The organism is Paenibacillus amylolyticus, assembly GCF_050990605.1.
Lineage (GTDB): Bacteria > Bacillota > Bacilli > Paenibacillales > Paenibacillaceae > Paenibacillus > Paenibacillus amylolyticus_H.
Genome location: NZ_CP158832.1, coordinates 3,919,607 through 4,150,292, shown reverse-complemented (window position 1 = coordinate 4,150,292; position 230,686 = coordinate 3,919,607). Strand labels below are relative to the sequence as shown.

Annotated in this window: 205 protein-coding genes, 1 pseudogene, 1 riboswitch and 1 other annotated feature (2 of these 208 cut by a window edge); of the genes and pseudogenes, 187 read left to right on the top strand and 19 right to left on the bottom strand. The window is 46.2% G+C overall.

The features are described from left to right. From ABTV53_RS18485 to ABTV53_RS18450, 8 genes are all read left to right on the top strand, one after another. On the top strand, positions 1-1,273 hold the end of the coding sequence (locus ABTV53_RS18485; protein ID WP_433745081.1) for a condensation domain-containing protein. It extends 2,504 nt beyond the left edge of the window; the window shows 1,273 of its 3,777 coding nt (coding positions 2,505-3,777); its start codon lies beyond the left edge, outside the window; its stop codon occupies positions 1,271-1,273. Then, the gene (locus tag ABTV53_RS18480; RefSeq protein ID WP_433745078.1) at positions 1,263-3,731 is read left to right on the top strand and encodes a non-ribosomal peptide synthetase; all 2,469 of its coding nucleotides are present in this window, start codon (positions 1,263-1,265) and stop codon (positions 3,729-3,731) included. Before ABTV53_RS18485 ends, ABTV53_RS18480 begins: the two co-directional genes overlap by 11 nt. After that, entirely contained in the window at positions 3,724-17,238 is a 13,515-nt protein-coding gene (locus ABTV53_RS18475) for an amino acid adenylation domain-containing protein (RefSeq protein WP_433745075.1), read from the top strand. Before ABTV53_RS18480 ends, ABTV53_RS18475 begins: the two co-directional genes overlap by 8 nt. An 82-nt stretch (positions 17,239-17,320) precedes the next feature. Further along, on the top strand, positions 17,321-31,303 hold the full coding sequence (locus ABTV53_RS18470) for an amino acid adenylation domain-containing protein (RefSeq protein ID WP_433745072.1): 13,983 nt from the start codon (positions 17,321-17,323) through the stop codon (positions 31,301-31,303). 28 nt (positions 31,304-31,331) lie between these two features. Beyond that, the gene (locus tag ABTV53_RS18465) at positions 31,332-31,484 is read left to right on the top strand and encodes a hypothetical protein (RefSeq protein WP_433745069.1); all 153 of its coding nucleotides are present in this window, start codon (positions 31,332-31,334) and stop codon (positions 31,482-31,484) included. A 156-nt stretch (positions 31,485-31,640) separates the two neighbouring features. After that, positions 31,641-32,240 (top strand): TetR family transcriptional regulator C-terminal domain-containing protein, encoded by a 600-nt coding sequence (locus ABTV53_RS18460; RefSeq protein ID WP_433754274.1) that lies wholly within the window; start codon positions 31,641-31,643, stop codon positions 32,238-32,240. Positions 32,241-32,314: 74 nt separating this feature from the next. Next, positions 32,315-33,553, top strand: coding sequence for an MFS transporter (locus ABTV53_RS18455; protein WP_433745067.1), 1,239 nt, complete (start codon positions 32,315-32,317; stop codon positions 33,551-33,553). A gap of 17 nt (positions 33,554-33,570) precedes the next feature. Further along, positions 33,571-34,281, top strand: a complete 711-nt coding sequence (locus ABTV53_RS18450; RefSeq protein ID WP_100527165.1) for a thioesterase II family protein — start codon at positions 33,571-33,573, stop codon at positions 34,279-34,281. 329 nt (positions 34,282-34,610) lie between these two features. Here the strand turns inward: ABTV53_RS18450 and msrA are convergent, their stop codons facing one another. Next, positions 34,611-35,573: a peptide-methionine (S)-S-oxide reductase MsrA gene (msrA, locus tag ABTV53_RS18445; protein ID WP_433745064.1), complete on the bottom strand. Its 963-nt coding sequence runs from the start codon at positions 35,571-35,573 to the stop codon at positions 34,611-34,613. A gap of 180 nt (positions 35,574-35,753) precedes the next feature. Further along, positions 35,754-36,365, bottom strand: a complete 612-nt coding sequence (locus ABTV53_RS18440) for a TVP38/TMEM64 family protein (protein ID WP_433745062.1) — start codon at positions 36,363-36,365, stop codon at positions 35,754-35,756. Between the two features lie 199 nt (positions 36,366-36,564). Between ABTV53_RS18440 and ABTV53_RS18435 the strand changes: the two genes are divergently transcribed. Together ABTV53_RS18435 and ABTV53_RS18430 are read left to right on the top strand one after the other, a co-directional pair. Next, positions 36,565-37,503 (top strand): Gfo/Idh/MocA family protein, encoded by a 939-nt coding sequence (locus ABTV53_RS18435; protein WP_433745059.1) that lies wholly within the window; start codon positions 36,565-36,567, stop codon positions 37,501-37,503. Positions 37,504-37,540: 37 nt separating this feature from the next. Next, positions 37,541-37,855 (top strand): hypothetical protein, encoded by a 315-nt coding sequence (locus tag ABTV53_RS18430; protein WP_433745057.1) that lies wholly within the window; start codon positions 37,541-37,543, stop codon positions 37,853-37,855. Between the two features lie 25 nt (positions 37,856-37,880). On the opposite strand, the gene ABTV53_RS18425 is transcribed toward ABTV53_RS18430, so the two are convergent. Continuing rightward, positions 37,881-38,699: an AraC family transcriptional regulator gene (locus tag ABTV53_RS18425; RefSeq protein WP_433745054.1), complete on the bottom strand. Its 819-nt coding sequence runs from the start codon at positions 38,697-38,699 to the stop codon at positions 37,881-37,883. 190 nt (positions 38,700-38,889) lie between these two features. Here ABTV53_RS18425 and ABTV53_RS18420 point away from each other — a divergent pair, with 190 nt between their 5' ends. The 6 genes from ABTV53_RS18420 to ABTV53_RS18395 all read left to right on the top strand — a co-directional run bounded on the left by ABTV53_RS18420 (position 38,890) and on the right by ABTV53_RS18395 (position 44,333). Continuing rightward, positions 38,890-40,002, top strand: a complete 1,113-nt coding sequence (locus tag ABTV53_RS18420; protein ID WP_433745051.1) for a Gfo/Idh/MocA family protein — start codon at positions 38,890-38,892, stop codon at positions 40,000-40,002. Positions 40,003-40,151: 149 nt separating this feature from the next. Then, the gene (locus ABTV53_RS18415) at positions 40,152-41,120 is read left to right on the top strand and encodes a sugar phosphate isomerase/epimerase family protein (RefSeq protein WP_091028762.1); all 969 of its coding nucleotides are present in this window, start codon (positions 40,152-40,154) and stop codon (positions 41,118-41,120) included. 24 nt (positions 41,121-41,144) lie between these two features. Next, positions 41,145-41,873 carry a ThuA domain-containing protein gene (locus ABTV53_RS18410; protein ID WP_433745048.1) on the top strand — a complete coding sequence of 243 codons (729 nt, stop codon included), beginning with the start codon at positions 41,145-41,147 and terminating at the stop codon, positions 41,871-41,873. A gap of 326 nt (positions 41,874-42,199) precedes the next feature. Next, positions 42,200-42,496 carry a winged helix-turn-helix transcriptional regulator gene (locus ABTV53_RS18405; RefSeq protein ID WP_076333333.1) on the top strand — a complete coding sequence of 99 codons (297 nt, stop codon included), beginning with the start codon at positions 42,200-42,202 and terminating at the stop codon, positions 42,494-42,496. Positions 42,497-42,690: 194 nt separating this feature from the next. Then, positions 42,691-43,422: a hypothetical protein gene (locus ABTV53_RS18400; RefSeq protein WP_433745045.1), complete on the top strand. Its 732-nt coding sequence runs from the start codon at positions 42,691-42,693 to the stop codon at positions 43,420-43,422. Between the two features lie 197 nt (positions 43,423-43,619). After that, on the top strand, positions 43,620-44,333 hold the full coding sequence (locus ABTV53_RS18395; protein ID WP_017687552.1) for a hypothetical protein: 714 nt from the start codon (positions 43,620-43,622) through the stop codon (positions 44,331-44,333). A gap of 85 nt (positions 44,334-44,418) precedes the next feature. On the opposite strand, the gene ABTV53_RS18390 is transcribed toward ABTV53_RS18395, so the two are convergent. After that, entirely contained in the window at positions 44,419-45,135 is a 717-nt protein-coding gene (locus ABTV53_RS18390; RefSeq protein ID WP_433745041.1) for a Crp/Fnr family transcriptional regulator, read from the bottom strand. Positions 45,136-45,563: 428 nt separating this feature from the next. Here ABTV53_RS18390 and adhE point away from each other — a divergent pair, with 428 nt between their 5' ends. The 17 genes from adhE (at position 45,564) to ABTV53_RS18305 (ending at position 70,244) form a co-directional block, all read left to right on the top strand. Beyond that, positions 45,564-48,176: a bifunctional acetaldehyde-CoA/alcohol dehydrogenase gene (gene adhE, locus ABTV53_RS18385; RefSeq protein WP_433745038.1), complete on the top strand. Its 2,613-nt coding sequence runs from the start codon at positions 45,564-45,566 to the stop codon at positions 48,174-48,176. Between the two features lie 640 nt (positions 48,177-48,816). After that, positions 48,817-51,075, top strand: coding sequence for a formate C-acetyltransferase (gene pflB / locus ABTV53_RS18380; RefSeq protein WP_433745036.1), 2,259 nt, complete (start codon positions 48,817-48,819; stop codon positions 51,073-51,075). A gap of 83 nt (positions 51,076-51,158) precedes the next feature. Next, positions 51,159-51,911 carry a pyruvate formate-lyase-activating protein gene (gene pflA, locus ABTV53_RS18375; protein WP_278294246.1) on the top strand — a complete coding sequence of 251 codons (753 nt, stop codon included), beginning with the start codon at positions 51,159-51,161 and terminating at the stop codon, positions 51,909-51,911. A 178-nt stretch (positions 51,912-52,089) separates the two neighbouring features. Then, positions 52,090-53,457 carry an extracellular solute-binding protein gene (locus tag ABTV53_RS18370; RefSeq protein WP_433745033.1) on the top strand — a complete coding sequence of 456 codons (1,368 nt, stop codon included), beginning with the start codon at positions 52,090-52,092 and terminating at the stop codon, positions 53,455-53,457. 51 nt (positions 53,458-53,508) lie between these two features. After that, the gene (locus ABTV53_RS18365; protein WP_433745030.1) at positions 53,509-54,393 is read left to right on the top strand and encodes a carbohydrate ABC transporter permease; all 885 of its coding nucleotides are present in this window, start codon (positions 53,509-53,511) and stop codon (positions 54,391-54,393) included. After that, the gene (locus ABTV53_RS18360) at positions 54,393-55,223 is read left to right on the top strand and encodes a carbohydrate ABC transporter permease (protein ID WP_433745027.1); all 831 of its coding nucleotides are present in this window, start codon (positions 54,393-54,395) and stop codon (positions 55,221-55,223) included. The genes ABTV53_RS18365 and ABTV53_RS18360 overlap by 1 nt, the downstream gene beginning before the upstream one ends. A gap of 36 nt (positions 55,224-55,259) precedes the next feature. Beyond that, positions 55,260-57,095, top strand: a complete 1,836-nt coding sequence (locus tag ABTV53_RS18355; RefSeq protein ID WP_433745024.1) for a cache domain-containing sensor histidine kinase — start codon at positions 55,260-55,262, stop codon at positions 57,093-57,095. After that, positions 57,092-58,723, top strand: a complete 1,632-nt coding sequence (locus ABTV53_RS18350; protein WP_433745021.1) for a response regulator transcription factor — start codon at positions 57,092-57,094, stop codon at positions 58,721-58,723. The genes ABTV53_RS18355 and ABTV53_RS18350 overlap by 4 nt, the downstream gene beginning before the upstream one ends. A gap of 28 nt (positions 58,724-58,751) precedes the next feature. Continuing rightward, entirely contained in the window at positions 58,752-60,407 is a 1,656-nt protein-coding gene (nagZ, locus tag ABTV53_RS18345) for a beta-N-acetylhexosaminidase (protein ID WP_433745019.1), read from the top strand. Between the two features lie 274 nt (positions 60,408-60,681). Beyond that, positions 60,682-62,934 carry a stalk domain-containing protein gene (locus tag ABTV53_RS18340; protein WP_433745016.1) on the top strand — a complete coding sequence of 751 codons (2,253 nt, stop codon included), beginning with the start codon at positions 60,682-60,684 and terminating at the stop codon, positions 62,932-62,934. 339 nt (positions 62,935-63,273) lie between these two features. Beyond that, positions 63,274-63,738, top strand: coding sequence for a Fur family transcriptional regulator (locus ABTV53_RS18335; protein WP_433745014.1), 465 nt, complete (start codon positions 63,274-63,276; stop codon positions 63,736-63,738). A 2-nt stretch (positions 63,739-63,740) separates the two neighbouring features. Then, positions 63,741-63,992: a membrane protein insertion efficiency factor YidD gene (gene yidD, locus ABTV53_RS18330; protein WP_017687565.1), complete on the top strand. Its 252-nt coding sequence runs from the start codon at positions 63,741-63,743 to the stop codon at positions 63,990-63,992. A gap of 455 nt (positions 63,993-64,447) precedes the next feature. Beyond that, the gene (gene metG / locus ABTV53_RS18325) at positions 64,448-66,472 is read left to right on the top strand and encodes a methionine--tRNA ligase (protein WP_433745011.1); all 2,025 of its coding nucleotides are present in this window, start codon (positions 64,448-64,450) and stop codon (positions 66,470-66,472) included. Positions 66,473-66,708: 236 nt separating this feature from the next. Then, on the top strand, positions 66,709-67,767 hold the full coding sequence (locus tag ABTV53_RS18320; protein ID WP_433745008.1) for a metal ABC transporter substrate-binding protein: 1,059 nt from the start codon (positions 66,709-66,711) through the stop codon (positions 67,765-67,767). A 99-nt stretch (positions 67,768-67,866) separates the two neighbouring features. After that, a complete protein-coding gene (locus ABTV53_RS18315) occupies positions 67,867-68,625 on the top strand; it encodes a metal ABC transporter ATP-binding protein (protein ID WP_433745005.1) in 759 nt (252 codons plus the stop codon). Between the two features lie 52 nt (positions 68,626-68,677). Then, a complete protein-coding gene (locus tag ABTV53_RS18310) occupies positions 68,678-69,481 on the top strand; it encodes a metal ABC transporter permease (RefSeq protein WP_433745003.1) in 804 nt (267 codons plus the stop codon). A gap of 49 nt (positions 69,482-69,530) precedes the next feature. Continuing rightward, on the top strand, positions 69,531-70,244 hold the full coding sequence (locus ABTV53_RS18305; RefSeq protein WP_433745000.1) for a cytochrome c biogenesis CcdA family protein: 714 nt from the start codon (positions 69,531-69,533) through the stop codon (positions 70,242-70,244). Positions 70,245-70,389: 145 nt separating this feature from the next. Here the strand turns inward: ABTV53_RS18305 and splB are convergent, their stop codons facing one another. Further along, a complete protein-coding gene (gene splB, locus ABTV53_RS18300; RefSeq protein ID WP_433744997.1) occupies positions 70,390-71,460 on the bottom strand; it encodes a spore photoproduct lyase in 1,071 nt (356 codons plus the stop codon). A 192-nt stretch (positions 71,461-71,652) separates the two neighbouring features. On the opposite strand from splB, the gene mntR reads away from it, so the two are divergent. The 3 genes from mntR (at position 71,653) to ABTV53_RS18285 (ending at position 74,992) form a co-directional block, all read left to right on the top strand. Further along, positions 71,653-72,081, top strand: coding sequence for a transcriptional regulator MntR (gene mntR / locus ABTV53_RS18295; RefSeq protein ID WP_062835284.1), 429 nt, complete (start codon positions 71,653-71,655; stop codon positions 72,079-72,081). A 210-nt stretch (positions 72,082-72,291) separates the two neighbouring features. Beyond that, a complete protein-coding gene (locus ABTV53_RS18290; protein WP_433744994.1) occupies positions 72,292-73,902 on the top strand; it encodes a family 10 glycosylhydrolase in 1,611 nt (536 codons plus the stop codon). Between the two features lie 88 nt (positions 73,903-73,990). Next, on the top strand, positions 73,991-74,992 hold the full coding sequence (locus ABTV53_RS18285; RefSeq protein ID WP_433744991.1) for a patatin-like phospholipase family protein: 1,002 nt from the start codon (positions 73,991-73,993) through the stop codon (positions 74,990-74,992). 61 nt (positions 74,993-75,053) lie between these two features. Here ABTV53_RS18285 and ABTV53_RS18280 read toward each other — a convergent pair whose 3' ends face one another. After that, on the bottom strand, positions 75,054-75,386 hold the full coding sequence (locus tag ABTV53_RS18280) for a hypothetical protein (RefSeq protein WP_433744988.1): 333 nt from the start codon (positions 75,384-75,386) through the stop codon (positions 75,054-75,056). 5 nt (positions 75,387-75,391) lie between these two features. Beyond that, positions 75,392-76,384, bottom strand: a complete 993-nt coding sequence (locus tag ABTV53_RS18275; protein WP_062835280.1) for a DUF1385 domain-containing protein — start codon at positions 76,382-76,384, stop codon at positions 75,392-75,394. Positions 76,385-76,599: 215 nt separating this feature from the next. Between ABTV53_RS18275 and ABTV53_RS18270 the strand changes: the two genes are divergently transcribed. The 5 genes from ABTV53_RS18270 (at position 76,600) to ABTV53_RS18250 (ending at position 81,101) form a co-directional block, all read left to right on the top strand. Further along, entirely contained in the window at positions 76,600-77,178 is a 579-nt protein-coding gene (locus tag ABTV53_RS18270; RefSeq protein ID WP_433744985.1) for a YqhR family membrane protein, read from the top strand. Between the two features lie 74 nt (positions 77,179-77,252). After that, positions 77,253-77,696 (top strand): type II 3-dehydroquinate dehydratase, encoded by a 444-nt coding sequence (gene aroQ, locus ABTV53_RS18265; RefSeq protein WP_017687578.1) that lies wholly within the window; start codon positions 77,253-77,255, stop codon positions 77,694-77,696. A 39-nt stretch (positions 77,697-77,735) separates the two neighbouring features. Beyond that, positions 77,736-78,809, top strand: coding sequence for a M24 family metallopeptidase (locus tag ABTV53_RS18260; protein ID WP_433744982.1), 1,074 nt, complete (start codon positions 77,736-77,738; stop codon positions 78,807-78,809). 290 nt (positions 78,810-79,099) lie between these two features. After that, positions 79,100-79,657, top strand: a complete 558-nt coding sequence (gene efp / locus ABTV53_RS18255) for an elongation factor P (RefSeq protein ID WP_017687580.1) — start codon at positions 79,100-79,102, stop codon at positions 79,655-79,657. A gap of 190 nt (positions 79,658-79,847) precedes the next feature. Further along, a complete protein-coding gene (locus tag ABTV53_RS18250; protein WP_047843625.1) occupies positions 79,848-81,101 on the top strand; it encodes an aspartate kinase in 1,254 nt (417 codons plus the stop codon). 85 nt (positions 81,102-81,186) lie between these two features. Here the strand turns inward: ABTV53_RS18250 and ABTV53_RS18245 are convergent, their stop codons facing one another. Next, positions 81,187-81,936: a 2-phosphosulfolactate phosphatase gene (locus ABTV53_RS18245; protein WP_433744979.1), complete on the bottom strand. Its 750-nt coding sequence runs from the start codon at positions 81,934-81,936 to the stop codon at positions 81,187-81,189. Between the two features lie 263 nt (positions 81,937-82,199). On the opposite strand from ABTV53_RS18245, the gene spoIIIAA reads away from it, so the two are divergent. The 26 genes and pseudogenes from spoIIIAA to ABTV53_RS18115 all read left to right on the top strand — a co-directional run. After that, the gene (gene spoIIIAA, locus ABTV53_RS18240) at positions 82,200-83,204 is read left to right on the top strand and encodes a stage III sporulation protein AA (protein WP_433744977.1); all 1,005 of its coding nucleotides are present in this window, start codon (positions 82,200-82,202) and stop codon (positions 83,202-83,204) included. Continuing rightward, positions 83,197-83,715 carry a stage III sporulation protein SpoIIIAB gene (spoIIIAB, locus tag ABTV53_RS18235; protein ID WP_433744974.1) on the top strand — a complete coding sequence of 173 codons (519 nt, stop codon included), beginning with the start codon at positions 83,197-83,199 and terminating at the stop codon, positions 83,713-83,715. The genes spoIIIAA and spoIIIAB overlap by 8 nt, the downstream gene beginning before the upstream one ends. Positions 83,716-83,744: 29 nt before the next feature. Continuing rightward, complete coding sequence (gene spoIIIAC / locus ABTV53_RS18230) at positions 83,745-83,948, top strand: stage III sporulation protein AC (RefSeq protein WP_017687585.1); 204 nt, start codon at positions 83,745-83,747, stop codon at positions 83,946-83,948. 32 nt (positions 83,949-83,980) lie between these two features. Then, positions 83,981-84,370: a stage III sporulation protein AD gene (gene spoIIIAD / locus ABTV53_RS18225; RefSeq protein WP_017687586.1), complete on the top strand. Its 390-nt coding sequence runs from the start codon at positions 83,981-83,983 to the stop codon at positions 84,368-84,370. 68 nt (positions 84,371-84,438) lie between these two features. Next, positions 84,439-85,581, top strand: a complete 1,143-nt coding sequence (spoIIIAE, locus tag ABTV53_RS18220) for a stage III sporulation protein AE (protein ID WP_373419868.1) — start codon at positions 84,439-84,441, stop codon at positions 85,579-85,581. A 31-nt stretch (positions 85,582-85,612) separates the two neighbouring features. Then, positions 85,613-86,452 carry a stage III sporulation protein AF gene (gene spoIIIAF, locus ABTV53_RS18215; RefSeq protein ID WP_433744971.1) on the top strand — a complete coding sequence of 280 codons (840 nt, stop codon included), beginning with the start codon at positions 85,613-85,615 and terminating at the stop codon, positions 86,450-86,452. A gap of 15 nt (positions 86,453-86,467) precedes the next feature. Next, positions 86,468-87,106: a stage III sporulation protein AG gene (gene spoIIIAG / locus ABTV53_RS18210; protein WP_433744969.1), complete on the top strand. Its 639-nt coding sequence runs from the start codon at positions 86,468-86,470 to the stop codon at positions 87,104-87,106. A gap of 66 nt (positions 87,107-87,172) precedes the next feature. Continuing rightward, positions 87,173-87,991, top strand: a complete 819-nt coding sequence (locus ABTV53_RS18205) for a SpoIIIAH-like family protein (protein WP_433744967.1) — start codon at positions 87,173-87,175, stop codon at positions 87,989-87,991. Between the two features lie 139 nt (positions 87,992-88,130). Next, positions 88,131-88,595, top strand: a complete 465-nt coding sequence (gene accB / locus ABTV53_RS18200) for an acetyl-CoA carboxylase biotin carboxyl carrier protein (protein ID WP_036614903.1) — start codon at positions 88,131-88,133, stop codon at positions 88,593-88,595. A 55-nt stretch (positions 88,596-88,650) separates the two neighbouring features. Continuing rightward, positions 88,651-89,994 (top strand): acetyl-CoA carboxylase biotin carboxylase subunit, encoded by a 1,344-nt coding sequence (gene accC, locus ABTV53_RS18195; RefSeq protein WP_433744964.1) that lies wholly within the window; start codon positions 88,651-88,653, stop codon positions 89,992-89,994. A 217-nt stretch (positions 89,995-90,211) separates the two neighbouring features. Beyond that, positions 90,212-90,622 carry an Asp23/Gls24 family envelope stress response protein gene (locus ABTV53_RS18190; protein WP_017687593.1) on the top strand — a complete coding sequence of 137 codons (411 nt, stop codon included), beginning with the start codon at positions 90,212-90,214 and terminating at the stop codon, positions 90,620-90,622. A gap of 149 nt (positions 90,623-90,771) precedes the next feature. Continuing rightward, positions 90,772-91,311: an alkaline shock response membrane anchor protein AmaP gene (amaP, locus tag ABTV53_RS18185; protein ID WP_339235472.1), complete on the top strand. Its 540-nt coding sequence runs from the start codon at positions 90,772-90,774 to the stop codon at positions 91,309-91,311. A 14-nt stretch (positions 91,312-91,325) separates the two neighbouring features. Continuing rightward, on the top strand, positions 91,326-91,559 hold the full coding sequence (locus ABTV53_RS18180; RefSeq protein WP_017687595.1) for a DUF2273 domain-containing protein: 234 nt from the start codon (positions 91,326-91,328) through the stop codon (positions 91,557-91,559). A 221-nt stretch (positions 91,560-91,780) separates the two neighbouring features. Continuing rightward, the gene (nusB, locus tag ABTV53_RS18175) at positions 91,781-92,233 is read left to right on the top strand and encodes a transcription antitermination factor NusB (RefSeq protein WP_017687596.1); all 453 of its coding nucleotides are present in this window, start codon (positions 91,781-91,783) and stop codon (positions 92,231-92,233) included. Between the two features lie 75 nt (positions 92,234-92,308). Then, positions 92,309-93,166, top strand: coding sequence for a bifunctional methylenetetrahydrofolate dehydrogenase/methenyltetrahydrofolate cyclohydrolase FolD (gene folD / locus ABTV53_RS18170; RefSeq protein ID WP_017687597.1), 858 nt, complete (start codon positions 92,309-92,311; stop codon positions 93,164-93,166). Between the two features lie 9 nt (positions 93,167-93,175). After that, positions 93,176-94,540 (top strand): exodeoxyribonuclease VII large subunit, encoded by a 1,365-nt coding sequence (xseA, locus tag ABTV53_RS18165; protein ID WP_433744960.1) that lies wholly within the window; start codon positions 93,176-93,178, stop codon positions 94,538-94,540. Next, the gene (xseB, locus tag ABTV53_RS18160; RefSeq protein WP_017687599.1) at positions 94,530-94,787 is read left to right on the top strand and encodes an exodeoxyribonuclease VII small subunit; all 258 of its coding nucleotides are present in this window, start codon (positions 94,530-94,532) and stop codon (positions 94,785-94,787) included. Before xseA ends, xseB begins: the two co-directional genes overlap by 11 nt. Beyond that, positions 94,780-95,685 (top strand): polyprenyl synthetase family protein, encoded by a 906-nt coding sequence (locus ABTV53_RS18155; RefSeq protein WP_433744956.1) that lies wholly within the window; start codon positions 94,780-94,782, stop codon positions 95,683-95,685. The genes xseB and ABTV53_RS18155 overlap by 8 nt, the downstream gene beginning before the upstream one ends. A gap of 283 nt (positions 95,686-95,968) precedes the next feature. Next, the gene (gene dxs / locus ABTV53_RS18150) at positions 95,969-97,876 is read left to right on the top strand and encodes a 1-deoxy-D-xylulose-5-phosphate synthase (protein WP_433744953.1); all 1,908 of its coding nucleotides are present in this window, start codon (positions 95,969-95,971) and stop codon (positions 97,874-97,876) included. Positions 97,877-97,898: 22 nt separating this feature from the next. Next, the gene (locus ABTV53_RS18145) at positions 97,899-98,744 is read left to right on the top strand and encodes a TlyA family RNA methyltransferase (RefSeq protein WP_433744950.1); all 846 of its coding nucleotides are present in this window, start codon (positions 97,899-97,901) and stop codon (positions 98,742-98,744) included. An 84-nt stretch (positions 98,745-98,828) separates the two neighbouring features. Further along, complete coding sequence (locus tag ABTV53_RS18140; RefSeq protein WP_315936962.1) at positions 98,829-99,314, top strand: hypothetical protein; 486 nt, start codon at positions 98,829-98,831, stop codon at positions 99,312-99,314. An 83-nt stretch (positions 99,315-99,397) separates the two neighbouring features. Next, a complete protein-coding gene (ahrC, locus tag ABTV53_RS18135; protein WP_017687604.1) occupies positions 99,398-99,847 on the top strand; it encodes a transcriptional regulator AhrC/ArgR in 450 nt (149 codons plus the stop codon). A gap of 54 nt (positions 99,848-99,901) precedes the next feature. Next, complete coding sequence (recN, locus tag ABTV53_RS18130) at positions 99,902-101,620, top strand: DNA repair protein RecN (RefSeq protein WP_433744947.1); 1,719 nt, start codon at positions 99,902-99,904, stop codon at positions 101,618-101,620. Positions 101,621-101,740: 120 nt separating this feature from the next. Further along, a complete protein-coding gene (gene spoIVB / locus ABTV53_RS18125) occupies positions 101,741-103,069 on the top strand; it encodes a SpoIVB peptidase (protein WP_433744945.1) in 1,329 nt (442 codons plus the stop codon). 195 nt (positions 103,070-103,264) lie between these two features. Then, positions 103,265-104,071 (top strand): sporulation transcription factor Spo0A, encoded by an 807-nt coding sequence (gene spo0A / locus ABTV53_RS18120; RefSeq protein ID WP_433744943.1) that lies wholly within the window; start codon positions 103,265-103,267, stop codon positions 104,069-104,071. A gap of 160 nt (positions 104,072-104,231) precedes the next feature. Further along, a pseudogene (locus ABTV53_RS18115) lies at positions 104,232-104,325 on the top strand (integrase); the annotation flags it as partial. A 390-nt stretch (positions 104,326-104,715) separates the two neighbouring features. Here the strand turns inward: ABTV53_RS18115 and ABTV53_RS18110 are convergent. Continuing rightward, complete coding sequence (locus ABTV53_RS18110) at positions 104,716-105,243, bottom strand: pyruvate kinase (RefSeq protein WP_433744941.1); 528 nt, start codon at positions 105,241-105,243, stop codon at positions 104,716-104,718. A 125-nt stretch (positions 105,244-105,368) separates the two neighbouring features. Next, on the bottom strand, positions 105,369-106,169 hold the full coding sequence (locus ABTV53_RS18105) for a hypothetical protein (protein ID WP_433744938.1): 801 nt from the start codon (positions 106,167-106,169) through the stop codon (positions 105,369-105,371). A gap of 1,130 nt (positions 106,170-107,299) precedes the next feature. Between ABTV53_RS18105 and ABTV53_RS18100 the strand changes: the two genes are divergently transcribed. Next, positions 107,300-108,256, top strand: coding sequence for a GGDEF domain-containing protein (locus tag ABTV53_RS18100; RefSeq protein WP_433744936.1), 957 nt, complete (start codon positions 107,300-107,302; stop codon positions 108,254-108,256). Between the two features lie 214 nt (positions 108,257-108,470). On the opposite strand, the gene ABTV53_RS18095 is transcribed toward ABTV53_RS18100, so the two are convergent. Next, complete coding sequence (locus tag ABTV53_RS18095; protein ID WP_433744933.1) at positions 108,471-109,283, bottom strand: FlxA-like family protein; 813 nt, start codon at positions 109,281-109,283, stop codon at positions 108,471-108,473. Between the two features lie 199 nt (positions 109,284-109,482). Between ABTV53_RS18095 and ABTV53_RS18090 the strand changes: the two genes are divergently transcribed. The 5 genes from ABTV53_RS18090 (at position 109,483) to ABTV53_RS18070 (ending at position 116,742) form a co-directional block, all read left to right on the top strand. Beyond that, complete coding sequence (locus ABTV53_RS18090; RefSeq protein WP_433744930.1) at positions 109,483-111,444, top strand: ABC transporter substrate-binding protein; 1,962 nt, start codon at positions 109,483-109,485, stop codon at positions 111,442-111,444. Positions 111,445-111,568: 124 nt separating this feature from the next. Next, positions 111,569-113,542: an AraC family transcriptional regulator gene (locus tag ABTV53_RS18085; RefSeq protein ID WP_433744927.1), complete on the top strand. Its 1,974-nt coding sequence runs from the start codon at positions 111,569-111,571 to the stop codon at positions 113,540-113,542. Positions 113,543-113,701: 159 nt separating this feature from the next. Further along, on the top strand, positions 113,702-114,736 hold the full coding sequence (locus ABTV53_RS18080) for an NAD(P)/FAD-dependent oxidoreductase (RefSeq protein ID WP_433744925.1): 1,035 nt from the start codon (positions 113,702-113,704) through the stop codon (positions 114,734-114,736). A gap of 341 nt (positions 114,737-115,077) precedes the next feature. Beyond that, a complete protein-coding gene (locus ABTV53_RS18075) occupies positions 115,078-115,728 on the top strand; it encodes a hypothetical protein (RefSeq protein ID WP_433744922.1) in 651 nt (216 codons plus the stop codon). Between the two features lie 537 nt (positions 115,729-116,265). Then, positions 116,266-116,742, top strand: coding sequence for a hypothetical protein (locus ABTV53_RS18070; RefSeq protein WP_017687614.1), 477 nt, complete (start codon positions 116,266-116,268; stop codon positions 116,740-116,742). Between the two features lie 116 nt (positions 116,743-116,858). Here ABTV53_RS18070 and ABTV53_RS18065 read toward each other — a convergent pair whose 3' ends face one another. After that, positions 116,859-117,458, bottom strand: a complete 600-nt coding sequence (locus tag ABTV53_RS18065) for a thymidine kinase (protein WP_062835251.1) — start codon at positions 117,456-117,458, stop codon at positions 116,859-116,861. A 176-nt stretch (positions 117,459-117,634) separates the two neighbouring features. On the opposite strand from ABTV53_RS18065, the gene ABTV53_RS18060 reads away from it, so the two are divergent. Then, positions 117,635-117,847, top strand: coding sequence for a hypothetical protein (locus tag ABTV53_RS18060; RefSeq protein WP_433744919.1), 213 nt, complete (start codon positions 117,635-117,637; stop codon positions 117,845-117,847). An 8-nt stretch (positions 117,848-117,855) separates the two neighbouring features. Here ABTV53_RS18060 and ABTV53_RS18055 read toward each other — a convergent pair whose 3' ends face one another. Further along, positions 117,856-118,203, bottom strand: a complete 348-nt coding sequence (locus ABTV53_RS18055) for a potassium channel family protein (protein ID WP_433744916.1) — start codon at positions 118,201-118,203, stop codon at positions 117,856-117,858. A 63-nt stretch (positions 118,204-118,266) separates the two neighbouring features. After that, complete coding sequence (locus ABTV53_RS18050) at positions 118,267-118,584, bottom strand: DUF2627 domain-containing protein (protein ID WP_278294295.1); 318 nt, start codon at positions 118,582-118,584, stop codon at positions 118,267-118,269. A 224-nt stretch (positions 118,585-118,808) separates the two neighbouring features. Here ABTV53_RS18050 and lpdA point away from each other — a divergent pair, with 224 nt between their 5' ends. The 5 genes from lpdA to lipB all read left to right on the top strand — a co-directional run bounded on the left by lpdA (position 118,809) and on the right by lipB (position 124,703). Next, on the top strand, positions 118,809-120,233 hold the full coding sequence (gene lpdA / locus ABTV53_RS18045; RefSeq protein WP_433744913.1) for a dihydrolipoyl dehydrogenase: 1,425 nt from the start codon (positions 118,809-118,811) through the stop codon (positions 120,231-120,233). A gap of 139 nt (positions 120,234-120,372) precedes the next feature. Further along, positions 120,373-121,401: a thiamine pyrophosphate-dependent dehydrogenase E1 component subunit alpha gene (locus tag ABTV53_RS18040; RefSeq protein WP_036607878.1), complete on the top strand. Its 1,029-nt coding sequence runs from the start codon at positions 120,373-120,375 to the stop codon at positions 121,399-121,401. A 2-nt stretch (positions 121,402-121,403) separates the two neighbouring features. Further along, entirely contained in the window at positions 121,404-122,390 is a 987-nt protein-coding gene (locus tag ABTV53_RS18035) for an alpha-ketoacid dehydrogenase subunit beta (protein WP_253438750.1), read from the top strand. A gap of 48 nt (positions 122,391-122,438) precedes the next feature. Next, the gene (locus ABTV53_RS18030) at positions 122,439-123,884 is read left to right on the top strand and encodes a dihydrolipoamide acetyltransferase family protein (RefSeq protein ID WP_433744909.1); all 1,446 of its coding nucleotides are present in this window, start codon (positions 122,439-122,441) and stop codon (positions 123,882-123,884) included. 111 nt (positions 123,885-123,995) lie between these two features. Continuing rightward, positions 123,996-124,703, top strand: a complete 708-nt coding sequence (lipB, locus tag ABTV53_RS18025; protein ID WP_433744906.1) for a lipoyl(octanoyl) transferase LipB — start codon at positions 123,996-123,998, stop codon at positions 124,701-124,703. A 26-nt stretch (positions 124,704-124,729) separates the two neighbouring features. Here lipB and prli42 read toward each other — a convergent pair whose 3' ends face one another. Next, positions 124,730-124,831 carry a stressosome-associated protein Prli42 gene (prli42, locus tag ABTV53_RS18020; RefSeq protein WP_017687624.1) on the bottom strand — a complete coding sequence of 34 codons (102 nt, stop codon included), beginning with the start codon at positions 124,829-124,831 and terminating at the stop codon, positions 124,730-124,732. Positions 124,832-124,913: 82 nt separating this feature from the next. On the opposite strand from prli42, the gene ABTV53_RS18015 reads away from it, so the two are divergent. Beyond that, positions 124,914-126,047, top strand: a complete 1,134-nt coding sequence (locus ABTV53_RS18015) for a M20/M25/M40 family metallo-hydrolase (protein ID WP_433744903.1) — start codon at positions 124,914-124,916, stop codon at positions 126,045-126,047. 90 nt (positions 126,048-126,137) lie between these two features. Here the strand turns inward: ABTV53_RS18015 and ABTV53_RS18010 are convergent, their stop codons facing one another. Continuing rightward, on the bottom strand, positions 126,138-126,272 hold the full coding sequence (locus ABTV53_RS18010) for a Z-ring formation inhibitor MciZ (protein WP_421886456.1): 135 nt from the start codon (positions 126,270-126,272) through the stop codon (positions 126,138-126,140). 252 nt (positions 126,273-126,524) lie between these two features. Between ABTV53_RS18010 and ABTV53_RS18005 the strand changes: the two genes are divergently transcribed. The 36 genes from ABTV53_RS18005 (at position 126,525) to ABTV53_RS17830 (ending at position 163,797) form a co-directional block, all read left to right on the top strand. Beyond that, complete coding sequence (locus ABTV53_RS18005) at positions 126,525-127,118, top strand: NUDIX domain-containing protein (RefSeq protein ID WP_433744900.1); 594 nt, start codon at positions 126,525-126,527, stop codon at positions 127,116-127,118. 2 nt (positions 127,119-127,120) lie between these two features. Beyond that, positions 127,121-128,341 (top strand): endonuclease Q family protein, encoded by a 1,221-nt coding sequence (locus ABTV53_RS18000; protein ID WP_433744898.1) that lies wholly within the window; start codon positions 127,121-127,123, stop codon positions 128,339-128,341. 209 nt (positions 128,342-128,550) lie between these two features. Then, positions 128,551-129,180: a stage II sporulation protein M gene (gene spoIIM, locus ABTV53_RS17995; protein WP_433744895.1), complete on the top strand. Its 630-nt coding sequence runs from the start codon at positions 128,551-128,553 to the stop codon at positions 129,178-129,180. Positions 129,181-129,287: 107 nt separating this feature from the next. Continuing rightward, positions 129,288-129,755 carry a Fur family transcriptional regulator gene (locus ABTV53_RS17990; protein ID WP_090922447.1) on the top strand — a complete coding sequence of 156 codons (468 nt, stop codon included), beginning with the start codon at positions 129,288-129,290 and terminating at the stop codon, positions 129,753-129,755. Between the two features lie 158 nt (positions 129,756-129,913). Continuing rightward, complete coding sequence (locus ABTV53_RS17985; RefSeq protein ID WP_017687632.1) at positions 129,914-130,156, top strand: DUF4227 family protein; 243 nt, start codon at positions 129,914-129,916, stop codon at positions 130,154-130,156. Between the two features lie 75 nt (positions 130,157-130,231). Next, complete coding sequence (locus ABTV53_RS17980) at positions 130,232-131,122, top strand: tyrosine recombinase (RefSeq protein WP_105599514.1); 891 nt, start codon at positions 130,232-130,234, stop codon at positions 131,120-131,122. Between the two features lie 178 nt (positions 131,123-131,300). Then, complete coding sequence (locus tag ABTV53_RS17975) at positions 131,301-132,125, top strand: purine-nucleoside phosphorylase (protein ID WP_062835238.1); 825 nt, start codon at positions 131,301-131,303, stop codon at positions 132,123-132,125. 247 nt (positions 132,126-132,372) lie between these two features. After that, positions 132,373-133,548, top strand: a complete 1,176-nt coding sequence (locus tag ABTV53_RS17970) for a D-alanyl-D-alanine carboxypeptidase family protein (RefSeq protein WP_433744889.1) — start codon at positions 132,373-132,375, stop codon at positions 133,546-133,548. A gap of 144 nt (positions 133,549-133,692) precedes the next feature. After that, positions 133,693-134,046: an anti-sigma F factor antagonist gene (spoIIAA, locus tag ABTV53_RS17965; RefSeq protein ID WP_017687636.1), complete on the top strand. Its 354-nt coding sequence runs from the start codon at positions 133,693-133,695 to the stop codon at positions 134,044-134,046. Next, on the top strand, positions 134,043-134,498 hold the full coding sequence (spoIIAB, locus tag ABTV53_RS17960) for an anti-sigma F factor (protein WP_421886473.1): 456 nt from the start codon (positions 134,043-134,045) through the stop codon (positions 134,496-134,498). The genes spoIIAA and spoIIAB overlap by 4 nt, the downstream gene beginning before the upstream one ends. Before the next feature lie 14 nt (positions 134,499-134,512). Next, positions 134,513-135,268, top strand: coding sequence for an RNA polymerase sporulation sigma factor SigF (sigF, locus tag ABTV53_RS17955; protein ID WP_036607856.1), 756 nt, complete (start codon positions 134,513-134,515; stop codon positions 135,266-135,268). 420 nt (positions 135,269-135,688) lie between these two features. Then, a complete protein-coding gene (locus tag ABTV53_RS17950) occupies positions 135,689-136,345 on the top strand; it encodes a stage V sporulation protein AA (RefSeq protein WP_339297325.1) in 657 nt (218 codons plus the stop codon). Continuing rightward, positions 136,326-136,754 carry a stage V sporulation protein AB gene (locus tag ABTV53_RS17945; protein ID WP_026080996.1) on the top strand — a complete coding sequence of 143 codons (429 nt, stop codon included), beginning with the start codon at positions 136,326-136,328 and terminating at the stop codon, positions 136,752-136,754. Before ABTV53_RS17950 ends, ABTV53_RS17945 begins: the two co-directional genes overlap by 20 nt. 81 nt (positions 136,755-136,835) lie before the next feature. Beyond that, positions 136,836-138,446: a spore germination protein gene (locus ABTV53_RS17940; protein ID WP_433754271.1), complete on the top strand. Its 1,611-nt coding sequence runs from the start codon at positions 136,836-136,838 to the stop codon at positions 138,444-138,446. Between the two features lie 104 nt (positions 138,447-138,550). Then, the gene (gene lysA / locus ABTV53_RS17935; RefSeq protein WP_017687645.1) at positions 138,551-139,882 is read left to right on the top strand and encodes a diaminopimelate decarboxylase; all 1,332 of its coding nucleotides are present in this window, start codon (positions 138,551-138,553) and stop codon (positions 139,880-139,882) included. Positions 139,883-140,089: 207 nt separating this feature from the next. Beyond that, the gene (locus ABTV53_RS17930) at positions 140,090-140,521 is read left to right on the top strand and encodes a peptidylprolyl isomerase (protein ID WP_433744884.1); all 432 of its coding nucleotides are present in this window, start codon (positions 140,090-140,092) and stop codon (positions 140,519-140,521) included. A 183-nt stretch (positions 140,522-140,704) separates the two neighbouring features. Then, positions 140,705-142,009: a hypothetical protein gene (locus ABTV53_RS17925; protein WP_433754270.1), complete on the top strand. Its 1,305-nt coding sequence runs from the start codon at positions 140,705-140,707 to the stop codon at positions 142,007-142,009. Positions 142,010-142,177: 168 nt separating this feature from the next. Beyond that, a riboswitch (FMN riboswitch) is annotated at positions 142,178-142,344 on the top strand. 322 nt (positions 142,345-142,666) lie between these two features. Then, positions 142,667-143,770, top strand: coding sequence for a bifunctional diaminohydroxyphosphoribosylaminopyrimidine deaminase/5-amino-6-(5-phosphoribosylamino)uracil reductase RibD (ribD, locus tag ABTV53_RS17920; RefSeq protein ID WP_433744881.1), 1,104 nt, complete (start codon positions 142,667-142,669; stop codon positions 143,768-143,770). Positions 143,771-143,822: 52 nt separating this feature from the next. Continuing rightward, positions 143,823-144,491: a riboflavin synthase gene (gene ribE / locus ABTV53_RS17915; protein ID WP_150364570.1), complete on the top strand. Its 669-nt coding sequence runs from the start codon at positions 143,823-143,825 to the stop codon at positions 144,489-144,491. Positions 144,492-144,523: 32 nt separating this feature from the next. After that, a complete protein-coding gene (locus ABTV53_RS17910) occupies positions 144,524-145,756 on the top strand; it encodes a bifunctional 3,4-dihydroxy-2-butanone-4-phosphate synthase/GTP cyclohydrolase II (protein ID WP_433744877.1) in 1,233 nt (410 codons plus the stop codon). 102 nt (positions 145,757-145,858) lie between these two features. Further along, positions 145,859-146,326: a 6,7-dimethyl-8-ribityllumazine synthase gene (ribH, locus tag ABTV53_RS17905; protein ID WP_017687651.1), complete on the top strand. Its 468-nt coding sequence runs from the start codon at positions 145,859-145,861 to the stop codon at positions 146,324-146,326. A gap of 104 nt (positions 146,327-146,430) precedes the next feature. Next, positions 146,431-147,231, top strand: coding sequence for a segregation and condensation protein A (locus tag ABTV53_RS17900; protein ID WP_433744874.1), 801 nt, complete (start codon positions 146,431-146,433; stop codon positions 147,229-147,231). Further along, positions 147,200-147,856 (top strand): SMC-Scp complex subunit ScpB, encoded by a 657-nt coding sequence (gene scpB, locus ABTV53_RS17895; RefSeq protein WP_221822076.1) that lies wholly within the window; start codon positions 147,200-147,202, stop codon positions 147,854-147,856. The genes ABTV53_RS17900 and scpB overlap by 32 nt, the downstream gene beginning before the upstream one ends. A 377-nt stretch (positions 147,857-148,233) precedes the next feature. Then, positions 148,234-148,965 carry a DUF2953 domain-containing protein gene (locus tag ABTV53_RS17890; RefSeq protein ID WP_433744871.1) on the top strand — a complete coding sequence of 244 codons (732 nt, stop codon included), beginning with the start codon at positions 148,234-148,236 and terminating at the stop codon, positions 148,963-148,965. 147 nt (positions 148,966-149,112) lie between these two features. After that, positions 149,113-149,595 carry a GerW family sporulation protein gene (ytfJ, locus tag ABTV53_RS17885; RefSeq protein WP_036607830.1) on the top strand — a complete coding sequence of 161 codons (483 nt, stop codon included), beginning with the start codon at positions 149,113-149,115 and terminating at the stop codon, positions 149,593-149,595. A 130-nt stretch (positions 149,596-149,725) separates the two neighbouring features. Continuing rightward, a complete protein-coding gene (locus tag ABTV53_RS17880; protein ID WP_433744868.1) occupies positions 149,726-150,913 on the top strand; it encodes a D-alanyl-D-alanine carboxypeptidase family protein in 1,188 nt (395 codons plus the stop codon). A 31-nt stretch (positions 150,914-150,944) separates the two neighbouring features. After that, positions 150,945-151,571, top strand: a complete 627-nt coding sequence (locus tag ABTV53_RS17875) for a nucleoside recognition domain-containing protein (protein WP_036607746.1) — start codon at positions 150,945-150,947, stop codon at positions 151,569-151,571. 6 nt (positions 151,572-151,577) lie between these two features. Continuing rightward, on the top strand, positions 151,578-152,111 hold the full coding sequence (locus tag ABTV53_RS17870; RefSeq protein ID WP_017687658.1) for a spore maturation protein: 534 nt from the start codon (positions 151,578-151,580) through the stop codon (positions 152,109-152,111). 63 nt (positions 152,112-152,174) lie between these two features. After that, the gene (locus ABTV53_RS17865) at positions 152,175-152,993 is read left to right on the top strand and encodes a S1 family peptidase (RefSeq protein WP_433744863.1); all 819 of its coding nucleotides are present in this window, start codon (positions 152,175-152,177) and stop codon (positions 152,991-152,993) included. 196 nt (positions 152,994-153,189) lie between these two features. After that, positions 153,190-153,939: a pseudouridine synthase gene (locus tag ABTV53_RS17860; RefSeq protein ID WP_124116190.1), complete on the top strand. Its 750-nt coding sequence runs from the start codon at positions 153,190-153,192 to the stop codon at positions 153,937-153,939. Between the two features lie 134 nt (positions 153,940-154,073). Further along, complete coding sequence (locus tag ABTV53_RS17855) at positions 154,074-154,601, top strand: redoxin family protein (RefSeq protein ID WP_433744860.1); 528 nt, start codon at positions 154,074-154,076, stop codon at positions 154,599-154,601. A gap of 14 nt (positions 154,602-154,615) precedes the next feature. Further along, entirely contained in the window at positions 154,616-156,289 is a 1,674-nt protein-coding gene (gene resB, locus ABTV53_RS17850; protein WP_433744857.1) for a cytochrome c biogenesis protein ResB, read from the top strand. After that, positions 156,286-157,548, top strand: a complete 1,263-nt coding sequence (gene ccsA, locus ABTV53_RS17845; protein WP_433744854.1) for a cytochrome c biogenesis protein CcsA — start codon at positions 156,286-156,288, stop codon at positions 157,546-157,548. Before resB ends, ccsA begins: the two co-directional genes overlap by 4 nt. Before the next feature lie 139 nt (positions 157,549-157,687). Continuing rightward, the gene (locus tag ABTV53_RS17840; protein ID WP_017687664.1) at positions 157,688-158,404 is read left to right on the top strand and encodes a response regulator transcription factor; all 717 of its coding nucleotides are present in this window, start codon (positions 157,688-157,690) and stop codon (positions 158,402-158,404) included. 55 nt (positions 158,405-158,459) lie between these two features. Continuing rightward, positions 158,460-159,857: an ATP-binding protein gene (locus ABTV53_RS17835; RefSeq protein ID WP_433754269.1), complete on the top strand. Its 1,398-nt coding sequence runs from the start codon at positions 158,460-158,462 to the stop codon at positions 159,855-159,857. 193 nt (positions 159,858-160,050) lie between these two features. Beyond that, the gene (locus ABTV53_RS17830; protein WP_433744850.1) at positions 160,051-163,797 is read left to right on the top strand and encodes a BclA C-terminal domain-containing protein; all 3,747 of its coding nucleotides are present in this window, start codon (positions 160,051-160,053) and stop codon (positions 163,795-163,797) included. 193 nt (positions 163,798-163,990) lie between these two features. On the opposite strand, the gene serA is transcribed toward ABTV53_RS17830, so the two are convergent. Beyond that, entirely contained in the window at positions 163,991-165,586 is a 1,596-nt protein-coding gene (gene serA / locus ABTV53_RS17825) for a phosphoglycerate dehydrogenase (RefSeq protein WP_169482427.1), read from the bottom strand. A gap of 199 nt (positions 165,587-165,785) precedes the next feature. Further along, positions 165,786-166,016, bottom strand: a binding site (T-box leader). 335 nt (positions 166,017-166,351) lie between these two features. On the opposite strand from serA, the gene ABTV53_RS17820 reads away from it, so the two are divergent. Genes ABTV53_RS17820 through ABTV53_RS17810 form a run of 3 tightly spaced genes read left to right on the top strand, consistent with a single transcriptional unit; the run spans position 166,352 to position 168,221 of the window. Continuing rightward, a complete protein-coding gene (locus tag ABTV53_RS17820; protein WP_036607728.1) occupies positions 166,352-166,945 on the top strand; it encodes a CPBP family intramembrane glutamic endopeptidase in 594 nt (197 codons plus the stop codon). After that, positions 166,942-167,394, top strand: a complete 453-nt coding sequence (locus tag ABTV53_RS17815) for a hypothetical protein (protein WP_433744846.1) — start codon at positions 166,942-166,944, stop codon at positions 167,392-167,394. The genes ABTV53_RS17820 and ABTV53_RS17815 overlap by 4 nt, the downstream gene beginning before the upstream one ends. A gap of 29 nt (positions 167,395-167,423) precedes the next feature. After that, positions 167,424-168,221 (top strand): metallophosphoesterase, encoded by a 798-nt coding sequence (locus tag ABTV53_RS17810; protein WP_433754267.1) that lies wholly within the window; start codon positions 167,424-167,426, stop codon positions 168,219-168,221. 44 nt (positions 168,222-168,265) lie between these two features. On the opposite strand, the gene ABTV53_RS17805 is transcribed toward ABTV53_RS17810, so the two are convergent. Beyond that, positions 168,266-169,162, bottom strand: a complete 897-nt coding sequence (locus tag ABTV53_RS17805) for a polysaccharide deacetylase family protein (protein WP_433744843.1) — start codon at positions 169,160-169,162, stop codon at positions 168,266-168,268. Between the two features lie 94 nt (positions 169,163-169,256). Between ABTV53_RS17805 and ABTV53_RS17800 the strand changes: the two genes are divergently transcribed. From ABTV53_RS17800 to ABTV53_RS17530, 55 genes are all read left to right on the top strand, one after another. Continuing rightward, complete coding sequence (locus tag ABTV53_RS17800; RefSeq protein ID WP_433744840.1) at positions 169,257-169,610, top strand: hypothetical protein; 354 nt, start codon at positions 169,257-169,259, stop codon at positions 169,608-169,610. A 187-nt stretch (positions 169,611-169,797) separates the two neighbouring features. Continuing rightward, positions 169,798-170,412: a genetic competence negative regulator gene (locus ABTV53_RS17795; RefSeq protein WP_076209900.1), complete on the top strand. Its 615-nt coding sequence runs from the start codon at positions 169,798-169,800 to the stop codon at positions 170,410-170,412. Positions 170,413-170,455: 43 nt separating this feature from the next. Next, complete coding sequence (gene prsW, locus ABTV53_RS17790) at positions 170,456-171,151, top strand: glutamic-type intramembrane protease PrsW (RefSeq protein WP_433744837.1); 696 nt, start codon at positions 170,456-170,458, stop codon at positions 171,149-171,151. A 116-nt stretch (positions 171,152-171,267) separates the two neighbouring features. Further along, complete coding sequence (locus ABTV53_RS17785) at positions 171,268-171,438, top strand: hypothetical protein (protein WP_165980215.1); 171 nt, start codon at positions 171,268-171,270, stop codon at positions 171,436-171,438. Positions 171,439-171,559: 121 nt separating this feature from the next. After that, positions 171,560-172,906 carry a germination protein YpeB gene (gene ypeB / locus ABTV53_RS17780; protein WP_433744835.1) on the top strand — a complete coding sequence of 449 codons (1,347 nt, stop codon included), beginning with the start codon at positions 171,560-171,562 and terminating at the stop codon, positions 172,904-172,906. A 146-nt stretch (positions 172,907-173,052) separates the two neighbouring features. After that, on the top strand, positions 173,053-173,706 hold the full coding sequence (locus tag ABTV53_RS17775) for a flagellar brake protein (protein WP_433744832.1): 654 nt from the start codon (positions 173,053-173,055) through the stop codon (positions 173,704-173,706). A 62-nt stretch (positions 173,707-173,768) separates the two neighbouring features. Continuing rightward, complete coding sequence (locus ABTV53_RS17770; RefSeq protein ID WP_433744829.1) at positions 173,769-173,993, top strand: hypothetical protein; 225 nt, start codon at positions 173,769-173,771, stop codon at positions 173,991-173,993. A 103-nt stretch (positions 173,994-174,096) separates the two neighbouring features. Then, complete coding sequence (gene cmk / locus ABTV53_RS17765) at positions 174,097-174,801, top strand: (d)CMP kinase (RefSeq protein ID WP_433744827.1); 705 nt, start codon at positions 174,097-174,099, stop codon at positions 174,799-174,801. After that, the gene (locus ABTV53_RS17760; protein WP_433744824.1) at positions 174,798-175,385 is read left to right on the top strand and encodes a lysophospholipid acyltransferase family protein; all 588 of its coding nucleotides are present in this window, start codon (positions 174,798-174,800) and stop codon (positions 175,383-175,385) included. Before cmk ends, ABTV53_RS17760 begins: the two co-directional genes overlap by 4 nt. A gap of 142 nt (positions 175,386-175,527) precedes the next feature. Next, positions 175,528-176,742, top strand: a complete 1,215-nt coding sequence (gene rpsA / locus ABTV53_RS17755; protein WP_062835205.1) for a 30S ribosomal protein S1 — start codon at positions 175,528-175,530, stop codon at positions 176,740-176,742. A 185-nt stretch (positions 176,743-176,927) separates the two neighbouring features. After that, positions 176,928-178,250 carry a ribosome biogenesis GTPase Der gene (gene der, locus ABTV53_RS17750; protein ID WP_076209907.1) on the top strand — a complete coding sequence of 441 codons (1,323 nt, stop codon included), beginning with the start codon at positions 176,928-176,930 and terminating at the stop codon, positions 178,248-178,250. Between the two features lie 11 nt (positions 178,251-178,261). After that, entirely contained in the window at positions 178,262-178,885 is a 624-nt protein-coding gene (plsY, locus tag ABTV53_RS17745) for a glycerol-3-phosphate 1-O-acyltransferase PlsY (protein ID WP_421886643.1), read from the top strand. Continuing rightward, positions 178,878-179,918, top strand: coding sequence for an NAD(P)H-dependent glycerol-3-phosphate dehydrogenase (locus ABTV53_RS17740; protein WP_421886645.1), 1,041 nt, complete (start codon positions 178,878-178,880; stop codon positions 179,916-179,918). The genes plsY and ABTV53_RS17740 overlap by 8 nt, the downstream gene beginning before the upstream one ends. Positions 179,919-180,021: 103 nt before the next feature. Continuing rightward, on the top strand, positions 180,022-180,297 hold the full coding sequence (locus ABTV53_RS17735) for a stage VI sporulation protein F (RefSeq protein ID WP_017687687.1): 276 nt from the start codon (positions 180,022-180,024) through the stop codon (positions 180,295-180,297). 173 nt (positions 180,298-180,470) lie between these two features. Next, positions 180,471-180,650, top strand: coding sequence for a DUF2768 family protein (locus tag ABTV53_RS17730; RefSeq protein ID WP_433744820.1), 180 nt, complete (start codon positions 180,471-180,473; stop codon positions 180,648-180,650). A gap of 83 nt (positions 180,651-180,733) precedes the next feature. Continuing rightward, positions 180,734-181,348 carry a hypothetical protein gene (locus ABTV53_RS17725; RefSeq protein WP_433744817.1) on the top strand — a complete coding sequence of 205 codons (615 nt, stop codon included), beginning with the start codon at positions 180,734-180,736 and terminating at the stop codon, positions 181,346-181,348. Between the two features lie 20 nt (positions 181,349-181,368). Further along, complete coding sequence (locus ABTV53_RS17720) at positions 181,369-181,719, top strand: 2Fe-2S iron-sulfur cluster-binding protein (protein WP_433754265.1); 351 nt, start codon at positions 181,369-181,371, stop codon at positions 181,717-181,719. A 46-nt stretch (positions 181,720-181,765) separates the two neighbouring features. Further along, positions 181,766-182,545, top strand: a complete 780-nt coding sequence (locus ABTV53_RS17715; RefSeq protein ID WP_433744814.1) for a hypothetical protein — start codon at positions 181,766-181,768, stop codon at positions 182,543-182,545. 453 nt (positions 182,546-182,998) lie between these two features. After that, on the top strand, positions 182,999-184,477 hold the full coding sequence (gene spoIVA, locus ABTV53_RS17710) for a stage IV sporulation protein A (RefSeq protein WP_091018048.1): 1,479 nt from the start codon (positions 182,999-183,001) through the stop codon (positions 184,475-184,477). Positions 184,478-184,694: 217 nt separating this feature from the next. Beyond that, positions 184,695-185,795: a sugar ABC transporter substrate-binding protein gene (locus ABTV53_RS17705; RefSeq protein ID WP_433744810.1), complete on the top strand. Its 1,101-nt coding sequence runs from the start codon at positions 184,695-184,697 to the stop codon at positions 185,793-185,795. Positions 185,796-185,908: 113 nt separating this feature from the next. Next, positions 185,909-187,426, top strand: coding sequence for a sugar ABC transporter ATP-binding protein (locus ABTV53_RS17700; protein ID WP_433744807.1), 1,518 nt, complete (start codon positions 185,909-185,911; stop codon positions 187,424-187,426). Further along, a complete protein-coding gene (locus ABTV53_RS17695) occupies positions 187,423-188,409 on the top strand; it encodes an ABC transporter permease (protein ID WP_433744804.1) in 987 nt (328 codons plus the stop codon). The genes ABTV53_RS17700 and ABTV53_RS17695 overlap by 4 nt, the downstream gene beginning before the upstream one ends. A 217-nt stretch (positions 188,410-188,626) precedes the next feature. Then, a complete protein-coding gene (locus tag ABTV53_RS17690) occupies positions 188,627-188,899 on the top strand; it encodes an HU family DNA-binding protein (protein ID WP_024630670.1) in 273 nt (90 codons plus the stop codon). Positions 188,900-189,068: 169 nt separating this feature from the next. Continuing rightward, positions 189,069-189,290, top strand: a complete 222-nt coding sequence (mtrB, locus tag ABTV53_RS17685) for a trp RNA-binding attenuation protein MtrB (RefSeq protein ID WP_017687697.1) — start codon at positions 189,069-189,071, stop codon at positions 189,288-189,290. 121 nt (positions 189,291-189,411) lie between these two features. Beyond that, positions 189,412-189,963 (top strand): hypothetical protein, encoded by a 552-nt coding sequence (locus ABTV53_RS17680; RefSeq protein WP_076209915.1) that lies wholly within the window; start codon positions 189,412-189,414, stop codon positions 189,961-189,963. Positions 189,964-190,064: 101 nt separating this feature from the next. Continuing rightward, on the top strand, positions 190,065-190,928 hold the full coding sequence (locus ABTV53_RS17675) for a heptaprenyl diphosphate synthase component 1 (protein ID WP_433744801.1): 864 nt from the start codon (positions 190,065-190,067) through the stop codon (positions 190,926-190,928). Between the two features lie 15 nt (positions 190,929-190,943). Further along, the gene (locus tag ABTV53_RS17670; protein WP_433744799.1) at positions 190,944-191,672 is read left to right on the top strand and encodes a demethylmenaquinone methyltransferase; all 729 of its coding nucleotides are present in this window, start codon (positions 190,944-190,946) and stop codon (positions 191,670-191,672) included. Then, complete coding sequence (locus ABTV53_RS17665; RefSeq protein WP_062835193.1) at positions 191,665-192,531, top strand: UbiA-like polyprenyltransferase; 867 nt, start codon at positions 191,665-191,667, stop codon at positions 192,529-192,531. The genes ABTV53_RS17670 and ABTV53_RS17665 overlap by 8 nt, the downstream gene beginning before the upstream one ends. Then, entirely contained in the window at positions 192,532-193,152 is a 621-nt protein-coding gene (locus ABTV53_RS17660) for a UbiX family flavin prenyltransferase (protein ID WP_433744795.1), read from the top strand. It begins immediately after the preceding gene. A 343-nt stretch (positions 193,153-193,495) separates the two neighbouring features. After that, complete coding sequence (locus ABTV53_RS17655) at positions 193,496-194,470, top strand: polyprenyl synthetase family protein (protein WP_017687703.1); 975 nt, start codon at positions 193,496-193,498, stop codon at positions 194,468-194,470. A 154-nt stretch (positions 194,471-194,624) separates the two neighbouring features. Then, positions 194,625-195,068 carry a nucleoside-diphosphate kinase gene (ndk, locus tag ABTV53_RS17650; RefSeq protein WP_017687704.1) on the top strand — a complete coding sequence of 148 codons (444 nt, stop codon included), beginning with the start codon at positions 194,625-194,627 and terminating at the stop codon, positions 195,066-195,068. 25 nt (positions 195,069-195,093) lie between these two features. Next, positions 195,094-195,888: a CheR family methyltransferase gene (locus tag ABTV53_RS17645; RefSeq protein ID WP_433744792.1), complete on the top strand. Its 795-nt coding sequence runs from the start codon at positions 195,094-195,096 to the stop codon at positions 195,886-195,888. 178 nt (positions 195,889-196,066) lie between these two features. Then, the gene (gene aroC / locus ABTV53_RS17640) at positions 196,067-197,236 is read left to right on the top strand and encodes a chorismate synthase (protein ID WP_105599406.1); all 1,170 of its coding nucleotides are present in this window, start codon (positions 196,067-196,069) and stop codon (positions 197,234-197,236) included. Between the two features lies 1 nt (position 197,237). Beyond that, entirely contained in the window at positions 197,238-198,332 is a 1,095-nt protein-coding gene (gene aroB / locus ABTV53_RS17635; protein WP_433744788.1) for a 3-dehydroquinate synthase, read from the top strand. Between the two features lie 5 nt (positions 198,333-198,337). Beyond that, complete coding sequence (gene aroH, locus ABTV53_RS17630; protein WP_433744785.1) at positions 198,338-198,715, top strand: chorismate mutase; 378 nt, start codon at positions 198,338-198,340, stop codon at positions 198,713-198,715. Between the two features lie 692 nt (positions 198,716-199,407). Then, a complete protein-coding gene (gene trpE, locus ABTV53_RS17625; RefSeq protein WP_433744782.1) occupies positions 199,408-200,976 on the top strand; it encodes an anthranilate synthase component I in 1,569 nt (522 codons plus the stop codon). Positions 200,977-201,044: 68 nt separating this feature from the next. Further along, complete coding sequence (gene trpD, locus ABTV53_RS17620) at positions 201,045-202,085, top strand: anthranilate phosphoribosyltransferase (RefSeq protein WP_433754263.1); 1,041 nt, start codon at positions 201,045-201,047, stop codon at positions 202,083-202,085. After that, positions 202,075-202,863, top strand: a complete 789-nt coding sequence (trpC, locus tag ABTV53_RS17615) for an indole-3-glycerol phosphate synthase TrpC (RefSeq protein ID WP_433744780.1) — start codon at positions 202,075-202,077, stop codon at positions 202,861-202,863. Before trpD ends, trpC begins: the two co-directional genes overlap by 11 nt. Continuing rightward, entirely contained in the window at positions 202,863-203,600 is a 738-nt protein-coding gene (locus ABTV53_RS17610; protein WP_433754261.1) for a phosphoribosylanthranilate isomerase, read from the top strand. Before trpC ends, ABTV53_RS17610 begins: the two co-directional genes overlap by 1 nt. Next, positions 203,597-204,796 (top strand): tryptophan synthase subunit beta, encoded by a 1,200-nt coding sequence (gene trpB, locus ABTV53_RS17605; protein WP_339307329.1) that lies wholly within the window; start codon positions 203,597-203,599, stop codon positions 204,794-204,796. Before ABTV53_RS17610 ends, trpB begins: the two co-directional genes overlap by 4 nt. Further along, positions 204,793-205,599: a tryptophan synthase subunit alpha gene (gene trpA, locus ABTV53_RS17600; protein WP_433744776.1), complete on the top strand. Its 807-nt coding sequence runs from the start codon at positions 204,793-204,795 to the stop codon at positions 205,597-205,599. The genes trpB and trpA overlap by 4 nt, the downstream gene beginning before the upstream one ends. A gap of 86 nt (positions 205,600-205,685) precedes the next feature. Continuing rightward, positions 205,686-206,786 carry a histidinol-phosphate transaminase gene (gene hisC, locus ABTV53_RS17595; protein ID WP_433744773.1) on the top strand — a complete coding sequence of 367 codons (1,101 nt, stop codon included), beginning with the start codon at positions 205,686-205,688 and terminating at the stop codon, positions 206,784-206,786. Between the two features lie 26 nt (positions 206,787-206,812). Further along, complete coding sequence (locus ABTV53_RS17590) at positions 206,813-207,907, top strand: prephenate dehydrogenase (RefSeq protein WP_433744770.1); 1,095 nt, start codon at positions 206,813-206,815, stop codon at positions 207,905-207,907. A gap of 725 nt (positions 207,908-208,632) precedes the next feature. Continuing rightward, on the top strand, positions 208,633-209,226 hold the full coding sequence (locus ABTV53_RS17585; RefSeq protein ID WP_433744767.1) for an RNA polymerase sigma factor: 594 nt from the start codon (positions 208,633-208,635) through the stop codon (positions 209,224-209,226). Next, a complete protein-coding gene (locus ABTV53_RS17580; RefSeq protein WP_433744764.1) occupies positions 209,223-209,858 on the top strand; it encodes an anti-sigma factor family protein in 636 nt (211 codons plus the stop codon). The genes ABTV53_RS17585 and ABTV53_RS17580 overlap by 4 nt, the downstream gene beginning before the upstream one ends. A gap of 43 nt (positions 209,859-209,901) precedes the next feature. Beyond that, the gene (locus ABTV53_RS17575; protein WP_433754259.1) at positions 209,902-210,501 is read left to right on the top strand and encodes a histidine phosphatase family protein; all 600 of its coding nucleotides are present in this window, start codon (positions 209,902-209,904) and stop codon (positions 210,499-210,501) included. 275 nt (positions 210,502-210,776) lie between these two features. Further along, a complete protein-coding gene (locus tag ABTV53_RS17570; RefSeq protein ID WP_433744761.1) occupies positions 210,777-211,895 on the top strand; it encodes a hypothetical protein in 1,119 nt (372 codons plus the stop codon). Between the two features lie 44 nt (positions 211,896-211,939). Then, entirely contained in the window at positions 211,940-212,446 is a 507-nt protein-coding gene (locus tag ABTV53_RS17565; RefSeq protein WP_433744758.1) for a gamma carbonic anhydrase family protein, read from the top strand. A 23-nt stretch (positions 212,447-212,469) separates the two neighbouring features. Next, positions 212,470-212,649, top strand: coding sequence for an IDEAL domain-containing protein (locus tag ABTV53_RS17560; protein WP_017687723.1), 180 nt, complete (start codon positions 212,470-212,472; stop codon positions 212,647-212,649). Between the two features lie 151 nt (positions 212,650-212,800). Next, on the top strand, positions 212,801-213,223 hold the full coding sequence (locus ABTV53_RS17555; RefSeq protein WP_433744754.1) for a DUF2487 family protein: 423 nt from the start codon (positions 212,801-212,803) through the stop codon (positions 213,221-213,223). Between the two features lie 192 nt (positions 213,224-213,415). Further along, positions 213,416-213,958 carry a ubiquinol-cytochrome c reductase iron-sulfur subunit gene (locus tag ABTV53_RS17550; protein WP_017687725.1) on the top strand — a complete coding sequence of 181 codons (543 nt, stop codon included), beginning with the start codon at positions 213,416-213,418 and terminating at the stop codon, positions 213,956-213,958. Between the two features lie 15 nt (positions 213,959-213,973). Continuing rightward, a complete protein-coding gene (qcrB, locus tag ABTV53_RS17545) occupies positions 213,974-214,645 on the top strand; it encodes a menaquinol-cytochrome c reductase cytochrome b subunit (protein ID WP_017687726.1) in 672 nt (223 codons plus the stop codon). 22 nt (positions 214,646-214,667) lie between these two features. Continuing rightward, positions 214,668-215,552: a c-type cytochrome gene (locus tag ABTV53_RS17540; protein WP_433744752.1), complete on the top strand. Its 885-nt coding sequence runs from the start codon at positions 214,668-214,670 to the stop codon at positions 215,550-215,552. 113 nt (positions 215,553-215,665) lie between these two features. Then, positions 215,666-216,292, top strand: coding sequence for a DUF1405 domain-containing protein (locus ABTV53_RS17535; RefSeq protein ID WP_433744749.1), 627 nt, complete (start codon positions 215,666-215,668; stop codon positions 216,290-216,292). 66 nt (positions 216,293-216,358) lie between these two features. Beyond that, a complete protein-coding gene (locus tag ABTV53_RS17530; protein ID WP_433744747.1) occupies positions 216,359-217,228 on the top strand; it encodes a sporulation protein YpjB in 870 nt (289 codons plus the stop codon). A gap of 114 nt (positions 217,229-217,342) precedes the next feature. Here ABTV53_RS17530 and ABTV53_RS17525 read toward each other — a convergent pair whose 3' ends face one another. Then, positions 217,343-218,212 carry a YitT family protein gene (locus tag ABTV53_RS17525; protein ID WP_433744744.1) on the bottom strand — a complete coding sequence of 290 codons (870 nt, stop codon included), beginning with the start codon at positions 218,210-218,212 and terminating at the stop codon, positions 217,343-217,345. Between the two features lie 171 nt (positions 218,213-218,383). Here ABTV53_RS17525 and ABTV53_RS17520 point away from each other — a divergent pair, with 171 nt between their 5' ends. The 13 genes from ABTV53_RS17520 to dinG all read left to right on the top strand — a co-directional run. Further along, the gene (locus tag ABTV53_RS17520) at positions 218,384-218,713 is read left to right on the top strand and encodes a nucleotide pyrophosphohydrolase (protein ID WP_017687732.1); all 330 of its coding nucleotides are present in this window, start codon (positions 218,384-218,386) and stop codon (positions 218,711-218,713) included. A gap of 50 nt (positions 218,714-218,763) precedes the next feature. Beyond that, on the top strand, positions 218,764-219,288 hold the full coding sequence (locus ABTV53_RS17515) for a tetratricopeptide repeat protein (RefSeq protein WP_433744741.1): 525 nt from the start codon (positions 218,764-218,766) through the stop codon (positions 219,286-219,288). Between the two features lie 80 nt (positions 219,289-219,368). Continuing rightward, positions 219,369-220,172 (top strand): 4-hydroxy-tetrahydrodipicolinate reductase, encoded by an 804-nt coding sequence (dapB, locus tag ABTV53_RS17510; RefSeq protein ID WP_017687734.1) that lies wholly within the window; start codon positions 219,369-219,371, stop codon positions 220,170-220,172. Positions 220,173-220,183: 11 nt separating this feature from the next. Beyond that, entirely contained in the window at positions 220,184-220,624 is a 441-nt protein-coding gene (gene mgsA / locus ABTV53_RS17505; protein WP_017687735.1) for a methylglyoxal synthase, read from the top strand. Beyond that, positions 220,621-221,316 (top strand): bacillithiol biosynthesis deacetylase BshB1, encoded by a 696-nt coding sequence (gene bshB1, locus ABTV53_RS17500; protein WP_433744737.1) that lies wholly within the window; start codon positions 220,621-220,623, stop codon positions 221,314-221,316. Before mgsA ends, bshB1 begins: the two co-directional genes overlap by 4 nt. A 102-nt stretch (positions 221,317-221,418) precedes the next feature. Further along, on the top strand, positions 221,419-222,579 hold the full coding sequence (gene bshA / locus ABTV53_RS17495) for an N-acetyl-alpha-D-glucosaminyl L-malate synthase BshA (protein WP_036607630.1): 1,161 nt from the start codon (positions 221,419-221,421) through the stop codon (positions 222,577-222,579). 63 nt (positions 222,580-222,642) lie between these two features. Next, positions 222,643-223,941, top strand: a complete 1,299-nt coding sequence (locus tag ABTV53_RS17490; RefSeq protein WP_433744735.1) for a CCA tRNA nucleotidyltransferase — start codon at positions 222,643-222,645, stop codon at positions 223,939-223,941. Then, complete coding sequence (locus tag ABTV53_RS17485; RefSeq protein WP_433744732.1) at positions 223,928-224,905, top strand: biotin--[acetyl-CoA-carboxylase] ligase; 978 nt, start codon at positions 223,928-223,930, stop codon at positions 224,903-224,905. Before ABTV53_RS17490 ends, ABTV53_RS17485 begins: the two co-directional genes overlap by 14 nt. Before the next feature lie 347 nt (positions 224,906-225,252). After that, positions 225,253-226,128, top strand: coding sequence for a 3-methyl-2-oxobutanoate hydroxymethyltransferase (panB, locus tag ABTV53_RS17480; protein WP_433744729.1), 876 nt, complete (start codon positions 225,253-225,255; stop codon positions 226,126-226,128). Continuing rightward, entirely contained in the window at positions 226,125-227,018 is an 894-nt protein-coding gene (gene panC / locus ABTV53_RS17475; protein ID WP_433744726.1) for a pantoate--beta-alanine ligase, read from the top strand. Before panB ends, panC begins: the two co-directional genes overlap by 4 nt. Continuing rightward, positions 227,011-227,394 carry an aspartate 1-decarboxylase gene (panD, locus tag ABTV53_RS17470; RefSeq protein WP_017687742.1) on the top strand — a complete coding sequence of 128 codons (384 nt, stop codon included), beginning with the start codon at positions 227,011-227,013 and terminating at the stop codon, positions 227,392-227,394. The genes panC and panD overlap by 8 nt, the downstream gene beginning before the upstream one ends. A 93-nt stretch (positions 227,395-227,487) precedes the next feature. After that, the gene (locus ABTV53_RS17465; protein WP_433744723.1) at positions 227,488-228,135 is read left to right on the top strand and encodes a tetratricopeptide repeat protein; all 648 of its coding nucleotides are present in this window, start codon (positions 227,488-227,490) and stop codon (positions 228,133-228,135) included. Between the two features lie 142 nt (positions 228,136-228,277). Then, positions 228,278-230,686: the 5' portion of an ATP-dependent DNA helicase DinG gene (dinG, locus tag ABTV53_RS17460; RefSeq protein WP_433744721.1), read on the top strand. 453 nt of this gene lie beyond the right edge of the window; the window shows 2,409 of its 2,862 coding nt (coding positions 1-2,409); it begins with the start codon at positions 228,278-228,280; its stop codon lies beyond the right edge, outside the window.

Below are 230,686 nucleotides of genomic sequence, written 5' to 3'. Positions count from 1 at the left end.
GAAACAAAAAAGTCAATGGGTTCTGCACATGATTGCTCCAGAGAGCGCCTTTTATACCAATACTTGTTCAATTCACTTTACTGGTGTTGTTCATATATACAGGCTTCAGAATGCTTTAAGAGCACTGATTATGCGGCATGAGGCCTTGCGTATTCGCTATGGTGTTCAAGATGGGGAACCATATCAATATGTTAAGGAACAAGGATTTGAAATAGAAATCAGACGGGTGGATCTTACCCAGCTCCAGGAAAATGAAAGGCATGTTGCAATCAGGATGGAGATTGATCAGGAAGCAAACATGCGGTTTGACCTTGTGAACGATGCATGTCTTCGGTTGTGCCTGATTGATTGCGGTCCAGACAAACATATCCTGGTTGTGTCCATGCACCACATTATCTCTGATGGCTGGTCAGTAGAGATCTTCACCAACGAATTGCTGCAATTATATAACGCGGAGTTGGGAGATTCGCATCGAATACTGCCGCCACTTTTTGTCTCCTATTCGGATTATGTGCTCTGGCAATACTCCTTGGAGCAGAGCAGTGATTCTCCGCTGTGGGAACTGAAAGAGTACTGGATCAATAAGCTTAACCGAACATTACCTATCATACAGGTACCCTATGATTTTCCGTATCCGGAGGCCAGAACGTATAAGGGAAATACGATCGAACGTATCGTAGACTCCCAGTTGACCTCCAGGACATTAGTGAAGACACACCGATCAGGGGTTACGCTCTTTATGCTCTTATTCGCGGTATATGGCTACCTGATCCATCGTTTTAGCAGACAGCCGTATATCCCCATTGGTACCGTAATGTCGAACAGGACCCGTGCCGAGGTGGAGAATATCATTGGATTTGTAGCGAATACCGTTATTTTACCCGTCGAGTTTAGTGAAGATATGACGTTCGATGATCTGCTGGAACAAGTTAAAGGAATGTCCCTGGATGCTTATCAACATCAGGAAGTACCTATAGAAATACTGCTACCTGACCTTTCGTATCATACGGCACCGGGATCAACACCGGGTTTTCAAGTCATGTTCACGCTGCAAAATGAATTTACACACCATTATCAGCTTCAGGATGTAGCTGTACAGTTGATAATTGAAGCAGGAAGTACATCCAAGTATGACTTGATTCTACATGTATATGAAGAGTCGGATATTCTTAGGCTTCGTATGGAATACAACACGGATGTGTACAGAATGGAAACCATCGAAAGGCTTCTAGAATTCTATATCACCATGCTGGAAGGGGTTGTTGAGCATTAAGCTGTCGAGTCTGAATACATTGCCTGATACTGAGAGGCGTATACTTCTGGAGCAATTCAATGATACGAAGACCACATACCCGCGAGAAGCAACACTGATCAGTTTGTTTGAGGAACAGGCGAAACGATCCAGTGAACGGATTGCCTTGCGTTATGAACATACGGAGATGACGTATGCATCATTAAATAGTAAGGCCAACCGCTTGGCAATATATCTTCGACAGCAAGGCGTGAGACCAAATCAGGTTGTAGGCATTTTGTTTTCACGTTCACCCGAAATGGTTATCAGCATTCTTGCCGTACTTAAGGCAGGTGGCGCTTATATGCCGATTGATCCCGAGTACCCGAAGGAACGTATTCAATACATGCTTGAAGATAGTCGAGCACAATTCTGTATTACGGAAGAGCAGGAGTATCTGCCTGAAGAAATGTCGATTAAGGCAATCGTCCCCGACCTGCTGGATGACGATGGAATGGAAGGCATCTACGCAACTAATCCGAAACAAGTGAATCGACCATCGGATTTGGCTTACATCATCTACACATCAGGATCAACGGGCAAACCAAAAGGGGTCATGATTGAACATTCCAATGTGGTCAGGTTGCTTTTTAATGACCGAAACTTGTTTGACTTCACCAAAGAAGATGTGTGGACAATGTTCCATTCATTCTGTTTTGATTTTTCGGTATGGGAGATGTACGGGGCGTTATTGTATGGTGCCAGATTGATTATAGTTCCTCTGAATGTGACAAGGGAGCCAGCACAATTCTTATCGTTGCTACAGAAGGAACAGGTTACCATTCTGAACCAAACGCCGACTGCATTTTACCGAATCGCTAAACTGGAAGTACAGTCAGACCTGGATACACCGTTGGCTGTTCGAAAGGTGATTTTCGGCGGAGAAGCTCTTCAACCTATACAACTACTGGAATGGAAGAAAAAATATCCTCAAGCTCAACTCATTAATATGTATGGAATTACGGAAACAACGGTACATGTGACATATAAGGAAATGGAATGGGATGATATCCAAGGCAAAACAAGCAACATTGGGAAACCCATTCCTACGCTTCAAATTTATATTCTCGATGAACAGCGGGAATTGGTTCCGATCGGTGTGGAAGGGGAGATTTATGTTGGCGGTGAAGGCTTGGCTAGGGGATACCTGAACCGAGAAGAACTGACCGCCGAACGGTTCGTTCCCCACCCCTTTGCACCCTCGCAGCGGTTATATCGAACTGGAGATCTCGCCCGGTGGCAGATGAACGGTGAACTTGAATATTTGGGAAGGATCGATCACCAAGTCAAAATCAGAGGTTTCCGAATCGAGCTTGGTGAGATTGAATCCAGACTTTTGGAGATAGATGGGATACAGCAAGTAGTCGTAACGGTCAGGGCAGGGGATACAGGAGAGAGCGTTCTCTGTGCATATTATGTCTCTGAACGACTTCAGCAGAGCAAAGATTTACGAACAAGGCTGTCTCAACATCTGCCGCAGTATATGCTGCCTGCTCATTATATTCAAATGAAGGGCCTGCCAATGACACTGAGCAACAAAGTCGATATCAGAGCACTTCCCGCTCCTAGCGACAGTGTGACTCCAATGGATGTTACCGATTTGGTTATGCCAAGCCATGAACTGGAATGGCAGATGCTGAGCATTTGGCAGGAGATGTTGGATAACCGCAATATGGGGGTAGAGTGTGATTACTTTGAGCTTGGCGGAGACTCCATTCGTGTAATTGAACTGATCAGCCGAATGAACAGAGAACTTGGACTACATATCCAAATTGCTGATATGTACGATTATCCAACAATTCGCGAACTGGCTAGACATCGTGCTTCCCTTCATGTACCCGATCCCGTCCGGAACGAGATTGAGATGGAGTTATTACAGATGCGTACAGAGTGGCTGGCGAACCCGACATTACGAGCCTTGTTACCCTCCAATGTGGAAGATGTGTATCCCATGAGCGATATTCAGCAGGGAATGGTGTTCCATTACATGAAAAATGAAGGTCTGGGTGTATATCACGATCAGTTTATATATCAGATTCATGAGCATCGAATTCAGGCGCTGAATCTTAAAACAGTCATGAATGAACTCATAAACAGGCATCCCATTCTGCGCACTGGTTTCAATATTTCCGATTTTCCCGTACCTGTCCAATATACTTGTGAACGTATACATTTTGATATTCAGGAGGTCATACTGGATAGCCTGGACAGCGAATCGATAGAACAGGAAATTCGGAATTATATGGAGCTTGACCGGAAGCGGCCATTTGATATCCAGCAAGCTCCGCTCTGGCGTCTGGTGATTTTCACCTCCCAGGAGGAGTCATATGTGGGGTGGATCTTTCATCATGCCATACTGGATGGATGGAGCGTTGCCGTCTTCATGTCGGAATTACTGAATTTGTACGGTGCTCTCAAAGGAGGGGAAGTCAGTGCCTGATCCGTTAAAAACGAGCTACAAAGATTATGTTATTGATCAGATGGCCCAATCTAGAAATTCGTCCATTATGGAGTATTGGCGTGAAGAATTGCTGGATTATCGAAAATACTCATTCCCGGAACATCCCGAGATTCATAATGGCAATTCAGTAGCCAACTCAACAGTAACTCTCCTTCCATCGGAACTGTACACACAGTTAAAAGAAGCGGCACGTAATCAGCGTGTTACGGTTAAATCTTTGTGTCTGTCTGCATTCGTCACATCATTATATATGTTGTCCTATGAGGATGATATCCTGATCGGGCTTGTCGAGAATGGACGTCCTGTCCACGAGGATGGCGCACGCATATTGGGCTGTTTCCTAAATACCGTTCCTATGCGCACGCTATTTGACGCTATGGTGAACTGGGGAGACATTACTCAAGATGTGTATCGTAAACAAGCTGCACTCAAAAAGTATGGCCGGTTGTCCCTTGTTCAGATCCTAAATGCAATTGGGGAGCAAAGCAGCCGAGAAAATCCGCTATTTGATATCGCCTTTAACTATATTGATTTTCATGTGTATGAGTCTGTGGAAAAAGGAATGTTTGAATTTAAGTCTTACAGCTATGAGAAAACAAACACTCTCCTTGATTTTAGTATTTCAGTAACTCTCGGTGAGTTGTCCGTCAAGATGGTGTCATCTTATGCCACAGCATTCACAGATCGGCTGCTTAACGTATATCTGAGAGTTCTTGCTTGCTTGCTTGCCAAACCTGAACAGAAGATCGATACAGCCGATATTATCACGGAGGAAGAACACACATTACTCGGAACTTACAATGACACAACTGCCGAATACCCTTATGAGGCAACCATTGTAGAACTGCTCGAGCAGCAGGTTATACAGCAATCTGAGCGAACTGCAATTGTCATGGGGGAGGAGCAATTATCATACCGAGAATTCGGTATGCGAGTTGATCAGTTTGCAATTCAGTTGCTCGAATCCGGTATTGAACCTGGACAGAACATTGGACTTATTTCAAGGCGGTCCATAGAAATGATAACGGCCATTTTCGCCATTTTGAAAGCAGGATGTACCTATATTCCGCTGGATCCGGAGTTCCCGACGGAGCGAATTCGTACCATACTTGCAGATAGTGATGTGGCTGTACTTATTGCTGAGAAGGATCTGTTCATCAGCGGCTATAAAGGCAAGCAGATCAATCTGTTCAAGCAGGAACAGTTGAGGAGTGACTGCGAGCGGCAAGCTGTGGACATGTTCACGAAATGCCACAGATCCGCTGAAGATGTGGCCTATATCATGTATACATCGGGGTCTACAGGTAAACCGAAGGGTGTACAAACGACACACCGTAACATTGTGAAGACCGTAATCAATAACGGTTTTATGGATATTCATGAAACGGACCGGATGTTGCAACTCTCCAACTACGCATTTGATGGTTCAACATATGAAATATTCGGTGCTTTACTTAACGGAGCTACGCTGGTGCTGATTCCCAAGGAAACCGTGCTCAACGTGTCGGAGCTTGCTGATACGCTGGAGCGTGAACGAATCACTTCGGCTTTTATGACTGTTGTACTGTTCAATGCCGTTGTTGAGTGGGATGTTCAATGTTTGAAACATGTGAGAAGGCTTTTCTTTGGCGGAGAGGCTGGATCCAAAAAACATGTGGAGAAGGCTCTGCAGGTTTTGGGGAATGACCGGATTGCTAACGGATATGGTCCGACGGAAACGACCGTTTTTGCAGCGACTTATCTGGTCAATCAACGTTTGCTGGATTATAACACAGTTCCCATCGGAAGACCTGTTCACAATACCCAGGCTCATGTAATGAATCGAAAAGGACAACTTCAACCTGTTGGAGTACCTGGCGAGTTGTATATTTCCGGAGATGGACTTGCCCAAGGTTACCTGCATCAGGCTGAGTTAACCGAAGAACGCTTTGTAATCGGTTCTGCTGGAGAAAGAATGTACAGAACAGGCGACCTTGTTCGCTGGCTGCCGGATGGAAACCTCGAGTACATGGGAAGATTGGATCAGCAAGTGAAGATTCGTGGAAACCGGATTGAACTTGGCGAGATTGAGAGCAGGCTATCCAGGATTGAATCGATTCAGGATGCTGTGGTCATGACAGAGAAGGATGAGCAGGGACATACCTATTTATGCGCGTATATCGTCCCGAGAGATAACAAAACTCCTGTGTTGGACTGGAAAAAAGAGCTGAGGCAGACCCTGCCTGAATATATGGTTCCCAATACGTTCGTTACACTGGAAGCCTTTCCCATGACACTGAACGGTAAGCTCGATCGGAAGGCGCTTCCCAAGCCCACGAGAAGACAGACCAACCATTTCGTTGCTCCGGCTAATGTGTTTGAAGAGAAATTAGCTCGTATTTGGGAAGAGGTACTGGATATACAGAGCGTCGGAGTAGAGGAGCATTTCTTCGAAATTGGAGGACATTCACTTAAAGCTATGATGCTTGTGTCCAGAGTGCAGAAGGAAACTGGCTTAAAGGTTTCACTACAGGATGTATTCATCATGCCTACGATTCGGGAGATGGCCATGTGGATCATGGCAGCACGCTCGACAGACCAACCTGGAGAAGAACTTGTGCCCGTACCCTACAGGGACACGTACCCGGCATCTACTATCCAACAACGGATGTACATTGTTCAGCAAATGGAAAATGCAGGTGTAAGTTATAATATGCCTTTCCTGCTTCGGTTAAATGGCAAGCTGGATGTGAATGCCTTGGAGAGATCAATGCAGATGCTGATTCAGAGACATGAGGCATTGAGAACTTCATTCGAGTTACACCATGGTGAACTGCGGCAGCGTATTCACGGACCTGATCAGATATCTCTTGAACCGTTGCGCCTCGAAGAAGCTTCATTAGCAGAGACGGAGGAATCGGCTATCCAGTCGTTTGCTGAACAATTCATCCAGCCATTTGATCTGGGAGAAGCTCCTTTGTTCCGAAGAGGATTACTTCGGATTAACGAGAAATGTCATGTGCTACTGCTTGACCTGCATCATATTATTTCGGATGGACGATCGATAGAGATTCTGATATCCGACTGGGTTAGGTTATATCAGGGGCAGTACCTTTCGGACCTGAGTGTGCAGTACAAGGATTATGCTGTCTGGGAACAGGAGAGATATCTTCAACAAGAGGCATATAACAAAAGTCAGGAGTACTGGTTGTCCTTGTACAAAATCGAAGTCCCTGTTCTTGAAATACCAACAGATCATCTGCGCTCGCCGATCCGCCGTTTTGAGGGAAGTCGTGTGAACTTAACGTTAGAACCTGCTCTCGTGAGTCAATTAAAAGATACGGCAATGACCAATCAACAGACCTTATTTATGCTTATGATGGCATCCTATCAGATTCTGTTGTCCAAATATTCAGCTGCAGACGATGTTATAGTGGGCACTCCTTTTACATGCAGAGATACCATCCAGCATGAAGAAATGGTAGGCATGTTCGCCAACACACTGGCACTTCGAAGTGAACCCAAGGCAGAACTATCGGTAAGCGTATATCTGGAGAAGATGAGAGAAATTACGCTAGCAGCGTATCAATACGGTCGATATCCACTGGAAGACCTGATAGATCGCTTGTCACTGCCGTTTGATTCAAGTCGACATCCATTGTTCGACACGATGTTTATGCTACAGGATTCGGCAACAGCACAGATGCATATACCGGGACTTGAGGTCGAGTATGCAGAGTGGGATCATCATGCATCAAAATTTGACATGACATGGGTCTGTACATATTCCGAAGATGATATGACGGTATCTGTTGAATATCGAACGGATCTGTGGGAGTCACATACCGTAAAACGGATGTTACAACATTATGTACATTTGCTGCAGCAGATCGTGGCTTTCCCGGAACTGAAAATCGGGGAACTGGAGCTTGTAACCGAATCGGATATTGCACAGATAGATGTATGGAATAACAGCGATGCAGATTATCCTCAAGATGCTTCTGTGGCTGAGCTGTTTGAGCAGCAGGTAGAGCTCGGCAGCGCGAATCCGGCCGTTGTGATGGACGGGTACCGTGTTACGTATCGGGAGTTAAATGATCGCGTGAATCGTCTTGCACGATACCTTATTTCACAGGGCGTTCAGTCTGGGCAACGTGTCGGGCTAATCATGGACCGCTCCATTGAGGTCATTGTTGCAATGCTCGCCATTCTCAAGAGCGGAGGGGCCTACGTCCCTATTGATCCAAGCTTTCCGGCGGACAGGAAGACATTCATGTTGATGGATAGCGGGGCAAGGTGGTTGATTGCAGACCATCCTGATCAGATCCCCAGCTATGAGGGTGAAGCTCTGATTTTTAATGAAAATGTCTGGGCACACGAATCCAATCAGAATCCGGTTCTTATTCGAAATAATGTGAATAACAGCGCATATGCCGAGTCTCCTGGCCCGGAAGATCCCTTATATATCATGTACACCTCTGGTTCCACCGGCACCCCAAAAGGGGTAATTACGACACACCGCAATGTGATCAAGACGGTAATTCATAATGGTTACGTGGATATCACCCCTGAGGACCGCTTGCTACAGATATCTAATTATGCGTTTGACGGATCGACCTTTGACATCTATGGTGCCCTGTTACACGGTGCTGAACTTGTTCTGTTGAAACGGGAAGATGTGCTGGATGGGAGTGCTCTCGCCAAGGCCATTCGCGAACAACATATCACGATCGCTTTCATGACAACAGCCCTATTTAACACACTGGTAGATCTGGATCCGGCATGCTTGAACGGGACTAGGAAAATTCTCTTTGGCGGTGAGAAAGTATCCGGGACACATGTCAAAAAGGCTGTTGATCTACTTGGCAAGCATAGACTTGTACATGTATACGGCCCGACAGAAACGACGGTATTTGCCACATTTTACTCCATCGTTTCTGGTGAATACATTCCAATTGGTCAGCCAACGAATAACACAAAAGTGTATGTGCTGAACCATGAAGGCAAGCGATTGCCTGTTGGTATTCCTGGCGAGTTGTATATAGGTGGACAAGGACTTGCCCAGGGATATTTGGGACAACCGGAGCTCACCCGTGACAAATTTATAGCTAGCCCATTTATTCCGGGAGAACGTCTATATCGGACTGGAGATCTGGTTAAATGGCTGCCGGATGGAAATCTGGAATTCATTGATCGAATAGACCATCAAGTGAAGATTCGTGGCAATCGGATCGAACTGGGGGAAGTAGAGGGGCGCCTGCGTAAGCTTTCAGGTATCCATGAAGCGATAGTGATGGCCGATCGTGACGATCAGGGTCACTCCTATCTATGTGCGTATACTTTACTTCAGGATGGAGAAGCCAAGCAGTCCTTTCAAGAACTGGTAACGATGTGGAAGCAGGAACTCAAGCAACAAATGCCGGAATATATGGTCCCAACCGTCTTTTCCATTTTGAATGAGATACCGCTTACTCCGAATGGAAAGATTGATCGGAAGAAACTTCCGAAGCCGACAATTGTACGAGGCCAGCAATATGTTCCTGCAGAGAATCCGGTCCAACAGAGCTTGATTGAGATATGGGAAAGCGTTCTAGGCATTAAGAAGATAGGAATACAGGATCATTTTTTTGAATTGGGCGGACACTCTCTTAAAGCCATGTTACTAGTAGGCAAGATTCACCAGGAACTTGATGTCAGACTTACCTTGCTGGATGTATTCCAGGCCCCAATTCTTCGGGACATGGCTGGATGGATTCAGAAGGCCGCTCGGAATCAGTATAGAGCCATTGAGCCGGCTCCGGTGATGCAGTCATATCCTGTTACATCAGTTCAGAAACAGATCTATTATGCCCAGCAATATGAAAACAGTGGAACAAGTTATAACATGCCGATGTTATTTGAAATCTCAGGAGCATTAGACACGGCTCGGCTGGAAGCATGTTTTAGACGGGTCATCGCACGCCATGAAGCCCTGCGGACATCATTTGATATGGAACATAGCGAGTTAATTCAACACATTCATTCGATAGATGAAGTGGAGTGGAAACTTGAAAGGTGGACTATGGATTCATTGGAATCCTCGATCCAGGAATCGGATGGAACTGAAACAGATCCAATGTCTGGCGTGATGTCCACTTTTGTTAAGCCGTTTGATTTGGCAGAAGCACCGCTGATCAGGGCAAGTGTAATTGAAATCGATAAGGAACGGTATGTACTGGCGCTGGATACACATCACATTGTGTCTGACGGAGTATCTACTCATCTGATATATGATGAACTGTTTGATCTTTATCAGGTACGGGCACTTGATCCGATCCGTGTTCAATACAAGGATTATGTGATGTGGAAGCAGAAACAGCAGACGAGCCGTGCCTACGAGGAAGCACAGCAATTCTGGTTGGATCAGTACTCGGAATTCGAGAGTTCCGCAGAACTTCCAATGGATCGTGCACGTCCTGCCATCAGATCGTACCGGGGGGCATCCTATGCATTTGGTTTGCCAAGTAAGAAGGTACAGGAATTGAAAAGAGCAGCAGCCGGTTACGGGGCTACTCCATTCATCCTTCTTTTATCGGTGTATGGCCTGATGTTGTCTAAATATACGGGTGATGAGGACATCACCATAGGGGCACCGATTGCCGGACGAGAACATGTAGATGTGGAGCCCACTGTGGGGATGTTTGTAAACACGCTGCCTTTGAAGCTTAGTGCAGCTGCTGATCTGACGGTTGGTGAATATATCCAGCATGTCAAAAAATATATGCTGGCAGTACATGAACATGGTATGTATTCTCTCAGTGATCTATTAGACAAACTTCATTTTTCTTTTCAGCCGAACCGAAACCCCTTATTTGACACACTGTTTGTACTGCAGGATGTGACGCTTCCCGTCAAAACACTTCAAGATATATCTGTTTGTAAGTTGGATTGGCATGGACAGCAGGCCAAATTCGATATGTCCTGGGTATGGCATGAAGACGGGGATGAACTCGTGGCTGAGGTTGAATACAGTTCAGATTTATGGGACCGGGTTACCATCGAACAGATGACTCGTCATTATGTTTATTTGCTGGAACAACTATTGAATAGCATGGATACGAAACTGCGGGATCTGGAGCTGCTTACCCCGCTAGAACAAAAGTATTTTAGAGAGCTTAATAAAACTGATGCTGAATATCCAAGAGACTGGACTGTCACGGATGCATTTGAATCCATGGTACTAGAACAACCAGAACACGAGGCACTCCTGTACGGTACAGAGAGTGTGACTTATGGACAACTGAACGAACGCGTAAACCGGATGACGACATTACTCAAGCGACGTGGAATTAAGCCTGGTGACTACGTCGGACTATTAACACATCGTAAACCGGAGATGATTATTGCCATCCTAGCGATATTAAAAGCAGGAGGAACGTATGTCCCTCTCGATCCCAAATTCCCTGAAGACCGATTAACATACATTTTACGGGACAGCGGAGCGCAGTGGCTCATCATGGAGCAGTATCAGACCCTTGATTCCTACAAGGGGACAATTATCCCCCTGCTCGAACCGCAAGTTTATGCAGAGGGTAGTTCGATACAGATACCAATCTCCTATTCAGCAGAGCAGCCTGTCTATGTCATGTATACCTCGGGATCTACCGGAATGCCCAAAGGTGTGGTAACGAGTCACCGCAATGTAGTGAAAACCTGTATCAATAACGGATTTGTTGAAATTGGGCGAGAGGATCGAATGTTACAGTTGTCCAATTATGCATTTGACGGGGCCACATATGAAATCTTTGGAGCACTTCTTAATGGAGCAACGCTCGTGCTTATGCCTAATCAACATGTTCATGATGTGTCGTATCTTACACGCACATTGAGACAAGAGAGGATCACGAGTCTTTTCATGACAACCTCCCTGTTCAATACGGTAGTTGATTATGACGTACACAGCCTGCGTGGTATGAGGAAACTGTTTATTGGCGGAGAAGCTGCCTCGGTGAATCATGTAATTAAAGCGTTGGATGTGCTGGGAGAACATCGAATTGTAAATGGTTATGGCCCGACGGAGACAACCGTATTTGCAGCAACGTATTCCATTGATGAGAGAGTAAGGGAAACCGGGCGTGTTCCCATTGGCCAAGCCATTCATAATACAAGGCTCTATGTATTGAATACATGGGGCAAACCCCAACCTGTGGGAGTTCCTGGAGAATTGTACATCGGAGGCGAGGGTCTGGCTGCAGGATATCTGGGACAACCGGAGCTGACAGAAGAGAGATTTCTGGCCTGGCACATGGAAGGGGAAGATAGGGTCTATCGTACAGGAGACCTCGTAAGGTGGTTAAAGGATGGCACCATTGAATATTTGGGTAGATTGGATCAGCAAGTGAAAATCCGTGGAAATCGGATTGAGCTGGCAGAGATCGAGGAGCGGATCCTCGCTCTAAAAGAGGTCAATGAAACTGTAGTTACTGCACATCGTGATGACCAAGGGCACTCCATGTTGGCGGCGTATGTTGTAATTGACCCTGCAAGTATACTTGACTTGAATGAAACGAAGAACGAGCATCAAGCCGAGAACTGGAGAAGAATCTTAAAAGAAACACTTCCTGAGTATATGATTCCATCCATATTCATCGAGCTCTCATCCCTACCGCTTACACAGAACGGGAAGCTGGACCGAAAAGCTCTGCCTAAACCTGACCTTGCCAGACTGTCTTCAAATTATGTGGCTCCTTCAACACATACGGAGAAGGAACTGGCACAATTATGGATTGAAGTTCTGGACCTCGCACAAGCGGGCTTGCAAGATCATTTCTTCGAAATGGGCGGGCATTCACTAAAAGCAATGGTTCTCATAGCGAAGGTACAGGAGAAATGGGCTATCAAATTAAGCATGCCTGATTTATTTAATGCTCCAACGCTGCAACAGATGGCCTCCTTGATTGACCAAGGGGACAAGCAGAATCATACTCGTATCCCGCGTGTCAAAGAACAAGACGATTATCCCGTGTCGTCGGCACAGAAGAGATTATATCTGGTGGAACAGTTCGAGGATACCGGGACAAGTTACAATATGCCCATGGTACTAAGGATGAACGGGAAACCCGATGTGACCCGTCTGGAGCTTGCGTTGAGAGGACTTATTCATCGGCATGAATCACTAAGAACCTCCTTCAGAATGGTTGATGGTGAGCTGCGACAGCACATTCATGACCTGAAGGACATGCATTGGGAACTGGAACTTATAACTGAACCTGAAACGCTTGCAGGTCTTGAGAGGAATGAACAGCTGGCTCGGTATATTGGCACATTGGTCCGGCCCTTCGATCTGGGATGTGCACCGCTTATGAGAGCAGGGTTATGTGTACTTTCAGACAGAGAATATGTGTTGGTCTTGGACATGCATCACATTGTTTCGGACGGAGTGACGACCGGAATTCTGTATCAGGATTTTATTCAACTCTATCAGGGACATCCTCTTGATGAGATGACAGTTCAATATAGGGATTACACCGTGTGGATGAGTGAACAGAAGAACAAGTCGGCCTACCTGACGAGTGAAGATTACTGGCTTAAGCGGTACGAGAAAGACATCACCGTATTGGACATCCTCACAGAGGGGCGTCGCCCAAGCCGGCGACAATTCACAGGTTCTTCCCATACGTTTGAACTGAGTCCTCAGCTGAGTGGCGCAGTGAAACAGTTAGCACAACAGACAGATGCAACACTCTTCATGGTGATGTTGGCAGCGTATAACATTCTTCTGTCCAAGTACACGGGGGAAAAAGATATTGTTGTGGGCATTCCATTTGCGGGAAGGACTCATACGGATATCTCTTCCGTTGCAGGCATGTTCGTTAACACGTTGGCGCTGAGACAAGAATTGTGTGGTGATCTCCAGATTCACGAGTGGATCGGTCATGTGCGCAGGGACACGTTGCTGGCTTATGAACATGGAGAGTACCCATTGAATGAACTTATTGAGAAGCTGCAAATCGCAAGAGATCCAGAGCGCAATCCGTTATTTGACACCATGTTTGTTCTACAGGATGCCAAACCCCGGACGGTAGAACTGCAAGAGTTGCATATTGAACCTCTGGATTGGACGAGTAACACTTCTAAATTCGATATGACTTGGGTAGTTCACGAGAATCAGGAATCTCTTAAACTGACCATAGAATATGCGACAGACCTTTACGAGCATTCTCAGATGGAAAATATGGCGCTTCATTATGAGCATGTGTTAAGACAAATGTCCACCTCTCCAGACATATTACTGGACGAGATCAGGCTGATCACTCCCTCGGAAGAGCAGGAGATCCTGGGACAGTTCAACGACACTTACGCAGAGTATCCGCGTGATCGTACGATTAGCCAGCTGTTTGAAACCCAAGCATCGCTTCGTCCCCATCATACGGCGTTGCACTTTTATGGGGAGACGCTAACTTACCAGGAGCTTCACCAGAAGGCTTGTCAGCTTGCAAGTTATCTTGAGCAGAGCGGCTTACGCCGTGGAGATGCTGTCGGCTTGTTGGCAGACCGTTCGATTGACATGATTGTGTCGATCTTGGGAATCTTGCGAGCAGGAGGTGTATATGTTCCGCTGGATCCATCCTATCCACATGAGAGAATGATCTACATGCTCGAACACTGTAATGCAAGTATGCTCGTTGCTCCATCGGATAGACCTCTCCCTGGGTTCAAAGGGTTCGTGGTTCCATTGGAAGAGTCCAGTCGAACCTTATTAGAGAAGGACAGATTATCTGTTCAATACGATGGTAATCCAACGACATTACCGGATGAAGCGACCATGCCAGCGTACATTATGTATACTTCAGGATCGACCGGATTACCGAAAGGTGTGGTCACTACACACCGAAATGTCATTAAGACAGCGATGAATAATGGATTTATCCATATCGATGAACAGGATCGTATGTTACAGCTCTCCAACTATGCGTTTGACGGATCAACTTATGAGATCTTCGGTGCATTATTGAACGGGGCAACGCTTGTACTGATCAGCAGAGAGGACATGTTGGATATCAACAAGCTTTCCTCAATTATGAAGGGGCAGCGGATCACATCTGCCTTTGTAACTAGTGTACTGTTTAATGCGCTAGTCGATCATGATGTAACCTGTCTGCAACATGTGCATCGATTATTCGTCGGAGGAGAGGCGCTTTCCAAATCTCATGTCATGCACGCTCATCAATATCTGGGAGATGATCGGATCGCGAATGGGTATGGTCCGACCGAAACAACCGTTTTTGCAACGACATATAATGTCGGACGTAATCTGGCAGGTCACGGTTCGGTTCCTATTGGAAGACCCATTCATAATACGAAAGCCTATATTCTCAATGCGCAAGGCCATCTTTTACCTGTCGGTGTAGCAGGTGAACTATATATTTCCGGTGAGGGTGTAGCAGAGAGATACGTCGGAGATCCGGATCTGACGCTGAACAGGTTCATGGAAGATCCATTCTGTCCTGGTGAACGAATGTACCGGACAGGGGACAGAGTCCGCTGGATGCCTGATGGCTGTATTGAATTTCTTACACGGATCGATCATCAGGTCAAAATTCGCGGGCACCGAATTGAACCGGGAGAGATTGAGTCAAGGCTGATACAGCATTCTTACGTACAGGAAGCGGTCGTTGTTCCTCGTCAGGACAATACAGGATATTATCTGTGTGCTTATATCGTTTCATCGGAAGGATTCCAAGAACAAGAGCTCAGAAAGTATGTTCAGCAGAGTTTGCCCGAATACATGGTGCCGTCGTATTTTGTACCGATTGCAACGCTCCCGGTAACGCGTAACGGCAAGCTGGATCGAGGTGCTCTCCCTGCACCGGATCTGAACAGCATAAAAGGGGATTATCGTCCACCTGTAACTCAAGAAGAACAAATATTGGCCCAAGTCTGGTCAGAAGTACTGGGTGTGGAACGTGTGGGAATCGACGACAACTACTTTGTCCTCGGAGGAGATTCCATCAAATCCATACAGATTGCTTCAAGACTCACTCGTCATCAGCTCAGACTTCAGGTCAAGCATTTGATGCTGTATCCGACAATCGCGGAATGTGTCGAGTTTTTGGAACATATGGAAACGAGGAAAGAGCAACGAGACATCATTGAAGGAGACATCCCTCTCACTCCAATTCAACAATGGTTCTTTGCACAGGGGTACAGCAACATGAATCATTGGAATCAATCCATGATGCTATACAACCGAGATGGGTGGGATACGGACACGGTAAATGAGGTGTTCCATAGACTTTGTGAGCATCACGATGCGCTACGTATCCAATTCGATATCCAGCCGGATGGTGTGGTACAGCGTGTTTCCCCAATAGACAAGGATAAGGATTTCCTTGTGGAAATACATGAAGTGGAAGCTGACTATGATCATGCCCACCTTGAACGTCTTGCGACAGCGATTCAATCCAGGGTGAACCTGGGACATGACTTAATTCAGCTTGGTGTGTTCAGAACACCTGAAGGTGACCATCTGCTTATTGCAATGCATCACCTTATTATTGATGGTGTATCATGGCGAATTCTGCTGGAAGATTTCCACTGCTTGTATCAGGCTATTCTCCTGGGTGACAAGACGGTGAGGTTGCCTGAGAAGACAGATTCCTATGCCTTCTGGAGTCGTGAACTTCAGAACTTAGCCACAGCGGAAGAGTTGAAGCTCCAGCAAGCCTACTGGCACAAGCTAAATCAGAAAGCACTACAGCTTCGCGATCATCACGATAAACCTGGTTTGCTCAAGCAAAGCAAAACAGTGACCTTGGAACTGGAACCTTACAGAACGAGCCAGCTATTGACTGAAGTTCATCGTGCGTATCACACCGAAGTTATGGATATTCTGTTGACGGCCCTCTCCATGACGTATGCAAAAGACATTGTTATCGATCTTGAAGGACACGGGAGAGAAGGCATACTGGACCATGTGGATACCACAAGGACCATAGGCTGGTTTACCACGATCTATCCTGTGCTTCTCCGTACAACTCATGAAGAACTTGGTGAAGCTCTGCGTCATACAAAAGAAATGCTTCGTGGCATTCCTGACAAGGGAACCGGGTATTCAATCCTGAAATATCTGACTTCCGAGTTGAATTTGGAGGAGCCACCGTGTGATCCCGACATTGTCTTCAATTACCTGGGGCAATTTGGAGGAGATACACAAGGCGAGTCGTTTATCATGTCATCCATGCCTATGGGCGAATTGATTAGTCCACTTAACCGAATGTCCCATTTCGAAGAGTGGAACTGTGTTGTCGATGAAGGGAAATTTCAACTGATCCTTCGTTATGATCCTTCAAGGTTGGATGAGAAAGATGCTATGGAACAAGTATCCAGATATGGATTGAATCTGGAGAAATTGATAGTGCACTGCCTGACTCGTGAAGCTGAGGAATATACACCCAGCGACTTTAGCGATGCAGACCTCACGTTGGATGAACTTGATGATATCTCGGATATCATTGGCAAGCTGTGAGTTTTCCGGAGATTCCTGGAAATGTAAAGGAATCTCCGGGGCTCCTTCGGCTATCTATAGATTTAAGGGGAGGACATAAGGGATGATGAACAAACCGGAAATTGCTGATATTTATCCATTATCTCCAATGCAAGAAGCACTGCTGTTTCATTCGCTTTACGACCAGGGAGACGTATATTTCGAGCAAATGATTTTTACGATTCAGGGATTCATCGATATCAAGGCATTGGAACGCTCCATGAACAAAGTTATCGAGAGATATGATACGCTGCGGACGATCTTTATTCACGACAAAATCAACAAGCCGAGACAAATCGTGTTGCGAAACAGAAAAGTTAAATTAGATTACATTCAATTGACCGAGCCTGATCCTGTCGGGCAACGGAAGATGATCCGGCAGATGGCAGAAGAAGACCGCCAGCGGTCTTTTGATTTGTCCAAAGATATCCTTCTACGCTTGCAAATGATCCAAACCGGCCCCACGGCATATACGCTGATCTGGAGCAATCATCATATTCTGATTGATGGATGGTGTCTGGGTATCATTTTTCAGGAGTGGTTCTCCCTCTACAAACAGGAGATTCACGGAATACCTGCACAACTTGATCGTGTTATTCCCTATAAACGATATATTAAATGGTTGGGTGAACAGCAGGAGACGGAAGCCAGAACCTATTGGAAGAAATATCTCTCTGGTTATGAGATCGGAGCGGACTTCCCTGCGGAAATAGCTTCGGATTCAGCGAAACCACCGTCGATTCAGGAGATTACGTTTAATTTGGGCAAAGGGCTGACAGATCAATTAATGGATGTTAGCCGTAAATATCAGGTCACGATGAGCAGTCTCTTTCAGACACTATGGGGAGTAGTACTTCAATACTACAGCAATTCTGACGATGTGGTTTTTGGAACCGTAGTGTCTGGAAGGTCGGCTGCTATACCGAATGTGGAGAAAATTGTAGGTTTGTTCATTAACGCTGTACCTGTAAGAATAACGTCGGATGAGAAACGGTCATTTGCCCAATTACTGAAAGAGACACACCAAAATGCCATTTTGTCCGAGGAGTTCAGCTATCTGTCTCTCGCTGAAGTGCAGGCGGAAGCGGGTCAGAATGGTCCGCTTTTTAACCATATCATGGTGTATGAAAACTACCCTTCCAGTGCCAGCATGTTTGATACCAAACAGTTTGAACTGGGATTTGATATTACTTCCATTGAAGCCTATGAACATACCAATTATGATCTGAACATTTCCATAGGTCCAGGTGAGGAGATTCGGGTCAAGATCAATTACAACGAGCAGGTATATTCGGGTTCTTTTATCGAGCGTTTGTTTGCACACCTGAAGCAGGCCTGTCTAATCATCGCGCGAGAACCCGAGATAAGTGTTTCAGATATTCGTATCCTGACCCCGGAAGAAAATAATATGTTGGCGAAAGGGAACGAGACCACAGCAGACTATCCGAGGGATCAGTCCATTTCAGAATTATTTATTCGACAGGTAGAGTTATACCCTGATCATCCAGCGATTCAATTAGCTTACCAGACCTGGACTTATGCAGAACTCCATGCTCTGGTTGAAGATTGGGCCAAAGCTATACAATGGCATGGCATAAGGCCAGGAGACAAGGTAGGTCTGGTTGCCCGGAAATCCATGGAGATGATCGCAGGCATGTTGGCTATTATTCGGGCTGGTGCTGCCTATATTCCACTTGACCCCACATTTCCGGCCGAAAGATTGACCCATATGCTTCACAACAGTGGTGCACGATCCCTGCTACGTTTCACTGAATTAGAATTGCCCAACTATGAGGGAGATATCTTGACCTTGGATATGTTGATGATGCATGAACGTTCATTCAACACGAACAATCACCAAGAGATTGATTTCCTTTCTGGTCCACGGGATGCCGCGTACATTATCTATACTTCAGGTTCGACTGGCAAACCTAAGGGCGTGGTTGCAACTCATCAAAATATCATCAAGACTGTGCGAAATAATGGTTATGTGGAACTGAACTCCAAAGATCGGATTCTGCAAATTTCGAATTATGCTTTTGATGGGGCTACCTTCGATATATACGGGGCATTGTTGAATGGCTCGACGCTTGTACTGACTACTGAAGAACAGATGCAGAATGTAGCTTCGCTTGCCGATCTGTTCACCAAGGAAGAGATTACGGTCGCTTTTATGACAACTGCGCTATTTAACACGATGGTGGATTGGGACCCGAGTTGTTTCAGCAAGGTAAGACATCTTCTGTTTGGCGGTGAGAAAGCTTCAATCAGGCATCTGAACAAAGCATTTGCTGTCTTGGGACCAGAACGATTATTGCACATGTATGGGCCAACAGAAACGACGGTGTATGCGACATATTATCCGATTACGCGGCCTGATCTCGTACCCATAGGCAAACCAATCCACAACACGACTGCTTATGTCATGAACTCCAAACGTAATCCAATGCCTGTTGGTGTGACGGGAGAGTTATACATTGGCGGTGAAGGGTTGGCCAGTTACCTGAATGCTCCAGAATTGATGCTGGAACGCTTTGTGGATAACCCATATGCTCCGAATGAGAAAATATATAAAACTGGGGATTTGGTAAAACGTCTGCCTGATGGAAATTTGGAGTTTGTAGACCGTAAGGATCATCAGGTCAAAATCAGGGGTCACCGCATTGAGCTGGGAGAGGTGCAGGAGAAGATGAGGGCTCTTTCCGGAGTGGAAGATGTTCTTGTTACGACATGGCGGGATGCGCAGGGGAATTCCAACTTAAGTGCATATATCATCCCTGTTCAATATGCAGATGCTCATGTGGAACAGAATCAGCAAATTCAGGATTGGAAGTTGGCGCTGAAAGCCCGTTTACCAGAATATATGATTCCTGCTGAATTTCAGATTCTTCGAGCATTTCCGCTTAATTCCAATGGCAAAATCGATCGAAAAACCCTTCCTGTTCCAACGGTGATGGGTCAACCCAAAAATCAGCCACTGTCTGGAGATACCGAACAGAAGCTGGCTCAGATCTGGGAAGATGTATTGGGCATTAAACCAGGTGCCGGGGATCACTTTTTTGAACTTGGGGGGCACTCGTTAAAAGCTATGATGCTGGTAGCCAAAATACATAAGGAGATGGACGTAAAACTTTCCTTGCATGAAGTGTTCCGTGCAGCAGTACTGCGGGACATGTCTGTATGCATTGAAAATTCTCGCAAAAGTGTATATAAGGCTATCCCTGCCGCGGGAGTACAAGAATCTTACCCGGTATCCGCATCGCAGAAGAGAGTGTATATTGCACAGCAGCTTGCTCCCTTGGAGACCAGTTATAATATGCCAATGGTACTGGAGATTGAAGGGAAACTTAACCGGGACAAGCTTGAAAGTGCCTTCATACAGCTTATACAACGGCACGAAGTTCTAAGAACTTGTTTCATCTGGTCTGGTGAACACTTGCGGCAACATATTCTGGAGCCTGCGGAATTAAACTGGAAGCTATTCGTCTATGAAATGCAAGAACAACAATTGGAGATGTATCGCGGCAAGGATGTTGTTAATGGTAAGAAAACGATGATTGCCTCATATCTTGAGACATTTGTACAGCCATTTGATCTTTCAACCGGTCCGTTGATCCGTGCAGCCCTTGCTGAAGTAACATCCGATCGAAGTCTCTTGTTCATTGATATTCATCACATCGTATCTGATGGTGTATCCACCGGAATCATTTATAAAGAACTGACCCGATTATACGAGGGCGAAGAGTTGTCACCCGTAAACCTACACTATAAAGACTACTCTGTATACGAACAGAATGAGCGAACGAGCCAGAAATATGAGGAGAATCGGAAATACTGGTGTGCCCAATTCGAAGGTGAACTTCCGAGTACAGAGATTGTACCAGATTATATCAGGCCTGCCGTTCGATCTTATGAGGGGCATTCGATCTCATTTCAACTTGAATCTGAGCTCACGGATCGCCTAAAAAGTCTTGCTGCTAAGCACAAAACCACACTATATGTTGTCTTGCTGGCTGCCTATAATATCATGTTATCCAAATATACCGGAGAAGAGGATATTGTGGTCGGTTCACCCACTGCCGGAAGATATCACGAAGATGTTCAGCCTATGGTGGGTATGTTCGTCAATACGCTGGCCTTGCGTAATCAAGTGCAAGGTGAACTCACATTGGATGAATTCATAGGTCGGGTGAAGTCCAATTTTGTTGAGGCGCAAGAGCATGGAGAGTTCCCTCTGGAGGACCTGCTTGAGCATCTTCAACTGTCAAGGGATCTTAGCCGGCATCCGTTGTTTGATACCCTTTTTGTACTGCAAAATATGGATATTCACCCAATCCAACTGACGGGAACTACATTTACTGCAGCAGATTGGGACTGGAATCATGCCAAATTTGATATGACATGGGGATGCCAAGAGGATCGCCATGGCTTGAACTGGACAGTGGAATATGCTCCCTCCATCTATAGAAAGTCAACCATTCTGAGGATGATTGATCACTTCAAAAACATACTTGTACAAATGGGTGATGCCCGCTTCATGAGGCTGAAGGAAATCCATTTGTTAACGAACGATGAGCAATCCGCTATGCTTGCTTGCAATGAAACTCAGGCAGAGTATCCACGTCAATCCAGTATTCCGTCAGCAATTGAGGAGCAGGCTGCCCGAACTCCTGATCAGATTGCGGTCATGGATAAATATCAGAGCTTGACATACAGGGAATTCAACGAAGTGACAGATCAATTTGCACGCGTACTGATGGAAAATGGAATGAAGCAAGGAGATGCTGCAGGTCTGTTGACAGATCGTTCTCTGGGCATGATCATAGCTATTTTCGGGATTCTCAAGACAGGAGCTATGTATATTCCTATTGATCCTTCCTTTCCTGAAGAACGCAAGCACTTCATTATGGAAGACAGCAAGGCCAATTGGCTGATCACAGCCAATGAACTAACTATTGCTGGATGTACAACACATCATCTGTCACTTGATGCAATACTTCAAGAGGCAGCAAGGACGAAGCAACAGAGCAGAAATTGGAAGTTGCCAGCAATACCGCCGGAAGCAACAGCGTATATGATGTACACTTCGGGCTCGACCGGTAAACCCAAAGGGGTTATGACCAGTCATCGAAATATTATTAAGACGGCCATTCACAATGGCTTCAGTGAACTGTCTTCTGCCGATCGGGTACTCCAAGTATCCAATTATGCATTCGATGGCTCAACCTATGAGATTTTCGGGGCACTATTAAATGGTGCATCACTCATATTAATCGCCAAACATACTTTACTCGATGCTGCCGAGCTGGCCAGAACGATGGATGAACAACGAATTACGTCTGGCTTTATGACGACGACATTGTTCAATACGATGGTCGACTATGACGTTACATGCTTCAAGCATGTTAGAAAACTATTCTTTGGTGGAGAGAGCGCATCGATTAAACATGTACTGAAAGCACTGGATTACTTGGGTGAGCATCGTATTGTGAATGGGTACGGACCGACAGAAACCACTGTTTTTGCTGCGACATATTCGGTTGAAAACAGTTTGCGTCAACATGTTCGGGTTCCCATCGGAAGGCCGATACACAATACACGACTGTATGTGCTTAATCGCTGGAACCAACTCCAGCCTACAGGGGTTCCTGGTGAGCTGTACATCGGGGGGGAAGGTGTATCGAAAGGATATCTGAACCAGCCCGGTTTGACGGAAGAGCGCTTTGTTCCAGATCCATTTGTCCCTGGAGAAACGATATATCGGACAGGAGATTTAGTGGTTTGGAGAGAGGATGGCCAACTGGAGTACTTGGCAAGAATGGACAATCAGATCAAAATTCGGGGCAACCGGATAGAACTCGGTGAGATTGAAACCAGATTGAAAAAAATTCCCTCCGTGAATGAAGCAGTATTAATTGCACGCAAAGAGGAGCGCGGCGAGGGTTCCCTTCTTTGTGCATATGTAGTGCCCGAAGATCTTGCTACGAAGCAGATGGACAGCTCAGGCCTGGTTTCCAATTGGAAGGATGAATTGAGACAGTCACTTCCGGAATATATGATTCCTGCATTTATTCTTATTGTGGACACCATACCGATGACATCCAATGGTAAGGTGGATTATGCTGCTCTTCCCAAGCCTTCGGCTAAATGGAATACGGCGGTGGTCATACAGCCTGAGAACCTGTATGAAGAGCAGTTGCAGCATATCTGGTCCGAAGTTCTCGGGAAGGATTTTCCGGGAATGTTGGAATCATTTCTCGATCTTGGCGGACACTCGCTTAAAGCGATGACCATGGTAGCCAAAATACACCAGAAGTTTGATGTAAAGCTAAGCCTTCAGGATATCTTCAGCCATCCTACCATTCGGGAGCAGGCAATGCTTATCCAGGGGAACGACAAGCTTCACAGGCATGTCTCCCTACCTACTGTGAATCCGGATACAAGTTATAATGTGACTTCTGCTCAGAGAAGATTGTATATCATTCAGCAAAATGAAAATATGGGTACCAGTTATAATATGCCCATGGTATTACGAATCGAAGGTCATCTGAATATTGAACGACTCGAAAACGCTCTGCTTCAGTTGATTGAGCGCCATGAGTCCTTACGAACCTCTTTCTTGGTGGAAGATGATGAGGTTAGGCAACAGGTACACGCGCTGGACGAACTGGACTGGAAACTTACTATGACAGAAGTAAATAATGGTACATCACAATACGGGTCTATAGATCATGACGAGGCGTCATGGGTTACATCATGTATTTTTCCTTTTGATTTGTCAGCTCCAAGCTTGTTTAGAGCTTATGTCCGCAAGCAATCGGATACGCAGCATCTGTTATTGCTGGATGTTCACCATATCGTTTCGGATGGGATATCAACAGCGATTATGTACGACGAGTTATTCAGAATATATGAAGATGAAGAGCTGCCGCTTCTGCAAAAACAGTATAAAGATTACGCTGCCTATGAGCAGCTACAACGATCAACGGAAGCCTACAGTGCTGCTCGTGATTATTGGCATCGACTGTATGAGGGAGAGCTGCCGATATTGGACTTCCCTCTGGAGAACGTGCGTCCACGAGTACAGTGCTATGAAGGAGCGCAGCATACATTCCTGTTGGGTGACGTTCTTGCCAAGCGCCTGACCGATCTCGCGGCGAGCCAGGAGACAACCTTGTATGTACCGCTGTTAGCCGCATATTACATTCTGCTATCCAAATATAGCGGACAGGAAGATATCATAGTCGGTACACCGATCGCAGGCAGAGATCATGTCGAAACGGCTTCCATGGTGGGGATGTTTGTTAAAACGTTGCCTTTGCGCAGCGAAATCAAGCCGGAACTTACGGTTGCAGGGTACATGGCTTCATTGAAGCAACGTGTACTGGATTGCTCCAATCATGCGCTGTACCCACTTGAAGAGCTGCTGGATCATCTGCAAATGGTCAGGGAGCCGAGTCGCCATCCCCTGTTTGAAACGTTATTTGTACTACAGAACATGAACATGGCTCAGCTAAAGGCGGATCAGCTAAAAATTGATCAGATGGAGACAACAACAGGGCGATCCAAGTTTGAGATGACTTGGGCTGGACATGAGTTGAAAGAAGATATCTCCATGACGATTGAATATAATACCGACTTATTTTCCCAAGCCAGGATCCAACAAGTGTCTTCCCATTATGCGCACATTCTTGAACAGATGGTCAACGATCCCAATCTGAGTCTCAACGATATTGAATTGTGTACATTGGAGGAAAGCCTGTACTATGAGAAGATTGAAGGACAAATTGTTGAATATCCAAGAGAAGAAACAATACCAGTGCGGTTTGAAAAACAAGTGAGACAGCACGGAGATCGTCCTGCGTTGATCATGGGCTCCCTGAGCATGACCTATAGTGAGCTGGGTATGAATGTTAAACGGATGGCTGAAACGTTAAAACAGGAAGGGGTTCGTCCGGGAGACAGAGTCGGATTATTAACGGATCGCTCTATGGGAATGATCGTATCCATTCTCGGCATTCTAAAATCCGGAGCCACATACGTTCCACTTGATCCGTGCTTTCCACAAGAGCGCATGGCCTTCATGCTTGAAGATAGCCAGACACAATTGCTCATTGCTGAACAAGGCCGAGCAGTTCACAGCTTTTCTGGGAAAACGATGGTGTTAAATGAACAGTGCTGGAGTGGACCTTTTAATGACGAGTTCGAGTCGGATCAAAAATCCCAACCGGATCATGCAGCTTATGTGATGTATACATCGGGTTCAACCGGGAAGCCAAAAGGAGTCGTAACCACACATCGTAACATTATGAAGACCAGTATCCGGAATGGGTTCATTGACATGGTGCCTACGGATCGGGTGCTGCAGTTGTCCAATTATGCTTTTGACGGATCGACGTATGACATTTTCGGAGCTTTGCTGAATGGTTCCGCGCTTATCCTGATTTCCAGAGAGGACATGCTGCATATTACAGAACTGGCCCGTACATTGGATGAACAGCGAATTACTACTGTCTTCATGACGACGGCTCTATTTAACACGCTGGTAGATTACGACTTGAGTTGTCTGAAACATGTGCGAAGACTGTTTTTTGGTGGGGAGCCCGGTTCCAGAAAACATGTCCTGAAGGCACTGGATTATCTTGGTCCCCATCGCATTATTAATTGTTACGGCCCAACGGAAACGACTGTTTTTGCAACAACATTCTCTGTGGACGAGAGTATGCGCGATAGAAGCAATGTGCCAATAGGCTGCCCAGTTCACAATACACAGGTCTATGTGCTTAATCCGTGGGGAAAGAGACAGCCGGTTGGGGTACCCGGAGAACTTTATATCGGGGGAGAAGGCCTGGCACAGGGTTATCTGAATCAACCAGTGTTGACGGCAGAGCGGTTTGGCGAGAATCCGCTGAAGTCAGGAACAAGACTCTATCGTACAGGAGATTTGGTGAAGTGGTTACCTGACGGTAACTTGGAATTCCTGGATCGTTTGGATCAGCAGGTCAAAATTCGGGGCAATCGAGTGGAGCTGACAGAGGTCGAAAACAGGCTTCTGGTATTGCCGGAAGTTAAAGAGGCGATGGTAACATCTGGACGGGATGAGCAAGGGCACTCTTTTCTCTCAGCATATATCGTTCCTCATCCAACATCTGAGCCTAGGCTGGCGGGTATTATTCGGGAACAGTTGCTTCACGATCTTCCAGATTATATGGTGCCTTCAACTTACACGTTGCTTGACTCTTTTCCGCTCACCAGTAATGGCAAAGTGGATAAGAGAATGCTTCCGAAGCCACAACCCCTGTTAACCGAGAGTTATGTTGCACCAACCAATCCGGTCGAAGCTGAACTGGCCGAAATTTGGACCAATGTTCTGGGGTTATCAAGAGTGGGCATTCACGACCATTTCTTTGAACTTGGAGGACATTCTCTCAAGGCTATGTCTCTTATTGCCCAGATCCATAAAGCTTTTGATGTAAAGTTGACGGTACAGGATGTGTTTACCCACACTTCCGTGCTGGATCAGTCCAAGTTTATTCAAAAAGCTAGAGGGACCCATCGTTATACATCGCTGCAACCTGTGACGATTCAAGATACCTATCCTGCTTCGTCGGCTCAGAAGAGACTATTTTTCCTTCAGCATATGGATCAGCAGAGTACCAGCTACAATATGCCAATGATATTTGAAATTGAAGGTGAACTCTCTGCTGAGCGACTCGAGGAAGCTTTTATCTCCCTGATTCATAGACATGAATCTTTGCGTACGTCGTTTGAACTTGTTCAAGGGGATCTCAGACAGCGTATATGGCCTGCAGCAGACTTGGAGTGGAGGATGGAGCGTACATTGGCTGAACGGAAGGAAACAGCTACAGCTGATACAAAGACGTACGTTCATTCGTTCATTCGCCCCTTCAATCTCAGAGATCACAAGTCGCTTTTTCGTGCAGGCTTGTTAAGTACTTCAGCAAATAAGCATATTCTGGTTGTGGATACTCACCATATTGTTTCTGATGGTACATCGACCGGTATTATCTTCAGTGAACTGTTTCAGTTGTATGAACAACAAAAGTTTGAGCCTCTTCCTGTTCAGTACAAGGAATATGCTGTCTGGGAACAGGAACAGAAGAACGCGGAAAGCTATCGAAGCAGTGGGGAATACTGGCTGAATCAATTCCAAGGTGAACTATCGGTGCTGAATCTTCCTTATGACAATTCCTATGGCAGAACGGATAGAGCTACTGGGGCACGAGTAGGGATGCAGCTTGGAGCAGAGCTGACTGAACAGCTGCAGATGCAGGCAGAAGAGAATAAAACAACGTTGTATACGGTAATGATGGCGGGCTATTCCATCCTGTTGTCCAAATATGCCGGACAGGAGGATATCATCATCGGTGTACCTACAGCCGGGCGGGAACATGCAGATACTGCATCCGTCGTTGGCATGTTCGTGAATACTTTGGCATTGAGATTGAGGCCCGAGGGAGAGATCGAAGTAGAGAGATACATTCAACAGGTTCACACCCAGTTGCTACAGGGCTACGAACATGGGATGTATGCTCTTGAGGAGTTAATTGAACAGCTGGCATTGCCCAGAGAACTGAACCGCCATCCACTATTTGATACGATGTTTGTGTTGCAGAACATGGAGCACTCATCACCTGAAGCGAGTTCGATCTCCATACGTCAGATGCCTTCTGGATCGAGTGAGCCCAAGTTCGATATGACATGGGGAAGTGTTGAGCACGATGGAGGCCTGAGCCTAACCGTTGAATATAATGAAAATCTGTTCTCTTCGGAAACGATTGAGCGCATGATGCATCATTATGAACATATTTTGCAACAAATGGTGATTCGCCCTTATGAGCAAATCATGAAGATTGAGATGTGTACTCCGGAGGAAAGGCTGCACCTGGCAAGTCTCGAAGGAGAGATCGTAGATTACCCGAGGGAAGAAACGATATCACAGAGGTTTCATCAGCAAGTGCTGCAATATGGGGATCGTCCATCCGTTGTAATGGGTACGGAGGAGATAACCTATGGAGAGTTGGAGATAAGGGCCAATCAGCTTGCAGAGATACTAAGACTGAAGGGAATCGCCTCGGGTGGCGTGGTAGGATTACTGGCTAATCGCTCCATAGGCATGATTGTATCCATTATGGGGATTTTGAAGGTGGGGGCTGTATACGTACCGCTTGATCCGACTTTCCCGGAAGACAGGTTAGCCTACATGCTGAGAGATAGCCAAGCCCAACTATTGATAACTGAAGTTAATCCGGGCGTACCTGATTTTCAGGGTCAAACGGTATTGCTAGACGAACGCTTATGGGGTGAAATGGCCAAGGAAAAGGTTGTATCTGACCGGGTTGAAAGGTGGAATGCTGATTCACCTGCCTATGTCATGTACACTTCTGGATCGACTGGTGCACCCAAAGGAGTCGTCACCACGCATCGGAATATTATGAGAACAAGTGTGAATAATGGGTTCATGGATATGGGGCCGGAAGACCGGGTTTTGCAGCTGTCCAACTATGCGTTCGATGGATCAACCTATGAAATATTTGGCGCATTGCTTAATGGGGCTGTTCTGGTGCTGCTTCCCAGGGAGGACGTTGTACACACAGCTGAACTTGCCAGAACACTGAAAGAAGAGCGGATTTCCTCTGCTTTTATGACGGCTGCACTGTTCAATACCCTTGTGGATTATGATGTGACCAGTCTGACACATGTTCGCAAACTGTTTTTTGGTGGGGAAGCAGCCTCCCGAAGTCATGTTCTTAAGGCTCTGGATTATCTGGGTCCACACCGATTGGCTAACGGATACGGACCTACAGAAACGACCGTTTTTGCTGCAACCTATACTGTGGATGAAACGCTGAGAGATAGACGGAATGTACCTATTGGGCGTCCAGTTCACAATACCAAAGTCTACGTGCTTAACCGTTGGGGACAAAGACAGCCGATTGGTGTTCCAGGGGAACTCTATGTTGGTGGAGATGGTCTGGCCTTGGGATATCTCAATCAGCCTGCGCAGACATCAGAACGATTCATTGAAAGTGTTATTACACCTGGAGAGATCATTTATCGCACGGGTGATTTGGTCAGATGGTTGCCTGATGGAAATCTGGAATATTTGGATCGTCTGGATCAGCAAGTCAAAATTCGTGGCAATCGCATTGAACTTCCCGAAATCGAGGATCACTTGATATCACTACCTGAAGTGAGGGAGGCTGTAGTTGTTCCCAAACGGGACAAACAAGGCCATTCCTATCTTGTGGCCTACGTTGTACTGCAATGGGAAGAACAGACTGCACAGGAACAACTGGCTCATATCAGGCAAGAGTTAAGTTCAATGCTTCCACAGCATATGATCCCGTCTAGATTTGAGTTTCTGAATAATCTGCCGCGTAACTCCAATGGAAAAATAGATCGAAGAGCCCTGCCAGAGCCAGTCAATCAACTGACGAGAGGCTATTGTGCCCCCCAAAATGCGCTTGAACAGGATTTGGCATTGATCTGGGCAGAGGTACTTGGCATTGAACGTGCAGGTACAGAGGATCATTTCTTTGAAAACGGTGGACATTCACTGAAAGCCATGATGTTAAATACTCTTATCCAAGAGCAACTTCATATCCGGATAGATCTGCAGGATGTATTTAAGTATCCAACGATAAAGTTGTTGGCCGCTTACATCCAGCAGCAAGGAGCAGCCCTTTATCATGATGAATATGAGTCTATTCAGCCTGCACTTGAACAGAGCACCTATCCTGCAACACCTTATCAAGCTTACGGTTACGAAGCAAGCCAGGACAATAATCATTGGAATATGCCAATGGCATTTCATATCAAGGGAAGACTTCAGGCGAAGCGGCTGGAGAATAGTTTTAGGGCTCTGATTGAACGCCATGAAGCTCTGCGTACCTCATTGCACAATGAGGGAGGACAAGTGGTTCAGCGTATTCACCAAAGGACTCCTTTTGACCTGATTCAAGAGAACGTCGAGTCAGAGTCAGACAGAATACGTATCATGGAATCTTTTATTCAACCGTTCAATGCAGCACAGCCACCACTTCTTCGTGCGAAGCTTCTCCATATGGGAGAAGAGGATCATGTGCTTCTGATGGATATGCATCACGCCATATCGGATGGTACATCTGTAGGCATTCTGATGCACGAGTTGATTCAGCTCTATCAGGGGATAACGCTTCCGCTTGTCCAGTTACAATATAAAGATTATGCCGTTTGGCAAAAGGACAGGCTTGATCAGGGAGGGTATGCCGAATCCCAAATCTTTTGGAAGGAAACACTTCAGGGCTACCATCCGTTTACGGTAAGAGACGAGCGTGTAAGTGAAGAGGATATCACTTCCTATGAAGGGGATCAGATAGTTGTAAAGCTACCTGCCAACAAGCTCGTACAACTTAGAGAAAAGCTCAATGATTCAAGTTTAACGGATTATGCTATTTTATTTTCGGTATATCTGCTTACGTTGCATCAAAAGACGGAGAGAACGGACCTGATTGTAGGAACGTATGCATTTGGCAGAAGAAGACCTGAATTGCAGGACACGGTTGGTTTGTTTATTAATTCGATTCCCTTGCGAAATATAATATCAACAGGTGATACGTATCACCAATATCTTATTAAGCTCCAGGCTAACCAAATGGATGCATTTGATCATCAGGATTATCCATTTGAAAAAATGATGGAAGATGCAGGTTTCTCTTCTGCACCCGATGGGGATTTGCTGTTTGATACCATGTTTAACCTCAACAATTTTGCTCAGCGCTCTGTAGAAACTTCTGAAATTCAGATTACTCCATTCAAGTATGAATGGAAGTTCAGTGAGTATGAGATCTATGTTACAGCTCAGAAAATTGGAGAACATTTCAGTATTCACTTTGACTATCGGGTGGCAAGTTTCACCCGGGAGGAAATGGAGCAGTTTACCAATCAGTATCTGAGGTTATTCGAATATATTGTAGAGAAGCCTTATATTCTTATTGATCATCTGAATCAGATGAACCATTGGAAGGATTCTGTGATACACTAACATAAACCAATCATAGGAGGAGAAAAACATGAGCAAATTTTTCAAATTCGGAGTTGTAAGGGACGAGGAAGTACCCGAAGAGATCAATGAATTGGTGGAAGAAACAGAGAAACTCCCTGAGACGATTAGACAGGAATTAAACGACGCTTTCAAAGAAGAAGATGAAGACAAAAATAAATAAATTGATAATAATCTAAGTTTTCATAATGTACCCTCTTGCAAATCTCGGGAAAATATGAGATATGTAAGAGGGTACATACATATAGTGCATTGACGGAAAAATTTGGGTGTGATACTATTAGACTGAATGGTCAGTCTTTTGATGGAGGGGTCTTAAATCGAAGTCAAACGGAGAAAAGATGTTGCTCAGATCAAGAAAGATATCGCTCGTAATACCAAAGAGTTATTTGCCCAAAAGGGATATAGTGCAACCTCTATGGAGGACATATGTACAATTAACAATCGAAGTAAAGGCAGTATATATTATCATTTCAAAAGTAAGGAAGAACTCTTCATGTATCTCATCAAACTCAATAACGAAGAGTGGATGGATTCATGGCTGGAAAAGGAACATCAGTATGAGACGTCCGTAGATAAACTATATGGTCTTGCAGATCATTATGTTGACGATTTGGCGAATCCGCTCAATCATTCAATTAACGAGTTTGTCTCAGGTCAGGTGGTCAGTCAAGAGATGCTGGATGAGATGCTTTCCCTGATCCGAATTCCTTATATGACGTATGAGCGGATCATCTCAAAAGGGATTGAGGATGGCGAGTTGAAATCTGAAGATCCACAAGACTTAATGCACATTATTAACGGTCTTTTTAACGGATTAAGCACACTTTATTATGAGAAGGATCTGACCGATATCAGACGACTCTACAAAAAAGGTATTGCCAGCATGCTAGTGGGCATCCAACAACTTCAACAATGAAAAGCTGATGTATAATATCAGTTTTTCTTTTGAAAATTAATAAACCGGACAGTCGGTTTAAAGGGAGATGGAGAATGAGCACATTGTTCAGGAACAAAGCTTTTCTTATCGTCACGGGGTCTGATCTACTGCAAAATCTGGCTATATGGATACGGAATATGGCGATTCTCTATTATGTGATGGATCAAACCCAGGGCAACCCCATAGCGGTCTCGCTTATAACGGTCCTTGAGTACGCTCCGATTTTTGTTTTCTCCATCATTGGGGGTGCACTTGCTGATCGCTGGAATCCCAAACGTACAATGATATTGGGCGATATGCTCAGTGCATTATCCATTATCATGATTATTGCCGTCTTGTCTTCTGGTTATTGGCAGATTTTATATGTCGCCACTTTTGTATCCTCTATCGTTAGTCAGTTTTCACAGCCATCATCCGTGAAGATTGTGAAGCGAAATGTAGAAGAAGAGCATGTGCAGTCAGCAATTGCCATTACACAGAGTGGTCAATCTCTTTTCTTAATTCTCGGGCCTATCGTCGGAACTTTCATATATACCGTTATGGGGATTCAAACTTCGATGTATGCATTACTGATTCTGTTCATGACCTCCGCTATTCTTCTTACTTTTTTACCGAAGGATTCCGTTCAGCGAGAAACGGACACCTCATTATTGGCGGATATCAAGGAGGGGTGGCAATATGTCGGGCAATCCCGTTCATTAAAAATGCTTAGTTTGGTATTCGTCTGTGTGGGACTCTCTTCAGGTCTTATCAGCCCACTTGAAATATTTCTGATCACCGAACGTTTGGGACTTGAGCAGACGTCATTACAGTTCCTGTCTGGTATATCTGGATTAGGTCTGTTAATCGGTGGGGGAATCGCTGCTGCTTTGAGTGGCAAGTTGAATCAAACGTTGACTTTAATGGTAGGGGTGCTGTGTCTGGCTGTAACCACGATGGGTGAAGTATTATCCAGTTGGTTCTGGCTGACTCTTGTGATAAGCTTCCTAAGCTCCATCAGTCTGGCTTTTATCAACGTCATTATCTCGACGTACTTAGTTACCCGGATTGATGAGCACTTGATTGGGAGAGTCAATGGTACCATTACACCATTATTTATGGGGGCCATGCTTATTGGATCTTCCATGGCAGGTGTACTCATGAATAACACATCCTTATTTATCGTCTATATCATCTCGGTTACCGTGATGATCTTGAGCATCCTTCCAGGTATGAGAATTCAATTTCGCAATGAGCAGACTGCTCCCGCGAACACATTGAATCCGGAAGTTGCTCATCAGGCCGTAGACTAGGAAATTGGAGGAAGTTCATGAATTGCATACATCTCATCTGCTTTCCTTATGCTGGGGGTTCATCCATGGTGTATTATCGCTGGCGTAATTACCTCCCTTCTCATATTCAGTTACATCTGGTTGAATTGTCCGGAAGAGGTCGAAGAATGAACGAACCTCTGTACACATCCATGGAACAGGCTGTGGAGGATGCCTATTTATCTATTCCATCCCACTTGTTTGAGGAGAAGATTGTTTTATTTGGATATAGCATGGGAAGTCTTATTGCTTATGAACTGGCTCATTACATCAAGGATAAACAGGGCAGAGATCCAGCGCATCTTTTTGTGGCTGCGAGAAAAGCTCCACATATAACCAATCATAAAAAAGCGATACATGCATTGCCTCACGATAAGTTTATACAGGAAATGCTTCAACTTGGCGGCATGTCACCAGAAGTATTCGAGAATAAAGAATTAGCGGAGATCTTCGTTCCCTTGCTCCGATCAGATCTGCAGATCGTTGAGAGCTACCAGTGGGCTGCGTCCAGAGCACCATTAAATACAGATATAACTGTTCTTGCAGGGGCTGATGACCTGATTCCCATGGAACACATGCATGCATGGAACCAAGTAACGAAAGGGAGTTGTACGCTAAGTGTCTACCCGGGTGACCACTTCTTCATTCATCAGCAGTATAATCGGATCACGGAGCAGATCGCCCGCGTACTGAGCGAGTATCATGCATGACGAGAGCGTAAGACTTATCGGTTGAGCAAGTTAAAGCATTATCATTTTGCACCTTGACTCAATCTCTATAGATAACAAGAAGTATGATCAAGTAGGGTCCCTGTAACGTGAGTCTTTGACTATGGGGACTCTACATTTTTATTTAGAAAAGGAATGTATATGAGCATTTTGCATAAATCGAAAGAGTGACTTTTAATCATCAAGATATAAATCGAAATGGTTCTATTCGTCTAAATCATGTACCCGGGAGCGAGTAGAATCGAATGATGCAAAATGTTGATATAAAAAGAGCAGCGGCTTTAACCGCTACTCTACTGTTAGATCTTATTTTATTGGAAAAGGACCGCGTACTCACCGTATCCTTCTTTTTGCAAGTCTTCTTTGGGTACAAAACGAAGTGCCGCAGAGTTGATGCAATAACGCATTCCACCAGCTTCGGCAGGACCATCGTTGAACAGGTGACCCAGATGGGAATCACCCTCACGGCTTCTCACTTCGGTACGAATCATGAAGTGGCTGAGATCGGTCTTTTCTTTTACATTGTGGTCACGCAATGGACGTGTAAAGCTCGGCCAGCCGCAGCCGGAATCGTATTTGTCGGTAGAACTGAACAATGGCTCGCCGGATACGATGTCCACGTAGATACCGTCACCATGGTGATCCCAGAATTCGTTATGGAATGCAGGCTCGGTGGCGCTGTTCTGCGTAACTTCATATTGAAGCGGCGTCAGACGCTCTTTCAGCCCGTCTTTGTCCACGTTGCCGGACCAGTTGCGTTCAATGAAATCTACGCGTCCAGAACCTTTGCTGTACCGTTTGTAATGGGCAGGGTTCTTCCGGTGATAATTTTGATGATGTTCTTCTGCCTCATAGAACGGTTTGGCTGGCAAAATGGGTGTGAAGATCGGTTTGTCAAAACGTCCGCTTTGTCCCAGCTCCGCTTTGGAAGCTTCCGCAATCTGGCGCTGCTCTTCGCTGTGATAGAAAATGGCCGTCTGATAGGAAGATCCGCGGTCATGGAATTGCCCGCCTGTATCGGTAGGGTCAATCTGCTGCCAGAACAGTTCAACCAGTTTTTTATAAGGGAAGATAGCAGGGTCGAACGTAATTTGCACAGCCTCTACATGTCCTGTTGTCTCCGAGCAGACCTCTTCATATGTTGGATTCTCGGTATGTCCTCCTGTATAACCCGATACGATCTTGTGAATACCGGGCAGTTCTTCAAAGGGGGATACCATACACCAGAAGCATCCGCCTGCAAAAGTTGCTAACTCATTTGAATGTTGATCCATGCTATAGTCACTCCATTTCTGTTGAAGATTTAGCGCTCGTGTTCGAGCTCCAGCAATCTACCGTTTTATTAAAACTTGTTACACAAGCGTTAGGCTTGCTCTTCTATTATATCCTGAATTGGGAAGCCAACCAAGCCGGAATGAAAACAAGCTGAATCTGAACGGTTTGCGAATCTGAATTCAGGCTTTGTTGCGTGACCGAAAGCGAAATAAGAGCAACAAAATGGCCATGAACACCAAATATCCGGCAAGGATACCCAGGCTCAGCCAGATTGAGGTTTCAGCCTGTGCGCCTGCATAGGCAAATACAAAAATCGCTGGCATTTTGCCAATAGCCGTAGCGACCATGAAGACCCGGAATGGCGTATAAGTTATACCTGCGTAGATATTAACGGCCATCTGAGGCACGACTGGCAACAGTCGCATCGACATGACACCCATGAACGGATGTGCTTCCATCCATGTGGTAAAACGGTTCAGACCCCGAATGCGTTCGAGGTACGATCTCGCCTGATGTCTGAAGATGGTTCTTGCTCCGCCATATACGAGCATGGCAGCAAGTGTGGTGCCAAGCCAGCAGATCCAGGCTGCTGTGGTAGTACCGTAACTGTAACCAAAGGCGATAATAACAAACTTATAAGGAATCACTGGCACAAGAGCAAACAATGTTGCCATGGCAAGTAACAGCGGGATGGACTGATGGAGATCGGTCCACGCCAGCAGTTCATATCTGTAAATAAACGTGACTCCTGCAAGTAAAACATATAACAGAAGCCATAACCATTTTCGCAAAATCCCAAACGCTCCTTTCAGATCAGGCAGGTCTGGTCGTGTCCCGATCTGTACTGCTGTTCCTCCTAAGTTTACCACGTTCGCCCATGGTCTGAACAATTCATGCGAAGTCTGCTGCAATCACTGGCAAGTTGCTGTCCGAAGGGTTACACTATAGGACGTGGAAATATAGAACCGAACTGAAGGTGGAATGATCATCATGGAAACAAACCAACGTAAACGAATTGCAATTATCGGCCTCGGCGATATTGCACGTAAAGTATATTTGCCGCTGTTAACAGCTCATCCGAACGTCGAGATTGTAGGCATTATGAACCGATCGCCGGAGCCGGTTAAGACCGTTCAAGAGGCGTATCGATTAGAACGGGGAACAACGGACCTGAAAGAACTGTTGTCCTGGGACCTGGATGCGGTGTTTGTACATACAGCAACGGAAGCGCACTTTGACATTGTCATGCAATGTCTGGAACAGGGATTAGCTGTGTACGTAGACAAGCCATTATCCTATACGCTTCGGGAGTCGGAAGAGATGACGGCTTTTGCCGAGGCACAAGGTCTGTTGCTGGCAGTGGGTTTCAACCGCAGATTCGCACCAATGTATCAAAAAGCAAAAGAATGGATGCAGGGCGGAAGAGGCTTCGACTCCCTGACAGTGACCAAACATCGCACAGGCATTCAGGATCGTCCTGCGGCAGAAACCATCTATGATGATCTCATCCATATGCTGGATCTGATGTTGTGGTACTCGGATCATAATGTGGAGTTGCTTCATCAATGGATTCGGAAGAATGATCTGGACAGACTATTGCATGCAACCGGAACGGCCAAGCTGGGCAGAACAGCCTACGGTCGATTCGATATGGTGCGTGAAGCTGGGGCAGATCTGGAGAAGATCGAATTGCACGGTGGTGGACGATCTGTTGAAGTGGTGAACATGGACACGATCAGCTACATGGAACAGGGGAGTCTGGAAATCAAAGAAACGTTTGGGAGCTGGGACACCGTGTTAGCACGCAGAGGTTTTAGCGGAGCAGTGGACAATTTCCTGGCTTGTCTGGACTCACCCGATGATTGCCTGATCAGTGCAAGTCATGTCATGGACAGTCATGAACTGGCAGAACAATTAATTCGCAAATAATTGCAGAGCAGAATGCACATACGGAGGAATACAAGTCATGGATGAATATGAAAAGGAACGTAATAAACAGATCGAGGAAGCTGTCATTGAAACCTATAAACAGGAAGAAGAGATGATGATCCTCGTATTTGCCCAGTGGTGTGTCAATAATGGTTTGGACCCGGAAGAGATGTACCGGCTAGCCTACCCGGATCAGCAGAGTAACGAGCGTTTGCAGCAGGTGCAGAAGCTGATTGTATCCAAGGAGGAAGCCGGTGAGATCCCGGATGATACGGTGCTTGGCGTATTGTCCATGTTTGGCAATGAAGATCTGGCGATGGTTGTATCCGATGCCATAGCCGCGCGCAAATAAGTTTAACTTACGTATACTGGTATGATTACATCTGTTCCCGGTGAATGACGCGGAATTCCTTCGGGGACATGCCGAACCGGGAACGGAATACCCGGTGGAAATAGGTATAGTTATTAAAGCCAGAAGACTCAGACACTTGCTCCAGGGTCATTGGACTGAAAATAATCCGTTCCCTGGCCATATTCAGCCGGACGTCAAGCGTGTATTGCATGATGCTTTTACCAAACGCTTCTTTAAAGAGATGAACACCCCGTGAGACACTGATGCCAATATGTGTTGCCACATCATCCAGCTTGAATAAAGAGGAAGCGTTTTCTTCAATGTAGTTCTTAATCTCATAAGCCACATAATTAGTGTTGGTTATCGTGGGATGCTCCGCGAGCAGACGATCCACTTCAAGACATAAAATCCGCATATAATAACTTGAGATTTCCGGATAAGGATTGGAGATGCGGCGCTGCTCCAGTACGAGCTGTCGAAACAGGACCAGGAGGCTTTCCGTCAGTTCAACTTTGATCCGGGTCGGCCGTTTGTGACGCTTCCACCACTCATCCACCCAGGAGCCATTAAAGAAGATGTGATAGTCGCCACTCTCCACCAGTCGTTCTCCCATCGGATTGGTTTCATTGTCTATTCTCAGCTCATAGGGCTCGTCAGGATCAAAAAGAAGCAGATCGCCCGCATCCACCAGGGACATGTCCCCGTCAATGCGTGCACGGCAACGTCCGTCTGTTTGCAGTCTTAACAGGTAGTTCTTCACCCCTTCAGGCTGTACCATAGCGTAGGGTTTACGATGAAATGAGAAGCCTGCTGTAAGAACTTGGCAGGAAGAATCTATAGGCATGGGCATACTCCTTGCAATTTGAAAATTATGACCAGATAGTTCATGTTTCGATCATATTATTCATTTTAATTGAACCTGAAAGGGAATACCATAGTATTAGATTTAAGGAACAGGAAACATCCAACTTAACTTATGTATCTCAACCATTCACACGCAGATTTTCACCATGCGTAAGGAGATGAACGTCACAGTGGAGAAAATGAAAGCAGGCATCATCGGGTGTGGTAACATCAGCGCCATCTACTTGGAAAATCTCAAAAACAACCCAGTCATTGAAGTGGTGGCTGTTGCGGATCTGATTCGTGAACGCGCTCAGGAACGGGCAGATGAATTTAATATCGCAAACGTTTACAATGTAGATGAGTTGCTGCAAAATAACGAAATTGAACTTGTGCTGAATCTTACGGTTCCTGGTAGTCATGCCATGACCGATCTGGCTGCACTCGAAGCAGGCAAACATGTGTATGCCGAGAAGCCGCTGGCAATTTCGCTTGAGGATGGTCGCAAGGTTGTTGAGCTGGCTGAGGAAAAGGGATTGTATGTGGGTTCTGCACCGGACACCTTCCTTGGTTCTGGCATACAGACAGCTCGTAAAGCCATTGAGGATGGGCTGATTGGCAAGCCAATTGCTGCGACTTCGTTCTTCATGGGTGGAGGACCAGAAGCTTGGCATCCTAATCCGGAGTTCTTTTATGTCGCAGGTGGTGGACCGATGTTTGATATGGGACCTTACTACCTGACCGCTCTGATTACGCTGCTTGGACCGATACGCAGAATCAGCGCCTCGGCAGGCATACAGATTGCGGATCGCAGAATTGGCTCCGGACCCAAGGAAGGTACAGCGCTGCAAGTAGAGACGCCTACCCACTTGGCAGGAACCATTGATTTCGCAGAAGGTGCCATTGCAACGATGATTACCAGTTTTGACATTCGCGGAGCTTCGGATCTGCCACGTATTGAAATCTATGGTACAGAAGGTACGCTTAGTGTACCGGACCCCAATTATTTTAACGGGGAAGTAAAGGTTCGCAGATACGGTCAAGACACTTGGGAGACGATCCAACCCGTCTTCGAAAGTGGACAAAACGAACGAGGCATCGGCGTAACCGAAATGGTCGAATCCATTCGTGCCGGACGCGAACACAAAGCCAGTGGCAAGCTTGCTTATCACGTACTGGAAGCCATGCATTCATTCCAGCGTTCTTCACTTGAAGGCAAGCACATACATCTGGAGAGTAGCTATGATTCTTTTGCAGTAACTCGCACAGTTCAGTCTGAGATTGAAACCGTGGAATCGCACTAGTTTGAGTAACAAATGTTCAATTTCAGGATAGAAACACTCTCGATTTTCCACACTAATCAAACAGGCATGTGATCTGAACGGTAATTGTATTAGTTCAATATTCATGAATTCAGCAATCATACGATATCTATTCCAGGGAGGAATCGCACTTGAAACTCGGCGTATTTTTGGTACTATTCGGAGGACGTAAATTGGAGGATGCTCTTGATTATGTAGCATCCAAGGGATTAAAAGCGGTAGAGATCGGAACAGGCGGACATCCAGGCAATGCACACTGTAAGCCAGATGAGTTGTTAAGCAATCCTACAGCACTGAAAAACTTCAAAAATGCAGTGGAATCACGCGGTTTGACGATTAGTGCACTGAGCTGTCACGGTAACCCACTACATCCGCAAAAGGATATTGCCAAAGGATTTCACGATGATTTTGTCAAAACGGTAGAACTGGCTGAGAAACTGGAAGTGCCTGTAGTGAATACATTCTCCGGTTGTCCGGGAGACCATGAGGATGCCAAATATCCGAACTGGCCAGTTGCACCTTGGCCGAATGATTTCCAGGAGATCCTGAAGTGGCAATGGGAGAACAAAGTTATCCCGTATTGGACAGAGTGGGGTAAATTTGCAGCAGATCGTAACGTAAAAGTTGGATTGGAGCTGCACGGTGGATTCTCTGTTCATACACCAGCAACTTTGTTGAGACTGCGTGAAGCAGCAGGTGAAGTGATTGGAGCCAATCTGGACCCAAGTCACATGTGGTGGCAAGGTATTGATCCGGTTCAGGCCATTCACATCTTGGGACGTGAAGGAGCCATCCATCACTTCCATGCAAAAGATACAACGATTGATCCGGTAAACGTGAACAAACACGGTGTAACGGATATGCAGGACTATACCAACATGTTGGATCGGGCTTGGCAGTTCCGCTCGGTCGGTTATGGACATGATAACAAGACTTGGGCAGACATTATTAGTGCCTTGCGTCTGGTCGGATATGATTATGTAGTAAGTATTGAACACGAAGACGGTCTGATGTCGGTTGAAGAAGGATTCTCTAAAGCCGTACAAAATCTCCAGCAAGTATTGATTGAAGAACCGCTGGGCGATATGTGGTGGGTTTAGAGCTACACTAGGGGGAAATTGAATATGATCAACGTCACCATTTGGAATGAGTTTGTCCATGAGAAAATTCACGATGAAGTAAGGGAAGTCTACCCGGATGGTCTGCATCGAGCGCTGGCTGACGGACTTGGCGGCGAAGGCTTTGCTATTCGAACGGCTACACTGGATCAGCCTGAACACGGATTAAGTGATGAGGTGCTGAATTCCACGGATGTGCTCATATGGTGGGGACATATGGCACATGATCGCGTAAGCGATGAGATCTCGCAGAAGGTCGCACAGCGAGTACTGAACGGGATGGGTATGATTGTGCTTCATTCAGGTCATTTCTCCAAACCATTCAAAGCGCTGATGGGAACGAGCTGCGATCTGAAGTGGCGTGTAGCTGACGAGCAGGAAATTGTATGGTGTGTTAATCCATCCCATCCGATTGCGGAAGGCATCGAAGGCAAGATTGTATTGGAAAAAGAAGAAATGTACGGGGAATTCTTCGATATTCCAGTACCTGATGAACTGGTGTTTGTAAGCAACTTCCAGGGTGGAGAGGTATTTCGAAGCGGATGCACGTTCCGGCGTGGGGAAGGTAAAATCTTTTATTTCCGGCCAGGTCATGAGACGTATCCGACTTATTACAAACCGGAAATATTAAGAGTGATCAGCAACGCAGTGAAATGGGCATATCCTGCCCGCAGCTTTAAGCTGGAATTTGGCAAGAGTGAACCTGTAAGACCATTTGGTGGCGTGCTGGTCTAATTCACTAACTCAATCGTGAAATGGAAATTATAAGCTTAATTCAAAAAGAACCCTTCTCCAAGTCAATGATGACTGTGGCAGTTGGGTTCTTTTTGGGTAAGATAGTACTATGGGAAAGTTATACGATATTTCCCATGGTGACGACGAAGCGTGTAATGTATACTGGGATGTATGATCCATTTTGGATGTTATGCATCTAAAATTTAAACTTTTTAGTTGCAGGCGTTTTCTTTGAAGCTTAAATATGTTATTATGAAATATACTAACAAAATGTAAGTTGAGTGATCTCTAAAGAGGTGATTAATGTGGAAGGTCAAGACTTGCGGATGTGTCCGCGTTTCGAGACGGCGTTTTCTTTTTTGGGCAAGCGCTGGAATGGTTTAATTATTCAAACGTTGATGAGTGGTTCAAAGCGATTCAAGGATATCTCCAATCTGATTCCATCCATGAGTGATAAGATGTTATCCGAACGGATGAAAGATCTGGAGAGTGAAGGTATTCTGGTTCGTCACGTCTATCCCGAGACGCCGGTTCGTATAGAATATGAACTGACGGATAAAGGGAGAGCGCTCCAGCCTGTCATGAATCAAATTCAAGACTGGGCTGAGAAGTGGGTTGACTAACGTATAAGCAATATCACTCACTTTCGTTGCATGAAAGACATTGACTCCTGATTTCTGTGGAAATCAGGGGTTTTTGTCTTAAGTATAACGTGGATCGTCGTTTTTCTCTTGGGCTATGCACATGTTGTCATGAGTTGTAGTATAATCTATAGAAAATGGCCACAGACGGCCGGAGCGAAGGAGGCCCACTTGTCATGAGAGAAGAAAGCTTATCCCGTGAAGTACGCTACGGCAAGAAAGATATTGCAGAACTTGAGAGCGCATCCATTCAGGTCCATCTAATTTACAAAAAAGCTGCAGAATTATTCAAGCGCACAGCATATTCCCGATCGGTTAAGGATGATCTTGCCCAATTGAATACGCATTCTGTGAAGAGCGATGGTCCGAGAGTAGCTCCGGCGGTACTGCAAAAATGGATTCAAACGTCAAGGGGCTGGAAATGTATCGGATGTGAGCTGGGACAACCTGATTCAACAACTTTTCAGATGGAAGAAACCATCCATGGTGAGCGGTTGGTTCTGGATGTGGGAGAAGGACGGCTGGTTCAGGCAGAAATGCTGATTCAGGCGGTTGTCTGGTCTCAATATGAGAAGATTCGAATGTTTACGCCATGGCTCGGCGATGAAGCTTTTTATAGCTTACAGGAGCTGGATGTCATTGCCCGTTACATTGTGCCTACCTATTTCTCGGAACGACCTTTGCATGAGCAGGGGAAGGTATTCAAGGTACATCAACAATATGGGCAGATTCCGTTGTATCAGGAGTATGTAGATGCACCTTCATGCTGCGTACAGGTGGATGGTGGGTTACTTGAAGGTCGATTGCTGACAGGTGTATATGTGTCTGAGGAGCAGTTCTTCGGACTCAATCCATATCTGAAAGATGGCGATGGAGGACGGACATACATGCAGGCTAGTGTGCAGTGATAACGAAACTAATGTTAACGTGAAAATGAATTAGATTGGAGAGCCTGTGTGCAGGCTCTCTTTCTTTTACAAGCCTTATTTGGAGGCGGTCCCCTATAAAAGTAACGGCTTTGACACTTTTTTTTGCCGAAGGTTGTGCCATAATAGAGGTTATGGACAACAGGGTGAATGATTTTACGCAGGGTGGTGTTACCTACATGATGAAGAAAATCCCCGGTTACATAGGTGTATGTTTGCTCCTACTGGCGATCTTGGCTGGTTGTAGTGAGACACAGCCTTCTGAGCAGCCAATTGTCAAAGAGACAGAAACAGCGAATACGATCACAGTGGCTGTAGATGGCAGTACATTTTTGCCTGATGCAACAAAGTCCATTAAGCGAGATTTTAGTGAGGGTTTGACACTCAAAAAGGCATTACTCAATAGCGGACTGGTTGATTTTACGGCAGATGGCAAACGGATTCAATCCGTCGGTGAAGTTTCTCTGGATTCTTCGCTTAGCTGGGCTGTCAAATTGAATGGCAAGGATATTGAACAGGAAGATTGGGACATGGAGCTTCATGCCAAAGATGAAGTGATCATTTACGTGAAAGCCGCTGACAGTGGGGGGGATGGCGTTGCATATCAGACAACGTTACTCAAGGTTAGCGGTGGAAACATTATGCCAACCCTTAATCGTCAATATGCCGGCGTCTACGTTCAAGAGTGCACCGTTCGCGATGTGTTGAAGTCCAGCGGCATTGTAAGAATGTCGGAAAACAACAAATTTGTCGTTTCAGTCGAGAATGTCACACCCCGCATGAATGAGCGGTGGGTTATTATGGTGAATGACAAAGAATTAATGGAAAATGGTTTGGACATGAAATTGAATCCACGTGATGCGGTGAAGCTTGAATTGACCAATGCATCCTAAGTATACCAAGAAGCCCAATTTCTGTTTAGAGAACTGGGCTTTTTGCATTAATATATAAGCAACTTCCGATTAGCATAATCAAATATTAAATACGACAGATCTCGTTCGGACAAAGTTCACAATGACAGATGCCTTGCAGCATCTTCAGATCTTTGACGACGATCATGCCATTGTCATATTCAATCGCATCTTTCTTGCGCAGATCGCTTAACATGCGGTTTACACTTTCACGGGTAGCTCCAATCATGTTGGACAGGTCCGTGTGGGTAATTTTTTTGTGAATAATGACATGTTCTCCATGAGGCTCACCATACGAATTCGACAACCGAATGAGAGTGGAGCAGAGTGCACCCGGTTTGCCATATAACATGAGATCCCGGAACTTGGTCTGTGTTAACCGGTGGTGGATGCCCATCCATTTCATAAAATCGATCGCAAAGTCACAATGCTGGCAGATTAACATCTCCAAGTCTTTATGCTCCAGTACACCGATTTCACTATCCTCTAATACTTCCGCTGAGAAGCTGTGTTTAGAGCCAAAGAAGGGATCAGCCTGCCCGATCATATCACCGGATTGATACATGTACATGATCAGTTCCTTGCCTTCATCCGTGGATTTGGTGATCTGGGCACGACCTCGTTTCATATAATAAAGTTTGTCAGAGATGTCACCTTCCCAGTACAGATGTGTACCTTCCGGATAAGTTCTATCTTTCATGGTAACCAGCAGATGGTTGAAATTCGCTTCCGAGAAACAGTTAGTATTACCGCGCTTTTCCAGTACAGTTGTTAGTTCTCTCATAAGTATCTCCCCTTTATGTCCATCGGACGACCTTCTGTAGCAAGCAGTAGCCTCCGAGGTTCGCCGCAAACCGGTGCCGTCCTGATCAGGGTCATCTCGGCCGGGAGGAAGGACGGTACAAATTGCGGTGGTTCAATTTTTAAGTTCAGTATATACCTAATCTTACCGTTTGAGGGGGAAGGAAAGGGGGCAAAAATGACGAAATTTCAAACATTGTGATTAAATTCACTTTTGATGGAGAGGATGAATTGTACAGCCCTATATTTTAAATAGGAAGCGAAAATGGTCGTATGAAGGACACTACAAAACTTAAATTAAATTTGTTATACTTTGTGAAAAAAATCACATATTTAACCTTTTACCCATGGTACGATGTGAATGTAAAGAAGAGAGACAAACCAATACGAACCTTTAGGAGGATGAGGGAGATGGCTGTAAAGAACGAAGTCGCCCCAGCAAAAGAACCGACAGCAGGTCAGTATATTCAAACGTTAATTGACAAAGCGAATAAAGCACACGCCGCATTCATGAAGATGGACCAGAAGCAGATTGACCGGATTGTGCAAGCAATGGCGCTTGCGGGGCTAGATAAACACATGATGCTCGCCAAGATGGCCGTAGAAGAAACAGGCCGCGGAGTATATGAGGATAAAATCACCAAAAATATATTTGCTACAGAATATGTGTATCATAGCATTAAATATGACAAAACGGTAGGTGTAATTGAAGATAATGAGTACGAAAGCTTCCAGAAAATTGCGGAGCCGGTTGGGATCATCATGGGGATCACCCCAGTAACGAACCCAACATCAACAACGATGTTTAAAGCACTGATCTCCATCAAGACACGTAACCCGATTATCTTTGGTTTCCACCCATCTGCACAGAATTGTAGCCGGGAAGCTGCCAAAATCCTGCGTGATGCAGCGGTGAAACATGGTGCACCAGCAGATTGTATTCAGTGGATTGATGATCCTTCCATGGATCGTACGAATGAACTGATGAATCACAATGATGTGGCTCTCATTCTGGCAACAGGCGGATCCGGCATGGTACGTGCAGCGTACAGCTGTGGTAAACCTGCACTGGGCGTAGGACCGGGTAACGTACCTTGCTTTATCGAGAAAAGCGCGGATATCAATCAGGCAGTAACGGATTTGATTCTGTCCAAGTCTTTCGATAACGGCATGATCTGTGCTTCCGAACAAGCAGTAATTATTGAAGAACCAATCTTTGATCAAGTGAAGAAAAAAATGATCACGAATGGCTGTTACTTTGTTAACAAAGATGAAGCAGCAAAATTGACAGCAGGTGCAATTAATGCCGAGAAATGTGCAGTGAACCCGGCGATTGTGGGTCAATCTGCGGTGAGCATTGCGAAGTTGTGCGGTATCGAAGTTCCTGCAGGCACCAAAATTCTCGTGGCCGAGATTGAAGGAGTAGGTACCAAATTCCCATTGTCGGCAGAGAAATTAAGTCCGGTACTGGCTTGTTACAAAGTCAAAACGGCAGCAGAGGGCATTGAGCGTGCAGCAGAAGTGGTTGCTTTTGGCGGCATGGGTCACTCCTCGGTTATCCACTCCACAAATGAAGAAGTGATTGGCAAATTCGCAGATCGTCTGCAAACCGGACGGATTATTGTGAACTCACCATCCACACATGGTGCCATCGGGGATATCTACAACACAAATATGCCATCATTGACACTGGGATGCGGATCATATGGACGTAACTCGACTTCTTCCAACGTAACCGCTGTGAACTTAATCAATGTGAAAAGGGTGGCTCGCCGTACCGTGAATATGCAATGGTTCAAAGTGCCGAACAAAGTCTACTTCGAAAAAGGGGCAACGCAGTATCTTGCCAAAATGCCTGACATCACACGTGTGGCGATTATTACGGATGCCATGATGGTGAAACTTGGATATGTTGAAAAGGTAGAACACTATCTGCGTCAACGCCAAATGCCAGTAGCAATCGAAGTATTCTCCGATGTGGAGCCAGATCCATCCACAACAACGGTAGATCGCGGAACCGAAATGATGCGCCGCTTCCAACCGGACTGCATTATCGCACTCGGCGGTGGATCACCGATGGATGCTGCGAAAGCGATGTGGTTGTTCTATGAATATCCGGACACGGATTTCAACGATCTCAAACAAAAATTCATGGATATCCGCAAACGGATCTACAAATATCCACGTCTCGGCGTAAAAGCGAAATTTGTAGCCATCCCAACGACATCCGGTACAGGTTCCGAAGTGACATCGTTCGCGGTTATCACAGATAAAAATCAAGGTAACACCAAATATCCATTGGCCGACTATGAGCTGACTCCAGACGTAGCGATTGTCGATCCGGAATTCGTATACTCCCTGCCTAAAACGGCTGTAGCGGATACAGGTATGGATGTACTAACTCATGCGATTGAAGCTTATGTGTCTGTCATGGCGAATGATTACACGGATGGACTTGCGATCAAGGCAATCCAACTGGTGTTCCAATATCTCGAGCAATCGGCACTGCAAGGCGACAAACTGGCACGTGAGAAAATGCATAATGCTTCCACCATTGCCGGTATGGCGTTTGCCAACGCATTCCTGGGCATTAACCACAGCTTGGCGCATAAATGGGGCGGTCAGTATCACACCGCACACGGACGCACCAATGCAATCCTGATGCCGCACGTTATTCGTTACAACGCGAAAAAACCGACCAAATTTGCATCGTTCCCGAAATATTCGCACTTTGTAGCGGATGAGCGGTATGCCGAGATTGCACGGATTCTGGGATTGCCTGCACGTACGACAGAAGAAGGCGTAACCAGTCTCATCAATGCCATTCGCAAACTGAACAAAACATTGGGCATTGAAGAATCGTTCCAGGAAATCGGATTTGATGCCAAAGACTTTGAAGCACATGTAGATTATCTGGCTGACCGTGCCTTCGAAGATCAATGCACAACCGCCAATCCGAAGTTGCCGCTGGTAACTGAACTGGCTGATGTATACCGCAACGCTTTCTACGGAAAGTTTGAATAACAAATTTAGAACGAAGCGTGCCTTACGGCAAGAAGATCAGGGTTCCCCAAGAGGGGAGCCCCGATTGCCGTCTTTCACACAATAACGAGAGGGCAGAAAAACAGAAGAGCGAAGCGTCTGTTTTTCAGGATTTATTCTAAGATTTGATTTGCTCCGAGCATAGAGGAGCAAAAGGGTTCTAAAGAGGTTACACGGAATCCGTGATGTGGCTGCTTGAACCAGATGTTCACACAATAACGGAGAGGGCAGAAAAAACTGAAGAAGCGGAGCGTTCGCCTTTATCCCCGGATTTTCCCCTTTGAAATGTAAAATTGAAAAAATCCGGGGATAACAGCGATCGGAAGTTGTTCTGCCCGCGCAGTGGCTAAGTGTGAAACTAAAGAGGGTTCAATGGGACACAGCGCAGGTGGAGTGAGTTAGTTCACTGGCTTTGTGACAAAAATCACAGAAGATGAAAGTACCAAGTCGTATACTGAAAATGTAAGAAAAACATTCATCCCGCGGTTCCGGTTCCCAAGTAGAGAGAACATGTTCCGGTTTATGTGAAACAATTCACATTAATCGCGGCTCTGGGCACACAATGCTACGAATGAGGCAAGATGTTATGTGTCCAGAAATCCAAATTAGTGGAGGGATTAAGATGTCGGTGATTGAAAAAGATGTCAAACAACAAACAGGCTGGAGAAACTTTACCAAAGGAACATGGACCAAATCCGTAGATGTGAATGATTTTCTGGCACACAACTTGTCTCCGTATTACGGTGATGAAGCATTTCTCGCAGGTGCAACCCAGAATACCAAAGAATTGTGGGAGATTGTATCTGATCTGACCAAAAAAGAACGGGATAACGGCGGTGTCCTTGACGTTGATGTGAACACACCAGCGACGATTGTTTCTCACCAACCAGGTTATCTGGATCAATCCAAAGAGCAGATTGTCGGCGTTCAGACCGATGCTCCGTTCAAACGTTCCATTCAACCAACAGGCGGAATCCGGATGATGATTGATGCATGTGAAGCATACGGCTTCGAATTGCCTCAAGGTGTCATTGATATATTTACAAACATTCGCAAAACACATAATCAGGGTGTATTCGATGCTTATACTTCCGATATGCGTGCAGCGCGTAAAGCGGGGATTATAACAGGTCTGCCGGATGCGTACGGCCGTGGCCGGATCATCGGTGACTATCGTCGTGTAGCTTTGTACGGGGTGGACTTCCTGATCCGTAACAAAAAAGGGGAATTGAACGCACTCGAAGTTGATGTCATCGATGAAGATGTCATTCGTCTGCGGGAAGAATTGTCTGAGCAGATTCGTGCATTGCAAGAATTGAAGCAATTGGGCGAAATGCACGGGTTCGATATTTCCTTGCCAGCGACAACAGCGAAAGAAGCGTTCCAATGGTTGTACTTCGGTTATCTCGCTGCGATCAAAGAACAGAACGGTGCTGCGATGTCACTCGGACGTGTATCTTCTTTCCTGGATATCTACATTGAGCGTGACCTGCAGGAAGGCATTCTGTCCGAAGAACAGGCACAGGAATTGGTTGACCACTTCGTAATGAAATTGCGGATTGTCAAATTCCTGCGTACACCGGATTACAACGAATTGTTCAGTGGAGATCCAACATGGGTGACGGAGTCCATTGGTGGTATGTCTGTGAATGGTGAAACACGTGTAACCAAAAACAGCTTCCGTTTCCTGCATACACTGCACAACCTGGGACCTGCACCAGAGCCGAACCTGACTGTACTCTGGTCCACGAAACTTCCAGAAGCTTTCAAAAATTATTGCAGCAAAGTATCCATTGAAACCAGTTCAATCCAGTATGAAAATGATGATCTGATGCGTCCGATCTACGGAGACGATTATGGTATTGCTTGCTGTGTATCAGCGATGAAGATCGGTAAACAAATGCAATTCTTCGGCGCTCGTGCCAACCTGGCCAAAGCTCTCCTGTATGCGATCAACGGTGGCCGTGACGAGAAATCCGGAGCACAGGTCGGACCTGAGTATCCTGCCATTACAAGTGAAGTGCTGGATTACAATGAGGTCATGAAACGCTTCAAACCAATGATGGAGTGGCTCGCGAAGCTGTACATGAACACCCTAAACGTCATTCACTACATGCACGACAAATACAGCTATGAGCGTATCGAAATGGCGTTGCATGACCGTGACATTGTACGTACGATGGCTTGTGGTATCGCGGGTCTCTCGGTTACAGCAGATTCATTGAGTGCAATCAAATATGCCAAAGTAAAACCAGTTCGTAACGAACAAGGCATCGCGGTTGATTTTGAAATCGAAGGAGACTTTCCTTGTTACGGTAATAATGAAGACAGTGTAGACAGCATTGCTGTTGAACTGGTTGAGAACTTCATGGGCATGATTCGCAAGCACAAAGCTTACCGTAACGCAATACCAACGCAATCCGTTCTGACGATCACTTCCAACGTGGTATATGGTAAGAAAACAGGGACTACACCGGACGGTCGTAAAGCAGGTGAACCATTTGCTCCAGGTGCAAACCCAATGCATGGTCGTGACAAAAAAGGTGCACTGGCATCCCTTGGCTCTGTAGCCAAATTGCCTTATGAACACAGTCTTGATGGTATTTCCAATACCTTCTCCATCGTGCCAAAAGCCTTGGGTAAAGAAGAGACAACACGTAAATCCAATCTGACTGCGATGATGGATGGATACTTCGGTCAAAACGCTCATCACCTGAACGTTAACGTATTTGATCGTCAGCAACTGATTGATGCGATGGATCACCCGGAAAACTATCCGCAACTGACTGTACGGGTATCCGGCTATGCGGTTAACTTCATTAAACTGACTCGTGAACAACAGTTGGATGTCATTAACCGTACGTTCCATGGCTCGATGTAAGTAATTTGCAAATAGAAGACTGCTAGAGCGAGGCATTCCAACTCATATTAAACGCACAGCGGATACAGAAAGGAAGAGGCAACATGGTTAACGGACATATTCATTCACTCGAAACTTTCGGGACGGTTGACGGCCCAGGCATCCGCTTTGTGCTTTTTATGCAAGGATGTCTACTCAAGTGTCAGTATTGCCATAACCCTGATACATGGGCTCTGGATGGTGGCAAAGAAATGACGCTGGAGGAGGTATTGGCTGAAATTGAGCCGTATCTATCCTACTACCGCAGCTCTGGAGGCGGACTCACGATATCTGGCGGAGAACCAACGTTACAGGCCCACTTTGTAGCCGAAATATTTAAGGAAGTGAAGCGGCGCTGGGGATTGCATACGACACTGGACAGCAACGGATTTAACGAACCGGAACGGATTCACGATCTGTTGGATCATACAGACCTGGTTCTGCTAGACCTCAAACATATTGATGATGAGAAACACATCAAGCTGACAGGCAAATCCAACGAGAGAACGTTGAAGACAGCCAAGTGGTTATCGGAGCAGGGCAGGAAAATGTGGATACGCCACGTGTATGTGCCTGGCATTCATAACGAGGAAGAGGATCTGCTTAACCTCGGACGGTTTATTGGAACATTAAATGGCGTCGAGAAGTTCGAAATTCTTCCATACCATCAGATGGGGATCTACAAATGGGAAGCACTCGGCAAAGTATATCCACTGGATGGCGTTCCTTCCCCAAGTGAAGAAGAAGTGGAGCGGGCATATCGCCTGATCGAACAAGGTCGCCAGGAGACGGCTGGCGTGACTTGTCCCGGTAAATAATCTACCTTTATATATCAACCAAGCAGTCCTTGCGAACATGTTTCGCAGGGGCTGTTTTTTGTCCAGTGAAGGATTTTATCCCTCCATTGATGAATTGTCATCCTTACGATGTAAGCTCCGGCTTTTTATAATCAGAGTGTAAAGCCAAATGCTCAATATCTTGAGGAGGGTCAACCAGATGAAAAAAGGAATGACATTACTGCTTTCATTATTGCTTATCACTTCATGGACTTTGGCGGGATGCGCAAGCTCAAGTACCGAGCCACAGCAGGGCGCAGGCAATACACCTGCGGGGGAGACAAGTAAGGAACCGATTGAGATGCTTCTCCGCCACACTCAAGTAGGGGCTGACAAACAGAAAAGACTGGCCATTCTGCAGGATGTTGTGGACAAAGTTGAAGGTGAGATACCCAATCTGACCTTTACGCTGGATGGTGTCGAATCCGATGTGAATCGTAAGGAGAAGCTGCGCGGGGAGATGGCGGCAGGCAACCCGCCGGATATATTTGAACTGTTCGGTAGCCCGGATTCCAAAGTTTATGCCAAGGAAGGTATGCTGCTTGATCTGACCCCAATCCTGCAAGAGCTGGGCATTCAGGACCAGTTTACATCCCTTGAACCGTTTACGTATGAAGGCAAAGTATATGGACTGCCGATTGGCGGTTCGGGCGAAGGTTTTTTCTATAATAAAGAGTACTTCGAACAAAAAGGATGGAAAGCCCCAACTACCATGGCTGAATTGGACAATATACTGGCCGAGATCAAGGCTGATGACAAAGTGCCGCTTGCTTCCGCATCCAAGGCGGGCTGGGTTCCACTCATGTTAACCAACCACTTGTGGTCCCGCTATGCCGGGCCGGAGATTACGGCAAAGTTTGCAACAGGTGAAGCGAAGTGGACCGACCCTGGTGTCGTACAAGGTTTTGCCAAACATAAGGAATGGGTTGATAAGGGGTATTTCAAAAAAGGTGAACTGGGCTTCGAGTACGCCGAATATACCACGCAATTTACAAGCGGCGAAGCGGTGTTAATGTATGACGGAACATGGAAATCATCTGTATTCAAGGAAGGTCAGAGCGGTGAATCGCTCATTGGCAAGGTTGGATTCTTCAACATGCCTCCGGTAGAGAACGGCGCAGGTGATCAGACGTCTTTGATGCGAGATGTGAACAATGGATACGGATTCTCGGCAGCCGTGGCGGATGACCCGCAGAAGCTGGAAGCCGTAAAGGCTTTTATCAAAAATTTCTACAATGAAGATATGCAAATCCGCGGTCTTGTGGAAGACGGTGTGTTGCCTGCCATGAAGCTGGACGAGAAAGTGCTGACCGATAGCATTACCGATGATCTGATGAAAGAAATTGTGGCCGTGCTTAATGCGTCCAAGACGTCGTTCCCGGCATTTGATGCACTCGTTCAGGCGGATGTGACGACAGAGATCAGCAATCTGCAAATCCAGAAGTTGATTGGTGGGCAGACCACGCCAGAGAAAATGGCAGAAGAGCTGCAAAAGGTGCAGGAGGAAGCAAACGCTTCCGTGGAATAAACCAATCCAAGTTAAAACAGCGATCGTTGAAGTCACTGAAGGAGGCTGACCATGAATACTTCACTCCGCAGCCCGTTAATCTATACGTTGTTTGTAATGCCAGCCTTAATTCTGTTTGTGATGTTCTTCCTATATCCTATTGGCAGCTCCTTATATTACAGTCTGACGAGTTGGAATGGGGTATCGGCTGAGCCCCGTTTTGTGGGTTTATCCAACTATGTGAAGGCACTGACCGATGAACGATTTTGGATTTCCACACGGAATAATGGATTTTTCATCGGATTTTCCGTACTGATTCAGGTCCCCCTGATTGTTCTGTTTTCGCTTCTGATAGCCAATGTGAAAAAGCTGAAAGGTCTGTATAAAACGGCTGTTTTTTTACCATCCATCATGTCGACAGCCGTGATCGGTATCTTATGGGGGTTCATCTATGAGCCCAATATCGGACTGTTAAACAAAATGCTTCATGTGCTGGGCATCGATCCAATTTACTGGTTGTCTGATAACCGATTTGCCATGTTGTCCATTTTGGTGACCAATGCCTGGCAGTGGACGGGATTTTACATTGTCATGGTGCTGGCGGCCATACTGGCGATTCCCCGTGATCTGGATGAAGCGGCTGCAATCGATGGGGCAACGGCAGTGCAACGAGCAATGCGGATAACCTTGCCGCTGATTCGCCCGATCATTTCAGTGGTGATCATGTTGTCCATTGCAGGAGCCATGAAAGCAGCTGACATCGTGATTGTCATGACCAAAGGTGGGCCCGCTGGGTCCACCGAGGTTCTGGCGACATATATGATCAAATATGCGATTACCAATTTCAAATATGGTTATGGCAATACCATTGCGGTACTGATCTTTGCTCTGACGCTTGTGCTCACCGCGGTGTATCAACTGCTGGTGGCGAGGCGGAGCGAGAGGGTGGAATATTGATGGCAAAAAGCATAAGAAGCAGCATACCTCATGTGTTGTTAATGTTGTACTTGATCGCGATTTTATTTCCCTTTTTATTTGTCATCTTCTCTTCCTTCAAGCAGGATAACAATGAAATCGCCCTGAATCCATTCGGTTTGCCGACAACATGGGAGTTTAACAATTACGTGGAGGCTTGGGTGAATGCAAAGATTGGCACGTATTTCTGGAACAGCCTGTACATTTCGATTCTGTCGTCCGCATGCACGATTGTGCTCGGTGCCATGTTTGCTTTTGCCGTAACCCGGATGAGACACCGAAGATGGAGTCTGTTTCTGTACAGCCTGATTCTGGCAGGTATGCTTATTCCCAACAATGCACTCATGCTGCCGATCTATCTGCTTGTACGCAAAATGGGCATATTGGATACACATCTGGCATTGATCGTGCCCTACGTGGCGAATGCGATCCCCTTTACCATTATTATACTGGCGGCTTTTATGCGTTCACTCCCTGGAGAAATTGAGGAAGCGGCGGTCATGGACGGCTTGAGGGCCCCGGGTATCTTTGCTAAAATAGTGATACCTCTTACGATTCCGGCTATTGTTACCGTTTTTATCGTTAATTTCCTCGGCAACTGGAATGAATTTTTGCTCGCCAACTATTTCTTATCCACCGATAAATTGCGTACGCTGCCAGTAGGCATGGTCCAGTTTCGGGATCAATATCAGATGAACTATGCCCAGATGTCCGCAGGTATTGTATACAGTGTTGTACCTGTACTTGTGATCTACGCAATACTTCAGGAGAAAATTATTGAAGGCGTAACTGCAGGTGGTGTCAAAGGTTAGTTAATACCATGAACCAGTGGATAGGGAGAACGGGATATGAACTTGCGAATGAAGCTGGCCTTGGCATTTCTGCTGCTGATCATTGTACCGATGTGTGCACTGGGCATTGGCATGTTTCTGGTCACATCACATACGATTGAGAAAAAATACAATCAACAGGCCGAATATGCGCTTCAGGCCATTAGTTACAATATCGAGAACGTATTTCAGCAGATTAACAATGTGACCGACAACGGGATAGCGACATCGGTTTTTCAAATGGCGTTGAACGCCAAAGATCCGACCAAGCAGGATCTGGGAACCGGTAATCAGTTGTCCCTGAATGCCAGCCAGCGCAATTTCCGTTCCCTTCTATATAATTATCCGTTCATCAGTTATGCCTTTTTATATGATTTGCGTTCGTCCGAGAACAACCAGATTGTCTCCATCTTCACCAAAGAAAACTTTCAAGCCCTTCCTTTTCAGCAATTCAAAGTGCATCCCTTATTCAACGAAATTCAGCAACTCAATGGCGTGCCCAAATGGCTCGCACCTCTGGAATATCCCGAATTAACCGGGGTAGAACCTGTCTTCACCCAGATCAGACTGGTCAAAGAACTCAGTTATTTTCAGAATATCGGCGTGCTTGTTGTTCAGATCAAAAAAGGAGAGATCGACCGGATCTTCCGTCACCTGCAAATCAGCGATTCGGCACAGGATACGTCATTCCTGTTAATCAACGAAGAAGGGCTGATCGTCTATGATCCTGCAGGTCGTTATAACGGTGAGAACATGCAAAACCTTGGTGCTGAATCGGGCAGTTACGGTCCCGGATTTAACAGCGTCAGAACGGTCTTTGACGGCAAGGAAAGTATCATCTCACAATATCATCTGAAGAACTATAACTGGAGTCTCGTCAGTGTGACTTCATGGGAAGCCTTATCTGCGGAAACAAATGCCTTTGCAGGTTGGTCTGTCATTATTATTCTGTCGTGCCTGTTCGCCGCCATGATCTTTAATCTATTTTTCATGAATCGCATTACGGGCAACATTGCTGTACTTGTAAGGTTTATGCGTCGTGTGGATGATGGTGATTTTAATGCGAGGGTGGAAGGAAAAGGTTTTGACGAGATGCAGCTGCTTGCGCAAGGGTTCAATGAGCTATTGGATCGTATCGGGGGATTATTCCGTCGTGTTCGTGCAGAGCAGGAGCAGAAGGCGCAGGCAGAACTACGTGTACTACAAGCCCAGATCAAACCCCATTTCCTGTTCAACACATTGGAATCAATCAATGGCTTGGCACTACGCGGAGAAGGCCGCAAAGTAAGCGAGATGGTGACCAGACTGGGCAATATGCTTCGGATCAGCATTCAGGATCAGGAGGAGATTCCGCTGAGTGAGGAGATAAGGCATTTGCAGAGTTATCTGGAGATTCAACAGTACAGGTTCAGTGATTTGTTCATTTATGAGATTGACATTCCACCCCCTCTATACAGCGCAATCCTGCTCAAGCTTACCCTCCAGCCTCTGGTGGAAAATAGCATTCAACATGGGTTTGAGGGGATCACCTATCCAGGTGTACTGCGGATAAGCGCATATGCAAAAAGGGGTCAACTCGTGTTATGTGTTGAGGATAATGGGATCGGTATTCCCCAGGAAATGCTTGCACGATTCGAGTATATGGCAGCGGACCCGCCCGAGGATATGCTGGCTAAAGAGGCGGAATCATTATCGTCCATAACGGAACGCAGGGGATTGGGATTACGAAGTGTGGCAGATCGAATTCGTATTCAATACGGGGCCGGGTATGGCATATTTATATGTTCAGCACCGGGGTATGGCACAGTTATTCGATGCATCATTCCATTATATGAGCAGGAGGAAGCAGGATGAATCTGACTGCAATGCTGGTTGACGATGAACTGCCGATTTTGGAGAATCTGAACTACATTTTACCCTGGGAAGAGATGGGGATTGAAATTACAGGTACAGCGAGAAGCGGGGTAGAAGCGCTGGGGAAAGTAACAGAAAGTCATCCGGACATTCTCTTGTGTGATATTCGGATGCCGTCCATGGATGGATTGGAACTCATTCGTTTGTTGCGAGAGCAGGGTGAAACGTGTGAAATTATTTTGCTGACCGGGTATCAGCAGTTTGAGTATGCTCGTACCGCTATTCAATATAACGTTCATGAATACATATGCAAGCCCATTGATTATTTGAATCTGGAACATAAACTGCGTGAGCTTGCCGGGCAGATCCAGAAGAGACGTCTGGAAAACGAATCACAACGTTATCGGAGCCAAGAGATGGAAAGCTGGATCAGACACAAACAGTTGATTGACCTGTTGCGAGGAGAGGCACCGTTGAAGATTGCCTATCCTGCTTCTGTTTCTGAATTTATAACAACTGCTGTAACGTATACGTTGCTGCTTGTGGATGCGGTCGGTTATTTTCGCCATTCTATCGGCTGGTCTGAGCTTCAACATGAGCGATGGCATGAGACCGTAAGTTCCAGACTTAGGGAAGTGGCAGAGAGAAGTGCGGGGAACTGTCAGATTCTTTCGACTCGCAAAGGTGAGTGGTGCATCCTGCTGGAGGCATCGGGTGAATGGCAACGTGGTTCAGAGGAACTGGCCCATCAACTGTGTCTTGAATTAAATGCGATATTATCCTTGGATTCAAGTTTGAAGGTCAGGGTTGTTCAAGATATTGTGCCCGTTAACCTGGAAAGTAAAATTCTGGAGCGATATCAGCATTGTCAAAAAATACTGATGTCCCATTCGGAGAGCGAAGACAGGGTGCTGAAGACGAGTTGTCCCGAAACCACCTTATCGTATGATCATACGGCCTCGAAAGGGGCTAACTCATGGATTACAAGAGAAGATCTGGAGCTTGTTACTCGGTGTATTCGGCAAGGGAACAAGCAGGGGTTACGAGAAGTGTTGGATCGGCTTAAACAGCGAATGGGGAATTCAGAAGAATCCTTTAACAGGATAGATGAAACCAATCTTCGGTTTATGCTTGTACACATGCTTCGGGAACTGCGTGAAGTGCAGGCCATCGCTGAACAACACGAAGTGAATTATTGGAATGCACTGCAAGGAGCGGTCTCCATGAGGGAGCTCCTTGAACTTGCAGAGGTCATCACCCATGCCTGTCAGAGCAAACAAACGCAGCCACGTCCTTCCGTATCGGAACTGATCCTGTCTGCATGTGAGTATATGGATGCACGGCTGCAACAGGACTTGGGAATAGATGAAGTCTCCGATTGGCTCGGAATCAGCCCGGGATACTTCTGCCAACTATTTAAAACCCAAATGGGTGTTACTTTTGTGGAATACATGACCCAGAAACGGATGGAAAGTGCTGCTTTGTTGTTGAGTACAACCGAATGGAGCATTACAGCGATCGGGGAAGCAACAGGGTTTAAGGAGCGCCGTTACTTCTCAAAGGTGTTTCATAAACACTTCCACATGAAACCTTCGGAGTATAGACAGAGCAAACGACTGGGTTCATAGTGGCAACGGAAACGGGAGGAGAGGTCGAATGAAACCCTTGAATGAGCTGACATTGGAGCAAAAGGTAGGCCAATTGTTGATGTGTGGATTTCACGGTCAGCACGCAGATGAACAGATTACTCATTTAATCCGTGACTATCATATTGGAGGCGTCATTTATTTCCGGCGCAATGTGCACAGTGTAGATCAATTGACAAGGCTGTCCGCCGAACTGCAAGATATGGCTGCTGCAGCGGGGGCATTTCCACTCATGATTTCGGTGGACCAGGAAGGTGGCATGGTTGCACGGATTGACAAAGAGGGAATGACGCAAGTACCGGGGAATATGGCACTTGGTGCGACAGGAAATCCGGAATATACCCTGACGTGTGCCCAAATTCTGGGGCGTGAGTTAAAAAGCATCGGTATTGATATGAACCTAGCGCCAGTGGTCGATGTGAATAACAACCCGCTGAACCCGGTGATCGGTGTGCGTTCGTATGGTGAACATGCTGAAAGTGTGGCCGCTCATGGCGTAGCAGCCATCACCGGATATCAATCACAGGGCATTGCTGCTACTGCCAAACATTTTCCGGGACACGGAGATACCGCCGTAGATTCTCATCTGGGTATGGTTACGGTACCTCATGATCGAAACAGATTGGAACAGATGGAGCTGCTACCGTTCCGCCGGGCGATTGAGGCCGGGGTCGATGCTATCATGACAGCTCATGTGATGTTCCCTTCGATTGAGCCCGAGCCCATTCCGGCAACATTGTCGCATAAGGTGTTAACGGGCCTGCTACGTGAGGAAATGGGTTTTGAAGGCATTATTATTACAGATTGTCTTGAAATGCATGCAATATCCAAGCCATATGGGGTAGCTGAAGCTGCCGTTTGTGCTGTGGAAGCAGGAGCAGATCTGATTCTCGTGAGTCATACGTTGCAAGATCAGGTTGCTGCGCTGGAAGCCATTGTGGAAGCCGTTCGAACGGGCCGAATCTCGGAAGAGGTTATTCATCAGGCGGTGGAACGCATTATGACATGGAAAAGCAAGCGTTGCGGGCAGCAGAAAGATCATCTTGTTTCGCCGAAAGCAAGTGAAACGATCGAAGCAACCGATGTTGAACCTGTTAATGACAATGAATCCACTGAACCCAGTGATCCCAGTGATCCCAGTGAACGAAACGAATCGACGCTGTTCAAGATTGCTTCAAGCAGCATTACCATCGTTCATAATGATGGGCTGCTGCCGTTGAACCCAGAGAAGGACGTGTATGTCATCTGGCCAGAGGTTGTGCAGCGGACAGAGGTGGATGAACCATGGTCTCATACAGAATCGCTTGGTATAGCGCTATCGCAGCTGCGAGGCAGAGTTCGTGAACACAAGATTACAACTCAGCCCACTTATGATGAAGCAGATCGGATATTGACGGATGTGTCAGAGAGTGAACAAGTTATCATATGTACGTACACATCGGCAGGTCATCTTCCGAAAGGGCAACAGTATTTGGTTGAAAAGCTTAGTAAGAATCATTCTCTGATTGTCATTGCTCTGCGCAATCCATATGATCTGCTGGAGATTTCGAGGCCGGGAAGTTATGTGTGTACGTATGAGAATACACCTGCAGTTGTCCGGGCACTGTCCCATGTGTTAATCGGTGGACTGCAGCCAAAAGGAAGGCTGCCTGTACGTTTGCGCTAGACTTATTCAATTCTTAAATCTCTCTGCGATATGGTGCTAATTGACCATATCGCAGAGAGATTTTTTGTTGAAATTTACTATTGGTTAATTTTGGGGTGTAAATGCCGAAAAGATAATTGATAGATAACTATTTTCATAGTATTTTCCTTCTATTAAAAGTTTACAATTCTCCTCTTAACTTTTTAGCAACTTTTCCCGGTTCCAAGCGTCTAATAATATGACTTTTTGAGGGGGATATTTATAAAATGGGAGCAGAAGGAGCCAAAGACAAAGAATGAATTTGAAGAAGAAATTGTCCATACTTACCGCTTTTGCTGTGTTTCAGGCGTTTGCAGTGATTCCTGCGAATGCACAATCAGCAGATCAGAGCGATACTACATCAGTGAATACAGCCGAAGTTAAATCCGTGGAGGTTGTGAAGAAAGAACAAACCATCGCGGAATCCGAAGTGAAATCTGGAACAAACACGCCAACATCAAATAATGAAACAACTGAAGAAGTGAATTCCGAAACCAATGTTCCTGCAGGAACAGAAGTTACTCCAGTTGATCCGGTAATGGAACCGACAGAAGAAGAAGGTACAGCTGAGGAAATACCTGCACCTGCACCAGTAGAAGTGGAGCAACCTTCTGCAGGCGGTTCATCTGTTGCAGGAGGCCGCGGTGGAGACCTCACTCTTTATATGAACAGTAATAAAATGATGCAAGATGGCAAAACATATCTTGCCGGACAGCCGATGGCTGTTAAAAATGGTGTATCCTATGTAGCGATCCGTGCTCTTGTTGATCGGGTTGGCTATGATGTCAAATATGATAACACAACCAAAGAAACGATCATTATTAGTGGTGAAGATGAGCTGCGTTTCAAAACAAACAGCAAGATCTATACCGTTAATGGTGTGTCCAGAACGATGAAGGGTGCGGCTTATCAACAAAAAAATACGTTCATGGTGCCGTTGACTTCAATTACACAGGCTCTGGATATTACGTATAAAGTAAATCAATCTGCCAAAACGGTTGTATTGAATCTGAGTACCAAACCGGTAGCCAGTTTCACCGTACAAAAAGAAGTATTTGCTGGTGACCAGGTAACCTATACAACCAGATCCAGTTCACCCAAAGGGCTCAGCATTGTTGATGAGCGTTGGACTGGCCGTCAGGATTCATTCGACCAACCAGGGACGTACACGGTAACCTATGCGGTCCAGGATTCGAGTGGTCAATGGAGTGATCCGTACTCGGTTACGATTAAGGTTGAACGACCGAATCTGCCACCTGTCGCAATGTTTATGACAGATAAGGAAGAATACAAAATGGGTGAGAAAATCACCTATATTGATCAAAGTACAGATGATGAGAATGCGATTGTAAAAACAGAATGGGATAACAATGCACTGGCATTCTTTGTTCCAGGACCGAAGACCGTAACGATTACAGTTACCGATAAACATGGTGCTAGCGACAGCTATACCAAGATGATCAATATTACGGGCGAAACGCTATACAGTTTGACCGACTTCAATCAACTGTTCACACCAGTAGGTGAGAAGTTCACCTTCGACGGTGGCGGAGTACCGGCATTGGAGAAAGTTCCTTTCACGTATTATGATGAGCCGAGTTTGCTGATCCGCAGTAACAGTCCAGAAACAGTGAATACGGAAGGTGTTGTGTACAAGGAATCTTCCTTCGGACAGACACGCTTCATGATTCACCATGTGAACAACACGGGCAAAAATGTGAAAATGTACGTTGTGGCGACAAACAATAATGCTTACACGGCGTCTATTGAGCAGCAAAACATGGGCTTTGCGGGACCGTCTCCTTTTGCAACGGTAGCTGGAAAGCTGTCCATTGACCGTTGGTTCCAGTCCATGCAGAATGGTACTGGACAAAAGAAAGTGTACATCCAGCCTGGAGAAAGCAAGCTGATTCTCAACGATCTGAGCATTCTTCCAATGAAACAGGGACAAGTCATCTCCTTGTACTCGGATGTGTTCAGCGACTATGAACTGGATTACAACATTATCATGATCGAAGAGAACAAGGACCCGATGGAAGTGTTGTCCAGCCTGCCAGTTCTGGATCGTGATGGTGTTCACAACCGTGGAACGTATCCAAATGCAACACGGATTATTACGTATGATCAAGAAATAGGGTCGAAGCCTGCACGTCTTCCACTTGGAGATAATGCAAGTGATCCAAACCTTGTAGGAACGGATCCTATGGCGTATACAGAAGCTTCAAACGCAGGTAATTTCGGTGTATTGTACAAAATTACATTGAATAACGTTGCTCCGCGCACGCTGATTTCATTCAACCCTCGCGGGGGCAGATACTCAGGTGTGGCACTTGTGAATGGACAGGTTGTTCAGATTTCCACAGGTAAATCTGTAACTGCACCTAATGAGCAAAGCGTTATGTATCGCACAGGTTCGTACGGCGAGAGTGTAACCATTCTCTTCTCGGCGGCACCAGGTAGTAACCTGCCTGTTAACCTGCTGTTCACACCGCTTCCTGCTGAAAAGTAATATCATGAACATGCACGGACGGTTTGGAGTGAAAGCTTATATCATATATACCCGTTCACCCCAAAAGTCGCCCGAACGATTGATCATCTGAACCGTCAGGAAGGGACTCCATCAAAATGCAAAGTCATTAGCTCAAAGCTAAACGTAATGACAATGCATGTGCATGGAGTCCTTTTTATATGTTGTTGGAATGATATAACCCGGTGCCTTCGTTGACTCTAATCGTAATTTGATGCATTATTAGAGGTATACAAGAAAGCAAAAGTATTCGTTTTTGCCGAATAACTGTCGCTCTATGAATGATGCAAAATGCTCGTATGACAGGAGGTGCTTTAAATCATGCTGTCGACAGAACAGATTATTTCGACCATGTCCTCACAGGGGCTCCGCATTACCGATCAGCGGAAAACATTGGCCCGGTTATTTGCCGAGTCACCCGGGTATCTTACACCCAAGGACGTCTATGAATATATGGGTAAAACTTATAGCGGACTGAGTTTTGACACAGTATATCGGAATTTGCGTGTGATGCAAGAACTGGGTGTACTGGAACAGGTCATCTTCGAAGATGGCGTCAAATTCAGAGCACATTGTAGCGAAGATCATCATCACCATCATATGATCTGTCTGAAGTGTCAGAAGACATACCCGATTGTTTTTTGCCCGATGCAGCTTGCGGATGCGCCTGAGCAATTTCAGGTTGTAGATCACAAGTTCGAGGTATTTGGATATTGCAAGGACTGTGCTGAGTATGCTCCGGCCAAAGCGGCATCCGGACATCAACACGCTCACGGGAAGCACTGACCATGAAGTTATCGCGCAGAATTGCTCAGGCACCCATTCGGGTATACCGTAACTATATCTCTCCATTAACGCCGCCAACTTGTCGGTTCTATCCGAGCTGTTCGGCTTACGCCATGGAGGCGATTGAAGTGCACGGTGCGCTCAAAGGCTCGTTGTTAACAGCGAAACGTATTGCCAAATGTCACCCGTTTCATCCAGGTGGAGTGGATCTGGTACCGCCGAAGGCGGAGAAGTCTATGATGGTATCAGAGTAAACCATATTCCCCTGAAGCATTCGGATGAGCTTGAAGCAGGCCGGGATTGACTTGAGGATGCTGTCCACTTGACAAAGGGGTCCGCATTTCAGTATATTTTTCCTATATGATTTCCAGTGAAGGGATAAGTACAGACACACCCCCAGTGCAGAGAGCCGGATGAGCTGAGAACCGGTCTGGGAGGAGGATGGAATATGGTCCCGGAGGAACCTCTTTCGAGCGTGCAGACAGTGATTTAAGAGCTGCTGTCGTAAGGTTGAGGCGTGATCCAGCGTTAATGGGCGGTCGAAGGACCGACAGAGCCTGTGTTTTGAGAAAAACATGGGGAATTTGGGTGGTAACACGTGAGAGCAACTCTCGTCCCATAGGGGCGGGAGTTTTTTGTGTTCTTTTTTAGTTGTTTTGGACGAAAAGATCACATGAAGCAGGAACATTTGAAGGAGGAGAAGTCATTCATGGCTGACCAAAAAACATTTTATCTGACAACCCCGATCTATTATCCGAGTGACAAATTGCATATTGGGCATGCGTATACAACAGTGGCGGGAGATGCGATGGTTCGTTACAAGCGTTTACGCGGTTATGATGCTCATTATCTGACAGGAACCGATGAGCATGGACAGAAGATTGAGCGCAAGGCACAAGAGAAAGGACAGACACCACAAGCTTTTATCGACGATATCGTTGTGGGGATCAAGGAATTGTGGAACAAACTGGACATTTCCAATGACGATTTTATCCGTACAACCGAAGAGCGTCACAAAACCGTCGTTCAGGATATCTTTGACCGTTTGCTGAAACAGGGAGATATCTACAAAGGTGAGTATGAAGGCTGGTACAGCATTCCGGATGAGACGTATTACACGGAGACTCAACTGGTGGATGTAGAGAAAAATGAGAAGGGTGAGATTATCACGGCCAAGAGCCCAGATAGCGGACACCCGGTTGAATTGGTCAAAGAAGAATCCTACTTCTTCCGTATGAGCAAGTATGCTGATCGGCTGTTGAAATATTATGAAGAGAACCCGGGCTTTATCCAGCCGGAATCCCGTAAGAACGAGATGATTAACAACTTCATCAAGCCAGGTCTTGAAGATTTGGCAGTATCACGGACTACATTTGAATGGGGCGTCAAAGTTAAAGGCGATCCAAAACACGTAGTCTACGTGTGGATTGATGCGTTGTCCAACTATATTACAGCACTGGGCTACGGTTCATCCGATGCATCCCTGTATAACAAGTTCTGGCCTGCGGATGTGCATCTGGTAGGTAAAGAAATTGTTCGTTTCCATACGATTTACTGGCCAATTATGTTGATGGCATTGGATCTGCCTTTGCCGAAGAAAGTGTTTGCACATGGCTGGTTGTTGATGAAGGACGGCAAGATGTCCAAATCCAAAGGCAATGTTGTGGATCCGGTGACTCTGATTGACCGCTATGGTCTCGATGCACTTCGTTATTACCTGCTGCGTGAAGTACCGTTTGGTTCCGATGGTACATTTACACCAGAGAGCTTCGTTGAGCGTGTCAACTCCGACCTTGCGAACGATCTGGGTAACCTGTTGAACCGTACCGTTGCGATGGTAGACAAATATTTCGAAGGCAAAGCCCCTGCATTTGCTTCCAACGTAACTGAATTTGATGCTTCATTGGAAGAAGCAGGTCATGCCACGGTGGAAAAAGTGGAACAGGCGATGGAAAACCTGCAGTTTTCCGTAGCACTGACAGCGATCAGTCAGTTTGTCAGCCGCACCAATAAATATATTGATGAGACGCAGCCATGGGCGCTGGCTCGAGATGAAGCGAAACGTGATGAATTGGCATCCGTTATGGCTCACCTGATCGAAAGCTTGCGCATTGCTTCCATTCTGTTGCAACCGTTCCTGACGCGTGCTCCCCATAAAATCTGGGCACAGCTCGGTATTCAGGAAGGTGAAATTACGGCTTGGGATACAGCCAAGCAATGGGGGCTGGTTCCGGCTGGAAACGCCTTGCAAAAAGGTGATCCAATCTTCCCGCGTTTGGATTCCGAACAGGAAATTGCTTATATCTCAGAAGCGATGACTGGCGGCCAAAAAGCAGCACAGCCTGAAACAATTCAAGCAGATGCTGGAACTTCGGCAGCGGTTGAACCGGTAACTGCACCTGAAGGTACGGAAGAGATTGGTATTGACGATTTTGCCAAAGTTGAGCTGCGTGTGGCTCAAGTCATTTCCTGCGAACCTGTTAAAAAAGCGGATAAATTGCTGAAATTGCAGCTCGATCTGGGTTATGAGCAGCGTCAGGTTGTCTCAGGAATCGCGAAGTTTTATTCGCCAGAAGAAATGGTTGGACGCAAAGTCATCTGTGTGACTAACCTCAAACCGGTGAAACTTCGTGGTGAACTGTCTCAGGGGATGATACTTGCAGCGTCCCATGGCGACCAGCTTACACTTGCTACAGTACCAGACAACATGCCTAATGGAGCACAAGTAAAATAAAATATAAATGAAGATATAAATACTGTCGTAACTATGACTCAAGGTGACCCGATGTAATTCGGGTCCTTTTTTTGTTGATATAATTCGCATCTGACGGGAAGAGAACAAGCATATACTGTTATGAACTCCGTACTTCAGGAAAGAATAAATAGAACGGGATAGCTTGACAAGTAGGTTCAGGTTACCTATAATTCTTTCAGTAATGTTTACGATTAAGAGATGCGGAGTGAATCATAATGACATTTTATAAAGTGCAACATCAAGTTCAGGATAACCGGATAGGGAAGAAGAGCAAAAGAGGCAACATGAAGGTACTGTGGACGGGTTTGCTTATTCTCACTTTGCTGGTATTGTCTGCGTGTGGGCAGGATAACTCCAATAGTGCGAAGATTGTGGAAGGCAAGATTAACGTTGTGACGACATTTTATCCTGTATATGCTTTTACGACTGCCATCGGTGGTGAGGATGCCAATGTCATTAATCTGCTGCCAACAGGAGTAGAGCCACATGACTGGACTCCGAAGAGTCAGGATATTGTTAATACGTCCAAGGCACAGCTGTTTTTCTATAATGGAGCTGGACTGGAAGGATGGGTGCCCAATTTCCTGAAGTCGCTGAATGGCGATACTCAAGTGAAGTCTGTTGCCGTCAGCGAAGGGGTTACGTTGTTAACTGCTGAGGGTGATGATGGGCACGGTCACGGCGAAGAGCATGAAGACGAACATGCAGATGAACACACAGATGAGGCTACCAGTGAAGATGTCGCTGATCATCATATTGATCCGCATACGTGGGTTAGTCCGAAATCAGCCATGATCATGGCTGAAAACATCAAAAATAGTCTGGTCGAGGCAGATCCGGATCACAAAGCAGGTTACGAACAACGTTATGAAGCGCTTCGTACGAAGCTTGAGACGCTGGATCAGCGTTTTACAGATGAATTGGCTACCGTACCGAACAAGGAAATTGTTGTCTCGCACCAAGCGTTCGGCTACCTTGCGCGTGATTATGGATTAACCCAGCATGCCATTATGGGACTCTCCCCGGATGCTGAACCGACAGGACAGGATATTGTGAAACTTGCGAAACTGGTTAAAGATGAAGGCATTAAGTACATTTTCTTCGAAGAGCTGGTATCGGACAAATTGGCGAAAACACTGGCAAGTGAAGCAGGCGTGGAAACCATGGTCCTTAATCCGGTTGAGGGATTAACCAAGGAGCAGGCAACAAACGGGGATGATTATTTCACCCTGATGGAGAAAAATTTGCAAAATCTGCTGATCGCATTAAAATAAGATAGAATGAAGGATTCAGATCAAAGAGTCTTTACCGTTCGCGGTGAAGGCTCTTAGGACGCTATGGGATTCTTATATATAATGAAGGGCGGCTTTGCCATGCAGCAAATCATGCCACTATGTCATGATCCAATTATAGAGATCGAGAACCTATCATTTTCCTACGGGGACCAGCGAGTGATTGAGAATCTCGATTTTATGGCCCAGGAACGGGACTTTGTCGGGATTATCGGTTCCAATGGGGCGGGTAAAACGACATTGCTGCGTATGTTGGTAGGACTTCTTCCTCCTGCGCAGGGAGATATCAAACTATTCGGACAGTCGATCCGCAGGTTCAAGGACTGGGAGCGAATCGGATATGTGCCACAAAAGAATGCATTTAACCCGTTGTTCCCTGCGACCGTTCGTGAAGTGGTCATGTCAGGTTTATACAATAACAAAAACATGTTCCGTCGTATGTCTCGCAAATGTCAGCAACAGTGCGCGGATGCGATGCAGGTCATGCGGATCGAGGATCTGGCGAACAAACGAATTGGTCAATTGTCCGGCGGACAACAGCAGCGTGTATTTTTGGCACGGGCGCTTATCAATCACCCGGATCTGTTGATTCTGGATGAACCCACAGTAGGTATTGATGCTGAATCACAGGCCAGTTTCTTTGAACTGATTACGCATATGCATGAACATCACCGCATGACTTTTCTGATGGTGTCTCATGATATGGATCGGATGGAGAGTTATCTGGGTTCTGAAGCTGCGGTAACGAATGGCAAAATTAATTTCCATGTCCGTCATTCGCATGAGGTACAGGATTGTGCTGAGACCAATCTGCAACATACCACTGCACAGGTACGCTAGCCGTTTTTATGGCCCAATAGATTAGAGTAAGGCCGAAGGAGTCGTGTTTGTTTTGGAAATATTAATGAGTGATTTTTTTCAGCGTGCGCTGGTGGGAGGATTGTTAATTGGCATTACCGCTCCGTTAATCGGGCTGTTCCTGGTCTTACGTCGGTTATCCATGATCGGAGACACGTTGTCTCATGTGACCATTGCCGGCGTTGCACTTGGATTTCTGATTGAAGTGTATCCCATTGCGGTGGGCTTGATATTTGCCGTACTTGCTTCATTTGCGATAGAGAAATTGCGCAAAGCGTACAAGAGTTACGCCGAATTATCGATTGCCATTATCATGTCCGGTGGCGTGGCGCTTGCTTCCTTGTTCTTCACGCTGGGCAAAGGATATAATGCAGATGTCATGAGTTATTTGTTCGGCAGTATATATACATTAGACGCTACGGATCTGAAGCTGGTAGGTGTGGTTACGCTGATCGTGGTGATTGTAGTGGCATTGTTACATAAGGAATTTTTCCTGCTCAGCTTTGAGGAAGATGCGGCAGCGGTAACAGGGTTGCCTGTGAGAATTCTGAACATGTTAATCACTGTGATGACAGCACTTGTCATTAGCACGGCGATCAAGATTGTCGGTGCGCTTCTGGTGTCAGCGCTATTGACCATTCCGGTAGCGGTCAGCCTGTTGATGGCTCGAAGTTTCAAATCCGCCATTATCTTGTCCGTGGTTATCGGTGAAATTGCAGTAGTCCTTGGACTGGTCGTAGCAGGCATCTGGAACCTCGCACCTGGAGCAACGATTGTATTATTGCTGATCATGATGCTGATTCTGACGATGATTGGAAAAAAAGGGTTCCGAGCCTGACGACTGAACGAGCAAGCACGTGAGCCCGGGGAAGGGAGACATCCGCTTCATGCCTGATGTTAATGTATGGATGGCTTTTGTAGCAGGTTTGGTCTCATTTATATCACCATGTTGTCTTCCGTTGTATCCGTCGTACCTCTCCTACATTACAGGTATGACGGTGCAGCAATTGAAGGATGACCGTAATCAGCGGGAAGTCCGCTTTAAAACCATGACGCATACGCTGGCGTTTATTTTAGGCTTCTCGGCTGTGTTTTATTCACTTGGCCTTGGTGCCGGACTGTTTGGCCAATTTTTCAATGATAACCGGGAACTGATTCGGCAATTGTCTGCGATTTTGATTATGCTTATGGGATTATTTTTGCTTGGTGTGTTCAAACCGCAGTTTCTAATGAAGGAACGAAAGCTGGATATGAAGTGGAAACCAGCAGGCTATCTGGGCTCTTTTATATTTGGCATCGGTTTCTCAGCAGGCTGGTCGCCTTGTATTGGTCCCATTCTCGCAACAATCATTGCGATGGCTGCGAGTGAGCCCACAACCTGGCTGGCGCTGATTACAGGTTATACCGCAGGGTTTGCCATACCGTTCTTCGTTTTGGCCTTTTTCATCGGTTCGACACGCTGGATCTTACGGTATTCCAACGTCATGATGAAAATCGGGGGAGCATTAATGTTGTTCCTCGGGGTATTGCTTTTTACAGATCAGATGACCAAAATTACGATCTGGTTGCAGCAGATTACACCAGACTGGATGATTATTTAAACGCATGAAATGTTTTTGAATTTTATTATGTATGGATAGCAGGCTACATGAATTCAGAGTCTCTCTGGATCATGTAACCTGCTTTTTAATCGTTTGTTAGGAAAATTTATACCCGCATAACATTATGGACAGTCCCGTTTTTCGTTTAGGTGAAGTAATCAATATTGGCTAGCGGGAAATGTTCAAAGATGCGTTCCGTAATGAATTCGCGCAGGGCATCCTGCTGGTCATCTTTATACACATACTTGTACTGGCCCCAGCGGCCCCATTTCATCTTGCGTTTCTCGATATCCATCTCCAGCTTGGTTTTGGGATATCGCTTTTCAATGGTCGCTTTGGCCGTTTTGGTAAAACGGTGCTGGATCATCTCAAACGTAAGATCCCTGGTTGCTTCCTCTGGAAGTGTATCTGCCAGCTTTTGTAACAGATTCGAATATCCTTCTTCCCAACCTTCATACCACATAATAGGAGCGATAATGAAGCCCAGGGGATAACCGGCATGTGCAATTTTGCCAGCAGCTTCAATGCGTTCCTCAAACCTTGAAGTAGCCGGTTCAAAGTTTTTGATGACATAATCCGAATTGACACTAAACCGGATACGGGTGTGGCCGTTATGCTTAATGTTCAGCAGAGGATCAACGTGATGATATTTGGTTACGAAGCGCAAGCGTCCATATTCTTCTTCCGCCATAAAACGGATCAAGTCACTTAAATTCTCCGTGATATGCTCCAGTCCTACGGGATCGGATGTACAGGCAGCTTCAAAGCGCGTGATTTCAGGCGCCCGTTCTTCGATGTATCCTTTTGCAGCCTGAATGATCTCCTCGGTATTAACATAGACACGGACATAGGGTTTCGCACCAAGTGTAGTTTGAAGATAACAATAATGGCAGTGCCCCATACAGCCTGTAGAGATGGGAATGGCATATTCCGCTGAAGGTTTCGACTGGTCGAACTTGAGTGTTTTGCGTACACCAACGACCAGAGTACGCTTTGCCATCCGGTACTTTTCTTGTTCGGTTTCACCGGGCAGGTTTGTGATACGGTTATGGGATGTGGTCATTTGATAAGGTATGTTTTTGGATGTGACCCATTCCATAATCCGTTTGCCTTTATCATATTCCAACGCACCGGGTTCAAAATACACCAAATCGGGAATAAAGGGTTTAGTGCCTTTTGCTTTACGAACTGGCGGTGAGGCTACACTTGTACTCACGAAATCACTCCTTTCGATGCGGAACTTTGCTTAGTTTGCCTCGTTTGGAGAGAAGTCACGCCTGCCAATTACTTGTGTAACAGCGGGCTCCGAACTGTGCAGGACTTGCCAATGCGTATTGATAACATGTATCATTATAAGATAGGGACCAGGCACGAATAGGGGCCGGTCAGAGAGAAAAGAGGGAAGCAGATGCCAACGCCCAGTATGGAAGATTATTTGGAGCGTATATACAAATTAATTGATGAAAAGGGCTATGCTCGTGTGTCTGATATAGCTGAAGGACTGGAAGTACATCCTTCATCGGTGACGAAGATGATCCAAAAGCTGGACAAAGACGAGTACCTGATCTATGAAAAGTACCGCGGACTGGTGCTTACGCCAAAAGGCAAAAAAATGGGCAAACGTTTGATGGAGCGCCATCATCTGCTTGAGCAGTTTTTGACAACGATTGGTGTTCAGGAAGAGAATATCTATAATGATGTGGAAGGCATTGAACATCACCTGAGCTGGGACTCCATTACCTGTATTGAGTCTTTGGTAGAATACTTCCGTCAGGATGAGAGTCGGTTACGTGACCTCAAAAATCTTCAGGACGTCATGAGTAATACGGAGTCTTGATTTGCAGCAATGGAATAAACATGGTGATATACAATGAATCGTATCCTATGATCAAAGGATGCTTCTTGCCGTTTTAATGGCAGGAGGCATTTTTTTGTTTGGTTTGACACCATAATTTGGTGATTTTTCGCAACTAAACGAACGGTAGGAGCGTCTATTAAACTAGTAGAATTTACCGCAAATTTATAATGATTTTGGAGGACTGCACTAATGAATGTTCGTAAAGGATTGATGCTGCTGCTCATTTTTGTACTTGGATTACAGACAGCAGGCATGACGGCACAAGCAGCCGGACAGAAGGAGATTGCTATTTTTCTGGACGGCAACCGCTTGGAGTCGGATGTATCACCATACATCTTGCCCAAGGTCAATGTAACGATGGTACCTCTGCGTGTCATTAGCGAAGGACTGGGTGCATCTGTACTATGGTCTCAAGCTACTCGTACCGTGACCATTCAGAAATCCGATTCAGTCATCTCTATGACGAGCGGGCGCCAGCAGGCGACAGTGGATAACGCTATAGTTGGTCTGGATGCATCGGTCGAATTGAAACAGGGTCGGGTTATGGTACCTATTCGATTTGTCAGTGAGAACCTTGGTATTCGGGTGAATTGGAATCAGGCAGCTCAGACCATTGATCTCTACACAGGAGACGAATCAGTCCCAACTCCTGAACCAACCCCGGCAACCCCAGCGGAGCCTGGAGGCACGGGCACTGTACCAGCTTCTGATGAGATGCGGGGAGCCTGGATTTCCACTGTGAATGGAGACTGGCCTTCATCCGGAGCGAAGGGAAATGTGGAGAAGCAAAAGCAGGAGTACACGAAACAGCTTGATACTTTGCAAGGTATGGGCATTAATGCCGTATTCGTTCAAGTGAGAGCCAATGGGGATGCCATCTATCCTTCGGGTCTGGTACCTTGGAACAGCGTATTAACAGGAACACAAGGTAAAGATCCTGGCTATGACCCGCTCGCGTTTATGGTTGAGGAGGCACATAAACGAGGTCTGGAGTTCCACGCCTGGTTTAATCCGTTTAGGGCAACGAACTCAGCGAGTACATCGAACTTGGCTGCAAACCACATCTCCAAGCTTCATCCCGACTGGATTGTGAATGCATCCGGCAAAATGTACATTAACCCGGGTATCCCGGAAGCCAGACAGCATATTATCGATACAATCATGGAAGTGGTCAATCAGTATGATATTGATGGTGTACATCTGGATGATTATTTCTATCCATCCAATGTGACTTTTAATGATGATGCAGCCTTCAAAATCTATAACACATTAAATACCAAAGACCGTGCTGAATGGCGTCGGGACAATATCAATCAGTTCGTTAAGCAGCTCGGCCAGAGCATTCACCGCGTGAAAGCTAACGTTGAATATGGAATTAGTCCATTTGGTGTATGGCGTAACAAATCTGTTGATCTGACAGGTTCTGATACCAAAGCAGGAGTAACCGCGTATGACAGCATGAATGCAGATGTGCGGACATGGATTAACCAGGAGTGGATCGACTATGTCGCTCCGCAGGTGTATTGGAGTATGACACTGAGTGTAGCTCGATACGACAAAGTCGTGGACTGGTGGGCGAATGAAGTGGCTAACACAAATGTAAAATTGTATATCGGCCACTCACCTTATAAGTTAGGTACGCCAGAGATTGGCTGGCAGACATCACAGGAGATCATCGATCAGTTGAACTACAACAAGAAGTATTCTTCGGTTAAAGGGGATATTTTCTTTAGTTCACAGTACTTGACGAAGAACCCTCTCGGCTTGATTGCCAAATTGAAAGCATACTATGGTCTATAAAACATTTTAACAGAACAGTGATAAGACAAACCCTTGTTCTCATAGAGTGGCAGTAGAAATGTGGCTGCCTGGAGAACGGGGGTTTTTTATGTTAATTAACGCGGTATTTGAAGGTGGAGGCGTCAAGGGAATATCGCTTGCGGGTGCTGTGCAGGGTGCTCAAGATTGTGGCATTCAGTTCAATCGGGTGGCTGGCACGTCATCCGGCTCCATTGTAGCTGCTCTGCTAGCGGCGGGTTACCGGGCTGAAGAGATGAAAGTCATTATTGAGAATACACCTTTTGTTTCATTGCTGCGTCGTTCCCCCATATTTAATACCCGATGGATCGGACCCGCCGCGAGGTTGTTCTTGAAGAAAGGTTTGTATTCGGGCGAAGCGCTGGAATCATGGATTCGCAAGATGCTGGAGCAGAAAGGGATTCGCACATTCGCTGACTTGCCACAAGGCAAGTTACTTATTACGGCGTCCGATATTTCCAATGGGACCATTCTGGTGCTGCCAGACGATATTCGGCGGTTTGGCATTGACCCTGCCAAGCTGGATGTTGCAAAGGCGGTACGTATGAGTTGTAGTATTCCGTATTTTTTCGATCCGGTCGTCATACGCAAATCGCCAGTATTCTCCAAAGGACTCCCTTTTCAAGATCAGTTCGTATATGTAGTGGATGGTGGATTGCTTAGCAATTTTCCGCTGTGGCTCTTCGATGGTGATCGTTCGGAACGAGGGGGAGACGTTATTCCGGTTGTCGGTTTCAAAATGGTGGGCAAGACGGAAGTGGAACCTGCCCGGATTAAAGGACCGCTAAGCATGCTTCAGGCCCTTGTAGAGACGATGCTTACAGCTCATGATGAACGCTACATTGAACAGATTAACCGATTTCGTACAGTGAAAATACCAACGCTTGGGATTAAACCAACGCAATTTCATTTATCGTTACAGGACAGCACTGCCTTATATCGATCAGGTGCTACGGCAGGGAGCGAATTTTTCAACGGGTGGAATATAAAAGTGTATGATGAACAGCTGGACAAACAAAGGAAAGAATTACGCAAAAAACAAGCAGAAGCTCCGCCTCTGATTCCAGTATAAATGTGAAAAAAGCAATTCTCCGCATGTTGGGAAAATTGCTTTTTTGTATGTTCAATAACTTTTAGTGAAATTTTGGTATATCTTCATCGCTTTTCCCTTTTTGTCCCTGAATCACTTGGAAAGGATAATCCTTGCGTTTCCTAGAAGAGCCACTGCTCTTTCTGGCACTGGACTGTGCATTGACTTTCGCCATGGTTCGTGCCGATGGCTTAATCTTCGGTGATTTGGCTTTGCTTGCCCAGCGACGAGGCGGATATTTGTACAGCAGGAATACGGCTCCGAACACGACCAGAGGAATAATGATCCTGGATGGACTAGCGTTCCCCAGCCAAGTCAAGACTCCAACAGCAGCTAGTGCGATCAACGTCCAAAATAAGATTGCCTGCTTGTTCATATCATTCACCCTTTCACAGGATCGAGTGTTGCAACAGGTACTTCTGATGTAGCCGAGACATTGGCAAGCTTGGCATCCAACTCACGCATACGGTTAAACGAAGCAATGGATACTTCTACCTGTTCGTTGGTCGGTTCTTTTGTTGTCAGCAATTGCAGCCACAATCCCGGGTATCCGAGATAACGCAGTACAGGAATATCACGTACCGAATTCGTGAGCTTTAACAGCTCAAAAGAAATGCCTAGCACAACTGGCAATAACAACAGACGCTGACCCATCCGTTCCCAGAGATTATCGTACGTGAAGAGAGAGTATAGGAACACTCCAATGATGACAGTCAACATAATGAAGCTGCTTCCGCAACGGTAGTGCAGTCGGCTGTACTTTTGCACGTTCTCCGGTGTCAGTTCTTCACCAGCTTCATGTGCGCTGATGACTTTGTGTTCCGCTCCATGATACTGGAAGAGACGTTTAATCATCGGCGTCTGTGAGATTAACCACAGATAGGCGAGTAACAGGATCAGCTTAATGCCGCCTTCCAGTAAATTATGCAAAAACTGATTGTCGAATGCATTTTTGAACAGAAAATTCTCGATTACAACAGGAAGCAATGTCAGCACAACTTTACCAAAAAGGAATGAAAGGATGGCGACGGCGGTCACACCAATGATCATGCTAAGACTCCAGCCCGAGCCTTCTTTCTCTTTTTGCTTGGCTTTCTCTTCCGGTTCCAGTTCATCATCAGCATAGGCGTCAGCAGAATAATTAAGATGTCTGCTACCTTTGACACTTGAATCTATAATGCTGACAATTCCGCGTAATAAAGGAATCCGCCGCAATTTGGTGACCCAGGACTTGTCTTGCTTGGGAACTTCCAGATACGTAATTTCGCCGTCTTTTCTGCGAACAGCTGTAACGTTGACATGTTTCCCACCAAACATTACGCCTTCAATGACAGCTTGCCCCCCATAGCTGACAGGCTTGGATTGTTGAGGCAAATTATTCACCTTCCTATTCTGTTCTAGGCCTTATCAATCAAAGGCAGTTTAATAACCCTATTGTATCGAATTTTACGACCAATTTCTAGTTTGTGAGTCAAACCTTGAAGGATGTTGTTAAGATTGTCCTGTTTTGAACATACTACCTCGTAGAATCAGACAGTAAATCCGGGGCATATTGCGGGATTATCAACTTAATATGAAGGAGAATATCAATGACAGAACGCAAGCATGAAGATACATCGCAAGATGAAGGTCAACGACCCAATGAGCGGCAGCAAAAAGACAGGGGCAGGCGCCCTACCCAGAGGCAAGGTCAAGCACACTACTACACCAAGCCATTTTCCTTTGCCTTAGAGCTTGGCTTCTTTGCCGGTTTTATCTGGGGTGGGTTACATTGGCTATTCTACCTGTTGCATTTTACGATTGTACCTGTCGGATTTCTGGCCGAGCCTTTTTTCAAACATCAATATATATATACCGCAGCAGGACATTTGACAGGATGGCTGTTTTTTATCGTTTTTTCCATTTTGGCTTCCTTGCTCTATACGTTCACGATTAGAAAACTGAAAGGGCCTATACCCGGCATGGTGTATGGTATCGTCTGGTGGCTAATTCTCTTTGTGCTGGTCGGACCAAAAGTGGGGATGATGAAGCCTTTGAACCGTTTGACGTGGGATTCGATCTTCACGGAACTTTGTTTCTTTTTGTTATGGGGGCTGTTCATTGGTTACACGGTAGCCATGGAGTACACGGATGAACGCAAACGTGAGCCGGAGCAAGCGGGGGCATAGCAAAAAAGCTTCTCAATCCGGCAATGGCTGTGTTAAAATAGCAGATGGTTATTTGCAGAGAGGGTGGAGCAGCGATGAAACGAATTATTGTGATCAATGGTCCGAACCTGAACATGCTTGGTGTACGTGAACCGGGCATCTATGGAACGCTTAGTCTGAAGGATATTGAGGACAAAATTCGCAGACAGGCTGATGAAATTGGCGTCTCCATCGCTTTTTATCAATCGAACCATGAAGGGGACATCATTGACCGCATTCATGCAGCGCTGGGTGAGGCAGACGGAATAATACTGAATGCCGGAGCATTTACCCATTATAGCTATGCTATACGTGATGCAATCAATGCTGTAAAAGTCCCTACGGTTGAAGTACATCTATCCAACATTCATGCACGCGAAGCGTTCAGACATCATTCAGTGATTGCAGCGGAAACAATCGGGCAGATTGCCGGATTTGGCGAAGTAAGCTATGAACTGGGATTGCTGGCTCTTGTGCGTCATCTGGACAAACAAACCTGAGCCGGGAACCCGGGAATGTGAGAGAAAGAAGGGTTACCGATGGAAAACAAACGAGTTAATAAGTTGCGTGAAGCCATGCGTGAGCATGAACTCACTGCAATGCTGATTACAAACCCGATTAACCGTCGTTATATGACGGGTTTCACAGGCTCGGCGGGATATGTGCTGATTACGGAACAGGATGCTTTCTTGCTGACTGATTTCCGTTACATGGCTCAAGCGCCTCAGCAAGCCAAAGGATTCACCGTGGTGGAGCATGGAGCTAAACCGATGGATACGGTGCGTGAACTGCTTGCATCCGCGAATATCAAGGAAGTTGGCTTCGAGCAGGATAGTGTTACATTTGGCACGCATTCCGCTTATGCTGACGCACTTCAGTCTGTTGAACTGAAAGCAGTATCCGGGATCGTGGAACAACTTCGTATGTTCAAGGATGAAGAAGAGATCGCAGTTATGCAGAGAGCAGCAGATCTTGCAGATGCCACGTTCAGCCACGTTTTGCAGTTTGCAAAACCAGGCATGACGGAGCGTGAAGTGGATCTGGAGATGGAGTTTTTCATGCGCAAACATGGAGCAACGTCCTCTTCATTTGACACCATTGTAGCCTCGGGTGAACGTTCAGCCATGCCTCACGGTGTAGCGAGCAGCAAGGTCATCGGACAGAATGAGTTAATTACATTTGACTTTGGTGCACTTTTGGACGGATACTGTTCAGATCTGACACGTACCATTGCAACAGGTACACCTGTACCTGAACTGCGCAAAATTTATGACATTGTACTGGAAGCTCAGTTACATACGCTGGAGAACCTGAAACCGGGCATGACCGGACGGGAAGCAGATGCATTGGCTCGTGATATCATTGCAGGTCACGGATATGGAGATCAGTTCGGACATAGCACAGGCCACGGTCTGGGTATGGAAGTTCATGAAGCTCCTCGCTTGTCCAAGCTTAGCGATGATGTATTGAAACCGGGTATGGTTGTTACCGTTGAACCGGGTATATATATTGACGGGCTTGGCGGCGTACGTATCGAGGATGACGTAGTGATTACCGAGACGGGTATTCATATTCTCACGAAGTCGGACAAGAAGTTCACCGTAATCGGCTAAATTACAGCCATCAGGGATATAAGGCGATTTTTAATGTGTAATTTAAATTGAAAATATGAAATTCACCATAACGGAGAGTGCAGAACCAATCTGAAGAAGCGAAGCGTTCGCCTTTATCACCGGATTTTCCCATTGATAATGGGATCAAAAAAATCTGGGGATAACAGCGATCGGAGGATGGTGCTGCAATCGAAGTACTGAGGTGGACTTTCTTGGATTCATTTTACATTTAACATTAACCCATCGCCCTTATATCACCTACTTTTCAACCATATCAGGAGGGATTTTTTGTGATTTCAGTAAACGATTTTAAAACAGGCTTGACCGTGCAAGTAGACAACGATATCTATACCGTGCTTGATTTCCAACACGTTAAACCAGGTAAAGGTGCTGCCTTCGTACGTTCCAAATTGAAAAACCTGCGTAATGGTAACACGGTTGAAAAAACATTCCGTGCAGGCGAAACCATTGGTCGTGCCATCATCGAAAACCGTGGCGTATCCTACCTGTATGCAAGCGGTACAGAGCACACGTTCATGGATAACGAAACATATGATCAGTTCACATTGACTAGTGATCAACTGGAATGGGAATTGAACTTCCTGAAAGAAAACATGGTCGTTAAGATCGTTAGCTACCAAGGTGAAATCCTCGGAATTGACTTGCCAACAAGCGTTGAGTTGAAAGTCATCGAGACTGAGCCAAGTGTTAAAGGTAACACTGCACAAGGTGCTACCAAAAATGCAAAAGTGGAAACAGGCTTGAACGTACAAGTTCCTTTGTTCATTAATGAAGGTGACGTTCTCCTGATTGACACACGTGAAGGTAAATACTCTTCCCGTGCGTAACTTTCACAAGCTGTAAGCTAATAAACGGTATTAACAACCCTTTGCCATTCCTTTGGCAGAGGGTTTTTTCGAAAAAAGATTAGCCTATCAGGCGCTTTCGTAATATACTGGGTTAAAGTCATTTCTCGTAGAGAATAATGGCGATGGACATTAATTATGCATACTGCACAAGGTAGGGAGTGGATTTGCGTTGTCATTGTACGTCATGAAATTTGGGGGCAGCTCGGTCGGAGATACAGAACGCATGAAGCGTGTAGCCGGACGTGTTGTAGAAAAAGCTGATGAAGGACATCGGTGTGTAGTCGTGGTTTCGGCCATGGGGGATACAACAGATGATTTGATTGATCAGGCAAAACAACTGAATAGTGATCTGCCTGCTCGTGAGATGGATATGCTCTTAACGACAGGAGAACAGATTTCGATCTCTTTGTTATCGATGGCTATTCAAGCGCTTGGACGTAAGGCAGTATCGTTTACGGGCTGGCAAGCGGGATTCCGCACAGAGCCGGTTCACGGAAAAGCACGTATTCATGATATTCAACCTGACCGTGTAAATGCAGCGCTTGCTGAAGGCAATATCGTTATTGTTGCAGGTTTCCAGGGCATGACGGAAGACGGCGAGATCACAACGCTGGGTCGTGGTGGTTCGGATACAACAGCTGTAGCGCTGGCCGCAGCCATTAAGGCTGATGCGTGCGAGATCTATACGGATGTAGACGGTATCTATTCTACAGACCCGCGGATCGTTAAGGTTGCGCGCAAGCTGAAGGAAATATCGTATGACGAAATGCTGGAACTTGCTAATTTGGGAGCAGCGGTGCTGCATCCGCGTGCAGTAGAGTACGCGAAGCATTCCGGTGTACCTTTAATTGTAAGATCCAGCTTTAACCATAATGAAGGAACGGTTGTGAAGGAGGAAGCAGCAATGGAACAAGGTGTAGTGGTTAGTGGTATTGCCTATGACAAAAACGTGGCTCGCATCAGTATTCTGGGTGTGCCGGACGTACCAGGAGTTCTGGCCGAAGTATTTGGTGCGCTTGCATCCAATCAGCTGGATGTGGACATTATCGTTCAGAGCGGTGTGATGGATGGCAAAGCGGACTTCTCGTTCTCTGTGGCGCTGTCTGATCGTGAGAACGCATTACGTGTCATTGAAGGCCTGCACAGCCGCTTGCCTTACCGTGAAGTCACATCTGAGGAGAACCTCGTTAAAATCTCCATTGTTGGCGCAGGCATGGTCAGTCACCCAGGTGTAGCTGCGAAGATGTTCAAAGTTATTTCCGCTGAAGGCGTGAGCATCAAGATGGTGAGTACTTCCGAGATCAAAGTATCTTGTGTTATTGACGGAGATAAGCTGCATGACGTCATTAAGGCATTGCATACAGCATATGATCTCGACACTGCTGAGCAAGCCGTTATCGGTGGACCTCAAGATCGCAGATAAGCATTTTCTGTGTATGTAAATTAGCAAAGGTGTACTGTTGCCAACGGGCAGCAGTACACCTTTTTTGTTTTTCTCATCGCCATTCTCACATCAACTTGAACATCTTTCCCCCGCGTATGCCTCTGTAAGGTTGCATGCGGTTCCCCTCCCCCATCTCGGGAACACAATCCAGCAGGTTTAATTGAGAACAATACGAAATATCATGAACTCTGCCTAACTTTTCAAGTCTCCGCCCACTAACAGATCCCTGTACCAGATCCGGGATGCTCTCCTGACTTCGGGATACTGCTTGATGAAGCACTATGCCGAGATCGTTTAGTTGGAGGGGAGAAAAGGATTGACGGTGCAGTTCGTCGATGATACATCCAGCACACAAAGCGTCCTCCAGTGCAAATTCATCCTGATTCCCCGCACATAACAGCAATACATCTCGTTGAAGTTCACATAGAACTGCTGCAACAGCCTGCACATTGAGAAATGCACCAGCGAGTACATGTTTCGCCTTGGAAGCTTTGATTAAGGCCCGGGTCCCATCGGTTGTAGTTAATATGATGGTTTTATCTGCAATGCCTGCAGTCATATATTCATAGGGGGAATTCCCCACTTCGAATCCGTTGATTTTTTTGTCAAAACGCTCCCCGCCTCGAATGCAATCTTTCACTTCCATTTGTTTGGCTTGTGGAACCGTCTCTACGGCAATCACAGCCGAAGCATCATATGCCAGAGCCGTAACAATTGTACTGGTCGTACACAAGACATCAATAACAACTGCACTTCGTCCTGCAATATCAATGGTACGTACTTCATTTACATTGCCAACCACATCGACTCGCACTCCCCACAGCTCCTTTCTGTATCTGGGGATGGGTAGTTCTGTTTTGAACCGGAATGGAACTTACCTATCTGCAATTACCATATGCATGCACATCTAGACGGGTGCCTAGAGCAGAAGGTAGATCTATGGTTTCAACTCTCAACCGTATTCTGAAGAAATGATAGATTTCAGCGTCATAAATTAAATGTACAGGCATAAACTTGAGATATGAACAAGCGCCAGAAGTGTGAACCAAATGATCTCAAGGTTGGAGGAGCCTACTCATGAAGGTGAACTGGAAGGAACTTTTTCCGGAACCGATCCGAACCATTCTCGGAAGAATGCCACCCGCTCTATTGGAACAAGTGGAGGAAGTACGTATTCGTGAAGGCAGACCCCTGGAGATTAATGCAGGCAACACATATCATTTCCTGACTCCTCAAGGAGTTCCGACAGGAAAACCTGATGAAGCTTATATTCCTCAGAAAGAAGTGACGCACAGGTTGCTGGACCTGATCAGTAACCATTCACTTTATACATTGGAAGAGGAACTGCGCAAAGGGTTCATTACCATACCTGGGGGACATCGAATCGGGCTTGCTGGACGAACCGTACTGAGCGGTGGGCGTGTCGAATACCTGCGTGACATCAACGGGTTTAACGTTCGGGTAGCCCGTGAGGTACATGGAGTGGCTGATCGTATCCTTCCTTATCTTCTCGATATGAAGAGCGGACAGGTCCTGCACACGTTGATCCTATCACCACCTCAACAAGGGAAAACGACGTTGCTGCGAGATTTGGCGAGACAAATTAGCAGCGGTACAAAGCTTACAGGGGGAAATGAACTGGTTCAGGGAATACGTCCGCGTCTGAAAGTGGGCATTGTGGATGAAAGGTCCGAAATCGCTGGTAGCTACAAAGGAGTACCTGGCTTCGACGTAGGTCCCCGCACAGATGTGATGGACGGTTGTCCAAAGGCTGAGGGCATGATGATGATGCTTCGCTCCATGTCGCCCGATGTCCTGATTGTGGACGAGATCGGTCGTCCGGAGGATGCTGAGGCGGTGATGGAAGCCCTGCATGCAGGAGTCTCTGTGATCGCGACTGCTCATGGCCGTGACCTATCGGAGTTGTCGGCCAGGCCCGCCCTCAGAACTTTAATTACGGAGCAGATGTTTCAACGATATGTCCAGCTGCAACGGACGAGCCGCGGCATGACTTTTCGACTGACTGATGGCAAAATGCGTGGGTTGCAGCAGACCGGGGCAGGAGGTGAAGCCTTTGGTTAACATGCTCGGTGCGGTAATTATTCTGTCAGCCAGCACCCTCGCCGGTTTTTACAAGGCCAGACAGTATGCATTAAGACCGAGACAGTTGCGAGAACTCATTGCAGCCCTCCAGCGACTAATGACGGAGATTAACTATGGGCTCACTCCACTTCCCGATGCCATGGGCAAGATGGGAGCCCAGACCAAAGAACCTGTAAAGACGCTGTTCCTTCATGCAGCCACACAGATGGAACCTCCCCACGGACTCACTGCCCGGGAAAGTCTGCAGTCAGGCGTGGATCTGGCGTGGGGAAGATCGGCCATGAAGGCTGACGAGAAGGAAGTGATGCTGCAATTAAGCTTCAGCCTTGGCACAAGTGACCGTCAGGATCAGACCAAACATATATCGTTAGCCATTCAACAACTAATGCATGAGGAATCCCGTGCCCAGGCCGATCAAATGAAATATGAACGAATGAGCCGAAGCCTCGGGATGCTTGTCGGAGCGTTAATCGTCATTCTGATCTTCTGAAATAGCCGGGATAGTGAGGTGCCAAGGTCATGAATCTAGAAGTGAACGCAATCTTTCAAATTGCGGGTATCGGAATCATCATTGCCATGATTCACACGGTACTGAAACAAATGGGAAAGGAAGATATGGCTCACTGGGTGACCGTAATCGGATTTGTCGTTGTATTGTTCATGGTGGTCCGTATGCTGGACAGCCTGCTGCAAGAGATCAAATCGATATTTCTTTTTCAATGAAAAACGGTCATGAAGCCGGATGGTGGTGACCTGTGGAAATTATCCAAGTTGTAGGTTTGGCGCTTATCGCTACAGTGCTCATTCTGGTCATTAAAGAACAGAAACCGATGTTTGCTTTTCTGATTGCAGCCGCGACCGGCATTGTCATCTTCATGTTGTTAATTGGCAAGATCGGTGCAGTCATCGAAGTGTTGAAGCGACTTGCCGAGAATTCAGGCATGGAAAGTATCTATCTGAAAACGGTGCTGAAAATTATTGGCATAGCGTACATCGCTGAATTTGGCGCGCAGATTGTCAGGGATGCAGGCCAGGAAAGCATTGCGTCCAAGATCGAACTGGCTGGTAAGGTACTGATCCTTGTACTTGCTATACCGATCATCAGCATTATTATCGAAACCGTCATGAAGCTGATGCCGGTGTAGAAAGGGCGTGCGGACTTCATATGAAATCAATGCATCATAAGCCGCAGTGGCGCCTTACGGTTGTGCTGATGCTCTGTTTTCTGTTTGGTATCCTGGGACAGGTTACTGCAACCTCGCCTTCCGGTGAGTGGATGGAGCAGCAGGCCGATCAGCTTCCCAAGGATCAGGTGGAGAAATACTGGGATCAACTGATGCAACAATACGGTGGTTTCTTCCCGGAGGGGAAGACCCCTTCCTTCATGGATATGTTAATCCCCGGCAATGAAGGATTCAGCCTGAAATCGGTGTTTGTGGCGATAGGAACCTTCATGCTGCATGAAATTTTATATAATGGCAAACTTCTGGTCACGATTGTGATGTTAAGTGTACTCAGCATGATTCTGGAGACACTTCAGACCGCATTTGAGAAAAATAATATTAGCAAAATCGCCTATTCCATCTGTTATATGGTCATCATCATCATTGCAATCAACAGCTTCAGTGTGGCGATTGGATACGCCAAGGATGCCATAACCGGCATGATCAACTTCATGATGGCCATGGTTCCCTTGTTATTCACACTGCTTGCATCCATGGGGAATGTTATCACCGTCTCTGTGACACATCCACTCATCATTTTCATGATTCATCTGGTGAGTACATTGATTCACTTGCTGGTATTCCCGTTACTCTTCTTCTCAGCTGTTCTGCATCTCGTCAGTTCTTTGTCTGATAAGTACAAGCTGACACAGTTAGCAGACCTCCTGCGCAATATTAGTGTGGCACTGCTGGGTATCCTGCTGACGATGTTTTTGGGTGTAATCTCCGTTCAGGGAGCATCGGGATCGGTTGCGGATGGAGTCAGCCTGAAGGCCGCCAAATACATTGCAGGCAACTTTGTCCCTGTTGTGGGCAGAACATTTGCGGATGCGACGGATACGGTAATCACAGCTTCTCTACTTGTCAAAAATGCAATTGGACTCACCGGGGTGATCATCATTTTGTTTCTATGTGCCTTTCCGGCACTCAAGATCCTGGCTCTTGCCTTGATATACAACGTTACCGGTGCCATTATGCAACCGCTAGGAGACACCCCGATTGTAGGATGCCTGCAGGCCATCGGCAAGAGCATGATTTACGTATTTGCGGCGCTTGCAGCCGTCGGACTGATGTTTTTTCTGGCAATAACCATCCTGCTGACCGCAGGGAATCTGACTGTCATGATGCGCTGAATGTATGTTGGCAAGAAAGGGGATGGAAAGGATGTGGTGGCTGAGCAACTGGCTCCAGGAATTGATTATGATTGTTCTGCTGGCGACTTTCGTGGATATGCTGTTGCCCAATCGATCCATGGAACGTTATGTCAAGCTTGTGCTGAGCCTTCTCATCCTGCTGACCCTTTTATCACCCATAACCAAGCTGCTCAAAAGTGATCCGGTTGGCGAACTGAAACGGGCCATGTCTGCGATGGATGCTCCATCGGATGGCAATGCAACACTTGAACAGATTTTGGCTCAGGGCAAGCGGCTGCAAGCGGGTGAACAGGAACAATCCCTGCAATGGACAGCGAAAGAACTGGCTAACGTCATGAAAGGCCAGATTGAAGAAACAACAGGAGCAAGGGTTCAATCCGTAGAGGTACAGCTGGCGATGAGCAAATATGAAACCGAGATGGAAGCTGCCTCATCAGTCGAACTGCCAGTGATCCAGCGTGTGTTGGTCGAGATGGCAGGAGAGGGTGCTGAAGGAGAAGTGAAGTCAAGGCAACAAGGAGTCGCTGCCAATACACAACCCATATTCGGAACAGACACAGAAGCTGAGAAGAATGAAGCATCTGAAACATCTCAATTACAGCAGCCTATCCAGATCGGTCAGATTGAAGTGCCTGATGTACAGATTGATGTGAGTAAAGGGCAGCGTGATGAAAATGAAGCGTCTTCCGAGCCTGTTATACGTGATCAGGCAGATGAGACTAAGCAACAAGGTGAGACTTCCACAAGGTCCGAACATGCGGTGCAGATTATTACATTGTTGACTGAAAAGTGGGATGTTGATGCGAACAAAGTTCAAGTGAAAGAACCGAAAAGTGCTGAAGTTCTGTGAGAAGGAGGGTGTCCGATGAAGCAATGGTTCAAAAAGATGGAAACCTGGATGGGTGGCGGAGAGGGGGGAGCAAGGAGGAATCAAACCTTCCGCTGGCTGATTATCCTCGGTTTGATCGGCGTGGGAATCATGCTGTTCAATTCCTTCGTTAATGTCAAAAAAATTGATTCCGAAAATATCGGTCGGGAACCACCGGACCCGACAACATCCTTGGCCTCCATACAGAGTGACCCGTCGGAACAGAATCCTTTCCAGGCGATCGAAATTGCATTTGAAGACAAAATCAAAGGTGTGCTGGAAAACATTGTTGGTGTGGGAACGGTTGATGTGATGGTTACCGTGGATTCCACAGAAGAACTGGTCGTTCAGCGAAATGTGAAAGATTCTCAGCAACTTACCGAAGAAACTGATGCTAGCGGGGGCAAGCGGCATATGACGCAATATACCCGTGATGGCGAGATCATTACGTACGAAGTTTCAGGGGATCAGACACCGATCGTGACCAAGAAGCTTAAACCGCAGATCCGTGGTGTGCTTGTGGTTGCGAGGGGTGCAGAGAACAAGGTTGTGAAGGACCTGATAACCGATGCTGTGGAAAAAGGACTGAATGTGGCAGCCTACCGGATCTCGGTTGTACCGCGCAAACAAGACTAATTTGGTTTGTTGAATCACATGATTCAATTCTCATAAGATTGAAGCCAATTTGAGGAGGAAGTTCTAATGAATAACAAACGTCAAACGGTATGGCTCGTTTCCATGCTGAGTCTGATGGTCATTTTGTCCGCGTATTATCTGTTCACTGAGGATTCCGGTCCAATCAACGCGCCAGTAGCTGATAGTCAGCAAGTCGATGGAATGAAGCAGGGGGAAGCGAAGGAGACGGCAGGCATTCTTGATCCTACAGAAGGTTTGGTTGTGAATGAAGTAGTGAATAGCGGCGAAGTTGAAAGTAATCCAAGTGCGTCTGGCGCTGTGGAAGAACCAGCGGCTACGGAAGGTAAAGAAGCTGGAAATACAGAGAAAACACCTGCTGTTGAACCAAGTGAGAATAAGGGTGAAGCAGGCAAAGAAACCGACAAAGGGGCAGCAGCTACACCGGAGACAGACGGTCAGGCGGCGGGCACTGCAACCAAGACAGATGAGGAAGTCCTCAAGGAAATGGAAGAGCAGAATACAGCCGCATCTGCGAGCAGCCAGTTCCAGAACTACCAATGGCAGCGTGAAGAGAGCAATAATCGTAAGTATGAGGAACTGATGACTGTGGCAGGTGACTTGAGTAAAACACCAGAGGAGAATGCCAAAGCAACGGAGCAGCTCCGTACACTGGAAGAAAAAAAAGCCAAAATCACAGGCATTGAGGAGACACTCTCCCAACAGTTCGCCAATGCGATCGTTCAAGAAGACGCCGACAAGTATAAAGTTGTGGTCCTTAGTGACAAACTGGATGTAAAACAGGCAGTATCCATTGTGGATCTGGTGATGAAAGAATTGGCGGTTTCACAGAACAAAATCAGTGTGCAATACGTCACAGAGCAGTAATCCAAATCATGGAAAAGCAGTCCCGGGAGCTGGTTCCACTCTCGGGCTCTTTCCATTTTTAATGATTATGATATAATACATAAAGCCATATGACCGTCCTAGTGAGACTGGCATGATGCCGAAGGAGTGAATAATGGAAATGTTTAAATTGAGTGAAATCAAAGAACTGATTAAACTGGTAGATGAAAGTTCCGTTCAAGAGTTGGAAATTGAAAATGAAGGATCACGGTTATCGATCCGCAAACCGGGCAAAACGGAGTATGTTCAGGCAGCTGCTGTGCAACCCCAAATGATTGCTGCTCCGCAAGTACAGCCGGCAGCAGTGGTAAGTGAAGCTGCACCGCAGGTCGATACTACAAGTCATTTACATAAAATTGTATCTCCTATGGTAGGTACTTTTTACAGAGCTTCCTCGCCGGAAGCGGGTCCTTTTGTGAGCGCAGGTGATAAAGTTGTTGAGAAAACAACGGTATGTATCATCGAAGCCATGAAGCTGATGAACGAGCTTGATGCTGACATCAAGGGAGAGATCGTTGAAGTGCTGGTTGAGAACGGACAGCTGGTCGAGTATGGGCAGCCCCTTTTCCTGGTGAAACCGGAATAACCGTTATAGCTGGTTAACAGCTAACCGCATGAGCTTCGAAGGAGGACAAAACGAAATGAAATTTCAAAAAATACTGATTGCGAACCGTGGAGAGATTGCGGTACGTATTATTCGTGCCTGCCGTGAAATCGGCATCTCAACGGTAGCCGTCTATTCGGAAGCGGACAAGGATTCTCTGCATGTTCGCCTTGCAGATGAGGCTTACTGTATCGGACCGACACTGTCCAAGGACAGTTACCTGAACTTCACCAACCTGATGAGTGTAGCTACTTTGACGGAATGTGATGCAATCCACCCTGGATACGGTTTTTTGGCTGAGAATGCTGACTTTGCAGAAATCTGTGGTTCCTGCAACATTACATTCATCGGGCCTTCGCCCGAAGCCATTACCAAAATGGGAGACAAAGCTGTTGCCAAACAGACGATGAAAGATGCAGGAGTACCTGTTATTCCTGGATCAGACGGCCTTGTTGAAAATATGGATGAAGCCATCATGATTGCTAGAGATATCGGATATCCTATCATTATCAAAGCTACTGCTGGTGGCGGAGGTAAGGGAATTCGTATTGCCGAAGATGAAGAAACGCTGATTAAGCAGATTACCGCTGCTCAGCAGGAAGCACAAAAGGCATTTGGCAATGCAGGTGTATATCTGGAGAAATTCCTGACAGGCATGAAACACGTGGAAATTCAGATTATTGCCGATAAACACGGAAATGCAGCACATCTGGGCGAGCGTGATTGCTCGGTTCAGCGTCGTCGCCAGAAGTTGGTAGAAGAAGCTCCGTGTCCGATTCTCTCCGAAGAAGTGCGTACACTGATGGGCGAAGCTGCGGTACGGGCTGCCCTTGCTGTGGATTACTCGGGAGCGGGTACATTGGAGTTTCTGCTCAGCCCGAATGGCGAGTTCTATTTCATGGAGATGAATACGCGTATTCAGGTAGAGCACCCGGTAACTGAGATGGTTACTGGCGTGGATCTCATCCGTGAGATGATTTCGGTAGCTGAAGGCAATCCACTTTCATTCCGTCAGGAAGACGTGGTTATCAATGGCTGGGCCATTGAATGTCGTATCAATGCCGAAGATCCGGACCGTAACTTTATGCCATCACCAGGCAAAATCGGATTCTACCTTGCACCGGGAGGCCCTGGTGTTCGTGTAGATAGTGCTGCTTATCCTGGTTATACCATCTCACCTTTCTACGACTCTATGATCGCAAAATTGATTGTGTGGGGAGCGAATCGTGAAGAGGCGATTGCCAAGATGAAACGTGCGCTTGGGGAATTTGCGATTGAAGGCATATCCACAACCATTCCTTTCCATCAGAAATTGCTGGAGCATCCAACGTTCATTCGTGGTGACTTTGATATCAAATTTCTTGAGGAAAACGAGATTTAAAAGGTATATTGGGCTTGTTTGTCATAATGTAGCCCAAATGATATAGTATGAATAATAAGAGCGCATGTCTCCTGCAAAGGATAAGCCCGCATCTCGCGGATGTTTGCAGGAGTTCCGGTAAAGCCGGACCGGAAGGGTTCTAAAGGTTGATTAACCTGAGTCCAGCGCCCTGACGGATGGCCGCAAACTTATCTCGCGAAAGGTGTGTTGAACAGTTATGAGTACACTACCGACTGAATTTGAACGAACGGATATCGGTGAAATCCAGATCGCACCTGAAGTTATTGAAGTGATTGCTGGATTGGCAACGCTTGAAGTGAAAGGTGTTGCAGGCATGAGTGGCGGATTCGCTGGCGGATTTGCTGAATTGCTTGGGCGCAAAAACCTTTCCAAAGGCGTTAAAGTTGAAGTGGGGCAACGTGAAGCTGCAGTTGATGTTTCCGTAATTATCGAGTACGGATACCGTTTGCCACAGGTAGCTACGGAGATTCAACAAAACGTGAAACGTTCCATCGAGAACATGACAGGATTGAATGTGAATGAAGTGAATGTGCACATTCATGACGTTCAGTTCAAGAGCACCGAGAAAGTGGAAGAGATTGATCTGAACAGTCAGCGCGTAAAATAAAAGAAGACAGATTCCCCCGGCATCTTCTGCCGGGGGTTATCCCCGTCTTGGACAGGTCTTCATTATAGCGAAAAGCTATTATGACGATCTGATTTTTTGCTAGTGAACAGGTTAAGTCATGTTAGTGAGCAAGGGAGGCTGTGCAGTTCGTGGCTAAAATACTGGATCGGCTTCTGTTGTTTATATACAGCATAAGCGTTGGAGCAATATCGGCAGCCGTCATTCTTCTGATCAGCGGTGTGCTGCCTTACGAATTGAATTATCAGCAGGAACAAAACGTTATTGTTGCCTCGGTTATTGCAGCAGCCATTTTGTTTGTCCTGAGTTTACGATTTTTCTACATCTCGGTTCGGCGTGAGCGTGCATCGTTGCCGTCTGTAGATCAACGTACTGAGTTTGGTGATGTACAGATTTCAATGGAGACGATTGAGAATCTCTGTTTGAAGGCAACTTCCCGTTTCCGGGGAGTACGTGATGTCAAGGCACGCATACGCGTGGTTGAGTCAGGACTGGAGATTATGATCCGTGCGGTAGTGGATGGTGAGACACCTATTCCTGCGCTGACTTCTGATCTGCAAAAGGCGATACATGATCATGTACAAGAGATTACGGGCATCCCGGTTTCTTTTGTTACGGTGTATATCGCTAATGTAACCCAGTCGCCTAACTACAAGAGTCGAGTGGAATGAGGTGAGTTTCACTGATGCTGTGGAAAGAGATTTGGGATAGTCACAGAGGCCGAATTACCGGAATTATCGGCGGCATCTTTTTTGGATTTCTTTATGTATGGATCGGTTTTTGGGATATGTTGTTCTTTGCACTCTTGGTGTTCATCGGTTATACGTTAGGCAGACGAAGCGATTCGAAGCTGGGTTCGTCCATTCCCTGGAGGGAGTGGGGGCAATGGCTGGGCGATCGCTGGCGTCCGTTTAAGTGACCTACCTGAACCCTGCAATATGTTTCTTCCGAAAATAGAGCTGTAGTTTAGGTTGCCCGTTTTTTGGAGGAAACGTATTGCAGGTTTTTTTGTGAAAAGGGATAACAATAACAATACCGTGGAAGCCATCGATCTAATTGATAATGGATATGATGTGATGGTTGCATGATTTTAAAATAAGCATGATGACGCTCCAGAAGGAGCGCTGCAGGAGGCAGGACATGAAAAGACGTTTGGCAAGGGAAATTGCAGTACAAAGTCTGTATCAGATGGAAATGAATGAGGTGGGTGCAGCTGAAGCTGTAAACATGTTGATCAATGAAGCCGCTGAAGATAATGAAACCGAAGTGGTTATCCGCGATGCAGATGTAATGCGTACTTATGTTACTGAGATTGTACAAGGGGCCTGGAACAATAAGGAAGCGATTGACGGATTGCTCGTGGATTATTTGAAAGGTTGGCAGATCAGCCGTCTGTCTCGTGTAGATCGCCAGATTCTACGACTGTCTACGTATGAAATGGTGTTCCGTGATGACATTCCGGCAAAGGTATCGGTCAATGAAGCGATTGAATTGTCCAAATATTTTGGTACAGAAGAATCCGGCAAGTTTGTCAATGGTGTACTTGGACGCATGATTCAGGAAGTTGACGCGATTAAAGCAAAATTATCTTAAGTTATGATTAACTATAGTGCGTGTTCTTTACGAACAACCTCTAAATTTATATTCACATAAGGGAGAGAGAGTACAATGACAGCATCTATTATTAACGGTAAAGAAGTATCCCAAGAGATCCGCGCAAGCATGACAACAGAAGTAAAACAGCTTAGCGAACAGGGGGTAGTACCTGGTCTGGCTGTTGTGCTCGTCGGGGAAGATCCGGCATCCCAAGTATATGTGCGTAATAAAGAAAAAGCATGTCACGACCTGGGCTTTTATTCCGAAGTGCATCGCTTGGATGCAGACACGTCCCAAGAAGATCTGCTTGCGCTGGTGGACAAGCTGAACAATCAGCAATCCATTAACGGAATTTTGGTTCAACTTCCACTGCCGAAGCATATCGAAGAGAAAGCGGTTATTGATGCGATTGCCGTGGATAAAGACGTAGACGGATTCCATCCGGTGAATGTAGGTAATCTCGTTATTGGTGACGATAGTCTGCTTCCGTGTACCCCAGCGGGTGTAATCGAACTGATCAAGCGTACTGGACTCGAAATGTCCGGTAAACATGCAGTAGTCATCGGAAGAAGCAACATCGTTGGCAAACCGGTATCACTGTTACTGCAACGTGAGAATGCGACGGTAACCATGTGTCATTCCCGTACAGCCAACATGAAAGAAATTACGCGTCAGGCAGACATTTTAGTTGTAGCCATCGGCCGTGCCAACTTTGTGGATGCTGATTTTGTGAAACCGGGTGCTGTTGTAATTGATGTCGGCATGAACCGTTTGGAGAATGGCAAACTGGCAGGAGACGTTGATTTCGAAAGTGTGAAAGAAGTTTCTGGTCCAATTACACCCGTTCCTGGTGGTGTTGGTCCGATGACTATCACCATGCTGATGCAAAATACATTGATCGCTGCCAAGCGCGCTCACGGATTGGCCTAGGGTTTGTCTGTGGCAGATCAAAAGATCTACTCCATCAAAGACCTGAACCGATACATCCGGATGAAACTGGAATCGGATCAGGTCCTGTCGGACGTCTGGCTGCGCGGGGAAATTTCGAATTTCACACATCACTCCAGCGGCCACATGTATTTTACATTGAAGGACAAGGACAGCCGGATTAAGTCGATTATGTTTGCTTCCCATAACCAGCGATTACCCTTTGTACCGAAGGAGGGTGCAAGGGTTATTGCCCGTGGTAATGTCTCGGTGTATGAACGGGATGGGCAGTATCAATTCTACGCTACCCATATGCAACCGGACGGAATTGGAAGTCTCTATCTGGCTTACGAACAGCTGAAGAAAAAGCTGGAGGATGAAGGGTTATTTTCACCTTCGAGAAAAAGACAGATTCCTCGTTACCCACAGACGATCGGTGTTGTAACTTCACCGACGGGAGCGGCGGTGCGGGACATCATGATTACACTCCAGCGCAGATATCCTTCTGCCAAAGTTGTTTTATATCCTGTTCTGGTTCAAGGCAAAGGGGCCGCACCTTCCATTGTCAAAGCGATTGACAACCTGAACCGGATGGGAGAAGCTGACGTACTTATCGTTGGACGCGGAGGCGGTTCACTGGAGGAGTTGTGGGCCTTTAATGAGGAGATTGTGGCAAGAGCAATAGTTGCTTCTGATATACCTGTCATTTCTGCGGTTGGGCACGAAACGGATTTCACTATTGCTGATTTTGCAGCCGATTTGCGTGCAGCTACACCTACAGCAGCTGCTGAATTAGCTGTACCTAATCGAGCTGAGTTGCTTGATCAGATTGCACAACGTCAGCGTCAGTTACAGCATAGCTTGCGTCAACGTGCTGTACATAATCGTGAACGGCTCGCAAGATTACAGCGTTCGCCAGTGCTGGTTCATCCAAGACGTACCTTGATGCAGCATACAGAAAGACTGGATATGATGCACCAACGGCTTTTGAGAACAGTGGATACGCGTATGAGATGGACAGGAGAGAAGCAGGAGCGTCTGCGGGCAGCACTGCAACGATTCAATCCTCGTGAGCAGGTCAATGCAGCACGCCGTGAGAATGCGGCAGCACGCAGACAACTTGAACTTGCGATCAGGTCCATAACCAGATCGAAGCAGCAACAGTGGAAATCATCTGTGCGGCATCTGGATGCGCTTAGCCCGCTTAAAGTCATGTCACGGGGATACAGCCTTGTCTATGACGAGCAAGAACAGCGATTGATCAAGTCGACGAAGGATGTACAGCCTGGAGATTCAATTAAGATTAAATTAACAGACGGACAGCTGGACTGTCAGGTTTGGGGAATGAAGGAGGACGACAATACCCATGGCGAATGAACCGGAATTGAATTTTGAAGAAGCAATGGCGGCATTGGAAGACATCGTAGGTCAGCTTGAGCATGGTGATGTTCCGTTGGAACAGGCGATCGATCTGTTTCAGCGCGGGATGAAGCTTTCACAACTTTGCGGTCTGAAGCTGGAACAAGTGGAACGCAAGATCGAGATGATCGTAGAAGAAGATGGAGAGCTTCGCAAGAAGCCTTTCGGAACTGCTGACGATGAGAGCGGTGAAGTCCATGAGTAATCGTCCTTCGTTTCAAGCATACCTCGAAGAGGTCACAGCTCAGGTGACAGAAGCGTTGAAACAGACGCTTCCCGATCACTGGGATGTACCCCGATCGTTGACGGATGCGATGCAGTACTCACTCATGGCCGGAGGCAAACGCCTTCGTCCTCTTCTGGTCGTTGCTGCGGCGGAAGCCTTCGGTGCACAGCGTACAGCTGCAATGCCGGTAGCCTGCGCCGTGGAGATGGTTCATACCTATTCACTGATCCACGACGACCTGCCTGCTATGGATAATGATGATTACCGCAGGGGAAAATTAACGAATCATAAGGTATATGGTGAGGCAACAGCCATATTGGCAGGCGATGCGCTGTTAACACATGCTTTTTATAGCATTGTTCAAGCCGGACGCCGTAGTGGTGTGGCGGCTGATGCGTTGTTGTCCATCGTAGAGGATATGTCTGAACTCGCTGGAGCAAGAGGCATGGTCGGTGGCCAAGTTGCGGATATGGAAGGCGAACAAGGCATGACTGATCTCGCACAGCTCCAATATATTCATTTGCACAAAACGGGTGACCTGATTGTATTCTCCCTCATTGCCGGAGCACGAATCGGTGGAGCAACGGAAGGACAGTTGGAAGCCTTACGTGTGTTCGGCCGTGATCTGGGGCTGGCGTTCCAGATTCAGGATGATATTCTCGACCTGACGGGCGACGAGCAAAAGATGGGCAAAAAAACACAGAGCGACGTGAATCAGCAGAAGGTAACGTATCCTTATTTTATTGGCATGGAGGCTTCTGTAGATGAAGTGAAATCCCTTACTCAATCTGCAAAAAACGCACTTGAAAGAGCCGAGTTACCTGATGCATCCAGGTTGCTGGAAATCGCAGATTATCTGATGCGTCGAGACCATTAGATTCTGATCAAACGTGCTGTTTCAAAACCTGTATAACCGTGTAATGAATGTAATGTCCTTTTTCTGAGTGGTTGGAAAAAGTCTGTCCCGAGTGAATGCGGGAATACATATGGAGAAGAATTCTAAATAACTTGCTGGCGAGAATGCTCGTTATCGGGAGTATAGTGCAGTAAATTATGATTCTTGTTCTTTTATGTTATAATGATTTAATGTCATTTGATTCATAATGTATATATCAATTTACAACAATAACTAAACAATCTAGGAAAGCGGGGAGATTCTCGTGCTGCTTCCACAAATTAAACAACCCAGTGATCTAAAGTCGATGTCTCAGGATGATCTTGCCCTTTTGTCGGCAGAGATCCGGCAGTTTCTGATTGAGAAACTGTCTGTTACAGGTGGGCATCTTGCACCCAACTTAGGCGTGGTTGAGCTCACGGTAGCCCTGCATTACTGCTATAACAGTCCAGCAGACAAAATGATTTTTGATGTAGGGCATCAGGCTTATGTGCATAAAGTCCTGACAGGGCGTATGGAACGCTTTGATACATTGCGTCAACATAATGGCCTGTGTGGGTTTGTCAAACGAAATGAAAGCGAACATGATGTATGGGAAGCTGGACACAGCAGTACTTCACTGTCCGCTGCGATGGGGATGGCCCTTGCACGTGATCTAAAGGGTGAGGACAACCAAGTTATCGCGATGATTGGTGATGGAGCGCTTACAGGTGGTATGGCTTTTGAGGCTCTCAATCATATCGGTCATGAGCAGAGAAAACTGATGGTTATTCTGAATGATAATGAAATGTCCATTGCTCCAAATGTTGGGGCCATGCATAAATATTTGAGCAAAATTCGTTCGGATCGTCATTATCTGAAAGCGAAAGATGATGTCGAGGGAATGCTTAAAAAAATTCCTGCGATTGGGGATCGTTTGGCCAAATCGGCAAGCTGGATCAAAGACAGTGTCAAATATATGATGGTGCCAGGTGTTCTTTTTGAAGAACTGGGCTTCACGTATTTGGGACCGATTGATGGGCACGATATTCCCAAGTTGATCGAGACGTTTAAACAGGCGGATAACGTGGATGGTCCAGTCATGGTTCATGTCCTTACTACCAAGGGAAAAGGTTATCAGCCAGCAGAAGCCGATTCGCACAAGTGGCACGGGATTTCTCCGTACAAAATTGAATCTGGGCAAGTGCTGAAGGCAGTCGGAAAACCGATGTACACGGAAGTGTTCGGTCAAACACTAATTGATCTTGCGAAGCAGGATAAGCGGATCGTAGCTGTAACGCCAGCAATGCCTACAGGATCAGGTCTTATTCCTTTTAGTAAGGAATTTCCGGACCGCATGATTGACGTAGGGATCGCAGAACAGCATGCGGCAACCATGTGTGCTGCACTGGCTATGGAAGGCTTGAAGCCGGTCTTCGCCGTGTATTCCACATTTATGCAACGTGCATATGATCAGATTGTACATGATATTTGCCGTCATAACGCTAACGTGATGTTTGCTATTGACCGTGCCGGGTTTGTTGGTCCCGACGGGGAAACACATCAAGGGGTATACGATGTGGCATTTATGCGCCATATTCCAAATATCGTGCTGATGATGCCAAAAGACGAAAATGAATTGCGCCACATGATGAAAACGGCGCTTGATTATAATGAAGGTCCAATTGCTTACCGTTATCCACGAAACAATGTAGTTGGTGTACCTCTGGATGATGTACTTGTTCCAATTCCGATTGGAAGATGGGAGCAACTGCGTCCATCGGAAGGATATGCTGTCATCGCTTCAGGGTCGATGGTGCAGCTTGCAGAAGAAGCAGCGGAGATGGTGAAGCGGGAAGGTATCACAGCAGGCGTAATCAACGCACGCTTCCTCAAACCTCTTGACGAGCAGATGCTGCGTGATTTAGCTGTTCGCGGAACCAAATTGATTGTACTTGAAGAAACATCCCAAGCAGGCAGCATGGGTAGTGCAGTGCTGGAGTTCTATGCAGAACAGGGACTGCATGATGTTCATGTACAATTAATGGGGATTCCGGATCGCTTCATTGAGCATGGCAGTATTAAGGAACAACGTGAGGAAGTGGGTCTTACCGTTGAGAATGTATGTGCTGAGCTGCGCAAGATGGCCGTTCAATCATCTTACGGCATACCCAAAACACGTTTTCCTTCGTAAATCTACATGATAGGAGAAATACATGTCACTCCCGAAAGAACGAATTGATGTTCTGCTGGTTGAGCAGGGCTATTACGAAAGTCGTGAGAAGGCAAAAGCTGCAATCATGGCTGGACTGGTGTATGCCAATAATGAGCCGATCGAAAAGGCGGGCATGAAAATTCCAAGGGAAGCCAAGCTGAAAGTTAAAGGCTCGGTACATCCCTATGTCGGCAGAGGCGGATTGAAGCTCGAAAAAGCGATCCGTCATTTCGGCCTTGATATGAATGGACTTGTCATGCTCGACATTGGTTCATCCACCGGTGGATTTACGGATTGTGCACTACAGCATGGTGCGTCTCACGTCTACGCTATCGATGTGGGGTATAATCAGCTCGACTGGTCTTTGCGTAATGATGAGCGGGTTACTGTTATGGAACGAACCAACTTTCGTTATGTGACTCCTGAAGATCTGACGGGACCAGTGCCGAACTTTGCGAGCATTGATGTGTCATTCATTTCACTGCGAATCATATTGCCGCCACTCCTGGCTCTTTTGAAACAACCTGCAGATATCGTTGCATTGATTAAACCTCAATTTGAGGCAGGGCGTGAAAAAGTAGGCAAGTCCGGTGTGGTACGTGATACGAAGGTGCACAAGGATGTATTGCAGACGATGCTTCATTTTTCCAGTCAACTTGGTTTGCATCTGCAGAGTTTAACTTTTTCACCGATAACCGGAGGAGAAGGTAATATAGAATTTCTCGCACATTGGCGTCTGGAAGCACCAGAGGCAACACAACCAGAGATCGATCCAGCTTCACTTGATGCACTTGCGGAGCAAGTTGCGAAGGAAGCAGCTCATACATTTACGGGAAACTCATCATAAGATGGGTTTCTTTTCGCTGGAAAGGTGATTGATGTAAAGGGAAATCGTTACTGAACCTCGAATATGTCTTCGAGGTGAGCGATAATGGATGGTCAATATGACACAATCGTTATAGGTGTACTTGCTGTCTGTTTGATCTTGTGGCTGTTTTTTGGCTTGCGTAATTGGGTGAACCGACCGATGCCGGTAAGCTTGTCTGGAATGCAACTGAACGTGAAGATTCAGGATTCCCCGGCCTTGGATTTGCTTGAAGCACAGGGTTACGAAGTCATCGGTGGCAAAATGAAAGTCCCTCTGGCTTTTGAGGCCAATGAATCCGTTTATTACAGCAGATTATTCATTGATTATGTTGCAGAACGTGAGGATCTCAGATACCTTGTTAAAACGTCTCGTCGCAGACAGCCAATTGAAATGACCGGGCCTGCGCTAAGGGATCGCTTCCTCAATTATCTGTTGTTATACCCTGGCTGTGAAGGATTGCTGTATGTTGACTTGGAGGATTCCGATATTAAGTTAATCAGGCTCATGGACTATCAGGAAGATGTGTATGATGGGGATGATCTGGACTAATATAAATAATGAACATTGCAGGGCAAAGTCTGCGGCAAATTTCAATTGCTGCTTTATTGCAATACATTTAACTGGAGGCATGTATGAAAGGACAAAGGCACATCAAGATTCGTGAAATCATTAGTCAAAATGAAATTGAGACCCAGGATGATTTGGTTGAAGCACTGCGCAAGTCAGGTTTTCAAGTGACTCAGGCGACGGTATCGCGGGATATCAAGGAACTTCTGTTAATCAAAATACCGATGGATGACGGCAGATACAAGTACTCTTTACCGACAGACCAACGATATAATCCGATTCAAAAGTTGAAGCGTGCGCTCGTTGACAACTTCCTGCACATTGACCACACCAACAATCTGGTTGTGATGAAATGTTTGCCGGGAACAGCCAATTCCATTGCAGCTTTGCTTGATAATATTGAGTGGAATGAAGTCATGGGCACGATCTGTGGAGATGATACCATTTTGATTATCTGCCGGACTGAAGGTAACAGCGTGACCGTTATTGAGCGGATCATGGGTTACATTGCTTAATGAATGGTTCAAAAACATAATATCTGAGTTAGTCATCCGGAGGTGTTTTTGCAGATGTTAGTTACGTTATCGATTCGCAATCTGGCTGTGGTGGAAGAAGTGGACGTAGTATTCCATCCGGGATTCCATGTACTTTCAGGGGAAACGGGTGCAGGGAAGTCGATTATTATAGATGCACTTGGCTTAATTGCCGGTGGACGGAGTTCAGCGGATCTGATCCGGTACGGGTGTGAGAAGGCAGAGATGGAAGCCCTATTTGAGATGGAGCAGAGTCATCCGGTATGGCAGACATTAGAGAAGCTGGGTATCCACTGTGAGCCGGAAGAGCATTTGGTCATTCGACGTGAGTTGAACATGCAGGGGAAAAGTACGTCCCGTATTAATGGGCAATTGGTCAATCTGACCATGCTGCGTGAAGTAGGCGAGAAGCTGATCAATATCCATGGACAGCATGAACATCAGAGTTTGCTGCGCGCAGAGAGCCATCTGGGGCTTCTCGATACCTATGGCTCGGAAGTCATCGGACCTGTCAAAGCGAAGTACCAAGAGCGCTACAGCAAGTTTATCACGGCGGAAAAGGAACTGCGTGCGCTTCAGGAGTCCAGTCAGCGGGCATATCAACTCTTGGACATGTATCGCTTTCAGCTTGAGGAGATCGCAGCGGCAAGCCTTACACGAGGCGAGGATGAATTACTCGGGGAAGAACGGGTCAAACTATCCCATAGTGAGAAAATGATGGACAGTGTTGCTGGTGCATATGATCTGCTCAGTGGTCAACGCGGACTTGAAGCTGTGAGCATTGCTCTTTCAAGAATTGAAGACATTTCTGGATATGATAGCAAAGGACTGCAACCGATTGTAGAGCAGCTGCAATCCGCATTTTATCAATTGGAAGATGCGACTTTCCAATTAAGGGATTACCGTGAGAAGATTGAATTTAATCCGGCAAGACTGGAAGAAGTGGAGCAAAGGCTGAATCTGATTTCTGGCCTCAGACGGAAATACGGGGACAGTGTTGAACTTATTCTGAGTTATTATGATCAGATTAGCCATGAGACCGACCAGCTGGAGAACAAGGACGAACGGCTGGAGAAATTGCGAGCTGAACGTGACAAAATGCTTAACCTTGTGATGGAGTCTGCTGAAGAACTCAGCAAGGTTCGCAAACAATGCGCGGAAGAACTTGCTGCACAAGTGGAAAGCGAACTCAAGGATCTGCAGATGGAGCGGACTACACTGCGTGTTCAGATTACTCCATTTGAAGATCCGAAGGGCATTGAATGGAATGGACGCCGTATTCGTCTGAATCGTCAGGGTGCGGATAATGCGGAATTCCTGATTTCACCGAACCCGGGCGAGCCATTACGACCACTTGGCAAGATTGCTTCAGGTGGTGAGTTGTCGAGAATGATGCTGGCGATGAAGAGTATCTTTGCGCGACATGATCGGATACCTGTGTTAATTTTTGATGAAGTTGATACCGGAGTTAGTGGTAGAGCAGCTCAATCCATTGCGGAAAAACTGTTCCGCTTGTCTTCAACTTGTCAGGTTTTCTCAATAACTCACTTACCACAAGTGGCTTGTATGGCAGATCATCAGTATCTCATTGAGAAACATGTTTACGATGGACGGACGATGACGCAGGTGGAATCACTGTCAGACGAAGGCAGAGTGAAGGAATTGGCACGTATGCTGGGCGGCGTGGAAATTACAGAAAAAACGCTGCATCACGCACAGGAAATGCTGAATCTGGCGGAAGCCAAAAAAGGGTGAAACGGACGGCTGGCGTAATGATTGACAGTAATAAAAGCCTGGGGGCGAGGTTATCTTATAGGTACGCAATTGGCGACCACCTTTCGTCAAGCGAAAGAAGCAAAGGGAGTGTGACAGCCATTGAATTCCCCCCTCAGGAAGAAATTGCTAGGTCTTTTATTTGCCTTCTTTCTTTGTGTGATAAGCCAGGCCATTCAGCCTGTGCAAAGTTATGCTTCACTGCCGGATGAATTGCAAGTGTTTGCTGGCAGGCAAGCGGATGTCCGGCTCGCTGTACCTGCTGCTTCAAGCGCCGTTGTAGATCGTCCTGATATCGTTGGTTTGGATGATCAGACAGCGATGCATGTTACCAGGCAACAACCTTTGCATCTTCACCCCCAACAGACGGGACATGCCAAATTAACGTTGAAGTTGTGGGGTAAAATTCCGGTCAAAACAGTCCATGTGAATGTGATACCGGATTTGCGTGTTGTACCCGGGGGTCAAACGATTGGCGTCAAAGTTAAATCGGCAGGCATTCTGGTGGTAGGTCATCATCTGGTTCACTCTGGGCAGGATGAGCGTGTATCGCCAGGAGAAACGGCAGGCATTAAGCTCGGAGATCTGATTACGCATATGGATGGTAAACGCCTTGATGGCGTGTCAGGTGTCTCTGAAGCCGTTGAACTTGCAGGTAAAAGTAAAAAAGGTATTGATGTTGTGTTGAAACGTGGTAAGGAAACGGTGAAGACACGATTAACTCCGGCGTATGACTCCGAGGATCAAGCGTGGAGGCTTGGATTGTACATTCGTGATTCTGCAGCCGGTGTTGGCACACTTACCTTCTATGCTCCAGATCAGGGCGTATACGGCGCACTGGGTCATGTCATTACAGATATGAACACTCAAACATCTATTGTTGTGGGTAGTGGTCAGATCGTTCAGTCCAATGTGACGTCCATTTCAAAAAGTGAGACCGGTGATCCGGGTGAAAAACGTGCTCATTTCCTCAAGGAAAGCAAAATTTTGGGCAATATTGAACGTAATACGGCTTTTGGCATCTTTGGTAAAATGTCTGGAAATCCTGAGCACAGTCTATATTCAAAAGGTATTCCCGTCGCTTTCTCTCATGAAGTCAAAGAAGGACCTGCAGAGATACTTACCGTAGTTGATGGTCAACAAGTTGAACGCTTCTCCATTGATATTGTCCATGTGGCAGATCAAACGGAGCCAGCAACAAAAGGTCTGGTACTTCGAATCACGGACCCGAAACTGCTGGATAAGACCGGAGGCATCGTTCAAGGGATGAGTGGCAGTCCCATCGTACAAAATGGTAAGTTGATCGGTGCAGTGACTCATGTATTCGTGAATGATCCGAAATCGGGTTACGGTTGTTTCATTGAATGGATGTTACAAGATGCTGGCGTTATGATGAAAAAGGAAAACGATAAGAACCTCAAGGCTGGCTAAATAGCCCTGAGGTTCTTTTTTGTCGAAAGCAAACATAATATATCGGATAATGAAATAAATTATTTATTATATAGGATCAAGAAAAAAAAATAAAGAAAAATAATTTTCGACAGGAGGAATTTAACTTGCTGTGTCGAAAATTTAACGTGTAAGGAAATGTACGAAACGATGTTTAATTTAAAGGAGGATACCGTTTTGCAAAAAATTGAGGTATTGCTGGCCGATGATAATCGTGAATTTACGAATTTGCTTGCCGAATATATATCTGAGCAGGAAGATATGGAAGTAACCGGTATTGCATACAATGGAGAAGAAGTACTGCAATTGCTGGAGCAAACTCGGGATGTGCCGGATGTATTGATTCTGGATATTATCATGCCTCATCTGGACGGTCTAGGTGTGCTTGAGCGCTTGCGCAGCCTGAACCTGTCTCCACAGCCTAAAGTCATTATGCTTACGGCATTCGGACAAGAGAATATCACACAGCGTGCCGTGCAACTCGGAGCTTCTTATTACATTCTCAAGCCATTTGACATGGAAGTGCTTGCGAATCGTGTGCGTCAACTGGTTGGAACACAGACCGCGATGTCCACGAGCAATGGATCATCCATGTTCATGAAATCCAATGTCGTGCCAATGGGTAAACACAAAAATCTGGATGCAAGCATTACGTCCATCATACATGAAATCGGTGTACCTGCGCATATTAAGGGATATCAATATTTGCGCGAAGCCATTACGATGGTGTATAACAATATCGAAATTTTGGGAGCCATCACCAAAACACTGTATCCGGCGATTGCCGAAAAATTCAAAACCACGCCGTCCCGCGTCGAACGTGCGATCCGTCATGCCATTGAAGTGGCGTGGACACGCGGTAACATCGACAGCATCAGTCACTTGTTTGGCTACACGATCAACATCAGCAAGTCGAAACCGACGAACTCTGAGTTCATCGCGATGGTTGCAGACAAGCTGAGAATTGAACATAAGGTAAGCTGAACGTAGGCGTGGTGCGGGTTTTGGCATATTTACCGTCTGAACAATTTTGGTGGTAAATATCTGGATCATTCGATTTGGAACCGATAAACTTTTATGATATAAACCAACTAATACCGTCATTTATTGGGTTTGGAAAAATCCAATGAAGGGCGGTATTTTTATGAATGATATTGAATTTCAGTTAGATAACTTTATGCTGTACTGTTCATCCAAAAATCTTTCACGTAAGACCTTGTCAAGCTACGAGCAAACGATGAAGGTACAGTCAGGGCATATCTCTCTTATAAAAGAAACAAAGATGGTTTTAAACAATGTTCTGATGCAATTTAATTTGATTTATGTGAAGTATGCTAAGTATAGGGACTTAAAGTTTTAATGAATAAATATGCAAAATTGAATTTAATCAGGTGTTTCAAAATATTTTTATATAATATGGATATTGTAGGATCCTTAATATTGTCTAATCCAATTTATACAAAACTTTTGAGGGACAAGGGGAGGGGAAGTTTAGATCATAATAATATTCCATGTGGTATTTTTTACAAGTGAGTGTTCTACAGCGACGGACTATTTCGTCGAGAAAATCATGCTTACTAATAAAATAGCTCTTTCAATAAGAAAGAGCATCAAGGAATGGTTATAGTTTAATTGTGCAGATAAGTATCATCACCGTTCTGGTTACCAAAATAACGGAGACGATAACCTTCTTTATAACGTGCTATGACTTTGTCAATTAACAGATCATCTTCAAATTGAATGTGACCAGTTAAATAGAGAGCTACCAAGTATTCTTCAAATAATAAGTTTCCCAGAACCATTTCCTCTTTGGGAATTTCCAGTTGTAACACACCTATCTCAATACATAACATATGAGAAAATCCTCGTATTGTAGAGTTGATGATCCAAGCAAATTCTAATGGTTCATAAATTTCTTCTTCGTTGTTCAGTTTTAGCAGCTCAACAATTCCACGTTGATCTTTGAAAACATAAGCAGCAATAGCTTGATCAAACTCAGCATCAGGGTCGTTACTTAAATCAGAAAATATACTTAGATCGACCTGTTCCGCGTAGTATTTTTTGATTAAGCGATCATGAATTTGCCCTAAAGAGAAAGGATTAGGGATATCAAGAGTGAGATATTTTTCGTGTAATTTTTGTATATCAATTTCCAATCTTGTTTCCTCTTTTCCTTGGATTATTTGGTAAAGTTAAAAAATAAAGTGAACTTAAAGGTATAAGTTCTGGAGATGGTATATGTAATTCTATACTAACATAAGAATAACCTTATTGCTTAGGATTATGGTTTCTTTATAGCTCCCATTTGACTTTCAGTTCCATAAAAAATATGACCTGAGCGAACTCCGTTTGGCTTCTGTCCATGGAAATGCCAGAAATAGCGAGTGTCATTGTAGTTCGTTTTGTAATGATTTTCTGGACCAACAATCTTACCTCCGCTTGCATGTTTAGATGCGAGAGTTCTAGCATCGTTGTAATTAGGTGTCCATACTTCACCAAACGGACTGGTAACACGATCAAGTGCTTGCTGATCAGTTAATGGGGAACCTACATACATGTAATTTTTATCATATTTAACTGTATAATATTTAGGTTTATCTTTCTGTTTGCTCTTTGTGAGTTCACTCACAAACGCTTTAGCTTCTACGAAACCATCAATAACTGCTACTCCAACAGCGGCTCCAGCAGCCAGCCAAACTAAAACTTTTCCGATTTCCCAACCAACCCAAGGGAGTACCCATGCTACTTTCGACTCTTCAAGTGGGACATCTTTTCCAATAATATCAAAGTCGCCAATGTTTACATTATGGTAGTTCTCTTTAGACGGAGTTTCTGCAACGTTACTCTGACTTTGACTTTCATTATCTGTGCGAGCATCCTCTGTAATATTTGAGCTTTCATCAGGCACAGTTTCTGGAACAATATTATTCTCTGTACTAGTTACAGTTTCTTGATCGTTTTGCAGTTTTTCAACCCCTGCGGCTAACGAATAAGATTGTGCACCTGTCACAGCAAATAATAAGAAAGCCATGGTTAGAGCAGTAATACGGAAAAACGATTTTAAAGATGCCTTTTTAAACAATTAAATTCCCTCCGAAGTTTTTTATTTACACCATCTCCAAAATGGGTTATCGATTCTACTAAGTTAATTTAGAACCAATAATTAGGAGGATAAGGCAGGTGACATCAATAAGCAATGATAGTAATAATACGTATTATTTGGTAATGTAAAAATTTATTGGGTATTAATTTACATAAGGAAATATGAAGAGGTTCTAATAGTTCAATGATACTTGATCTAATATTCTTAAATTTTGCTTTGACTACATTCATAGGTTATTGATAAATATTAATAAGATTGATCTTTGTGAAATGTTTTTTACATATGGTGTAATTGCATACGTATGAAATGGTGAGCACTTCCTTTGAAACAAGAAGGGAATCGTTCCATGCAATATATTGTATCTATTATTATTAAAACATTTTTTGAAATTTTCGTGAGTTTTGCTTTGAAAATGCTTGTGCAATTTCTTCGTAATTGTATCAGTAAAATGATAGCAAGAAGAAGAAGAAGGAGAAAGAGAAAAATTAAAGTAACAATTGTGATTGTGAAGATCAAAGTGTATCGATTAAAATAATTTCAATGTGAAATTTGCTCACCTGCTGTTCTCCTGTTTCTTGGGGGAGACAACAGGTGAGAAATAAAATAAAACATAAAAATAGATTTTGTCGAAAAGGTTGCCGTGTGTTTAGAGGCAGCTTTTTTGATGTCTAGAATAAGGTAAGCTGAAAGGATTAGGGGTAGTAAGCGGGCAAGGAATTACTGAATTCAGTTTATATTCTGGCCAAATGAATTTTGGCGGCTAATATCTGAATTCGTTCATTTCAGGCCGATAAACTTCTGTGAGATATGCCAACGAATACCGTCAATTATTGGATTTAAGATCCAGTAATTGACGGTATTTTTGCATAACGAAATAACAAAGATTCATGATGATGAAATTTATTTTTGCATGATTGTTTCCGAATTTTTAGATTAAGCAATAAAGAAAGCGCCCTATAGCAAAATTCAGAAATATGATCTTTCATAAATTTTTACCTTCAGTTAACGCTTTTTCAAGTAGAAAGTGGTACGATGTGACCATTGACAAAGACCTACATATATATTTGAAAAGTTCGGATTAGATGCTACGAACAGAGGGGTAGAATCGTATGTTTACGCAAATAGGCGAGATTGCTGAACCAATTCCTGTAGTACAATCTGATACCAAATGTGATATCGTCTATCATCTTTTCAAGTCCAATCCCAGTCTGGAAGGTATAGCTGTTATGGGGGAGAAGGGTGTGTCATTGATGATGCGCCCTCGATTCTTTCAGCAGATTGGCACTCAGTATGGCTATAACCTGTATATGGGACGTCCGGTAGAACTGGTGATGAACACGCAGGCTCTGGTCGTAGATTATTCGGAACAGATTACAGATGTCAGTGTTCTAGCCATGGACCGCGATGAAGGTGAAATATATGATCTTGTGTTGGTCACGTCAGGGGAACGTTTCTTTGGAGCTGTGAGTATTCGACGTTTGTTGCTTGCTGTTGCTGATGTACGGGCTGAAATGGCGATTTTCATGAACCCGCTAACAGGTCTTCCAGGGAATCATATCATTAACGAACGGCTATATCAGGCGCTGCAGATGGACCATTTTAGCGTACTGTACGTTGATCTCGATCAATTCAAATCCTACAATGATAGCTACGGCTTCAAAATGGGGGATCAGCTTATTCAGGCGACAGCTAACTTGCTTCGCAAGCTTTTTGTTATCCCTGAAGCTTTTCTTGGACATATCGGTGGTGATGATTTTATTACAATCCTGAATCACCATGATTACAAATATATTAGTGAGGAAGTCATCTCAGGTTTTGAGGAAATGAAAAAGACGTTCTACAACGAACATGATTGGCATCATCAATATGTTCTGGGGGAAGGACGTTCCGGGCTAAATCGGCCCATTCCTCTTGTGTCGGTATCCATCGCCGTTGTAACCAATAGCAAGCGAAAATATGAAAACATAGATCAGATTATTGATGAGGCCACAGGCATCAAAAAAGGTTGTAAAGCGATTGCTGGCAGTATCATCTGTGCAAATGATACCGCCAGTACTCCGTGCTAGAAATAAAAATACACATACGATCTAAATTGATCCGAATTCTAGGTTTGCCTTAATACCCAAACATTACGATGCAGAAAAACCGCTACGTATCAGGAATTAGTCACCTGTCATAGCGGTTTTTCTATCATTGGATGCGTGCGGGTCAAAGGCTGTGTTTCGAAAAAACACTTCAACCGCAATATGTATACATATAAATTAGTTTAATTAGAGCGTGTCAGATTCGGATATCAACGGATGGATATGAAGCAGTAGGAGATGCAGAAGCCGGATTATGCGGGCCGTTTCCGGATTGCTGATCTGTGATTCCGCCATCTGACGGGTGCTCCTTACTTTCCGTTTTCTTTCCTTCATTTACTTCCTTATCTTCTTCTCCAGATGTAGCAGAAATAGGAGTTTGTGCTGCCTCTTTAGGTGCGGGCTGATGGATATCTTTCATTAGATCCCCAATCTTTTGATTGACCTTGCTCAACTGGGTGTTGATGTCCTGGACAACCTCTCGTTTTGCCTGAAAGACGGTGCGCTCTGCGTTTTCCAACATCATTGATTTGCCGGGATCGAGATCATTTGTAGGAGGATTAATCTCCAGAACAAGTCGGTCGAATCGGGTCTCTCCTTCAGTGGTCTGAATGGAGCCCTGCATGCGATCACGCAAACCGACCAGCTTACCCAATTGATCATAAGTCTGACTATGTTTGATTAGATGATCCAGTGAAGGGGCTTGTGTCTCATCGGTTGGTTTGGGTTGTTGCTGTTGAGTCTTTTCAGGCTGTCTTAATTTGTTTTTTTCCTGTAATTCCTCTGCTTTAATTTGAGCAATCTGGCTGTCGATCTGGGAGATGGAGCTTGTTAAGGATTTAATCCGCTGAGCTTTGGTTTTGGTATCCAATTCGTCATTGGTTTTTACCCCTTGCATTTCTTCATTGAGTCGGATCTTCTGCTGCATGAGTCCCTGAATTTCTTTATCCCGATTGGAGACTTGATTCCCGGGAGTGAAACTGCTTTTGGTTGCAGATGAGATTGAATTCATATCCTTTGTTCTCCTTCTCTTTTTATCATGGCTCTATTTACATATATCGGATATTAAGAGAAGGATTTGAATAGTTGTTTTGTCTGATGCATTCATTACGGCGGTTGTATTGCGTACTTCATCATAATAATTGATAATGGTTATCAATAAGTTAGTAGAGTATAGATACTATTTAAGTAGACGGAGATGGGTTAGCAAAATGTGGAATGATTATTATATCCTCTGGAACTATGCTGCGGTGAGTATAACAGATATCCGTTACATGGAATTAGAGGCATATGAAGAGATGAAATACAAATTTCCAACAAGTACCTTTGTACTCACCATTCAGGGTGAAGCTGGAGTGAGCATTGACAACCAAACGTATCAAGTGAGTCGCTTTTATATTCTCCATGGGGGAAAAGGGAGTAAGTTGGTGATTCAAGCAGGCGAATCCGGATTGCGTTTATATTACTTGATGTATAAAGCCAACCTGCCTAGTGGAGGAAGAAATGATCTGGGAAGGTTAATGGAGCGAATCAATCCGTTCCAAATAAACTATGGATTTACCCCCAATACGCCAACCATTTTATATGAGCAATTGAAACAGATGCACGTTTTGTGGGATCAAAAGAACTCTATTCAGCACTTTCAGGCCAAGAGTTTGTTCTATGCATTTGTGGAGCAGGTATCGTCACAGATACCTCGGGTGTCCAATCGCTATCCAAATATTACGGATCAGGTCAGCAAAGTCATTGAAATTGTAAAGTCTTCCTATACCCAGCCACTTACGCTTCATGCTTTGGCAGAAATGATCGGTTCCAGCCCAAGAAGTTTGTCACGCAAGTTCAAACAGTCGACTGGAACCAGTCCCATCGATTATCTGATTCAGTTTCGTTTGTTCAAAGCCAAAGAGATGTTGCTGCACACGGACGCCACGTTGGATGAGATTGCGGCTGGCATCGGTTATCCGGATGGATATTATTTGGGACGTATGTTCAAGAAGCATACAGGTCTTTCTCCTTTGCAATTCAAAGAAAAGACCTCAACACCCCTATATTGGCCTGATCTGACATCAGGCATGGCGCGAAATGACATTTTCAGAGGTGGAAGTGGAAGGTATGTTTATACTGATGGTGATAATCATTATCAATATAAGCATGGAGGGTCAATCAATATGAACAGACAGACAAGAACGGGAATGCTGCTGAGTATTCTATTAAGTCTTACATTACTGCTAAGTGCCTGCTCTACAGGAGTTGCCAGTAATTCAAGCGGGGATGCATCTGGAAGCAATAGTACGTCAAGTTCAACGAAGACAGTAACAGGGAAGAATGAGGGCAAAACATCGGAACCACGTACAATCTCAACAGTTAAAGGAGATATTACAATCCCCGCTGAACCTAAACGGATTGTGGTTGACTTGTATCTGGGAAGCCTAATTGCTCTGGGAATCAAACCTGTGGGTACACCTGAGTTGAACCTCAAGAATCCTTATTTTATCAAGGCACTTGAGGGTGTGGAAAATATTGGTGAATACGAAACCATTTCGCTCGAAAAGGTGTTGGAACTTGAACCAGATCTCATTGTAACAGGTAATCCTGATTTATTTGATTCCTTTAGCAAAATAGCACCAACCCTGGTTGTTCCTTTTGGTGAATTGAAAAACACCCACGAAGAGATTGCCTATTTTGGTGAGGTGTTGAATAAAGAAAAAGAATCTGAGGCTTGGTTAGCCGATTATGACGCAAGAATTGCAGATGCCAAAAAGCGCGTTGGTGAGGCGATTGATCCAGCATCCGAGGTGTCGGTCATGCAGTTCAATGATAAAGGGCCGTTAGCCTTTGGTGATAATTTTGGTCGGGGAGGTCAGGCAGTCTATAGCGCGCTTGGTTTGAATCCTCCTGCAGATAAAAAAGAGATTTTAATGAAGGATCAACTGGTTGAAGTTTCATCGGAAGCGATTCCTGAATTTGCCGGAGATTACATTATTCTAACAGCAGACAACCTGACACTGGAAGAGTTGAAATCCAAACCGGTCTGGAGCTCATTAGATGCGGTTAAAAATGATCGTGTGTTCATCTGGAGCCAGGATCGTTCGTGGTACTTTGACCCGATTGCAACATTGGATCAAACAGAGGAATTGGCCGCGTGGTTTACGAAGATCTCTGAACCAAAATAAGCGTAACAAATGCTTGGTGAGATGAAATCCAATTCCATTCTAAAATTATAGTTGATAATGAAAATTATTATCAACTATAATGGAAGAATGATGACCTTGTAAGGCTGGGATTGGAGAGTAATTGATGCAATTAGACGAACAGATGAAATGCTGGAATTTTGCCGCTGTTAAGGTTCTGGATATACGCCAGATCGTTATGGAGGCAGGTGAACAACTGAGTTCCTACACACTTCCGGCAAATGGTTTTATATATACGATTCGGGGATCGGCTGTCCTCCAATTGGATGGACAAACATACAAGGCAGAGCGATTTTACATGCTTCATGGGGCCAAAGGGTCTTCACTGGATATCCAAACCAACGAAGATTACGAATATCTTCTGCTCTATTACAGAGCATTCCTTGCCTTCCCCAGTTATCGCAAAAAGTGGTTATTGACACAGCCTGAGGTTACACCGTTCTCTTTGCAATATGGATTTACACCAAGTAGTCCGCTTGGACTGTTACGTTACCTGGATGAGATTGAAGAGGCATGGGCACAGTCTGGAAGTCTGGATCTGCTTCATACGAAAAGTTTATTTTACCAATTCATTCATGAATTGATGGTTCAGCTAACAGAGCAAGAGATCAAAACAGAGTTTGCTGACCCGGTGAAACAAACACTTCGTTACATACAGAACCATTACAGGGAACAGGTCACGCTTGATTCTCTGGCTGAACAATTCAACTACAGCTCTCGTCATTTATCCATGCAATTCAAAAGAAAAACGGGTTACAGTCCAATTGATTATTTAATTCAGACTCGAATCGCCAAGGCTCGTACTCTGCTTGTACGATCTGATGCAACACTGAGTGAAATTGCAACAGAGGTGGGTTATTCGGATGTGTATTATTTTAGTCGTATCTTCAAAAAACATGTGGGGATCTCTCCGATCCAGTATCAACGAAAGATGAGAGAAGAAGCTAGAACAGAGGATCGTCCATTGCAAATATCTGAATCGTCCATTGGCCGAGGATGGAAGTCGGGATATATTGATTATGAGAATCATTATCAATATATAGACGGAGGGTCTACACCAATGAAAAGAAGAAAAACAAGTTCAAGTATGATTATGGTTGCATTATTGAGCATCACGATGCTCCTCGCAGCCTGCTCCTCAGGTACAGCAACAACACCAGCAGCTGGCGAAGGAACGGGTGCCAGTTCCAATAATAGCAGTACGGCCGTGTCATCAGACACAGGAAGCCAGACGAACAAAGACAATGAAACACGCACGGTCTCGACGGTTAAAGGGGATGTTGTTGTTCCAGCAAATCCTAAACGGGTTGTTGTATTGTATCTCCAGGGAGACGTCGTTGCGCTTGGAATTAAGCCAATTGCTACATCTGAAGTATTCAACGGGGCTGCCTACAAGAGTGAGCTTGAAGGTGTAAATTCACTAGGCACCTGGTTCGAACCGAATCCGGAAGCTGTCATTGACCTTGATCCGGATCTGATCATTGTTCCTTCAGAAGAGACGTACACGTTGTTAAAGGATATCGCACCTACGGTATATATTCCGTATGAAAAAATGACAACAGAAGAAAGACTCCAAAGTATAGCGAGTATTTTTGGCAAAGAGCAGGAAGCTGAGACATTAATTAATAATCTCAATAGCAAAGTCGAAGAGAGTAAACAAACACTGGCAGATGCAGGCATATTGGACAAAACGGTTTCCATTGTGGAGGGCGGTTTGAAAGGTATGGTTGTTGTGGAGAGTAAGCAATATGGCCGAGGATCTCAGGCATTATATGAATACTTGGGGATGAAAGCCCCTGAGATTGTACAGAAAAAAATTGATGTGGTTTCGGACGCGGGCGGCTCCAATTTATCCATGGAAGTATTGCCTGAATATATCGGGGACTACGTGTTTCGCTCGGTGTATGAGGGGGCAGATAACCTTACGGATGATCCAATATGGAGCAGCATACCGGCTGTTAAAGATGGTCGCCTAATTGAGATTGATTTTGATTTCTTCTACTATTCAGATATCTATTCAATCAATAAACAAATCGATTTTGTCGTTGAAAAGCTGTTGGCGGCTCCAAGAGCTCAATAGTGAAGAGCGGAGTTACTCTTAAATGTTTTGTACAAGAAATGTTTGTTTTTTAGCCATTGTATTTTGATAAGATTACCATTACACTAGGATTTAAGTGATAATGAGAATCGATATCAAATACTCGATGTTCTGGATCGAATTAACGGAGGTATTTTTAATATGAATCAGCAGTTGGAACTTTATGATGTAACCATTATCGGCGGTGGCCCTGCGGGCATGTACTCTGCCTTTTATAGCGGAATGCGGGACATGAAGACCAAATTGATTGAGGCACGTGACAGATTGGGCGGTCGCATGTTATTTTATCCGGAGAAAATGATCTGGGATGTCGGGGGTGTGACGCCAATCTTGTGTGAGGATCTAATCAAACAATTGGAAGAACAGGCACGCACTTTTGAGCCAACCCTTGTATTTGAACAACAGATTGAAGGATTCGAGCGTCAACCTGATGGCACAATTCTGTTAACTTCTGCAACAGGTGAACAACACTGGACACGTACCGTCATTTTGGCAATTGGATATGGGATATATAAAATGGCCAAGCTGGAGCTTGAAGGTGCAGACCGTTATGAGGTTAGCAATCTGCACTATACTGTGCAGGAACTAGAGCCATTCCGTGGTAAACGCGTACTGATCTCGGGTGGGGGCGACTCTGCTGTGGACTGGGCGAATGAACTGGAAGCACTGGCAGAGCAAGTGACGGTTGTGCATCGTCGTGACCGCTTTGGCGGGTTGGAGCGTAATGTACTGCGTATGAGAGAATCCTCTGTAGATGTCCGTACACCTTACGCCGTAGAGACATTGCATAGTATGAGTGGTGATGTGATTGAACAGGTGACCATCTCACACGTGGACACTGGTGAAACTGAATTGCTTGAAGTCGATGCTGTCATTGTAAACCATGGCATGAAGAGTGACTTTGGTGCAATCCGGGATTGGGGACTTGATCTTGGCGAATGGCACGTCACTACAACGGAGAGATTGCAAACAAACATTCCTGGCGTATTTGCCGCAGGTGATTTTGTAGATTATGGTAGCAAACTGTACCTAATTGCGGGTACTTTCACTGATGCTGCCCTGGCGGTAAACAGTGCGAAGCTATACATGGACCCTGAAGCAGAAAAAGTAGCTTATGTTTCTTCCCATAACAGTCGCTTTAAGGAAAAAAATAAAGCTCTTGGTGTTGTAGAATAATAAATGTTTACATTTGGATGCAAGTAAGCTGACTTCGGGTTAATCCTTAATCCCGAAGTCAGCTTTTTTTGCATAAAATGGGTAATAAGAAGGCATAATTTCAACAGATACAATGGTTGCCGAATTGAATATACACTACCAAATGTCTATAATAAGCCTGAGAAACATTAGAATAACAACTATATAAATTGAAATAAACATTTACACGATAACGGAGAGGACAGAAAAAATCTGGGGATAGCAGCGATTGGAAGATTGTTCTGTCATCGTAGTGCCAGTGTAAATAAACTTTAAATCAACTTATATAGATACAATAACTAGATCAGAGTGGAGTGCAGCGTATGAAAAAGGGATCACAGCCACAACGAGGTTTCACTTTCATCCAGCGGTGGTTCAAACGACCTGATAAAAAAAAGATCAAATGGTCTGAAATGTATCTCGCACTGGCTGGCGCGCTTCATCGCTTGTTGGTTGAAGGGCGGCGTGAACGTTCAGCAGCCAAGCGGCTGCATCAGGACTTGCCCATTAACGCGTTGGGTGAGATGAAGCTAGAGCCAGGGGATATTGTGTACACGCCAAGCTCGGAATCAACGTATTACGCCGGACATATGGGCATTATCGGTCTCGACGGCAAGGTGTATCATGTGCACCCTTATGGGCCTGTATTTGCTGATTCATTAGAGTGGTATCTCACGCGGTTTTATGAAGGAGATCGCTTCATTGTATTCCGTTCCAGACTGAATGAGGCAGGAATGAAAGCAGCCGGATGGGTACATGACCATTATAAGCAGGTAAAATTCTACCGTTTGCAGACCAATCTGCGCAGCATTGAGCGCAATTACTGCTCCAAGTTTATATATCAGGCCTATCAATTCACATCGGGACTGGATCTGTGGAGCCGCAAATTTACCCGAATGAATCAGGGGTATATCTATCCATTTCGAATTGAGCGCTCATCAGAGCTGGACGTTCTGGGAACTTTTTATAAATAAGGTGGGAACCGACTAAAATACTGTTCTTCCGAAACTAAGGAGGGCAGGTTCTGTCGGTTTTTTTTATATGTGTAGAGATTAAAAACAGGAAAAACGCTCAAAACGTCGAATAGATTATGAGATAGGCACGTACAACTTGGAATCGTATACATAAATAAAAAAGGCGAGATGATCTTTAGCCCAGAGCAAAAAAATGACTACGAAGTACACGAACAAGAAAGAGTGAAGCGAGATGAAATGGCCGGGCTTCTTACAACGATTCCGACCGAACAAAAACGTGGTTAAGCTATCGGACTATATCCCAAAAAAGGAAAGGAGGCACTACTGTTCCATATGCAAGAAAAACGTTAAATCGATCGTGCATTATGCGGCGCCACAGGGAAATGTTTCAGGGGTATGCAGTTCTTGTAAGTCTTTGGCGGATGAACGTGGAATGTTTCCCATTTAATAAGAAGAGATGCGCTCAGGAAATAAGAATTTTTTGATTTATGCGCGTTTTTGTAGTACATTAGCAAATGTATTCGAAGGAGGATTCTAATGTACTCAGGTAGACAAGACGATACTTTATACATCATGACCTACACCTTAAACAGCGGTATCAAGGGTACGGTTCCACTGTCTAATAAGCAGATTATTGAGTGGCTGGATTGCTACAGAAATGAGAAGCGCTTCGTGACCGAAATCGGCAAGGAGTTTTTTGGATTGAATGCAGGATTGGTAGCAGACTTCAAGGTTCAGAATCATTTATCAGACTATCAGCAGACCATTATGCCTACACAGCAACAGGATAACCTGGAACGCCTGTCCAGTGCTTATAAATCAACCGAGTTATTAATGAAGATTGATTGTAAATGCGGCACGGCTTACGTGACGGAATCTCCATACAAGCGCACGAAATGGTACTGCACGAAGTGTAAAGAGATTGTATTTTTGGATGCCAAAAAAGGAATGGTGGAAACGTCGCGTGGTGACGCTTACTACATGACCAACAAATATTTTGTTTCCCGGGACTAGCGGGAAGTGATCCTGTAAGCATCGCTGCAAAGCGGTGCTTTTTTGTGCGAATGTTTGCTCTATAACAAAAAAGCCCCAAGGGGCCTTTTTGAAAGATATCTAAGATCTTTTAGGCATTATGATGAGCATTCAACTTTGTGAGGAGGAATGAAGCAGCAACGGCAGCGTGGCTCGTAAGCTTCTGAATCGCCAATCATGACAACTGGACCCAAGGTAACAGGTTCACCATTGACGATACGTTGCGTAAAGGCTGCATCCGGGCTGCCACATACCGCACAGAAAGCCGAGAGTTTCTCAATGTCATCTGCCATGGCGAGCAAACCCCCGACATATCCGAATTCCTTACCACGGTAATCCATATTAAGTCCGTCCACAATGACATGTTTGCCACAATACGCTAACTCCGAGACAAGTTCCATAATGGCACTGCTGAAAAATTGTACTTCATCAAATGCAACAACATCAGCATCTATGGTTTGGTTCAAGATCATTTCTACGGATTCCGGGGTTAATTGCCGGGGAATGGAATGGGCAGGGAGTCGATAGCCAATGCGGCTCACGATCTCATCCTGGGCAAACCGATCATCCTCGGCTGGTTTGTAGGCCACAACCTTTTTACGGCCAAATTGAATTAATTTCTGACAACGGCGAATGAGTTCACCGGATTTTTCACTGAACATGGGTCCAGTAATTACGGTAATACGTCCTGTTTGCACGGTGCTGCTACTCCTCTCACATACGGGATTCAACAAAAAAAGCGACCTTTACAGAGTACCACAAAATCTTTGGAAAGAGCCAGAACTAATCTGCGCAGCTTTGTGTTACTATATGGATTGTTAAGGTATTGGTTACGGCAGCTAATTAACAGGAGTTGTGAAAAGAGGTGTTTAGTATGAGTGAAGCATTAACATCACTTCAAAAGCGATATGAAAGCTTGAAAGAGCAGGGTTCTCTAGATGAAGCGGCGCAGGCATTATTTGCAGAACTGTTCGCAGAAGCGGAGAGACTGCAGGCAAGTAACCTTACCTTGCGTAGAACGATCTTGAAGTCTTCTTCCAAAGAATCACGTATGTCTACCAAACTGCGGGATGCCTTATACGAATGACCCGGAGATTACTCCGGGTCCTCTTCTGTCTTTAATTTGCGAGGGAATAGAATACCTGCTGTAATTCTGGCAATCATGGCAAAGGTGAGACCAATGCCTGCAAACATGTAGATTACGGTAAAGGCTTTGCTGAATCCGGTGGATGGCACAAATTCAGGATGTCCCACCGTAGTCAGAGTAACCGCACAGAAGTATAACGCATCGATCCAGTGCAGACCTTCAACACGAGTGTAAAACAAAGTTCCTGACAGCAACGTTGCTGCCGTTAAGGTAAACAGAGCCAGAAACTTGGGGTCTTTGAATGCATGGAAAATGCCTTTGAGCAATCGTTGTAACGTGATTAGAAATGATACCATGATGATCCATCCTGTCTATGTAAAGTAGGCGGTGTGTTGTATAAACACACAAAAAGCCCGGACTCATGGAGTCCTTCCGGGCGTCTCTGCTTTTTCGGGTACATTCTTGGAACGGAAACGGGGACCTACATAATTACGCTTGCGGTCACGGAACAGGATCCAGCCTCCCAGAAAACTCATACCTGCGGCAAAAAGGACAAGTCCACCGCCAAAGGAGAGCCATTGGAACCCTGGTGAAATCAGTTCGTTCCCGTGCTCGGCATAATATAGGAACAGGGCATCTTTCATCATCAGAAAACCCTTCATTGCCATTAACCCGGGGATGACCAGAACAACAATTGCCAAAAATCGCGCAAAGACCAATCTTGTATTCATGAGCATTATACCCTTTCTGCCAAAGTCGACATTAAATAAAGGTTACGCTTACAGATCATACCTGATTCCATCATAGCTTGGAAAGCATAGGCTGTCCATGTGTGATTGCTTCAAACTTTGAGTTGACCGCTCAAGGAGAGTACAATGGCATATAGAGGGTATAGGCCAAACCATGATTCAAGCCATCATAAATAATATTGAAATTTGATTCATAGAGGAGAGCATGAGAGATGCCAATTACATGTGATGTTGCAATTCTTGGAGGAGGAACCGGTGGATATGTAGCCGCGATCCGGGCTGCACAGCTGGGAAAACAAGTCGTTATCATTGAGAAGGACAAGCTTGGCGGTACCTGTCTGCATCGTGGCTGTATTCCGAGTAAGGCTTTGCTGAAAAGTGCGGAAGTATACGCCGAGATCCAGGAGAGCGAAACGTATGGCATCGAGACAGCTGGAGCCACACTTGTATTTCCCAAAGTACAGGCGCGTAAGGATGCAATTGTCGAACAGCTCCATCAGGGCGTTCAATATTTGATGAAAAAAAATAAAATCCAGGTTGTACACGCGAAAGGTCGCGTCATCGGACCATCCATCTTCTCACCGCAGAGCGGAGCAGTCGCTGTGGAGTTTGAAGATGGAGAGATGGATACGGTAGTTCCAACCAATCTCATTATTGCCACTGGTTCGCGTCCACGCGCGCTGCCGGGCCTGGAACCGGACGGCAAATTCATAATGAGCAGCGACGAAGCCTTGCGTATGGATGAACTTCCTGCATCACTCATCATTGTTGGTGGGGGTGTAATTGGACTGGAGTGGGCATCCATGCTGAATGACTTTGGCGTAGACATCACAGTAGTAGAAGCAGCTGCTCACGTGTTGCCTGCCGAGGATGAGGATGTTGCCAGAGAAATGCAGCGATTGCTCGGCAAACGAGGTGTTCGTTTCCTGACAGGTGCCACTGTTCTGACGGAAACATATAGCACGGATCAAGAGGGTATCCAGATTGATGTGCAGCTTGGTGACGATAAGCAGGAAACGCTAAGAGCGGAGAAAATGCTCGTGTCGGTGGGACGTCAGGCTAATGTCGAAAATATCGGACTCGAAAATACAGATATCAAACTGGAGCGTGGGTTCATCGCTGTGAACAAACAGTTACAGACGGGCGAGGGTCACATCTACGCCATTGGTGACTGCATCGGCGGTTTGCAGCTTGCACATGCCGCAAGCCATGAAGGCATTCTAGCTGTCGATCATCTGGCGGGCGAAACGGTACATGCCGTAGAATCCCATCGCATCCCACGCTGTGTGTACACACGTCCGGAAGCAGCCAGCATCGGATTCACCGAGCGTGAAGCCAAAGAACGTGGCTATGACATCAAAACAGGCAAGTTCCCATTTTCGGCCATCGGCAAATCGCTTATTCACGGAAGTCGGGATGGATTCGTGAAGGTGATCGCAGATGCCAAGACGAATGATATATTGGGGGTACATATGATTGGCACACATGTGACGGAATTGATCGCTGAGGCCTCGCTGGCTCAGATGCTGGATGCCACACCTTGGGAAGTCGGACAAACCATTCATCCGCACCCTTCTCTGTCGGAAATCATGGGTGAAGCCATGCTGGCGGTCGATGGAAAGGCCATTGGAATGTAAGCCAAACAAGCTTATGAGAAAGGTCCTTTCCTTTTTTGGGTAAAAGGGATTATAATAAGGTTAAGCCAAGTCTTAGTACCAGGTTATAAGATCGGGTAGTAAGAGTGGCATAGGCTCTGATTAAAAGGAGGTACCTCATATGAGTTCACAAGGTACTGCAGACGCGGTCCACCGGCATCAACAGCTGGGACTTAGCGATGGTGAAGTATTGGATATGTACAAATACATGCTGCTCGCGCGCAAGTTTGACGAGCGTTGCTTGCTCTTGCAACGGGCTGGCAAAATTAACTTTCACGTATCCGGTGTAGGACAGGAAGCTGCGCAAGTAGGCGCTGCTTTTGGTCTGGATCGGGATCACGATTATTATTTACCTTATTACCGCGATTACGGCTTTGTACTGGCGGTAGGCATGACTCCGCGTGAGTTGATGCTGTCTGCTTTTGCGAAGGCGGAAGATCCGAATAGTGGCGGTCGGCAAATGCCGGGTCACTTCGGTCACAAAAAGTTGCGGATTGTGACGGGCTCCAGCCCGGTTACAACACAGGTTCCGCACGCTGTTGGATTTGCGCTTGCTGCCAAAATGAAGAAGCAGGAATTTGTTTCTTTTGTTACGTTTGGCGAAGGATCAAGCAATCAGGGTGACTTCCATGAGGGCGCCAATTTTGCAGGTGTGCATAAATTGCCTGTCATTATTATGTGTGAGAACAATCAATATGCAATTTCGGTACCGATTCACAAACAGTTGAGCGGCAAAATATCCGATCGAGCACAAGGATACGGGTTCCCCGGACTGCGTGTAGATGGTAACGATGCCTTGGAAGTATACGCTGCAGTAAAGGAAGCGCGTCGCCGTGCCATAGCCGGGGAAGGCCCGACACTGATTGAAGCGATGATGTATCGGTTGTCACCTCATTCCACCTCCGATAATGATCTGGCTTACCGGACCAAAGAGGAAGTTGAGGAGAACTGGAAGAAAGATGGCGTTCCTCGCATGAAGAACTACTTGATCGATTGCGGCATCTGGGACGAAGCCCGGGATGCGGATCTGGCTTCCCAGCTTGCGATGGAAATGAAAGAAGCGACTGAATATGCAGACAACGCGCCATATCCTAAACCTGAGGACACTCTGACGCACGTTTATGCGGACAGCGAAGAAGGGGGACGGTAAGTATGGCAGTGATGGAATATATTGATGCAATCCGTCTCGCGATGAAAGAAGAGATGGAACGGGATGAAAATGTTTTTATCCTTGGTGAAGACGTAGGTCTCAAAGGTGGTGTGTTTACCACAACTAAAGGGCTGCAAGATCAGTTCGGCGAAATGCGAGTGATGGACACACCTTTGTCTGAATCCGCTATTGCAGGTGTTGCCATTGGTGCAGCGATGTATGGCATGAAGCCGATTGCCGAGATGCAATATTCGGACTTCATGTTACCGGCAACCAACCAGATCATTAGTGAAGCGGCCAAAATTCGTTATCGTTCCAACAATGACTGGAGTTGTCCGATTGTTATCCGTGCGCCGATTGGTGGCGGGATCTTCGGTGGGTTGTATCACTCCCAATGTCCTGAGTCGATTTTCTTTGGTACACCTGGTCTGAAAATTATAGCTCCCTACTCGGCATACGATGCCAAGGGACTGCTCAAGGCGGCCATTCGCGACCCGGACCCGGTACTCTTTTTTGAAAATAAAAAATGCTATAAACTTATCAAGGAAGATGTGCCTGAGGATGATTACATCGTTCCGATTGGTAAAGCCAACGTACTTCGTGAAGGTGCGGATATTACGGTGATTGGTTACAGTCAGCCGCTGCATTTTGTCATGCAGGCTGCTGAGGAGCTGGAGCGTGAAGAAGGCATTACAGCACACGTTCTGGATCTGCGCACATTGCAACCGTTGGATCGTGAAGCGATTATTGCTTCCGCTCGTCTGACAGGCAAGGTGCTGATTGTACACGAAGATAACAAAACCGGTGGTGTAGGTGCCGAAGTTGCCGCGATTATTAGCGAGGAATGTCTGTTTGAACTGGATGCACCCATTCAGCGTCTCTGCGGACCTGACGTGCCGGCCATGCCAATTAGCCCAACATTGGAGAAATTCTACATGCTGAGCAAGGACAAAGCCAAAGCAGCAATGCGTGCACTTGCCGAGTTTTAATTTCTTTTTTTTGGATCGTTTAAAAGTAAAGTTTGGAGTGATAATCAAATGGCTGAACGTATGAAATGGATCGAGGTCATTATGCCGCAATTGGCGGAATCGCTGGTCTCGGCTACCATAGGCAAATGGTTGAAAAAACCGGGCGACCGTGTGGAACAGTACGAGCCGATCTGTGAAGTAATCACGGATAAAGTTAATGCCGAGATTCCATCCACTGTGGATGGAGTTATGGGTGACCTTTTGGTGGAAGAGGGCACAACGATTGCTGTTGGTGAAGCAATCTGTCGCATGCAGGTCGCTGCTTCCGACGAAGAAGCGGCCGAGCAAGTAACACAAGTATCGCAGCAACAGGAGCAAGTGCAGCAAAATGCGAGCCACACTCTTGTTGCCGCCTCAAATACAGCAGCACATGACCCAAACCAGCCGATGCGCAATCGGTATTCCCCGGCAGTGCAATCCTTGGCAGCAGAGCATGGCTTGAACTTGCAAAGCATCCAGGGTACTGGAGCAGGGGGGCGTATTACCCGCAAAGATGTGCTGGCATTTGTTGCACAGGGAGGTAACGCTGCTGGATCGTCTGCACAAGCCTCATCTCCAGCAGTTCAGCATGCACCTTCTGGTGTGCCTTCTGCTTCTCCATTCAGTGGAGTGAATCGTGGAAATGGAGAAATGGGATTAACTGCTGGAGAAGCGATCTCAGCGTCTGATGCAGGCGTTCCTGTGAGACATTCAGGCATTCATCTAACCGAAAGTCCGAAAATTCCACAGATTGAAGTGGAAGGTGGTGGCCAGGGAAGATCGGAGTATTTCATCGATGTTACCCCTGTGCGTAATGCGATTGCGCGAAATATGCGTCAGAGCGTGTCGGAAATCCCGCATGCATGGACGATGATCGAAGTGGACGTAACGAATCTTGTGATGCTCCGCAATAAACTCAAGGATGAGTTCAAGCGTAAGGAAGGCATCAATCTGACATATCTGTCCTTCATGATGAAGGGAGTCGTTAATGCGATTAAAGACTACCCGATCATGAACTCGGTATGGGCGGTGGACAAAATTATCGTCAAACGAGACATTAACCTGTCCATGGCGGTAGGAACCGAAGATTCCGTACTTACACCCGTAATCAAACATGCCGATCAGCGAAATATCGCAGGTCTGGCTCGTGAAGTAGATGAGCTGGCTCGTAAAACACGTGAAGGTACGTTGAAGCTGGACCATATGCAAGGTGGTACGTTCACGGTGAACAACACAGGTTCATTTGGTTCGATCCTGTCCCAGCCAATCATTAACTATCCGCAGGCAGCGATTCTTACATTTGAGTCGATTGTCAAAAAGCCGGTGGTTATTAATGATATGATCGCCGTTCGTTCCATGGCGAACCTGTGTCTGTCGCTGGATCACCGAATCCTGGATGGCGTAATCAGCGGACGTTTCTTGCAACGTGTCAAAGAAAACCTTGAAGGATATACCATGGAAACCAAGGTGTATTAAGTAAAAAGTTGATGGGAAAGTGTATGTGCCGGAGGCCGTGCACTTTTCCTGCTGTCTACGGACAGGTGCTCAATTGTACATTGAACCTGAAGCAGAAGGGTGTGGGGAATCATGAGCAAGCCGCTGGATGTTGCATACATACCAATGCTTGATTATGAAGAGGCTTGGAACTGCCAGAAAGCGATTGTGCAGCGATTGGACGAGGGCGAGGGAGCGGAGCAGATGCTGCTTTTACAGCACCCGCCAACGTATACAATCGGTTCACAAAATCATCCGGAGCATCTGCTTCTCAGTCCGGAAGAGTTGCGTGAGCAAGGGATTTCTTTGTTTCAAATTGACCGCGGCGGTGATATTACTTATCATGGTCCGGGCCAGTTGGTAGGTTACCCGTTATTGATTCTTGGTCGGGATGAAGACTTGGATCTGCACGGCTATTTACGGAAAATTGAGCAGGTACTTATGGATTATCTTGCAGACCAGGGCATCGAAGCCGGACGCAAAGAGGGTTACACAGGTGTGTGGATTGGCGATATGAAGATTGCTGCAATCGGCATCAAGTTTAATCGTTGCAAACACCGTCGCGGTTTTGTGACCAGTCACGGGTTTGCTTTTAACATCAGCTCGGGTATTCAACATGCTGGTTTTCAGGGGATTGTTCCTTGTGGGATTGAGCAGTATGGTGTTACTTCACTGGAGGATATAACGGGCAAGTCTTATACAGTGGAGCAGGTAGCACGCGAGATTGTTCCGTACTTTAGTCGCATTTTTCCATATCAAATCAATTGGATTAGCGAAAAAGAAGCCCTTCAACGTCTGTAAACAGACCGTCGAAAGGCTTCATGTTGCTATCCGAACAGCAACGGTTCGAGAGCTATGAAAAGGGTGGACCCGATCATGGCGATCAACATGAGATAGATGATGATTTTGAACCATTTCTTTTTTTGCATGATGAGAGAACTCCTTTCAACATAAAGTAAACAAGCCATAGTAATTGTATTGTAACGTATCTACGAGAGGGAGGAAAGTCCTATGATTAAACAACAACGTGTTATCGATCAGTTCATGGAACTGGTGCAGATTGATAGTGAAACGAAAAATGAACAGAACATCTCCAAGGTGCTTACAGAGCAGTTTGCAGATCTCGGTCTTCATGTCTATGAGGACAACACCATGGAACAAACTGGACATGGCGCGGGAAACCTTGTCATTACCTGGGAAGCCGAAGGAACAGATGGAGTTGCACCGATCTTTTTCACATGTCATATGGACACCGTAACGCCGGGACAGGGAATTAAGCCTGAACTGGGTGAAGATGGCTGGATTCGCAGTGATGGAACAACGATTCTGGGAGCAGATGACAAGGCTGGGATTGCGGCATTGTTCGAAGCGATTCGTGTGATCCAGGAAAACAAGATTCCACATGGTAAAATCCAGTTCGTCATTACGGTCGGTGAAGAGTCTGGCCTGGTGGGCGCACGTGCGATGAATCCGAAGGATATCGATGCCGAGTTCGGTTATGCGCTGGATTCTAATGGAGCTGTAGGTACGATCTGTGTTGCTGCACCAGCGAGAGCTGAAATTCAAATGAGCATCTATGGTAAGTCTGCTCATGCGGGTGTGAATCCGGAAGACGGGATCAGCGCCATTCAGGTTGCCGCAAAAGCAATTGCAGCGATGACACTGGGCAGAATTGATGATGAGACAACAGCAAACATTGGCAAATTCCAGGGTGGATCACCACTCAACGTGGTATGTGACTTTGTACAACTTGAAGCGGAAGCCCGCAGTATTGTGCAGGAGAAAGTTGAATTGCAGGTTGCACAGATGCGTGACGCGTTGGAAACGACATGTCGCAAATACGGTGCAACAGCTGAATTCAGAAGTGAGATCCTCTACCCTGCATTTGGCTTCCATGATGAACACGAAGTCGTACAGCTTGCACAGCGTGCCATCCGCAGTATTGGGCTGGAGACAAGTACGTTTGCTTCCGGTGGGGGCAGTGATGCTAATATCTTTAACGGATTCGACATTCCAACAGTGAACCTAGCGGTAGGGTATGAGGATATTCATACACCCAAAGAACGCATTCGTGCCGAAGACATTGTGAAGTTGTCCCAGGTGGTCGTGGCTATTGTTCAGGAAACGGCAGCCGACAAGAAATAACATGTAATTCTTAGACAAAAGTCCGAACCCGGTCTGATCGGATTCGGACTTTTTGCGAATTCATGTTATATTTCAAGGGAGAAGACTCATTTATTTGCGTCCAGCGAGCAGATCGACTAACTTGGCATCCGGGCCCCACTCGCGCAACCACTGTTTGAGTATGAGCTGTACTTGCCGGGCTTGTCCCACCACATGTACGGATTGAGGCGTCAAATAACTATTCATTGAATGTCCCCCTGATTCGTTTTTATTTTGCTGTGAGAGTTCTATAAGCTCACCATATGCCCAAAATCAGAGAATTATACATTAGCTGAATATATAAATTGAGATAAGCTATCACCAAATTTTATCTATTAGAGAAAAAATCAAAAAAATTGGGGATAACAGCGATCGAAGGGTTGTTCTGTCATCGGAGTGGTTAGTGAAAATATTTTAGTCCATTTATATATAATCCAACGATATGGAGTTGAAGAACCAATGAAACCAAACCAATCTGTCCAATCCATCCACGCAGCGCAATCTGCCAATCCAAAGCTGGATGAAGTGACCGTATCCACCAAGCCAATCTTTGAGGGTAAAGTGATTTCACTTCAAGTCGATACCGTCAAACTGCCGAATGGCCAGACGGCTACACGCGAGATTATTCGGCACCCTGGAGCTGTAGCTGTACTTGCTTTGAATGGGGATCGCATGCTTGTTGTGGATCAGTATCGTCAGGCAATGGGACGCACCGAAGTGGAAATTCCTGCGGGAAAACTGGACCCGGGAGAAGAGCCGGAAGTTGCCGCAGCACGTGAATTGCGAGAAGAGACAGGATATGTAGCCAAGTCGCTGCGTCATTTGCGTTCGTTCTACACCTCACCGGGGTTCGCAGATGAGATCATTCATCTCTACATCGCTGAAGAGTTGGAAGCCGGAGATATGGCGCTGGACGAAGATGAATTTCTTGAAGTTGCCGAAATAACTCTGGAGGAAGCTTACGCACTCATGGACGATAACCGGATTAGCGATGCCAAAACGATGATGGCCGTGTACGCGTGGGACCTTTACAGAACGACAGGACGGTTCTAGGCATGCAAGACCAACTGGAAACGTCTACGACGTGGGAGCCTTGTTATACAGACCTGCATATCCACATCGGACGAACCTCTCGCGGTGAGGCCGTGAAAATCAGCGGCAGTCGTGATCTTACATTTGAGAATATTGCTCGGGAAGCATCGGATCGCAAAGGAATTCATTTGCTTGGTGTGATCGATTGTCATTCTCCGGTTGTACAGATGGATATTGAGCAATTACTGGAGAGTGGTACCATGTCCGAAATTGAGGGCGGCGGCATTGCCTACCAGGACACCACCATTCTGTTGGGGACAGAGATTGAGCTGCGTGAGCCTGGAATGCGTGAGTTCCATATGCTGGCGTACTTCCGTGATCTGAAAACGATGAAGTCCTTCACGGACTGGATGAAACGTTATATGAAAAATGTGAATCTTAGTTCTCAGCGTGTCTACGTGCCCGCTCTAGAGATGCAAGCCGAGATTAAGGCGCGTGGTGGGCTTATTGTGCCTGCACATGTATTTACACCGCACAAAGGCATCTATGGTAGTACTGCGGCCCGTATGGGCGATGTACTGGATACCCGTCTTGTGGATGCGGTAGAGCTGGGGTTAAGCTCTGATTCATCCATGGCCAGTTATATTCGGGAATTGGATCATGTACCGTTTCTGACCAATTCGGATGCTCATTCCCTCGGTAAGATTGGACGGGAGTATAACGAGCTGCAAGTTGCTGCACCTTCTTTTGATGAATTCCATATGGCACTCAAAGGAGAAGCCGGCAGGAGCATTGCTGCCAATTATGGACTGAATCCAAGGCTGGGCAAGTATCACCGTACTTATTGTGCAGCATGTGGCAGTATTATGGATGAACAGGCGATGTCAGCAGAGCGCTGCCCTCACTGTGGCAGTCTGAAGCTGGTGCAGGGGGTGCTTGACCGCATTCTGGCAATCTCTGATCGCGAGAGTCCGCATGTGCCTGCAAACAGACCAGCTTATCATTATCAGGTACCACTGGAGTTCATCCCCGGGCTTGGCAAAGCCAAACTGCGCCAGTTACTCGACCATTTTGGTACAGAAATGAACGTGCTTCATCGTACGCGTGAGGAAGAACTTGCTGAGGTTGTTGGACCTGTGCTAGCTGGCTTGATTGTGACTGCACGGAATGGACAACTGGAATTGTCCTCCGGTGGTGGAGGCACTTACGGTAAAGTTGCTGTTCAGGTGAAATCGTCAGATTAGATCAGTGATCGAAAGGTTGTTCTGTCATCTTAGTGACCCGTATAAATATTCTTTAGTAATATTCTGTAGTTCAACTGATAAAGCTTCACTTCACGTAGAGCCAATCTGGACAAGAAGTCATACAGGTGCATTCCGGTTCATAAGAATGACTATGAGGATGTAAGTGAGAATCCTTGCAGCATGATACCGGAAAGGGGACTCGTACCTGTATGCGCTCTTCCTACTTTACATTTAAAGGTCAGACTTCGTTATATGTATTCGTGGCTGTCTTGTTTCTGGTCGGTGTCATTTTTGGCGCGCTCATGGTCAACGCATTGTCTCTTGAGCAACGTCAGGATCTGGAGGGTTATCTCGGCAATTTCTTCATGACCGTGCAGCACAGTGCACAGGTGACAGAGAGCGGGGCATATTGGGACATTGCCATGCTTCATCTGAAATGGGTGGGTCTGATCTTTATTCTGGGTTTATCCGTCGTTGGACTACCCGGTATACTGGTTCTGGATTTTCTGAAAGGTGTGCTCATTGGATTCACAGTGGGGTACCTTGTTGGGCAGTATTCCTGGAAAGGGCTGCTGTTTGCACTGGTTTCCGTGGCGCCGCATAATCTATTTGTCATTCCGATCCTCCTGATCTGCAGTGTAGCAGCGATGACGTTCTCGTTATACATCATTCGCAATCGTGTTTTGATGCAACGAACACCGGGTCGACAAAGGCCTTTTGCTTCATATATAGTGTTAACTTTGGTTATGGCTGCATTACTGCTCGGCGTGGCGTCTTTTGAAACATGGGTTACACCTGCGATGATGCGTTGGGTCACGCCAATGCTACTACCGGCCTAACATGCATCGTATAGTGTAAAATGTTGACTTTAATTACGCACTCCCCCTATAATGAAAAGAGTGGGTTAAGTTGCAGTGTGCAGTGATTTCCTAGGGGGAGGGAGAAAATGGAAGCACGGATTGATAAAATTAAGCAGCAACTACAGTCCCAAGGATATAAATTAACGCCCCAGCGGGAAGCCACCGTAAGAGTACTTCTTGAGAATGAAGAAGATCATCTGAGCGCAGAAGACGTATTCATGCTCGTTAAAGAAAAGGCTCCCGAAATCGGTCTGGCAACCGTGTACCGTACCCTCGAACTGCTGAGTGAGCTGCATGTTGTAGAGAAAATCAACTTCGGCGACGGTGTAGCGCGTTATGATCTGCGCGGAGATACATCCAAGCATCACCATCATCACTTAATCTGTGTTCAATGCGGAAGTATGGATGAAATACGTGAAGACTGGCTTGGACCGCTTGAAGAGCGTTTGGAGCGGGAATTCAACTTTTCGGTAGTAGATCACCGACTGGACTTTCATGGAATTTGTTATCGTTGCAAAGCTAAAAATGAACAAAAACCCAAAGATGAAGAATAACATAGCATATCTTCAAGCTCTCACCGGCGGTTTTGACGGGAGAGCTTTTTTGGCACCGGACATGATCCGGAGTTTCCCCCGAATGGCATAAACCTGTGTTTATGGACATACCCTGATACAAGGACAATACCGGATTCGAATCAGGAGGGGACGCGCCCATGATTATATCAGTGCGGAGAGGGCTTCGTTTTATTCGATTTATTATATTTTTTGCTGCATTAGTTTATCTGTTCTATCATGTTCTGGATCTGTTTAATGGCTGGATCTCACCTGTGGATCAGTATCAGATGCCGACTGGCAATGCAATCAAAGTATTTCAGGAAACGGATTGGCCGGGTAATGGAGAAGGACGTCCTACGATGGCAGAGCGTCTCCGTTTGTTCTATTGGTACGGGGAGTAGCTTTGAACAGCCAGGGATGCAAATACGGGAGCAGTCTGCCAGAGCGGCAGATCTGTCAGTTGAGGAGCGTTGTACATGAAACAGACGATACACGCCTATGCCTTATACTTGGAAGATGATAAAGGGATGTCGAGCAGCACGCTTGAATCGTATCTCCGAGACGTGGACAAGTTCATTGAATTTGCAGATAAGGAATATGGCATACGCGAAGCCGATCAGGTCAGACGCACACATGTCGTCCTGTTTGCAGGTCAGCTCAAACAGGCAGGACGTGCCAATGCAACCATTGCCCGCAGCATCGTATCTCTGCGCTCCTATTTTCATTTTTTGATGCGGCGGGGTGATATTATACAGGACCCTACGTTTGATGTGGAAGCTCCCAAGGCGGACAAGACGCCACCACAGGTGTTAAGTATCCAGGAGATCGAACAACTGCTGACAGCGCCTGATATTCGTTCACCGCAGGGTGTGAGAGATCGAGCGATGCTTGAACTGTTATATGCTACAGGCATTCGGGTCTCGGAACTGATTGCCCTTGACATTCGGGATGTACAGCCAGGCATGCGTTTCATACGATGCGGTGGGGCGGGCAAGGAACGCATCCTTCCCATTGGTGCGCCAGCTGCACATTGGGCAAGTGTATATGTGGAGGAGTTTCGCAACAAGTTGCTCAAAACCGATTCGGACGAGCAGGCACTATTCGTGAATGTATCTGGCAGGCGTTTAACTCGGCAGGGTTTCTGGAAGCTACTCAAAAAAGCGGCGGTGGATGCGGGAATCTCGGAAGAAATTACGCCGCATACTCTTCGTCATTCGTTTGCAGCACACCTGATTGCCAATGGGGCGGATACACGTGCGGTTCAAGACATGCTGGGTCACGTGGAGCAGCCTGGACAACAGTATGGCAATCATGGTCGCAAAACGATGAAAGAAATCTATGAAACCCATCATCCGAGGGCAAGATAGATTTTGACGCATGGCATTCACAAATAAATGCGGAACATCGCGACGATTTAGGATAAAATAAATTGAATACATCCAAACGCCGTTATACATAAGCAGTTTGCATAAATTCGGATTGAATAGATTTTGCAAAATGCGTCTATAGACGGATCGTTTCAACTCAAGGAGGAACATACATCGTATGACAGCATTAAACCAACAAATGATTTCGGAAGCAGCATCTTATATTCAAAGCAAAAGCTCCATCAAGCCGGAAGTCGGTTTGATTTTGGGTTCGGGTCTTGGCGTACTGGCAGAACTGATTGAAGATGGCGTAAGCATCGCTTATCAGGACATTCCACATTTTCCGGTGTCCACAGTAGAAGGACATGAAGGTGAACTCTTGGTCGGAACGATCAAAGGTCGTCCGGTCGTGATGATGAAAGGCCGCTTCCACATGTACGAAGGATATGGTCCGGAACTGACAGCTTTCCCAGTGCGGGTTATGAAAGAACTGGGTGTAAGCAGTCTGCTTGTAACCAATGCTGCGGGTGGCGTGAATACGTCGTATGAAGCTGGAGACTTGATGCTGATCTCGGATCACTTGAATCTTACAGGCAAAAATCCACTGATCGGACCCAATGACGCTGCATTGGGCGTGCGTTTCCCGGATCTGTCGGAAGCCTATAGCCGCCGTTTGCGTGCACTGGCGAAGGATACGGCTGCTTCACAAGGTTTTAATGTACGTGAAGGGGTATACGCGGGTATGCTCGGTCCGAACTACGAGACGCCTGCAGAGATCAAGATGCTGCGTACATTGGGTGCAGACGCAGTGGGCATGTCCACTGTATCTGAAGTGATCGTGGCACGCCATGCAGGCCTGGAAGTGCTCGGTATTTCCTGTATCAGCAACATGGCTGCCGGAATTTTGGACCAGCCGCTGTCGCACGATGAGGTGATGGAAACGACGGAGCGTGTGCGTGAGTCTTTCCTGGCGCTGGTATTGGCTGTTATTCCACAAATGTAAGCAAGTTTTGAGTAAAGAAGGTTACCTCTTCGAATGAGAAATCATCGGGGGTAACCTTTTTTTGTTGTGTTTAACGTAAGTTTACTCATTCGTTGACTGTAGTACATTTTTTTGCTTTGACCCCATTTTCAATAAAAGTTCGGGAAATCATGCTTTACATGGAATAATTTACTGGAAACGGGCCGACAATGATTAGCAGTACATGCATGGAATATGCAGTAAGCAAGTCATTTGAGGAGGTAACCTTGTGAAGAAAAGAATAATGGCATCGTTCATGACCCTTTGTATCCTGCTGCCCCTTATGGCATCAACGGCATTGGCTGAAGAAAAACCAAAGGCAGCGGGAGGAACTGATCTGGCCCCGTCGGCGCGCTCTGCGATCTTAATGGATGCAGACACGGGAACGGTCATTTATGAGAAAAACAGTCATGATCAGCTGCCTCCGGCGAGCATTACGAAGATTATGACGATGCTGCTTACGATCGAAGCGATCGACTCGGGCAAGCTGAAGCTGACGGACAAAGTAAGAACGAGTGAATATGCCGCTTCCATGGGCGGTTCGCAGATCTTTCTGGAGCCTGGGGAAGAGATGACAGTTGATGACATGTTAAAAGGGATCGCGATGGCTTCAGGCAATGACGCCTCAGTGGCTATGGCCGAGAAGATTGCTGGCTCAGAGGAAGCCTTTGTACAGCTGATGAATGAGCGTGCGAAGGAGCTTGGCATGAAGGATACTCATTTTGCCAACTGTAACGGTCTTCCGGTCGATAATCATTATTCTTCCGCCCATGACATTGCCGTCATGAGCCGTGAGCTACTGAAGCATTCCGGGATTACGAAGTACACCGGTGCATATCAGGATTACCTTCGCAAAGATACGGAAAAGCCATTCTGGCTGGTGAATACAAACAAGCTGGTTCGTTTTTATCAAGGGGCAGACGGTTTGAAAACGGGTTACACATCCGAAGCGAAATTCTGCCTGTCCGCAACAGCGTCCAAGGATGGACTGCGTGTCGTTTCCGTAGTACTCGGTGAACCAAATACCAAAACACGGAACAGTGAAGTATCTTCGATGTTTGACTATGCCTTTAGCCAATATACGATGAAGGCTCTCTACAAGGCAGGGGATCTGCTGGGCAGTCTGAAGATCGAAAAAGGTGAAGTTGCTGAATTGCCTCTGAATGCCACGCAAAATTACAGTGTGCTGATGCGCAAAGGAGCCAAATCCAATGACATCCGCCATGAATTGCTGGTTGCCAAAGAATTGAAAGCTCCGATCAAAGCCGGGCAAAGTATAGGTAAACTTGTGGTTTACCAGGGCAATGACGTGATTAAGGAGTTCGATATTCAGGCTCCGCAGGATGTGAATAAGGCTGGCTGGTGGAAGCTGTTCAAGCGGACAACGTCCAACCTGTTTGACTAAACGGCGATTTCCGCGAGTTGCACGCATCCTTCGAACATATTTTGTAGTTAAATAGGGGTTTTCTTCTAGTTTTGTCGGGGGGCAGGAAAAGCCTTTGGAAGCGTAGAAATCCTTGTTCTAAGACAGGGAGGAGAGTGAGCAAACGTGAACTTGCATGTGGAAATGGAACACCATCGCGGGATTCTGATTGTACGATTATCCGGGGAGCTGGATCACCATACAGCTGACATGGTACGGATGCAGATGGATGAAGCCATCCAGCGGAGACAAAGCGAGCATCTCGTACTCAGCCTGAAAGATCTGCAATTCATGGACAGTTCGGGTTTGGGTGTCATTTTGGGAAGATACAAGCTCATTAAGAATAAAGGCGGCAAGATGGTGGTCTGTGACGTCAATTCGCCGGTGTACCGTTTGCTGGAAATGTCGGGTCTGTTCAAGATTATGCCGATATACGAAAATGAGGGAACTGCTCTCTCAGGTCTGGAGGTCGTCTCATGAATGAAGGAACAGGGACAAATTTCATGAATCTGCAATTCGCGGCCAAGTCAGAGAATGAATCGTTTGCACGGGTAACCGTTGCTGCGTTTATCTCCCAGCTTGATCCAACGATGGACGAGCTCAGTGACCTGAAGACGGTCATTTCGGAAGCCGTAACCAATAGCATCATTCACGGATACAACAATAACGCCGAAGGGGTTGTGTCCATCCAGGCCGAGATTCGGGAAGACATGATCACAATTATTGTGGAAGACCGCGGTGAAGGAATCGAAGATCTTGAACTGGCCAAGCAGCCGCTATATACGTCCAAACCCGAACTTGAGCGGTCGGGCATGGGCTTCACCATTATGGAAAACTTTATGGATGAATTCGAAGTCAGCAGTGAGCCCGGCAGAGGCACCTCCATCAAGATGAAAAAAAGGATTGAATCCAAGAAAGCATTGTATAATTAGGGGTTGGTGTTCTTATGGATGCTGAAGTGAAACCATCTTCACAGACCTATTTGGACGATGCCGAGGTCAAACGGCTGATTGCGCTCAGTCAGTCGGGTGACCATGTCTCACGGGATACGCTGGTGAACTGCAACATCAGACTCGTCTGGTCCGTCGTACAGCGTTTTATGAACAGGGGATATGATCCGGAAGATCTGTTCCAGATTGGTTGTATCGGTCTGCTCAAGTCAGTAGACAAATTTGATCTCAGTTATGACGTGAAGTTCTCAACCTACGCGGTACCGATGATCATCGGAGAAATCCAGCGCTTCCTGCGGGATGACGGTACCCTGAAGGTCAGTCGTTCACTGAAAGAGATGGCGAATAAAGTCCGCAAAAAAAGGGACGAACTGTCCAAACATCTGGATCGTCTGCCAACGATCAAGGAAGTTGCCGCAGAGCTGGGAGTGACCCCGGAGGAAGTCGTATTTGCTCAGGAAGCGAACAAACCACCGACCTCCATCCATGAGACGGTATTCGAGAATGACGGTGATCCCATTACGTTAATGGACCAGATTGCCGACGAGTCTCAGGAACGTTGGTTTGACAAGCTGGCGCTGAATGAAGCCATCGGTGGTCTCAGTGAGCGGGAGCGGTTAATCGTTTATCTTCGGTATTACCGGGATCAGACCCAATCCGAGGTTGCCAGCAGGCTGGGAATATCTCAGGTGCAGGTATCACGTCTGGAGAAAAAAATATTGCAATCCATCCGCGACCAGATCGCGCAGTGATTCTGGGATTGCAACAACAATATTGGCGCTTATGCACCAATATACGACAACTAACAACCTTCTATCGCGCATTATGGCGAGGAAGGTTATTTGTTGTTAGAGAAACCAAGTCAATATCCCCCCTCTTTTAATTCTTTCCTTTGCCACCTCCCAGCATATTTATTTCAACCGTTTGGAAACAGGAGGACGATGGGTAGCGGAGGGATGGAATCGGTCAAAAGGAGCGAAGCGTTCGCCTTTAGCACCGGATTTCCTCCTTGAAAAGGAGAGTTCAAGAAATCCGGGGATAACAGCGACCAATGACGGATCCATCCCGCAGCGTCAACTCACCCTCCTCACGATCTTTTTCCAACCAATTTGTAATAAATTTGCACATTCTTCAAATACTAACCTAAATTACGCAGTAAAGGAGTGCTATGGATGTCCCAGACACCCACTCCAATGGTCTATATTCGTCTGCGCAGCCGTATTCGCATCCAGAGGGGCAGAGCAGTCAAGCTTGGAGACATTGCACATGTACTGACCTCTTCTGAAGACCAGGAGGGCAGGCTGCTGGAGCTTGAACTGCTGCGCCCTGGACCGGAGGATGGCAATCTGATCCTCATTGATATATTGCAGATTATTCCCCGAATTCGGCACATCTTGCCGGAGGTAAGTGTGGAACTGATGGGATCAGGTCATACGTTGGTTGAAGTCATTGCGGGAAATGGTCAACCTTCCAAGTCCCTGTTCATTCTGGTTTGGCTGCTGCTGTTCTTTGGATCAGCCTTAACCATTATGAATTTCCATGCCGATGTGAACATGCAGGAAGTACAGATTCGAATTGTGGAGATGCTTACTGGGCATCGGGACGAACATCCCTATCTGTTCCAAGTGGCGTATTCCATTGGCATTGGATTCGGAATGGCAGTATTTTTTAATCATTTGTTCAAGAAAAAGTGGAATGAGGAACCTACCCCGCTGGAAGTGGAGATGTTCCTATACCAGCAAAATGTAGATAAATATGTGGTGATTGAAGAAAGCGAACGGATGCACGAGCAGGAACGCAGGGAGATGAATGCGGATGAGCGTTCTTAATGGAGCAATCAGCATTGTATTGGGTATTGCAGGGGGAATTGCCGTAGGAAGTGGCGTAATTGCGCTCATTCTGGTGCTCGATATGATTCCCAGGTTAGCTCAACTTACGCAATCCTATGACAAGACTCACTGGTATGAAGGGGCGCTAATTGGTGGTTCATTGCTCGGGACGGTGGCGGACTTCTGGCACTGGAAAATGCACGGGGTGCTGTTACTCAGCCCGATCGTTGGTTTGTTCTGTGGCGTGTTCATCGGTCTGCTCGCAGCAGCACTCACCGAGGTGCTTAATGTACTGCCCGTGCTAGCCAAACGATTGGGCATGAAACCATATTTGTTTGGATTACTGCTCGCCATGATTTTAGGCAAAATGACAGGTTCCCTGTTTGATTTTTTTATATATCAACGGTAAATCGTGGCCATAGGAGGATGGAAAATGGATGAACGTTCGGAGCACACAGGCCAGGAAAATAGTGATGGTATAAAGGAAGAGATGTTACACAAGTCTGCTTATGATATTCAGAAGGAAGAAGAGGAAAAAGCGTACAATAAGAAAAAACAAAATGAGATGTCCGACAGCATTGAGGAATCCGTACAATATTGGCAGGAAAACGATGATATCTCCCCACGCATGAGTGAGAATAGATATACGTTGCAACAGGTACTCGGACTTGGAGAATCGTTCGACGTAAATATGAGGGAAATGGTTCTGGGTGGCAAGCACGTTGGATTGCTGATGATCACCGGTTTTGCGAAGGATGAGATATTGCTTGAAATATTAAAAAGACTGACCTATCTCACGCCGGATGACGTGTCTGGACATGCACTCAAATCCTATTTTGAATGTTACATTCCCCATATTCAGGTAGAAAGAGTGGAAAAGATGAGTGCCGTCATCAACAAGGTTCTTACCGGCATGAGCGCAATGTTCGTTGAAGGAGACCGTTCGGTCTTAATTATGGATACCCGGAGTTATCCAGTACGTTCACCCGAAGAACCTTCATTGGAAAGGGTAGTCCGTGGTTCGAGAGACGGTTTTACCGAGACGCTTCTGACCAACGTAACCTTAGTGCGCCGTAGAATACGCGACCCTGGACTGAAATTTGAGATTATGCAGGTGGGGCGGAGAACACAAACCGATGTCTGCGTGGTGTATATTGATGATATTGTGGATAAAGTGCAGGTGGATTCGGTCCGTGAAAAAATTCAGCGAGTGGATATTGATGGTATTCCCTCCGCCGATAAACAGCTGGAAGAAGCGATTATCAACAAGGGTTGGAACCCGTTTCCACTCGTTCGTTATTCCGAGCGACCAGATGTTACAGCCTCACATTTGCTGGAAGGACGAGTTGTCATTTTCGTAGACACTTCCCCCAGTGTGATGATTCTGCCTACGACCTTCTTTGACCTGTGTGAACATGCGGAGGAGAACAGACAGACGGCCTTGATGGGAACGTATTTACGATGGGTGCGTTTTGCAGGGATTCTCATATCGTTGTTTTTGCTACCACTATGGCTTCTCATGGTTATTGATCCTTCGATTAAACCGATGGGGCTTGACTTCATTGGTCCGCAGGAAAATGTAAAGCTTCCGCTGATTCTACAGTTTCTACTGATTGAACTGGGCGTCGATTTATTACGGATGGCAGCGGTCCATACACCTACACCTCTGGCATCGGCCATGGGCTTGATCGCGGCCATTCTGGTCGGGGATATCGCGGTGAAAACAGGATATTTTGTCAATGAGGTTGTACTCTATATGGCTATCGCAGCCATCGGCATGTTTGCCACGCCGAGTTACGAGCTTGGACTTGCCAACAGGCTGGTCAGGTTGGTTCTGTTAGTCGCTGTTGCGATATTCAAGGTTCCGGGATTGGTGGTGGGCAGTACGTTGCTCATATTGGCGCTCACTATTCACAGGTCGTACAATTCTTCGTATTTATGGCCTTTTATACCGTTTAATGCAAAGGCCCTGGGCAACTTTTTATTCCGGCTTCCGCTGCTGGAAAATAAAAAACGTCCCTCATTTAACAAAACCCGTGACAACACCAAAATGTCCGATGATCCGGACGGAGAACTGCGAAAAAGTAAAAAACACAAATGATCTTCCGAAAAATCCATTCATCTCGCTGCCTAATTTGATATACTGGTGTAAAATCATTGGAATAGCAATTGTTCCAGTATATAAAAAAGTGAGGAATGCAGATTATGTATTTACATGGTACAAGTAAAATAAATGCGCAAGGGCATCTGGAGATTGGCGGAGTTGATGCAACAGATCTGAAAGAACAATTTGGAACTCCCCTGTACGTTGTTGACGAGCAATTGGTTCGCGAGCGTTGCAGAGAGTACATGGAAGCATTCCGTGCTTCCGGACTGGGCTTCCAGGTTGCTTATGCAAGTAAAGCATTCTGTGTAATGGCGATGTGTGCCCTTGCAGCTGAAGAAGGACTTTCCCTGGACGTTGTATCTGATGGTGAACTGTTTACTGCACTGCAAGCAGGTTTCCCGGCTGAGCGCATTCACTTCCACGGTAACAACAAAACGCTGGAAGAGATCGAAATGGCTCTGGATGCAGAGATCGGATGCTTTGTTGTTGATAACTTCAATGAATTGCATCTGTTGCAAGCTGTAGCAGCGGACAAAAATCGTAAAGTAAACATTTTGCTTCGTGTGACACCTGGTGTTGAGGCACATACGCATGAATATATTTCCACAGGTCAAACGGATTCGAAATTTGGATTCGATATCGGCAATGGTACAGCGTTTGAAGCGATTGACTTGGCTTCCAAGCAGTCTAACCTGGTATTGCTCGGTGTGCATTCCCACATCGGTTCCCAGATCTTTGAAGTTGAGGGTTTCCAGATGGCTGTTCAACGTGTTGCTGAATTTGCAGCAAGTGTATATGAGCGTCTTAATGTTGCTTTCAAAGTGGTTAACCTTGGTGGTGGATTCGGAATCCGTTATATCGACGGAGATACGCCGCTTGAAGTTGCGCAATACGTGAAGGCTATTACAGACGCCGTTAAAAATCATTTTGCCCAAATCGGTTATGCTGTACCTGAAATCTGGGTTGAACCAGGCCGCAGCATCGTGGGTGAAGCGGGAACAACGCTGTATACCGTTGGAACAAGCAAAGACATCCCAGGCGTGCGTAAATACGTTGCCGTGGATGGTGGTATGACCGATAACCCACGTCCTGCTTTGTATGAATCCAAGTACGAAGCCGTGCTTGCCAACCGTGCGAATGAGGCTGCTCAGGAAACGGTATCTGTTGCGGGTAAATGCTGCGAGAGTGGCGATATGTTGATCTGGGATCTGGACCTGCCAAAAGTGGAAAGTGGTGACCTGCTCGCTGTAGCTTGTACAGGTGCGTATAACTACTCCATGGCAAGCAACTACAACCGGATTCGTCGTCCAGCTGTTGTATTTGTCAAAGACGGTCAAGGAGATGTCGTAGTACGCCGTGAGACGTATCAGGATATCATCCAGAATGACCTGGTACCAGCGCGTATTGGCAAACAGCCAGTAACTCGTTAATTCGTTTTACAGTTGAAGCAGATGAAAAGGGCACTTCCTTTTTCGTCTGCTTTTTGTATATTCGGACTAAATTATGAAAAAAGTTGCCGTTTTTTTTGCGATCCAGACATTTTCGGTGTACACTAAGAAAAGTGCTGTAATGCTTGGCCCAGGGTCATGCGTTCTGGCACCACTAACGATGGTCAATACGAAAGGAGTCATTTACATATGGCGAAACAAGCGAAAATTAAATTGGCAAACGGCGGAGAAGTTCTGATCGATCTATTCGATCAAGAAGCTCCAAACACAGTAGCAAACTTTGAGAAACTGGCTAACTCCGGTTTCTACAATGGTCTTTCATTCCACCGTGTTATCCCGGGCTTCGTAGCTCAAGGCGGTTGCCCTAACGGTACAGGTGCAGGTGGCCCAGGGTACACAATCAACTGTGAAATTAACCCGAACAAACATGAGCGCGGAACTCTCGCTATGGCACATGCGGGCCGTAACACAGGTGGAAGCCAGTTCTACATCTGCTACCAACCACAACCACATTTGGATGGACAACATACTGTATTTGGTAAAGTAACTAAAGGTATGGAGTTCGTGGATGCTTTGGAAGGTAAAGATAAAATGGAAACTGTTGAAGTAGTAGAAGCTTAATAAGCTTTTGTAACTTTGACTTACTTGATCTAAACTCGGAGTGCTTCTTTTATAGAAGCACTTTTTTTATTTTAATAATGAAATAGTGCAAAATGAGCATAATGGATCTGGCGAAAGTTCTGGCCTGGGGTTATTCTGGCGTTAGACGAAGCGACAAGGGAGGATGAACAACCTTTGAATACAGTGGATCAATTACGTTTGTTAAAACAAGTCTATAGCGGACCCACACGATGGGACGAAGAACTACAGGCATCCCGACATGATGTTTCTCAGAGTATATCCGCACAGGATCTAGAAGCTCTTGAGGCAGCCGGACATGAACCCAATCGATTTGTACGTCCGCAGCATGATGAAACGATTACTGAGCTGGAAAAACTTGCGAATCAATGGACCGTAGAGGATGCCGCCCAGGCATTTGTCGCATCGATGTGGTCAGCACCCATGATCTGGCGTTCGTTGCTTACGGGCAAGCTTATTGCGAGCAGTATGCCAAGTCATGAACATACGCCATATCCATCTTCGAACACTTGTAAGATCTGCGGATTAAGTGTAGATCATGCAACCGACACGACGCTGCAATGGTATTGGCGGATGACCAATGGAACCCCGTTGGATGGTGATCCTTTTGGATATGTGTTGGCACTTCGAGAGCTGGCTGGGGCTCAGGAGTCTCCCATCCCCAATGATTACGACAGATGGGTATTCCGGGCAGTGTTAACGGTGCTTCGCGAATTACCACCCAAAACACGTTATAGCAAGGCAGCAATAGCTCTTAAGAAGGAACGCCTTTTGACTACACAAAAGGAATATGTCTATCGCGACTTGCTTGAGACGTTAGCTCTAATTGGCATACTGGATACGCCGGATCATCCCGGAATAATTACGGAATTCACTTCTTACATACAGCGTGACGAGCGCCCCAATATGCGGGTTGAAGTGCAGGCGCCTCTGGCGTGGTGGGACTCATCTGTTGGAATCAATGAGAACAACCTGAACAAGATATTCCATGATTTTGATCTGAGTAATATATCTCTTGCGGATAAGCCTGAAGAGAGCCCACCTGTAAAGGAAACGATCTTGGGTGCATTGGAGAAGATGAGAAGTGTCCGCGGAAAAGTACCCAAGGCATCTCCTGATGCAGGCACCGGGGAGGTACAGTCTGGAGATGTATATGCTGTTCGGGTCCGGGAAGGTGTATGGGTGACGGTATACTGTCATGAAGTCAGAGACAAGCGCGTCATCGTTGAATATCTGGATGGTGTCTTTCCTGACATGCCGGGAAAAGCAGATTTGCATGGGACGTTTCGACCAAGAGCGAATGGACGTTGGAAATGCTCGGCTATCGCGATCGATTCCACAAGTTGGGTCAGAAGAATAGCAAGAGGTTTTCCGCTTCCCAGTTCGCCGCTGCCAGAACCTGACCGAACTCCATTTCATAATGCCAAAGAATTAAAGCATATGGCGAGCTGGTGTTTTCCTGATATGTAGAATGATGCGATGGATGTGAAATGTGCCTCCAAGCAAAAACCGTACCTTCTTGTGAGGAAGCGGTTTTTTGTTATTTCTTAGCTTATTAAAAGTTAGTATGTGACAAAAAGGAACAAAAAACAATTGATTTTTTGGCATTAAAGTGCTAACATCCAAGTAATAACGAAAGCAATCCTTCAGGGCAGGGTGCAATTCCCTACCGGCGGTGATGCAGGAAGTGTAAGGACATATGTCCAACACTTGATGCAAAGTCCGTGACCTGTCTGCCATTGGCAGATGGCTGATCTGGTGTAATTCCAGAACCGACAGTATAGTCTGGATGGGAGAAGGAGAGGTGCAGACCTAACAGGTTTGCATTCAGCAGGAGTATTGCTGCACAGTCACGATTTGTGATGTCTTGCACTGTGCAGGGAAAATCCGGTTACGCCGGAAAGTTCCGTACATATGCCACAGATAAAAGCTCTTTACCTGTAATTGATGTTCATTAAGGTATGTGTCTATTTTCACTTGCCCGAAATGAAGTTTTGGGCAAAGTGTTGGCGTGCTGTACTCATTTCACTCCTGCTGGTGACATTTGTCTCTCATCATCCCCATCGAACTGATTGTTCGACGGGGATTTTTTAATAAACAAGACTTTAAACCGCGGGGTGAACGGATTTGGAAATGATCAATGATGAATTTTATATGGCACTGGCATTGGATATGGCAGAACGAGCACAGGGACAGACGGGAATTAATCCGGTCGTTGGATGTGTAGTTGTGAAACAGGGTCGTATTGTAGGCTTGGGGAGCCATCTAAAACGTGGAACCGGTCATGCGGAGGTACACGCACTAAACATGGCGGGCAGCGATGCAGAAGGCAGTACGGTATACGTTACACTTGAGCCCTGCAGTCATTATGGCAAGACGCCACCTTGCAGTGAACGCCTGATTCATGAAAAGGTGAAACGTGTTGTGGTATGTTGTGAAGATCCAAATCCGCAAGTATCCGGCAGAGGCATAAGCATGCTTCGTCAACAAGGCATTGAAGTTGAAGTTGGCGTACTGCGTGAGCGTGGAAGACGCATGAATGAAAAATTCATTAAATTTATTACAACAGGCCTTCCTTTCGTGACACTGAAAACGGCTACGACTTTGGATGGCAAAATTGCTACTCGCAGCGGAGACAGCAAGTGGATCTCCAACGAGTCCGCTCGTGAGATTGTGCATGCCCTTCGTCATCGTCACCAAGGCATTATGGTTGGTGTCGACACGGTGATCGCAGATAATCCGGAACTTACAACCCGTTTGCAAGTCGAAGGCATTAGTCCAGTACGCATTGTGGTGGATTCCAAGTTGCGTCTTCCCGTAGGTGCCAAAATGGTTAAGGATGGTCTTGCTCCAACATGGGTGCTGACAACAGACGAAGCCAGTCCTGAAGCAGCTGAACGTTTGGAGGCCTACGGCGTCGAAATTATACGCTGTGGTCCTGGACCACGTGTGGATCTGTTAAACGGACTTAGCAAGCTGGGTGAGCGTGAGATTGGTTCGATTTTGCTTGAAGGTGGAGGCACTCTGAATGGAGCTATGCTGGAGGCACGGTTGGTTGATCGACTGCTCATGTTTATCGCACCAAAGATTGTTGGCGGTTATGATACACCTGGAAGCTTCCGCTTCGAGGGTGTGGAACGTATGAATCAGGCGATTCAATTGAATCAGTTGGAGATCGAACAAGTTGGAGATAATATCAGCATTGGCGGTATTCCGGTGTGGCCTGAATAAATAAATGAATTTTAAAGAAGTAACTTTATAAATTAAACAGGGGGGCGGCAGCATGTTTACCGGTTTGGTGGAAGAAGTCGGTCAGATCCGGCGTATTGGTCGGAAAGGCGAAGCGATGGTCCTGAATATCGGAGCTTCCGCCATCATGGACGATCTGAAGATTGGTGATAGTGTAGCAGTGAACGGCGTGTGCTTAACAGCGACAACGCTCGAAGGTGGAGGTTTTACCGCCGATGTAATGCCTGAAACCTATCGCCATACCAATCTCAGTCAGCTACAATCTGGCAGTAAAGTTAATCTGGAGCGGGCCATGCAATCAGGCGGTCGTTTTGGCGGACATATCGTTCAGGGCCATGTCGATGGTACTGGAGTGATTGGCAGTATAACACGTGATCAGAATGCAATTGTGTTTGAGATCAAGCCTGATGATCACCAGTTGTTCAAATATCTGATCCCCAAAGGATCGGTTACACTGGATGGCATTAGCTTGACCGTTGTCCATACGTCGGATACTGCATTCACGGTTTCCATTATCCCGCATACCATTGGTGAGACTGTACTAAATGTGAAAAAGACAGGGGATACCATTAATATCGAATGCGATATTTTGGGTAAATATGTGGATCATCTGCTCCAGTATGGGAGAGGACATCGGGAGACTGGTGCTGGCAAGCCGCGCAGTATCAGTGAAGATTTTCTCGCCAATCACGGATTTGCATAAATAGAGAACAGAAATTAACTGGAGGTGGAGCAATGTCAGAACAATCCATTCTGGACACAATAGAAGAAGCTATATATGATCTCATGCGTGGCAAACCCGTCATTGTTGTGGATGATGAAGATCGGGAGAATGAAGGCGATTTTATCGCTTTGGCCGAAAAGGCGACACCTGAAGTCATTAATTTCATGATTACTGAAGGTAGAGGTCTGGTCTGTGTTCCGATTACACAACAACGTGCCGACGAACTTAACCTGAAGCCGATGGTTCAACAAAATACGGATTTCCATGGAACAGCCTTCACCGTTTCTGTGGACCACAAAGATACAACAACAGGTATTTCGGCACATGAACGCTCTATTACTGTGAAAGGTCTGATCGATCCTGAGGCGAAAGCCGTGGACTTCCGGAAGCCAGGTCACATGTTCCCGCTGATTGCAAAAGACGGGGGTGTGCTTCGACGTGCCGGACATACGGAAGCGGCTGTAGATCTCGCTATCATGTGTGGTTCCTATCCTGCTGGCGTTATCTGTGAAGTGATTAAGGAAGATGGCACAATGGCCAGACTTCCGGATCTGCAGGAGATTGCACGCAAGCATGATCTGAAGTTGATCAGTATTCAGGACATGATTCGTTACCGTAACGAAAAGGAGCAGCTGGTTCAACGTGAAGTGGCTGTACGTATGCCAACAGACTTTGGCGAGTTTCAAGCAGTGGCCTATACAAACGCTGTGGATAACAAGGAGCATGTGGCTCTGGTCAAAGGTGAGATTGATGGTTCGAAACCTGTGCTTGTACGTGTGCATTCTGAATGTTTGACAGGTGATGTATTCCATTCGCATCGTTGTGACTGTGGTCCGCAGTTTGATGCGGCACTAAAACAGATTCATGAGGAAGGCAATGGTGTACTGCTTTATATGAGACAGGAAGGTCGGGGTATTGGCCTGATCAACAAACTCAAAGCCTATAAGCTGCAAGAGGAAGGTATGGATACGGTGGATGCAAACCTGAGTTTGGGTTTTGCTGCCGACTTGCGTGATTACGGAATTGGCGCTCAAATACTAAAAGACCTTGGGGTTCGTCAGATCAGACTGCTGACTAACAATCCTCGTAAAATTAAAGGACTTGAAGGATATGGACTTGAAGTTGTGGAGCGTGTCGCGATCCAGATGGAGGAGAACGAGGACAATACGGTTTATCTTCATACGAAGCAAGCCAAGCTGGGACATATGCTCAAGTTCGATGATATCGAGCAGAACGAAAAGTAAATGCGTTGTAGATTGACTATTTCCACCATGTAATTTATGGAAGTGATTAGTTCCGAATTTCCGTTACTTACATTACATTATACCGTTAGGGAGATGACTTGAATGCCACAATTTTTTGAAGGACATTTAGTATCAGAAGGATCCAGATATGGAGTTGTTGTTGGACGTTTCAACGAATTCATTACCAGTAAATTGCTTAGCGCAGCGCTCGATGCATTCAAACGTCACGGCGTGCAGGATGATGAGGTGGATGTAGCCTGGGTTCCAGGTGCATTCGAAATCCCTTTGATTGCGCAGAAAATGGCAGAGAGCGGCAAGTATGATGCAGTGATTACCCTGGGAACCGTTATTCGTGGATCAACTACACATTACGATTATGTGTGCAACGAGATGGCAAAAGGGGTAGCAGCAATTAACCTCAAAACAGGCGTGCCTACAATCTTTGGACTGGTTACGACAGAAAATATTGAACAAGCGATTGAACGTGCCGGAACCAAGGCGGGTAACAAAGGTTGGGATGCAGCTACGGCTGCAATTGAGATGGCAAACTTGACGAAACAGCTAAAATAGTGCTTATTTAATAGTAGTGCCCTGCTTTGCGCAGACGAACACGGGAAACCGGATTCGGACGGCTTAGCAGGGTTTTGTATTTTTCTGGCGGGAGGATTCGTCTAGTGACGGTAGTTACATACAAACTGGAGACTTTTGAAGGGCCTTTGGATCTGCTGCTTCATCTGATTGATAAGGCTGAAATTCATATCCAGGATATTCCCATCAGCGATATTACCGATCAATACATGGCGTACCTGCATTCGATGCAGGAACTGGAACTGGATATTACGAGTGAATTTCTGGTCATGGCAGCAACATTGCTGTCGATCAAGAGCAAACTTTTACTGCCCAAACCACCGGTCATTGAGGATTTCGAGGATTATGATTATATGGAAGAAGAAGATTATGATCCACGTGCAGAGTTGATTGCGCGTCTGATAGAATATCGCAAGTACAAGGGAATTGCGCGTCATCTTCATGAACGGGAGTGGGAACGCAGCCTTATTTTTTCCAAAGAGCCCGAGGATCTGCGCCCTTATATGCCTGTAGAAGCCCCATCGAACCCGGTTGAGGGGTTGCATACCTCTGACCTGATTGCAGCATTTCAGAAGGCGTTACGCAAGGCTGAGAAGCGTACAACCGTAACCCGGATCAAACGGGATGAAATATCGGTTAAGGACCGGATACGGGATGTCATCGGCGCTTTGGAAAGTATGGGGCCGGGAGGCAGACTTTTATTCTCCAAGTTGATGGATAATCATATCTATCGCCATGAGATTGTTGTCACTTTTCTGGCGGTGCTGGAACTGATGAAGATGAAGCAGATTGTCTGTTATCAGGAACGGATGTTTGAGGATATCGTTATGGAGTGGAGAGGGGAAACAAAGAATCATGGATTTTCCGAAATTGAAATCGATTATTGAAGGCCTGCTGTTTTTGTCCGGAGAAGAGGGTCTGAGTATCAAACAAATTGCCGAGATCGTCGACCAGCGAGTGGAGCTTGTAACGGACGCGATTGAGGAGATGATTCATGAATTTTCACAGCAGGGACGAGGTGTACAGATTCTCAAAATCGCTGGTGTAGTGCAGCTGGGCACCTTGCCTGAACATGCTGTATATTTTGAAAAACTGGCGTACTCCCCAGCACGAACGTCCTTATCCCAAGCGGCTCTCGAGACGCTGGCTATTGTGGCGTACCGGCAGCCGATTACCCGGGTTGAGATTGAGGAAATTCGCGGTGTAAAATCGGAACGGGCCATTCATACGCTTGTGAATAAGGATCTGATCATTGAAGTGGGACGAGCCGAGGCGATCGGACGACCAATTCTGTACGGAACGACCAAGTCATTCCTGGATTATTTCGGATTGGCTTCAATTAAAGACCTTCCTGAACCAGGCTTATTCGAAGATTCGGAAAACTTGGAGGAAGAGACACAACTGTTATTCAACAAACTGGATCTGCAACAACTGGAACCGGAAAGTGCTGATCCGGCGGACGATCTAAGTCATATCGACAGCGAAGATGATAATACGGATTCTTCACTCTAATTTGCAAGCTCATACTAACCGACACCCATCAGTGGAGTCGGTTTTTTTGCGCATTATTTTTAGATAAATTGAACTAAAGATTTTACACATAACGGAGAGGACAGAAATAATCTGAAGAAACGGAGTGTTCGCCTTTATCCCCGGATTTACCCTTTAGAGAAGGGAATCAAAAAAATCTGGGGATAACAGCGATCGGAAGGTTATTCTGTCATCGGAGTGACCAGTGTAACTAACTTTAGTCCAATTTGTGTAAATAAAAGGTTACGGACCGGTTCCAAACAAATATGAAATGGGATTTTTAGGTCAGACGTGAATTTTTTCCTATCCAGAGTGCCATACTAGACGAGAAAAGAATTGAGGGCTTGGAGGTAAGGCCTGTGTGGATTTGGCTTGGAGGAATCGGTTTGTTGTTCGCATTGCTGATTGCCGCAGTCCTCATCTCAAATGTTCATGTACATTTTACATTCAGTAAACATAAAAGTGATGATTACGCCAATATTAATGTTCGTCTTCTCTATGGAATTGTGCGGATTAACTATGAGATCCCAAGTATTGTTTTTCGCAATATGAAGGAAGGTTTTCTGGTCAAGACCGAACAATCCATGAATCATTCGAGAGGCGAGGCCCAGGGAAGCGAGCGGGTCAACAAACGCAAAGTCAAGAAGTGGGCTAAAGAGGTGAAAATTATGCTCAGGGCAACGGATGCGCTCAAGCTGTGGCTTAAGCAAACACTCACACGCGTACATATGACCCAACTGTCCTGGGCTACCCACATCGGCGTTGGTGATGCAGCACATACAGCGGTGCTGACGGGCTGGGTGTGGAGTATCAAATCCATTATTATTGGTTTTCTCACCTATCAGATCCGCTTTGATGAAATACCCGTGCTTCAGGTTATGCCGGTATGGTCCGATGAAATGGAATTTAGAACCGATCTGGATTTCAGAGCGAAAATTCGGATTACAGCCGTTCTGATCGCTGGAGTTACATTACTCACCCGTGTGCTTCAAGTCGAAGGCGGATGGCGGATGTGGTTCAAGCTTCTTCAGGAACAGCGCCGCAGGCATAAGGAGAAGCAAAAGAAGAAACTTAGTGGGACAACTCTGTAAAAACACATTATAGCCGACCTGTTTTGGAAATATATGGTTGGTGTTCGGTGAGTGTACTTAAAATGCTTATTTACATAAGTCCCTTCAAGTTTGGGGATGATATGGTTAGATCAAACCTAGCTTACATTGAAACTGGAGGGAATTTAAATGTCAGATCATCCAATTCAAGGCTTAATGGAAACCGCAATGGAAAATATCAAGGCCATGGTGGATGTCAATACAATTGTTGGCGATGCAGTCGAAACACCGGATGGTACCGTGATTCTGCCAATCAGTAAGGTGGGATTTGGATTTGCTGCCGGTGGTAGTGATTTTCACGTTAATGGAGAAAGTAGTGGCAAAAGTGGTGCTACGGGTACCTCTGCTGAACATGCGAGTTCAGCTAAAGTGGCTTCTCCGTTTGGTGGCGGTAGTGGCGGCGGTGTATCCATACGACCTATTGCGTTCCTGGTGGTAGGTAAACAGGGGGTACACATTGTACCGCTCGATAACTCCACACATCTGTTTGAGAAACTCATTGACTCAACCCCTTATGTTTTGGACCGAATTCAAGGCATGTTCCAACGGAATACAACACCAACGAATACTACAGGTGTACCGGTTACACCAGATCCATCAACGTATAGCTGAATCATTTCATCATGATCCCTCCCGCATCCAAGCGTGAGGGATTTTTGCTGTTTTTGCCCTATGGGACATACTCCAAGTTGTCCGGACATAAGATAGTACAAGATTCCAAGTGACCCGGAGGAATGAATTGATGCGAAAAATAACGAAAGTTCTTGCATGCATGCTTATCCCTGTCTTCTTGCTGTCTTCATTGGGGGCTACTAAAGCCCAGGCAACGATTCAAGGTCCGTCTACACATGCGCAAAGCGCTGCTCTCATTGATGTCACATCAGGCCGGATTTTGTACAGCAAAGATGGAGATAAGGAACTGCGAATTGCCAGTTTGACCAAAATCATGACAGCGATCGTTGCGATTGAACACAGCAAGCTGGATGAGAAAGTCAAAGTGTCTCCCACGGCTTTTGCCAAAGAAGGATCGTCTCTCTATCTGAAGTTAGGTGAAGAGATGACGCTTGAAAACATGCTGTACGGGCTTATGCTCCGTTCGGGCAATGACGCGGCCTCTGCAATAGCGGAACATGTAGGTGGTTCGGAAGAGGGTTTTGTTCTGTTAATGAACAAAAAGGCAGAGCAGATCGGTCTGACGCATTCCCACTTTATGAACCCTCATGGACTGGATGCAGAAGGGCATTATTCTACAGCCAATGACTTGGCCAGATTAACGGCATATGCGCTGCACAATCCGGTGTTCAAACGAATCGTAGCCACGGAAGACAAATCCGCACCAAATCCCAATGAAAGCTGGGAATACTCATGGCACAACAAAAATAAAATGCTGCGGATGTATGAAGGTGCGGATGGGGTGAAAACCGGCTATACAAAAAAAGCTTTCAGATGTTTGGTCAGCTCGGCCACACGCAACGGACAGCAGCTCGCCGCGGTAACGCTGAACGACGGAAACGATTGGAACGATCATGCTCGGATGCTTGATTTCGGGTTTGAGTACTTCCCGTTGGTAGAGGTCGCCAAGCAAGAACAGCCTGTGCAAAATACAGATGTCGTTACGGGCCGGGGATTTTGGTACCCACTGGCTAAAAGTGAACAAGGCTCATTGACCAAGAAATTGATCCTACACGAAAATCGAGGACAGTCGGAAACGGAAGACAAGGAACAATCGACAGATCCTTCGTTTGGATTGGCAGGTCGCATTGATATGCAACTTGACGGCAAACTTGTTGGCTCAATTCCGGTGTATCGCAAAGGCAGTTATATCCCTCCTGAACCGAAGACAGAAGATGAAACGCTCGGTGGAATGGGGGATGTCTCTTCCTGGGCCGCTGCGTGGCGTGCCGTGTTAAGTCACCTGTTGTCTCCTTAGCTAAATCGCCATTGAAGGGAGGATATAATCCATGATTAATCTAATATGGCTGCTCATGATTTTAATCGGATTTGTTTTTGCAGCCGTCAACGGCAATATCGAAGTGGTCACGCAAGCTGCTTTTGATGGGGCGGCAACGGGAGTTACGGTCTGTTTTGGTCTGATTAGTGTGCTTGTGTTCTGGATGGGCATGATGAAAATGGCCGAGGATGCCGGTCTCCTGGCGCGGATTGCCAAGCTGCTTGGTCCGGTTGTTGGCTTTCTGTTCCCCGATGTGCCCAAAAATCATCCGGCGATGGGTTATATTCTTTCCAATATGAGTGCCAATCTGCTGGGGCTTGGAAATGCGGCTACGCCGATGGGAATCAAAGCCATGCAACAACTGCAGGAGCTTAATCCGGATAAACAAACTGCTTCTCCTGCCATGTGCACTTTACTGGCTCTGAATACGGCTAGTATTACCATTATTCCGACAACGCTGATCGCCATCCGCTTAAACTATCATTCCGCCAATGCTACAGAGATTGTGGGAACAACATTGATGGCTACCATTATCGCTACACTTGCTGCTATAATCGCCGATCGCTGGTATCGGAACAGGGCTTTACACAAACCGCCGCGCATACAGAAAAGTGGCAATCCCGGCATGAAAGGATGAGCACCTTTGTTAACCTTCATCAACTGGATCTCCGTCTGGGCCATCCCGGTTATTATCGCGTTTGTTCCATTATATGCGTTTACCAAAAAGGTCCCGGTTTACGAATCCTTTGTTGATGGGGCCAAGGATGGATTCTCTACTGCAATCAGTATTATTCCGCATCTCGTGGGTATGATGGTCGCAATCAGCGTATTTCGTGCCTCGGGTGCACTGGATTTTGTGATTAGCCTGTTCGCTCCGCTGGTGTCCTGGATGGGTGTTCCAGGCGAAGTGTTGCCACTCGGAATACTGCGTCCTTTGACGGGGACGGGCTCCCTGGCGTTTACAACCGATCTGATCAAAACCCATGGTCCCGACTCCATGATTGGACGAATGGCATCTACGATTCAGGGGAGTACAGATACCACGTTATATGTACTGACTGTCTATTTTGGGGCTGTAGGCATAAGAAACGGTCGGTATGCACTCAAAGTAGGATTGTTTTCCGATGTCGTTGGTTTTATTGCTGCTCTGGCCATTTGTTTGCTCGTTTTTGGTTAAACGATATCTCCTTTCCTTCCGATATATTAGATATGCTAGAATAATAGCGGAGGAGAGTGAGTCATGCAAAAGAGTTGGAAACGAATACTCCGTGTGGGAATGTCTGGCGTGCTTGCCATTGCAATGCTGGCAGGGTCAACGGGGCTGGCGGCGGCTCAAGCCGTGCAGACGATACATTTTACAGGTTACTTTGACAAACAGCTGCGTGCACAAATGGCAGTCACAGCGGATTCTTTTCCCGTCGTGAATGTACGTTTGGTCAAGCAGGATGAACCCGATATGGTATATTATGATGTGGGTACCTCGATTCTGATCTCGAAGGATGAAGTGCTCACGAACTACCATGTTGTTCAGAGTTTTGCTGAGCTGTCTGATGGTGATGAAGGCACGTTGACTGTTGCGAGTCCGGGTTCCTTAGGCAAGCCTGTAAAGGCAAAGATTATGAAGACAGATCCGGTCACAGACATGGCATTGCTGAAGCTGGAAAAGGAAATAGATGCCCAACCGGTCACGTTTGCTAATGCCCGGGATAACCAGTCTGTCTATACCATCGGATTCCCTAAAAATCCTGCTGGTGATCTTGTCATCCTGGATGAAGCTTTTCCTTCAACCTACAATACGATAGCCAAAAGCAGAGTATTCAGTTCCCAAGCCTCGGATGTTCCGGGTAAAAAGGGAATCGGCAGTATTGTGAAATCCATGGCACAAGGTAATTCAGGTGGCCCTGTTCTGGATCAGAACAACCGGGTAATAGGTATGATGACATTTGTGTACGGTGGACGTACCTATTATATTACTTCCAAAACATTGCAGACTTTCATTAAAGAGAGTACTAAACCTGCCAAAAAACAGGTTGCAGTTGCCGGCAAAGTTTCCAATTAAATGAGTTGAGGAAAAGGCTTGCCTTTACGCCATCTGTGTTCGACAGGTCGTGTAAAGGCAGGCTTTTTTTGCGTCAATCTCAAAGGGGAAGGGAGTCTAAAATGCATATTCGTGTCCCCAGTTTACAAAATCCTTGGATTATCCTTGTGATTTCCTTGCGTGATGGGTATCATTAGTGTGAGGTGACATGACAAACATGGAAAGATTACAAAAAATTATCGCACAGGCAGGCATTGCATCCCGCCGCAAGAGCGAGGAACTAATCCTGTCCGGCAAAGTAGAAGTTAACGGGGAGGTCGTAACCGAACTGGGTACGAAAGCGAACCCCGAAGAGGATATGATTACGGTTAATGGAAAACCGATCCGCAGTGAGAAAAAAGTGTACTTGATGCTGAACAAGCCAAAAGGCGTAATCACAAGTGCGTCTGACCCTGAAGGTCGGAAAATTGTATCCGACTATCTGAAAGGTGTCAAGGAACGTGTATACCCTGTGGGTCGTCTGGATTATGACACAGAGGGCTTATTGATTCTGACCAATGATGGTGAGTTTGCACATTTGTTGACGCATCCGAAGCATCACGTACCCAAAACGTATCATGCAACGGTCAAAGGTGTGCCGCATGGTTCGGCTCTGGAGAAATTAAAGACAGGCATTATGCTGGATGACGGCATGACTGCTCCTGCAGAGGTGGAGTACAAAGATGTGGATACAGCGGCGAATGAGTCGGTGATCTCCATCACGATCTATGAAGGGCGTAACCGTCAGGTTAGACGCATGTTCGAGGCGATCAACCATCCGGTAACCCGGTTGAAACGGATCTCGTTTGGTGGCATTTTGCTACAAAACCTGAAACGTGGTTTGACGCGTAATCTGACCAAAGAAGAAGTCAACAACCTGATTACCCTCGCACAATCAGAACCAGCCAGAAAAATGAAAAAAAGGTAATGTGAGGACACATAATTTTCATAAAACCGCCGCAGTTTTGTGACGAAATTCGCTATAATTGTTCATAGGATGTTCACAGTTGTCTTATATCAATAAGATGCGAATGCTACAGTCACTTAAAAGGGGAGCAGCACATGGGGAAATCAAGAAGAACGGTGCAAATCGTCATTTTGACATTGATCCTGGTGTTGGGCGGATATGCGATTACTACATCGGTATCCGGCTCGAATGGCAAACCAAAGGAAGGGGACAAGTCTCCTTCTTTTGAACTGCTGGGCCTGGATGGTCAAGTTCATACGTCTGATGAGTACAAAGGAAAAGCAATGGTGATCAATTTCTGGGGCACGTGGTGTGAACCTTGTGTTAAAGAAATGCCTGCACTTCAGGCGCAAGCTGACAAATGGAAGGACCAAGGAGTACAATTTGTCGGCATTAATGTTGGAGAAGACCAGATGACCGTGGATAATTTTGTTCGGCAGGTTGGGGTTACGTTTCCAATCATGTTAGACCGGGAGAAAAACTCGGTTCGTGATTTCGGGATCTCTCCGATGCCAACGACATTCTTTGTATCCAACACGGGCAAAATCTCTACCATTCATATCGGGCAACTTGATTTGGACACACTTGACGCTCAAATTTCGCAACTGGCGAAGCAGCCCTGACAGGAGGTCTATTCGTGTTCCAAAATACCAAATGTGAGTGCGGACACCAAAACCCGGTAGGCACTGTACTATGTGAAGCATGTGGGAAACCGCTGCTGGAGTCTGAAGCTAAATCGGATGAAGTGCTGGAAATGCGTTATGATGGCATGGCGCGCCGTTCACAGCGTAGTAACCCTAACATCATTGACCGCATATGGAACTTTTTTTCATCCGTCAAAATTGCCGTCTATATGATTGTTTTTACACTTGTAGGTTCTATGCTTGGTACAGTCTATCCGCAAGAAAGTACATTCTTGAATATTGATCCTTCCGTGTATTACAAAGAAACATACGGCCAGTTGGGTCATATTTATTATCTGTTGGGTTTATCCCATACATATGAATCCTGGTGGTTTATTCTACTGCTGGTGCTGATTGGGGCATCATTGGTGATATGCAGTCTGGATCGTGTCCTGCCGCTCTACAAAGCACTGAATAAACAGAAAATACGTAAGCATACACAATTTTTGACAAGACAGCGTCTGGTGTACCAAAGGGCCATCGAAGAGGCACCAGAAGACTGGATTAAGAAAGCGGTTACGCCGTTGAAAAAGAAAGGATACCGCGTGCACACCCAGGGGGATGCATTACTCGCAGAGAAACAGCGATTCAGTCGATGGGGCCCATATGTCATCCATATTGGACTCATTATATTTTTGCTGGCGGTACTGGCACGAGGGCTTCCAGGTCTGAATCTGGACGAGCACGTCGCTTTTCCTGAAGGGGAGATCAAAAAGATTCCGAACACGTCGATGTATCTGCAGAACGAACAGTTTAATGTTGAATTCTACAGTGAGGACGAAGTACCTGAGCAATTCCGTAACCTCAATAAAACCGTTCCGAAACTGTTTGAAACAAAAGTTGTTTTGTATGAATGTACAGCAGATTGTTCGGATCTCTCGAAGAAACCTCAGTTAGCTGAGGTAACCAGACATAATGTACGCGTGAATCATCCATTGAATTATAATGGTCTGAAAGCATATCAGTTTGATTATGATCTAACACCCACCATTCGGTCCGTAACGCCTGATCTGGTCAATACAAAGACGGGTGAAGTATATGGGCCAATTAAGATCGATATGGTAGATACCCAAAGAACATTTGAAGCTGGTCCTTATAAGCTCACGGTAAAAGAAAAGTTTATGGACTTTGGATTGGATGAGAATGGGCAGCCCAAATCAAAATCGCCTTCCCCTAATGCACCTGCTTTTCTCTTTCTCATCAAGGGGCCGGATCTGCCCGAAGAGGGGATACAATATCTGTACTTTGCGAAGCAGATCGATAAACAACGGTTTCAACAGGATGCGATTAACCAACAGCTGATTGGAGCTGAGATTCCTTTACAGCTGGAAGTAGACAGCATGGACAAGGTCGATATTATTCAGTCCGTAAGTTATCTCAATATAAGAGTGGATAAGGCAATGCCTTTTGTGTGGGTGGGAGCCGGTATTGTTATGTTGGGTCTGGTCATGGGTTTTTATTGGCATCATCGCCGCATCTGGATTCGTTTTGATGATAAACAGCTCACCTTGGGTGGACATACCAACAAAAACTGGTTTGGCTTCAGGCGTGAAGTGGCGGCCGTCTTGAAACAGATGAATCTGGAAGTGGAAGAGAAGTCGTTGGATAACGGGGGGAACCAGGCATGAGATTATTGGATTTCAGTAGCGACGCATTTATCGTATCTTTCTTTCTCTATTGTGCTGCATTCTTGTTATATGCTGTCGCGGTCATGGGCAAAAAATGGAGTAATCGTGATCCTCTGGACCATATGAATCGTTGGGGTAAAAGAGCTTTCATTGCTTCGACTGTAGCCTTGGCAGCACATATCGTATTTTTTGTAACCCGATGGGCTGGGGCAGGTCATATCCCGGTTAGTAACATGTATGAGTTCATGTCTTTTCTGTCCATGATGATCATGGTTGCATTTATTGTTGTATATGCCATATACCGCAAGTCATTACTGGGTTTGTTTGCCTTGCCACTTACCATTATTATTATGGCATACGCCGCTGTATTTCCTCAGGAGGTACAACCATTAATCCCGGCACTTCAGTCCATCTGGCTGAAAATTCACGTGACGTTGGCTGCGCTTGGTGAAGCATTCTTCGCCGTGGGTTTTGCTGCAGGGTTCATGTATTTGCTTCGTACTGTTGATTTCAGTGGTAAAGACAAGTCCTCAAGACGTCAACGAGGATGGGTTGAATTCACCCTGGTTACGATCGTTGTCGTCATCGGATTTATCGGAACGGTATTTGCCTTTCGTACAGCTGGTTACGAGGCGGTTTTTGTACAGAAAACGGTCAGCATTGACACAGAGGTACAGGAAAATAGTACAATAGAGAAAGTGATTTATCGCATGCCTCCGATTTTTGCACCATATAATAGCGAAGTGGAGAGCATGACACCGTTTCTTGGCATGAAAAAACCTTTACTTGAGACGCCTTCCTGGATGAACGGGGTTAATGCCGGGCGTAAGCTGAATACGGTGGTTTGGTCACTTGTTGTAGGTCTGATCCTGTATGGAATTGTACGACTTCTTGTGCGCAGACCACTTGGACAAGCGCTACAGCCAATGATGGATGGAATCGATGCCGATGATCTGGATGAGATAAGTTATCGCGCGATTGCCATTGGTTTTCCGATATTTACGCTGGGAGCTTTAATTTTTGCCATGATCTGGGCTCAGATTGCCTGGAGTCGTTTTTGGGGCTGGGATCCCAAAGAGGTGTGGGCATTGATTACATGGCTATATTATAGCGTCTATCTGCATTTGCGTTTATCCAGAGGGTGGCAAGGTCAGAAGTCTGCATGGCTTGCAGTTCTTGGCTTCCTGGTAGTCATGTTTACGCTGGTTGGAGTGAATCTGATCATTGCAGGATTACATTCTTATGCTGGAGCTGACTAGAACAGACTCGTATTGCAAAGGTTGAGTTTAGAAGCGGGAAACACAAACGTACCTTTTTATTGCAGGGTATTCAAATATTGTTCGCCAGATCGAACATAATAGAAGTGATGAGGAGTTATTGCAAAGGGGCTGGAGAGGCATGGCTGAACATGAGAATCGAATACTGGTCGTGGATGACGAAGAGAGAATCCGCAGGCTTTTGAAAATGTATCTTGAAAAAGAAGGTTATGAAATCGATGAAGCTGAGGATGGGGAAACTGCGCTGCGTAAAGCAACAGCAGGGGACTACGGGCTGATTTTGCTTGATGTGATGTTGCCGGGTATGGATGGAGTTGAAGTGTGTACCCGTCTTCGTCAGGTGAAATCCACGCCGGTTTTGATGCTCACTGCAAAAGGTGAAGAGATTAACCGGGTTCAAGGCTTCGAAGTTGGCGCTGATGACTATGTTGTAAAACCATTCAGCCCGCGTGAAGTGATTTATCGCGTCAAAGCGATTTTACGTCGATCTTCCGCGACAGCTTATCTCTCCAAGGAGAGCAATTCGAGTAACAACATCGTGTTCCCGCATCTGGTTATTGAGCATGATGCCCACCGGGTAACCGCTGGTGGCGAAGAGATTAGTCTTACACCAAAAGAATATGAATTGCTGCACTACTTGGCAACATCTCCCGACAAAGTTTTCTCCAGAGAAGAATTGCTCAAAGATGTATGGAATTACGAATTCTTTGGCGATCTTCGTACCGTGGATACGCATGTGAAGCGTCTTCGCGAGAAACTTAACAAGGTATCGCCTGAATCGGCGGCCATGATTACGACGGTGTGGGGTGTGGGTTATAAACTGGAAGTACCGAAGTAGTTTTAGTTTCTGGAGATCACTGGTCGGGAAGTTATGGATCACTATTATCTGCCTTGTGGGTTGTGTACTTATAGCGCTGGGTCTTTTTTTGCTGCCCTACATTGATACGAACTTTGCAGAATCCGAATCCAGAGATATTAAGCGCTTGTTCACCTATATCTGTATTATCGGATTCAGTTTAACCACGTTTTTTGCATTGTTTCTATTCACCAAAATAACGCAGCCCATGCAGCAATTGATTCAGGCAGCCAATGCGATTCGCAAAGGGAACTACGGAACACGTCTCTCCCTGGTAACGAGTGATGAGATTGGTGAACTTGCCAACACATTTAATCATATGGCTGCCCAACTGGAAGATAATATTCGAAACCTTAACCATGAGAAAGAACATTTGGCAAGTGTGCTTCGCAGCATGACCGATGCGGTGGTTACATTTGATGGTGAAGGCAAAGTTATTCTGACGAATCCGCCTGGAGAGAAGATCATGCAGGCATGGTATGATCTCGATTGGGCAAAAATGGACGAAGGACAAGATTCCGAGCAGTCTGACAAGACTTCGCGAGATGTACCTGAGCCCCTTCTTCCTTTGTTCAGAAAGGTGATGGAACAAGGTGGGGACCAGAACTCCAATGTTCACGTACAGCAGGGTGTCTGGTCTGTTCAGATGGCGCCGTTGTATGCTGACAGTGTTGTCAGAGGGGCTGTGGCTGTCTTAAGAGATGTAACAGAAGAAGTGCGTCTGGAGAAAATGCGGCGTGATTTCGTGGCTAACGTATCTCATGAGATACGAACTCCGTTATCCATGATGCAAGGCTACAGTGAAGCCCTTTTGGACGGTATGGCAACCTCACCGGAAGAAAGCGAAGAACTGATCCAGGTTATTCATGATGAGTCCCTCCGGATGGGCAGACTAGTTAAAGACTTGCTTGATCTTGCGCGGATGGAAGCTGGACATACGGACATGGTGATGAAGGAAGTTGACCTCGGAGAACTACTTGAACGTGTATATCGAAAGTTCTCGGTGCGTTCAAAAGAACAGGGAATTCAACTGCAATTTAAGTTCGAACAGCCAACCATTGAACTTCAACAAGCAGATGAGGATCGACTTGAGCAAGTATTTACGAATTTGCTGGATAATGCGTTCAGGCATACGCCTACTGGCAAAAATGTAATGATCTCAGCCGAGCGGGTCACTTATCTTCGTGCTCCATTTGTCAGAGTTTCTGTGAAGGATCAGGGTGTGGGTATCCCTTCATCCGACTTGCCATTTATTTTCGAACGATTCTACAAAGCAGACAAGGCTCGTGTTCGGGGAGAAAGTGTAGGCACGGGGCTTGGTTTAGCGATTGTGAAAAATATTGTTGATGCGCATCAAGGCATGATTACCGTCAATAGTGTGCTTGGCGAAGGAACAGAGTTTATTTTGCAATTTCCCTTGGATTCATCGAAATAGCCTGAATTTCATACAAAAAGTGCGGAAACACCTTCTTATGGAGGGTGTTTTTTTGTTGAAGACTACCGTTTAATCTTGTTCATCGTGGAACATGAACGGTCTTTTTTGACTAAAAAGAGTGTCCGAGATAATTTTCCTTCCTATGTGACATAAGCTTGAAAAGCAAGCAAGATAGAGGAGGATTGAGTTAAGCATGTCCGATGATCGAAAAAGGGTCAATATTAAAGCTTTTCTGGAAGGCAGGTCTTTTAGAGTGGGCTCTCCGTTAATTCCTATAACCACCAGAGAATTGGAGCAGTTTGAATCCATACTGCGTTCCCTCGCTGTGACTATTCCAGCTGCAATCAGTCAGCCAACTTCAGCCAATATACTAGCATTACAGAATGGATTACGCCAGTTACTTACGTTTGTAAATCAATCGGGATTTCGTGCCGGGGTAAAAGCAGAATTACAAGCCGTGTTGGAATTAACGATTGCAGGCTCAGAGATTATTCCTGTTCCTCTAATTAATCTCGCAGGTAACTTGCAAAATTTACTAGATGATTTGTTAAGTGTAACGTTACTTCTGGAAGTGCCACCTGCTGAAAAAGATAAACTTGTGGGATTAATCCGATCGATATCATTATCTCTAAGTCGGGCGACGACGACTTTTGGAACCGGAGGGATTACTGGACCGGCTGGCCCACAGGGAGTGCCAGGAGTTCCGGGCGTACCAGGTGTTCCAGGAGTTCCAGGGGTGAAAGGCCCTACGGGACCGGCAGGAGGAATTGGACCAATCGGCCCATTAGGTCCAGTAGGCCCAGTAGGCCCACAGGGAGCACAAGGTCCGGCAGGGGCACCTGGTGTAGGTTTAAACAATATTACCGGATATGATCCTGTGCTAGGACCGACCTATGACCAGGGCCAAGTCGTCAGTTATGAGGGGAAACTTTATGTTGCCAATGTAAATGGTCCAGTAGGTATACCCGGAACTTCCCCAGATTACACTCTTTTATTGGCGGGTGGAACGACTGGAGCAACGGGAGCAACCGGAGCAACCGGAGCTGGTTTAACGGGTGCTTTAGCATTTGACCCAGCGCTCGCTCCGGGTTACCCAGCAGGTCAGGTAATTACGTATAACGGGAGTACTTACATTACAAGTGTAGCTGGTCCTTTAGGAACACCGGGAACTTCGTCGGATTATACATTAATTGCTGCTGCGGGAGCCACAGGAGCAACTGGTGTAGGTCTAACTGGAATAACCTCTTTTGATCCAGCCCAGGCTCCGACATATCCAGCAGGTCAGGTCGTTACGTATAACGGCAGTACTTATATTACGAATGTTGCAAGTCCTGGAGGAGTACCAGGAAGCTCACCGGACTACACACTGCTTTCGGCAGCAGGAGCGACGGGGACAGGAACAACAGGGGCAACCGGAGCCACGGGTGTAGGATTAGGTGGCATTGTGCCGTTCGATCCGGCATTAGCACCAACATATTCAGCTATGCAGATCGTCACGTTTGGTGGAAGTACCTACATTACGAATGTTGCATCCCCAACGGGTACACCAGGAAGTTCTCCAGATTATACATTGTTAGCAGAATCGGGAGTTACCGGTGCGACTGGCGCTACAGGCATCGGCCTTAATGGTACAGTTCCGTTTGACCCTGCATCAGCTCCAACGTATCCAGCAGGACAGGTCGTAACGTTTAATGGAAGTACGTATATAACGAATGTGGCTTCTCCTACGGGTACTCCTGGTACTTCACCAGACTATACATTGCTTGCAGGTGCAGGACCCACAGGAGTCACTGGTTCATCAGGTGTAACGGGAGCTACAGGGGCAGGATTAACAGGCATTTTGCCATTCAATCCAGTCGTGGCTCCAACGTATCCAGCCGGTCAGGTTGTGACGTTTAATGGAAGCACATATATAACCGATGTAGCCTCACCAACGGGAACGCCGGGGAATTCACCCGATTACACATTGCTTGCTGGAGCAGGAGCGACAGGAGTGACGGGAGCCACTGGAGTTGGCGTAACGGGAAGTACGGGAGTTACAGGAGCGTCCGGGGGAACAGGAGCGACAGGCGTAGGTTTGAGTGGTATCGTGCCATTTGATCCAGCGGTGGCTCCAACATATTCAGCCGGCCAGGTTGTCACGTTGAACGGCAGTACGTATATTGCGAATGTAGCCTCACCGACGGGAACGCCGGGGACATCGCCGGATTATACGTTGCTTGCGGGCGCAGGAGTGACGGGGAGTACCGGAGCGACAGGTGTAGGTTTGAGTGGTATCGTGCCATTTGATCCAGCCGTAGCCCCAACGTATCCAGCCGGTCAGGTTGTGACGTTCAACGGCAGTACGTATATTGCGAATGTAGCCTCACCAGTGGGAACGCCGGGTACATCGCCAGATTACACGTTAATCGCAGGAGCAGGAGCTACGGGCGTCACGGGAGCTACAGGAGTCGGCGTAACAGGGAGTACGGGATCAACAGGTACCACTGGTGAAACGGGAGCGACGGGAACGGCAGGTTTGACCGGTGCGACTGGATTTACAGGAGCCACGGGAGTCGGCGTAACCGGGAGTACGGGATTAACAGGGGCAACAGGTGAAACGGGAGCGACGGGAACCGCAGGTTTGACTGGTGCGACTGGAATTACAGGAACCACGGGAGTCGGCGTAACTGGTAGTACGGGATCAACAGGTGAAACGGGAGCAACGGGAACGGTAGGTTTGACCGGTGCAACTGGAGTTACAGGAGCCACCGGAGTTGGCATAACCGGCAGTACGGGATTAACAGGGGCAACAGGTGAAACGGGAGCAACGGGAACCGCAGGACAGACTGGTGCAACTGGAGTTACAGGAGCCACCGGAGTTGGCGTAACCGGAAACACGGGATTGACAGGTGCCACTGGTGAAACGGGAGCAACGGGAACCGCAGGACAGACTGGTGCGACTGGAGTTACAGGAGCCACGGGAGTCGGCGTAACCGGCAGTACGGGATTGACAGGGGCAACAGGCGAAACGGGAGCGACGGGAACCGCAGGTTTGACTGGTGCGACTGGAGTTACAGGAGCCACGGGAGTCGGCGTAACTGGTAGTACGGGATTAACAGGGGCAACAGGCGAAACGGGAGCAACGGGTCTCGCAGGTTCAACCGGTGCAACTGGAGTTACAGGAGCCACCGGAGTTGGCATAACCGGCAGTACGGGATTAACAGGTGAAACGGGAGCAACGGGTCTCGCAGGTTCAACCGGTGCGACTGGAGTTACAGGAGCCACAGGAGTAGGCGTAACCGGGAGTACGGGATCAACAGGTACCACTGGTGAAACGGGAGCAACGGGTCTCGCAGGTTCAACCGGTGCGACTGGGATTACAGGAGCCACCGGAGTCGGTGTAACCGGCAGTACGGGATTGACAGGGGCAACAGGCGAAACGGGAGCGACGGGAACCGCAGGTTTGACCGGTGCGACTGGGGTTACAGGAGATACTGGCGCTGGGGTGACAGGAAGTACAGGAGCTACAGGTGTAACCGGTGCAACAGGAACATCTGTAACATCTAACTCAGCTTTTGTTGAGAACACGAATGGTACGATTGTTGTAATATTGGGTGGTACACTCGTTCCATTACCGAATAACCAAAATATTGGCACAGGTATAACCGTCAATGGGGCAAATGACACCTTCACACTTGCCAATGCAGGTCGTTACTATATCTCATATAAAATAAACCTGACAGCTGCACTTGCTATCCAATCTCGGGTTTTACTTAACGGGGGAGTAATTCCAGCGAGTGTAGTATCTCCAGCGCTTTCGGTCAGTCAGTTACAATCTGATTTTATGGTCACTGTTACTGCGGGCTCAACAATCCAGTTACAATTATTCGGGCTTATTGGCACAGCTATTCTCTCTCCTCCGGGGGCTACACTAAACATTATTCAGTTAAGTTTATAGTTCGATAACATATTAAGACTATTTCCCAGTGAGCAAAACAAGCGGAGTTCATATGGGTTGGTGTATCAGATTGTTGAGTTCCACTATTATTTTGTTTGCAATCTTCATCACCGATATTTCAGCGGTACACGACAGAAAGAGACGGGAACCACGAGGGTCCCGTCTCTCCTTATACATTTATATATACGTTTAATTATTCCAGCACGATTTCAACAGCAGTATTAATCTCAGGCAGCGCAGCAAGCTGCACAAGCACATCTTTTGGAACAGCTTTATCTACGGTCAGAATCATGATCGCTGCACCACCAATAATTTTACGTCCAACCTGCATGGATGCGATGTTGACTTCATTTTGTCCAAGCAGTGTGCCCACACGACCGATAATACCTGGTTTATCGTTATGGGAGATCAAGATTTGATGACTTTCCGGAGCGATATCTACCGGGAATTTGTCCAGACGAACGATACGCTCTCCATAACCTGCAAGCAATGTACCCGCTACACGGCGTTCCTCAGCATCCTGAGTTGTAACCAATGTTACGGTAATCAGGTTAGTGAATCCTTTGGTTGCGGAGGTTTGGCTTACAACGACATTCAGATCACGGATTTTGGCCAAATGCATTGAGTTGACGATGTTGGCTTCCCCACCCAAATGTCTGGCAAGAATACCCTTCACAATGTAACGCGTAAGAGGAGATGTATCTACTTCAGAAAGTTCACCAGCATAGTCGATCCGAATCTCCTGCACTGCATTTTGTGTAATCTGTGCTGCAAAACTACCCAACGTTTCACCCAATTTGAAATAAGGCTGCAATTTGTTCATTACAGTTGGTGCAACAGCCGGCATGTTAACTGCGTTTTTGAATGGTTCATTGCGCAAAATATGAAGAACTTGTTCAGATACGTCAATCGCTACATTTTCTTGTGCCTCAACAGTGGATGCACCAAGGTGAGGTGTGACAATGATACTAGGGTGATTCAGGAATGGATGGTCCTGAGCAGGTGGTTCACTTTCAAATACGTCAAATGCTGCTCCGGCAACAATTCCTTCGTCAATGGCTTCCACAAGTGCCATCTCGTCAACTACACCGCCACGAGCACAGTTGATGATACGCATCCCTTTTTTCATCACTTCGAATTGTGGGCGTGAAATCATGTGCCGTGTTTCCGGTGTTAATGGCGTGTGAACGGTCATGAAGTCCGCATTGCGAATGATATCATCTACACTAGCCAGCTTCACTTGCAGCTTCTCGGCACGCTCCTCCGTCAGGAACGGGTCGTATGCAAGGATGTCCATTCCGAATGCTTTGGCGCGTTTGGCAACTTCGCTACCGATCCGTCCCATACCCAGTACACCCAGCGTTTTATTTCTTAATTCCACACCCAGGAAAGTTTTACGATCCCACGTACCCTGAATAGTCTTGGCGTATGCCTGAGGAATGTGTCGTGCCAATGCCATCATCATGGCAAACGTGTGCTCACAGGTTGTGATGGTATTGCCATCAGGTGCGTTAATAACGATGATACCGCGCTGTGTAGCAGCTTCCAGATCAATGTTATCTACACCAACACCTGCACGTCCGATCACCTTAAGGTTGGTACCAGCCGTCATAATACGATCTGTAACACGAGTCTGGCTGCGAACCAAGAGAGCATCATAATCACCAATAATGGCAACAAGTTCATCTTCACTAAGACCGGTTTTCTTCTCAACAACAACATCATTTGCATCCACCAGTTGCTGGATTCCCAGATCACTGATAGGGTCCGACACTAACACTTTGTACATGGTTTCTTCCTCCTTAGGTATGTGTATCTATATCGTCAAGGTCTGACCTCAGCGAAGAGGTATTCCTTAAAACCAGGTTGATTCTTCCGCCCAACAACGCGGTGTCGCAGCAGAGGGGGAAGGTGAAGCAAATAGAGTGATCCCACAGATATCCTTTAAAATAAATCAAAAAACTCTCAATCCACATACTGCTTGCGCAATAAGGGACGAGAGTTGTCGTGGTACCACCCTAATTCACCGCCGTTTCGCAACGACAGTCTTAGCGGTCAATGAAGACCGAAGAGGATAACGGGTCTAAACCGATTGCACCTACTCCAATTTCAATGCAATAACTCAGGAGCGCTCAAGACCATTTGCCTGCCACCGATTCACACCTACCATCGGCTCTCTGTAAGACGAAGCAACGTCTTTTTTCCATCATCGTGTTTAACGTGACTAATTTTTTCATAATGTATCATGGCTGACATGAGCATGTCAATAGGCTTAAATGTTTTAAATTGTTTTGCAGATGTCTTTAGATTCACACATAAACAGAGTCACCATAAGTAATACAATAGTTAATATACCTACCGCAAGAAGATGGAATATAAGCTGTTTGGTGAACTGGGTTTTACTGCTTTAATGAAGTAATGACACGAACACCAAACCAGGACTTGGGGCAGGTCTTGAACCTATTTGGTTTTTTGGCTATCATTTAGTATACTATCCGATTGGACAACGTAATTGTTATCCATCAAATTTAACTCAAGAGGACAGACGCATCCGATGAAAAAATTCAAGTTTCCCAAGTTCAAGATTCAGAAGGCTGAGCCACAGCAGCTTACCGAGCGTTTGCTTTTAATCAATCTATACTTTACACAAGGTCTGACACTGATTATCGGAGTTGTGTGGATCTTATTGCAGAAACGAAACTTGTTAGATGTACTCGCATGGCCTGACAATTACCAATTTATATGGTGGGGTCTTGGACTTGCAGGAATTATGCTTGTTATGGACTTGGTACTATCGTATGTTATACCTCAGGAAAGCATGGATGACGGTGGAATTAACGAGATGCTTTTCCGTGGGCGTCCGATCTGGCACATTGTATGTATAGCAGCCATTGTTGCTGTGTGTGAGGAATTATTATTCCGTGGAGCCATCCAACATGCCATCGGTCCTTACTGGACAAGTATTTTATTTGCAGTTATCCATATTCGTTATTTGCGACACTGGATTCCAACGGGCTGGGTGTTTGTCTCAAGTTATGGATTGGGTTGGATTTACTTGCAGTCCGGCACATTATGGGCGCCTATATTATGTCACTTTATTATTGATTTGGTGTCCGGATTAGCGATACGTTTTCGGAGGGGATCATGAATCAGCCATTAAGTAGAATGAAGACATATGGCAGTCAGCGCCATCGTCAATCGGATAAAAAAGAGAAATCCGAGCGTCAGGTGGCTTCTCAAGTAAGCATAGTTGCTGAAACGGCAGCAGCTGCTGAGGTTGGCGGAATCACACCAATAACTTCCGTTTCTTTACCTAGATCACAGCGCAAGCCTTATACAGAAAAGCTGGAAAGTCCAGTACTTCCTCAAAGAGCACCATCACGCTCCAAAAAAACGCCAAAATCAACGGAAGAATCGATCCCCGAAGCGGGTTCGCTTCCTACACGAACAGAATTACATCCTTCACGTCGTTTAAAATTGAGCAAGAGGTTTGTCAATTCACTCATTTTTATTTTTGTCCTGCTAACAATTAGTCTGGTGTGGTGGGGAGTGAAAGGGGCACCCGCTCTGAACACGTTCCTTCCCTTGCCGTGGTAATGTTAGTACTCGCAGGATTAGTCATTTTGATGGGAGTTTTGTTACTCTTTCATATGTGGCGTGAAGCCCATGTTCATCAAATGATTGAAGAAGAGGTTGAAGTTCCTCATCTGCCAACATCCTTTGACGGGGCCACGATTTTGTATGTATCCGACACTCATAAGCGCAAGCTGAAGCAGAAGGATCTGGAACACTTTAAAAACAAGGTGGACTGGGTTCTGATTGGTGGGGACGTTGCAGAAAAAGGAATCTCATGGTCTCTGGTTAGACATAATATGAAACTTTTATCGAACATTGCTCCTTCTTTTATCGTGTATGGAAACCATGACAAGCGAGCTGGTACCGCTCAACTTGCTCGAATTTTCCGAGAATCGGGCGTTCAGCTCCTGCAGGATCATGTGGAATATCTGCAACGGGGCAGCGACAGATTAAGCCTGATCGGTATAGATTATCGATCCAAACAGGGTGATGGTTTGCTACAGCAGATTGGCGACCATTTTTGCAAGATTGCTATCGTTCATGATCCTTTGCAAGCTCTTCGCTTGGAGCAAAATGCAGATCTTATTTTAAGTGGTCACACACATGGCGGACAATTGGTTTTACCACTTTTCGGACCTGTGTTCCTGAGCAAAGCGTATCGTCCCATATCGAATGGGTGGTACTCCCTGAAGCTCAGTCCGGAGGATGTTCACCAAGAAGGTAAAATGCTTGTTAGCAGAGGATACGGCACAAATCATCTTCCTCTCCGACTAGGTTGTCCGGCGGAGATGCATATCATTACGTTAAGAGTGCCCGCAAAAAAAACACTCACAGAGAAACAGCCTTGATCCATTGGATCAAGGCTGTTTAACTTTTGAAGCGAGAATAGGGATTAACGGGCTTCCAATTCTATTGCACGCGGATCTACAAAGGAGTAGCCTTTCTTTTCAAGCTTGGTCAGCAACTCATCCAATGCTTCAACCGTCCATGGCAATTCATGCATCAAAATATTGCTTCCCGGATTTAACTGGTCAAGTACATTTTGAATGACTTTTTCCGGTTTGTCTTTGGTGCTTTTATCCCAATCGAGTGAACCGTTAGACCATGTCATATATAACATCCCATTTTTCTTTACAGTAGCCTTCAGCGCGTCATTACCGGATCCAAAAGGTGGACGGAAGAATTGTGGCTCCTCACCAATGGTATCCTTCACTATTTTTTGGACATCTGTAACCTGTTTTGCCGCCTCAGCTTTGGTCATTTTTTTAAGATCTTCATGATCCCAGGCATGATTGCCTACAATCTGCCCCCGTTCATGTATGAGTTTGAGCAATTCCGGATGGGTTTTCACCCGATATCCATTGACGAAAAATATCGCTTTAGCGTTATGTTTATCTAAAGTGTCGATCAGTGAAGTAATCATTTTTTCTTCTTTGGGTCCATCATCAAAAGTTAACAAGACCACTTTGTTTGGGCTCGCTTCATCATTTGGTTTAATATAATAATTTTCATTCATATGATATGTCTTTTCCACTTTCTCTTCTGTAGAAACCTTCTCCGAAGATTTAGTTTCTTCTTCTGTCGCAGTGAAATCGACTGTTGAAGGATCGGACACTTCATTTCCGGGTTCTCCTGTTTCAATTGGGTTAGAGTTACCTTGCTCTTCTTGAACCGTGATAGTCGATTCGTCTGCTGGTGCGGAATTATCAGATGTTTTTTCTTCCGCTGTACCACATGCTGAGAGCAGCAAACTTGCAGCAATTATCAATGCGGCGGTATGTCTGAACATGATTTCAACTCGCTTTCCTGTATTTATACGGAATGAGATCGCTCGCTCCCGCAAACACTAAATATGATTTTAACACTTGAAGGAGGTTGGTGTAATGAAGACGTCATCCTTTTTTTGGGGTATTGTCATTGGTGTTGCAGCCAGTTCATGGTTGTCCAAAGGCAAATTGCCCATGATGTCATCGGGTTCATCACGAAATATGATGGATCAGGCAAAACATAAGATGATGGAGATGACTTTCCCAGGTATGGATGGGTTCACAAGCAAGCAAAATCAACATGGTGAATCACACAAAAATTCAGCAGCAAAAAGCACAAGAGCAATCACACCGCAGGAAAAAGAAGCGAATATGAGCATGCTTAAAGATTTTATTCGCACCAATCCGGATGTGAAGCATGAAGTTGAGCAAATTTTAAGTCAAACAAACACAACAGTACCGGGTTTATAAACCAAAATCTCCAATTAGAATCATCCACAGTCTAGATTGGCTGTGGAATGATTCTTTTTTTGTCGATTTTACTTCGTGCATTTAGAGGTATAAAATGATAACATAACTACATAGATTTATTTTCAGCACATATTGTTTTGTGCTTCATAATCTGTTATAAGACTTGCTTATAAAGGGGAGATCCTGTATGAAAATAGAACGACTAAGTCACGATAAGATACGGATTTTCCTGACCTTTGACGATCTGAGCGAGCGCGGAATACAAAAAGAAGATATGTGGCAGGAAATACCTAAGGTTCATGAACTGTTCACTGAAATGATGGATCAGGCCTATTCCGAACTTGGATTTGATGCTACAGGTCCACTCGCTGTCGAAGTATTCGCACTTCCCGCTCAAGGGATGGTTGTCATTGTCACACGTGGAAAATATGATCCGCAACAATATGGTTCAGGTCATGAAGATGATCTTCCTGAAGAAGTATATGAAATGGAAGTTACACTCGAGCAAAGCGATTCCATCGTTTATGCATTCAAGGACTTTGAAGTGCTCATTGAAGCTGCACATATGTTGCGTCAGCATGTTACGGATGCTGGGAGACTTTATTCTTATAAAGACAAGTGGTTCCTGCATTTGGAGCCAGATGAGGTAGACTCCACCAAACATGCGGCATTGATTGCCTTGCTTGCTGAATTTGGTGAAGGCTCCTCAGTAACACCAGCAGTTATGGAAGAGTATGGTAAGGTTGTTATTCCTGCACAAGCGATTGATGTTATCTGCACCCACTTCAAACGCCAGGATTAATCTCTAGTTGTAATCGTGTCTTTAGTCAGAGGAGGGAATTTCGGTGCTTTTGTTTTCGGTCTTAGCGGCAGCAGTTGCTCCGGGTCTCGCCTTGTTAACATACTTTTACCTGAAAGACCGTTATGATTATGAGCCACTTCATATGGTATTGCGCGTTTTCCTCATGGGGATCTTGATGGTACTTCCTGTGATGATTATTCAGCGTGGTATGATGATGTGGCTCGGTGATAATCCTTATGTTGAGGCCATTCTGATCTCAGGTGGTGTGGAGGAATTCCTCAAATGGTTCGTACTTTATCATATCATCTATAATCACACTGAATTTGATGAGCCATATGACGGGATCTTATATGCAGTCGCTGTTTCACTTGGATTTGCCACTGTTGAGAATGTGTTGTATGCCTTTGCGGGGACTGCATCCGTCTCAGCCATGTTTCTTCGGGCACTGCTCCCTGTTTCAGGGCACGCTATGTTTGCGGTAATCATGGGGTATTATATGGGTAAAGCCAAGTTTATCGGTGGTAAGAAAAAGCGGTGGTACCTGGTGCTTTCTCTTTTCTCACCTTTTTTCTGGCATTCATTGTACGATGTCATCATGAACACAATGATCAATAATTGGTTGTGGTTTATAGCGCCACTCATGGCGGGCCTGTGGTACGGAGCAATCGGTAAAATTACACGTGCCAATAACCGATCTCCTTTTCGTTTTGTGAAACGGGAGGAAGAGGTTAAATTATAAAAAATACGGACACACTGGTGGACATAAAGCGCATTTTGCGCCTGCGGCCCTGGTGTGTTTTTATTTTGTCTGGATAAACTTCCGGGGAATGACCAATAGAAACGGGGTTTGTGGTGATGAGAATTAAGATTAAAATCAGATGCAAACAATGCGGTGAGCGTTTTACATTACGAGGCAAGAAAGAACGGGGGCGAATTGAGACTGGTTTTAAGCAGTGTCTTTGTGATAACAGGGACCAATTTGAAATTGAAGAAGAAGGCATGGCTACTGGGATTCAGCTCAATTAAAAGGCGGAATCCAACGTCATATTACCTGACTGCTTGTATAAGGACTGGAAATCGCATGCATAAGAGATCTTTCTTCGATCCACAATAGAGGTAGTGGTTTAGAAGAAAGGAGACTCTATCGATGTATAAACGTTTAAGTTCAGTTATGTTTCCGATATTTGCAGTTCTGCTGGTTGGTGCGCTTGTATGGGGCTATCAGGAGAATCAGGAGAAGAATGCAATACTGATCAAGGCAGAGAATCAATATCAGCGTGCCTTTCACGATTTATCTTTTCATATGGACAAATTGCATTCGGAGATTGGCAATACATTGGCGGTTAACACCACATCACAGGGGATGCATCGCAAAGGTTTGATGAATGTTTGGCGACTCACCAGTGAAGCACAGAATGAAATCAATCAACTGCCACTCACCATGCTGCCATTTAACGAGACTGAAGAGTTTCTCTCGCGTATCTCCAACTTTGCCTATCGGGCGTCGATGCGTGATTTGACGAAAGAACCGCTAAATGAGAAGGAAATGGGCAATCTGAAAAAACTGTATCAAAATTCATCCGAGATTACCAAGAATCTGCAGGATGTACAGCAGAAAGTCCTGACGGACCGATTACGCTGGATGGATGCAGAGACTGCCATGGCAACGCAAGAGGAAACAATGGATAACACGATCGTTGATGGTTTTCGTACTGTGAACAAAAAGGTACAGGAATACCCGGAGCTTGATTGGGGTCCTTCCGTATCCAATATCTATGCAAAACGATCAGTGAAGAAACTGGACGGCTTGCCGGTGACCAAAGAACAGATTCAGAGCAAGGCTGCAAAATTTTCTGATACAGACAGTAGCAAAATCCAAGTGCAGGAGAACGGCAAAGGAACAGACTGGGAGTCCTACACTGCCACGATTGATCATGCCAAGAATGGCAAACTGATGATGGATTTCACCCGTAATGGCGGAATGCTCATCTCCTACAGTGATACGCGTCCAATCGGAACCAAAAAAGTATCTCGTCAGAATGCCATGGCTAAAGCAGATCAATTTCTAATAAACAAAGGCTATAAGGATATGAAGGCTGTAAACTACGATGAATATGGGAATCTGGGTAACCTTACTTATGTGCGTAAGCAAGGGGATACCTTGATCTATCCCGAGAAAATGTCAGTTCGTGTAGGCTTGGATACAGGCGAAGTAACCGGCTTCCAGGCGAGTGACTTTGTCTACGAACATAATGACAAGCGCAAAATTCCGAAAGCAACTCTTACGGAGCAACAAGCGCGGAAAAAGCTTAATGCGGAGTTCGAAGAAAATTATGCTCGCAAATCCCTGATTGAGAATGATTACAGCAAAGAAGTATTGTGTTATGAATTCGGAGGGAAAATTAACGGTTCTCGTTACCGGATATACATTAATGCGAATACAGGAATAGAAGAAGCGGTTGAAGAGATCAAACCGGTCAATGCAACCTCATAAAAAGATGGATAATTCGAATTTGAATTTGAGCAAATAATTGCGGCAGACCACGATGTGGTCTGTTTTTCTTGTTCAATGTGAGAAAGGTCATGGTATAATAGTCCTTGTACATACGAAGATAAATACATAAAGTGGCGGTGAACAGCTTGTTTCCTAAAATAAATGAAATTTTATACATCCAGATTGCTTCTGCAGATGAAAAAGAGGAACACAAAGAATACAAATCACGCATAGCGGATATGGATGATAGCAGTTTTCTGATTGAGGTCCCGATGCAACAAGGAAGCAGCCGTCTGAAAAGGCTCTTTTTCGGAGAGGAATTGTCCATTTCATATATTACGGAGGATGGGGTCCGGCATTATTTTAATACCTATGTCATGGGATTTGAGGAAGATGTGGTCCGTCTTGTCCGTATCCGCAAACCGCTTCCGAGCGATATATCCAAAATACAACGGCGCAGCTTTCTTCGTGTTCATGCAAACCTCGAATTGGCCATCCAGAGTGAAGACCTGACCCGTGCCGTCGGATTGACTGAAGATATTGGCGGCGGTGGATTGTCTATCTACGGCGAAACAGGGTTTTCAATTGCTGAAGGTCAAAAATTGAAATGCTGGTTGCTTGTTCCCTACCGGAATTCAACCATTGAACACGTGAATTTTGAAGCTGAAGTTGTGCGAATCAAAACCATGGAAACCGGCAGACAGTTATGCATGCTGAAATTTGTGCAGATCTCAGATTCGGAGCGCCAGAAAATTATCAAGTTTTGTTTCGAACGGCAACTGGATTATCGCACAAAATAGGAATGTTGTGGCATAAAGAGAGGGAACTGCGGGTAACGTAATGAAAAAACGGAGGTATGGCCATGAATCATCGTCATGCAGCCCGCAGATATGAACGACTTTATTATGTGTTCTCCAGGCGAATGGAGCGAAGGGTTACGATTCTGATTACATCCCTTCTAATCCTGCTGTTGGTGTATCAATTACTGCTGTTGGTGCCAGGGTTCAAAAAGAATTTGACTACTATTGACCGCCTGGAAGGTACACCGATTCAAGTGCAGTCGTTAAATGATTACGAACATCCGTGATTTGTCTGTTTTTGCATCCATGTGTAGAGTGTGGTATAATTTTCACGATGCAGGCAATGCCTGTTTTTTTATTGAGGTTTATCGTTTGAGGAGGAATGCCCCGTTGGCAAGCCAGAACACATCAGAGAACGGGAAAATGAACGTTGCAATTGACGGACCTGCCGGTGCCGGGAAAAGCACGGTGGCCCGATTGGTTGCAGAGGCGCTCGCGTATGTATACGTCGATACAGGCGCAATGTACCGTGCGGTAACCTTGCACATGATTCGGAAAGATATTGCGCCGGAAGAAGTGACACAGGTACTTCAGGAAGCCCAAAAGCTGGTCATTGATTTACAACCGGATCCCGACGGACAGAAAGTGTTCTGTAATGGGGAAGATGTAACCTCGGAAATCCGCTCCCGTGAAGTGACGGGAATCGTGTCCCGATATGCGCAAATCGAGGGGCTGCGTACGCAATTAGTGGATACTCAGCGGCAAATGGCTTTGCGCAAGGGCGTCGTCATGGATGGACGCGATATCGGAACGACAGTATTGCCCGATGCGGAAGTGAAAATCTTCATGACTGCCAGTGTGGAAGAGCGTGCGCTTCGCCGCTTCAAAGAACTGGACCCCTCTGAAGGACTGACGTTGCAACAGCTGGAGCGAGATATTGCCACCCGTGACAGATTGGATGAGAATCGGGAAATTTCCCCACTGCGTTGTGCTGAGGATGCGATCGTCCTTGATACAACGGAGATGAACATTCATGAAGTGGTTGACAAAATCGTATCTTATTGCACAATGGTCAGAGGAGAGATCGGTCTATGATTTACACATTTTGCAGCACATTACTGCGGATCATTTACACCATTCTTTTCCGCTTGGAGGCTGTTGGACGGGAGAATATCCCGAAAGAAGGCGGCGTACTTTTATGTTCCAATCATATTAGTAACTTCGATCCTCCAACTGTTGGTATCAAAATTCGCCGTCAGGTGCGTTTCATGGCCAAAAGCGAATTGTTTGAAATTCCGGTACTCGGCCGAATTATTAAAGCCGTGGGCGCTTTCCCCGTTAAACGTGGAGGTGTCAGCAAGGAATCCATCAAAACCTCACTCAATATTTTGCGTGATGGTCAAGTGCTTGGGATCTTCCCCTCGGGAAGCCGTCACAATGACGGAGGTATCGGAAAAAAAGGAGCAGCGAGTTTTGCTCTCCGCAGTGGCGCTACAGTTATTCCTACTGCTATTATCGGTAACTACAAAGTTTTTCGTAAGATGAAAGTTGTATATGGAGCACCAGTGAATTTGGACGAGTTTAAGGAAGACCCATCTGGAGAAGCTCTGGAGAAGGCGACTGAAAAAATTATGTCCAAGATTAACGAAATGGTGCAAACGGGCGTGCCAAGCAAGTAATGGCTTCGTCGGTAGCTGAGTGCATGTTTCCATATTTTTGAGGGAGACTAAAGCTTGAGCACTCAGTGATGAAAGTGTTTTGAACTCTGCTATAGGCAGGTTTGAATATAATGGGGTTTTTGAATTGAGGAGGGTATTTGACATGTCGGAAGAAATGAAAAATCAAGAAGCAACCCAAGATGAGTTGGATCAATTCGTTTCCTTGAAAAAAGGAGATACCGTAAAAGGAACCATCGTCAAATTGGAAGATAACCAAGCCTATGTGAGCATTGGATATAAATATGACGGTGTCATTCCAATTCGTGAACTGTCTTCATTACATGTAGACAGCGCGTCTGATGCAGTAGAAGTTGGACAAGAAGTTGAAGCTAAAGTTCTTAGCATCGACGACGAGAAAGAAAAACTCGTTTTGTCCAAACGTGCAATCGACAGCGAAAACGCATGGGATCAATTGCAAAAGCATTTTGAAGACCAAGACGTATTCGAAGTTGTTGTAGGTGATGTTGTTAAAGGCGGTCTGGTAGCAGACGTGGGCGTACGTGGATTTATCCCGGCTTCCATGGTTGAACGCCATTTCGTTGAAGACTTCAGCGACTACAAAGGACGCACATTGCGTGTTAAAGTGAAAGAGATCGACCGTGAGAACAACAAAGTGATCCTTTCCCAAAAAGACGTACTGGAGCAAGAATTCGAAGCAAACAAAGCTACAGTAATGGCTGGTTTGCAAGAAGGTCAAGTGATCGAAGGTACAGTACAACGTTTGACTCAATTCGGTGCTTTCGTTGATGTGGGCGGAGTTGACGGTTTGGTTCACGTATCCGAGCTGGCTTGGACACACGTTGAAAAACCATCCGACGTACTGTCTGAAGGCGATAAAGTTAGTGTGAAAGTACTGAAAGTTGACCCTGAAAAAGGCAAAATCAGCCTGAGCATGAAAGCTGTTCAACCAGGTCCTTGGGAAACAGCAAGCGAAAAATTCAATTCCAGCGATATCGTAACAGGTGTGGTAAAACGTCTGGTTGACTTCGGTGCATTTGTTGAAATCGCTCCTGGTGTTGAAGGACTTGTGCATATTTCGCAAATCTCCCACAAACACATCGGCACGCCGCATGAAGTGCTGAAAGAAGGACAGGAAGTTCAAGTTAAAATCTTGGACATGAACCCTTCTGAGCAACGTGTAAGCTTGAGCATCAAAGAAACTGAAGAAGCTCCTGCTCAACCACAAAAATCAGAGCGTCCGGCTAGAAACAACGCTCCGCGTGAAGAAATCAACAATCCAAACGTTTCCTTGAACAATCAAGGAATGAGCACTACGCTCGGCGAACTGTTTGGTGACAAACTCAGCAAATTCAAATAAGTTAACAATGCATGGTTCTAAGTTATATACTGCATATTTTGCTGAATAACAATAGCAAGATCGGCGAGCCCAAGGCGGGTTCGCCGATTGTTTTTATTGCGAGTAATTTGGCATGAAACGTTAGCCAAGACATATCTTTTTTGCTATGATGAGTATCGTAAGTATGGACAGGAGGAGTGGAATGTATGGCAAGACCCGTTGTGGCAATTGTCGGACGACCGAACGTGGGTAAATCCACCATTTTCAATCGGATCATCGGCGACAGACTGGCCATTGTGGAAGACAAGCCGGGCATTACCCGTGACCGTATATATGGAATCGGCGAATGGAACGGTAAACCATTTAGTATTATTGATACAGGTGGTATCGAAATTGATGGTGAAGATGTAATCTTAAAGTCGATTCGGATGCAAGCAGAGCTCGCTATTGAAGAAGCGGATGTTATTGTATTCATGTGTGATGCAAAAGCAGGTATTACGCAATCGGATGAAGAGGTAGCAGAGATGCTCTACCGCTCAGGCAAGCCTATTGTTGTAGCCGTTAACAAAGTGGATAATATCGGACGAAGTGAGCTCATTTATGAGTTTTATGGATTTGGTTTCGGTGATCCCATCGGCGTATCCGGAAGTCACGGTACAGGTGTAGGTGATTTGCTTGATGCAATTGTGGAGAAGTTGCCAGAACTTGAGGAAGAGACTTACGATGAAGATGTTATTCGTGTAGCTCTGATCGGACGTCCTAATGTGGGTAAATCTTCACTGGTGAACGCGATTCTGGGAGAAGAGCGTGTCATTGTAAGTGATGTGGCTGGAACGACCCGGGATGCAATTGATACACCTTTTGAAAAAGACGGCCAACGTTACGTACTGATTGATACAGCAGGTATGCGTAAGCGTGGTAAAGTATATGAAACAACTGAGAAATACAGTGTAATGCGTGCGATGCGTGCGATTGAGCGTGCAGATGTTGTTCTGATTGTCATTAATGGCGAAGAAGGCATTATTGAACAGGACAAGCATATCGCAGGCTATGCATTCGAAGCTGGTAAAGCGTCATTGTTTGTCGTCAACAAATGGGACGTGGTAGAGAAGCATGACAAAACGATGAAAGAGTTTGAGAGAAAAATACGGGATCACTTCCTGTTTATGACTTATGCTCCGGTTGTATTCTTGTCAGCCCTCACAAAACAACGCTTACAAAAACTGTTGCCGGTGGTGCAACGCGTAGCAGAGCAGCATTCATTACGTGTGCAGACCCATCTGCTTAACGATGTGGTATCTGATGCAGTTGCAATTAACCCTCCGCCAACAGATAAAGGACGGAGAATGAGAATTAACTATGTGACTCAGGTTGCAGTTAAACCGCCGACCATGGTTATTTTTGTGAACGACCCTGAGTTGATGCACTTCTCTTACGAGCGCTATCTGGAGAATAAAATCCGTGCGGCGTTTGATTTCGAAGGAACACCAATTCGCATATTTACTCGGAAGAAGTCCGACGAAAGTTAGGGGAGAAGTGTGTGATTTTACAAATCGCAGCGATTGTACTGAGTTATCTGCTCGGTTCGATCAGCTTTAGTGTCCTCCTTGCAAAAGCGATACGGGGGATCGATATTCGTCAGCACGGAAGCGGAAACGCAGGAGCTACCAATACGTTGCGTATTTTGGGTAAAGGACCGGCAATTGCTGTTCTGTTACTTGATGTACTTAAAGGTGTTGCAGCTGTATGGATTGGAATCTGGCTGAGCGAAGGTTCTGCCTGGATTCCCGCACTCAGTGGTATAGCAGCCATTGCAGGACATAACTGGCCGCTCTACTTCCATTTTCGTGGAGGAAAAGGCATTGCCACAGCCATTGGTGTCCTGGTGAGTCTTGCTTTCCTACCTGCGTTATGTGCTGGGGTTATCGCTATTCTGTCTATTGTATTGACACGATATGTCTCATTGGGGTCTCTGATTTTTGTAGCATTTACACCCATCTTTATCATGGTATTACCCGGATATTCAATGAATATCTTCTGGGGGAGTCTGATTATTTGTCTGTTTGCGTTCTGGAGACATCGTACCAATATTGCGAAGCTCGCCAAAGGACAGGAAAATAAATTGGGATCGAAAAACCCTGGAGGGGGTAAACGTGTTGTCTAAAAAAGTTGCTGTTCTGGTCGCTGGGAGCTGGGGAACGGCTCTGGCCAGTGTACTCGCTGCTAATCAGTTGGACGTGATGATGTGGACACGTGGTGAAGACCAGGCTAACGAAATCAATAGCAAGCACACCAACACTCGCTATCTTCCGGATGCGGAGCTTTCACCACGGATTCAAGCAACCACGGATATGGAAGCTGCAGTGGAAGGCGCTATAGCTGTGTTAATTGTTGCGCCTTCTTCAGCCATGCGTGCAGTTACGAACCAGCTTAAGGTTTATTACAAACCTGAGATGTTAGTCATTCATGCAACCAAAGGTTTTGAGACAGAAAGCCTCAAACGGATGTCCACCGTCATTTCAGAAGAGCTTGAATGTGAAGAAGGTCGTCTTGTTGTTCTTTCTGGCCCAAGTCATGCGGAAGAAGTGGTGAAACGTTGTCCAACGACAGTGGTTGTAGCTTCACTGGATAAGGCATCTGCAGAGTCTGCCCAAGCTTTGTTTATGAATGCTTATTTCCGAGTTTATACGAATCGGGACATGATCGGTGTTGAGCTGGCAGGCGCATTCAAAAACATTATTGCGCTTGGTGCAGGTATGTCCGATGGTCTTCAATTTGGTGATAATGCCAAAGCCGCTTTACTAACACGTGGTCTGGCAGAAATCACACGTATTGGTGTTGAGATGGGAGCAAATCCACTAACGTTTTCGGGACTTGCCGGAATCGGGGATCTGGTTGTAACGGCTACAAGTCAGCACAGTCGGAACTGGAGAGCAGGTTCCATGTTGGGCCAGGGACAGAAGCTGGATGATGTTTTGAAGTCCATGGGCATGGTTGTAGAAGGCATTCGAACTACGCAAGCTGCCTATTTCATCTCGCAAAAATACGGCGTGCAAATGCCGATTGCGGATCAGTTGTATCACGTTTTATTCCAGGAGAGACAGCCGCGTGATGCAGTTGAAGCCTTAATGGGACGTGACCCGAAGACTGAAATGGAAGTCATGAAGCTTGAAACCTGGGAGCAGTGGCATTCCTGATTGTAATCAGCCTAAACGTACCTTGTGAAATAAGAAGCTTATTCACCTTTTCTGTCGCGGACTCATACTATACACATGAGTATTGCCGGAGGAGGGGAGACGAATGGGTAACAACATTTCCAAAGATGCGCTGAATGCAATCAACAAGAAAACGGGTAAAACGATAACAGAAGGTGCCGTCAAAAAATTGGCAAGCACGGTGAAACCAACGACGATTCAGAATGAAGCTCAGTTGCGCCAATTGATCAAACAAGTATCCGCCATGGCGAAAGTTCCGGTATCTGAGGATACGGTTAAGGATATTGTGAGTGCGGTCAAAAAAAGCGGATTGAATCCGAGCAGTATGGAATCGTTAATGAAAATGATGATGAAAAAATAATAGATCACGCCTGCTTGTGCAGGTGATCCAGTAAGACAAAAAGACGAGTCGGCTCCTGTCGGCTTGCTTTTTTGTCTTTTTTTTGGAAAGTTGAGCTGAATTTCGTGTTATAATGGTTGCAATTGTCACAGTGTCAGTGATGAATATCGGACTGAAGGGGAGACTGCTGGATTATGAGCGCAATGGACAAGATGTGGCTGTCATTGGTGGCCATCCTCATTATGGGACTATCTGTATTCCTGATTACGTTTGCTCGTGCCAAAACAAAAGGTGTTGTACGGGGGATTCTTTCTCTGCTTGCATTTTTGATTATGCTGATTGGCTTGTTCGGTGGGATCGCTTCTCTGACCTGATTCCCCATGCCTGGAGGATAACATCCGCATAAGCACATCATAAGAACTGACACAATGAACACGGATGAGGGGAGTGTGAGCCTATGGGGCCGCATGATACGGGGGGGCGGACAGAGCGTTATCCGGAATTACACGCGGCTTTGCTGGAAATGGCCAAAGCCTGGAACACACAGCCACAGACATGGTTGCTTGGAGGAAGTTGTGGGTTGCTGCTTCAAGGGGTGGAGTTGCAACAGGCTCCGAGAGATATCGATATCTATGCGGATGTTGCTGCTGCTAAGGAACTTCACCGAATCGCTCCGGGGGAAATGCTTGACGAACCTACAGTGGACAAGACAGGGCCGTATGCTTCTCTGCTGAGCCACTATCAGGTTGGTGAATGTGCGCTGGAACTGGTTGGTGGTTTCGAAATATGGGCTCGCAAAAGTTGGTACCGTATCGATATTGAACATGTACTTGCTCCGCATGCACCAGTAGCACAAGTGGGTTCATACAGCCTGCGACTGATGCCGCTTGCGCATGAGCTGTTGTTTAATCTGCTGCGAGGTCGTGAAGATCGTTATGTACCCATTGCGACACAGATGCGTCAGCAACCACAGGCACATCAACCTATAATGATGCAGTTAGGTCAACAGAATGTATGGACAAGCCGCTTCAGAGCCGAAGTGGAGGAGCTTGTTGGCTTTACATGGCCATAGTAGGTTGAGGGAGGAAAATGATGGACTATAAAGTTACTTTTTTACCTATGAACAAATCGATAGCGCTCAAACCAGGGGCAACACTTCTGCATGCAGCACGACGTGCCGGAGTCAAGATTACGACTCGGTGTGATGGTAAAGCGGCTTGCTTGATGTGCAAAGTCAACGTGGATGAAGAGCATCGTGTGGGACTGCATCCGCCAACAGATGCAGAAAAGCGTAAGCTGGGTTCACTGTTGGAAGCAGGTACACGACTGTCCTGTCAGGCCAAGGTGTGTGGATCTCTATCGGTTCATGTTCCAGAGGACCCACTGAAGGCAGCCATTCGGAAACAACTGGAACGTCAACAAAAGGAGGATGACTGGTTCTGAGCGTTATGAAATTGATTCTCTAAAGAGTTATTCAAGGAGGATACGAATGATCAGGAACAAGCCAAAATATGTTGAAGGAAGCGGACGGCAGCGTCTTATGCATCAGATGGGCGGTCTGCTGTTATTCCTGTTTTTTGCTTTTACAGCAAGTGGTTGTATGTATCCATCCCAGAGCAATTCGGACCCTAAGATAGCCTATCGGGAAAGCGTGAGCCGTATTCAGAGTGCGGTCGAGGCATTCCAGCAAGATGAGGGAATTTTGCCAATCATTAATGCAGATATGGAAACGCCAAAATACGAAAAGTTCAGAGTGGATCTGCCCAAGTTAAAGCAGCTGGGGTATCTGGATGAAATACCGGGAACCGCTTTTGAAAGTGGTGGTAGCGCTTACTTCCTTATCCAGGATGAAGAAGTGAATCCCACCGTTAAAGTGATGGACCTCCTGACCGTACAGAAAGTGAATGATGTACAGCGGATGGTTAATCAATATAAGTCCGTACATAACAATAAGCTGCCAAGTGGGGAAGAACTGTATCCGGGGTTATATACGGTTGATATGGATCAGGCTGCACAGGCAGGCACTCCTTCCATTACATTGAATAGTGTATATTCAGGTCAGGCTTTACCTTTTATGATGGATGACGAAGGCAAGGTCTATGTGGATTATGCTTTTGACATTATGCAGGCAGTGGAGAAGTCTGACGCGTCTCCAGCTGAGACTGAAGATGTTCGGGATTTTCTGTTGGAGCACTCTTACTTCGTACCTGTAAAATCCGTTTTCTACGTTTGGCAAAATAATGCACCGGTTGCACAGCCAATAAAATAAGCATGGGTGCCATTCAACTGATCTGGCTGTATGACCCGCATGCCTCTAATCGTTCAAAAGAGATATTCCAAATAAGGGATATCTCTTTTTTCTTTTGTCATTACGAGCAATAACCGTCATAAAAGCTTCACGGATCACATAAAGTAGATTGAAATAAAGACGCGCAGTCCGAGATCGGGGGATTCTCCTAATGTCATCACCATAAGATAAAAAAACAAAAATACGCGTCATATTGCCGCATACGGATACATAAGATGATACTAGTCCAATTGCATGTACGAGTTAACGCCGCTCTCGCCGGTTTCATCAGAATGCAACGTTCGGCGGCGGACGACTTCCGGGCACTCACAAAGGCGGCTCTACCGTTGCAGGGATTTCAGTCTTCTGATTGAAAAAACGAAGCGGATGCTCTTTAGCATTTTTCCTTCGGAGTAATTTAGGGAGGGGATTTCATTGGAGAAAGTGGACATTTTTAAGGACATAGCTGAGCGGACCGGAGGGGATATTTATCTCGGGGTTGTCGGCGCAGTCCGGACGGGAAAATCAACATTTATTAAACGATTCATGGAAACCATTGTATTGCCAAACATCACAAGCGAGGCTGATCGTGCCCGTGCAGTGGATGAACTTCCACAGAGCGCAGCGGGTAAAACCATCATGACTACCGAACCGAAATTCGTACCGAATAACGCAGTCCAGATCAAGGTGGCAGAAGGACTCGATGTCAATGTACGCCTTGTGGATTGTGTAGGTTACGCGGTGGAAGGAGCCAAGGGATACGAGGATGAGAATGGTCCACGCATGATCTCCACGCCTTGGTTCGAGGAGCCTATTCCATTCCAGGAAGCCGCAGAGATTGGGACTCGCAAAGTCATTCAGGAGCATTCCACACTGGGTGTTGTGGTCACAACAGACGGCACAATTGCCGAAATTGCCCGCAGTTCCTATGTGGAATCCGAAGAACGGGTTATTGCGGAATTGAAAGAAGTCGGTAAACCGTTTGTTCTGGTCATCAACTCCACTCGTCCTCGCAGTGAAGAAGCCCTGCAATTGCGTAGTGAACTTGCTGCCAAATACGACATTCCGGTGATGACACTCAGTGCTGCGACCATGACGGAAGATGATGTGACGGGTGTACTTCGCGAAGTGCTCTATGAGTTCCCTGTACATGAAGTGAATGTAAACTTGCCGAGCTGGGTTATGGTGCTGAACGAGACTCACTGGCTGCGCAGCAACTACGAAAATTCTGTACGGGATACCGTGAAGGATATTCGCAGACTTCGCGATGTAGATCGGGTTGTTGCTCAGTTCATGGAGTATGAATTCATTGATCGCGCAGGCCTGAGCGGCATGAACATGGGGCAGGGTGTAGCCGAAATTGACCTGTATGCGCCGGATGAACTGTATGATCAGATTCTCGTGGAAGTGGTTGGTATCGAGATTCGCGGTAAGGATCATCTGCTGCAATTGATGCAGGAATTCTCGCATGCGAAGAGAGAATACGACCGCTTCGCAGAAGCGCTGGAGATGGTCAAAACGACCGGATACGGCATTGCTGCTCCATCTCTCGCCGAGATGGCTTTGGATGAACCTGAGCTCATTCGTCAGGGCACCAAATTTGGCGTACGCCTAAAAGCAACGGCACCGTCCATTCATATGATCCGGGTTGATGTGGAATCGGAGTTTGCTCCAATCATCGGTACGGAAAAACAAAGTGAGGAACTGGTGAGATACCTGATGCAGGACTTCGAGAACGATCCAATCAAGGTATGGGATTCAGACATGTTTGGTCGTTCACTGCACTCCATCGTGCGAGAAGGGATTCAGGGCAAGATTGCCATGATGCCGGATAATGCAAGATACAAATTGCAAGAGACGCTGGGAAGAATCATTAACGAGGGTTCAGGCGGCTTGATCGCTATCATCCTGTAAGACATCAAAAGACCGTAAGGGGGCATCCCCTCGCGGTCTTTTTTATGTGGTTTCTTTAATTTGGATGAAATGGATAGAGAGAACAGTGATTTCGAAAAAACTTAGCGAGTTTTAGCTTTAAATTGTTAAAACCCATTTACATACTAGGGATTAGCCGTTATATTAATATTCAACTATTGTGATCGAGATCACAGAGAGTGGACAGGGGGAGACAGAGATGAAAAGAAAAGAGACAAAATGGGTATGGTTAAGTGTGTTGTTAGTATTTACATTGGCGCTGTCCGCTTGCGGAATCAAAAAAGAACCGGCAGCAACTCCGGCTTCGGGTGCATCAGATGATACACCAAAAACTGAAGCAGCAGTTACAGGCCCGCTAAGCGGCAAGCGGATCGCACTTATTATGGAGTTTAATACAGGTACCTTCTCGCAGCAATACGTACAAGGAGTCAAACAAGAAATCGAAAAATTCGGTGGAGAACTGACTACTTTTGTTGCCGATAATGACAAAGCGAAGATGGTATCCTTGCTTGATAGCGCAATTAACCAGAAATTTGATGCCATTCTCACGGATCACGGGGATTCCCTGTTAGAGCCAGGCGTGAAGAAGGCAGTAGAACAGAACATTCCAGTGGTTGTGTTCGACGCAGCAATTAGTGTTCCAGGAGCTACAGTGCTGTCGCAGGATGACCAGAAAATGGCTGAGTTGACGCTGGAGCAAATGAAAAAAGATATCAATGGACAAGGTAATATTGTCAAAGTATGGGTAGCTGGTTTTGCACCGATGGAACGCCGTCAGGTTGCATACGGTGAATTCATGAAAGCAAACCCCGACATCAAGGAAATAGCTACATTCGGTTCAGCACAGAACCCGGCGCTGGATACTCAAGCCAAAATGGAAGCTATCCTCAAGCAATATCCAAAAGGTGAGATTACAGCTGTGTGGGCTGCATGGGATGAGTTCGCCAAAGGTGCAGCACGTGCGATTCAACAAGCTGGACGTGACGAGATCAAAGTGTATGGTATCGATATGAGTGACGAGGACCTGCAAATGATTCAGGACCCTAAGAATCCTTGGGTCGCTTCTGCTGCAGTGGATCCAACGGATATCGGTCGTGTCCAAGTCCGTTATGCTTATCAGAAACTGAACGGGGATGAGACAGAAGATGCAGTTGTTCTTAACCCGGTCTACGTTCAACGTGAAGCCCTGCCAGATAAACAAATCTCCACTTCAGAGCTGTCAGAGTTCGTTGAAGGTTGGGGTGGCAGTACACAAGGAATCAAGGACTGGATGAGCGAATACGGAATTACTGCTAAATAAGCAGCGTATGGGAAGCGCGCCGCAAGGCGCGCTTTTTTCAAACATACTGAAGGTATGTGGGCCTGGATGAAAAAAGGGATGCTCCCGGAAGGGAACGATTGGAGGTTAACATCATGAGCACTGCACCGATTCTGCTTCAAATGGAACATATCCACAAGCAGTTTTCAGGTATTCCTGCACTGAAGGATGTGGATTTCTCTGTAAAAGGCGGGGAGATTCATGCGCTGCTCGGTGCCAATGGTGCCGGTAAGAGCACGTTAATGAAAATTTTGTCCGGTGCCTATCCATTGGATCAGGGAACGATTCAGTTGAGTGGACAAGCGCTTCATTTAAGTTCTCCGGGAGACGCGAAGGCAAGTGGGATTCACTGTGTCTATCAGGAAGTGGATGCGGCACTGGTGCCACAGCTGACGGCTGCGGAGAACATCATGTTGGATCAGCTGGCTTCATCTGCCGGGGGTTGGTGGAAAAGTCCGCGGAAGCTGCAACAGCGCGCGGTTGAGGCGTTGAAGCAATTAGGGGCGGACATATCCGTTCACCAAAAAGTGGCCGATCTGACGCTTGCAGAAAAACAGATGATACTGCTCGCAAGGATTTTGATTCAGGATGCCAAGGTCATCATTTTTGACGAACCTACTGCACCGCTGAGTCAGGAAGAAACGGATGCATTTTTCCGGATTGTACACCTGTTGAAGGAACGGGGCGTAGCCTGCATTTTTATTACCCATCGTCTTGCTGAAGTGACGGGTCACTGTGATCGCGTTACGGTTATGAGAGATGGACAACATGTATTTACCAGTGAAGCAAAGGGACTTACGATCAACGATTTGGTTACTCAGATGCTGGGCAAACCGTTTGAAGAAGAATTTCCGAAGACGGAAGCGCCCGTGGGGGAGCTGCTATTGGAGGCACGTGGGCTTCGTCGTGGAGTGAAGGTCAGAGGTGTTGACCTTTCTGTACACCGAGGTGAAGTTCTCGCTGTGGTGGGTCTGGTAGGCGCGGGTAAAACGGAAAGCTCTCGATTGCTGATTGGTGCAGATCGGCTGGAGGGAGGCGAGATCCGGCTTAACAACCGTAATCTCCGCCTGTCTCAGCCTGCGGATGCGGCGGCTCTCGGAATTGTTTCTGTGCCGGAGGAGCGACGTAAACAAGGTATCCTGATTCAGGAGAACGTGGAACGGAATTTAAGTTTACCTTTGCTAAGCCGTCTCAGTACATTAGGTTTCGTAAGCCGCAAGCGGGAACGTCTGAATGCAGAGTCATTGGTGAAACAGCTTGGAATTAAAACATCGTCCGTGAAGCAGGAAGTAAAATATCTAAGCGGTGGTAATCAGCAGAAAGTAGCCATTGGTAAATGGCTTAATGCGGATGCGGATGTATTTATATTTGATGAGCCAACCAAAGGCGTAGATATTGGGGCAAAAAGTGACATTTTCCGCATCATCAATGAACTGGCTTTGGCGGGCAAGGGAGTAATTTATTTCACCTGTGAACTGGATGAAGGCATGGGAATTGGCGACCGAATTGCTGTCATGTGCGAGGGTGTTATCGTAAAAGAGTTCAAACGAGGCGAGACTAACCAAGAACAGCTGCTATACTATGCAAGCGGTGGACAAGAGGTGCAATCATGAAGGATAAATCACTGGATTTTGCGTTCCGTTATGGGGCGATTATAGTCATCATAGGTGTTATGGCATTTTTCGGCATTAAATTGCCTTATTTCTTTACGTACAGTAACATGACCGATATTTTGGGCTCGATCTCAATCGTTACGTTTGTAGCGATTGGTGTTACGTTATCTCTCATTGTTGATGGATTTGATCTCTCGGTAGGGGCGACGGTCTCATTGACCACTGTCGTTACTGCTTCGTTAATGATTTGGTATCAACAGCCACTGGCGATTGTCATTATTGTACCACTGATTATCGGGGCTGTTATTGGTTTACTGAACGCTTTGCTCATTGTAAAACTGCGCATTCCGGATTTGCTGGCAACCCTTGCCACGATGTACATTATCGGAGGTATTCACAAAACGTATGCACAGGGATATACCATTTACAATCATATGCAGTTCCCTGACGGGAGCAAAGCTGCGGGAGCGATGGACCCGACATTTCTGCTTATAGGGCAGGGTAAATGGCTGGGTATGCCGATATCAGTTATCCTGCTGCTTATTGCAGTAATAGGTGTGCATATCTTTTTGACGTATACGAAATATGGGCGCCAAATGTACATTACAGGCGGTAATGAGGAAGCTGCACGTTTGTCTGGAATCAAGGTGAAAAAGGTACGTACACTCGCCTATGTAGCCGCTGGAGTGTTTGCAGCAATCGGGGGTATTATCTATGCTTCCAAAGTAGGATCGGGGCAAATTGATGCGGGATCACCGTTGTTAATGGAATCCGTAGCTGCAGTATTTGTCGGTTTCTCTGTGTTTGGTGCGGGTAAACCAAATGTCATCGGAACCTTCATTGGTTCGGTTCTGATTGGTGTGCTTGTGAATGGTTTAACGATGATGAACGTACAGTATTTCACACATGATATTGTAAAAGGTGGGGTTCTCGTGCTTGCCCTGGCGGTTACATTTTACGTCTTAAACCGCAACCGGACTTGAAATTGTGGGCTGTCTGTATTAGTATGAAATTTGTTCGGCGTCTGAAATGCCCGTGGTTTCAGGCGACATTCTGCCGAAAATGACTGTTGACCGCAGGCGGAGATTTGTGTTCATCGCTCAAGATGTACGTAGATTTTTTGCGTATGAACGTATATTTCGCTATAAAACGGAAACACAGTATAACATTCAGGACATTGATACAGGAGGTGAAAAACAAATGAACAAATCAGACTTGATTACACACGTATCTGAAGCGACTGAATTGTCCAAGAAAGATGTAACGAAGGCGGTTGATGCCGTATTCGAAGCAATCTCTGAGGCTCTTCAAAGCGGAGATAAAGTACAATTGGTTGGTTTTGGGAACTTCGAAGTTCGCGAGCGCTCTGCACGTAAAGGACGCAACCCGCAAACAGGTGAAGAAATCGAAATTCCTGCGAGCAAAATTCCTGCATTCAAACCAGGTAAAGCGCTCAAAGACGGAATTAAATAAGATTTCTACATATTCCATATGTCGACAAAAAGACCGTGACTTGTTCACGGCCTTTTCTTTTGCCCTTTAACGATGATTTTGGCGGTTCATTCGTATAAGGCACAGGTTGACAAATGAAACAATCTTAATCATCATTAACGCTATCGAACGAAAGAAGGGGACATGCGTGATGGATCATCCAACCGGCAATGATTATATTGTAATTAAGGCAGAGGAAAATGGTGTCCAGGTGATCGGATTAACCCGAGGTCAGGATACTCGTTTTCACCACACCGAGAAATTGGACAAGGGTGAAGTGATGTTTGCCCAATTTACCACCCATACTTCAGCTATTAAAATCCGGGGCAAAGCCACGCTGATTACCAAGCATGGACAGATTGAATCGGAGTAATGGACAGATTGAATACATTCAAATGAAGATTGCAGGCATAGCCTGCTTTTTTTCATTGTACAATGAGGTATGAGCCTTTACCGGACAGACTACACTAACAGGTAAAGGCAGGGAGGCGTATATGAAACCGCGGATGATTGTTACTGCTTCAATGCTGGCAACGGTTGCGGCGGTCTTTCTGCTTGTTGCGATACAAACCTTACATATGCGTACATGGGGCGGGGACAACGTACAGCCTGCCTCTGCATCACATCATCCAGTTCAGCTGACGAATGACAATCTGGTTGATGTGCTAAGCTCCATGCAACTATCTACACCCATTGCAAGAGTGGAATGGAAACAGTCCATTTTGACACTGGACCTCAAAGTTAAAGGAACGGGTACAAGTTATACTGAAATCTATGAAAACATGGCAGCTGTGGCGGATCTGGGCTTTCGGAGCCTGGATAACGTGGATCAGGTGCTGCTACGTGTGATGGCAGAAGATGAATGGATGCATAAACGACATCTCTTACTTGCTGCTGATATTCGGCGTGGAGAGTGGCCTCTGTATGCGATTGAAACATTACGGAACTGGAAAAGTGCGGCCTTTTCAGATGAATTGAAGGACTGGTTTCATCTGATGGAGACCGAACTCTGGAAGAAGCAATTCGAAATGACAAGTCAGGGGTAATAGAATAGCAGGATTCAGTGCGTGCCCGTTCAACATATGCTATAATATATAAGATTGTAGTGCAGAAATGGTTTAACAATGTTAAGGCTCGGAGGCTGAGAATGAATTCATATCGCGTACCCCAACTAGCAAAGAAATATACGGATTACGACATGATTCGACAACATACGGAAATCCCATCATTTCCGGATAGCCGGGCACGTCTGTTGCAGGTATTTGTGGGCCGCACAGACGAAAAGGTGCATCAAGAGTTATATGCTCTTGCAACTTCGCTCGTTCAGTTGGCCATGGATACGCATGATCGAATCGATACCATTTCCGGTGAGCGGAGAGAGCAGGAGATGCGTTCACGCCAGTTGAATGTACTCGCCGGGGATTATTTAAGTAGCCGTTTCTATCAATTGCTTGCCCAAGCGGGCAGAATTGAAATGATTGGCAAACTCAGTGGTGCTGTATCCGAAGTGAACGCACGCAAGATGACGCTGTATGAACGGATGAAGAAGCTTCTCGTTTCGGCTGACGAATACTTGCGTGAAACGGTACAGCTGAGGATGCAGCTGTTTCTTTCATTTACAGGCATGATTCCAGATAACGAAGAGTCACTATGGAACAGCCTGTTGACCGAATTCAGCTCCTGCGAAACGATCGTGGAAGAACTGAAGCGGATGAATGACGAAAAACAATATCTTCACAGCTATGCATACTGGCACATATATGAGCATGGTAATGACGATGAGCGCAATGTGCTGCGTCAGTCTGAACCGGATGCACGTGCATGGAATGCTATGGTACTGAAGCATAGGGTTGGTGAGGTTTTGCTGGACAAGCTTCGCGAGTGTACACACCGCATTCAACTGTTGTTGCAAGACGAGGAAAGGCGGATGGGCTTGCATGAGATCCATGCAATTCTAGAGCCTTACTTGGCATATTTGCAGCCTTCACATGCGGCAGTAAGGGAAGATTGAGGGGGAGACAGACGAATGGGGAGCGGAGAGACCAAACCGAAAGAAGAACATGTCCATTCGGTTTTTCAGAGTATAGCCGGAAAATATGATGTCATGAATGATATTCTAAGTTTCCGCAGGCATAAGGCTTGGCGTAAATTCACCATGAAAAAGATGAATATGTCCAAAGGCGATACTGGTCTTGATTTGTGCTGCGGCACATGTGACTGGACGCTTGCTATGGCAGAGGCAAGTGAAACGGGGCACATGCACGGACTTGATTTCAGCAGCAACATGCTGGAGGTCGGCCAGACAAAGATCAATGCGGTGCAACGTCAAAAGCAGATTACCCTGACACAGGGAAATGCCATGTCACTTCCTTTTGATGACAATTCATTTGATTATGTGACGATCGGGTTCGGGCTGCGTAATGTACCTGATCTCAGACAAGTGTTGTCTGAAATGAAACGTGTGGTCAAACCGGGGGGGATGGTTGTGTGTCTGGAATTGTCCAAGCCAACATGGCAGCCGTTCAAAGGCATTTATTATTTTTATTTTGAGAAGGTTTTACCGAATCTTGCCAAAGTGTTTGCTAAAAGTTTTGAGCAGTACAAATGGCTGCCGGACTCACTAGCCATTTTTCCGGGAAGGCAGGAACTGGCAGACATTTTCGCAGAAACTGGATTACAACAAGTGCAGGCCTATCCTCTAACCGGAGGTATCGCGGCACTGCATATTGGAACCAAGGAGAATCAGCATGTTTAGGAAAATTCGCATCTTTTTAGAAATGATCAAGATTGAACACACGCTTTTTGCTTTACCTTTTGCATTTATGGGGGCCATTCTAGGCTCCATGGTAGTGAATGATACCTTCCCAAGCTGGATGCAGATCATGTGGGTATTGCTTGCGATGGTCGGTGCACGTAGTGCAGCATTCGGTTTGAACCGGATCATTGACCAGGCGATTGATGGCAAAAACCCGCGTACCGCGATGAGAGCCATCCCGGCAGGACTGTTGAAAAATGGGGAAGTTGTTATATTTGTCATTATCTCATTTATATTGTTATTCTGGGCCTCATCCAATCTTAATGTATTATCCATGCAGCTGTTACCTATCGCTGTGTTTATGTTGGTGCTGTATTCGTACACCAAACGATTCACATGGTTATGCCACGTCGTTCTCGGAATGACGATTGGTTTGGCACCACTTGGTGGTTGGGTAGCTGTAACAGGAACGATGGATTGGACAGCGATTGTGCTGTACGTTACGATTGTGTTCTGGACAGCGGGCTTTGATATTATCTATGCATGTCAGGATCTGGAATTCGATCAGGGAGAAGGTCTTCACTCCATACCTTCCCGTTTTGGCTTGGTCAAATCCTTGCAGATCGCCAAGTTCTTCCATGTGATTACTGCAATTGGTTTTCTTGCATTATTATTGATGACAGATCTGAGCTGGTGGTATGGCGCAGGTATGTTGGTGACGTATGGAATTCTGTTCTACCAACACTATATTGTATCGCCTAATGATATGAGCCGTGTTCAAACGGCGTTTTTTACCATGAACAGTTTGCTTAGTTTAATCGTATTTACGTTCACTCTGATTGATCTGGCGGTGAAATAAATGGTGCAGCAGCCGGACAATAAACGACTGGTTGTCGGAATTACCGGAGCGAGTGGCAGCATATATGGCATTCGATTAATTGAAACGCTGCTTGATTTGGAATATAACGTTCATCTGGTCATATCCAATGCAGGGTGGCGTGTACTGAAAGAAGAATTGGACTGGGATGTGACGAATCGGGACGCGGTGCTGGAAGAAAAATTCGGCAACCGCGCCGGTTCTCTGACCTATCATCCTGTGAGTGATATAGGGGCCTCCATTGCAAGTGGTTCTTATCTGGCCGAAGGTATGATTATCATGCCATGTTCGATGGGAACTCTTTCGTCCATCGCGCAGGGATCGTCGGATAATCTGATGTCCCGTGCAGCCGATGTCATGATGAAAGAGGGAAGAACATTGATCCTCGTACCGCGTGAGACGCCTCTTCATGCAATCCATCTGGAGAACATGCTGAAGCTTTCTCGTCTTGGTGTACGAATGATACCGGCTATGCCTGCTTTTTATTACAAACCTCAGACTATGGATGAGTTGATTCTGTTTTTGGTGGGGAAAGTGCTGGATAGCTTGCGCATCCCACATCAACTGTTTACAAGATGGGGAGAACCGGATGAACGGGGATAACGACTGAGTTCGATACAAGGCTGTTTTTTGCCAAAGTGTTGCTCGGTTTATTTGTCCCCCGAATCCCGGGGTATTGGTGAGTGCTGATGGTGAGTCTTCATGAACCACAGTCTTGACCCATGCTCCGGCAACTTCTGTATTTTGTTTCAGAACAAGTCGTAGAGTTTAATTTCCGGGTGTCGGCTATGACATTCGGAGATGTAAAATACGTTAGATTACCTTATAGAAAAACATAAGCAAGAACGGTAAGCCGGGTTTTTCGTAATGCCTGCAGGCCCGACTTGCTGGAGGGGAAGGTAAGCATGAATTTAGGGACTGACAATACGCTGATACGGGTGAACGAATGAAACTATTGGATATTTTCGGGTTGTTAAAAAAGGACATGGATTACATTGAGAAAGAGTTGTATCGCAGTGTTCGAGGAGAACAGAAGCTGCTGAGTGAAACGTCACTTCATTTGCTCAAAGCAGGAGGAAAACGGTTGCGGCCCGTTTTTGTGTTACTTGGCGGGAAGTTTGGTACATACGACATTGAACGCCTGAAGTTGGTTGCGGTTCCGCTGGAACTCATTCATTCGGCATCCCTCGTTCACGATGATGTTATTGATAATGCGGAGACACGCCGAGGCAAACCCACGGTGAAGTCAAAATGGGATAATCGGATTGCCATGTACACTGGAGACTATATCTATGGTAAGGCACTCGAAATGACTGCCGGATTATCAGATCCAGCTATTCATCGTATCCTTGCCAAAGCTATGGTACAGATGTCCATTGGTGAGATGGAGCAAATTCGCGACTTTTTCAATACGGGACAAAGTGTTCGTAACTATCTGCTGCGGATTCGCCGCAAAACAGCACTTCTGATTGCGGTTAGCTGTCAGTTAGGGGCATTGGCCACACGTGCGCCTGAGCATGTATCTTCCCTGCTGTATACATACGGATACAATGTGGGGATGGCTTTTCAGATTCAAGATGATGTACTTGATCTGGTAGGTACCGAGAAACAACTCGGCAAGCCACCTGGCAGTGACATGAAGCAAGGGAATATTACTCTTCCTGTACTTTATGCCCTGGAAGAATCCGATCTGCGGGAACCTTTGCTTAAGGAGATTTCCCGTGTCCAGCATGAAGAAGGACGGGCAAGTGCATCGGATGCAATTGGAATGATTCGCCAAAGTCAAGGAATTGCTAAAGCAGAAGCCCTTGCTGACCGATATATGAAGAAAGCGCTCGATGCTCTCGATCAGCTACCTAACATCAAGACGACCAAAAACCTGCGCGATATCGCTCATTTTGTGGTTAAACGCACGCATTAAACTTTGTATGACCATCGACTCTCGGATTGCTCATACCCAAAGATGAACAGAATTGTGAGATTCCTCATTGGGAGGATTTGGACATGTATGTTACAATCAGAGGGATTGCGTTTACATAGTGATTAACTTTGAACCGTGAGTGAGGAGTGAGCTGATGGATCGTACATTTTTGATGGTTAAGCCGGATGGTGTGCAGCGTGGATTGATCGGTCGAATTATTAGCCGTCTGGAAGACAAAGGATTTAAGTTGGTGGCAGGCAAATTGGTGCAGATGTCTGAGGATCAGGCAAAACGCCATTATGCTGAACATGAGGGTAAACCGTTTTTCGATGATTTGGTTCGTTTTATCACATCCGGGCCTGTATTTGCCATGGTGTGGGAAGGGGACGATATTGTGGCGCTTGCGCGCATTGTCATCGGAAAAACCAATGTGAAGGAAGCGGCTCCGGGTACCATTCGCGGAGACTTCGCCAGCCACACACCACATAATCTGATTCATGGGGCAGATTCACCGGAAAGTGCTTCCCGTGAAGCAGCAAATTTCTTTGCTTCAGATGAACTGGTGGTATACGACAAGAGCATCGCAGCCTGGTTGTAATTATTAGCCAAAAGGGTGATACACGATGCTGGAGCAAGAACAACTACTAGACCCGGATTACACCGGATTCATTCGTAAAATCAAAGAGAGCACAGGCATTGATCTTGCTCAATACAAGGAAGGCCAGATGAAAAGAAGGCTGACCACACTTCGCAACAAAAACGGGTTTCATACATTTTCTAACTTTTTTGATGCTATGCAGAAAGATAAATCATTGTTCTACGAGTTCCTTGATCGTATGACCATTAACGTGTCGGAATTCTGGCGTAATCCCAATCGTTGGGAAGTGCTGCGGGACGAGATCCTGCCCGAGCTGCTGGGGTCCAAGCGTCGTGTCAAAGTCTGGAGTGCAGCCTGTTCAACAGGAGAAGAACCATATACACTCGCCATGATTCTGGACACGATGGGCATTTTGAAGGAAAGCTCGATTACGGCAAGTGATCTGGATGAAGGTGCATTGGCCAAAGCCAAGGAAGGGCGTTATATGGAACGCTCACTTAAGGATGTGCCAAAGGAAACGGCGAGCCGTTACTTCAAGCAGGATGGCTTGGTATACCGTATTGATGAGCAACTCAAAAATTCGATCAAGTTCATGAAACAAAATTTGCTCGTGGACCGTTTTGACGATGGGTACGATCTGATTGTGTGCCGGAATGTCATGATCTATTTTACCGAGGAAGCCAAAAACCTGTTGTATCACAAATTTGCAGCAAGTTTGCGTCCAGGCGGTATTTTGTTTGTAGGCAGTACGGAGCAGATCTTCTCCCCGGGACAATATGGTCTGGAGACAGCAGAAACATTTTTCTATCGGAAAAAATAACGATAATGGTTGTTGAGCCGTCTGAAGCACATGTACATGTGTTCAGGCGGTTATTTGTATACCAAGCACAAGAAAGAGCCGACTTTCTTGTCAAAGCCGGTCAGCTATACTATAATAAGCAAAGAAATTATGGGATTTTAGCAATGTGAAGTTTAACAGTTTAAAGGGGGAACGTATTATGAGTTTACGCTATTTAACCGCAGGGGAGACGCACGGACCCCAATTAACCGCTATTATTGAAGGATTGCCAAGTAATTTGACGATTGATTTTGAAGAACTGAATTTCCAGCTTCACCGCCGCCAAAAGGGATATGGCCGTGGACGCCGGATGCAGATCGAGAAGGATCAGGCGAATTTCGTTGGTGGTATCCGTCACGGATATACAACAGGTGCTCCGGTAGCGCTGGTTGTTCAAAATAACGACTGGAAACATTGGCAGAATATTATGAATATTGAGCCGATTGAAGGCAGTGACGAAGAGAAACGTCGCGTTCATCGTCCTCGTCCCGGTCACGCTGATCTGAACGGTGGACTCAAGTATAATCTCAAAGACTTGCGTAACGTACTGGAGCGCTCCAGTGCACGCGAGACAACGGTACGTGTGGCCTGTGGTGCCATTGCTCGTCAATTCCTGGCTGAATTCGGAATCAAGGTAGCTGGACGTGTACTGCGTATTGGCGAGATCGAAGCTCCGTATCAGGACCTTCCGATTGATGAACTGATCGCTGTGACAGAAGCTTCCTCTGTACGTGTTACGGATGCTGAGACAGAGAAGAAAATGGAAGCCTACATCGACCAGATCAAACAAGAAGGCGATTCCATCGGAGGAATCGTGGAATGTATCGTTGAAGGTGTACCTATTGGTCTTGGTAGTTATGTTCAATACGATCGCAAGCTCGATGCACGAATTGCTCAAGGCGTAATGTCCATTAATGCATTCAAAGGTGTGGAGATTGGTATCGGATTCGAAGCCGGAGTCATTCGCGGATCACAGGTGCATGATGAAATCATGCACACGGATGAACGCGGCTACCACCGGGCAACGAACCGTCTGGGCGGATTCGAAGGCGGGATGACGAACGGTATGCCAGTGGTTGTACGCGGTGTGATGAAGCCAATCCCAACGTTGTATAAGCCACTGCAAAGTGTGGACATTGATACGAAAGAAGCATTTACGGCTCAGGTTGAGCGCTCGGACGCTTGTGCTGTACCAGCAGCAAGTGTGGTAATGGAGCATGTTGTAGCGTGGGAAATTGCCAAGGCATTCCTGGAGAAATTCGGCGGGGATTCCATGGAAGAGATCCGTGCTAATGTTGCTAACTATAACGCTCAACTGGAGAATTACTAATATGCGTCAGCTGACAGTACAGTTGGATGAACGCTCATATCCGATTCTGATTGGTAGCGGCCTATTGGCACAAGCCCCTCAATATTTTGAGCAATATGGCCTAACCAAAAAAAGTCCGTTACTCATCATTACAGATGAAAATGTGGCTCCCAAATACTTGTCAGGTTTGGAGCATACGCTGCGTACGGCTGGTTATACAGTCGTATCGGCGGTTGTTCCCTCCGGTGAAACATCGAAATCCCTTTCGGTGTACCAGGATATGATGACCGTTGCGATCGAAGGCAAACTGGATCGGAGTTCTGCGATTCTGGCCCTAGGTGGTGGTGTCGTAGGTGATCTGGCTGGCTTTGTTGCCGCTACATATATGCGTGGAATCAAGTTTGTTCAAGTACCTACAACGATTTTGGCGCATGACAGCAGCGTAGGTGGCAAGGTGGCTGTCAATCATCCGCTGGCCAAAAATATGATCGGTGCATTCCACCAGCCCGAGCTAGTACTCTACGATGTGGACACACTTCAATCCTTGCCGCCACGAGATGTTTCGGCAGGTTTGTCAGAGATGCTGAAACACGGGCTGATCCGTGATGCGGCTTTTGCACACTGGTGTGAGGAACATGCAGATGAGTTGCTAGCGCTCAATCCCGAAGCGTTGGGATATGGTCTGGAGCGAGGTTGTGGTATCAAGGCAGAGATAGTATCCAGAGACGAACGTGAAAATGGAGAACGTGCATTGTTGAACCTTGGACATACGATTGGTCATGCCATTGAAGCGATTGCTGGTTATGGAGAATTCCTGCACGGAGAAGCGATTTCCATTGGTATGGCTGGATCGGCATTACTTGGTGAGAAGCTTGGTGCGCCAGCAGGGCTGTATGAAGATACGGTTCGCATGTTACGTTCACTTCGCCTTCCAACAACGATGCCTGCTCATCTGGACACGGATGCATTAATGGAAGCGATGATGCATGACAAAAAATTCCGTGAAGGTCATATGGTGTTCATCATTCCTGATCGGATTGGGGCTGCAAGAATTGTGAAGGACGTACCTGTATCCGCAGTTCGGGACGTCATTGAAATGCTCAGGAAGGGAGAATAACAGCAATGGTCACACGGGGAATTCGCGGGGCTACAACAGTCACGCAGAATAACGAAGAACAGATTCTGAAAGAAACGGCTGTATTGCTGCAGGAGATCGTGGATCGCAATGAGATCCAACCGGAAGATATCTGTAGTGTGTGGATTACGTTAACGGGGGATCTGGATGCTGCTTTTCCGGCAAAAGCTATCCGCCAACTGGATGGTTGGGAACTCGTACCACTGATGTGTGCGCTGGAAGTTCCGGTTAAAGGTGCCTTGGCCCAGTGCATTCGTTTCATGGTGCATGTGAATACGAACAAAGCTCAGAATGAAATCAACCATGTGTATCTGAACGGTGCACAGGCATTACGTCCGGATTTGGCAGCACCTTCTAGCTCTTAAGTAGTGGGTTGTCAAACCGATCATAATGATGTATAGTGAGAACCAGTTGAGTAGAGTAGAGATTGAGCTGAGAGCAGCTGAGCTAGTGGAGTATATAGCAGAGTCCAGTGGGTGGTAACCGGGGTAACAGAAACCGGTCAACTGATTCACGGTACGTCGTGCTACGGAAGTTGTAACAGGAAAAGGGAAACAAACTTGTCGTAGGACATATTTTGTTTTGATATATTTTGGTACAACACAATCAATGCACTCTCCTATATTTTACGAAATATTGGAATGAGTAGTTGAAGTGTTATAACTGATTTATTTTCCCGAATTGGATGATGTGAGATGCATCAATTCAGCGACCTGTAAATAATCCGAGAGCGAAGTATAGGGACTTGTTATTTATGAAACATCACCCTGTTAAATACAGCTTATAACCAAACCTCTACCTGATGGTAGAGGTTTTTTTCGTATATTGAATTGCTTCTTCTACCCCTATAAGTTCAACTAAACTTTTACACAAAAACGAAGAGGACAGAAATAACCTGAAGAAGCGGAGCGTTCACCTTTATCACCGGATTTTCCCTTTTGAAAGGGAGTCAAAAAAATCTGGGGATAACAGAGATCGGAAGGTTGTTCTGTCATCGAAGTGCTCAGTGTAAACAATCTTTAGTTGAACTTACCTAAATCTGAAAGGACGTGATTTGATGATAACGCCAAACGTTAATCAAGTACTGAAAATGTCGAATGAGTATAATCTGATTCCGGTAGTCAAACGGATTCTGGCAGACATGGAGACTCCAATTCGAATATTCCGCCGTTATGCTGACAACGACCGGGCATTCCTGTTGGAAAGTGTAGAGGGGGGGATTCAGTGGGCGAGATACTCGTTCATCGGTACAGATCCGTTCCTGATGATTTCGGCGAAGAAAGGCCGGATCGTTGTAGAAGAAGCAGGGAAAACTCGTGAATTGCCAGGCAAACCGATCGAAGAACTGAAAGCACTGCTGCGTAAGTATCGCAGCCCAAAAGATGATGAACTGCCACCATTCACAGGTGGAGCCATTGGTTTCTTCGGATACGATCTGCTGTCCTATTATGAGAAGCTTCCAGCTCACGCGCTGGATGACCTGAATATGGATGACATTCGCTTTATGTTCTGTGACCAGATTATCGTCTTTGACCATGTGAAACAGCAGATGCTGCTCGTCGGTAATGTACACGTCAAGGACGGTGCAACGGATGACGAGATACGTCAAGCGTATGCAGTGACTTCGGAGAAGCTGGAGCAGGCCGCAGAACGTTTGCAGCAGCAAGGACCAGGGGAGAACCTGAATCCGCGTTCCATTCCGGGAGACGTGGAGCTTGGGGATATTCGGTCCAATCTCACGAAGGAGCAATTTATAGGCAATGTGGAGCAAGCCAAAGATTACATTCGCGCAGGTGATATTTTCCAAGTGGTACTATCCCAGCGCTTCCATATTGATACGGAAGTTTCTCCGCTTCACGTGTATCGTGTGCTTCGGACGTTGAATCCATCCCCTTATATGTATTATCTCAAAATGGATGATGAGATTATCGTCGGCACTTCGCCAGAAGCACTGGTCAAGGTAGACGGAAATCGTGTGGAGACACGACCGATTGCAGGCACACGCCCAAGGGGGGCAACAGAAGCAGAAGATCGTGCACTCGCTGCTGATCTGCTCCAGGATGAGAAGGAACGCGCAGAACACCTAATGCTGGTTGATTTAGGTCGTAACGATTTGGGCCGGGTATCCAGCTTCGGCAGTGTGAAGTGTGACATGTTCATGGAGATTGAACGATATTCTCACGTCATGCACATGGTATCCAACGTGACGGGCGAGCTTAGAGACGACAAGGATTTCTTCGATGCGTTCCTCTCATGCTTGCCGGCGGGTACCGTATCCGGTGCACCGAAACTGCGTGCAATGGAGATTATCGCAGAACTGGAGAAAGAGGCACGGGGTGCTTATGCCGGAGCAATCGGATATCTTGGATTCTCGGGTAACATGGACTCCTGTATTACGATTCGTACGATTATTTTCAAAAAAGGAAAAGCATATGTACAGGCCGGAGCAGGAATCGTATGGGATTCTGTGCCGGAGAATGAATATGAGGAAACCGTGAATAAAGCTAAAGCATTGCTCAAAGCGATTCGAACAGCAGAAGCCATGTTTCCTGCCAAAGAAAAGGATAGCACGTTGAGACTGGCCAATGCAGACTACTTTGTCACACCAGCGGCCGCCAAAAACTGAGAGAGGAGAGACCGGAGATGAACATAAACCCGATAATGAATGAGAACCCTGTAACCCCCATTGCTGAGATTGCTCGTGAGGATGGCATGAAGAATGGCTTGGCGAAGATTTTGGAGGGCAGCCATCTGGAGCAGGCCGAAGCACGAGATTTGATGTATTCGATCATGAGAGGTGAGGCAACGCCGGCTCAAATCGGAGGTTTGCTGATGGCGCTGAGGATGAAGGGGGAAACGGTGGACGAGATCACCGGATTTGCTGAAGCCATGCGTGGTCAGGGCGGACGAATTCTAACGGATGGCAGCGGCTTGCTGGACACGTGTGGAACAGGCGGATCGGGTATTCACAAATTCAACATTTCCACAGCATCCGCGATCATTGCTTCTGCCGTCTCGGTTCGGGTCGCCAAACATGGCAACCGTTCAGCTTCAGGTAAAGCAGGTAGTGCAGATGTATTAGAGGCACTCGGTGTAAATATCCATCTGAACGGCGAGCAGGCCAGACAATGTCTGGATGATATCGGAATCTGCTTCTGTTTTGCCCAGGTATATCACCCTTCCATGCGACATGCGGCAGGGCCAAGAAAAGAGCTGGGTGTTCGTACCATTTTCAATATGCTCGGACCTTTAACCAATCCTGCGGGAGCAGATCGCCAATTGCTTGGTCTGTATGATCGTTCCCGGACGCCGATGATTGCTGAAGTACTGAATCGTCTTGGTCTCAAAAGAGCGTTGGTTGTGGCCAGCCATGATGGTCTGGATGAAATCAGCATCTCGGCGCCAACTCAGGTATCTGAACTTCGCAATGGGGAAGTGAACACCTACGATATCGATCCACGTGATATGGGGTTGTCTCTGCATCCGCTCGAAGCGGTACTTGGAGGAGATGCGGCACAGAATGCCGAAATTATTAAGAGGATCTTCCAGGGCGAGCAGAGTGCCTACCGTGATGTCGTTCTGTTGAACGCCGGAGCGTGCATCTATGTATCCGGTCTTGCAGATAGCATTGCTGAAGGGGTAACACTTGCCGCAGAAGCGGTAGATTCGGGCAAAGCTGCCCGGAAGCTTGAACAGTTAATTCATACAACGGAGGCGTACAGTCATGTATCTTGATCGAATCGTTGCAACCAAACATAAAGAAGTTGAAGTTCTGGCACAGACATTTCGCATGGATGAAGCTATCCCAAAAATCGAACAACTACCCGCAACCCGTGGGTTCGAACGAGCACTATCGAGCGGACGCAATCGCAAACTCGGCCTTATTGCTGAAGTGAAGAAAGCTTCGCCATCCAAAGGATTAATTCGTCCGGATTTTCATCCAGTAGAGATTGCTGCCGCTTATGAGCGAGCAGGTGCAGACTGCATCTCCGTATTAACAGATGTGTCGTATTTTCAAGGGAACAACGAGTACTTGCAGGCGATTCATAAGGCCGTGAACATTCCGCTATTGCGCAAGGATTTTATTATAGATGAACGACAGATTGCCGAGGCAAGATTGCTGGGTGCGGACGCGGTATTGCTGATTGCCAGCATTCTGACACCAGAACAGATTCGTCAATATCTGGAATTTGCCAAAAGTTTGGGGCTGGACGCCTTGATTGAAGTTCACGATCGGACAGAGCTGGAGCAAGTATTGGAAATTCCGCAGGCAACCCTTGTGGGCATCAACAATCGGAATTTGAAAACATTCGAGACCAGTCTGAACACAACACTGGATTTGATGGAATTGATTCCAAGTGGCGTCACCTTGATCAGCGAAAGTGGTATTGACGGACCAGAATCAACAGTACCTCTGATCCAGGCCGGTGTTCATGGTATTCTCGTAGGTGAGCATCTCATGCGCAAGGATGATGTCGAGGCGGCTGTAACTGATCTGATGGGACCCAAATGATGAATACTTCCATACACGATGGCACAGGCGACAGTAAGTCAGAACCGAGAAACCCGCTGCCAACGGCCGTAAAAATATGTGGACTTCAGGACGTTGAAGTGCTAAAATCGATGATAAACTTGCCTGTGGATTACATTGGTGTTGTTTTTGCCACATCACGCCGCCGAATCGAGCCCGAGCAGGCTGCTGCATTAAGAACGGTGTTGTTCGAGTGGTCTACCTTTGATCGGCCGAAGCTTGCGGGTGTATTTGTGAATCCTACGATCGAAGAGTTGGAACACATTATGGACGTAGCTCAACTGGATGTTATTCAGCTGCATGGACAGGAGTCTGCGGAATTTTGCCAGCAGGTGAAGCAGCGGTGGAATGCCAAAGTGTTCAAAGTTTTTTCTTTTCCCAAAGATGAAACGGGTCCGGAAGCTGATGATGCAGCCATAAGGGCTCTTGATACTTACGATAAATTCGTGGATGCGATATTGCTTGATACCCATGATCCTCTATATGGAGGGGGCTCCGGGAAAACGTTTGCCTGGGAGCGAATCCCTGCCTATGCCAAATGGGCGAAAAGTCACGGCATTGGGATGTTCGTTGCAGGAGGTCTGCAGCCGGACAATGTACAAGAACTAATACAGACATATGCACCTTTCGGCGTTGATGTATCCAGCGGCGTTGAGACTGAAGGTGTGAAGGATATTGCCAAAATTACAGCATTCGTAGAAAGGGTGAAGCAGGCATGACACATCAATTGCCAGATCAACACGGGCGTTTCGGTCACTTCGGAGGCCGCTTTGTACCTGAGACACTAATGAACGCACTTATTGAGTTGGAGGAGGCATATAGCCACTTCTCTGAAGATGAGGAATTCAACAAGGAACTGAACTATCTGCTAAGCGAGTATTCTGGACGTGAAACGCCATTGTATCATGCAGAGCAATTGTCACGCCGATTGGGCGGACCGAAAATTTATCTGAAACGTGAAGATCTCAATCATACAGGCGCGCACAAAATTAATAACGCCATTGGACAAGGTTTGCTTGCCAAACGGATGGGCAAAAAGAAAGTTATTGCCGAAACGGGTGCAGGTCAACATGGCGTTGCAACGGCAACCGTAGCCGCTTTGCTTGGACTGGAATGCAAAGTATTTATGGGCGAAGAAGATACAGAGCGTCAGCAGTTAAACGTATTTCGGATGAAGCTGCTCGGAGCAGAAGTGATTCCGGTGACGTCCGGAACACGGACACTGAAGGATGCTGGTAATGAAGCGCTTCGCTACTGGGTCAGCAATGTGGAGGATACGTTCTATGTGCTTGGATCAGTGGTTGGACCTCATCCATATCCGATGATGGTGCGGAATTTTCAACGTGTGATTGGTGATGAGACCCGTCGTCAGATTCAGGAGATCGAAGGACGTTTGCCGGATGTAATTGTAGCAGCTGTGGGTGGAGGAAGTAATGCGATTGGTATGTTCTATCCATTCATCGGTGATCAGGATGTGAAGCTTGTTGGTGTTGAAGCCGCAGGCAAAGGGGTAGATACCGAGTATCATGCGGCCACGATGAGCAAAGGTACACACGGTGTATTCCAGGGATCTATGAGTTACCTGTTGCAGGATGAGTATGGACAGGTTCAGCCAGCACATTCCATCTCGGCCGGACTTGATTATCCGGGTGTTGGTCCGGAACATTCCTATCTCAAGGATATTGAACGGGCAAAATATGTACCGATCACGGATCAGGAAGCACTGGATGCCCTGCAACTCCTCTGTAGGACGGAAGGAATCATTCCTGCTCTGGAGTCTGCACATGCGGTTGCCCAAGTTGTCAAACTGGCGCCTGAACTCACAGCAGATGATATTGTAGTCATTTGTCTGTCGGGACGTGGAGACAAGGACGTTGAATCGATCATGAAATACACGGGAGGTGACTTGGGATGAATCTGATGGACCAGACCTTTCAGCAATTGAAGAAACAGAATCGCACGGCACTTATTCCATTCTTAACCGTGGGAGACCCGGATGTGGATACAACGATTGATATCATCAAGGAGCTTGAACAGGCCGGAGCGGATATTTTGGAACTGGGTGTTCCCTATTCCGATCCGCTTGCGGATGGCCCAGTCATTCAGCGTGCTTCCGAACGTGCGCTGAAAAGCCAGATTACCATTCGTACGGTTATGGAAACCGCAGCAAAAGCACGTAAGGCAGGTGTGAAACTGCCGTTTGTACTGTTCACCTATTATAATCCGGTATTGCAGACAGGGCTGGATGTATTCTTTGATGAATTGGTCAAACACGATATTAGTGGCATGATCATTCCTGACCTGCCAATCGAGGAAGCGGAAGAGATGCGAGAACGCGCAAATCGCGCTGGTGTGCATCTGGTGCCGCTTGTTGCACCTACATCTAATGCCCGGATTGAGCGGATTGTAACGGGAGCGAGTGGCTTTATCTATTGTGTATCATCCCTCGGGGTAACCGGAGAGAGAGCTTCTTTCTTTGATGGCGTAGAGAGCTTCATTGAGACGGTGAAAAGTCTGACAGACCTCCCTGTAGCGGTAGGTTTTGGTATCTCCAGTCATGAGCAGGTGGCACATTTCTCTCGCATCTGCGATGGCGTTGTTGTAGGTAGTGCCATTGTTCGTCAGGTGGAGGATGCGATTCCTCTGCTTGAAAATCCGGATACGCGTGCAGCGGGACTGTTGCAAATTCGCAACTTTGTGGCACAATTGAAGGGATAGAGATGTCTTGAAAGGACATCTTTTGGACACGTGAGGTGCACGCTGACTCGTGTCTAACAATATTTCAATAACAGGAGGCGGTCGGATTGAAACCGAAATCCCAGATTGTCAATCTGCCTGTGTACCAACCGGGCAAACCGATTGAAGAAGTGAAACGTGAACTGGGGCTTGAACAAGTCATCAAACTGGCCTCCAACGAAAACCCATACGGCAGTTCTCCTGCCGCCCTGGAAGCCATTACGAGAGAAATGACTAACATAAGCATATACCCAGACGGGAGCTCGGTTGAGCTGACGGGAGTTCTTGCCAAGCATCTTGGTGTTGAACGGAACAACTTAATATTTGGTTGTGGTTCTGATGAGATTATTGCTTTGATCACGAGAGCTTTCTTCTTGCCGGGTGACGAGACCATCATGGCTGATCAGACATTCTCCGTATACAAAAGCAATGCCGATATTGAAGGAGCCGTTACCATCGAAGTGCCTCTTAAAGATGGAACGCATGATCTGAGTGCGATGCTTGCGAAAATCAACGACAAAACGAAAGCGGTCTGGGTGTGTAATCCAAATAATCCGACAGGTACGATTATCTCCGAGCAAGAACTTACAGCCTTTATGGACCGTGTACCTGCTCATGTGATGGTTGTACTGGACGAAGCTTATTATGAATTCGTAACAGATGATGCATATCCGCAAAGCATACCATTGATCGAACGGTATCCGAACTTGGTTATACTGCGGACATTCTCCAAAATTTACGGTTTGGCTTCGCTCCGGATCGGGTACGGCATTGCACGTCCTGAAATTATTGATTTGATTAACCGTGTACGAGAGCCGTTTAACACTTCCCGTTTTGGACAGGTAGCAGCAACGGCTGCACTACTGGATCAGGATTTTGTTCGAGAGTGCTCAAAGCGGAATGCAACGGATCGGGAATTCCTGCAAAATGAATTTACACGGCTGGGATTGTCGTATTTCCCTTCACAGGGTAATTTCATTATGGTTGACATGAATATGCCTTCGGCCATTGCGTTCCAGTCCTTGCTCAAACAAGGCATTATCGTTCGCCCAGGATTCCACGTATACCCAACTTACATTCGTGTGTCCGTCGGAACATCAGAACAGAATCGTACATTTGTCACGGCACTGGAGAACACGCTGGCTGAGAAGGCGGTAGCACGCCCTTAATACTGGCGATGAAAGAGTGAGGACCCATGAAACTAAAAATTGCAATGATTGGTGTAGGACTCATCGGCGGTTCACTTGCGCTCTGCTTCAGAGGCAAACCAGGTGTAACCGTGATGGGCTACGCCCACTTGGCTGAACTGAAGGACAAGTACATAGCGAGCGGTGTAGTGGATGATGCTACGCTCTCTCTGGAAGAAGCGGTAGAGGATGCCGACTTTATTTTTTTGTGCGTTCCCGTAGGGTTGCTTGAATCCTATTTCGAAAAGCTCTCCAAGCTGCCATTGAAAAAAGGATGTATCATCACGGACGTAGGAAGCACTAAAGCTTCCATTGCCGCCTGTGCCGAGCATGTGCGATTGACGGACGCTTATTTCATTGGTGGTCATCCTATGGCAGGGTCGGAGCGTGCAGGCGTAGATGCGGCCTCAGCCGTGTTGTTCGAGAATGCATACTATGTCTTAACTCCATCAGAACATGTTCCTGAGGAAGCCTACAGCAGGCTGTCTGAGCTGCTTGCGTATACGCGGGCACAGATCGTGCGTGTGGAGCCCCTGCTGCACGATGACATCGTGGGGGCGATTAGTCATCTGCCCCATGTCATTGCTGTAGCGCTGGTGAATCAGGTGCGTGAATATAATGAGTCGAACCCGCTGTATAAAATGCTGGCTGCAGGTGGTTTCCGGGATATTACCCGGATTGCGTCCAGTGATGCGATTGTGTGGAGAGATATCTTGCTTAGCAACCGTGATGTGCTGTTGGGCTTGCTTAAAGACTGGAATAGCCAGATGACGGCCTTTACGGATATGCTGGAGCATAAGAACGGTGAAGGCATAGAAGAAGCATTTCGTCAGGCCCGTGAGTTCCGCAGTGTATTGCCCGAACGACGCAAAGGCATGATTTCGCCGTTATTTGATCTGTATACTGATGTACAGGATGCACCGGGTATGATCGGTAAGATCGCAACTGAGCTTGGGGCGAATGATATCAACCTGAGCAACTTGGAAATTATCGAAAACCGGGTGGATGTGCCGGGTATTATGCGCCTGTCTTTCCGTCAGGAAGAAGATATGGAACGAGCCAAGACGTTATTGGATTCCTTAGGCTATCAAGTGTGGATATAAGACGAGAAAGAGGGCGAAAGCCCTCATTTTTTGTGAGGTTATAATGGAGTTGTTATTTGATTTTCAGCCACAAAAAAAGGATGTATTATCCTGAATTACCGAAAGATATAATTAATTCAAACAAATTTACTGAAAGTGTTGACAAAATGAAAACGTATACATATAATAAAGGTACAGTATGGTTTCTCTCCACTCCTATCCAATAACTGTATTGCTCCACGTGAGCAATGGCCGCTTATGTAAGCGGTCTTTTTTTTGTCTTAAAAAGTTATTGGACAGGCATTAATATGTTAATAGTTACATATCAATTTACATCCTCTATTTACATTACCCTCCTTAATCTGTTAGGATACCTTAGATCAAAAAAATATCACATTTTTGTAACCTTTTGAGTATGTCGTTCGTCTATATAAGCAAGGCTTACCAAAAAGGCTCAAAATGAAGTCATGAACGTGAAAATGACCGCATATGAATGACAGGTCGGGTTCTGTGGATAGCAATGGATTTGCCAGGATGATGCAGACCGTTGTACAATAAATACTGTTAATGTAGAAACGTTGGGGAAATTGCCATTACATAGGGGAATTTGGCGGGAAGGCCAGTTATGGCGCTGAACGCTGTTTATATGCGGTGAGAACCGCAACTTTTTTGTGCCTGTTCGGTAATACATGGATAGAGTCGAACGGGGAGAAGCACATGGATGGGCGAGGAGGGGTCGCACTCAAATGACGGATTCCCAGTTGATTCGAGAGATCAAGGAAGGTAACCTGGAGTTATATTCCGAGCTGATGAGTCGTTATCAGCGTAAAATACTGGCTTTCGTATATCATATGTTGAAAAGTTCCAATATGGAGCTGCTTGCGGAAGATCTCTGTTCTGAGACTTTCTATAAAGCGTTCCGCAGTCTGCACTCTTTCCGTGAGGTGGATGCCTCATTCTCAACCTGGTTATATACCATTGCGAGAAATACGGTACTGAGTGAGCTTCGCAAACAGCGCAGCGGAAATGTCCCACTTGAAGAGAGCGGGATTATTCCCGTTGCTCCTTCGGAGAATGCACCGGAGTATGCTGTACTGCGCAGCGAGCGGGTGATGCTGGTTAGGGATGCGATTAACAATTTGCCAGAGAAGCAGCGTTCTGCGATTATACTCCGCGAGTATGATCAACTAGACTACCAGGAGATTGCGAATATTCTTGGGCAGAGCGTCAGTTCTGTGAAATCGCTATTATTCAGAGCAAGATCAAGCGTGAAAACTCAATTGGAACCTTATTTCTTCGAACCGGTGTACGAGCCATATGAAGGGATGAAGAACCGATGAATTGCAATGAAGCCCAGGAACTGTTTGCACTGGTCTGGGACTTGCCGGAAACTCATCCTCAGCGGATTGCATTTCATGCTCATCTCGCTGGTTGTGAAGAGTGCTCTGAGCAGTTTGAGGTCTGGGAAGAAGCTCAGATCTTGCTGCACAGCATTCCGGTTCCAGTGACAGAACAACAGGCAGAGAGAGTGAACCGTAACGTTATGGACCGGATCTACGCGGAGTCTCCATGGCTACTGCCGGAAGAGGCAAAGGTTAATCGTTTCTCTGCTGTGATCCGCAAGCATATGTCTTTGTGGATTGCCGCGTTCCTGGCTATTTTTTTATGCAGCTTTGTGTATATGGCCATGTTTAAGCCAGATGTATCAGAAGCTGAGCAAACCAAGGTTGTTGCTACGGGTATTCTGGAGACAGGGGTTGCCGGAAGCGGACCATCGTCCTCTGGAATGTATCAGTACAACATGACTGGAGCGGACAGAGGAAGTATCATAGAACCTTTTGTTGTGAGCATGGGACCTGCTTATCCGCAGTATTGGATGGCCCTGTCTTTACTTGCAATAGGCATGGCGTTATTTTCTCTTGGACGTATGCATCGAACAACGAATAAACGTAAACAAGGTGCGAGTGCATAGGTAATAACCTTTCGTTCGCCGTGTGGAGAAATGAGGGATGAAAGTGCGAATCGGGCTTATTCGTCACGGTCTTACAGACTGGAATGCGGCGGGCCGTATACAGGGGCAGACTGATATACCTCTGAATGGGGAAGGTCGTGAACAGGCAGAGCGACTGGGAAGACGTCTGTTGACGGAAGAATACCAGTGGGACTATATCATCACAAGTGGATTATCACGGGCACAGGAAACAGGGGAGATTATCTCTAAACTGTTGAATGTACCTTTGCTTGAGTCGGACGCACGGTTGAAAGAAAGGGCTTTTGGTCAGATTGAAGGTCTGACTTCAGAAGAACGGGTTGCCCGTTGGGGCAAATCATGGGAGACATTGGACTTGGGACAGGAGCAGATTGCGGATATCCAGATTCGTGCACTGGCGTTTCTGGAAGATCTATGGTCTGACTATCCGGACCAAAACGTACTCATTGTCACTCACGGAGCTTTTCTGGCCAACCTGTTAACAGCCTTGTTCAAAGATCGGTATACAGAACGAATCGGAAACCTGTCACTGACGATCCTGGAAAAGGAACGTGATGACTGGAGTCCGCTGTTATATAATTGCACACGACATCTGTCTTTGGACACAGCGAAACAACCTGAGTAATCCAACTTGGGTTGTTTTTTTGCGTTCTATGGGATTAAAGACTTTATATGATTTCAAACCTCTCATTTTTCTTCTGATTGACCAACTTCGGGCATAGTATGATTAACAAATCCATTTCATCATTCACTAAAGTTATTATGAAATGGTTTCAAACATAAAAGATTTCCAAAAAGAGGTTTAGATTAAGGGAATTCCGTCAACGATGTTTACAAAACCAAACTATTTCAGGCTTCGAATCAGCAGTCGAAGTAGTTAACGGGCGAGGCGATGGACCCATGAATCTAGCGGATATGCTTACTTTTGCCGATATTGGCCAGCTTAATCGAATAGCAGACTATTACCAATGTGAATGCAAGCCCAACTCCAAACATGAACTCATCCAGAGTATTCTCACTACATTGGGCAGCAGACCCTTTTTTGAGCAGCAGGTACGTCAACTGAATCAAGCAGATCAGCGCTTTTTGAACAACTTGTTGTTTGATCCTCGCCAGTATTATGGTATGGAAGAACTCATTGCCATAGCCCGTCAATCGATGGACAAAAAGGAGAGTGAGGCTGGCGCGAGTCCACGTGATCTCATCGTTCGCTTCAATAAGAGTGGATGGTTGTTCAATGGGACAACGCAGCAGACCAGGTATTTGTATCAGGTACCCCAGGATCTGAAATTAAGATTCAGGGATGTCTTATCCACACATCTGCGAGCAGGGATTACCAAAACAACGGAACCACCCATGTACCGGGATGAGTATCATCTCTTAGCGGATGATCTCAAGTTGTTCCTGCAGTTTGTCCAGCAGCACGAGATTGCCCTTAACGCTGAAGGCATGATGTACCGTCGCTCTCAACAGCAGATTATGGAGCATCTGCACATTAGTGAGGAATTGGTGGGCAAAGGTGGATGGAGATTCGGATATGGCCGTTCCTTCAAGGATTACCCGGATCGTTTCGCGCTTCTCTACGACTATGCATTTCACCATCGGCTGGTTCGTGAGGAGCAAGGCACGCTGAAGCTATCACCAGCTGGAGAAGACAAGCTGGGGGCTGAGAAAACAGCTGAAATGATACAGCTATTTAGGTTTTGGTTAAGATTGTATAAAGGTGCTATTCCAAATCTGTCCTCTATTGTGTATTGGACAGGCGAATGTGCCTCAGAATGGTCAACCGCCGAGTCGCTGTTTCGTCAGATCGGTCCATTCATTCAGCCGTTCTATTATGATACAGCGGAGGCCATCTATGATAACAGAATTGTTAAAATGATGTTGCATCTTGGCATGGTCCGAATTGGGGAACATGAGGAAGGTCGGACGATACAAATGACAGCTTGGGGTTCACGTCTTGCTTCATCCTGTCGCTCCATTTCAGGAGACGTTACACCTATTATGTTTGACAAGTGAAGGACAAGTTGCTAAAATCACTCCCAAATTAAGGAGTGATAATAATGATAATTCCATACAAAGGTCTACAACCTCAGTTACACTCTTCGGTATATATGGCTGAAGGAGCAAAACTGATCGGTGATTTGAGAATGGGAGAAGAGTCTTCCGTCTGGTTCAATGCAGTCCTGCGGGCTGATTTGGCTCCTATTATCATTGGAAAGCGCTGTAATATTCAAGATAACGTTGTCGGGCATGTCAATACGGATCAACCTTTGATTGTGGGAGATGATGTTTCAGTAGGACACACAGCGATCATTCATGGTTGTTGTATTGGAACAGGATCTTTAATCGGCATGGGAGCCATTCTGCTGAATGGAGCCGACATTGGCGAATATACGCTGATTGGGGCAGGTTCTCTAGTTACTGAAAATAGTAAAATTCCGCCCTATACTCTTGCTTTGGGGACACCTGCCAAAGTGATACGTGAGCTGACTGATGCTGATCTGGAGCGGATGTCCAGAACTTCACTGGGTTATGTTACCAAAGGAAAAGAATATAGGAGCTCTTAAATCCGTTTTGGAGGTGCATCCTATTGGATAAAATGAAAGTTACGTATGAAGTCATGTTGGGGCTAGCAGCTGAGATGGTGTGGGACGAAGCGCTTCGCAAACAGCGCAGCGAGAAGCTCTATTTGGAAATCGATAAAGCGTTAGCTACCGGAGACGAAGTAGCTTTCCGGAGTCTGACGGATGAACTGAGGACCATAAACTGATAGACAAAATAGTTCCTTTCTGAGATAAAAGGGAATGCGCAGATGCGTATTTCCTTTTTGATATGTGGAATTCCGAAATGAATGTCTGGATTTATAAGATATGGTCATATATAATATGGGAATAAAATGGATAGAGAGGGGATATAGGGAATTGAAATTCAGTGAGATGACTCAAGACAGCTGGGCTGAACTGCAACTCTATCTGGATACATGCCTTATTCCATACACAGCTCTTAGCGGTGAGCATTCGCCAGTAGAAGCTACCGAGGCATTGGAGCGGCTGAGAGATTTTCTGGATCTGGTCGAAATTCCTTTCAAAGGGAGAATCATGACTTATCCTGCCTTTCATTATGCTAATTCGGAATTGTCAATGACATTAAATTCCTTGTCGGCACAGCTTAAATCCTCAGGATTCAAATATGTGGTTATTATGTCAGTGGATGGTCATTTGAATAGCGTGGACATTCCATCTGCTGATCTGGTTTTGAGTCGGTCTGCGTTAACTCGCGAGGTCGGAGAAGAGAGGATTGCGAGATTTGTAGGGGAGAAAATACGAGAGTTGTGGAAAAAATAGTTTTTGACGACAAATGTGACAATTTTACAACAATTTTTTAATAACGCTTACAATTGAACCTTAAAAATGTGTGACAAATTCTTGACGGTGTTCTAGGGCTACTATATGATTATGTATGTTCTAGTAAGTCGTGGAATTTATGAAAATGAAAACGTTTGAGAGAGTTGGCTGAAAAAGGGGGTTGGAGACAGTATGAGCAGTGAGCATGACCACCACGAAGCTTCATTGAAATTGCCAAGCCGCATGGAGATGTCACGCAGGCAGTTTTTGACGTACACGCTTGGTGGAGCTACAGCCTACATGGCCGCCGGTGCAATCCTTCCTATGGTCCGTTTTGCGGTGGACCCGATTTTGCAACATAAGGGAGAAGGTACCTCTGTCAAAGTAGCTGAAATCAGCAAAATTACGAATGAGCCTCAGGAATTCACCTTTGAACTTAAACAACAGGATGGCTGGTATCTGAGTAATGCATCGTTAGTGGCGTGGATTCGCAAAGACGAGCAGGGTAAGATTTATGCACTCTCACCTATCTGTAAACATCTGGGATGTACGGTAGGCTGGAATAGTGACAAGCAGTACCCTGACGAGTATCATTGCCCCTGCCATGGCGCGCACTATGACAAGGAAGGGAAGAATCTTGCCGTAGCCCCCAAACCGCTGGATGAGTATGTAGTCAAGGAAGAGCAGGGTTGGGTATATCTGGGCGACATTGTTCCGAACACCCGAGTGAATTAGGAGGCGTGAACGCAGATGTTTAAAAATGTCTATGACTGGATTGACGAGCGTCTCGACATCACGCCAATATGGCGGGACGTTGCGGATCATGAAGTTCCAGAGCATGTAAATCCGGCTCATCACTTTTCCGCATTCGTGTACTGCTTTGGTGGATTGACGTTCTTTATTACTGTTATTCAGATTCTGTCAGGCATGTTCCTGACCATGTATTACGTACCTGATATTATCAATGCTTACGCAAGTGTGGAGTACCTGCAGACCAAAGTAGCCTTCGGCCAAATTGTTCGCGGCATGCACCACTGGGGAGCCAGTCTGGTTATCGTAATGATGTTCTTACATACGATGCGTGTGTTCTTTACAGGCTCTTACAAGGCACCGCGTGAAATGAACTGGGTTGTCGGCATGCTGATCTTTTTCGTCATGTTGGGCCTGGGTCTGACAGGGTACTTGTTGCCATGGGATAACAAAGCCTATTTCGCAACAAAAGTAACACTGGAGATTGCCAATACGGTTCCTTGGTTGGGACCAATTATTAAAGAATTCCTGCAAGGCGGTACGATTGTCGGTGCACAGACACTAACCCGATTCTTTGCCCTGCACGTATTCTTCCTCCCCGCTGTGCTTCTGGTGCTTCTGGTCGGACACTTTATCATGATCCGCAGACAGGGCATTTCGGGACCACTATAAACGAAAGAAGGGAGGAATCGCAATGGCTCACGGACATAAGAAGCATGATGAGGAAAAGGTTATCTTTGTCGGTGATTCACGGGTTCGTAAAGGGTCGGGATTCATTACCCCGCCTGATTACACGGCGTATCCCGGCAAATCAGAAGCCTTTATTCCTAACTTCCTGCTGAAAGAATGGATGGTTGGTGTCGTTGTATTGGTGGGGATTTTGGTACTCACGATCTCAGAACCTGCACCTTTGGGGTATCCGGCCAATCCAAGCGCATCCGTTATACCCATGCCGGACTGGTACTTCCTTTTTCTGTATCAGTACTTGAAGTATCCATACGCATCGGGCGATTACGTGTTGCTCGGGGTACTGGGGGTCAGCGGGGTCGCTTTTGGAGCGTTGCTGCTGGCACCATTTCTGGACACAGGCAAGGAGCGGCGTTTCTATAAGCGCCCCATTGCTTCATCACTGATGATTTTGTCGGTCATTTCTGTATTCTATCTGACGAATGTAGCGTGGACACACTACGAGCATGAGTTGGAAGCAAGTGGACAGAAGCCTGAACATATTCAACGTGAAGAAGAAGCACTGGAGAGGCGTGAACAGGGGCTCCCTCCAGTTTCCAATGCACCTGGACAGCAAGAAGAAGTTGCGATCGTGGAACAGGATGATTCTGCAATGGAAACGTACAAAAAGGCTGGATGTATTGGCTGCCATGCCGCTGATATGAAGGGCGCAAGTGGACCTTCACTACGGGGTGTGGGTGACAAGCACAGCCAGGAAGAGATTTTGACCATTATCAAAGAAGGCTACAACGAGATGCAGCCTCAGTACAATAATGCCATCGCTCAAGGTGTCACGGATGAAGAGATTACTCATCTGACCGAATGGCTTGCGAAACAGAAAGCAGAACAGTAAAATCGAAATAACCAATGAAACCTGATCGTTTATGCGGTCAGGTTTTTTGAAGTGTTTTTTGGTGGACTGCACTGTATCGTGCATAACATGTGAAGAAGGAAGGGGCATGGAACGTGGCTTTATCGTTTTTCTGGAGTAGGGAATTTCTGACCAATCGTTATTTCCTGTGGCTATTATTTTGGTGTAATGCGGTAGGAACAGTGTACGGATACATCTGGTACGGAGAGCAAATGAAACTGACGCTGGCTGAGCAGCCGGTGTGGCAGATCGTATTTGTGCCAGATAGTCCAACAGCGAGTTTGTTTTTTACTTTGGCACTGCTATGGATCTTGTACCCACCACGGTCCATCATGACCAAACGGATCGGACATGTGATTCAGGCGCTTGCCGTGGTCACATCTGTGAAATATGGCGTATGGGCCGTATCCATTATTTTTGCTGGCTGGATGCAAGGCGGTACACAGCACTGGCAAGACTGGATGTTGATTGCTTCGCATAGTGCAATGGCGATTGAAGCTCTTATATATGTGCGCTTTTTCGGCTTCCGCTGGGTTGCCCTTATCGTTGCAGGTCTTTGGACGCTGTTGAACGATACGATGGATTATACATATGATATTTACCCTTGGTTACCCTCTTCCCTCTATGATCATGTAGACGGTGTGCGTAATTTCACATTCGGACTGACACTGGTGAGCATTCTGTGCGCGTGGTTTGCGCTCAGACAAGCGAAACGAACCTGATATCAGGTCTTCTGCTTGTTCTAATGAACCGTCCCCCGCCATACATTGGTGGTGGGAGGGATGTCCATGAAGAGGACGTTTGGGATTAAAACTGGCTTATTGGTGGTATCGTTCATGGCTCTGCTGCTTTGGACGAACTTAGCATATCGTGTATCCGCGCAAAGTGAAGCATTGAATTCGAATTCAGATCAGCAAGTGTCCACAAGCAATTCAATTGCCCAACTTAATGAGGAGGCAGCCATATTGTATCGTCAGGCACTTGAGAACAATATTGAAGAAGTGCGAGGAAGCATTCTGCGTATCAGTAAAAGTCTGGAGAATATCTCCTTTGAGGGACAAACCACAGTTGAGGGCATTCATGCTTTGTCCGAAACCATAGTTGAAGTGAAACAAGCGGTTGTGAAGGTGAAATATGACGATTCTTCTCTTCAGCAGTCCTCTGCCAAACTCAGACTGGCAGCTGATAGTCTCGCGAATCCGACCAAGCCTTTATGGCTTCAGTATTATAAAATCGTGAAAAACGATCTGGATGCTTTATCCGCTGCTACGAATCAAGGGCAAACTGCGGCCATACTGGCAAACCGCTACACCGTTCTGGAGGAGCATTATGAGACCATTCGTCCTGCCGCACTGATTCGCCGTGAACCGTATGAGATTGCTCAGATGGACGCTTGGTTATCTCATACCAAAGGGCTTACCGCTGCAAAGCAGCCTGATCTCGCTCAGTTAAAGAGCATGGTGGGCCATGGGGAGGAACTGGTGAACCAGTTATTTGGTCGCGAGAAGGACGAGAGTGCCTTTGTACCGTTTGTACAGGGCCCTGATCGCAGGGCAGCCGGGCTACTGATTAGTTCAGTCATTGTGGCGACACTAAGTTACGCTGGATATCGTAAATATCGTGCACAGCAGCAGGGGATTTTTCCTTTTCGCCGCTAATCGATATGAACGTGAGCATGGTATATATCTATAAAAAAGACCTCTTTTCTCATAAACAGCCACGCTAACGGCTCTCCATGTGAAAAGAGGTTTCTTTGTAGTTTCTATACGATGTCAGCTTTCTTTGAAACCTTCTCCATGTACATCGTGAACATCGCTGATGATGACAAAGGCTCTGGGGTCAATGGAACGTACAATGGTCTGCAGACGCCTGAACTCTTGCCTGGAGATCACGCAGTATGCCATGTGTTTGGCCTGTTTAGAGTACGCGCCAATGGCTGGAATGAGGGTAACGCCACGATCCATATCCCGTGTGATCTGGTCCGCAATCTCGGGTGCATGGTCACTAATGATCATAAATGCCCGGGCAGAATATGCACCTTCCTGAATAAAGTCGATGACTTTGGAGGCGATGAATACAGCTACAAGCGTATACAGAATTTTTTCTTTGGGGATGTAGATGAGAGAGAGCCCGATAATGACAAAATCGATGCCCAGTAATACTCGTCCCATACTCCACCCATACTTGCGGTTGAGAATACGAGCAATGATGTCTGAACCGCCCGTCGTTCCACCCCAACGAAATACGATGCCAAGACCGGCTCCAAGAGTGACACCTGCATATAGTGCTGCTAACAGTAAGTCATTCTCGGTATGTAATGGTTCAATCCAGCCCATATGGATCAACTTCTCAAACAACCATAGAAAAACGGTTAATGCTCCGATACCGATACCCGTATAGATCATCTGTCTGCCGCCCAAAATTTTGAGCCCGATCAGAAAGAGGGGGACATTCAGAATCAAGGTTGTAAGTGAAGGTGAGATGCCAAAAGCGTAATTGATCAGAACCGTAACCCCGGTGAGGCCGCCTTCCATAAGCTGGTTGGGGATAATAAAATAGAGGAGCCCAAAGGCATATAATGCTGTACCCAGCAGGATGGGAAGAACCAGTTTAACTTGAACCCAGGTTTTGGCAGTGCTCATAAGATCCCTCGCTGTAGATAAATTAGAATGAAGAAGCATCATTCCCATCTAGTATACCTGTTTATTGATTCTTTAAAAATGATTTGTCGCTGATGATGGTGGAAGTGAATCTAAATAACTGATATTATTAGGAACAAATACGACATCATTTCAAAAGGAGAATCCGTTCTCATGGAGAAAAGCATCGCAGAAATGCAGCGTGAGGTTGATCAGTATATCTCCCAGTTCAAGGAGGGGTATTTCAGTCCTCTGGCCATGTTGGCCCGGATGTCTGAAGAGGTTGGGGAGCTTGCCCGGGAAGTGAATCATGAGTTCGGCGAGAAGCCGAAGAAGTCTTCCGAAGCAGCCAATTCCATTGAACTTGAGCTTGGAGATATTTTATTTATCACGATTTGTTTTGCGAACTCACTGGGAATTGATCTGGCTGAGGCGCACGACAAAGTCATGCATAAATTTAACACCCGCGATGCCAATCGGTGGACTCCCAAAAACACCGATTAGGCGTAAATTACATATGCTGTACCATCACCCGATCGGGGAGGGTCAGCTTAATGATGAAACCGGAAGAATATATGCAGCAGGCCTACCGCTGTATATTGCAGAATGATTTTGAGCAGGCGATTCGTTGGTTTGAGTCAGCCATTCATGCTCATCCAAAACATGCGGAGTTATATTATCGCTGTTCCATTACACACGCCCGCAGCAAGCATCTGGTTCCAGCGCTTGAATATGGGCGCAAGGCGGTTGAATTGTCTCCAGGAACAGAAGAGTATATTTTGCATCTGCAGACGTTGGAAGCAAAACAATTGACATCCAAAGCGAAGTTGCTGTTGGAGCAGGCGGGTATTGCAACACAGGAGCGCTATGTGGAAGCGTCTACGCTTCTGCAAGAAGCGGTCAAACTTGATCCGCTTTCAGTGGAAGCTCATGTTATGCTTGCGCTGGCTTACAGTGATTTGAATGAATTTGACTATGCAATTCAGGCGCTGCGTGAGGCCATTTTACTGGACCCGCAGAATGGGCAACTGCATCAGATGTTACAGGAAATCAAGCAACGTATGAAATCCATTCAATAAGAATTCGTTTTGCAAAGATTTCTTTCGAGTTGAAATGGATTCAACGATATGATCTAACATAGCGAGGAGATGCAGTCAATATGAGTGAAGTAATCAGAGTTGCCGTGATCGGAGCGGCTGGCCGTATGGGCCGTGAAGTTGTGAAATTGGTACTTCAGGACCCGGAATTGGAGCTTGCAGCGGCTGTCAACCGCTCCGGAGCAGGTACGGATGCAGGAACCCTTGTTGGTTTGCCGGAGTGTGGGGTGCTGGTGACTGATGATATCGAAATGGCTTTTGCCGAAACAAAACCTCAGGTTATGGTTGATTTTACTGTGCCGCAATATGCTTTTACACATACCGAGATTGCAATCCGTCATGGAGTCAGACCTGTCATGGGTGTTACCGGCTTTACGCCGGAGCAGATTGAACAGTTGGACAAGCAATGTCAGGACAAAGGAATTGGAGGGCTTATTGCCCCTAACTTCTCGATCGGCGCCATTCTGATGATGCGATTCGCAGCACAGGCTGCCAAACATATGCCAAATGTGGAAATTATCGAATATCACGGGGATCAGAAGCTGGATGCTCCTTCCGGAACAGCGATCAAAACTGCCGAACTGATTGCTGCCAACCGGGAAGAACTTCGTCAGGGTAATCCAAATGAGGAAGAAACCATTGAAGGCTCACGCGGCGGTTATTACAACGGCTTCCGAATTCACAGTGTACGATTGCCTGGCGTATTCGCACAGCAGGAAGTTGTTTTCGGAGACTATGGACAGTCACTCAAAATTCGGCATGACTCCTACGAGCGCGCAGGTTATATGCCTGGTGTTAAGATTGGTGTGCAAAAGGTTATGGAATATACAGGAATGATCTACGGATTTGACCACTTTATCGACTAAAGGAGATTGTCATGTTGAAAATAGCATTTATCGCCCATGATCGTAAAAAAGAAGAGATGGTTAACTTCGTGACAGCATATGAGCCTGTTTTTACGGACCATCAATTATACTCTACAGGAACAACAGGCCTTCGTATTATGGAAGGAACGTCTCTTAAGATTCATCGATTCGAATCAGGCCCACTGGGCGGAGATCAGCAGATTGGAGCTTTGGTTGCGCAAAATGAGATGGATCTGATTATTTTCCTGCGTGATCCACTGATGGCACAACCTCACGAGCCGGATATTAATGCGTTGTTACGTCTTTGTGATGTGCAGGGAATTCCACTTGCCACCAATATCGCAACCGCTGAGATTCTGGTTAAAGCTCTGGATCGTGGCGATTTTGCCTGGAGAGAGCTGGTACATAAATACAAGCCGGAGGCTGGATTGAATTCGGGTGATTCCGAATGAGTCTGGATATTCTCATCTTTGGAGCACATGCGGACGATGCGGAGATTGGCATGGGTGGAACGATTGCCAAACATACCGCTGCCGGCTTGAAAGTAGGCGTGTGTGATCTGACTCGTGCTGAGATGTCTTCCAACGGAACAGTAGAGCGCAGAACCGAGGAAGCGGAGCAAGCCTCCCGCGTCCTCGGTCTTTCGTGTCGAACGAATCTGGGGCTTCCTGATCGTGGCTTATATCTTACGCCTGAACATGTACAGGCGGTAACGGCTGAGATACGGCGTCATGCCCCTCGGATGGTGTTTGCTCCCTATTGGGAAGATCGTCATCCGGATCATGTCAATTGCAGTAAGCTTGTGCAGGAGGCTGTATTTAACGCCAAGCTTCGCAACTACATGCCGGACATGCCTGCCGTGCAGGTGAAGGAACTTTATTTTTACTTTATTAATGACATTGGGCCTACGGATTTGATTGTCGATATTACGGAACACTATGAGCAAAAAGAAACATCATTGCTCTCTTATCGTTCCCAATTCGAACTGGGAGACGGAGCGGTCTCGACGCCATTGAATCAAGGGTATATTGAACGTGTAAGAGCCCGTGATTCCTTGCTCGGACAACGCAGTCTCATCCCGTTTGCAGAAGGTTTTGCTACAATTACACCTTACGTGGTTCATCAATTTGGCACGGGTGCCTAATAAACGATTCCACATTTTACGTTTAATGAAACGTAGGGTTTCATTATTCCGTTGCATTATATCAACCTGCATGGAGCGGGAGATCAAAGGAGCGTCCACCGGATGGATAAAAAGCTAAAAATCGGCATCACCTGTTATCCGTCCCTCGGCGGGTCTGGCGTTGTCGCAACGGAGCTCGGCAAATTACTTGCCGAACAGGGGCATCAGGTTCATTTTATCGCCAACAGTATCCCGTTCAGACTGGGAACGTTCCAGAAGAATATTTTTTATCATGAAGTTGAAGTAAACGATTATTATGTTTTCCGTTACCCTCCGTATGACCTGTCACTGGCAACAAAGATGGCTCAGGTAGCTAAGTCACAGCAACTGGATCTGTTGCATGTTCATTACGCCGTTCCACACGCTGTATGTGCCTTTCTTGCGAAACAAATGGTAGGGGACGGCCTTAAAGTGGTTACCACGTTACACGGAACGGATATTACGGTTCTGGCTCAGGATGAATCTCTGAAGGATTTGATCCGTCTTGCCATTAATGAAAGTGACGCGGTTACTGCCGTATCACAAGATTTGATTCGGGAAACGGTCGAATTGCTGGATATTCAGCGTCCAATCGATCTAACCTATAATTTTATTGACAAACGAATATATTATCCGCGGGATGCTGCCAGTCTGCGAAGAGACTTTGCTGCGCCCGACGAAAAAATATTAATGCACATCTCCAATTTCCGACCGGTGAAGAGAACTCAGGATGTGGTAGAGGTCTTCCGTCAGGTACAGGAGCAGGTTCCTGCCAAACTGTTATTTGTTGGTGAAGGACCTGATTTGCCGAAGATGCAATGGAAAATTAATGATCTCGGGTTGAATGATAAAGTTCATTTCCTTGGCAAACAGGATGACATTGCCCAGGTTATTTCCATGGCTGACGTGTTGATGCTTCCATCGGAGAAGGAGAGTTTCGGACTTGTGGCGCTCGAAGCAATGGCTTGCGGCGTTCCGACGATCGGTTCACAGGCCGGAGGAATTCCGGAACTGGTCTTACATGGTAAGACGGGATTTTTATCCGCGATTGGGGATACACAATCCATGGCCGAGAACACCATCCGTTTGTTAACGGACGATCGTTTGGCTGCGGAGTTCAGGGAAGCATGTCTTCAGCGCGCACATCACGACTTTTGCAATGATGCTATTCGGCATGAATATGAACAGATTTATTACCGGGTGTTGGGAAGGGAAGTTCCGAACTTGAAGCCGGTTTGCGGTTAATTCATTTGTTTGACGAAATTATACTGTGCATACCACAACAGGCAAGAGAAGAGGTGATATGTGGTGGTTCAATGGACACAGGTAGATCGTGAAATGGCAAATCAAAGTGAGAATGTACTCACAACATTAAACAAAAAGGGTTACAAGGCATATTGGGTAGGTGGTTGTGTACGTGACGAATTGTTGGAACGGGTTGTAGATGATATGGATATCACGACATCTGCTTCTCCCCAGCAAGTCATGGAATTGTTTGACGACTGTATTCCTACAGGTTTGCAACACGGTACGGTTACCGTACGTTCAGGAAGTTATTACTTTGAAGTGACCACATTTCGAACAGAATCCGAATATCAGGATAACCGCAGACCAGCTGCGGTTCAATTTGTGCAGGATATTAAGGAAGATTTACAGCGGCGTGACTTCACGATGAACGCTCTTGCCATGGACGTCACTGGTTCAATCGTTGACCCGTTTGGTGGACAGGCAGATATCAAGGAAGAGCGAGTCAGATGTGTGGGTTCTGCGATGGAACGATTTGGTGAAGATGCACTGCGGATGCTCCGCTGTGTCCGGTTTGCTTCCGTTTTTGATTTCAAAATTGCCCATAACACGTGGAAAGGTCTTGTAAGGCAGAAAGACCTGCTTCAACATATAGCAATGGAACGGGTACGCACCGAGATGGTAAAAATGATGTCGGGACCGCATCCTCTAAAAGGGTTGGAGCTGTTATACAGAAGTGACGCGCTGGCACACATCAAAACGCCAGTTAGCTCGGATCGCTTTAACAAGACGTGGTTATCCAATCTCGAACAATTGTCAGGTGAGCATGTGTTGCTCCGCTGGTCACTCATTTTGATAGCTGGCGGTTATAGCAAGGATGAAGCAGATGTATTATTGCGTCAGTGGACGTTCTCCAATGAACATCGTTCCCGTATAACAGGCGTCCTTCAGGTGGAGCAGATGATTCATCCTTCCGTTCAGGAGCAGAAGGATACGGTCAGTCTCCGTTCCGATTGGATCGTTACAGTTCTGGCATGTGGCGTTCAGGCGGCGGATGATTGGCTTCGAATACAGTCTGTACTGCCAGCAGGGTGGCGGAATCAGCCCGAACAGGCAGAAATGCAGGTTGTTTTGATTCAAGAACTTGCAGCCAAATGGAGCCAATCGATCCCTGTACATGACTTGAAAGAGCTGGACATCACAGGTGAACAAGTGTTGCAAATGGTGCAGCGTAAAGGCGGACCTTGGCTGGGGCAACTGATGAAACATTTATTAAAAGAAACGGCGATTGGAACGATAGCGAATCAGCATGAAGCGCTAAGCGCAGAAGTGAAGCGGGTGGTTCAAAATGACCAAGCATGAAGATCTGTTACATATGTTATTAAATGCAGAAGGACGATTCGTATCAGGTGAAGAGATTAGTCGTCATCTGTCCATCAGTCGGACTGCTGTGTGGAAACATGTGAACAAGTTGCGAGACATGGGTTATGAGTTTGAAGCTGTGTCCCGCAAAGGGTACCGACTGGTGACGAAGCCGGATAGCATTGACGCTACTGCCCTTCAATTGGCACTGGATACAACCGTATTTGGCCGTAAGGCCATTCTGCTGACCTCGACCTTGTCTACACAAGGGGATGTTCTGAAACTAGCTGAGCAGGGGCAAGCTGAAGGCGCTGTGGTCATTGCGGAAGAACAAACGGGAGGCAGAGGGCGTTTCGGGCGAAAGTGGTTCTCTCCTCCGGGTAAAGGAATCTGGATGAGCGTCCTGTTGCGCCCTGATTTACCACTTCAGCATACGCCTCAGCTAACGCTGTTAACAGGGGTGGCTGTATGCCGTGCGGTACGAGCTTGCACAGGAGCTGATGCAGGCATCAAGTGGCCAAATGATCTGTTAATTGATGGACGCAAGGTGTGTGGCATATTGCTTGAATCCACAGTGGAGGATCATGAAGTCAGGTACTGTATTGCAGGTATAGGCGTGGACGTGAACTTTGATCCCGAGGATTATCCGGAAGATCTGACTACAATCGCTACTTCGCTCAAAATGGAGGCAGGTCAACCCATTGATCGCACCAAGCTCACGGCTGCCATTTTGACGGAATTGGAACAATTGTATTTTTTGTATCAAAAAGAAGGATTCGGTGTGATTTCTGCTCTATGGGAGGCCCTGTCCATATCGATGAATCGTGAGATTACTGTGACGAATCCTCATGGCATTATTGAAGGGAAGGCAATCGGTCTTGACCCTTCTGGAGCACTTATCGTGGAGAAACACAATGGAGAACATACACTAATCATCTCTGGTGAGGTCTCCTGGAAATCGTAAACAATTTGTCGAATTTTCACTGGTAAAATGAACATAAGACGTGAAGTTTGAGCAGAACTTTGGTATACTGTGTTCGTGAGGCGATATCGGCTGATACAGACCGAATTGCACTCCGGCAAAAGTAACCTTTGTTCTGCTTTCACGTGTTTTACACAGGCAGACAGACAGCAGTACAAATATGAAATAAGTAAAGTGAGTTGTTGGATTCTGCTCTGAGCCGAAGAGGACCGAGACAGAAGGGACGATCGCAAGTGACTCTTTTTTGACTTTTCGGGACTTTTTAGTGGAAAACTAAAAGGTTTTTTTGTTGCGTTTATTTGAAAAGAAGAAAGGAGCCATGAGAGAAAATGGCAAACAAACAACCGATGAATATTGTGAAAATGAAAAAATACAAACAGGATGGCGTGCCGCTTAGTATGATCACGGCTTACGATTATCCAACAGCGCTCCTGGCTGAGGAAGCAGGTATTGATCTGATCCTGGTTGGTGATTCACTTGGCAATGTAGTGCTGGGTTATAACTCGACGCTTCCGGTGACCATCGACGACATGGTGTACCACACACGTTCCGTAGTACGAGGGGCTGAGAAGACGTTTATTGTGGCTGATATGCCTTTTATGACTTATCATGGCAGCGTGGATGAGACGCTTAAGGGTGTACGTAGACTGATGCAAGAAGGGCATGCCCATGCGGTTAAAATGGAAGGCGGAGTCGAAATAGCGGACACCGTCAGAGCAGTTGTGCAAGCAGGTGTGCCTGTTCTTGGACATATCGGCCTGACACCTCAATCGGTTAATCAGATCGGCGGTTACCGCATTCAGGGCAAGGATGCAGCGGATGCAAAACGTCTGATGGACGAAGCCAAGGCCTTGGAAGCTGCAGGCGCGTTTGGTATTGTGCTTGAACTGGTTACGGAAGAAGTTGCACGGGCGATCTCGGAGGAGCTGTCCATCCCTACTATCGGAATTGGTGCAGGACGAGGCTGTGATGGTCAGGTACTGGTATTCCACGATGTGGTTCAATACGCATCCCCGTATACGCCAAAACGATTTGTCAAAACCTACGGAGATGTGGGTACATTAATCAGGACCAGCATTGAAGCTTACGTGAAAGAAGTTAAAGATCGTTCGTTCCCGGCCGAAGAGCATGTATTCAATGCTGCGGATGGTGTTCTGGACCAACTGTACGGACAACGCAAGGAAAAGGTGGGGAGTAACTCATGAAAGTATTACGGACAATCGCAGAGTTAAGACAGGAACTAAGCTTGAAGCGTCAAGCGATTCGGTCCAATGCGTCCGTTGGGCTGGTACCGACAATGGGGTATTTGCATCAAGGTCATGCAAGCTTGATGCAGGCAGCCAGACAACAGAGCGATATCGTGGTATTAAGCATATTCGTTAATCCGATTCAATTTGGCCCTAATGAAGATTTTGACAGCTATCCGCGGGATGAAGACAGAGATTTGGAAACAGCACGTTCACAAGGAGTGGATATCGTATTTATTCCCTCTGTTGAAGAGATGTATCCACAGGCTACGCAAACGACAGTATCTGTCTCAAAACTGACGGAGCGCTTATGTGGTTCTTCCCGTCCTGGGCATTTTGATGGGGTAACGACTGTAGTCTCCAAGCTCTTCAACATCGTACAGCCACAGTGCGCATTTTTTGGAATGAAAGACGCTCAGCAGGTTGCAGTCGTTCAACAGATGGTGAATGATTTGAATATGCCTGTAGAAATTGTACCCTGTCCGATTGTTCGCGAAGAGGATGGTCTTGCCCTCAGTTCACGTAATGTCTATCTTAGCGCAGAACAGCGAACACAGGCCTTGGTTCTGTCGAAGGCACTGCGCGCGGCTCAGGAAGCCGCAGATTCAGGTGTAGCTATTAACGCCGCAGATATCCGTCGTATTCTGCGTGAGCAGATTTCTACCTCACCGCTTGCAGTGATCGACTACGCTGAGATTCAGGCTTTTCCAAGTCTGGAGCCGCTGTCGGATCAGGAAGAAGTTCAAGGACGTGACGATCTGCTCATTGCCCTTGCAGTAAAATTTGGAAAAACAAGATTGATTGATAATATAAGGTTGCAAAAATCGGAGGTACTGTCTCATGTTTAGAACACTGATGAAATCCAAAATTCACCGGGCTACGGTAACGGAAGCCAACTTGAACTATGTGGGTAGCATTACCATAGATGAAGACTTGATGGAAACATCCGACTTGATGGAAAACGAGAAAGTGCAAATTGTGAACAACAACAACGGTGCACGTCTGGAAACTTATGTGATTCCAGGACCGCGCGGAAGCGGGGTCATATGTCTTAACGGCGCAGCTGCACGTTTGGTGCAGCCTGGAGATAACGTCATTATCATTTCTTACGCCATGATGTCGCAAGAAGAGGCAAATACTCACAAACCAACCGTTGTGTTTGTAGATGGACAGAATAAACCGGTACAAACGATGAAACAGGAAGTTCACGCAACAATTATGTAATCGACTGGTAAGGAGAATGAAATCGGCCCTTGAAGCAAAAAATGAGTACAGGTCACTGCACTAATCCATTTTTTCAAGGGTGGGGATGCATCGATGTTCCAGCATGTTTTCGCAGAAATGAACGACATGTTAGATGAAATTGTCAAGAGCTATCCTTCCGCTGAAGGCCTGAACAAACAAGAATTGCTGCAAAAGTGGAATTTGCTTAAGCGGATGAGTGACGGAATGCTGGATGAATGGCTGATGTTTGAAGAAAAGATGAGCCAGGTGAGGGAGCGGGGGATGGATAAGCCTGCTTCCCTTGAACCGGAACAGGAAGCTGTGACTGCTCTGCCTGAACTCCATCTGGAATATTTCAGTCGAGGTCAGGGCTATTTCAAATTACAGATGTATCCGCAGGCGATCATGCAGTTCTCCCGGGTTGTGACCGACCATCCGGAGAGTGCATTGACTCGTTTTTATCTGGCACTCGCGTATCTAAATCTGGAACAGATGGCGGAAGCCGAGACACATTTGCAGCAAATCATGTACCTTAAGGGTTCACCTCGCTTAAAAGGGCTTGTATGTAATGCCCTCGGCTGTATTCAAGCCAAGCTTGCGAATCCGGAAGCTGCATGTTCACTCTTTGCACAGGCCCTTCAGTATGACCCGACATTGACCGAACCACTGTACAACATGGAAGCATGCAGGTTGAACAGGGGAAAATTGCAATATGCTAATCAGCTGACGACCCTTCATTAAGCGGGAATTCAGCGACAAAAAAACGGTGTTCCCTCCTTTGGCATAGCGGCGGGGACACCGCTTTTTTGTCAGTTAATTTTCAAATCCCCTTTTTTTTGCTATGCTGTAACATAGACTGGAATGGAAGGGATCGTACATTGCAATGAAATTTGCCGTATTGGATTTCGAAACAACCGGCACGCAGTCCGACGGCGAGATTATACAGGCCGGACTTGCCATCATAGATCATGACTACAGCATAACTCAAATATATAGTTCTTATGTGAACCCTGGTGTACCGATTCCCCCGTTTATCTCGGGGTTGACGGGTATTACCGATGAAGATGTGGCGGACGCTCCTTCACTCGAAGAGATGATGATGGAGATGGTTCCGCTGCTTAATGATGTGGTGCTTGTTGGACACAACGTCGCTTTTGATTTCCACTTTTTGCAGAATGCTCTCGACCGTTGCGGTTATTTGCCGTTCACTGGCCGTATTCTGGACACGATTGATTTTCTGAAGATTACATTCCCATCGCTGGGTTCATATCAACTTGGTTATGTGTCTTCCGAATTTGGATTTCAACATGATCGCCCGCACCAGGCAGACAGTGATGCACTGGCGACAGCCCATGTATTGCTCAAGTGTCTGGATGAGTTAAAGGAATTACCACTCATAACGATTCAGCGGCTCAGTGACCTGTTCGCACCAGAAGACAGTGACTTGGGTTGGTTCCTGGACGGGATGCGCAGTGAGAAGGAAGCAGAGCCGATTCAGGATCTGGACGGACACACCTATTATCGGCAGCTTGCTCTTAATGTTAGTGATTGGACCGATATTGGTGCACCACGTGATGAGCGCGAGGGTAACCCCCTTGATGGTGTAAGCTTCGAACAGTTTATGGACCAGGTTCGGGAGAACCTGAAGGATACGCTGGATCATTATGAAGAGCGTGAAGCGCAGACTCAGATGTTCAGCAGTGTAAGGCAAGCACTGGATGAAGAGAAACATCTCTTGATCGAAGCTGGAACGGGTACCGGTAAATCTCTAGGGTATCTGTTGCCTGCTATTTACGAAAGTGTGAAGCAAGAACAGAAAGTTATGGTTAGCACGCATACAATCAATCTGCAGGAACAATTGAGAGAGCGGGACATTCCGATGCTGACCCAAGTGGTTCCGTTCCCGTTTAAGGCTGCTGTCTTCAAAGGACGTGGACATTACCTGTGCCTGCGCAAATTTGAACACAAAATCAATAAACGTGAATTCGCTACACCAAAAGAGGATTATTTCACAGCCGCTCAGATGATTGTCTGGCTTACGCAGACCGAAACCGGAGATGATGAGGAGCTTAACCTTAGAGGACGTGGAGGAGACTTCTGGGAGACGGTACAGAGCGAATCTGAGTCATGTCTGGGAAGATCCTGTCCATGGTTCCGCAAATGTTTCTACCATCGTGCCAAACATGAGGCAGGGTTGTCTGATATCGTAATCACGAATCACTCCAAATTATTTACGGATGTGAAAGCTGCTCATCAGCTGCTGCCAGCCTATGACAGTCTTGTGATCGATGAGGCCCATCATCTGGAGGATGTCGCTGGTAAACATCTTGGAATGCATATGAAATATTTCACCTTGGTTCATACACTGACCCGCCTGTTTAAAGACAGTCGTAATGGACAGCTCCCTATGCTTCGTTCGCAGTTATCAGGGCATGAAAATTCGGTGCAATGGGGCTCCATGGTGGATCAGATGTTCCCACTGGCAGTTGAGGTCAAGGAACTGTGGGATCGCATGAGCGATGCCTTGTTCGGTCTGTTGCCTGAACGAAGTGATGCTTCACCGGGAGAGACGGGGCAATTTTCACTGCGTCTAAAAGCATCTCAGAAACCTGCAAAATGGCAGGAGTTGCAGGATCTGGAGAACCAGATCTATGTGACTCTGGGCGATTTGGTTCGCAAAGGGGACAAATTGCTGCTTGAGGTGAAAGAGGATCAGGATGATTATCAATCGGATAGTCTGATCACCGACATTACAGGATTGCTGAAAGATCTGACCACATTGAAGGAGAATCTGCGTTTCTTCATGCGAATGGATGATGCCAAAACGGTGTACTGGATGGAAGCCAGCGGCCAGTTCCGCAGTAAATCTCTCCAGCTGTATGCCGTACCTGTAGATGTGAGTGCACAACTTAAGGATTTATTTTTTGACAAAAAGAAAAGTGTTGTGCTTACATCGGCTACGCTCTCGGTAGATAAGTCATTTCAGTTCATGATTGAGCAGCTTGGCTTGCAGGAAGCTTCCGAGAATAATCGGCTGTTAACATCAATGCTGCCATCACCTTTCAACTATCGCGATCAGGCACTTCTGGTGATTCCGCGTGATTTCCCGAGTGTGAAGGGAAGTGTGGGTGATGCGCACTTTGTCAATATGCTAGTTCAATCACTCGCAGAGACAGCAATTGCCACGCGTGGACGCATGATGGTTCTGTTTACTTCATACAAGATGCTGCGACAGGTCTATGATCCGCTGAAAGAAGCACTGTCTGGTAACGACATCTCGTTGCTTGGGCAA

Excerpts from the sequence above, each read along its gene's own strand:
- ABTV53_RS18470 (WP_433745072.1), top strand. The coding sequence starts at position 17,321 with ATGATGAACAAACCGGAAATTGCTGATATTTATCCATTATCTCCAATG.
- ABTV53_RS18465 (WP_433745069.1), top strand. The coding sequence starts at position 31,332 with ATGAGCAAATTTTTCAAATTCGGAGTTGTAAGGGACGAGGAAGTACCC.
- ABTV53_RS18455 (WP_433745067.1), top strand. The coding sequence starts at position 32,315 with ATGAGCACATTGTTCAGGAACAAAGCTTTTCTTATCGTCACGGGGTCT.
- ABTV53_RS18450 (WP_100527165.1), top strand. The coding sequence starts at position 33,571 with ATGAATTGCATACATCTCATCTGCTTTCCTTATGCTGGGGGTTCATCC.
- msrA (WP_433745064.1), bottom strand. The coding sequence starts at position 35,573 with ATGGATCAACATTCAAATGAGTTAGCAACTTTTGCAGGCGGATGCTTC.
- ABTV53_RS18435 (WP_433745059.1), top strand. The coding sequence starts at position 36,565 with ATGGAAACAAACCAACGTAAACGAATTGCAATTATCGGCCTCGGCGAT.
- ABTV53_RS18430 (WP_433745057.1), top strand. The coding sequence starts at position 37,541 with ATGGATGAATATGAAAAGGAACGTAATAAACAGATCGAGGAAGCTGTC.
- ABTV53_RS18425 (WP_433745054.1), bottom strand. The coding sequence starts at position 38,699 with ATGCCTATAGATTCTTCCTGCCAAGTTCTTACAGCAGGCTTCTCATTT.
- ABTV53_RS18410 (WP_433745048.1), top strand. The coding sequence starts at position 41,145 with ATGATCAACGTCACCATTTGGAATGAGTTTGTCCATGAGAAAATTCAC.
- ABTV53_RS18405 (WP_076333333.1), top strand. The coding sequence starts at position 42,200 with ATGTGTCCGCGTTTCGAGACGGCGTTTTCTTTTTTGGGCAAGCGCTGG.
- ABTV53_RS18400 (WP_433745045.1), top strand. The coding sequence starts at position 42,691 with ATGAGAGAAGAAAGCTTATCCCGTGAAGTACGCTACGGCAAGAAAGAT.
- ABTV53_RS18395 (WP_017687552.1), top strand. The coding sequence starts at position 43,620 with ATGATGAAGAAAATCCCCGGTTACATAGGTGTATGTTTGCTCCTACTG.
- ABTV53_RS18390 (WP_433745041.1), bottom strand. The coding sequence starts at position 45,135 with ATGAGAGAACTAACAACTGTACTGGAAAAGCGCGGTAATACTAACTGT.
- adhE (WP_433745038.1), top strand. The coding sequence starts at position 45,564 with ATGGCTGTAAAGAACGAAGTCGCCCCAGCAAAAGAACCGACAGCAGGT.
- pflB (WP_433745036.1), top strand. The coding sequence starts at position 48,817 with ATGTCGGTGATTGAAAAAGATGTCAAACAACAAACAGGCTGGAGAAAC.
- pflA (WP_278294246.1), top strand. The coding sequence starts at position 51,159 with ATGGTTAACGGACATATTCATTCACTCGAAACTTTCGGGACGGTTGAC.
- ABTV53_RS18370 (WP_433745033.1), top strand. The coding sequence starts at position 52,090 with ATGAAAAAAGGAATGACATTACTGCTTTCATTATTGCTTATCACTTCA.
- ABTV53_RS18365 (WP_433745030.1), top strand. The coding sequence starts at position 53,509 with ATGAATACTTCACTCCGCAGCCCGTTAATCTATACGTTGTTTGTAATG.
- ABTV53_RS18360 (WP_433745027.1), top strand. The coding sequence starts at position 54,393 with ATGGCAAAAAGCATAAGAAGCAGCATACCTCATGTGTTGTTAATGTTG.
- ABTV53_RS18355 (WP_433745024.1), top strand. The coding sequence starts at position 55,260 with ATGAACTTGCGAATGAAGCTGGCCTTGGCATTTCTGCTGCTGATCATT.
- ABTV53_RS18350 (WP_433745021.1), top strand. The coding sequence starts at position 57,092 with ATGAATCTGACTGCAATGCTGGTTGACGATGAACTGCCGATTTTGGAG.
- nagZ (WP_433745019.1), top strand. The coding sequence starts at position 58,752 with ATGAAACCCTTGAATGAGCTGACATTGGAGCAAAAGGTAGGCCAATTG.
- ABTV53_RS18340 (WP_433745016.1), top strand. The coding sequence starts at position 60,682 with ATGAATTTGAAGAAGAAATTGTCCATACTTACCGCTTTTGCTGTGTTT.
- ABTV53_RS18335 (WP_433745014.1), top strand. The coding sequence starts at position 63,274 with ATGCTGTCGACAGAACAGATTATTTCGACCATGTCCTCACAGGGGCTC.
- yidD (WP_017687565.1), top strand. The coding sequence starts at position 63,741 with ATGAAGTTATCGCGCAGAATTGCTCAGGCACCCATTCGGGTATACCGT.
- metG (WP_433745011.1), top strand. The coding sequence starts at position 64,448 with ATGGCTGACCAAAAAACATTTTATCTGACAACCCCGATCTATTATCCG.
- ABTV53_RS18320 (WP_433745008.1), top strand. The coding sequence starts at position 66,709 with ATGACATTTTATAAAGTGCAACATCAAGTTCAGGATAACCGGATAGGG.
- ABTV53_RS18315 (WP_433745005.1), top strand. The coding sequence starts at position 67,867 with ATGCAGCAAATCATGCCACTATGTCATGATCCAATTATAGAGATCGAG.
- ABTV53_RS18305 (WP_433745000.1), top strand. The coding sequence starts at position 69,531 with ATGCCTGATGTTAATGTATGGATGGCTTTTGTAGCAGGTTTGGTCTCA.
- mntR (WP_062835284.1), top strand. The coding sequence starts at position 71,653 with ATGCCAACGCCCAGTATGGAAGATTATTTGGAGCGTATATACAAATTA.
- ABTV53_RS18290 (WP_433744994.1), top strand. The coding sequence starts at position 72,292 with ATGAATGTTCGTAAAGGATTGATGCTGCTGCTCATTTTTGTACTTGGA.
- ABTV53_RS18285 (WP_433744991.1), top strand. The coding sequence starts at position 73,991 with ATGTTAATTAACGCGGTATTTGAAGGTGGAGGCGTCAAGGGAATATCG.
- ABTV53_RS18280 (WP_433744988.1), bottom strand. The coding sequence starts at position 75,386 with ATGAACAAGCAGGCAATCTTATTTTGGACGTTGATCGCACTAGCTGCT.
- ABTV53_RS18270 (WP_433744985.1), top strand. The coding sequence starts at position 76,600 with ATGACAGAACGCAAGCATGAAGATACATCGCAAGATGAAGGTCAACGA.
- aroQ (WP_017687578.1), top strand. The coding sequence starts at position 77,253 with ATGAAACGAATTATTGTGATCAATGGTCCGAACCTGAACATGCTTGGT.
- ABTV53_RS18260 (WP_433744982.1), top strand. The coding sequence starts at position 77,736 with ATGGAAAACAAACGAGTTAATAAGTTGCGTGAAGCCATGCGTGAGCAT.
- spoIIIAA (WP_433744977.1), top strand. The coding sequence starts at position 82,200 with ATGAAGGTGAACTGGAAGGAACTTTTTCCGGAACCGATCCGAACCATT.
- spoIIIAC (WP_017687585.1), top strand. The coding sequence starts at position 83,745 with ATGAATCTAGAAGTGAACGCAATCTTTCAAATTGCGGGTATCGGAATC.
- spoIIIAE (WP_373419868.1), top strand. The coding sequence starts at position 84,439 with ATGCTCTGTTTTCTGTTTGGTATCCTGGGACAGGTTACTGCAACCTCG.
- spoIIIAF (WP_433744971.1), top strand. The coding sequence starts at position 85,613 with ATGTGGTGGCTGAGCAACTGGCTCCAGGAATTGATTATGATTGTTCTG.
- spoIIIAG (WP_433744969.1), top strand. The coding sequence starts at position 86,468 with ATGAAGCAATGGTTCAAAAAGATGGAAACCTGGATGGGTGGCGGAGAG.
- ABTV53_RS18205 (WP_433744967.1), top strand. The coding sequence starts at position 87,173 with ATGAATAACAAACGTCAAACGGTATGGCTCGTTTCCATGCTGAGTCTG.
- accB (WP_036614903.1), top strand. The coding sequence starts at position 88,131 with ATGTTTAAATTGAGTGAAATCAAAGAACTGATTAAACTGGTAGATGAA.
- accC (WP_433744964.1), top strand. The coding sequence starts at position 88,651 with ATGAAATTTCAAAAAATACTGATTGCGAACCGTGGAGAGATTGCGGTA.
- ABTV53_RS18190 (WP_017687593.1), top strand. The coding sequence starts at position 90,212 with ATGAGTACACTACCGACTGAATTTGAACGAACGGATATCGGTGAAATC.
- ABTV53_RS18180 (WP_017687595.1), top strand. The coding sequence starts at position 91,326 with ATGCTGTGGAAAGAGATTTGGGATAGTCACAGAGGCCGAATTACCGGA.
- nusB (WP_017687596.1), top strand. The coding sequence starts at position 91,781 with ATGAAAAGACGTTTGGCAAGGGAAATTGCAGTACAAAGTCTGTATCAG.
- folD (WP_017687597.1), top strand. The coding sequence starts at position 92,309 with ATGACAGCATCTATTATTAACGGTAAAGAAGTATCCCAAGAGATCCGC.
- xseB (WP_017687599.1), top strand. The coding sequence starts at position 94,530 with ATGGCGAATGAACCGGAATTGAATTTTGAAGAAGCAATGGCGGCATTG.
- ABTV53_RS18155 (WP_433744956.1), top strand. The coding sequence starts at position 94,780 with ATGAGTAATCGTCCTTCGTTTCAAGCATACCTCGAAGAGGTCACAGCT.
- ABTV53_RS18145 (WP_433744950.1), top strand. The coding sequence starts at position 97,899 with ATGTCACTCCCGAAAGAACGAATTGATGTTCTGCTGGTTGAGCAGGGC.
- ABTV53_RS18140 (WP_315936962.1), top strand. The coding sequence starts at position 98,829 with ATGGATGGTCAATATGACACAATCGTTATAGGTGTACTTGCTGTCTGT.
- ahrC (WP_017687604.1), top strand. The coding sequence starts at position 99,398 with ATGAAAGGACAAAGGCACATCAAGATTCGTGAAATCATTAGTCAAAAT.
- recN (WP_433744947.1), top strand. The coding sequence starts at position 99,902 with ATGTTAGTTACGTTATCGATTCGCAATCTGGCTGTGGTGGAAGAAGTG.
- ABTV53_RS18100 (WP_433744936.1), top strand. The coding sequence starts at position 107,300 with ATGTTTACGCAAATAGGCGAGATTGCTGAACCAATTCCTGTAGTACAA.
- ABTV53_RS18095 (WP_433744933.1), bottom strand. The coding sequence starts at position 109,283 with ATGAATTCAATCTCATCTGCAACCAAAAGCAGTTTCACTCCCGGGAAT.
- ABTV53_RS18090 (WP_433744930.1), top strand. The coding sequence starts at position 109,483 with ATGTGGAATGATTATTATATCCTCTGGAACTATGCTGCGGTGAGTATA.
- ABTV53_RS18085 (WP_433744927.1), top strand. The coding sequence starts at position 111,569 with ATGCAATTAGACGAACAGATGAAATGCTGGAATTTTGCCGCTGTTAAG.
- ABTV53_RS18080 (WP_433744925.1), top strand. The coding sequence starts at position 113,702 with ATGAATCAGCAGTTGGAACTTTATGATGTAACCATTATCGGCGGTGGC.
- ABTV53_RS18075 (WP_433744922.1), top strand. The coding sequence starts at position 115,078 with ATGAAAAAGGGATCACAGCCACAACGAGGTTTCACTTTCATCCAGCGG.
- ABTV53_RS18070 (WP_017687614.1), top strand. The coding sequence starts at position 116,266 with ATGTACTCAGGTAGACAAGACGATACTTTATACATCATGACCTACACC.
- ABTV53_RS18060 (WP_433744919.1), top strand. The coding sequence starts at position 117,635 with ATGAGTGAAGCATTAACATCACTTCAAAAGCGATATGAAAGCTTGAAA.
- ABTV53_RS18055 (WP_433744916.1), bottom strand. The coding sequence starts at position 118,203 with ATGGTATCATTTCTAATCACGTTACAACGATTGCTCAAAGGCATTTTC.
- ABTV53_RS18050 (WP_278294295.1), bottom strand. The coding sequence starts at position 118,584 with ATGCTCATGAATACAAGATTGGTCTTTGCGCGATTTTTGGCAATTGTT.
- lpdA (WP_433744913.1), top strand. The coding sequence starts at position 118,809 with ATGCCAATTACATGTGATGTTGCAATTCTTGGAGGAGGAACCGGTGGA.
- ABTV53_RS18040 (WP_036607878.1), top strand. The coding sequence starts at position 120,373 with ATGAGTTCACAAGGTACTGCAGACGCGGTCCACCGGCATCAACAGCTG.
- ABTV53_RS18035 (WP_253438750.1), top strand. The coding sequence starts at position 121,404 with ATGGCAGTGATGGAATATATTGATGCAATCCGTCTCGCGATGAAAGAA.
- ABTV53_RS18030 (WP_433744909.1), top strand. The coding sequence starts at position 122,439 with ATGGCTGAACGTATGAAATGGATCGAGGTCATTATGCCGCAATTGGCG.
- lipB (WP_433744906.1), top strand. The coding sequence starts at position 123,996 with ATGAGCAAGCCGCTGGATGTTGCATACATACCAATGCTTGATTATGAA.
- prli42 (WP_017687624.1), bottom strand. The coding sequence starts at position 124,831 with ATGCAAAAAAAGAAATGGTTCAAAATCATCATCTATCTCATGTTGATC.
- ABTV53_RS18015 (WP_433744903.1), top strand. The coding sequence starts at position 124,914 with ATGATTAAACAACAACGTGTTATCGATCAGTTCATGGAACTGGTGCAG.
- ABTV53_RS18010 (WP_421886456.1), bottom strand. The coding sequence starts at position 126,272 with ATGAATAGTTATTTGACGCCTCAATCCGTACATGTGGTGGGACAAGCC.
- ABTV53_RS18005 (WP_433744900.1), top strand. The coding sequence starts at position 126,525 with ATGAAACCAAACCAATCTGTCCAATCCATCCACGCAGCGCAATCTGCC.
- ABTV53_RS18000 (WP_433744898.1), top strand. The coding sequence starts at position 127,121 with ATGCAAGACCAACTGGAAACGTCTACGACGTGGGAGCCTTGTTATACA.
- spoIIM (WP_433744895.1), top strand. The coding sequence starts at position 128,551 with ATGCGCTCTTCCTACTTTACATTTAAAGGTCAGACTTCGTTATATGTA.
- ABTV53_RS17990 (WP_090922447.1), top strand. The coding sequence starts at position 129,288 with ATGGAAGCACGGATTGATAAAATTAAGCAGCAACTACAGTCCCAAGGA.
- ABTV53_RS17985 (WP_017687632.1), top strand. The coding sequence starts at position 129,914 with ATGATTATATCAGTGCGGAGAGGGCTTCGTTTTATTCGATTTATTATA.
- ABTV53_RS17980 (WP_105599514.1), top strand. The coding sequence starts at position 130,232 with ATGAAACAGACGATACACGCCTATGCCTTATACTTGGAAGATGATAAA.
- ABTV53_RS17975 (WP_062835238.1), top strand. The coding sequence starts at position 131,301 with ATGACAGCATTAAACCAACAAATGATTTCGGAAGCAGCATCTTATATT.
- spoIIAB (WP_421886473.1), top strand. The coding sequence starts at position 134,043 with ATGAATGAAGGAACAGGGACAAATTTCATGAATCTGCAATTCGCGGCC.
- sigF (WP_036607856.1), top strand. The coding sequence starts at position 134,513 with ATGGATGCTGAAGTGAAACCATCTTCACAGACCTATTTGGACGATGCC.
- ABTV53_RS17950 (WP_339297325.1), top strand. The coding sequence starts at position 135,689 with ATGTCCCAGACACCCACTCCAATGGTCTATATTCGTCTGCGCAGCCGT.
- ABTV53_RS17945 (WP_026080996.1), top strand. The coding sequence starts at position 136,326 with ATGCGGATGAGCGTTCTTAATGGAGCAATCAGCATTGTATTGGGTATT.
- ABTV53_RS17940 (WP_433754271.1), top strand. The coding sequence starts at position 136,836 with ATGTTACACAAGTCTGCTTATGATATTCAGAAGGAAGAAGAGGAAAAA.
- lysA (WP_017687645.1), top strand. The coding sequence starts at position 138,551 with ATGTATTTACATGGTACAAGTAAAATAAATGCGCAAGGGCATCTGGAG.
- ABTV53_RS17930 (WP_433744884.1), top strand. The coding sequence starts at position 140,090 with ATGGCGAAACAAGCGAAAATTAAATTGGCAAACGGCGGAGAAGTTCTG.
- ribE (WP_150364570.1), top strand. The coding sequence starts at position 143,823 with ATGTTTACCGGTTTGGTGGAAGAAGTCGGTCAGATCCGGCGTATTGGT.
- ABTV53_RS17910 (WP_433744877.1), top strand. The coding sequence starts at position 144,524 with ATGTCAGAACAATCCATTCTGGACACAATAGAAGAAGCTATATATGAT.
- ribH (WP_017687651.1), top strand. The coding sequence starts at position 145,859 with ATGCCACAATTTTTTGAAGGACATTTAGTATCAGAAGGATCCAGATAT.
- scpB (WP_221822076.1), top strand. The coding sequence starts at position 147,200 with ATGGATTTTCCGAAATTGAAATCGATTATTGAAGGCCTGCTGTTTTTG.
- ytfJ (WP_036607830.1), top strand. The coding sequence starts at position 149,113 with ATGTCAGATCATCCAATTCAAGGCTTAATGGAAACCGCAATGGAAAAT.
- ABTV53_RS17880 (WP_433744868.1), top strand. The coding sequence starts at position 149,726 with ATGCGAAAAATAACGAAAGTTCTTGCATGCATGCTTATCCCTGTCTTC.
- ABTV53_RS17875 (WP_036607746.1), top strand. The coding sequence starts at position 150,945 with ATGATTAATCTAATATGGCTGCTCATGATTTTAATCGGATTTGTTTTT.
- ABTV53_RS17865 (WP_433744863.1), top strand. The coding sequence starts at position 152,175 with ATGCAAAAGAGTTGGAAACGAATACTCCGTGTGGGAATGTCTGGCGTG.
- ABTV53_RS17860 (WP_124116190.1), top strand. The coding sequence starts at position 153,190 with ATGGAAAGATTACAAAAAATTATCGCACAGGCAGGCATTGCATCCCGC.
- ABTV53_RS17855 (WP_433744860.1), top strand. The coding sequence starts at position 154,074 with ATGGGGAAATCAAGAAGAACGGTGCAAATCGTCATTTTGACATTGATC.
- ccsA (WP_433744854.1), top strand. The coding sequence starts at position 156,286 with ATGAGATTATTGGATTTCAGTAGCGACGCATTTATCGTATCTTTCTTT.
- ABTV53_RS17840 (WP_017687664.1), top strand. The coding sequence starts at position 157,688 with ATGGCTGAACATGAGAATCGAATACTGGTCGTGGATGACGAAGAGAGA.
- ABTV53_RS17830 (WP_433744850.1), top strand. The coding sequence starts at position 160,051 with ATGTCCGATGATCGAAAAAGGGTCAATATTAAAGCTTTTCTGGAAGGC.
- serA (WP_169482427.1), bottom strand. The coding sequence starts at position 165,586 with ATGTACAAAGTGTTAGTGTCGGACCCTATCAGTGATCTGGGAATCCAG.
- ABTV53_RS17820 (WP_036607728.1), top strand. The coding sequence starts at position 166,352 with ATGAAAAAATTCAAGTTTCCCAAGTTCAAGATTCAGAAGGCTGAGCCA.
- ABTV53_RS17815 (WP_433744846.1), top strand. The coding sequence starts at position 166,942 with ATGAATCAGCCATTAAGTAGAATGAAGACATATGGCAGTCAGCGCCAT.
- ABTV53_RS17810 (WP_433754267.1), top strand. The coding sequence starts at position 167,424 with ATGGGAGTTTTGTTACTCTTTCATATGTGGCGTGAAGCCCATGTTCAT.
- ABTV53_RS17805 (WP_433744843.1), bottom strand. The coding sequence starts at position 169,162 with ATGTTCAGACATACCGCCGCATTGATAATTGCTGCAAGTTTGCTGCTC.
- ABTV53_RS17800 (WP_433744840.1), top strand. The coding sequence starts at position 169,257 with ATGAAGACGTCATCCTTTTTTTGGGGTATTGTCATTGGTGTTGCAGCC.
- ABTV53_RS17795 (WP_076209900.1), top strand. The coding sequence starts at position 169,798 with ATGAAAATAGAACGACTAAGTCACGATAAGATACGGATTTTCCTGACC.
- ABTV53_RS17785 (WP_165980215.1), top strand. The coding sequence starts at position 171,268 with ATGAGAATTAAGATTAAAATCAGATGCAAACAATGCGGTGAGCGTTTT.
- ypeB (WP_433744835.1), top strand. The coding sequence starts at position 171,560 with ATGTATAAACGTTTAAGTTCAGTTATGTTTCCGATATTTGCAGTTCTG.
- ABTV53_RS17770 (WP_433744829.1), top strand. The coding sequence starts at position 173,769 with ATGAATCATCGTCATGCAGCCCGCAGATATGAACGACTTTATTATGTG.
- ABTV53_RS17760 (WP_433744824.1), top strand. The coding sequence starts at position 174,798 with ATGATTTACACATTTTGCAGCACATTACTGCGGATCATTTACACCATT.
- rpsA (WP_062835205.1), top strand. The coding sequence starts at position 175,528 with ATGTCGGAAGAAATGAAAAATCAAGAAGCAACCCAAGATGAGTTGGAT.
- der (WP_076209907.1), top strand. The coding sequence starts at position 176,928 with ATGGCAAGACCCGTTGTGGCAATTGTCGGACGACCGAACGTGGGTAAA.
- ABTV53_RS17735 (WP_017687687.1), top strand. The coding sequence starts at position 180,022 with ATGGGTAACAACATTTCCAAAGATGCGCTGAATGCAATCAACAAGAAA.
- ABTV53_RS17730 (WP_433744820.1), top strand. The coding sequence starts at position 180,471 with ATGAGCGCAATGGACAAGATGTGGCTGTCATTGGTGGCCATCCTCATT.
- ABTV53_RS17725 (WP_433744817.1), top strand. The coding sequence starts at position 180,734 with ATGGGGCCGCATGATACGGGGGGGCGGACAGAGCGTTATCCGGAATTA.
- ABTV53_RS17720 (WP_433754265.1), top strand. The coding sequence starts at position 181,369 with ATGGACTATAAAGTTACTTTTTTACCTATGAACAAATCGATAGCGCTC.
- ABTV53_RS17715 (WP_433744814.1), top strand. The coding sequence starts at position 181,766 with ATGATCAGGAACAAGCCAAAATATGTTGAAGGAAGCGGACGGCAGCGT.
- ABTV53_RS17705 (WP_433744810.1), top strand. The coding sequence starts at position 184,695 with ATGAAAAGAAAAGAGACAAAATGGGTATGGTTAAGTGTGTTGTTAGTA.
- ABTV53_RS17700 (WP_433744807.1), top strand. The coding sequence starts at position 185,909 with ATGAGCACTGCACCGATTCTGCTTCAAATGGAACATATCCACAAGCAG.
- ABTV53_RS17695 (WP_433744804.1), top strand. The coding sequence starts at position 187,423 with ATGAAGGATAAATCACTGGATTTTGCGTTCCGTTATGGGGCGATTATA.
- ABTV53_RS17690 (WP_024630670.1), top strand. The coding sequence starts at position 188,627 with ATGAACAAATCAGACTTGATTACACACGTATCTGAAGCGACTGAATTG.
- mtrB (WP_017687697.1), top strand. The coding sequence starts at position 189,069 with ATGGATCATCCAACCGGCAATGATTATATTGTAATTAAGGCAGAGGAA.
- ABTV53_RS17680 (WP_076209915.1), top strand. The coding sequence starts at position 189,412 with ATGAAACCGCGGATGATTGTTACTGCTTCAATGCTGGCAACGGTTGCG.
- ABTV53_RS17675 (WP_433744801.1), top strand. The coding sequence starts at position 190,065 with ATGAATTCATATCGCGTACCCCAACTAGCAAAGAAATATACGGATTAC.
- ABTV53_RS17670 (WP_433744799.1), top strand. The coding sequence starts at position 190,944 with ATGGGGAGCGGAGAGACCAAACCGAAAGAAGAACATGTCCATTCGGTT.
- ABTV53_RS17665 (WP_062835193.1), top strand. The coding sequence starts at position 191,665 with ATGTTTAGGAAAATTCGCATCTTTTTAGAAATGATCAAGATTGAACAC.
- ABTV53_RS17660 (WP_433744795.1), top strand. The coding sequence starts at position 192,532 with ATGGTGCAGCAGCCGGACAATAAACGACTGGTTGTCGGAATTACCGGA.
- ABTV53_RS17655 (WP_017687703.1), top strand. The coding sequence starts at position 193,496 with ATGAAACTATTGGATATTTTCGGGTTGTTAAAAAAGGACATGGATTAC.
- ndk (WP_017687704.1), top strand. The coding sequence starts at position 194,625 with ATGGATCGTACATTTTTGATGGTTAAGCCGGATGGTGTGCAGCGTGGA.
- ABTV53_RS17645 (WP_433744792.1), top strand. The coding sequence starts at position 195,094 with ATGCTGGAGCAAGAACAACTACTAGACCCGGATTACACCGGATTCATT.
- aroC (WP_105599406.1), top strand. The coding sequence starts at position 196,067 with ATGAGTTTACGCTATTTAACCGCAGGGGAGACGCACGGACCCCAATTA.
- aroB (WP_433744788.1), top strand. The coding sequence starts at position 197,238 with ATGCGTCAGCTGACAGTACAGTTGGATGAACGCTCATATCCGATTCTG.
- aroH (WP_433744785.1), top strand. The coding sequence starts at position 198,338 with ATGGTCACACGGGGAATTCGCGGGGCTACAACAGTCACGCAGAATAAC.
- trpE (WP_433744782.1), top strand. The coding sequence starts at position 199,408 with ATGATAACGCCAAACGTTAATCAAGTACTGAAAATGTCGAATGAGTAT.
- trpC (WP_433744780.1), top strand. The coding sequence starts at position 202,075 with ATGTATCTTGATCGAATCGTTGCAACCAAACATAAAGAAGTTGAAGTT.
- ABTV53_RS17610 (WP_433754261.1), top strand. The coding sequence starts at position 202,863 with ATGAATACTTCCATACACGATGGCACAGGCGACAGTAAGTCAGAACCG.
- trpB (WP_339307329.1), top strand. The coding sequence starts at position 203,597 with ATGACACATCAATTGCCAGATCAACACGGGCGTTTCGGTCACTTCGGA.
- trpA (WP_433744776.1), top strand. The coding sequence starts at position 204,793 with ATGAATCTGATGGACCAGACCTTTCAGCAATTGAAGAAACAGAATCGC.
- ABTV53_RS17590 (WP_433744770.1), top strand. The coding sequence starts at position 206,813 with ATGAAACTAAAAATTGCAATGATTGGTGTAGGACTCATCGGCGGTTCA.
- ABTV53_RS17585 (WP_433744767.1), top strand. The coding sequence starts at position 208,633 with ATGACGGATTCCCAGTTGATTCGAGAGATCAAGGAAGGTAACCTGGAG.
- ABTV53_RS17580 (WP_433744764.1), top strand. The coding sequence starts at position 209,223 with ATGAATTGCAATGAAGCCCAGGAACTGTTTGCACTGGTCTGGGACTTG.
- ABTV53_RS17570 (WP_433744761.1), top strand. The coding sequence starts at position 210,777 with ATGAATCTAGCGGATATGCTTACTTTTGCCGATATTGGCCAGCTTAAT.
- ABTV53_RS17565 (WP_433744758.1), top strand. The coding sequence starts at position 211,940 with ATGATAATTCCATACAAAGGTCTACAACCTCAGTTACACTCTTCGGTA.
- ABTV53_RS17550 (WP_017687725.1), top strand. The coding sequence starts at position 213,416 with ATGAGCAGTGAGCATGACCACCACGAAGCTTCATTGAAATTGCCAAGC.
- qcrB (WP_017687726.1), top strand. The coding sequence starts at position 213,974 with ATGTTTAAAAATGTCTATGACTGGATTGACGAGCGTCTCGACATCACG.
- ABTV53_RS17540 (WP_433744752.1), top strand. The coding sequence starts at position 214,668 with ATGGCTCACGGACATAAGAAGCATGATGAGGAAAAGGTTATCTTTGTC.
- ABTV53_RS17530 (WP_433744747.1), top strand. The coding sequence starts at position 216,359 with ATGAAGAGGACGTTTGGGATTAAAACTGGCTTATTGGTGGTATCGTTC.
- ABTV53_RS17525 (WP_433744744.1), bottom strand. The coding sequence starts at position 218,212 with ATGAGCACTGCCAAAACCTGGGTTCAAGTTAAACTGGTTCTTCCCATC.
- ABTV53_RS17520 (WP_017687732.1), top strand. The coding sequence starts at position 218,384 with ATGGAGAAAAGCATCGCAGAAATGCAGCGTGAGGTTGATCAGTATATC.
- ABTV53_RS17515 (WP_433744741.1), top strand. The coding sequence starts at position 218,764 with ATGATGAAACCGGAAGAATATATGCAGCAGGCCTACCGCTGTATATTG.
- dapB (WP_017687734.1), top strand. The coding sequence starts at position 219,369 with ATGAGTGAAGTAATCAGAGTTGCCGTGATCGGAGCGGCTGGCCGTATG.
- mgsA (WP_017687735.1), top strand. The coding sequence starts at position 220,184 with ATGTTGAAAATAGCATTTATCGCCCATGATCGTAAAAAAGAAGAGATG.
- bshB1 (WP_433744737.1), top strand. The coding sequence starts at position 220,621 with ATGAGTCTGGATATTCTCATCTTTGGAGCACATGCGGACGATGCGGAG.
- bshA (WP_036607630.1), top strand. The coding sequence starts at position 221,419 with ATGGATAAAAAGCTAAAAATCGGCATCACCTGTTATCCGTCCCTCGGC.
- ABTV53_RS17485 (WP_433744732.1), top strand. The coding sequence starts at position 223,928 with ATGACCAAGCATGAAGATCTGTTACATATGTTATTAAATGCAGAAGGA.
- panB (WP_433744729.1), top strand. The coding sequence starts at position 225,253 with ATGGCAAACAAACAACCGATGAATATTGTGAAAATGAAAAAATACAAA.
- panC (WP_433744726.1), top strand. The coding sequence starts at position 226,125 with ATGAAAGTATTACGGACAATCGCAGAGTTAAGACAGGAACTAAGCTTG.
- panD (WP_017687742.1), top strand. The coding sequence starts at position 227,011 with ATGTTTAGAACACTGATGAAATCCAAAATTCACCGGGCTACGGTAACG.
- ABTV53_RS17465 (WP_433744723.1), top strand. The coding sequence starts at position 227,488 with ATGTTCCAGCATGTTTTCGCAGAAATGAACGACATGTTAGATGAAATT.